Below are 223,915 nucleotides of genomic sequence, written 5' to 3'. Positions count from 1 at the left end.
CCCGCACTGGCCGAGCTGGGGGCCGAGATCAAGGATTGGAGCGCTTATGAAGCGCCCGAGATCTTGCCCAATGGCGATATCATCATCCGCAGGAAACAGGCCGAGGATCCGCCGGAGCCTGAAAATGAAGGTGAAGAATTGCCCGAAGGGGCAACTGATATCTGATCGGATCGAGGGTCAGCCCTTGATGATCACGCGCGTATCGGATTTCAGGGCGTTCGCCAGTGAATTAAGGCGCGCTTCGGCAACTTCGCTGAACAGGGGGGCTGCTGCTTCGGGCAGGTACAGCTCCAACTCCCGCTTTTTGGGATAGAATTTCAGGCGCCCCATATTGGCGTCATTGTGCATCCACAGCATCGCGCCAAAGCGCATGGCCTTGCCCAGAATCTCGGCGTCTTTCTGGCCTTTTTCGTCCAGCAGATCATACAGGGGTGCAAAGCGGTTGCCCTCGCGTTTGTTGCGATACCGGTGCTGCAAGGCCAGCCCGATAAAGACACGTTCTGAATGCTTCAAGCCACCCAGATTGGCGCGGGTGACGTTGTCGAAACAGACTTCGGCCCGGTAATCGGGATGAGCACGCCAGCTGACATCGTGCAGCAGGCACGCAGCCTTGATCAGTCGAACGCTGCTGGGGGGCGCTGATTTGAACAGCGGCATCACGAAATCATAGAGGTTTCGGCCAAATCCGGGCAGGCGGGCATCCTTGGATTCGGAAAAAAGGCTGGCTTCGATCAACGGGTCCCGGTCGCGCAACTCCTGCGACATCTGTTCATACAGCAATCCCTCACGGATCCCATAGCTGGATATGGCGATGTCCTTCGGTTTGAACGTTCGGATCAACCGGGCCAGAACATCCATCGCGTAGGGGATGAGCGACATCCGCGAGCTGGATACACCGGCCTGGCCGCGCAGCTTTTCATGATCGTTCTTTTCAATGAACTTGATCGTTTCACGAACCTGTTTTGTCGTCATTCGGTATTCATGCAGCACGTTCAGCGGATAGCCGCGCCGCAGCATGTCCAGCCGGGCAAAGGCCCGCCAGCTGCCGCCAACCAGAAACAGACGATCCCGCTGCGGACCCATTTGATCGCGCAGCTGTTCCATCGTGCTTTTGATATGGGCCTTGCGTGCGCGCCGCCCGCCCTTGATATCGCGCAGTTTCAACGGCCCGAGGGCCGAAGTCAGGCGGCGGCCGACCTGACCGTCTCCGATCTCGGCCAGTTCCATCGACGACCCGCCGATGTCGCAGATCAGGCCATAGGCTCCAGGCCATCCCAGCAGCACTCCCTGAGCTGATAAACGGGCTTCTTCTTCCCCGTCGATGACTTCCACGTGCAGCCCGGTCTCTGCCTTGACTTGATCGCAGAAATCCGGCCCGTCCTTGGCCTCGCGCACAGCTGCCGTGGCCACGACATGCAAACCCGGCAATTCCAGATCAACCGCCAGATTCTGAAACCGTCGCAGCGCCGCCAGTGCCCGTTCGCGCCCACGCGGGTTCAGTCGCCCGGTCTCGGACAGGCCCGCGCCCAATTCGCACATGACCTTTTCATTGTAGAAATAGGCCGGCGATCGGGCCGCACCGTCAAAGATGACCATCCGGACCGAGTTGGATCCGACATCGACAACTCCGACACGCGACAATGCCCGGGTTCCAGGCTCGTCGAACAGTGGCTTTCCGAAAGGCCCCCAATCAGGGATGTCGGTTGCAGCGGTCTGATCCATGTGTCTTCCAGATAATGCTGTGTGAGGATGCGAAATTGGCGGGTGCGGGTCAATCACCCGTCTCGATCTCGTCCGGGCTCATGTTCAGAACCCGCACGGCCAGGGAGCGGGTGATGTCGCGCTTTTCCATAAGGGCCAATTGATCCAGCTGCGCCACCACGTCGGTCGCAGTTTCAAATCGACGATCCATGTGTTTGACCAGATAGGCGATCACCTCGGGGCCGGGGTTCAGCTGCCGATCTACGAACAGTTTGGCCAGAACCGCACCCAGCAACGCATCGTCTGGCGGATCCAGCGCCACGTGATGGGCGCCTTCGACCCGGCTTTGCAGGTCGGCCAGTGGCAATTCCCAGAATTTCGGGGCCAGCCGACCAGTCATCAGCAGGGCGTTTCCTTCGGCCAGAACCAGATTATGCAGGTGAAACAGCGTTTTCTGCTGGTCGGCATCGTCTGCGATCATGGGCACGTCTTCGACGGCAATCGGCCTGCGTGCCAGATCCGGCACGTCGTCATACCGCAAATCAGCGGCCTGAATGATGCGCCCGCCGGTTTCCGCGGCCCAGACATGCGCCAGATGGGTTTTGCCCGCACCGGCCGGGCCGGTCAGAACAAGCTTGTTTCCCGGCCAGGATGTGGCCGAGATCATCGCCACGGCCAAGGCATTGGCAGGCGACACAAAAAAGTCCTCTCGCCCGAGCGCAGTTTTGGCGGGCAGATCAAAGCTGAGTTGTCGGGCCATTTACTCGGTTTCCTGATCCTGACGTTCAAGACCGGTATAAAGTCGGCTGTCCAGGTACAGCGATGTGGCAAATCGGGCCAGCACGCCCAATGCTGCGGCCACGGGCACGGCGATCAGCATGCCGACAAAGCCGAACAAGGCCCCAAAGACCGACAGTGCCAGCAGCAGCCAGACCGGGTGCAGCCCGACAGAGCTGCCTACCAGTTTGGGTGTCAGGAAGTTCCCCTCGGTGACCTGCCCGATGGCAAAGATCCCCGCGATCAGTCCGACATGTGCCCAATCTCCCCAAAACTGAAACAGCGCCAGCCCGATGGCCAATGAGCCTCCGATCAGGGCGCCCAGATAGGGGATGAACGTGACCAGCCCCGCGATGAACCCCACGATCAGGCCGAATTGCAGACCGGCAAGCATCAGCGCGACGGCATAGTAGGTACCCAGGATCAGGCAGACCGTTCCCATCCCGCGCACGAAAGAGGCCAGCACGGCGTCAATCTCACCGGCCAGCCGCCTGATGGTGGGGGCATGGTCACGCGGCAGGAGTTCTCCGATGCGAGCGATCATGCGATCCCAGTCCAGCAGCAGGTAAACAGCCACGACGGGTACGATCACCAGCAAGACGACGATGTTGATCGCGGACCCAAGCGACGCGAGAACCGTTTGCAGGACATCCCCGGTCTTGGATTTCAGCATGTCGCCGAAGGACACCAGCATCTGATGAGTGTTTGATTCCCGGTCCAGCAGCGACGGGAACTGTTTTTCAATGAACCCGCGCAATTGCTTGAACAGGTCAGGCAGAACGTCGATCAGATCCAGCAATTGGGTAATCAGGGCGGGCACGACCATCAGGATCGCCAGCATAAACCCCAAAATCCCGATGACGGTGATGATGGCTGTGGCTGCGATGCGCGACAGGCCCAACCGCTCCAGCCGATCCGCGACGGGATCAAGGAAATATGCAATTGCTCCGCCTATGACGAAGGGCAGCAGGACATCCCCCAAAGCCCAGAGGATCAAAACAAAAACCGCAGCGGCGACGCCCCAGTATCTCAGCTGATCCTTTATCGGCAAAGCCATCGTGATCCCCTTGTTCAGGCCCTTGCAGGCGTTCTTGGCGCATCAAAGCCCATGATGCAAGCGCTTCATGGGCAGGGGCTTTGCCCGTTTCAATCGTGCAACGTCCCCAGTTCAGGGGTGTCTTCGTCTGCGGCTTCATCGGGCCAGTTGGTGCGCCAGATTTCTGCCGACCAGTGGCCGCAATGAACCGCCGGGCGGTCGAAACCGGGCAGGGCGGGCAACAACGGTTCAACAATGACGTCATGGCGGGGTACGGCGAAATAAGGGAAAGAATACCGTTCCTTGCCCGACCGGTTGACCACCCGATGTGGTGTGGATTTCAATCGCCCGCCTGACCAAAGTTCCAGCATGTCGCCGATATTCACCACGAAACCGCCGAGTGGGCAGTCCGGCGAAATCCACTTGCCGCTGCGGGTCTGCACCTCGAGCCCGCCCACCGGATCGGGCGCGATGATGGTCAGTGCGTCCGTATCCTTGTGCGGATGGATGCCATAGCCCGCTTCTTCCGCGGCCTGCGGGGGATAGTGCAGCAATGTCATATTGGTCATCGGGTTGCGGAACGCGTCGCGCAAAATGCCAGGGGTCAAGTTCAGGCCGGATTCCAATGCGCCCAACAACACATCAGTGACCTGATCCAATTGACGCCAATAGTCCAGGATGACCTCTTTGGCGATGGGAACTTCGGCGGGCCACAGGTTCGGGCCGTACAGGGCACATTCAGCGCGCACGGGGTCGGTGGCGGCAACCTCGTGGTGCAGCTTGTAACCCTCGTATTTGTCGGCCTTGCCGGATCCGTCATTCGGTGTGAAAAAACCCATCGGGATATAACCGCGATAATTCTCGCGCGTGATGGCCTGATCCCATTTGCGGGTTTCATTGATGGCAAAGATCTCTCGTGTGGTCTGACGGACCTGATCCACCGCCTGCTGGGGCACACCTGTTCCGGTGATGGACAGAAACCCGATTCCTGTGCAGGCCTCAATTATGCCTTGCACCGTTGCGGCAAAGGCTGCGCTGCCGGGATCGGATAGCGGCGAGATGTCTATTGTCGGAATCCTGTCCATCAGTGAATCCTGACCCCCTGACGCTCTAGTTCCGTGTGAACAGGTGCCAGGTTCAATTGATCCAGGCCCTGATTGCTTTTCAGTGCCATGGCCGCCGCAATGCCCGCGCCCTGGCCCATGACGGCGCAGCAGGCCATGTTGCGCGTGGCGGCATGGGCCACCCGGTCCGCACCATGCGACCGCCCAGCGACCAGCAGGCCCTTGACGCCCCTGGGCAGCATCGAGCGGTAGGGGACCTGCATGTACCGCCCCGTGGTCGGCAGGATCAGAATGCCATAGCCGTCGATGAATTCGGGATAGATGCCGATCGTGTCCTCGAACCGGCCCTGATGACGGGCGTCGTTTTCGGTCATGTTGTAGACCGCATCGATCTTTCGGGTGTCGCGGATGCCGATGGTCATCCCGAAATTCCGAAGCCGCGCGTTTTCGCATCCCGGCATGAACCGGCGCAGCGCCTCGATGGCCAGCATGGTTTGGCGGCGACCTTCAATCTCGCCACGCGTCAGGCTGTCGGGGTCGGTCCCGTCGATCCCGGCCAGGTGGATGAGGTTCATGTAGGTCAGCTCGCCCGTGTCATGCATTGCGCCCCAGGTGCCGGCAATGGTATTCAGATGCGGCGGGATCAGCCCCTGATCGATGGCCTGCTGGAAGGGCTTGTGCAAGAAGGGCGAAAACATGTCGTCCTCTTTGCCGCTGGTTTCGATGTTCCACTCACCGCCGCCGCCCCAGTCCTTGTAGGTCTGCGGATCGGCTTTGACGCCTTCCATAAAGGCGCGCTTGTCCACCCCGGCCAGATGGAACATGACAGAGGCCGCCATCATGTCCTCTCGTGGTGTTTTATGCGTCGGGGCCCCCGCGCGATGGGCCACATCGGCGTCGCCGGTGGCATCGATTACCACCTTGGCCAGTATCGCCTCGCGCCCGGCCTTGGATTCGGTGATGATGCCAGTGATCCGGTCGCCGTCCATTATCGGGGCGACGAATTGCCGGTGCAGCATCGGATGAACACCCGCCTCTTCGACCAGCTTGTCCGCCACCAGCTTGAACCCTTCGCTGTCCAGTTCATAGCTGAGCGACTGGCTTTCGGGCACCGCCGCGCCCATCTCTTCGGCGCGGGTTTCGAACTCCATCCCGATGCCGCCGGCCTCGACGGTTTGCTCGTGCCGGTACCAGGCGAATCCTTCGACGCCGACGGCAGTGATGTTGCCGCCCATACAGCCGAACCGGTCAACTAGCGACACGTCTGCGCCTGCGCGGGCCGCTGCCAGCGCTGCTGCCAACCCGGCCGGGCCAGAGCCCACGACCAGAATATCGGTCTGGTGGATGACAGGTATCTGCCGGGCGGGTTCCTGAATTGTCTGCAACAGCGCCTCCTGGTGTTTGTGTTCCCGCCACAATTGAAATTCCCAATTGGCGGGTCAATCAAAAACCCGACTGACCTTGGGTCGCAAATGCGCCATTGTCCGGCGTCGCTTTCACAGCCCGCCAGCGCAGAGAGCCGACGTGCCGGGCCGAAACGTGCTATACTGACGCCCTGCCTTGGGGGACGGAGCAATGCCCGACATCTATCAGAGCCTGGATCAACAGGGGGAAGACACGGTTCGCGTCGTCGCGGACCGTCTGGAGTTTCGCGGCGAAATGCCGGATTTCGTGAAAATGCGCGAACGCTATTTCGACCGGCTCGACTGGGCCTCGTGCCACCGCATTGTCGATCTGGGCTGTGGCACGGGCGTCGTGACACGGGCGCTGGCTGACCGGGTCGGCCCGGAATGCGAGATTGTCGGGTCGGATCTGGCAGCGGAACTGATCAAGGTAGCAATGGAAAAGACGGATGCCGCGGGGTTGGCGGGGCGCATTCGGTACGAGGTTGCGGATTCCCGAAACACCGGTGACGGCCAAGGCAGCTTTGATATCGTCATCGCGCATACGGTGATCAGCCATGTGGCGGACCCGGCGGCGATGCTGGAGGAAGCCGCGCGGCTGACGCGGCCCGGCGGCATGATCGCCATTTTCGATGGCGACTATGCGTCGTTGACGATCGGCGCTGGCGACCCTGACGCCAACGCGATGGCGGTGGACGCAATCTTGCAGACGGTTGTCGGCAATCCGTTCGTTCTGCGGCATCTTCCGTTCCTGGCCCGGCAGGCGGGGCTGGAAGTTGCCGGTTTCATCCCGGAATTGCTGGCCGAGGCTGGCCAGACCTCGTTTTTCGGAAATATGATCAACGCCTATGTCGGCCCCTGCATTCAGGCAGGCGCAATCGACGCCGAGACTGCCTTGAAATGGGCCGAAGGTCAGAAAACAGCCGCGCGGGAAGGCACGTTCTTCGGCTCGTGCAACTATTACACTTATTTGCTGCGCAAGCCTGAATGATGCGCCGCCTTGCCTAGCCTTTGTGGATCGCGTAGAGCATTCGGGCTTTCGCTAGACAAATAGGATCGTTCATGCGCCTCAGCCGTTACTTTCTGCCCGTTCTCAAGGAAAACCCGTCCGAGGCCCAGATCGTTAGCCACCGGCTGATGCTGCGTGCCGGGATGATCAAGCAGGCTTCTGCCGGGATATATTCCTGGCTGCCGCTGGGTTTCAAAGTGCTGCGCAAGCTGGAAAACATTGTCCATGAAGAACAGGCCCGGGCCGGTCACATCGCGATCCAGATGCCCATCATCCAATCGGCGGATTTGTGGCGCGAATCCGGCCGCTATGACGATTACGGGCAGGAAATGCTGCGCATGAAGGACCGGCATGACCGGGACATGCTGTTCACGCCCACGGCCGAAGAACTGGTGACCGATATTTTCCGCGGCCACGTGAACAGCTACAAAGACCTTCCGCTGACCCTCTATCAGATCCAGTGGAAATTCCGCGACGAAATCCGCCCGCGTTTCGGCGTGATGCGGGGCCGCGAGTTCTATATGAAGGACGGCTACAACTTCGACCTCACCAAGGAAGATGCGCTGCACGCCTATAATCGCCATCTTGTCAGCTATCTGCGTACCTACGAGCGTATGGGCCTTCAGGCGATCCCGATGCGCGCGGATTCGGGGCCCATCGGCGGCGATGACACCCATGAGTTCCTCGTGCTGGCTGACACTGGTGAATCCGAGGTCTTCTATGACAGCGCCGTCACCGATCTGACCTTTGGTGATCGTGAGATTGACTATGACAGCCGCGAACAGTGTCAGGCGATCCTGGAAGAGTTCACCTCGAAATACGCGCGCACGGATGAAACGCATGACGAGGCGCTGTTCAATCAGATCCCCGAAGAACGCCGCCGCGTGGCGCGTGGTATCGAAGTTGGACAGATCTTCTACTTCGGCACGAAGTATTCCGAGCCGCTGGGCGCCACCGTGCAGGGCCCGGATGGAAAACCGGTTCCGGTGCATATGGGCAGTCACGGGATTGGTGTCAGCCGCCTGGTCGGCGCGATCATCGAGGCCAGCCATGACGACAAAGGCATTATCTGGCCCGAGGGCGTGACCCCGTTCCATTGCGGCATCGTGAACCTGAAGCAGGGCGATGAAGAAGCGGATGCGGCCTGTGACAAAATCTACAATGCTCTGACAGCCTTGGGGCTGGAGCCGCTTTATGATGACCGTAATGAACGGGCAGGGGGCAAGTTTGCGACCATGGATCTGATTGGTCTGCCCTGGCGGATCACGGTCGGGCCGCGTGGCCTGAAGAATGGTGTCGTTGAACTGACTTGCCGCCGGACCGGCGAAAGCGAGGAACTGAGCCCCGAGGCGGCCGTTACCAAAGTTGCTGAAATCTACCAGCAGATTGCCTGAGCACCGTCACCGGTGACGGGTCTTGCTGTCACGCAACACAGATCCATTTCGCGAAGGTGGCCATGCGATTGACTTGGCCACCAAATGTGATCTGACCAATTCGATCGGTTGAGACGTCAGTCTTGGTCTGCCGTCGGGCGCGTTGCAAGGATATCTCCGTTGGCGCCATCGCCGCGTGCGACCACGATCGGACGGCCCAGCCGGTTGACCAGGTCGCGAAACTCAAGACCCAGAAACCGCAATCCGCAAACCCGCGCGTCCGTAGTGCGATCCGTGATACACAGACGCCCTTGCCGGAAAACCAGACGGTACCCTTTGTCTTTCAGAATATCCGTCAGATTGCCCCAGCTTGCCGCGCTGGCAAAGATCGGCCGAATGGCCGCACGCAGCAGCGCCGCTGTTTCACAATCCAGTTCTTTTGATGCTTGGCGAGACGGAATAACCCCCGCACCGTTGGTTGAAATTTGAAAATTCATTGAGCGACCCCCGCTCCTTAAATGTGTTCCCCCACATACAGGGTGACAAAGTTTCTGAAAATAATCAAAAAGAGTAATAAAATTTCGCGCCCATTGTTGCTTTTTCGATTCAGGAGCTCACAAAGCGCGATGATTAACTTCATACATGAAACAATACCGGTTTGTCTGTGATGGGCTTCACAACTCATGGTGTAGCACCAGATTTTCAAGTCATCCGTTTGGCCCGGCCGCCGTGCTGGGCAACCGGATTGATTCGGCTTGTTCAGGCTGAGGAGCGGGTTCAGAGCGACAACCGGCTTGACCATCGGGTGAAATGCCGAAACTGTCCCCGCGAACATGAACACCCCGGAGCAGGCATGGCCAAGACACCCCCGCCCTTTGCCCCTTTTGAATGGAAAATCGCATGGCGTTATCTGCGGGCCCGCAGGGCCGAGGGCGGCGTCAGTGTGATGACCTGGATTTCTCTGATCGGGATCACATTGGCAGTGTTTGCCCTGATCGCGACACTGGCGGTCCGGTCCGGCTTCCGTTCCGAATTCGTCGGCACGATTCTGGGCGCCAACGCGCATGTGACGGTCTATTCGTCAGGCGAGATCGATGCTCAGGGGCGGGTGGATCGCACGATCGCCGACTACGAAGAGCGCGCGGCCCGGATCGCACAAGTGCCCGGAGTTCAACGCGCGGCTCCCTTGGTGAAGGGGCAGGTGCTGATCACCAACCGCGACCGCAGCAGCGGGGTTGAAGTGTTTGGAATCCGACCCGACGATCTGCGTGATCTGCCCGGAATTGCCCAGGCAGAGCAGGCTGTGGGGGACTTGTCTGAATTCCAGACGGGTGAGGATGTCATCGCAATTGGTTCCGGCGTGGCGCGCAGCATCGGGGCGACGGTCGGGGATGTCGTCAAGTTGACGTCGCCCAACGGCGTCAAAACCGCCTTCGGTACGTCGCCCCGCGTGAATGCCTATCGTGTTGTCTATGTGTTCTCGGCCGGGCGCTATGACATCGACCGCACGCGCGTCTACATGCCGTTTTCGCAGGCGCAGGGTTTCTTCAATCGCGAAGGTGTGGCCGATGAAATCGAAGTGATGGTGGACAACCCCGAAGACCTGGGCCCGATCCTGATTTCGATTCTCGAGGCCTCGGGCGAACGCAGCCAGATATGGACCTGGCAAGATGCATCCGGAGGCTTTCTGCGGGCGCTGGAAGTTGAAGACAACGTGATGTTCATCATCCTTTCGATCCTCGTTCTGATCGCCGCGATGAATATCGTCTCGGGCCTGATCATGCTGGTCAAGAACAAGGGGCGCGATATCGGCATCCTGCGCACCATCGGCCTGAGCGAAGGATCGGTTCTGCGTGTCTTTTTCATCTGCGGCGCTTTTACCGGCCTGATCGGAACGGCAATGGGGGTCATCCTGGGGTGCCTTTTTGCGATCTATATCGATCCGATCTTTTCCTTCGTGAATTACGTGATGGGCGGTGGCGTCTGGGATCCGTCGATCCGGGGCATCTATGCCTTGCCCGCCGAGCTGCATCTGAGCGACGTTCTCAAGGCGATCGGCCTGTCGCTTGGCCTGTCTTTTGTCGTCACCTATTTCCCTGCCCGTCGAGCGGCGCGGCTGAACCCGGTCGAGGCGTTGCGCTATGAATGATGTCACATTGCGTCTGAAAGGTCTGACCAAGACCTATCTGAAAGGCAAACCGGGCGAGGTGCAGGTCCTGCGCGGAGTTGATCTGGATCTGCGCGCGGGTGAGGCCGTAGCGATGGTCGCGCCCTCTGGGGCAGGTAAATCAACGCTTCTGCATATTGCCGGTCTGCTGGACATGCCCGACGAAGGAACCGTCGAAATCGGCGGGCAGAACGTATCGGGCAAGGGCGATCGGACCAGAACCGCACTGCGTCGGCAGGATGTCGGGTTCGTGTATCAATTCCACCACTTGCTGCCGGAATTCACCGCATTGGAAAACATCACCCTTCCACAACTGGCCAATGGTGTGCCGGACAAGGCCGCGCAGGCCCGGGCGCTGGATCTGCTGGACCGTGTCGGTGTGGCCGCACGCGCCAGCCATCGCCCCGCCGCACTCTCTGGTGGGGAACAACAGCGGGTGGCGTTTTGCCGGGCGTTGGCGAATGCGCCCCGTGTTTTGTTGGCGGATGAACCGACGGGCAATCTGGACCCCGAAACCTCGGATCAGGTTTTTGGTACACTGATGAAGCTGGTGCGGGACGAAGGGTTGTCGGCGTTGATAGCAACGCACAATCTTGACCTGGCGGCGCGCATGGACCGGATGGTCCGGCTTGAGGGCGGGGTGCTCAGGCCAGTTGAGTGATCGCAACGCCAATGGCCATGACGGCGATCCCGCCCATCCGCATGAGTGTAAGCGGTTCGACCTGTGCGCCGAACAGGCCGAAATGGTCGATGGCCGCAGCGCTGATCAATTGCCCGAGCAGCACAAAGAACACGGCATTGCCCACTCCGAAATGTGGTGCGACATGGGTGATCGACAGGACATAGAACGCAATCAGGACACCTGCAAGCAACAGGTGTTTCGGCGCATTGGCAATCTTGGACAAGGCCGCAAATCCGGGAAACAGCGCCATGACCAAGGCGGAGGCGGCGAAGGCGATGGCAAACAGCACAACGGCTGCCGCAGTTGGCGACCCGATGACTTTTCCCAGCGCCGCGTTGAGCGCGGCCAGGATCGGAATTCCAAATCCGGCGGCCAGCATGATGGCGGCGTATTGTGTCATTGCCCGAAACCTCTGTACCTTTTTCGTTGATCTGGATCATTGCGCCAAGACGGTCATCGGGCAACCCTGCAAATGCCAATCCAGGCAGGAGGATACGATGTTCAAGGCAACAATCAGTGTAATGGTTCTTGGGGTTTCGGCTGCTGCCTCGCAGGCCGCCTTGGCTCAGGACGCGAAGACCGGAGAGGAACTCTATATGCACCATTGCGCGACCTGCCACGGAATCGATGCAATGGGCCAAGGTCCGATGGCAGCCGTGCTGGTGGTTCAACCGAGCGATCTGACCGCTTTGTCCAACGAAGAGGGCGTGTTCCCGACTGCCCGCGTTGTCTCCCGCATTGATGGTCGGGATCCGCTGGTCAGCCATGGTAGCCCAATGCCGGTTTATGGTCCTTATTTTGACGGGCAGGACACATCCATGAAAACGCCGCAGGGTCAGCCAATTCTGACGAGCCAGCCCATCGTGGATCTGGTGGCCTATCTGGAGACCTTGCAGCAGAATTAGGTTCCGCTGCAAATCCCGTCGATCTCGGCCTCGCTCCAAGGAAGCAAGATTGCGCGCTCTCGCCCTTTTTGCGGAAGCGGGGACAGATCAAAATGCGCGCTCAGCATCCTGTGCAGCCGTTTGGTTCGGGTGGCCTGAGGGTCCAGCGCACGGCAGCAAACGTATTCCTCGACGATGGCGCCCTGCTGTTCAAACCCGTAGGACAGGAAGTCCGGCGAGGTTTCGAGGTCAAAAAGATACGGGTCGCTGCGCCCACCATGTTCCGCCGCTGCTCGCAACGGGTGGTAACCGGTGGTCCGGCGATTCTGCCACTGCCAGACATGTGTCAGTTCATGGGCCAGCAGCATCGCGGCCACCAGGTTCATCTGATCCGGAAAATCGGACATGTAGTCTTCCAGATACCAGTCGCGCGCAAAATAGACCTTGTTGAACAGGGCCACGGCGGCTGGCCTGCCTGTCACCGGCCCGGGTTCTACCGGAGGAAGGATGCGCTCGCGACAGGCCAGACGTGGCCGCTCTTCGCGGAAATACGTCACATTGGCAACCGGCGCACCTTGGACCAATCGCACGCTGTCAAGATTCAGGGTTTCGCCCTGAATGGCATCCGCAAAGTCGCGCTCTTGCTTTGTCAATGGACGGCCGCAAGAGGACAGCAATAAAAGAGCACACAGGAATACGCGCAGAACCATGAGGTGAACCCTAGTCCTCTGCTTGCGATCCGCAAACCGTTTTCACAGGCTCATGGCCAGAACCCGGCTGATTTCCGTCAAAGACCGCCCGGATTGATCCATCCAGGAATTGAAGGCCCGTTGCACCGCCGCCATGGCTTTTTTCGACGTGGCGGGTTTGTCGATCACACCTTCGGCGATCAGACGGGCGGTGACGTCCCGCGACAGAATGAAACTGTCGCGCCCCGCAAAACGCATCGCATATTGCGCCGAAGACCCGCCAAGACGAGACCCGCGTTTGGCCAGCATGGCCAAAAGGTTGACATAGTCATCAGAGGGCCAGCCCCCCAGAACCTGGCCCGCGCCGCCTTCGTCGCGCAGTTCCAAAAGAAACGCCGCGTTGTCCCGCGCTGCTGCGATCTTGGTTCCATTTCGGACAATGCGTGTGTCTTGCAGCAGGGAATCGAACTTTTCATCATCCATGAACGCACACCGGCCCACATCGAAACCGTCAAAGGCGGCCTCGAATCCATCCCATTTGTTTTCGATGACCTTCCAGTTGAAACCGGCCTGAAAGACGCATTTCGTGATGATCGATAGCCACCGGTCGTCGGGCATCGCCGCCAGTTCTTCGTGGCTTTTGGGCTTGGTCAGCTGTGCTTCAAAGGCTTCGATCCCACCGTGGCGAGAGGCGGCAATATCAAAGATCTCGTCAAATGAGCGCATGAACCCAACCTCAAAGCTGTCACATCAAGAGTGATTTGTTTTGCCTTCCTTTTGCAATGGGAATTTTTGGTGTTCGAAAGCCACCCGACCGGAAATGAAACTCGGCCCGAACAAGAAAAAACACTGAACTGTCAAAGAAATCCTCGACAAACGGTCTTAAAACGGTTTGTGATTGACTCGTCAGTCAACATTCCGTGCCCCGGGGCAGGGGATATTGGCGGGTCGGGCAGGGGCCCTTGCGGCGCCTGCGGGGGAAAATCTACGCATCAGCGGCAAGAAAGCTGCGCTGTTACAAACTGATCACTTTCCTTTTCCGACCAAATTTGTGCATGTTGCGGCATGGTATTGTCATCAGACAAAGATACCGGCGGGAAACCCCTGCCGGGGTGGGCAAAACAAATAAGACAGGGAGAAAATCCATGAAAAAACTGAGTGTAAGCCTTATGGCCCTAACCGTTGCCGGTGCGGCGCATGCGGCGGATATGGGGGCCGTGGACGAGCCGATCAAACTGGCGATCAACGAATGGACCGGTCAGCACGTAACCACGCATGTGGCGGGTGAAATGCTCAAGGCCGCTGGTTATAACGTAGAATATGTGACCGCCGGCATGATGAACCAGTTCCAGGCGCTGGCCGATGGAGACATCGACGCGACGCTTGAAATCTGGTCGTCCAATGTTTCGGATGAATACGCCAAGAAGATCGAGGAAGGCACGGTTGTCGAAATCGGCGATCTTGGCCTGGATGCCAAGGAAGGTATCGCATACCCGGCGCATGTCGCTGATCTGTGCCCCGGATTGCCGGCGTGGGAAGCGCTGAAAGACTGCGCGCAGGTGTTCGCCACGGCGGAAACTCTGCCCGGTGGCCGTCTGGTCGACTATCCGGCCGACTGGGGCACACCTGGTGCGGATCGCATGGCCGGCCTTGAGCTGCCTTTCAAGGCTGTCCCCGCCGGTTCCGAAGGCGCATTGATCGCTGAACTTCGCGCATCGACCGAGCGTAAATCGCCGCTACTGATCACATTCTGGCAGCCGCACTGGGCGATGTCTGCCTATGACGTGCAGTTCGTTGAACTGCCCGCAGGTGAAGAGGCATGCTTTAACGATCCGGCGTGGGGTCCGAACCCGAACGCGGTAAACGATTGCGACTTTTCGCCATCGCGCATCTTCAAAGCCGGCTGGAGCGGCCTGGAAGAGAAGTGGCCGGCCGCCTATGAAATCCTGTCCAACTATCAACTGGCGGTCGAAGACCAGCAGCCGATGATGGGCGCGATCGATGTCGACGGCGGCCAGGTCGAAGAAGTTGTCGCCGCATGGATGGCCGAGAACGAAGACAAATGGCGTCCTGTTGTCGACGCGGCGACCAAGTGAGCCACTTAGGTGACTAACACGACTATGCCAGCCATTGCCTGCCGGAATCTCTGGCAGGTCTTTGGCCCGGGCGCTGACAAAGCCCTGACCGACGCGCTGTCTCGGTCAGGGAATGACGCTGACAAGGCCGCCGCAGACCTGCGGGAAAACGGGTTCATTCCGGCGGTTCAAGATGCCAATTTCGAGGTCAGGGAAGGCGAATTGTTCGTCATAATGGGCCTGTCGGGCTCGGGCAAATCCACGCTGATCCGCTGTATCTCGCAACTGCTGCCTGGCACCGGTGGTGAAATTCGGGTGGATGGCGAGAATGTCATAGGCGCCTCGAAAAAGGCCCTGACCGAGCTACGCCGGAAAAAACTGGGCATGGTGTTCCAGCATTTCGGCCTGTTCCCCCACATGACCGTTGCTGAAAACGTCGCATATCCTCTGCGCGTTCAGGGCGTGGGTAAAAAGGAACGACTTGATCGTGCGCAGGAAGTGATCTCGCTGGTCGGTCTGGAAGGGCGCGAAGACAGCTTCCCGCGACAGCTTTCCGGCGGGCAGCGGCAGCGGGTGGGTATTGCCCGCAGTCTTGCCGTAAACCCTGACATCTGGTTTCTGGACGAACCGTTCTCGGCGCTTGATCCACTGATCCGTCGCCAGTTGCAGGATGAATTCCTGCGCATTCAAGCGACGTTGAAGAAATCCATCGTCTTCATCACGCACGATATTCAGGAAGCGCTGAAGCTGGCAGACCGCATCGCCATCATGCGGGATGGCAAGATCGTGCAGATCGGCACGCCCACGGATATCGTCCTGCGACCCGTCGATGACTATGTGCGCGAATTCTCGAAGGATGTCGCCAAGGGCCAGCATGCCAAGGTCGCCTCGGTCATGCGAAACGAGGCAGAGTGCGGCCCGGACGATCCCGGCCTGACCACGTCGATGACACTGGACGCGGCCCTGGCCCATTGCATGGAACTATATGAACCCGTGCCGGTGCGGGATGCCGATGGCAATGTCGTTGGCACGGTGCACCCGTCCGATCTGGCTGCCGCGCTTCAGGTGGACGAAACATGACCGCCTTAACTGAGGTTCCGACGCAGCACGGCGCGCGGCTGACGGCGGGCGCCAAGGCCGCCCTGATCACGGTTGTCGTCGGTGCGGTTTGCCTTGCACTCGAGGGCATCGCCCCATGGCTGGTCAAATGGCCTGCCGCATGGGAACTGCCTGCAACCCAATGGGTTGGTGCATTTTTTGACTGGTTTCTCAACCTGATCAAACCGGCGATGCGGTTGTTCTCGGACATGATGACCTATCCAATGAACTGGGCGAATTTCGTGCTGGGCAATACACCATGGCCCATCCTGATCGGAATTGTGACCGCGTTGGGGTGGTATCTGGGCGGCTTGCCCATGGCGGCGTTGGGTTTTCTGGGGCTCAGTTTTGTACTGGCGTCGGGGTATTGGGCTGAGAGCATGAACACTCTGGCCTTGGTCGCAGTATCCGTTCCGGTGGCGTTGATACTGGGTGGTGGCATCGGCATCCTCGCCAACGAGGTGCCGCGGGTGAAATCCTTCGTCCAGGCGGTTCTGGACGTCATGCAGACCGTGCCGACCTTCGCATATCTGACACCGCTGTTGCTGCTTTTTGGCTTTGGCCCCGTCGTCGGTCTGATCGCCTCGGCCATCTATGCCGCGCCGCCCATGGCGCGCAACGTGATGCTGGGGCTGGAACGGGTCGAGCCCGAGATCAAAGAGGCCGCGATCATGTCCGGTGGCACGCGGTTTCAGCAACTGTTTCAGGTCGAAATTCCCGCCGCCACGACGCAGATCATGGTCGGTGTGAACCAATGTCTGATGGCGGCCTTGTCGATGGTCATCATTGCCGCCGTCATCGGCGGGTTCAACGACATCGGCTGGGAGGTTCTGCTGACCATGCGCAAGGCGCAGTTCGGGGAGTCTCTGATGGCGGGTCTGGTCATCGTGGTCTTTGCCGTGGTGATCGACCGGATGAGCGGCACCTTGGCGACCGAGCGCAAACGTTATGACAGCCGGGTTGTCTGGGCGATGTTGGGTTTCGCCGTGGTCTTCACCGCCGCCTTCTGGGCGTGGTTGCCGAACCCATCCGAACTGACCTTGCTGGATCCGATGGCCGAGGCCGTGGACAGCGGTCTGACCGCGTTCACTCAGGCCAATGGCCCGTGGTTGGATGCGCTCAAGAACAACTCACTGTTCTATGTGCTGCTGCCTTTGCGGATCGGTCTGGATCAGGCGGTGCTGCCCTTCACCTGGGGCTTCCAGTGGACGGCGGGCATGAGCTTTGGCCTGTTTGCCGCAGGTGCCGGGATCGCGCTGTTGATGGCATGGCGTGGGCGGCTGACGGGTGGTCTGATCGTCCTGATCCTGATTGGAATGCTGGAAACCGGCATTGCCAACCTGCCGTGGCCCTTTGTCCTGACCGGTGCCGCTGCTCTGGGCTGGGTCGCGGGGGGCTGGCGCCTGGCGGCGCTGTGCGTGGGGCTGCTGTGCACCATCCTCGTTTCGGGCCTGTGGGAGAGAGCGCTCTTGTCGCTTTACCTGAGCGGTGCGGCGGTGTTTTCCTGTGCCGTGGTCGGAGGCCTGATCGGCCTTGCCAGCGCGATTTGGGAGCCGGTGTGGAAAGTGGTCCGTCCGATCTGCGACATGTTGCAGACAATCCCTCTGTTCGTGTTCCTGATCCCGGTCCTAATGGTGTTCCAGATCGGAGAGTTCTCGGCCTTTCTGGCGATCTGTGCCTATGCGATCGTGCCCATGATCCGCTACACGCGGCACGGGCTGGTCAACACGCCGGACGAGATGATGGAGGCCGCGATCTCCAGCGGTGCGACCGAGTGGCAGATCATGCGCGACGTGCGCGCGCCCTATGCCGCGCCCACGATCCTGCTGGGGTTGAACCAGACCATCCTCTATGCCTTTGCGATGCTGGTGATCGCCGCATTGATCGGCACCACGGGTCTGGGGCAGTCGATCTATCTGGCGCTAGGTCAGGCGGATGTGGGGCTTGGCATTTCCGCCGGGGCCGCGATGGCGATTCTGGCGCTGATTGCCGACCGCATCGTGCAGGGCTTTGCCGAAGAACGCCGCGCGGCGCTTGGGTTGTAAACAGGGCAGGGGCGATGCATAGCCCCTGCGCCGAACTTGATTTTGGACAAGGATACCCGTGCCGTCCTGATCTAGACCGATCCCAATAACGCGGAGATCACCATGACCGGTTGGGTCCTATTCCTTGCAGCGCTCGTCACATTCCTTCTCAGCCACGCGATTCCGGTGCGGCCTGCTATACGCGGACGGCTGATCGATACACTCGGACGCCGGGGGTATTTCACGGCCTATTCGGTTCTGTCGCTGGCCGTCCTGGCGTGGTTGATCATCGCCGCTGCCAACGCTCCTTATGTCGAGGTCATCCCGCCATTTGCGTTTTTGCGCTGGGCGCCGGTTCTGATCATGCCGGTGGTCTGCTGGCTGGCTGTCGCGGGGCTGATCATTCAGAACCCGTTCTCATTCGGGGGGCTGGGCAATCGGCCATTTGACCCAGAACAGCCCGGTATCCTGCGCACCACCCGACACCCGATCCTTGCCGCGCTGATGCTGTGGGCGGTGGCACATCTAATTTCCAATGGCAGCCTGTCTCATGTGATTCTGTTCGGCCTGTTTGCCGGTTTCGCAGCCATGGGCATGGCCCTTGTCGACCGGCGCAAGTCGCGGGAAATGGGCTTTGAATGGGTCCGCTTGTCCCGCAACACGGCGCGGTTCTCATTGCGCGCTCCGCGCCCCTGGCCGCGTCCCGGGGTGTGGCTGGCCGCGCTCGCCGCCTATGCGGTTCTGCTTCACCTGCACGCCCCTGTGATTGGCCTGTCCCCGCTTCCGTGAACGAGGGAGTGGCCGGGCGGTGCCTTGCGTGCTATTTGAAACGTCACAAACGAATTACAAGAGGTCCAAGATGCATCTGGCCTATGTCACCACCACCGATCGCGGCGCGACGGACCGCCTGCTGAGCGCCGTTGCGGACCGTCTGCTGGCCTCCGGAGCAAAACTGGCCGGTGTCGTGCAAACAAACACGGAGTGCGCCGACAGCAGCAAATGCGATATGGACTTGCGCGTGCTGCCCGACGGTGAAACCATCCGCATTTCGCAGTCGCTGGGCACCCAGTCGCGCGGCTGCCGTCTGGACCCGGCTGCGCTGGAACAGGCGGTGGGATATGTGACTGCCTCGCTGGAGGGCGCCCCCCAATTGCTGATCATCAACAAATTCGGCAAGCATGAGTCCGATGGGCGTGGATTCCGCCCCGTGATCGGCGAAGCGCTGGCGATGGATATCCCGGTTCTGGTCGGCGTGAACGGTTTGAACGAAGAGAAATTCCAGACCTTCGCGGATGGTGCAGCGGAAGCCCTGCCGGCGGATCTGGATGCAATCGAGGCGTGGTTCAACAAGGTCTCGGAACTGCGCCCGGCGGCAGAATAGAACCTTCCAAACAGTTGGTTAAGAGACAAAAAACGGCACTGACCAACAAGCAGCGCCGTTTTTTGATGTTGGGTGCAATTAGGTTGTCTTAAGCCTGCGGTATCCGAACAGGCCCAGAACGGCCCCGATCAAAAGCAGCCCGCTTGCGGGCAGGGGGACCGGTGCGACAACAAGATTGTCCACATGAAATTCACCGCACCATTGGCTACACCAAGCAGTGTTTGGTGTGGTAGGATAAATTCCCCAGGTCGGTGCCGGGCTGTTAAATGTGATCTGCAACGCGTCAATTGCTGAGAACGCGCCGTTGAGGCCAACTGTGCTTAACGCCATAGGTGCGAAGGTTTGGCTTGCCACGACTGCACCATTCCTCAACCCGGAAAAAGTCAGTGTCGGAAAAGCGGCAGGGCCTCCTGTCAGCCATTGGTAATAAGCTGAAGTCCCAAAAGTAGGCGCGGGGCCGGATCCAGTTGTGTATGCTAGGGACCACCCGACCAAGTCTACGGTATGCGCCGCGAACCTTTTTCCATCAACCGGCCTGATTGTTGTAGAAAGAACCCCGTTGTCATCGTGAAGGTTTATGAAGTTTCCGAAGTTGTAAACCGTCGCGTAGTTGAATGTGTAACCTTGGCTTGTGCCTTGATTTATATTGGGGCCAACAGTTTGGTCATTTGCTAAATCAATATCGAACGTAACGGTCAGCGCATTCGCTGCGCCTGCGACACAAACGGCAAGTGCCGCCAAAAGCAGTCTCATAACATGTCCCTCGCAAATACGTTAACAGACTAGCGGGCGATGCCCGGTTTCGCAACTTTTACGAGTCTTTGCAGCCGTCATTGTGCGAATACGTGCAATTGAGAACGCGCGGGCAATGCATTCTGACCATCTTTGCAACCTGCTGGAAAGATGGTGGGCGACCCTGGAATCGAACCAGGCGTGCGTCTCCGCGAGGGAGTTACAGTCCCCTGCCACACCTTGCGGCCTGTCGCCCACTGTCAGGCGTTGCACCTGACGTGGAGGCGTGATTACTAGCGCACCAAAGGAGCGTCAACAGGAAAATTTCGCTTTGGCGCAGGAAACCGAATTCCCGGCCCGGAGGCCCGCAAAATGAAGAAACCCAAATGGGTCGTTGAGAAGGAACAGGCGCGCAAGGCCGCGGCTGCTGAAACCGTTTGGCTGTTCGGTCTGCATGCAGTTCGCGACGCTTTGATGAACCCCAATCGGCAGAAATTGCGCTTGATCGTAACGCGCAACGCGCGGGACAAACTGGCGGAAGCGATTGAATTCTCTGGTATCGAGCCCGAGTTGGCTGATCCGCGCAAGTTTACGGCGCCCATCGATGCAGGCTCGGTGCACCAGGGTGCCGCGCTGGAGGTAAAGCCGCTGGATTGGGGCGGTCTGGCCGAAAATTGCATCGGTCGTGAAAATCCACGCGTCATCCTTCTGGACCGCGTTACGGACCCGCACAATGTCGGGGCGATTCTGCGCTCGGCCGAAGTTCTGGGTGCCAGTGCCGTCATAGGCACCCGCCACCATTCCGCGCCCGAGACTGGGGCCCTCGCAAAAACCGCCAGCGGCGCGCTGGAGCGTCAACCCTATCTGCGGATGCGCAACCTTGCCGACACAATTGTTGAACTACAGAATATGGGATTTCTGGTCCTTGGGCTGGACGGTGAAGCAGAGGTAACGATCGAAGGCGCGCTGAGCGACGGTCGGGACCGCCCCGTCGCACTTGTTCTGGGGGCGGAAGGCCCGGGATTGCGCCAAAAGACGAAGGAAACCGTGGATCAATTGGTGAAAATTGACGCAGCCGGGGGATTCGGATCGCTGAACGTCTCAAATGCCGCGGCAATCGCCTTATATGCATCCCGGCCCTGACAAAAAGGAGAGCGTTATTTCCGGTCCATCCAAAATTGCGACCTGCTGCTACTGCGGGACCCGGGCTGCGCTGGTCCTGAGGGGCAAAGAACGGCACGAGCTGAGCTGTTCCAGTTGTGGCGCACCTTTGCATGATCTGAAGATGCTGCCCAAGCGGAAGGCTGCGCCTGCCAAAACGGTGCGATCTGCGGTTTCTCATGCCCCTCCGCGGAAGACCAAGCGAAAAAAGAAGAAAAAGAGCATGTTCTCGCGCGTGTTCGATGAAGCCTGGGATGTGATCGAAGACATTTTCGATTGACCGTTTTTGGGTGAAGATCGTTCACATCCACGTCAACAGGGGTTCCGCATGCAGCAAAAAATTGCATCTTGATACCCCAGTGAATTCAGATTCTGACATGGCAATGCTGACCCGACGTTCCACACTTGGCGCGCTGTGCGCTTTTTTTCTGGCGCCTGCCACGTATGCGCAGGAAAGGCCCGTTTACTACACCACCGAAGGGGTGGCGTTGGCCGGGTATGATGCCGTGTCCTTTTTCGACGGTTCTGCGCCGATCATGGGCATGCCCGAGAATTCCGTGATGTGGAAAGGGGCGCGGTGGCATTTCACCTCGCAGGAAAACCGCGAGCTGTTCGAAAGCAATCCCCGTGCTTTCGCACCGCAGTTCGGCGGGTATTGTTCATATGCGATGGCGATGGGAGTTCTGAAGAGCTCGGACCCCAAGGCCTGGAAGGTCGTGGATGGTCGTCTGTACCTGACGCATTCGATCGAGATCGAGGAAATCTGGCAGCAGGATCAGACAGAATACATTGAGTTGGCTGAAGAAAACTGGCCGGCAATCCTTTATCGAGAGTAAGCGAGAATCAGCTATTTGTGAAGAGTCATCACAAAAATGCGCTGCCCCTCTTTTTTTTACCAAATATATGCCTAAATGTCACAATGACCGCGGAATGGAACTGCCGCGGGTCATTTCACTGTCCCTCGTTCCAACAACTGGCGCCCAAGGCTTCTTGGGCGCTTTTTTCTTTTTGGAACCCTGCTAAGGATAGGGTATGCCAGACTATTCCGATCAGCAGCTGAGAGCCATTCTGCAACGCACCAAGTCCGTTGCCGTTGTCGGGGTGTCCATGAACCCGGTGCGGCCCAGCTATTACGTTGCCCGCTACCTGTCGTTGAAAGGGTTCAACGTGATCCCGGTCAATCCGGGCCATGCCGGGAAAGACCTGTTTGGCCAAAGGGTACGCGGCAGCCTTTCGGAGATATCCGAACCCGTGGACATGGTAGACATCTTCCGACGGTCCGAATCCGTGCCGCCCATTGTGGACGAAGCGTTGGAGGTGTTCCCGTCCCTCGGAACGATCTGGATGCAAATCGGGGTTGAACACCCTGAAGCGGCAGCCAAGGCCAAGGCCCGCGGTGTGGACGTCGTGATGAACCGCTGTCCGAAGATCGAGTATCAGCGCCTGTTTGGCGAGCTACGCATGGGTGGGTTTTCCACCGGGATCATCTCGTCCAAGCTTTAGGGCGTTGCTGGCTGATAGGGTTTCAGGCGGGCAACCTGTTCCTGTCGTCGTTTTTCCAGCACCACGTCCCGAGGGACCCACTCATATCGGGTATCCTCGACCAGAGGTGACCAGAACAAAACCCCGCCATAGCGCCACGGGTCCAGCACGACGCCCTCATACAGCGAGTCTCCCTTGCGACTGATAATCGCGGTGCTGTGGTCGATCCTCAGCGGATTGTCGGCGTTGGCGATGGCGCGGTGCAATTCCAGCGTCTGGAAGTTTTCCTGTTTCAGACGACGCTCGATATCCTCGGCCCAATGCCAGCACAGACCACGCGGGCGCAATCCCTTGTTGACCTTCGCATTGTGGATCAGCGGCGGGTCGGTGATCTGGTATTCGTCCACCAGTTGCGCGGTATAGGAATAGGCGACTTGCGCTGCCCGGCGGGCTTCTTCCGGATCGATATCCGGGCCAAGCCGCTGAATCTCGGCTGTCAGGCGTTGTACCTCATCCCCGGTCGAGGGGGGAGGCGCCGCACATGCCGCAACGATGGCAAGCGTTGCCACAAGCATCAAAATTCGGATCATGTCGCGCCCTCGGCCTGCCATTCTGACGCCCGAGTATAGCGGCCGTTGCGGCGGCGCGGAACCCGGCCGTTACCTTTTGGGGCGGGCGGCCTTTTCGGCAATGCCGCTGATGCCCTGACGGCGCGCAAGTTCGGCCAGAACATCCTCCAGCGCCACGTCTCGGGCGGCCAGCATGACCAGCAGGTGATACAGCACGTCTGCTGCTTCGGCGGTCAGCTTGGCCTGATCGCCCTTCGTGGCTTCGATGATGGCTTCGATGGCTTCTTCACCAAATTTCTCGGCGCATTTCTCGGGACCCTTTGCAAGCAGCTTGGCTGTCCAGCTTGAATCGGGGTCAGCCCCTTTACGCGCCTCAATCGTGGCAGCAAGGTCGTGCAGAATGCTCATGTCAGCCTCATCGGAATGCCTGCGGCGGCCATGTGTTCTTTGGCTTCGCGGATCGTGTATTCTCCGAAATGGAAGATCGAGGCCGCAAGCACCGCACTTGCGCCACCTTGGGTGACGCCTTCTACCAGATGATCTAGATTGCCGACACCGCCGCTTGCGATCACGGGCACGTCCACTGCATCGGAAATCGCACGGGTCAGGGGCAGGTTGAAGCCAGCCTTGGTGCCGTCGCGATCCATCGAGGTCAGCAGGATTTCTCCGGCGCCTTTGGCGACAACGGTTTTTGCGAACGCGACCGCATCAATGCCTGTTGGCTTGCGGCCGCCATGCGTGAAAATCTCCCACTTTCCAGCGCTGACCGTCTTGGCGTCGATGGCGCAGACGATGCACTGGCTGCCGAATTGATCTGCCGATTCCGCGATCACGTCGGGATTGGCAACGGCTGCCGAGTTGAAGCTGACCTTGTCTGCCCCCGCCAGCAACAGGGCGCGGACATCATCCTTGGTGCGAACCCCGCCACCAACTGTCAGAGGTACAAAGCACTGCTCGGCGGTGCGCTGTACCACATCGAACATGGTGCCGCGGTTTTCGTGGGTTGCGTGGATATCAAGAAAACAGATTTCGTCCGCGCCTGCGGCGTCATACGCCTTGGCCGATTCCACGGGATCGCCCGCATCGCGCAGACCGACAAAATTCACGCCTTTGACCACGCGGCCATCGGCAACATCAAGGCAAGGAATAATCCGGGTCTTCAGCATCTGATCGTCCTTCGTTGCCGGACCTTTACCGGCAAAGCGCCGCCGATGCCACAGACGTTTTGCCGCCCATGGCCCTGGTAGCACGGGCCATGGGCGGAGCGGGGGGCTTAGTGATCCCGGTTCTTCAGCAGTTTCAGTGCCGAAAGCAGGTTTGCCTTGTCATCGGTCCATGGCAGCGCTCCGTCGGTTTCGACGATTTGCCAGTTTCCATCCTGCGCAAAACTCTCAATTCGGGATTTGTCGGGGCTCAGGATCACAACGCTGCTGGTGGCGGCTCCGGTTTCAACCTGCTCTTCACCCACGGCCAGCCGCTGATGCGCAGCGGTCAGGTTCAGGCTGTCGGCAATTCGGGCCAAAGGCAGGACCAGATCGTAGAACCGGTTTGTGATGTGGAACACCAAAACCCCATCATCGGCCAGGCGGCTGGTATACATCTCTACCGCCTCGCGTGTGATCAAGTGAAGCGGAATCGCGTCTGAGCTGTACGCATCCAAAACCAGGATATCGAAGGCAAAAGGCTTTTGCTTCAGAACGATCCGGGCATCACCCAGATGGGTCTCGGAATCGGGCGTGCATTCCGACAGATAGGTGAACAGCGAAGAGTCGCGTGCGATCTGGTCAACGGTCGCGTCGATCTCGAAGAAGTCCCAGTTTTGCGCAGGCTGCCGATAGCAGGCCAGTGCACCTGTTCCCAGACCGACAATTCCGATGCTGTCGGATTGCTTGCCGAAGTCCGACGTGATGACCTGCGCCATCGGTCCTTCGGGGTGATAATAGGACAGCGGAGTGGGCCGAGTACCATATTCGGATTCGCGTTGCCAGCCATGCACCGTGGTGCCGTTCTTGTAGACACGGTAGCCCTCGCTTGAATACACCGAATGCACGCCGAAAAAGCTGCGATCTTCAAACACCGGATTGTTCTTTACCGCAAATGCGGGCAGCAGAACGACGGTAAGAACCACAGGGATACGCATGGCCTGTGCCCGAAACAGGTACAGCACCGCGAATATCAGCGCGAACAGGGCACTTGCACGCGGGATATCCGCGCTCAGGGCTGCGACGCCGCGTGTCGCACCTGCGATGACGAGGATGAAAACACTTGCCGCGATGCCCATGATGACATGGCGAAGGGCAAATCCCGGAGCGCGGACAAGAAACAATCCTCCGGCCAGGATCATGGTGATTGGCGCCTCCAACTCACGTGTGAAGGCAATCGGCGCAACGATCGAGTTGAACAACCCGCCAATTGCTCCGCCCACGGAAAGGGCGATGTAGAACACGGTCAATTGCTCGGCGGATGGGCGCATGTCGTACAGCAGGCGGTGCGCAAAAAGGGCGATGATGAACAAAACCGGGACATAGAGCAGAATAACCACCGGCGCGTCATGCTCGCTGACCACCTTGGACACCAGTACGACACCCGCCGCCAGCGCCGCCAGCATGGGCAGGTTCAAGGCGTCCAACGTCAGGTGTTTCCATTTGGCAAACGCGACGATGAAGGACAGGATATAGACCGCCAGCGGAACGACCCAGATCAAGGGGAGAGCACCCAGATCCGTGCTGACCCGCGTTGTGAAGGACAGCATCAAGGAAGAGGGGATGAAGGCGACGAACACCCAGACAGCGATCTGCCGCAGGGTCGGGAAACTGGCCTTGAGCGCCGTTTGGGCCGACGGCTTCGTGTGCCGTGATCCCCGCAAGGCGATCATGCCACTGCCAAGCAAAAGCGCGCCGAACAGCACGAAGCCGACCAGCCAGGCACGGCTGATCTCGGCCGCGCCAAAAAATGGATCCGCAACCAGGGGGAAGGCCAACAACGCCAGCAAGGATCCGACATTGCTGGCGCTGTAAAGGAAATACGGATCATCCGCCGAAGGCCCGCCCGACCTGGCGTACCAGGCCTGCAACAGGGGCGCATTTGCCGACAATACTGCAAAGGGTACACCCACACCCACGGCGAACAGGCCAAGCGTTTGCAGCGCGGTCGAGGTCGAGGCGTCATAGCTCCAGCTTTCGCTGGTGGACAGCGGCAGGAAAGTCAGCGCCGCCACCCAAAAGGCAAAATGGGTGATGATCTGCCAGCGCAAGGGCAGAAACTTGGTCAACAGGTGCGCGTAAACATACCCGAGTATCAGCACCACTTGGAAAAACAGCATAGCGGTCGTCCAGACCGCCGGGGCGCCGCCGATTTTTGGAAGAACCAGTTTGGCAAAAAGCGGCTGGACAAAGAACAGCAGACTGGCGCTCGTGAAAATCGCCGCGCAGAAGATCGCAATGGTTGCTGATCCGAATCTGGACGTCTTGGGAACGTCTAGGTTGGAAATACTCACGTTTGCCACCCGGGTTGTTGTGTTTGACGAAGGAGTTAAGCGGGGATTCCGCCCGAATTATGGCTCAACACAGTAAAATGTTTGGCTTCTGGTCGGATTGTTCTCGAAAGCAAGGGTAAAATGGGCGCCTTCAATTCTGGCAAGGCTTTGCTGATGCCAGACTTGTGATTGTCAGATTTCCAAAACCTGTGAGAATTGGAGTGAATATTACAGAAGGAATACCGATATGCGTAGCTTGATACTTGCTTCAATTTTTTCGCTCGGAGGGGCTTTGGCCGCCATGGCTGACGACATCATCAAAGTTCAAACGAACAAATCCGTAGCCGAGGCGCTGGATGCGCTGGAAGCGGCGGTTGGAAACGCAGGGGCCACTGTCTTCGCCCGCATCGACCACGCAGCCGGGGCGGAAAAGGTCGGTACGCCCATTCCGGCCAATCAAGTGCTGATTTTCGGCAATCCTGCGCTGGGCACGCCGGCCATGCAGATCGATCCGCGTGCAGGGTTGTTCCTGCCGCTCAAGGTGCAGGCGTATGAGGATGGGAACGGTCAGGTCTGGTTGGCCTATGAAGACCCCAAGGAAACGATGGACGAGCTGGATGACGTCGAAAAGTCACCTGTAGTCGAGAAGATGCGCGGCGCGCTCGCCAAGTTGACCGCTGCGGCCGCGGGTTAAGACCTTTTGGGTCATGTGCTTGCGCTTTTCACACGCGCAAGCGCGTTTCGCGCGATCAGGATGTGAAATGGCAGGATCGCAGCCAGGTAGAGGCGCCCGCCAAGGTTATGGCGTCGGACCCACGTGGCCAGCGAGATTCGGCCGTTTTCCGACAGGACGGAAACCCGGAAATCCAGGTGGCGATCGTTGAATCCTGCGATCACCTCGGTCCTGTCATCATGTTCGACCGGGAAGATCCCTAGCTTGTCGCCAGCATCCGGGCCGGTCGTGCTGAGGCCAAACGGTTTCACCAGCAGGCCGCGCAGCCGAACCAGTGCCATCGCCCATCCGGGGAACGCGGTAATGATTTCCGCGGCCCGGCGCGGCGGCAGATTGGACTCAACACTGAAGCAGTCCAGAAAGTCGCCGGTTTTGAACCGTTCGTTCAGCAGGCTGTGCGCGGACAGTTCGGAGCGCTTTACCGGCGAATGAAACATAAGGCTATCCTCTGAGCGTGGTCAGAGCCTCTTTCAGATCAATCGCCCCATCATAAAGCGCGCGGCCGGAAATGGCACCGTTCAAAGCTGCGCCACAATCGCGCAGGGCGATCAGATCGGCGATCGAGGACACGCCGCCAGATGCGATGACCGGAATATCGACTGATTTGGCAAGCTCTGCGGTGGCCTCGACATTGGGGCCCTGCATCGCGCCGTCCCGGTTGATGTCGGTGTATATGATCGCGGCGACGCCCGCGTCTTCGAAGCTGCGGGCCAGATCGGTTACCTGAACGTCGGTTTCTTCGGCCCAACCTTTGGTGGCAACCAGACCGTTGCGCGCGTCGATGCCCACGGCGACCTTGCCGGGAAAGGCTTTGGCCGCTTCGCGCACCAGATCGGGGTTCTCGACCGCGACCGTGCCCAGAATCACGCGGGCCAGACCTTTGTCGATCCAGGTCTCGATAGTGGCCATGTCGCGGATGCCGCCACCCAATTGCACGGGCACGTCGCAGGCTTTCAGAATCGCTTCGACCGGGGCGGCGTTGACCGGCTCACCTGCAAAAGCGCCGTTCAGATCGACCAGGTGCAGCCACTCGCACCCGGCCTCGACAAAGGCGCGGGCCTGCGCGGCGGGGTCTTCGTTGAACACGGTGGCCTTGTCCATTTCACCACGCAGCAGGCGCACGGCATTGCCGTCTTTGAGGTCGATAGCGGGGTAGAGGATCATGTCGGGCGGCCCTATTTCTGTGTTGCACGCGCGGGATATCGCACAGGCGGGGCAGGGGATGCAACGCGACGCTGGGTCATTCTTGCCCGCCGCTGGCTGCCGGGTCAGACTGCCATCAAAACAGGGAGACAATCATGAAGAAATTTACGTTTGCAGCGGGTTTTATGTTTCTTGCGACCAGCGCGATGGCTGCGGATCCCGTCGATGGTCTGTGGAAGACTGCACCCGGTGATACCGGCGGCTATCTGCACGTGACGATTTCCGAATGCGGCAGTGCGATCTGCGGAACCATCGACAGCGCCTTTGATGCGGATGGCAACGAGCAGCTGGAATATGAAAACCTAGGCAAGCAGATCATTTGGGACATGGTGCCCGATGGCGGCGGAAGCTATGACAGCGGCAAGATCTGGGCACCGGACCGGGACAAAACCTACAATTCAAAAATGTCACTGGACGGCCAGAACAAACTGACCGTCAAGGGATGCGTGGCGGGCGGTCTGATCTGTCGCGGTCAAACCTGGACGCGTGTTCAGTAAGCCTCAGGGTTTCCAGGTCAGGAAGTTGCCCAGCATGCGCAGGCCAACGTCCTGGCTTTTCTCGGGGTGAAACTGCATTCCAACCATCGTGTCACGGCCAATCACGGCCGTGACCTCCTGCCCGTAGTCCACATAAGCCAATCGATGTGCCGGGTCGGACACCCGGAAGTGGTACGAGTGGACGAAATAGGTGTGATCGCCAGATTTCACCCCGTCGAACACCGGGTGGTCGCTGTCCAGAACAAGATCGTTCCAGCCCATATGCGGCACTTTCAGCGATGTGTCTGACGGCTCGATCCTGACGACATCGCCGGCAATCCAGCCCAGACCATCCGTTTCGCTGTATTCATGGCCCTTGGTTGCCATCAACTGCATACCCACACAGATGCCCAGAAACGGGCGGCCTTTCTGTTCGACCGCTTCGACCATCGCGTCATAGATGCCCTTGTGCCCACGCAGTTCGGCAGCGCATGCCGGAAACGCCCCGTCGCCGGGCAGAACCAAGCGATCGGCGCGTGCCACAACATCCGCGTCCGAGGTGACGACAACCTCACCCGCGCCGACCTCTTGCGCCATGCGCTGAAACGCTTTTTCCGCCGAGTGCAGGTTGCCGCTTTCGTAGTCGATAATGGCGGTCAGCATTTACAAAGCGCCTTTGGTCGACGGAATCGCGTCTGCCTTGCGCGGATCGGTCTCAACGGCGTCGCGCAGCGCGCGGGCGACGGCCTTGAATGCGGCCTCGGCGATGTGGTGGCTGTTGAAACCGTGCAGCTGGTCGATATGCAGCGTGATGCCGCCATGGGTGCTGAGCGCCTGAAAAAACTCGCGCACAAGTTCTGTGTCGAACGCACCGATTTTCTGCGTCGGCAGATCCACATTCCAGATCAGATAGGGGCGGCCCGACAGGTCCAGGGCACAGCGCACCTGAGCGTCGTCCATCGGCAGGTGGCATTCTCCGTACCGCCGGATCCCTTTCTTGTCGCCCAGGGCCTGCGTCAAAGCCTGCCCCAGCGCAATGCCGGTATCTTCGACCGTGTGGTGATCATCAATGTGGTAATCGCCCTTGGCGCGGATCGTCATGTCGATCAGGGAATGGCGCGCCAGTTGATCCAGCATGTGATCAAAAAAGCCAACTCCGGTCTGGTTGTCATACATGCCGGTGCCATCCAGATTGATCTCGACCGAAATTTCGGTTTCGGCAGTCTGGCGGCTGATCTTTGCGCTGCGCATGGGCGAATTCCTTTTGCTACAGGCGCGCTTATAGACGGGGAAGGTCGGGGTTTTCCAGACCGCGCGTTGCGATCGCTGCAAACTGTTGCAGGGGATTGCGCCCGGCTTGGCCCCGTGTCAGCTTGCCAACAACACGAACCGATAGGGTCAATCCATGTCCACCTGCGTTTTCATCCAGATCCGTTGCAAGCCCGGAACCACCTACAAGGTCGCCGAGGAAATCGCCCTGCGCGAAATCCACTCTGAACTGTATTCCACCAGCGGTGAATATGATCTGCTGCTCAAGCTCTATATCCCCGAGACCGAGGATGTGGGCCATTTCATCAACGAACACCTGCTGGTGATTCCCAATATCGAACGCTCGCTGACCACAATGACGTTCAAGGCGTTTTAACCCAGTTCGAATGAGGTGACGCCAAAGACACGGCTCAGATCGATATCCGGCGCGCGGCCGGAATACATCCGGGCCGTTTCAAACACCTTTTCCAACCCGAGCTTTGCGGCCAGCGCAAACGCGGCCGTGTTGGGCAAAGGCATGTCGATGAAAACGGCGTCCTGTGAATGTTGGGGTGGCACGGTTTCCAGCAAACCGGCCAGCAGGGCTTCGGCGATGCTCTCGCGATCTGCAAAAAGCGGCCCGATCTTGTACCCTGTCCGGCAGGGGCGCAACGTTGCGTACCCCTTGATCTGACCATCCTCGGAATACACGCGGGACATATGGCCCGGCGCGCTAATCCAGCCCTGCAAGAACGCGTCGCGGCGGGCCGGAAAAAGGTGCCGGTCGTAGGCGAACAAAGCCTTGGACGCCGCCGTCAGGGGCTCAACGCCGGTTGATGAGGTCAGAGCCTGCTGCAACTTCTGCACGGTCGCCGTGAAACGATAGTTGTTATAGGCGAAAGAAAACCCTGAGCTGCGGTAGTTGTGTTGCTGGTCGACGACCCCATCCAAGCCGATATTGCCCGCTTTGCAGTTTTCCAAGGCGTGCTGCCAGATTTTCAGCCCGTGGCCCGATCCGCGAAACTCGGGCCGGACGATGTAGAAGCCAAGGAACGCAAACGCGTCATCATACTGAACGACCGAGATGGAAGCGATCATTTCGCCATCCAGGAAACCCCCGAGAAACCCGCGAGTATCCGTGCCGTGGAAGCAACGAGCATCGTGATGCCCCGGGTTCCACCCTTCGCGCCCGGCCCAATCAACGGCCTTTTGGACCTCGTCAACGGTAAGAGGGCGGATGACGTAATCAGACATGGGTGAATCCTGCGTTGGGCAATGCAACCAGAATGACGCAATGTCTTGTGAAGAACCAGCATGTCTGGAGAGTTTTGTATCTGGAGCGGGCGAGGCGATTCGAACGCCCGACCCTAACCTTGGCAAGGTTATGCTCTACCCCTGAGCTACGCCCGCATCAGATACAAATGTGGTCCGAAGACCTCTCAATGGAGCGGGCGAGGCGATTCGAACGCCCGACCCTAACCTTGGCAAGGTTATGCTCTACCCCTGAGCTACGCCCGCGCCGTTGAGTGAGGAGGGATTTATAAATTCCCACGCGGGGCTGCAAGCGGAAAAACACAAAAAAGAGGAAAAATATTTCGACGGAACTGGGCATCCGGCCCGTTCAATCTCAAACACGGATCAAAAAAAGACACAGGCAGAGGGGCTTTCATGATTTCTGTTGCAGACATGAAGATAATGGCGCTGGCCGCAATGATCTTGCTGGTCACCGCGATGCCGAAATCGGACGATCACGAACACAACCGGATCACGCCCGTTTTGTTGAAAGCGCCCCATGTGATGACGTCGGATCTGACCGGATAACACCCGCCAGCCGACCTATAGCGCCAGAATCAGGTTGGCGATGGCCGCAATCAGAATGGCCAGGAACGTCAGGCTCATGCCAGCCTGCCGCAGGATGACGATCTGGGGCGTGCGCCCGAATCCGTAAGCGTGCAGCAGACGCCCGGCCAGCAACATCAAACCCAGTATATGCACAAGCAACCCTCCGGCGCCCTGCAACTCCACCATGGCGATCAGCAAAAGGGCGATAGGGGCGTATTCGGCGCAATTGGAATGTGTCCGTATCGCCTTGATCATCAATTTGCTGCCCCCATCCCCGACCGAGATTTTGTCGCTGCGGCGCTGAAGGATCACTTTGACGCTGAGTGCCACGTAAAGAATAGCGATCAGGGCCGCATAGATCGGGGTGATAGCAAGCATGGTGGGTCTCCGTTCCAGCATAGAAAAAGGGCCGCGCGGTTTCCCGCGCGGCCCTTTGAACTGTAACCGGTTCGGCAGGTTATTCCAGCTCGACCAGAAGGTCCTTTGCGTCAATCTGGCCACCGGGTTGCACATGAACGGCCTTTACGGTCGCATCGCGCTCGGCGTGGATGCCGGTTTCCATCTTCATCGCCTCGATGGTCAGCAACATGTCGCCTTCCTTGACCTGCTGGCCCGCTGTTACGGCGACGGTGGCAACAACACCGGGCATCGGCGCACCGACATGATCCGGGTTGCCGACCTCGGCCTTGGGCCGCGCCTGCGTGGTCGAGGTGACCAGCCGGTTCGGAACCCGGATCACGCGCGGTTGGCCGTTGAGTTCAAAGAACACTTTGACCTCGCCCTTTTCATCCGTTTCGCCGATGGCCTGACACCGGATTTCCAGCGTCTTGCCGGGGTCGATTTCCGCGGTAATCTCTTCGCCCGGCTCCATGCCGTAGAAGAAGGTGCGCGTTGGCAGGGTACGGACCGGGCCGTAGATCCGGTGGCGACCCATGTAGTCCAGGAACACCTTGGGATACATCAGGTATCCGTTCAGATCCTCGTCATCGACCTCTTTGCCTTCCAGCTGCTTGGACAGCTCGGCGCGGGTGGCTTCAAGATCGACCGGGGGCACGTCCTTGCCGGGGCGCTGCGTGTTGGGAACCTCGTCTTTCAGCACCTTCTTGATGATGGTCTCGGGGAAACCGCCCGGAGGCTGACCCAGATTGCCGCGCATCATGTCCACGACCGAATCGGGGAAGGCCACGTCGGTATTCGGGTCCTCGACCTGTTCACGTGTCATGTTCTGGCTGACCATCATCAGCGCCATGTCACCAACGACCTTGGAAGACGGCGTGACCTTCACGATGTCACCGAACATCTGGTTCACGTCAGCATACATCTGCGCCACTTCGTGCCAGCGTTCTTCCAGACCCAGGCTGCGTGCCTGCGCCTTGAGGTTGGTGAACTGACCGCCCGGCATCTCGTGCAGATAGACCTCGGAAGCGGGGGCCTGAAGGCTGGATTCGAAGGCCGCGTACTGGCCACGCACAGCCTCGAAGTAATCGCTGATTTCACGAATGGCCTTGATGTCCAGCCCGGTGTCGCGGTCGGTATGGCGCAGCGCCTCGACCACCGTACCCAGCGTCGCCTGGCTGGTGTTGCCCGAGAAGCTGTCCATCGCGCAGTCAACTGCATCCACACCCGCCTCGGACGCGGCCAGAATGGTCGCGCTGGCAATACCGGCGGTGTCATGGGTGTGGAAGTGTATCGGCAACCCGACCTCTTCCTTCAGCGCACGGATCAGGATCTTGGCCGCGGCCGGTTTCAGCAGGCCCGCCATGTCTTTGAGGCCCAGAATATGCGCGCCGGCGTCGCGCAGCTCTTTCGCCATGCCGACATAATATTTCAGGTCGTACTTGGCGCGATCGGGGTCAAGAATATCGCCAGTGTAACAGACGGTACCTTCGCAAATCTTGCCGCTCTCGACGACCGCGTCCATCGCCACGCGCATGTTTTCGACCCAGTTCAGCGAGTCGAAGACACGGAACACGTCAATTCCTGTCGCCGCCTGACGCACGAACTCCTGCACCACGTTGTCAGGATAGTTCGTATAGCCCACGCCGTTTGCGCCGCGCAGCAGCATCTGGGTCATCAGGTTCGGCATCGCCTCGCGCAGGTCCCGCAGGCGCTGCCACGGGCATTCCTGCAAGAACCGATACGCCACGTCGAAAGTCGCGCCGCCCCAGCATTCGACCGAGAACAGCTGCGGCAGGTTCGCCGCATAGGTGGGAGCCACCTTGATCATGTCGATCGAGCGCATCCGGGTCGCCAGCAGCGACTGGTGCCCGTCGCGCATGGTGGTGTCGGTGATCAGCAGTTGGCGCTGCGCCTTCATCCAGTCGGCCACCGCCTGCGGGCCCTTCTGCTCCAGCAGGTTGCGCGTACCCATCTGCGGTTCGGCCTTCAGCGCCGGAGGCCTGGCCTCTTTCAGGTCGGCGCGCGGGCGCGGGCGGTCCTTGGTTTCGGGATGCCCGTTCACGGTGATGTCCGCGATATAGGTCAGAACCTTGGTGCCGCGGTCGCGCCGCTTCTTGAAGGTGAACAGTTCGGGCGTCGTGTCGATGAACTTGGTGGTGTATTCGTTCGACAGGAAGGTCGGATGCTTGAGCAGGTTGATGACGAAGTCGATATTCGTCGAAACCCCGCGGATGCGGAACTCGCGCAGGGCGCGGTCCATCCGGGAAATCGCCTTTTCGGGCGTCGGGGCCCAGGCCGTAACCTTGGTCAGCAGCGAGTCATAATAGCGCGTAATCACCCCGCCCGCATAGGCCGTGCCGCCATCCAGACGGATGCCCATACCGGTGGCCGAGCGATAGGCGGTGATCCGGCCATAATCGGGGATGAAGTTGTTCTGCGGGTCCTCGGTGGTGATCCGTGTCTGCAACGCGTGACCGTTGAGCTGGATATCCTTTTGGCTGGCCATGCCGGTCGCCTCGGCCAGCGTCTTGCCCTCGGCGATCAGGATCTGCGCCTGCACGATGTCGATACCGGTGACTTCTTCGGTCACGGTGTGTTCGACCTGTACGCGCGGATTGACTTCGATGAAATAGAACTTGCCGGTGTCCATATCCATCAGGAACTCGACCGTGCCGGCACATTCGTAATTGACATGCGCACAGATCCTTCGGCCAAGCTCGCAGATCTCGGCGCGCTGTTCGTCGCTCAGATACGGGGCAGGGGCGCGTTCCACGACCTTCTGGTTCCGGCGCTGGACCGAGCAGTCGCGTTCATACAGGTGATAGATTTCACCGTGCTTGTCGCCCAGGATCTGCACCTCGACGTGGCGCGCACGAATGATCATCTTTTCCAGATAACCCTCGCCGTTGCCGAATGCGGCCTCGGCCTCGCGACGGCCTTCCAGCACTTTCTCTTCCAGCTCTTCTTCCGACTGGATCGGGCGCATGCCGCGCCCGCCGCCGCCCCAGGACGCCTTGAGCATTAGCGGATAGCCGATTTCGGCGGCCTCCTTGCGGATCGCGTCCATGTCATCGCCCAGAACTTCGGTGGCAGGAATGACCGGAACGCCGGCTTCGATGGCTACGCGTCGCGCGCTGGCCTTGTCGCCAAGCGCGCGCATGGTTTCCGCCTTGGGGCCGATGAAGGTGATGCCGTTCTTGACGCAGGCATCGACGAAATCCGGGTTCTCGGACAGCAGGCCATAGCCCGGATGAATCGCGTCGGCACCACATTGCTTGGCAACACGGATGATCTCGTCGATCGAAAGATATGCGGCAACCGGCCCCATGCCTTCACCGATCTGATACGCCTCGTCCGCCTTGAACCGGTGCAGGCCCAGTTTGTCTTCTTCAGCGTAGACGGCGACGGTTCGTTTTCCCATCTCGTTTGCTGCGCGCATGACGCGGATGGCAATCTCGCCGCGGTTGGCGATCAGGATCTTGTTGAAGTCTGTCATGATAGGTCCCGGTCTTTTGTGTATGGGCGTCTTATTGGGCGGAGAATACGCGCAGGTATATCCGTTCTTCTGGGTAGAACCGGCATGTTATCGCTCGCAAACGCCCTATGATCGCAGCGCCCTTATACTTTTGCTGCGCCGCAGCATCAAATGTTTAACGTTAACTCTCAATCTGACACAGGCTTGCCAGGCCCATCTGGCCCATATTTGCATGCAGGTCCTGCCTGAGAATCTCGATGACATGTGCAGGCCCCCGCGCGCCAAGTGCCGCGAGACCATACAAAAAAGCCCGCCCGAGCATGACGAAGTCTGCGCCCAGCGACATGGCCCGCAAGATATCCAGACCGCCTTCGACACCACTGTCGAAAATCAGGGGCAGGCGGGTTGCATCCCGGACAGAGGGCAGAACCTCGATGCTGGCCGGGGCCGCGTCAAATTGACGGCCGCCATGATTCGACACCCACAAGGCATCGACACCGACCTGTTCCAGCCTGCTTGTATCCTCTGGTCGCAGGACACCCTTCAGGACAAGCGGCCCGTCCCAATGGTCGCGCAGCCATTTGACATAGTCCAGATCCGGCGAGGTTCGAAGCAGGTAACCGATATGAGCCGTGGGCGGCAGATTTCCGGGGTTTTCGATATATTTGTCCAGCGTTCGCATATGCGGCACACCGTTGCGCAGCATGCCCATCGCCCAGGCAGGTCTCTGGGCGATCTGCGCCAGAATGCGCGGGGTCAGCTTTGGCGGTTGCCGCAGGCCCGATCGTGTCTGCCTTTCCCTGCGCGAAGCGACGGGAACATCCGCGGTGAGGATCAGGGTCTTGAACCCGGCCTTGCGGACCCGGTTCAGCAGGTCTTTTCGAATATCCGGATCCCGGGGCGGGTAAAGCTGGAACCAGGCATTGTCCCCAAGATGCGGTGCCATGTCTTCGGGGCTTTGGCTGGCTACGGTCGACAGGGTATAGGGAATACCCGCCTTTGCGGCCGCGCTGGCAAGCAGTTGCTCGGCGCGGGGCCAGACCAGCCCGGACATTCCGATCGGCGCGATTCCGAACGGCAGCGGATACGAAGCGTCGAGAAACGTCTTTGACGTATCAAAGTCCAGCTCGCCATGCAGGATCGAGGGGCAGAGACGCACCTCATCCAGCGCCTGGCGGTTCCGGTGCAGCGTCGTTTCAATCCCGGTTCCACTGTCGATATACTCCCACACGAAATGTGGCAGACGACGGCGCGCACGGTGTTTCAGATCCGGTATGCCGGGATAAGTGCTGTGCAAGTCCATGCAGATTGATCCGACCTGCCATGCGATTCGGCAAGTTTTTTAAGCTGCATCCTTAGGTGGTTGCCGGTTTTCAGGCGGCGCATTTTTGGTCTGGTTCCTGGTGCCGCTTGCAACATGCACCTGGTTGCGCCCCTTGTCTTTGGCGACATAAAGCGAATCGTCTGCCGCGCGCATCAGGTCCTGCGGCATGGTGCCGTGGGCCGGGTAATGTGCGACCCCGACCGATATCGTAATGCGCGGCAAGGCCTTCTCGCCATATCGTACGGTGACGGCTTCAACCGCCTGGCGCAGTTGTTCGGCGCGGGTCACGGTATCTTCGGGGCTGTTGTCAGGCAGGATCAGCATGAACTCTTCACCCCCGATGCGGCAGGCGACTTCGTCCCGGTCGCACCCTTGTTCCAGGGCGGCGCCGACGGCGCGCAACACCATGTCGCCCGCGTCATGCCCATGAGTATCGTTGAACTTCTTGAAGTGATCCACGTCCACGGCGATCAGGCTTAGCGCGGCGCCCGTCTGCTGGCTGCGGCTGATGGACTTGCGCAGCGTCTCGGTCATGTGGCGGCGATTGAACAGCCCGGTCAGGGGGTCTCGTACCGATTGGTCGTGAAGCTGATCCCGCATGCGGACATTGGCGATCGCCATACTGATCTGTTCGGCGCATAATTGGGCCAGCTTGCGGCTCTTGTTGAAGCAGTCTTCGCGCCCCTCAAGTGCCCGCAGATGCAAAAGACCGACGGTTTCGCCATGGGCCAGAATGGGAAAGCAGAAATAGGGCCGCCCGTCATGCGGTTCGGCGTGTTCGCAGACAAAATCAATCTCGGATGCGCCGAACTCGTAGGTCCGGCCGCGCCGCAAGCCCCAGCAACCTTCGGGGTGAATGTGGGATTTATGAGTTCCACCGTTCCAGCTGGCGCAGCCATCCAGCACATCGCGTGAGTTTGAATAGACATACACGCTGCCTTCGGCCTCTGGCAGGATGTGGGTCATGAAGCGAGACACCATGTCGAACAGTTCATCCAGCGACCGGCTTGATTGCAGCCATTCGTTCAATTCACCCAGCAGACGGACCTCTCGGGCCAGGCGCAGCTGCTCGTCCATCAGCTCCCTCTCTTTCTGGGCCCGTTTGCGAAGGTCGCGAACCTGACGGCGGTTGGTGCGATGGACAATCAGGATGACAGTCGTCAGCGCCAGCAGGGCGACCCCGCTCAGCAGCGCCAGAGACAGGCGAACGCGCGTGATGAACAGGTTCCGGAGGTCGGTTATGTCGGAATAGAACTCGATCGCGCCCAGGAACGTCGCATCCTTGATGATCGGCGTGTAGACCTCGGCCACATGGCGGCTGCTCAGTTCCGTATCCCGGGAATTGTCGACAACAAAGGAATCAACTTCGGTAATCGGCTTTTCTTCGTGTTTGAAATAAAGGCCCCCGGCGGCGACGATCGACTGGAAATAGGGTTTCGTATTCTCGAACCCGACGTCGCTGGCTCGGGTCGACCAGAACACCTGCCCCGAAGCATCGAACAGCTTGAAGCGGTAAATGTCCGTGGTTTCGGGCAGAAGCTCCAGAAACTCCTGGTCATGATCGGTCAATGCGTGAAAACGGAATGTCTGTTCAAGATCGTTCAGATGGCTTTCGACCTGGCGGCTCATCCGCATCGCGTTCTTTCGCAGGTCTGCTTCCAGCATGCGATCAACCACTGGCGCCGGGGCGGCGTAGATCCCCCAGCACGCTGCTGCCGTCAGCGCAAGCAGCATCAAGGCCACGCCCATCATTTTAAGCCTCGAGGATTGACCCGTCAGTTCCGCCTGTTTCATTTGTCCGCTCCCACTACACTCTGCCAAACATCCCAGTCAGGATTTGACAGAGAGTTAACGGGGGTGCAGGGCGGTGGCGTGTTTGTTTAGAATTGAATGTAAAAAGAAGTGCGAAAAGTCTGTGAACAAGCCGTGAACAAACCCTTTCCCTTCGCGCTCATCCGGCGTAGTTTGGGGCCATGAGCAGTTTTGACGAAATGGACGCCTTCGAGGGCGCATCGCTGTCGGCGCGGGCCATGGCCGTGCGCCCTTCGCCCTATCTGGATGAGCTGAACCCTGCGCAACGGGACGCGGTCGAGCGGCTGGATGGCCCGGTCTTGATGCTGGCAGGTGCCGGGACGGGCAAGACCAAGGCTCTGACTGCCCGGATCGCACATCTTCTCAACACCGCGCGCGCGCGCCCGAATGAGATTCTGTCGGTAACCTTCACCAACAAGGCCGCGCGCGAGATGAAGGAACGGGTTGGTCGCCTGCTGGGGCAGCCCGCCGAGGGGATGCCGTGGCTGGGTACCTTTCATTCGATCTGCGTCAAACTGCTGCGCCGCCATGCGGAACTGGTCGATTTGAAATCGAACTTCACCATTCTGGATACCGACGACCAGCTGCGCCTGCTCAAGCAGTTGGTGCAGGCCGCAAGTATCGACGACAAACGCTGGCCTGCGCGGATGTTGCTGGGAGTCATTGACGATTGGAAGAACCGTGCGCTGACACCCGACAAGGTGCCAGCCGCCGATGCCGGGGCTTACGACAACAAGGGCATTGAGCTGTATGCCCAATATCAGACCCGCCTGCGCGAATTGAATGCAGTGGATTTCGGCGATCTGCTTCTGCACATGGTTGCGATCTTCCAGACCCACCCGGATGTGCTGGAGCAATACCAGCGCTGGTTCCGCTATATCCTGGTGGACGAGTATCAGGACACCAACATCGCCCAATATCTGTGGCTGCGCCTGCTGGCCGGGGGGCACAAGAACATCTGCTGCGTCGGCGATGACGATCAGTCGATCTATGGCTGGCGCGGGGCCGAGGTGGGCAACATCCTGCGCTTCGAAAAGGATTTTCCCGGCGCCCATGTGGTGCGGCTGGAACAGAACTACCGCTCGACCCCGCATATTCTGGCGGCTGCGTCGAACGTCATTCGCGGCAATGAAAACCGCCTGGGCAAAGAGCTGTGGACCGAAGCCGAGGAAGGCCACAAGGTCAATCTGATCGGCCATTGGGATGGCGAGGAAGAGGCCCGCTGGATTGGCGAGGAGATCGACGCGATGCAGGGCGGTACGCGCGGTATTCGCCCGATGAACCTTGATGAGATCGCGATCCTCGTCCGGGCCAGCCACCAGATGCGCGCCTTCGAAGACAGGTTTCTGACCATCGGTCTGCCCTACAAGGTGATCGGCGGCCCGCGATTCTACGAGCGGATGGAGATTCGCGATGCCATGGCCTATTTCCGGCTGGTGGTCAGCCCCGAGGATGATCTTGCGTTTGAGAGAATCGTAAACACGCCGAAACGCGGCCTTGGCGACAAGGCGCAGAAGACGATCCAGATGACCGCGCGCGAAAATGGGGTGTCACTGGTCGAAGGGGCTCGGATTGCCGTCGATAACGGGCTGATCAAGGGCAAGGGCGGCAAGGCGCTGCGCGAACTGATCGACGGTCTGGCGCGTTGGAATGCGATGACGCGTGGGCCACGGATCGAGGTGGACGACGATTCGGTGATCGATGACGGTTCACCCCTGCGGTTCGGCGCACCCGAGCATACGCATATCGAACTTGCGCAGATCATTCTCGACGAATCCGGCTATACCGCCCACTGGCAGAACGACAAGACGCCCGAAGCGCCGGGGCGCCTTGAAAACCTCAAGGAACTGGTGAACCAGCTGGACAATTTCGAGAACCTGCAAGGATTTCTGGAACATGTCAGTCTGGTCATGGACAACGAACAGGACAGCGACGGCGCCAAGGTTTCGATCATGACCCTGCATGCGGCCAAGGGGCTGGAGTTTCCCGCCGTCTTCCTGCCGGGCTGGGAAGACGGGCTGTTCCCTTCGCAGCGGTCAATGGACGAATCCGGGCTCAAGGGGCTCGAGGAAGAACGGCGCCTGGCCTATGTCGGCATCACCCGTGCCGAAGAAGTGTGTACCATTTCTTTTGCCGCCAACCGGCGGGTGTTCGGGCAGTGGCAGAACTCCATGCCCTCGCGCTTCATCGACGAATTGCCGGACGATCACGTTGAGGTTTTGCAAGGGGCCGGGTTACACGGCAACAGTCAGATGTCGGCTGGTATCGAGACCCGCGCGGCCGAAGCGAATGTCTACAACTCGCCGGGCTGGAGGCGGATGCAGGCGCGCCAGGGGCAATACGGCATGTCGCAGCCGCGCGAACCCCGCAACACGGTGATCGACGCGACCGCCGTGGCCAGTTTCACGCTGGGGGAACGGGTGTTCCACCAGAAATTCGGCTATGGCGCGGTTGTCGGGATCGAGGGCGACAAGGTCGAAGTCGAATTCGACAAGGCAGGCACAAAGAAAGTGGTCTCACGTTTTCTGACCAACAAGGATGACGTCCCGTTCTGAGGCGTCATATCCCTTCGACTAGAACCAGATTGGTCGAGGCGGTGGCTTGCCGGATCTTCGCCAGCTCGATGTAATCAGGGTCGTCTTTCCAGGCTTTCGCCGTGGCAAGGTCCGGAAATTCCATCAGCACAATGCCGCCTTCGGGCCAATCGCCTTCGATCCGTTCGACCGGTTTCGATGAGACCGTGAGCAGGCGGCCTTTGTGGCGGTCGAAGATCGGCATGAAACCCGCCAGATAATCCTGATACCCATCCGGGTCGTGGATGTCGATTTGCGCGATGAAATAGGCGGCCATTGTTTCCTCCGGATCAGAAATCAGTGGGCCATCTTACACCTATGTCAGAAAAACAAAAAAAACGGCGGTTCCCAGGGAGGAGGAAGGGGAACCGCCGTCTTGTCAACATCAGAGCAGGGAGGAGGAGAGCCCCGATGTATTCGAACCCGGGTTTGAGCCCGGTATGGAGAAGACGCGGCGACGTCAGGGAGGAGGAAGGCGTCGCCGCGCGCTTTCAACATCAAGGCAGGGAGGAGGAGAGCCTCGATGTATCAGGGTCCGGCGGGTTGAGGCCGGTATTTGGTGCGGCAACGTCAGGGAGGAGGAGAGACGTTGCCGCTGATAACAGACCCTAAGGGAGGAGGAAGGGCCTGATCTCGGTATTCGTGGCGCGCTTATTGCGCGATGTGATCGTTGGCGGCCTGCATGGCCACCCGACGGATCATGGACCGATGCAGGCCCAGATCGGCCAGTTCACGGTCCGACAGTCCTGCCAGCTCATTGACGGTCTGGCGATACATACGATAGCGGGCAAAACGCGCCTTTGCGTTTTCGATCAAAGTTGCGAGTCCGAACGCCGGTGCGCTCTTCGAGGCTGTATGTGTGCTTGCGATTGCCATGCTCATCATCCGTATTTATCTGCTTTGCCGATTACGCTCGGCCCTTGCTTGAGGTTGAAAATAGGCAAATGCTGCGATTGCACAATAGGTCGTGTCGTCAATGCTGCTATGCAGCAAGCGCATAGATTGGTTCAGTTTTTTCCTTCAACTCGAAATGCGCCTTGAAACATTGGGCCTTCCCTTGGGTCACGGGTGACAGCGGAAACATGGCCTTCTGATGGCTTGCCGTCTAATTGAGCGGTGTTGGCTGGAATTTGTGCGCAATAAAACAATTCTAGGCGTGCGCGTGACCGAAGCGCCAGGCAAAGCACGGCGCTTCAGCTATTCCCTGATGACAAGTTTACCGGTTTCGCAGGTCGTAGGGCCTATTGCCTGAACGCCACGGGATTTCATGGGCCGATGTGGTTGCCGGGGGCGAAGTCCCGTCGGAATTGCGCGCGAAAAGCGAATGATTCTGCGAGATCGCTGCCCAAGGATGCTGGGTTTTTCCAATCAAAACGGCAATTCTTTAGATTTTTTGGGAAATCGTGGGAAAAAAATTTCAGCCTCAAATGATCTATATATAGAGGGTATTGTGTTAATCTGGTCTATAGTTGGTGTTATTGCGTTCAAGTTTCATGGTGGTCTTGTTCCTGAAGCGTGATTCATGGAACGCGGTTCGCAAAATTCCTGTTGATTTCCATGAATTCCCATGGCATCCCTTATACATCCGATGAGGACGAGGCAGCAGGGGCACCAAACGACCCCGACCAAAAATAATCAGGTTTCATACAGGCATCTCGCTTTCATCAATCAAGAGATCCGGCGCGCGGGCGAGCAGACATCCCCCCAGGTGGCGCGTGCAGCTGGACATCCCGCAAAGCGGGTCAATGCGGCGGGTTGATCAGTGGCAGCAGATCAACCCGCCGTTTTTCTTCCGGGGGAACGCGAATTTCAAGTGGGGCGCAAGCGAAAGGGACAGTCGTCTTGGCGCGCAGGTTTAGAGGTGAAAGCCACCATAAGGTGGATGCGAAAGGCAGGGTGTCGATCCCGGCCTCGTTTCGCCGCGTGCTTGAGTCCTCCGATCCCAACTGGCAACCCGGCGACAATCCAGAGCTTGTGATCGTCTACGGGGATCATCGCCGCAAATACCTGGAATGCTATACCATGCAGGCCATCGACGAGGTCGATGCCAAGATCGACGCGCTGCCTCGCGGTTCGATGAAGCGCAAGATGTTGCAGCGCCTGTTCCACGGGCAGTCCTTCCCGACCAATGTCGATGAAACCGGGCGGCTGGTCCTGCCGGCAAAGCTGCGCAAGAAGATTGGTCTTGAGGGCGAGGCGTTTTTTATTGCCGCCGGGGATACTTTTCAGATCTGGAAGCCCGAGACCTACGAATCCGAGGAATTGGCGGCGACCGAGGAATGGCTGGACGGCCTTGGCGACGATGTTGATCCGCTGCAATTCCTCGATGAAGTCGAGGGCGGGTGACGGCATGGCGGCCGCGGATCACCCAAAACCGGACGCGCCTCACATCCCTGTCTTGCTGCGCCCGCTCCTGGCGGCGGTGGCGCCGGTCACGGGCGTCTGGCTCGACGGTACCTTCGGCGCAGGCGGGTACACCCGCGGATTGCTGGAGGCCGGGGCCGACAAGGTGATTGGCGTGGATCGCGATCCCTTGGCTTTTGAGATGGCGTCAGACTGGGCGGGCGCCTATGGCGACCGGCTGGTGATGCAGCCCGGCGTGTTCTCTCGTATGGATGAATATGGGCAGAACCTGGACGGCGTTGTTCTGGACCTTGGCGTTTCCTCGATGCAGCTGGATCAGGCCGATCGCGGGTTTTCCTTCATGAAGGATGGCCCTTTGGACATGCGCATGAGCCAGGATGGCGAAAGCGCCGCCGATCTGGTCAATACCGCGACCGAGGCGCAACTGGCCGACATTCTGTTCCACTATGGTGAAGAGCGCGCCAGCCGCCGGATTGCCAGGGCGATCGTCAAAGAGCGCGCGGAAGAGCCGATCACCACGACCCTGCGTCTGGCCGAGATCATCGAATCCTGCCTGCCGCGTCCTAAACCGGGTCAATCCCACCCGGCCACGCGCAGCTTTCAAGGGCTGCGGATCGCCGTGAATGCAGAATATGAAGAGCTGTTTCAGGGGCTGATGGCCGCTGAACGTGCTTTGAAGCCCGGCGGGCAACTGGCCGTTGTCACTTTCCACTCCATTGAAGACCGAATGGTCAAACGGTTTTTCCAGTCCCGCGCGGGCAAGACGGGGCGCGCGAACCGCTATGCGCCCGAGATTGAACAGGAACAGCCGCAATTCACACTGAAGACCCGCAAGGCGGTGGGGCCTGACGAACAGGAATTGCAGGAAAACCCGCGCGCGCGCTCGGCCAAACTGCGCGTGGCGATCCGAACCGATGCTCCGGCGGGTGAAATTGAAGCGCGGGCCATCGGGATGCCGCAACTGGGGGGAAGGGCAAGATGAAGAGTGTTTTGTATGTGTTGACTGCTCTGTCCGTGTTCGGGTTGGCGTTGTGGGCCTATCAGGAAAACTACCGGACCCAGCAAGTGGTAAAGGAAACCCAGTCTTTGCAGCGCGAGATCGGAATGGCACAGGTGCGCTTGGCCGTTCTGAACGCGGAATGGGCCTATCTGAACCGCCCGGACAGGCTGCGCGAACTGGCCGACCTGAACTTTGAACGCCTTGGCCTGCTGCCGTTGCGGGCCGAGCAGTTCGGGCGCGCGGATCAGATCGCCTATGCCGAAGACCCGGACCTGCCCGTCGTTGATCCGATTGAATTGCAGGCCATCACTGACATTCAGGCTTTGGGCGAGGTGCAAATTCCATGACCCGCACCCCTCTGCGCCCTCTGGCCCGAATCCTTGATGCCCGCGCCAGGGGCGAAAACCCCAAGGCAATCGAGCGCGAGAACATCCGCAAGCGTCACGAGGATATGAAAGATCGCGCCCGCGCCCGTGCCGAAGGGCGTCTGCTGGTGCTGGGCCTGTTCTTCTTCTGCGCTTTTTCCGTTGTCGGCTTCCGCATGGGCATGCTGGCGACCTCGGAAGCACAAGAGCCTCTGGCCAGCGCGCCGGGCGCAGCGATTGCCATGCAGCGCGCCAACATCGTCGATCGCGAAGGGCGCATACTGGCCACCAATCTGGACACCTATTCCGTTTACGCGCAGCCCCCTTTGATGATCGATCCCGTCGCAGCCGCAGAGCATTTGGTTGCGATTTTTCCTGATCTGGACAAAGAGCGGCTGATCAAGGACTTCACCGGCAACCGCAAGTTTTTGTGGATCAAGAAACGCATTTCGCCCGAGCAGAAGCAGGCCGTGCACGACATCGGTGATCCCGGCATCCTGTTCGGTCCGCGTGAAATGCGGCTTTACCCCAACGGGCGGCTGGCCGCTCATATCCTGGGCGGGTCCGGTTTTGGTCGTGAAGGCGTCAGCGCCGCCGAAGTGATCGGCGTGGCTGGTGTGGAAAAGCAGTTCGACGATTATCTGCGCGATCCGGCCAACGGTAACAAGCCGCTGCAACTGTCGCTGGACCTGACGATTCAAGCCGCAGTTGAACAGGTTCTTTACGGCGGTATGAAGATCATGAACGCCAAGGGGGCTTCGGCCGTTCTGATGAACGCGCATACGGGCGAGGTTATTTCGGCTGCTTCGCTGCCTTCTTTTGATCCGAATGACCGTCCGCGCCCGCCGACCTCGGGCTTTGACCCCTCGGACAGCCCGCTGTTCAACCGTTATGTGCAAGGCGTGTATGAACTGGGATCTGTTTTCAAGATTTTCACCGCGGCCCAGGCCGTTGAACTTGGATTGGTGAATTCGAACACCATCATCGATACGTCCGGGCCGATGAAGATCGGCCGCTTTCCCATCGGCGAATTCAACGGCAAGAATTACGGCAAGATCAGCGTAGCGGATGTGATCGTCCACAGCTCGAACCGAGGCACGGGGCGTCTGGCCTTGCAAATCGGCGCCAAACGGCAGCAGGAGTTTCTGGACGCGCTTGGCATGTTCGATCCGACCCCTTTCGAGATCGTCGAGGCCAAGGGCGGTGTGCCGCTGAAACCGAAGAAATGGGGCGAGCTCAGTACCGTGACAATTTCCTATGGCCATGGCCTGTCGACCAGCCCGATGCATCTGGCCGCGGGATACGCGGCGATTGCCAATGGCGGGCATTACGTCAGCCCGACCATTCTGCGCCGGAACGGTCCGCAATACGGGCCTCGTGTCATGTCGCAGAACACTGCACGGCAGGCGCAAAAGATGCTGCGCAAAGTAGTAACGTACGGCACCGCCAGCTTCGCCGAGGTCAAGGGCTATGACGTGGCGGGCAAGACCGGTACGGCCGACAAGCCCAAACCGCGCGGCGGGTACTATGATGACAAGGTCATTGCCACCTTCGCGACGATCTTCCCGGCCTACGATCCGCAATACGTTCTGATCGTGACGTTGGACGAACCTTCGATCGTGGCCTACGGTGAAAAACGCCGCACGGCCGGTTGGACCGCCGTGCCTGTTGCCGCCGAACTCATCGGCCGCGTCGCACCGTTGTTGGGGTTGCGTCCCCGGCTTGAGCCTGAGGCGGGCGCTGCTATAACGCTGACCTCAAACTAGGCTGTCCGGCAAGAGGTGGGTCATGGGCACAAGGACGAAGAAACTCAGCCAGCTGGCCCTGACCGCAAGAGAGGGCGCAAACCCGGATATCACTGGTCTGGCCGTTGACAGCCGCGAGGTGAAAGAGGGCTTCCTGTTTGCCGCGCTGCCCGGGTCCCGCGTTCATGGCGCAGAGTTCATTCAGTTTGCCCTGCGCATGGGGGCCGCTGCGATCCTGACCGATGCCGAAGGGGCAGAGATCGCCGAGGCCGAACTGGCAGCTTCGGACGCAGCGCTGGCCGTGGTGGAAGACCCGCGTCAGGCGCTGGCCGGTGCCGCGGCGCTGTGGTTCGGCGCGCAGCCGCAAACCATCGTGGCCGTCACGGGAACGAACGGCAAAACATCTGTTTCCACCTTCGTCCGGCAGATCTGGTCCGCGCTTGGTCACGCCGCCGTCAACCTCGGCACCACCGGGGTTGAAGGTGCGTGGACAGCGCCACTGGCCCATACCACGCCCGAGCCGATCACCTTGCACCGCTGTCTGGCCGAGGCGGCCGAGAACGGCGTGACCCATGCCGCAATGGAGGCGTCGTCCCACGGCCTTGAACAGCGCCGTCTTGATGGCGTTCACCTGACCGCCGCCGGTTTCTCGAACTTCACGCAGGATCATCTGGATTACCACGAAACCTTCGAGGCTTATTTCAACGCAAAGGCTGGTCTGTTCGACCGGGTTTTGCCGCAGGATGGAACGGCCGTCGTCAACCTGAGCGACCCTAAAGGGGCCCAGGTCCGGCGGATCGCCGAGATGCGCGGCCAGTCGGTGCTGACGGTGGGGCTGGGCGATGCCGACCTGTGTCTGATCAACCAGCGGTTCGACGCCACGGGGCAAGACCTGCGCTTTGCGTGGCAGGGCCGAACGCTCCAGACCCGCCTGAACCTGATCGGCGGGTTTCAGGCCGAAAACATCCTGCTGGCCTGTGGGCTGGTGATCGCTGCCGGGGACAGCCCCGAACGGGTGTTCGAAACTCTGCCCCATCTGACGACGGTTCGCGGGCGGATGCAACTGGCAGCCACGCGTGACAATGGAGCGGCGGTGTTTGTGGATTATGCCCACACGCCTGATGCTGTTGCCACGGCACTCAAGGCGCTGCGCCCGCATGTGATGGGCCGTCTGATTGCCGTTATCGGTGCGGGCGGGGATCGCGACGCCAGCAAACGACCTTTGATGGGCAGGGCGGCAGCCAACCATGCAGACGTGGTCTTTGTCACCGATGACAACCCGCGCAGCGAAGATCCCGCAGTCATCCGCGCGGCCGTAATGGCAGGCGCGTCAGAGGCAGCAGGTGACGCCAGCGTGACCGAAGTCGGCGACCGCGCCGAGGCCATCCTGCGCGGCATCGATGCGCTGCAACCCGGTGATGCGCTGCTGATCGCCGGAAAGGGGCATGAAACCGGTCAGATCGTGGGGGATCAGGTTCTGCCCTTCGACGATGTGGAACAGGCCAGCATTTCCGTTGCAGCGCTGGACGGGAGGGTCGCATGACGCTCTGGACTGCATCCGAAGCGGCCGCGGCGACGGGCGGTCAGGCGACGACCGACTGGACCGCAAATGGCGTATCCATCGACACCCGCACTCTTCGACCCGGCGATCTGTTCGTGGCGCTGAAAGCGGCGCGGGACGGGCATGATTTCGTCGCACAGGCGCTGGAAAAAGGAGCAGGCGCCGCACTGGTTTCCCGTGTTCCGGACGATGTGCCCGAAGGTGCCCCCCTGCTGATCGTCAAAGACGTTCAGGCGGGGCTAGAGGCCCTGGGGAAAGCAGCACGGGCCCGAACGGATGCGCGCGTGGTCGGCGTGACAGGCAGTGTGGGTAAAACATCGACCAAGGAAATGCTGGCGACAATTCTGGAAACCCAAGGGAAAACCCACGCCAGCGTCGCCAGTTACAACAACCATTGGGGCGTGCCCCTGACCCTCGCGCGGATGCCTCGCGATACGGAATTTGCGGTGATCGAGATCGGCATGAATCATCCCGGTGAAATTGCCCCGCTCGCCGAACAGGCCCGCCCGCACGTGGCGCTGGTGACGACCGTGGCGGCAGTGCATCTAGAGGCTTTCGAGTCGGTGGCTGGTATTGCCCGGGAAAAAGCGGCGATCTTTGAAGGGCTTGAACCTGGCGGGGCTGCGATCGTCAATGCAGATATCGACCACGCGGACATCCTGCGCCAGACAGCGCAGGCGCAGGGGGCCGGGATTGTTGATTTTGGGCGCAGCGCGGCGGATTACCGGCTGACCGATGTTCAACCCGAGTCCAACGCAGTGAAGGCCAGGGCACTGGTCGGTGATCAGGTGATTCAATTCGAGGTGAACTCCGCCGGCACGCATTTCGCGATGAACGCGCTTGGCGCTTTGGCGGCCTGCGTCGAATTGGGGGTCGATCTGGATCAGGCCATCGCGGGCCTGCCAGCGTGGTCACCCGTCAAGGGGCGTGGGGTACGCGAAAGCTTGCCATTGTCAGGGGGTGGGCAGATCGAGCTTTTGGATGACAGCTACAACGCCAACCCGACCTCGATGGAGGCTGCGCTGGATGTCTTGGCCGCCTCCAAAGGCACCCGCCGCATTGCGTTTCTGGGTGACATGAAGGAACTGGGTGCCCAGGAAGAGGCCATGCATGCCGCCATGGCGGATATCGAGGCGATGGCGCGGGTGGATCAGGTTCATTGCATCGGGCCGTTGATGCAGGCGATGCACCGCGCGCTGCCCGAGAAGAAACGTGGGCTCTGGTTCGCAACCAGTGCGCAAATGGCGGAACATCTGCCTGCTTTGATCCGGGATGGAGACACGGTGCTCGCCAAGGGCTCACTCAGCATGGCGTTGGCCGCGATTGTTGACGGTCTGCGCAAAATGGGGCAAGGGGGCGCGCTTGATGGGTGAACTTGCCCGCGCGCCTCGTGTGAGAAAGGTATTGTCATGCTGTACTGGTTGACCGCTCTGTCGGACGGAGGGGATTTCTGGAACCTCTTCCGGTATATCACCTTCCGCGCAGGCGGCGCCTTCATGACCGCGCTGATCTTTGGATTCATCTTCGGAAAACCCCTGATCAACGTGCTGCGCAAGAAACAGGGCAAAGGCCAGCCGATCCGTGACGACGGCCCCGAAGGGCATTTTTCCAAGGCAGGCACGCCGACGATGGGCGGATTGCTGATTGTCGGAGCTCTGGTCACGTCAACCCTTGTCTGGGCACGGCTGGACAATCCGTATGTCTGGATGGTTCTTTTTGTAACCTTGTCTTATGCGGCCATCGGATTTGCGGACGACTATGCCAAGGTTTCAAAACAGAACACGCAAGGGGTCTCGGGCCGGATGCGCCTGGCGTTGGGCGTAATCATCGCCGTGCTGGCATCGCTTTGGGCGACGTTGCACCATCCCGAAGCCTTGCAGAACCAACTGGCTGTACCCGTCTTCAAGGACACGCTGGTCAATCTGGGCATCTTCTATATCCCCTTTGCGATTGTCGTGATCGTGGGGGCCGCCAATGCGGTGAACCTGACCGACGGTCTGGACGGGCTGGCTATTATGCCAGCGATGATCGCAGCCTCGACCCTGGGCGTGATCGCCTATGCGGTGGGTCGGGTCGACTTTACCGAATATCTCGATGTGCATTACGTCCCGGGCACCGGTGAGATCTTCATCTTCACCTCCGCGTTGTTCGGAGCCGGCCTCGGGTTTCTCTGGTACAACGCCCCCCCGGCGGCGGTGTTCATGGGTGACACCGGATCGCTGGCCCTGGGCGGCGCGCTGGGTGCCATCGCCGTAGCCACCAAGCACGAGCTGGTTCTGGCCGTGGTCGGCGGCCTGTTCGTGGTCGAGGCGCTGAGCGTGATCATTCAGGTCCTCTACTTCAAGCGCACGGGCAAACGGGTCTTCCTGATGGCCCCGATCCATCATCATTATGAGAAAAAAGGCTGGGCCGAGCCGACCATCGTGATCCGCTTCTGGATCATCTCGCTGATCCTGGCGATGATCGGTTTGGCGACGTTGAAGGTAAGGTAGAGGAATACAAAAGATGCATTTTGACTTCACAGACTCGAGCACAAACTCAGGCCGGGTTGCAAATTTCGCTCGTGGATTTGGGGGAATGCTGGGGTTCGGCATAGCAACGCTTTGGTTTGCTGAAAAATTTGCCTTTTCTTTGTATGGTGCGGCTTGTGCGTTTGGCGCTTTTATTTGTTTTGCCGGTTTTCTTTTGAGCCTTGCCTATACTTATGATTCCGGTCTGAAAGTTTTGAGCAAAGGCGAGAGCTTAGAACTGCAATTCGTGAACTACATGGGGTGGAGGTCGCTCGCGATAGTAGTGTTTACTATTATTTCCATAGTAATCGTACTCGTCAGGTACTTCGGTGACTAACAAATGATCCCGGTCAAAGGCTTTTCAGGACAGAAAGTCGCCGTTCTGGGGCTGGGCCGGTCCGGTCTGGCCACTGCACGTGCGCTGCGCGCGGGCGGGGCGGAACCGGTGTGCTGGGATGACAACCCGGCCGCCCGTGAAACCGCCGAAGGCGAGGGTTTCACCTGCGCCGACCTGCGCAAGCATGGGGCATTTGACGACATCGCCTCGCTGATCGTCTCACCGGGCATTCCGCATCTCTATCCTGAACCGAACCCCGTGGTGGCGGCAGCCCTGGATGCAGGCGTGCCGGTGGACAATGACATCGGCCTGTTCTTCCGCTCCTTTGCCGGACCGGAATGGAACAACTACGACACGCCTCCGCGCGTGATCGCGGTGACGGGCTCGAACGGCAAATCGACGACTGCCGCTTTGATCCATCATATCCTGACCGAGGCCGGGCGCGAGGCGCAGTTGGCGGGCAATATCGGGCGCGGGGTTCTGGATATCGATCCGGGCGGTGATGGTTCGGTCGTGGTGCTGGAGCTTTCCAGCTATCAGACCGAGCTGGCCCGCGCTCTGACCCCCGATGTGGCGGTGTTCACCAATCTGTCGCCCGATCATCTGGACCGCCACGGCGGCATGGGTGGATATTTCGCGGCCAAGCGGCGCCTCTTTGCCGAAGGCGGCCCGGATCGCGCGATCATTGGCGTCGACGAAACCGAAGGTGCGTTTTTGGCCGGGCAACTGTCCGAAGGGCCATCGGATGACCGGGTGATCCGTATCTCGGTGGCGCGGAAGCTGACCGGGCCGGGCTGGCAGGTCTTTGCGCGCAAAGGGTTCCTGTCGGAATACCGCAAGGGGCGGCAGGCGGGGTCTATCGACCTGCGCGCGATCAAAGGTTTGCCCGGTGCACACAACCACCAGAATGCCTGCGCGGCCTACGCGGCCTGCCGGTCGCTGGGCCTTGCGCCGCGCGTGATCGAAGATGCGCTGCATTCCTATCCGGGCCTGCCGCATCGCAGCCAGATCATCGCCGAGGCCGATGGGGTTACCTATGTCAACGACTCCAAGGCGACCAATGTCGACAGCGCCCTGAAAGCGCTTATGGCGTTCAAAAAGATCCGATGGATTTGCGGCGGTCTTGAGAAAGAGGGCGGCATATCAGCCGTGAACACGGCGACGGGCGAGGTCATCAAGGCATATGTCATCGGACGCGAAGCCGCGAGTTTTGCGATGCAGCTCGAGGCTGATACGCAGGTCTGTACGACGATGGAGGCCGCCGTGGCGCAGGCCATGGAAGATGCCGAGGCAGGCGACACTGTGCTGCTGGCCCCGGCTGCTGCCAGTTTCGACCAATATGACAATTTCGAACAGCGCGGCGAGGATTTTGCAGCGCAGGTCAAGCGCAGGCTGACAGAATAGCCATTTGCAATAGACCGCCGGCTGGGCCAAGCTTGGATGCTATCAGCTTGACGCGGCACCATTATTGGTTTTGCCTGCCAGCAGATTCAACACGAGGTTATGACCATGCCATTTCGTAGACTTTCTCTGATCCTGCCTGCCATTCTTGTTGCTGGGGCCTGTACGAACACGGGTGCCAACTATCAGCCCATCGTGGACGGCCCGGTCGGTCCGAACTACAACGTGGACCTGCAGCAATGCCAACAACTGGCGGCATCGCAGAGCAGCGTTGATGGCTCTACCGCAGGGAACGCAGCAATTGGCGCAGCGGGTGCCGCGGCCGTTACCGGGATCGTTCAGGACAGCAGCGACAATCTTGGTCGCGCGGCTGTGGCAGGTGCCCTGGTTGGCGCTGGCGCAGACGTCATCAATAAAAACCAGAACAAGGAAGTGATCGTGCGCAACTGCATGCGCGGGCGCGGCTACAACGTCGTAGGCTAACACCCTGCGGCAATTGCAACACCTGCGGCATGGCCTGACGACCATGCCCACTGGAAGTTGTAGCCGCCCAACCAGCCGGTGACATCCACCGCTTCACCAATCGCATAGAGGCCGGGGACATCCTTGGCCTCCATCGTTTTCGAGGACAAGTCATCCGTGTCGATCCCGCCCAAGGTGACTTCGGCGGTGCGATACCCTTCGGTTCCCGACGGCACCAGTTGCCACGCGGACAAGGCCGCGGTCAGCTCGGCCAGTTTCGCGTCCGACTGATCCGCCAGCTTCCCGGACATCGGAATGATCCGGCACAGGTGATCGACCAGCCGGGCCGGCAGATGCCGCGCCAGTTCAGTGGTCAGCGCCTTGCGCCCTGCGCTTTGCCGCTGTGTGCGCAACAGATCAAGCAGAGGCAGATCGGGGATCAGGTTCACCCGGATCGGCTCACCTTCGCGCCAGTAAGACGACAATTGCAACACTGACGGTCCGCTGAGGCCGCGATGGGTGAACAGCAGCGCCTCGTCGAAGCTGGCGCGATCATTCGACAGTCGCACGGGCAGTGAAACACCGGACAGGTCCTTGAACCGCCCGTCCGAGAAGGTGAACGGCACCAGCGCCGCCCGCGTCTCGGTCATCCGCAATCCGAACTGGCGCGCGATGTCATAGGCCAGCCCGGTTGCACCCATCTTGGGGATCGATTTTCCGCCCGTTGCCAGCACCAGATTGGTGCAGGTCAGGTGCTGCCTTTGCCCGTCACGCTCCACCTCCAGCGCAAAGCCGCTTTCGGTCTTGCGCAAATCGCGCAGCGAGGTTTGAACCCACAGCTCTGCTCCTGCACCGCTCATTTCATCCAGCAACATCCGGATGATCTGTTTCGAAGAGCCATCGCAGAACAACTGGCCCAGGGTTTTCTCATGCCAGGCGATGTTGTGACGTCCGACCAGATCGATGAAATCCCATTGGGTGTACCGTGCAAGGGCGGATTTGCAGAAATGCGGGTTTCGCGACAGGAAGTTGCCCGGCCCGGCATAAATGTTGGTGAAATTGCAGCGCCCCCCGCCCGAGATGCGGATTTTCTCGCCGGGTGCCTTGGCGTGGTCAATCACCAGCACGCGCCCACTGCAATGGGCCGCACACATCATGCCGGCAGCCCCGGCCCCAAGGATGATCGTGTCGTAGGTCATGCGCGGGGGATGGCGTGGATTAAACAAGATGGCAAGAGCCCATGCCGAAGTCGTGCGGCGCGCGCTCGCCGCGTTCTCGCAAATTCGAGGTCGGCTGACAGGGCGATTGCCAGAGTTTCAGCGCACTGACATGCTGCGACCATACCGCAAAGAGGTTTTGACAAGACAAACTGGCAAAAGGAACTCTGAATGCAATTCCCCGAATTTATTTCGTCATTTCCGAAACTGGATGTGCCTTTTCCTGAAGACGTGGTGCAGACGGCCGTCATTCGATCAGATGCAGGGCTGGTTGCTTTCTTCACTTTCCTCAAAGACATGGAGCTTCCCCTGCATTCGCATGGTGCCCAATGGGGGACGGTGGTTGAGGGTGAAATTGAACTCACGATCGGTGGCCAGACCCGCATCTACCGCCCCGGCGACAGCTACTCGATCCCAAGTGGAGTCGCGCACGGAGGGACCATCAAGGCGGGGTCTCGCGTCATTGACGTGTTCGAGGAACCCGACCGATATCCGATCAAGGGATAATGCATAGCAACCCGCCTTTTTGGATCAACGCGCGCCGCTCCGCTAAGCGGAGTGCCCAAAGCTGCAACATCCACAGACCGCCACGTGCAGCCGGGGGTGCTTCGGGCATGGAAGGTCGATTTATGCCTTGTGGCTTCATCCTACTAGCCCAAACACAAAAATCCCTGTAGAGTCTCAACCAGACCCCGAAAACGGGGCGTTGACGAGGCAGAGAGTGGCGGTATCTCATGACTGAGATGGTGTATGGCGCGGTCCAGGACCAGCGCGGAGAACCGATTCTACCGAAATGGTGGCGCACAATCGATCGCTGGACGATGTCCTGCGTTCTGATCCTGTTTGCCATCGGTCTTTTGCTGGGGCTGGCGTCTTCGCCACCGCTGGCCGGGCGAAACGGGTTCGATCCGTTCCATTATGTCGAACGTCAGGCCATCTTCGGCGGATTGGCGCTGATTGCGATGCTTCTGACCTCGATGATGTCGCCGACGCTGGTGCGCCGTTTGGCGGTGCTGGGTTTCCTGGGGGCCTTCATAGCACTGGTTTTCCTGCCCGTGTTCGGGACCGATTTCGGCAAGGGCGCGGTGCGCTGGTATTCGCTGGGGTTCGCCTCGCTTCAGCCGTCCGAGTTTCTGAAGCCCGGCTTCATCGTCGTTGCTGCATGGCTGCTGGCGGCCTCACAAGAGATCAACGGCCCGCCGGGGCGGATCTGGTCGTTTGCCTTGTGCATGGCGATTGTCGGTATGCTGGTGATGCAACCTGATTTCGGTCAGGCCTGCCTGATCCTGTTCGGCTGGGGGGTGATGTATTTTGTCGCCGGCGCGCCAATGCTGCTGCTGGTTGGAATGGCCGGGTTTGTTGTTCTGGGCGGTATGTTCGCCTACTCCAACTCTGAACATTTTGCCCGCCGAATCGATGGCTTTCTGAATCAAGAGGTCGATCCGACCACCCAGTTGGGCTATGCCACCAACGCCATCCGCGAAGGGGGGCTGTTTGGCGTCGGCGTGGGTGAGGGGCAGGTCAAGTGGTCGCTGCCGGACGCGCATACCGATTTCATCATCGCGGTCGCGGCCGAAGAATACGGCCTGATCCTGGTACTGATCATCATCGCGCTTTATTCGTTGGTCGTGGTACGCTCGTTGCTGCGCCTGATGCGGGAACGCGACATGTTCATCCGTCTGGCGGGCACCGGTCTGGCCTGCATGTTCGGCGTGCAGGCGATGATCAACATGGGTGTTGCGGTTCGTCTGTTGCCCGCGAAGGGCATGACGCTGCCTTTTGTCAGCTATGGCGGCTCATCCCTGATTGCAGGGGGTATTGCGATCGGAATGCTGCTGGCCTTCACCCGAACCCGCCCACAGGGCGAGCTTGGCGAAATTCTGCGCGGACGAGGATAATGGGGACTCCATACCTGTTGATTGCTGCTGGCGGGACCGGGGGGCACATGTTCCCGGCTCAGGCGCTGGCCGAGGCGATGCTGAACGAGGGCTGGCGTGTACGCCTGTCTACCGACCCGCGCGGCGCCCGCTATACCGGTGGTTTCCCGCATTCGACCGAGATCGTCGAGGCATCATCGGCCACTTTCGCGCGTGGCGGTCTGGCGGCCAAGGCCATGGCCGGCCCCAAGATTGCCGGTGGCGTGGCTGGCATGGTGTTCCAGATGATGCGGGACAAGCCCGACGTCGTTGTCGGTTTCGGCGGGTATCCCTCGATCCCGGCGCTGAGCGCTGCGACCATGCTCAAAATCCCCCGCATGATCCACGAACAGAACGGGGTGCTGGGGCGTGTGAACCAGTTGTTCGCCACCCGTGTCGCGCAGGTGGCCTGCGGTGTGTGGCCCACGGACCTGCCCGAGGGCGCGCATGGCATCCACACGGGCAACCCGGTCCGGTCCGCCGTTCTGGACCGCGCCGCGGCCGGTTATATTCCACCCGGTGATTATCCGATGTCGGTCCTTGTCATGGGCGGTTCGCAAGGCGCACGCATCCTCAGCGATGTGGTGCCGGGTGCCATCGCCGCACTGCCCGAAGAAATCCGCACTCATATCCGCGTGGCACATCAGGCCCGGGACGAGGATGGCGAGCGCGTCACAGCCTTCTACAACGAACACGGCATCCGCGCCGATGTGCAGCCCTTCTTTGATGATGTCCCCCGTCGCATGTCGGATGCCCAACTGGTGATCTCGCGGTCTGGCGCGTCCAGCGTTGCCGATATCTCGGTCATCGGGCGCCCGTCGATTCTGATCCCCTTTGCCGCCGCCGCCGGAGATCACCAGACGGCCAACGCACGGGGCTTGGTGCAGGCGGGCGGGGCCATCATGATCCCGGAAAAGGCTCTTGACGTTCCCGCGCTGACACAGCAAATCACCACGGTTCTCACGAACCCCGAAGCCGCACAGAAAATGGCCCATGCCGCCTTGTCCGTCGGGGCACCTGACGCCACCGAGCGTCTGACCGCTCTTGTCGAACAATTGGCGCAGAAGGAGACCACATGAACCCAGCAACCAAACTGCCGCAGGACGTAGGGCCGATTCACTTTGTGGGGATCGGCGGGATCGGAATGTCAGGTATCGCCGAGGTGCTGCTCAATCTTGGGTATCAGGTGCAGGGCTCGGACCTGAAGGCATCGAAGATCACCGACCGGCTGGCGAGTCTGGGGGCCGAAATCTTTGTCGGTCAGCGCGCGGAAAACCTTGAAAACGCGGCCGTTGTGGTGGTCTCGACCGCGATCAAACCGGGCAACCCCGAGCTTGACGGCGCCCGTGCCCGCGGCCTTCCGGTGGTGCGCCGGGCTGACATGCTGGCCGAACTGATGCGGCTGAAATCCAACATCGCCATCGCCGGGACTCACGGCAAGACCACCACGACCACGATGATGGCCGAACTGATGGTGGCGGGGGATTTTGACCCGACCGTGATCAATGGCGGCATCATCCATGCCTACGGCTCGAACGCCCGGATGGGGCAGGGCGAATGGATGGTGGTCGAAGCCGACGAGAGCGACGGCTCGTTCAACCGCCTGCCCGCGACCATCGCCATCGTCACCAATATCGACCCCGAACATATGGAGCATTGGGGCGATTTCGACAAACTGCGCGCGGGTTTCCATGAATTCGTCTCGAATATCCCCTTCTACGGGCTGGCCGTGTGTTGCACCGACCATGCCGAGGTGCAGGCGCTTGTCGGCCGCATCACCGACCGCCGCGTGCGCACCTATGGCTTCAACGCGCAGGCCGATGTGCGGGCCGAGAACCTGACCTACAAGGGCGGCGTCGCGCATTTCGACATTCACCTGCAATACGAAGACAAGGTGATCGAAGGCTGCACCCTGCCGATGCCCGGCGACCACAACGTCTCGAACGCTTTGTCCGCCGTGGCCGTTGCCCGCCATCTGGGAATGAAGGCCGCGGAAATTCGCGACGCGCTGGCCAATTTCGGTGGCGTCAATCGCCGCTTTACCAAGGTCGGAGAAGTCGACGGCGTCACCATCATCGACGACTATGGCCACCACCCGGTCGAAATCACCGCAGTCCTGAAAGCCGCGCGACAGGCGACCGAAGGCCGCGTGATCGCCGTGCACCAGCCGCACCGCTATTCGCGCCTGTCCAACCTGTTTGACGATTTCTGCACCTGCTTCAATGACGCCGACGTCGTGGCCATCGCTGATATCTTCGCCGCCGGTGAGGACCCGATCGAAGGCGCATCGCGCGACGATCTGGTACAGGGCCTGATCCGTCACGGCCACCGCCACGCCCGTGCGCTGTTTGACGAAAACGAGCTTGAACGGCTTGTGCGCGAGCAGGCCCGCCCGGGCGATATCGTCGTCTGCCTCGGGGCCGGTACGATCAGCGCCTGGGCCAATGGTCTGCCTGAGAGATTGCAACGAAAACAAGCTGTTTGACTTCGCTTCTGTTTGGTGCACAACCTGAAAGTGTAGCAAATGCCCGCAGCCGCCGCATGTCCTAAGAGGGGACAGATGGACTTTTCGATGATCCTTGCCGCCCTTTGGGTGATCTGCGCCACGATCGTGGCGTTCTTGCCGATGCGAATGCAGTTTCCGCCGGGCGTGACCCTGCTGATCTGCGCTCCGGTTCTGATCGTCTGGCTGGGTTATGATCACGGTTGGTTCTGGTCGGTTTTCGCCTTCGGCGGATTCGTTTCGATGTTCCGCAACCCCATCCGGTATTATTGGAAAAAATGGGTGCGCGGGGAGGTCATGGAATGAACTGGTCCATCGTCCTTGCCGGTCTGTGGGGCGTTTCCGCGAATCTGCTGGCAATGATCCCGAGCAAAGACAACCACTGGACACGCGCCTATATCCTGATCGCCGTGGGCATTCCGATTCTGGGGTATGTCACCTATCAGAACGGCCCGTGGATCGGCTTGCTGGTGCTGGCCATGGGTATGTCCGTGCTGCGCTGGCCCGTGATTTATCTGACCCGTTGGACAAAGATGAAAATGCAGGGCATGAAGGCGGCTGACGAATAACCGGCCAGTTTCAGGAGGTCCGCCATGGCGTCCGTCGCCACATTTGCCTATCTGCCAATTCTTTCTTTCCTGCTAGGTGTCGCCGCTGGTTTCACGGCGGGCCGTTGGCTGGGCCTGCGCGGCTTGTTGTGGCTGATCGGTCTGGCCTCGGCCGTCGGGCTGGCGTTGATCGTGGTGCTGGCCGGTATTGGCACCGGCGAAGAAGAACAGGCGTTCGGCCCGCTGGTCTGGCTGACCGCCGGCGTTCTTCCCTTTCTGTTCGCCGCGATCATGGGCGGTGTGGGCGGACGCAGCCTGGCGGTGCGTGCAGACGCATGACAACGCTTCCCGTTCCGAAAGGTCGCCTGTCTCGGGCGCGGCCTCTCTCTGAGCTCACATGGCTTCGCGTTGGCGGCCCGGCCGATTACCTGTTCCAGCCTGCCGATATCGAAGACCTGCAAGCCTTCCTGCGAGAACTGCCGGCACAAACCCCGATCTTTCCGATGGGTGTCGGTTCGAACCTGATCGTTCGGGATGGGGGGCTGCGGGCCGTGGTGATCCGGCTGGGGCGCGGGTTCAACGCGATCTCGGTTGACGGCAACACGGTAACGGCAGGGGCTGCGGCACTGGATGCGCATGTTGCGCGCAAGGCGGCAGATGCCGGTGTCGACCTGACCTTTCTGCGCACCATTCCGGGCTCGATCGGCGGCGCGGTGCGGATGAACGCGGGCTGCTATAGCAGCTATACGGCGGATGTTCTGCGCAAGGCCACGATTGTCACCCGGCAAGGGGATATTGTGGACCTGACGCCCGAAGACTTGAACTTTCGCTATCGCCAGACCGACCTGCCGGAAGGCGCAGTGCTGGTTTCGGCCACGTTCGAGGGCCCTTCGGGCAATCCCCAAGACCTCCATGCCCGTATGGAGGCACAGTTGAAAAAGCGCGACGAAACCCAGCCCACCAAAGATCGCAGCGCAGGGTCGACCTTTCGCAATCCAGCCGGGTTTTCTTCGACCGGGCAGGCGGATGACGTGCATGACCTCAAGGCGTGGAAAGTGATCGACGACGCCGGAATGCGCGGCGCGACGCTTGGCGGTGCGCAGATGAGCCCGAAGCACTCGAATTTCCTGATCAATACCGGCTCGGCCACCGCAGCCGACCTTGAAGGTCTTGGCGAAGAGGTGCGAAAAAAGGTTTACGAAACAAGCGGCATCACGCTAGAGTGGGAAATCATGCGGGTCGGTGATCCGCTGACAGAATAAAGCCCCAACCGTCAGACCATAACAGGCAAATTCAGGCGACGGATCAAAGGCATAAACGCAGTACGGACCACCACATAAGGTCCGGGGACATTGAGGCGCACATTGGGTATGTCGAGCAGGACAAACCCCAAAGTGGCGGTATTGATGGGTGGACCCTCGGCGGAACGCGAGGTGTCTCTCAGCTCTGGGCGCGAATGCGCGGCCGCCCTTGTGGGAGAAGGCTTTGAAGTGGTCGAACTGGACGCAGGTCCCGACCTCTGCGCGCGCCTTGTGGACATCAAACCGGATGTGGTTTTCAACGCCCTGCATGGCCGCTGGGGCGAAGATGGGCGTGTGCAAGGCCTGTTGGAGTGGATGCGTATCCCTTACACCCATTCCGGTGTTCTGGCCTCGGCGCTGGCAATGGACAAGCAGCGCAGCAAAGAGATTTACCAAACCGAAGGGCTGCCCGTCGTACCGAGCGTGATCGTGCCCAAGGTCGAGGTGGTCGAAGTTCACGTGATGGAGCCGCCCTATGTGGCCAAGCCGAACAATGAAGGCTCCAGCGTTGGGATTTACATCGTCCACGAAAATGCCAACGGCCCGCCGCAGCTGGACGAGGCGATGCCCGATCTGGTGATGGTCGAGAAATACGTGGCGGGCCGCGAGTTGACCGTGACCGTGATGGGCGACCGCGCCCTGACCGTGACCGAAATCATGACAGATGGCGGCTGGTACGACTATGACGCCAAGTACAAGCCCGGCGGCTCGTGGCATGTCCTGCCCGCCGACATCCCGCAGGACATCTTTGACCGCTGCATGGACTATGCCGTGCGGGCGCATAATGTGCTGGGGTGCAAGGGTGTGTCCCGCACCGATTTCCGCTGGGATGACAGCATGGGTGCCGATGGGTTGTTCCTGCTGGAAACCAATACCCAGCCCGGCATGACGCCGACCTCTCTGGTCCCGGAACAGGCCGCTCATCTTGGAATGACATTCGGCCAGCTCTGCGCCTGGATGGTGGAGGACGCCTCATGCGACCGCTGACCGCCAGCCGCGCGTTGGAAATCCATCGAACCAAACCTGTTGCAGGGCCGGATGCGGATTTCGCTTCGGCCGACACGGACTCGCACGAGGCCGAACCGCTTTTGCGCCTGCGCGGTGCGCGTGTGTTTTCCCGCTCTGCAAGACGCAGTGACCCTGCGCCGTCCCGTCTCAGCTATCGGCTGCAACGTTGGATGCTGACGCCGGGCATTCGCCTTGGTGTCAAGGTCGGCCTGCCGATCTGCGCCATCGCTGCCGCGCTTGGCATCTTCTTTGCCTCGCAGGACCGTCGCGACGCACTTGCCGCTTATATCGCCGACGTGCGCACTTCGATTCAGGAGCGCCCCGAATTCATGGTCAACCTGATGGCCATCGACGGGGCCGGAACCGACCTGTCCGAAGACATCCGCGAAATCGTGCCGCTGGATTTCCCGATCAGTTCCTGGGATCTGGATGTGGAACAGATCCGCGACACGATCACCGGGCTGGACCCGGTGAAATCCGCAACCGTCAGAATCCGCCCCGGAGGCATCCTGCAAGTCGATGTCGTCGAGCGTCAGCCGGTGATCGTCTGGCGAACGCGCGAGGGGCTTGAACTGCTGGATGAGACAGGCGCGCATGTCAAGGAAGCCAACTCTCGCAAGGATCACGCCGATCTGCCGCTGATCGCGGGGACGGGCGCCGACGATCATGTCGGAGAAGCACTGGAGCTTCTGCGGACTTCGCGCAGCCTGGGCAATCGCGTGCGCGGCTTGGTGCGCGTGGGAGAGCGGCGCTGGGATCTGGTGCTGGACCGTGGCCAGCGCATCATGCTGCCGACCGAACGCCCGGTGCGTGCGCTGGAACGCGTGCTTGCCGTGAACGAGGTGCAGGACCTTCTGGAACGTGACGTGGCCGTGGTCGACATGCGCCTCGGGCAGCGTCCGACCATCCGAATGACCAAAGCCGCCAGCGAAGACTGGTGGAACACAAAAGTGACAGTGAGTAACGGGCAGTAACGACCATGATGACCGATCTTTATCAGTCCCAACGTGCCATGCGTCAGATGCGGCGGCAGGCTTTGCAACGCGGTGTGATTGCGATTCTGGATGTGGGCAGCTCGAAAATCGCCTGTCTTGTGCTGCGCTTTGACGGAACTGGTCGGCTGAGCGAAGACAATACCATCGGTTCCATGGCGGGGCAGACGGGCTTTCGCGTCATCGGTGCCGCGACCACCCGGTCGCGGGGCGTCCAGTTTGGCGAAGTCACCGCCATGCAGGAAACCGAACGTGCCATCCGCACCGCGCTTCAGGCCGCACAGAAGATGGCCGACATCCGCGTCGACCATGTTATCGCCTGTTTCTCGGGCGCGAACCCGCGCTCTTACGGGCTGGATGCGCAAGTCGATCTGGACGGTCAGATCGTGACCGAGGCCGAAGTGGGCCGGGTTCTGAACGCCTGCGACGTGCCGGATTATGGTGACGGGCGCGAAGTGCTGCATGCTCAACCGGTGAATTTCGCGCTCGACAACCGGTCTGGCCTGATCGACCCGCGCGGGCAGATGGGCCAGAGCCTTGCGGTCGACATGCATATGCTAACCGTGGATTCGTCAGCGATCCAGAACATCGTGCGCTGTATCAAGCGCTGCGATCTTGAACTCGCGGGTATTGCCAACTCGGCCTATGTCTCGGGCATCTCGGCGCTGGTCGAAGACGAGCAGGAACTGGGCGCGGCCTGTATCGACATGGGCGGCGGCACCACAAGCGTGTCGATCTTCATGAAAAAGCACATGATCTATGCCGATTGCGTGCGCATGGGCGGCGATCACGTGACCGCCGATATCTCGATGGGCCTGGGTGTGCCTGCCGCCGTGGCGGAACGGATCAAGACATTCAATGGTGGCGTTCATGCCACCGGGGCCGACGACAGGGATATGATTGATATCGGTGGTGATACCGGCGACTGGGAACACGACCGCCGCACCGTCAGCCGCGCTGAACTGATCGGCATCATGCGCCCGCGTGTCGAGGAAATTCTTGAAGAGGTCCGCGTCCGGCTGGACGCCGCCGGGTTTGAACATATGCCAAGCCAGCAGATCGTGCTGACCGGCGGCGGCAGCCAGATCATGGGGCTGGACGGGTTGGCCACGCGCATCCTCGGTCAGCGCGTTCGCTTGGGCCGCCCCTTGCGCGTGCATGGCCTGCCGCAATCAGCCACCGGGCCCGGGTTCTCGTCCGCTGTCGGCCTCAGCCTGTTTGCGGCCCATCCTCAGGATGAATGGTGGGATTTTGAAATCCCGGTCGACACCTATGCCGCGCGCCCGTTCAAGCGCGCCGTACGGTGGTTCCGTGACAACTGGTAGAGTCCTGCGCGGGGGTGCTCTGTGCGCGGCGCTGCTGCCTGGCTGGGCCTCGGCCCAGACCATGATCACGCCCGAAGCGTTTCTGGACGCGGCGGTCGGCAAAACTCTGACATTCTACGAAATCCGCAGCGGTGGCCTGGTGGGAACCGAACAATTCCTGAACCGCCGCATGTCGGTCTGGCGCGAAGAGGGGCAGGGCTGTGTCTACGGGCAGATCACGACGCCAAACGGTCAGTTGTGTTTTCTGTACGACAATGACCCGGACGGCATTCCGGTCTGTTGGTGGCCGTTTTTGCATGAAGGTCGTTTGATGGTGCGGCTTGCCTCATTCGTCGATGGGGAAATACAGGAAGTGCGATCCATGACGGACCGCGGCTTGGACTGTCCAAATGCACCGCTCAGCTGAAGAAACCGGTTGCAGCGTTTCGATTTATCCCGCAAGATATCCACAAGGCCCGAAAGAGGCCTCGCGGCAGGACCTGAGCAGTTTTCCGCAGTGTATATGGCAGTCGATCAGAGCGCGATGAACGAATGTGTCCTCGCGTTCATGCCGGTTGTCTAGTGATGGTCGCCGTTGTTTCCGCTATATCTGGCATGACCTGCGAAATGCCGCCGGTTTATGCCTTATTTCCTCCATATTTTGTGGGAAAACGCGATTTTTGACGTGACCTTTTGGCATCAGGCCGTTAGAATCGTACAAGGATAGGTAAGAAAAACACCGCTTTGGCGGGACATAAATACAGGCGGACAGAGCATGACATTGAATCTTTCGATGCCCGGGCACGACGAACTGAAGCCTCGGATTACAGTATTTGGCGTTGGCGGCGCAGGCGGGAACGCCGTCAACAACATGATTGAAAAACAGTTGGACGGCGTTGATTTCGTGGTCGCCAACACCGACGCACAGGCACTGCAACAAAGCCAGTCCTCGGCGCGGGTGCAGCTGGGCGTGAAAGTCACCGAAGGTCTGGGGGCAGGGGCCCGCCCGACCGTAGGCGCGGCCGCCGCCGAGGAAAGCATCGAACAGATCGTGGACCACCTTGCCGGCGCGCATATGTGCTTCATCACCGCCGGTATGGGCGGCGGTACCGGTACAGGGGCTGCTCCGATCATCGCGCAGGCCGCGCGTGAGCTGGGTGTTCTGACCGTCGGTGTCGTCACCAAGCCCTTCCAGTTCGAAGGTGCCAAGCGGATGCGTCAGGCCGAAGACGGCGTCGAGGCGCTGCAAAAGGTCGTCGATACGCTGATCATCATTCCCAACCAGAACCTGTTCCGTCTGGCCAATGAAAAAACCACCTTTACCGAGGCGTTCTCGATGGCTGACGACGTTCTGTATCAGGGCGTCAAAGGCGTGACCGACCTGATGGTGCGCCCCGGCCTGATCAACCTCGACTTTGCCGACGTTCGCGCCGTGATGGACGAGATGGGCAAGGCGATGATGGGCACCGGCGAGGCAACAGGCGAAGACCGCGCCATCCAGGCGGCGGAAAAGGCCATTGCAAACCCGCTGTTGGACGAAATCAGCCTCAAGGGCGCCAAAGGCGTGCTGATCAACATCACCGGCTCGCACGACCTGACCCTGTTCGAGCTGGACGAAGCCGCCAACCGCATCCGCGAGGAAGTGGATCCCGAGGCCAATATCATCGTCGGCTCGACGCTGGATACCGCCATGGAAGGCGGAATGCGCGTGTCGGTTGTTGCGACCGGCATCGACGCCAGCGAAAAAACGACCGAAGTCCCGGTGGCCCGCCGTTCGATGTCCGAACCGCTGACCCGCACGGTTTCGGCTGAAGAGCATGTTCAGGAAGAAGCCCGGGTGGTTGCCGACGCAGCAGAGCCTGCCCCGCAGCCGGAAGAAAACCGCGAACCTTCACTGTTCGAAGCCGCCGAAGAACCGGCGCAGCCGCAATTCCAGCCGCGCGACGAGCGAGACGATGATGGCCTGCCGCCACCTGCTTATCAGCCGCGTGTGGCCGAATTCGAACCGCAGCCCGAGCATGTTGAGCCCGCGCCCGAGGCATTTGTGGCACCACGCGGGCATGCTGCCGGCACCCCGTCGCCCGAAGCGTTGCAGCGTTTGCAGGCTGCTGTGCAGAAGGTTCCGTCGGCGCCACAGCGACCGGCAGCGCCCCGCCAGCCCGAAGCGGTTTCGCAACCGGAACCCGAGGAGCGGTCGCGTTTTGGCTTCAATCGTCTGATCGATCGGATGACAGGTCATGCCTCGGATACACCGGCCCAACCGCCGCGGCAGCAACCCGTTTTGCGACAGTCCGAGGCGACCGCGCCGCTTCAGGAAGAGGCCGATCCGGATCAGGACCGCATCGAAATTCCGGCCTTCCTGCGCCGTCAAGCCAACTGATCACGGTAACAAAATCCACTCAAAGGGCTGCCATTTGGCGGCCCTTAATTGTTTATTAACAGTAACTTGCAACTATGTGAGCAGGGTTTTGCCGATCTGTTACATACATGTTTCAATCGGTTGCAAAGAGTGAGTTGAGCCTTGACGCGGGCTTCCTTAACTCAGTGTCCAACACGGCCCAAGCAGGCTGGACACTACTCACCGAGGCCCATTTTGCAACATACGCTCAAATCTCCGGTCACGTTTAAAGGCGTCGGGCTGCACACTGGTAAGCCGGCGACCATGGTCCTGAAACCGGCGGCGGCTGGTCATGGCATCTGGTTCAAGCGGACGGATATTCAACTGGGCGACGCGATGATCCCGGCGATCTACTATGCGGTTGAACGGACCCCGCTTTGTACGCGTCTGGTGAATGATGCCGGTGTTTCGGTTTCCACCGTCGAACATATCATGGCTGCATTGGCCGGATGTGGCGTGCACAACGCGCTTGTCGAGATCGACGGCCCGGAAGTTCCGATCATGGACGGCTCTTCGATCGAATTTGTGCGTGGCATTATGGCCAGAGGCGTGCGCCGTCAGGCCAGCCCGGTATTGGCCTATGAGGTTCTGAAAACCGTCACCGCATCCCGCGAAGGCGCGAGCGCCAGCCTTGCGCCCGCTGACGGGCTGATCATCGACTTCCATATCGATTTCGAAGACGGTGCCATTGGCAGCCAGAGCAAAACGCTGGACATGCGCAACGGTTCCTTCGCGCGTGAACTCAGCGATTGTCGAACGTTCTGCCGTCGCACGGATGTCGAGGCGATGCGCGAAAACGGGTTGGCTTTGGGCGGCACGCTTGAAAATGCCGTGGTCGTTCAGGGCGTCGAAGTTCTGACACCGGGCGGTTTCCGCCGGGTCGACGAGGCCGTGCGTCACAAGATGCTGGATGCTCTGGGTGATCTCTATCTGGCTGGTGGGCCGATTTTGGGTCACTTCACCGGAAACAAGTCGGGTCATTCGCTGACCAACACATTGCTGCGCAACCTGTTCGAAACGCCGGGCGCCGTACGTCCGGTACTGTGCACGCCGGAACAGGCCGCGCGCCTGCCGGGGCAGGGGCTTGTTGTCAACGAAATTCCCGAAGTGGCCTGATCAGATCAACTCTGACGACATTTGCGCCAGAAGTCGCATAAGGCGTTTTGCACCGGAATTTTCTGTGCTAGACCATGGCTCAAATCGGGGCAAACCCCATTAAGCAAGACGACAAGGATGGGCGGTATGGTTGGCAGCAAAGCGGCAGTCAGATTCGCGGGTGCGATTCTTCTGGCAGCAGTTTTGACGGCATGCGGCAACGCCGGCGGCCTTTTTGGCAACAAGGGCGCGGACCGTGAACAGAATCTGGAAGGGTTCACGCCGGAACAGATCTATACCCGAGGTGAATACGAACTGTCGCAGAATCGCTCGGACGATGCGGCGTGGTATTTCTCGGAAGTAGAACGTTTGTATCCATATTCGGATTGGGCCAAGCGCGCGCTGATCATGCAGGCGTTTTCGTTCCATTCGGACCAGAATTACGAAGAAAGCCGCGCGGCGGCGCAGCGCTATATCGACTTCTATCCGACGGATGAAGATGCTGCTTATGCGCAGTATCTGCTGGCGCTCAGCTATTATGATCAGATCGACGAAGTCGGTCGTGACCAGGGCCTGACCTTCCAGGCGCTGCAATCTCTGCGGACCGTGATCGAGGTCTATCCCGACAGCGAATACGCCACATCGGCGGTTCTGAAGTTCGATCTGGCCTTCGACCATCTGGCAGGCAAGGAAATGGAGATCGGGCGCTACTACCTGCGTCAGGATCACTATGTCGCGGCGATCAACCGGTTCCGAGTTGTGGTCGAAGACTTTCAGACCACATCCCACACCGCCGAAGCACTGTATCGTCTGGTCGAGGCCTATCTGTCGCTTGGCCTGCTGGACGAGGCGCAGACCGCAGGTGCCATTCTTGGCTACAACTACCAGTCCTCGGAATGGTATGACGATGCGTACAAACTGTTGACCTCTCGCGGGCTCGATCTCAAGAGCCGCGGTAACAACTGGCTCAGCACGATTTATCGTCAGACCATCAAAGGTGAATGGTTGTAATCGCGATGGCCTTTGGTCCGGGACGCTGAAGACCACATGCTGCGCGCCCTTGATATCCGCGATATGCTGATCATCGACCGGCTGGAACTGAGCTTTCAGCCGGGCTTGAACGCCCTGACCGGCGAAACCGGTGCGGGCAAATCGATTCTGCTGGATTCGCTTGGCTTCGTGTTGGGCTGGCGAGGGCGCGCGGAACTGGTGCGGCAGGGGGCCGCGCAGGGTGAGGTCGTCGCCGAATTCGAGCTCTCTGCCGATCATCCCGCACATGCGATTCTGGCCGAAGCCGGCCTGCCGGGGGGCCAGGAACTGATCCTGCGTCGCGTCAACACGGCCGAGGGGCGCAAGACCGCCTGGGTCAATGACCGCCGTTGCTCGGGCGAAGTTCTGCGGGCGCTGTCTGAGACTCTGATCGAACTGCACGGACAGCATGATGACCGCGGTTTGCTGAACCCACGTGGTCATCGGGCAATGCTGGACGAATTCGCACAGGTTTCAGAGCAACTGACAAACGTGCGAACCGCCTGGGCCGCGATGTCCCGTACCCGCAAGGCGCTGGCCGAGACCGAGGCCGCTCTGGCTGCCGTCCGCAGCGAGGAAGAATTCCTGCGTCACGCGGTCGCCGAACTTGACCAGCTAGACCCGCAACCCGGTGAGGATGCCGAGCTGGATGCCCGCCGCCGCATGATGCAAGGGGCCGAGCGGATTCGCGACGATGTTGCGCGTGCCTTTGCCCTGTTGTCCGTGGACGGGGCGGAAGGGGCCATGTCCGACGCCATCCGCTGGCTGGAAGGCGTCTCGGACAATGCGGGCGGCCAGTTGGAAGAACCGATAGCAGCGCTCGGGCGCGCGATGATCGAGTTGGGCGAGGCGCAGGATGGCGTGAATGCCTGCCTTCAGGCGCTGGACTTCAACCCGGCAGAATTGGAACAGGCCGAGGAACGCCTGTTTGCCATCCGTGCGCAGGCCCGCAAACATGACGTGGCCCCGGATGATCTGGGTTCGTTTGCCGACACTCTGCGTGACCGGTTGAACCGGTTGGAGGCAGGGGATGCCGACCTGGCAGACAGGCGAGCGGCCGTGGACGCGGCGCAACAGGCCTATGACGCCGCCGCAGCCGACCTCAGCGCCGCGCGCAAGGCCGCCGCCGGGCGGCTTGACGCGGCCGTCATGGCGGAACTGGCCCCGCTCAAGATGGAACGTGCCGTATTCCAGACCGAGATCACCCCGGCTGAACCCGGCCCCGAAGGCACCGACGCGCTGGCCTTCACCGTGGCCACCAACCCTGGTGCGCCGGCGGGGCCGCTGAACAAGATCGCCTCGGGGGGTGAGCTCAGCCGCTTTCTGCTGGCCCTCAAGGTCTGCCTGTCTGGCGACGACAGTGCCCGGACGATGATCTTTGACGAAATCGATCGCGGTGTCGGTGGGGCAACAGCCGATGCCGTCGGGCGCAGGCTGGCGTCGCTGGCCCAAGGCGGGCAGGTTCTAGTTGTCACCCATTCCCCTCAAGTCGCCGCACGGGCGGCGCATCACTGGCGGGTGCAGAAACAGGTTACCGACGGACAAACCCTGTCCACCGTCATTCCTCTGGCCGAACCGGATCGGGTGGACGAGATCGCGCGCATGGTGGCCGGCGATACCATCACTGAAGAAGCCCGTGCCGCCGCCCGGGCTCTGTTGCAGGCCTGACGCGGCGATGGCGTGAATTGGTGCTCACACTGTCGCTATCTCACTTTTATATGGGCGCTCCGTGGCTTACTAAGGGTTAAGTGATGATCCCCGAGGGCCAATGACCCAATCGACCCGCACCGTTCTGCGCAACCAGTTCAATCAGGCTCTGGCCGCGATCAAGGATGCGTGGCGGGTCATGCTGCGCCGGGGGCCAAGCCAGATCCAGTTCTGGTTCATTGCGCTGGCCATCGGGATCGCGGCCGGTTTCATGGCGCTTGGCTTCCGCAAGGCCATCCGTGCGCTGCAAGCCTATCTTTACGATACCGATGACATCCTGCTGCTGCACAGCCACGCCGAGAAACTGCCATGGTTCATGGTTCTGATCATTCCCATCTTCGGTGGCCTGGTCGTCGGCATCATCCTGAACCGGTTCACCAATGACGGCCGAGTCCGGTCGGTTGCCGACGTGATCGAAGGTTCGGCCATCACCGACGGGCGGGTCGAGGTCAAGGCGGGCATCGCGTCGTTTTTTGCCTCGCTGATCACGCTCAGTTCGGGCGGGTCAACAGGCCGCGAGGGGCCGGTGGTGCATATGGCCGGAGTGATTTCCACATGGGTCAGCAACCGCATACACGCGGATGGGATCACGGGACGTGACCTGTTGGGATGTGCCGTTGCCGCGGCCGTGTCGGCCAGCTTCAACGCCCCCATTGCGGGGGCCTTGTTCGCGCTCGAGGTCGTGCTGCGCCATTTCGCCGTTCACGCCTTTGCCCCGATCGTCATCGCCTCGGTCGCGGGAACGGTGATCAACCGGCTGGAATATGGCGACGTCACCGAATTCACGCTGGAGACGCCGGGATCGCTGCAATTCTATGTCGAGCTTCCGGCCTTCCTGATCCTGGGCCTGATCTGCGGACTTGTTGCGCTGCTGCTGATGCGGTCGATTTTCTTTGCCGAGGATATCGGCAGCCATATCCAGAACCGCCTGTCGATTCCGGCCTGGCTGCGCCCTGCAGTGTCCGGGGCGATGCTGGGGCTGATGGCGATCTGGTTTCCGCATATCATCGGCGTGGGGTACGAGACGACAATTCGCGCCCTGACCGGTGATCTGGTGCTGACCACGGCCATCCTGTTTGCGGTGATCAAAACGGTCGCGGTGGCGATTACCATGGGCGGGCGCATGGGCGGGGGGGTGTTCTCTCCGTCGCTGATGGTCGGCGCGTTGACCGGGCTGGCCTTCGGTCTGATCGCCACCGGGTTGCTGCCGGATGTGTCGGGCACGCATACGCTTTATGCCTTTGCCGGAATGGGCGCCGTGGCTGCGGCGGTGCTGGGCGCGCCCATCTCGACCACTTTGATCGTTTTTGAACTGACCGGCGATTGGCAGATCGGCCTTGCCGTGATGGTTAGCGTGTCCATGTCCACGGCCTTGGCCTCGAGACTTGTGGACCGGTCTTTCTTCCTGACCCAGCTGGAACGGCGTGATGTCCACCTGGCCGCGGGGCCGCAGGCTTATCTGCTGGCAATGCTTCGCGCCGGAGCGGTGATGCGCCCGCTTGGGGATCCGCGGTCGATCACGAAGGAAGAGGCGCAGGGGCTGATCGACCAGGGCCTGTGCATTCAGGCCAGCGCCACGCTGGAAGCCGCCATGCCCTATTTTGATCGTGACGACATCCCCTGCATTCCGGTTGTCATTCTGGAAAACGACGGCTCTGAAACTCCGGTTGGGGCGCTCTATCACGTCGATGCGCTCAAGGCATATAACAGGGCGCTTGCGGCCACGGCTGCCGAAGAGCATTCCTGAGTTTCACTCACCATACACGCTGGCTGCGTCGCCCAGATAATTGTCCCACGCAAACCAGTAGGAAACATGACCGGCGACTCGTGGCAAACGCGTTCCATCCGGCCCGATCAAAGCCTCTTCCGTGACGGTCCAACCGTTCCCCGCGCTATCCTGCAACCCGCCTTGCGTCGCCCGGAACGCATGCGTTTTTCGCTCATAGGCCCGCACGCTGCGCTCTTTGGGATCGCCAATCAGAACCAGAGGTGTCCGACCGATTGCATCGTTGATCACCGGTTTGCCCTTGAACGCATCCAGAGGCCAGGCGCGGGCTGCACCAAACTGGCGCACGGCAAAGATGTAATCCTTCTGCCGATGCCGGGACTGATCCACAACCGCCGGGAACATCAGCTCGCTCGAGGCGAAATAGTCGCGATAAACGACCCCTGATCCGTAATTGCGCCGATGCCCGGTGTTCAGCGACAGAACACGGGTTTTGGGATGCGAGGTCCTCCAACTGTCCCATGTCGTGATCACCACAGGGCGCTGTTTCAACGTGATGCCGCTGTTCGCCAAAGGCCCCACAACAGGCCTGCCGGTATACTGGTTCCACAGCGAATGCGTCTCTCGGTCAAACATCAGCTTGTTCGAACGATAGAGGAAACCTGACGACCCGAAAATGAACGGCTTTCGCCGCCCCGCCACCCGGGTTTCAAACAGGATGCCCGACCCGCAAAGCGTGCAATAGGCCAGCGCCACGGGCACGCCACCGATCACCTCGTTGAACATCTCGTGCCAGCCCATGATCCGCAGGGGATAGGCACGCTCATCCCCGTTGATGGCCACGCCGAATACCAGATCATCACCCTTCAGATACCCCGCATTCGAAGCAGAGATCAGGGTGGGATTGTCCAGGGACGGAATGCCATCCTTGTACACACCGCCCCAGGCGATCTCTTCCAGCCGGATCTTCATCTTGTCGGGTTGCAGATATTCGGGCCGCAGGAACAGATCGAAGTTCGGATCGATCCCCAGAAGAACCTCGCGCTTGAACGGGATCAGCGACGGATGAGGGACAATCTGCGGGTTTCGTTCCTGCCACAGCATCCACTCGAACCAGTCATTGCCGTGCCGTTGCCCGGTCAAGGCCTCCATCACCTCGACAATCTCATCCCGTCGCCTGTCGGCATAACGCATCGCAGTCAGCAACCCGGCCACGACATCCGGCTGGCCACGGTCCTTCAGATACGCCATCTGCGCCTCAAACGCGGTCCGACGCCCGCTCAGCGTGCTGCGCAACGCGTCCAGAACCGGATCCTGCTGCGCCCACAGCACACCGGGTGCCATTGCACCAGCCCCGATCATCCCAGCAAAACCGCGACGTGACATCGACATGGAAGCCTCCGGTGTTACCCCGGAGCAAGTGTGCCGCAAATGCCGTTCACATGCATGCCACAGCTGCGTGAGGTGGGCGCGGGGGCTGGCGTTAAATCTGCTCCACCTTCACCGATTCAGCCGGGTAGAATGCCAGATGGTCCTTGATCTCGGCCACTGCCTGAATCGGTTCCTCATAGCTCCAGACCGCGTTGTCGGTCACGGATGACTTGTTGACGATGGAAAAATGCGTCGCGTCGCCCTTGCCGGGGCAGTGGGTCACCTTGTCGGTCCGATCCAGAAACGCCATCGCAATATCGTTGCGCGGGAAATAGATCACCGGATCCTTGTCGCCTTCAAGCAGTTCCAGCGCATTGTTCGTTTCGCCCAGGATCGCACCGCCCGAGCGGACAGTCCATTTGCCCGGCGCTTTCCGGATCGTGATCTCAGCCATTCCTCTTCCTTCCGTCGTCGTATCAGGGCCACCCCTCTGCCTGTTTTATGTAACAGACCCGTGTCAGATTGGGGCAGTTGCGGCATCCAACCACAGTTGTGCGTCATGTCCCAGCCTTGGGCGGATTTTTTCCGCAACGTCGCGGTGATAGGCATTCAGCCAGTCGCGTTCGTCGGTCGTCAACATATCGACCATGATCAGTCTGCGGTCAATCGGTACATAGGTCAGCGTGCGCCAGTTCAGCATCGCGCGTTCGGCATCGCCACCGGGAAGCAGAGGAGCGTCTTCCACCACCACAAGGTTTTCGATGCGAATGCCAAAGGCGCCTTCCCGGTAATACCCGGGTTCGTTTGACAGGATCATGCCGGGTTGCAGCGGTACATGGCTGACTTTGGACAGTCGCTGCGGCCCTTCATGCACGCTCAGATAGGCGCCGACCCCATGTCCGACCCCATGGTTGAAATCCTGTGCCGCAGACCACAGCGGCACGCGGGCCACACATTCGATATCCCGCCCGGCAAGGCCCGCAGGCCAGCGCAGCATCGACATGGCAATCATGCCCTTCAGCACCCGGGTGAAACAGGTTTTTTCCTCGGCTCCGACGTCACCGATGGCGATGGTTCGGGTGATGTCGGTGGTGCCGTCCAGATACTGCCCGCCACTGTCCAGCACCAGAATATGGCCGTTTTCCAGGCGGCTGTCGGTCTCTTCCGTCACGCGGTAATGCATGATCGCGCCGTTCGGACCCGTGCCTGCAATGGTATCGAACGAGATGTCCTGAAGCGCATTGTCCTTGCGCCGGTTTTCCTCCAGCCGGGTGACAACCTGTGTTTCGGTCACGCTGCCCGGGGCCTGTTGGTCCAGCCAGCACAACGTCTCGATGACCGCAACCGCATCGCGCAAATGCGCCTCGGCGCTGCCTGCGATTTCAGCCGCATTCTTGCAGGCTTTGGGCAGGGCGCAGGGATCGCCGCCATCCGTCATCGCGTCACCCAGCGCATCGGCCACGATCTGAGGTACCGAAGCGGCATCCACCTGCACCGGACCGGCCAGAGCCGCAACCGCATCCAGAAATTCGCCCACAGCGCGCAAAGTCACCTGAGAGCCCAGATGATCCTGTACCCCGGCCAGTTTTTCTGCCGCCATGAACAGATCGACCTGACCACCGGCATGAAGAATGGCAAAGCCGTGGGCCACCGGGTTATAGGCGATATCCGACCCACGGATATTCAACAGCCACATGATGGAATCCGGCAGGGTGATCACCGCTGCCTTGTGCCCGGCCCGCCGAAGGTCTTCGGCCAGACGGGCGATCTTGCTGTCCGCACCTTCCCCGGCAAATTCGATCGGATGCGCCTTGACCGGGTTCATCGGCGGTGCGGGTTGATCGGCCCAGATCCGGTCCACAAGGTTTTCGCATCTCACCAGTTCGATGTCCGATCCTTCCAGATCACTCAATGTGCCGGAAATCTGCCCCGCCGCATGCAGCCACGGGTCAAAACCGACCTTGCCGCCGTTGGGCAATTGCTGTTTCAGCCAGGCGCTCAGGCTTACCTCGGGCCAGGGGACCGGGGTGAAATCTGCGGCAACTTGTGCCTTGACCTGGGTGCGATACCGCCCGTCGATGAAAACTCCGGCCACGTCGCGCAGGGCGGCGCAAAACCCGGCCGAGCCCGTGAACCCGGTCAGCCAAGCCAGACGTTCATCGCGCGCTGCGACATACTCTCCCTGATGCGCATCCGCCCGCGGGATCAGAAACCCGTCCAGCCCTTCTTGCACCATCTGTTCGCGCAAGGCGGCCAGCCGCGGTGGCCCCTGTTCCGGGCGGGCGGTCACTTCGAAGGATTGGAACATGGGCGGCCTCATTCACAGCATTTGAGCGTGACCCTGAGGCGCATTTCAAAAAATGTCCAGACGGGAACACCCCGCCTGAGCAAGACGATGATCAGCAACGAAAAACATGTCGCCCTCGGGGAAACACGCCCGCCGGGCAGAAGATCAGCCTCAGCCGGCCTTTCTCATCCCCATGACCCGCGCCCGCGCCCGCGGGTCACTGTCAAACAGAGCTGCCAGTTGTTCGGTCATCGCGCCGGCCAGTTGTTCGACATCGGTAATCGTCACCGCCCGGTCGTAATACCGTGTCACGTCATGGCCGATGCCGATGGCCAAAAGTTCGACCATCTTGCGTTTTTCGACCATCGCGATCACGTCGCGCAGGTGTTTTTCCAGATAGTTGGCCGGGTTCACGCTCAGTGTCGAATCATCGACCGGCGCACCGTCCGAGATCACCATCAGGATCTTGCGTTGTTCGCGGCGTGCCAGCATCCGGCGATGTGCCCATTCCAGGGCTTCTCCATCGATGTTTTCTTTCAGCAGGCCCTCTTTCATCATCAGACCCAGATTGGGCCGCGCGCGACGCCAAGGGGCGTCCGCGCCCTTGTAGATGATGTGGCGCAGGTCGTTCAAACGGCCGGGCTGCTGCGGACGTCCATCGTTCAGCCATGCCTCGCGCGCCTGACCGCCTTTCCACGCCCGCGTGGTAAAGCCCAGAATTTCGACCTTTACATTGCACCGCTCCAGCGTCCGCGCCAGAACATCGGCACAGATGGCGGCGATCGAAATCGGACGTCCGCGCATCGACCCCGAATTGTCCAGCAGCAGCGTCACCACCGTGTCGCGGAACTCGGTGTCTTTCTCGACCTTGAAACTCAGCGGAGTGGTGGGGTTCGCGACCACACGTGCCAATCGACCCGCGTCCAGAATGCCTTCCTCGCGGTCGAACTCCCAGCTGCGGTTCTGCTGCGCCTGCAGCCGGCGTTGCAGCTTGTTGGCCAGGCGCGACACCGCGCCTTTCAAGGGCTCCAGCTGCTGATCCAGATAGGCCCGCAGACGTTCCAGCTCGGCCGGTTCGGCCAGATCCTCGGCGGCGATCTCTTCGTCATGGGTGTCCAGATAGACCTTGTAATCCGGGTCCGCTTCGGATGCCGGCGGTGGGGCAGGCGGCTCCAGAGGCGCCTCGCCATCCGGCATCTCAGCCTCTTCGCCCATCTCGTCTTCGGCCATTTCGTCCATCGAGACCTGGGCCTGAGACTGATCCTGCTGCTCTTCCTGCGTCTGCTCAGGTGTCGCGTCGGCGTCCTGTTCGTCCTGATCATCCTGACCGGTGCTGTCCGGATCGGGCTGTTCCTCGGCGTCTTCCTCGGCCTGGTCTTCCTGCTCGTCGTCCAGCTCATCGGGGTCATCCCCAAGCTGGTCGCCATATCCCAGATCCTTGATCACCTGACGGGCGAATTTGGCAAACTCCGCCTGATCCGAGAGAATCTCGTCCAGGTTCTCCAGCGTCCCGCCCGCTTGCTCTTCGATGAATCCACGCCACAGGTTCATGATGTTTTCAGCGGCAGAAGGCAGCTCACGCCCGGTGGCCAGATGCCGGATCAGGTAGCCTGCCGCAACCGAAAGAGGTGCATCGGCGGGTTGCTTGCACTGATCATACCCACGCCGGATTGCTTCATGCCCGATCTTGACGTCAATATTGCTGGCGGTGCCCGGCATGTCCCGCGCGCCCATTGCCTCGCAGCGGGCGGTCTCCATCGCCTCGTACAGATCCCGCGCCATATCGCCCGGGGGCGCATAGCGCGCATGGGTCGCGTCGTCATGATACTTGCGATGCAATGCCAAGGCGTCTGCCGTGCCACGCGCCAACAGCACTTCTTCGCGCGTCATCCGGCGCGAGACCTGAGGCAGCCGCATCGACTCGCCCGTCATGCCCGAAGGGTCCACTGTATAGGTCACCGACAGTTCGGGATCATCGGCCATGACTTTGGTCGCCTCGGCCAAGGCCTTCTTGAACGGATCGGCGGGGTTGTCGTTCTTCTGTGCCATGTCCTTAAGCCCTCATAGTACTGGCCTGCCCGGCGTCGAAAACAGTAACGGATCCGTCTTCATCTGGCCAAAAATATCCCCGCCGGAGGCATTGCGCCCGCTCCGGGCGCAATTCGGGTGCTTACCCCAAGCTTGCACTCGCGGCGCTTTCAGGCAACTCCTCATCGAAGCAGCGCTGATAGAACTCGGCCACGGTCTGACGCTCCAGCTCATCGCATTTGTTCAGGAAGGACAGGCGGAACGCATAGCCCACGTTGCGGAAAATCTCGGCGTTCTGGGCCCAGTTGATGACGGTCCGCGGGCTCATGACGGTGGACAGATCGCCATTCATGAAGGCGGTCCGTGTCAGGTCGGCGACGGTGACCATCTGGCTGACGGTCTTGCGTCCCTCGGCGGTGTTGTAATGCGGCGCCTTCGACAGAACGATCATCGTCTCGGCGTCGTGGCTCAGATAGTTCAAGGTCGACACCAGCGACCAGCGGTCCATCTGCGCCTGGTTGATCTGCTGCGTGCCGTGATACAGACCCGTGGTGTCGCCCAGACCGACCGTGTTGGCGGTGGCAAACAGGCGGAAATTGGGGTTCGGGGTGATGATCTCGTTCTGGTCCAGCAGGGTCAGCTTTCCGTCATGCTCCAACACACGTTGGATCACGAACATCACGTCTGCGCGGCCCGCATCGTATTCGTCGAACACGATGGCAACCGGGTTGCGCAACGCCCAGGGCAAGATGCCTTCGTGGAACTCGGTCACCTGCTTGCCGTCGCGCAGTTTGATCGCGTCTTTACCGATCAGGTCGATCCGGCTGATATGGCTGTCGAGGTTCACACGAACGGCGGGCCAGTTCAGACGGGCAGCGACCTGTTCAATGTGGGTCGATTTGCCGGTGCCGTGATAGCCTTGGATCATCACGCGACGGTTATGGGAAAAGCCCGCCAGAATCGCCAGCGTGGTTTCCGGATCGAACTTGTAGGTATGATCGATCACCGGCACCCGGTCGCTGCGCTCGGCGAAACCTTTGACCGCCATGTCGCTGTCAATGCCGAACACGTCACGGACCGAGATATCCTCGGTAGGTTTTGCGTTGATATCGATCGATCCGTCAGCCATGCGCCTAGTCCTTATCCTTTGGCCCGTTCACCGGGTATGAACCCGTGTGTGGTGCAACATATTGCGGGCAAGGGCAAGGGAAAGCGAAAGACGCCCAAAGGTGCGCATGTTTTTCTTGCAAACTGGCCCTATCGTTGCGCGTGGGGTGTCATTCCAGATTGATGACCCACGCTACGATTTGGCACCTCGCGTTAACAAGCTTTGAGACCGATTGCGCATAACCCAGAAGTCCTCGGTGAAAGGCTGGCAACAACCTTTGTGCCTCGTTCAAATGCAAACATTAACATACTATCATTGAAATGCTACTTCGGCGCGTTAACATGACTTTTAGATGTGGTTTTTGGCGTTCTTTGTGAGTTTGTGAGGTCTGTGGTGTTCTGTTCAGTCAACACACGGAGGGAACTTGTTCATTGCGAGTTCCCTTTTGGTCCAACCTGCTTGGCGGATACAACGTATGTCGTTTGATGTCTTACTTCATTCGGTCAACACAAGCGGGCAAGGCGACTTGATCGTCCAAAACATGACCGATCCAGCCACGGTCTCGGGTCAAACGATTTCGATCAACGGTGGTCCGTTCGTACCCTACACGTATCTCGGACAAGGTAACTACAGAGGTACCGGCGAATCTGGTGAATTTATTCAGGTTGGGACCGAAATCTATGCCTGGGACACCAACAACCCCACCGGGCCAATGACAACCGGAAACTGGCAAATCACAACCGGAGATCTTGATCCAAACAATCCGCCCTGTTTTGTTGCTGGAACCCTGATAGAGACCGAGGCCGGTCCACGCCCGGTCGAGAACCTGATGATCGGTGACAGAGTTTGCGTGTCAGGTGGGAAAACGCTGCCGATTTTGTGGATCGGGAAAAAAGTGCTGAGTGCACAAACACTGGCTTTGCAACCAAAATTTAGACCCGTTCGCATTCGGCGCGACGCGATTTGCAAGGGTCAACCCAACCAGGATGTTTTTGTGTCCCCGCAACATCGGATCATGCTGGAAGGCTGGCGCGCCGAGTTGTTGTTCGGACAAGATCGGGTCTTTGTTGCGGCAATCCACTTGGTGAATGACGGCACAATTCAGCAGGTGCACACAGGTGAAGACATCACATATTACCACATTGCCTGCTCTCGACACGCGGTACTGCACTCGCAGGGGCTACGTAGCGAAAGTCTTTTTCTGGGCGACACAGCGCTGAAGTCTTTCTGTCGTGAAGACGTCGAAGAACTGCTCGCACTGTTCCCCGAATTGCGTGACGGCACTGCAGAGTCGCAACAAACTCGCTTAAGTTGTTTGAAGCGCCGGGAAGCAATTGCATGGCGAAGCTCATACCCGGACTAAAGCGCGAATAGTTGTAATCCGAACCGCCCCTGGTTTGATCCCTGGCCTCAACAAACCCCTTCAAATGTGTTCTCTCGGATCAGTTGCCTTAGGCAATTTCTCAGTGCAGCACCGTTGTGATGGCCTTACACATCTGTGCCTTGGGTCAACTGTTGCTTGACTATAGCGAAAACCAAAGCTCGTCTTTGCGAAAGCCACCTTTTACCAGACGGTCAGCTTTCAACACATCCGGAAACTCGTCTACCCAATCCCGAAACCGGTCATTTGTGACGATGCGTGCCTTGCTATCCCGCGCCGCCTGCAAGATCAGCGGGTCCGCAGGTGTCCCTTTGGGGGCCACCATGACCTGCTTGGATCGTAGGCCCAGGGCGCGGCTCAGCTTCCGGTCGTCCATATAGTGGCCTTCGACTTTGTACCCGACATTCGCATCGAACATGACGCCCGGTTTGAACCCTGCGCGCTTCAACGTCTCAAGGACCTTCTTCAACGTACCCAGATCCGGCGTGCCATCTTTCCAGTGCATGACGTTCGAGCCGTCCACGATGATCCATGTATTGGCCCGGCGCCACCTGAACCAGGCCCGTATGAACAGGATTGTGCTGGCCATCACGCAAATCAGCGCCAAAAGGAACAACCAATCTGCGTCAGTCGGAATGAAACTGGCAGCGATGAGCCCGCTTAGCGAGACGAGCAACAGGCAAATGGATGTGCGCAACGAAACTGATCCCTGGAAACTCCTGTCCCAAATCCTCCACCACTTTCGTGTGGAATGAAACAGGGTTCCATACGGAGCTTGCGCAGTTTTTTCAGGTTGTGTCGTCTGCGGCACCCAACCATTCAGGCGGTGCGCGCCGCGAACGCAAAGCAGGGAAAGCCGTGCCCTTACTTGAAGTTTCGGCTGTCCTTGATCTGATCCCAGGCCCAGACAACTTCCTGCAACTGCTCTTCCTGCGAGCGGTCGCCGCCGTTCATGTCCGGATGCAGCACTTTGATCAGCTTCTTGTACGCTTTGCGAACCTCGGCCTTGGTCCAGCTGTCATTGGCCTCGAGAATCTCGATCGCACGGCGTTCGGTCGGCGGCAGGCGTCGTCCGCCGCCACCCGTCGTGCGGCCTTTGTTCTGCGTGCTGTTGGCACCAAGAACCTGATGCGGATCCTCAATCCCCAAACGGGCCCATGCACGTGCTTCGGGGTCGCCCATCGGCTTGGTTTCGCGCTCCCAAACCTTGTCTTTCGAACGCTGTGCGTTCAGCTCGGCTTCGGTGGTGCCGTCAAAGAAATTCCACTTCTGATTATATTCCCGCACGTGTTGCTGGCAGAACCAGAAATAATCATCCAGGACATCCGGTGCTTTTGGCGCGCGGAATTTTCCCGGCTCGTCACATCCCTCGTGGTCACAGATCCGGACCGAGGTTTCAGAGGCACCCGACATGCCCCGGCGTCCCCGCGGATTCTTCTTTTTGGCGCTGGAAACGGACATATCGAATCCGAAGGGGTCTGATTTCGCCATGCTCTAATCCTCAAGAACGCGTCTTTTCGACTCGGAGGCAGCAGTTTAATCTAAGCAGCCGAAAGTAGAAGAGGGGTGCGGCAATATTTTTGCCGCTAAGCAAAAAAATGAGTGTGACCGACGAGATCCGAACCCGCCTGCAAGCCGCCTTTGATCCGCGCGAGCTTGAAGTGATCGACGACAGCGAAAGCCATAGGGACCATGCAGGATATCAGGAAGGTGGTGAAAGCCACTTCAACGTTCGTATCCGCGCCAGCGCATTCGAAGGCAAATCCCGCGTCGCCCGCCACCGTGCCGTGCACAAGGCGCTGGGCGACATCGTGCCGCGCATCCACGCGCTGGCCCTGGATATCGGCGTCTGAAGACCTTTACGTGTCAATCCGCCTCCATCTGCGCGGACGGCGTAGATGCCGAGATGGCGTATTCCTCTTGTGTCATGACCTCTTCGATTCCCTCGAACAGGGGGGTCGACAAGTATCGCTCGCCGGTGTCCGGCAACATGACCAGTATGACAGAGCCTGCCGGCGCGGATTCGGCCAGCTTCATGGCTACCGCAAAGGTCGATCCGCCCGAAATCCCGGTGAATATCCCTTCTTCGGCTGCAAGCCGGCGCGACCATGCGATCCCTTCGGGTCCGGGAATGGGGATCAACTCGTCATAGTATGAATTGTCGATGGCTTCCTGAAGAACCCAGGGGATGAAATCCGGTGTCCAGCCCTGAATCGGGTGGGGCTCGAAATCGGGGTGGCTTTCGGTCGGCTGATGGTCAGCGTTGCGCGTATTGACGTAACCTGATGATACTATTGCGGCATTTGCCGGTTCGGTCAGGATGATCCTGGTGTCGGGCCGCTCTTTCCGCAGTATGCGCGAAACACCCGAAACGGTGCCGCCGGTCCCATAGCCCGTCACCCAATAATCCAGCCGTTGCCCTTCGAAATCGGCAAGAATTTCGCGCGCCGTCGTGTTTTCGTGAATATCGGCGTTGGCAGAAGTTTCGAATTGGCTGGCAAGGAACCATCCGTTTTCCTCGGCCAATTCCTTGGCCTTGGTATACATGCCGAACCCTTTTTGCGCCTTGGGGGTCAGAACAACCTTGGCGCCCAGAAACCGCATCAGCTTTCGCCGCTCGACCGAGAAGCTCTCGGCCATCGTGACGACCAGAGGATATCCCTTGGCCGCGCACACCATGGCCAGCCCGATCCCGGTGTTGCCGGATGTCGCTTCGACAACGGTTTGTCCGGGTTTCAGCCGCCCGTCACGTTCCGCCGCCTCGATGATGTTCAGCGCCAGCCTGTCCTTGACCGAGCCTGCCGGGTTGAAGGCCTCGAATTTCACATAGACGGTCACATGCTCTGGCGCGATCCGATTGACCCGAATGCAGGGCGTGTCGCCGACCGTGTCGAGAATGCTGTCATACAGGCGTGTCCGCCCTTGTGTCTGCCGAATAGCCATTTCGATGTCCCTCCAGAATACCCGGCTAACATGCCACAGATTTCGCGAGGGTGTAGCCCTTATTGCTTTCCAATGCGGTCGGGCCGTCCCGGATCGACTTGACGTATGTCAGAGCGAACACGGATGCCCTGCACACGGCCACAGGGCATTTGCATTCGGTCTGGCGGTCGTAACAGCCCTCAGGCCTAAGTTTTCGAAGGGCCGCTTTCATCAACGGCGTCATCCGACCGCTTCAACGACAAAGGCGGCTCGTCCGTCTCTGCGGCAATTGGTTTCGGGGCCTGTACCTGGTCGGGGCCCGGAATCGGCTGGGCCAACGGGGTGTCATCCATCTCAGGTACTGCGCCGATCCACGAGGCATCGACTTCCTCTTCCACCACGCGGCGGAACACCAGCACGTTGCGCCAGTTCGTGGTCGATCCGGTCAGACCCGAGCGTTCCTCGCTGGGCAACAGCTCGGCCCGCTGGTATTCCCAGCCATCCTGACCCATCTGATTCAGCAGTTGCTCGACCGAGACGGCAAAGCGGCCCTCGGCCGTTTTCACGCCTTTGGCTTTGACACCTTTTTGCGGGGCGGGGATGACCTTGTATTCGTAGCGCTTCATCTACTGTTCCTAAATGCGTTTCCGCGCCAACTTAACACGCTGCCCCCCGGGTGAAAGGGTCCTTGCCCATCCGGCGGATTTCAGCTCTGATCATTCGCTTCGGCCTGTGCCGCCTTGGCCACAACCGACAGGCACAGTTCCGTCGCCAGCGCCATGTCCTGCACTGAGATCCATTCCAACGGGCCGTGAACGCACTGCATCCCGGTGAAGATGTTGGGGCAGGGGGTGCCGAATTCGGTCAGGCGGGATCCGTCCGTGCCGCCCCTGATCGGTACCGACAGCGGCTCAACCCCCAGTTCGCGACACGCATCCCGCGCCAGCTCGACCGGAGTCATGTCGTTTTCCAGCCAATACCGCATGTTGCGGTACTGGTGGCTGATGTCGCAGGTGATGGTCGCGCGCGGCTCCGTGGCCTGCACGGCGGCGCAGACCTGCCGCACGATGTTTCGTTGCGCCTCCAGCCCGTCCATCTCGAAATCACGCAGGATCAGCTTGATCTCCATCTCGGATGATCCGCCGTTCATGTCAGTGACATGGATGAAGCCTTCGCGCCCGTCCGTGGTTTCCGGCGTCATGGTGGCCTGAGGCAATGTCTGCACGATCTTTGCCGCCAGATGCGTGGCGTTCACCATCTTTTCCTTGGCCAGGCCGGGATGGATCGAAACACCCTCGATCCGGATTACGGCGCGGTCGGCCGAGAAGCTTTCATACTCGATCTCACCCACTTGCTGCCCATCCAGCGTATAGGCAAAATCCACGCCCAGATCCTTGGGAAGTTGTTCCGTGACGCCCCGGCCGATCTCTTCATCCGGAGTGAACGCGATACGAATAGGGCCATGTGGAATGTCCTGATTTTCGATCAGGTGCCGCGCCATCGTCATCAGGATCGATACACCGGCCTTGTCGTCCGCGCCCAGCAGGGTTGTGCCCGACGCGGTGATCAGGTCGTGGCCGATCTTTTCGGACAGATAGGGGTGGTCATCCGGAGAAAGAACCAGATCCGGGTTGTCCGGAAAGGTGATGTCGCCACCGTTATACCCCTTGATCACCCGCGGCTTGACGCCGGTTGCGTTGAACTGAGGGGCCGTATCGACATGGGCCAGAAAGCCCACGGTCGGCCCCGGCGCCGATCCGGGAATGGTCGCGACGACAACACTGTCGCCCGTCATCTCAACATCCTGCGCGCCGATCTGGATCAGCTCATCACGCAACAGGTTCAGCATGTCGAACTGGATCTGAGTGCTCGGGGTCGTCGGGGATGTCTCGTCACTTTGACTGTCGATGGCGGCATAGCGCACCAGCCGGTCTTCGAGTTCCTGATCAAATCTGCTTTGCATAATACCTCACCTCTCTGTGGCGGAGGAAAGGGCGCGAACAGCAGGAAGTCAAGCCGATGGCTTGACCCCAAGTTTTGAGATTTCGTGAGAAACCGGATTGTACAAACCCGCCAAAGATTGCCGGCAGGCTTTTACAAAAAGAAAGGTTTACGAGCCCAGCTTCTTGCTGACCAGTTCGTTGACGGCTTTCGGGTTCGCCTTGCCGCCGGTGGCTTTCATGACCTGACCCACGAACCAGCCCGCCAGTTTCGGGTTCACCTTCGCCTTCTCGACCTGCGCCGGGTTGGCGGCGATGATCTCGTCCAGCGCGGCCTCGATCGCGCCGGTGTCGGTCACCTGCTTCATGCCGCGTTCCTCGACGATCTGCGCCGGGTCGCCGCCTTCGGTATAGACGATCTCGAACAGTTCTTTGGCGATCTTGCCCGAAATCGCGTCCGAGGCGATCAGGTCAATGATCCCGCCCAGCTGCGCGGGCGAAACCGGAGAGTCGGTGATGTCGCGGTCGTCTTTCTTCAGGCGGCCGAACAGCTCGTTGATGACCCAGTTCGCCGCCAGTTTTCCGTTGCGACCCTTGGCCACTTCCTCGAAATAGGTGGCGGACTCGACCTCGGCGGTCAGCACGGATGCGTCATAGTCGGTCAGGCCGAAGTCATTGATGAAACGCGCCTTTTTCTCGTCGGGCAGCTCTGGCAGCCTGGCGGCGATATCATCGACCCAGGCCTGCTCGATTTCCAGAGGCAGCAGGTCGGGGTCGGGGAAATAGCGGTAATCATGCGCTTCTTCCTTGGACCGCATCGAACGGGTTTCACCCTTGTCCGGATCGTACAGACGCGTTTCCTGCTCGACCTCGCCGCCGGCCTCGACGATGGCGATCTGACGGCGGGCTTCGACCTCGATCGCTTGCTGAATGAAGCGCATCGAGTTCATGTTCTTGATCTCGCAGCGCGTGCCCAGATGCGAAAAATCCTGTGTTTCCTGATACTTCTCATAGGCGCCGGGCAAACAGATCGAGACGTTCACATCGGCCCGCAGGTTGCCGTTCTGCATGTTGCCGTCGCAGGTACCCAGATAACGCATGATCTGGCGCAGCTTGGCGATATAGGCCGCGGCCTCTTCCGGCCCGCGGATGTCGGGGCGGCTGACGATCTCCATTAGGCAGACACCGGTGCGGTTCAGGTCGACGAAGGACATATGCGGATCCATGTCGTGGATCGACTTACCCGCGTCCTGCTCCATGTGGATACGCTCGATCCGCACCTTTCGCGCGGTACCGTCGCCCAGTTCGACCAGCACTTCGCCTTCGCCCACGATGGGGTGGTAGAGCTGGGAAATCTGATACCCTTGCGGCAGGTCGGGGTAGAAATAATTCTTGCGGTCAAAGGCCGATTTCAGATTGATATCCGCCTTCAGGCCCAGTCCGGTGCGCACTGCCTGTTCCACGCAGTATTCATTGATCACCGGCAGCATCCCCGGCATCGCCGCGTCCACGAAGGCCACGTTTGAATTCGGCTCGGCCCCGAATTGGGTGGATGCACCCGAAAACAGCTTGGCATTGGATGAGACCTGAGCATGCACCTCCATCCCGATCACCAGTTCCCAATCGTGCTTGGCCCCGGCAATGGTTTTGGGTTTGGGCATTTCGTATGTCAGATCGAGCATGGCGCGCCTCATTTCCGCAGAAGTCTAAGCCTGCGTATTAGGCCCGGGAGGGCCTAGGGGCAAGGGGGAATCCTGTCGTGTTCAGTTCTGGGAAAACCGCAGGCCCGACGGTGTGAATGTCACATCCATACCGCTGCGCAGTTCTTCCCGGAACAGATCCGAGATGGCGCGCAAGGCATCGCGCTGACCGCGCGCTGCAAATCGTTCGGGCGAGTTTATGCGGACGGAATTGTTGAAACCGTTGGCCGCATGCGCCCAGATCAACGGGTGCAATTCTGTCAGGTGATCGCGGATAAGCCGGTTTGCCGTGTCGCGCATCTGCGAACGGACAAGGTCGGCCTGATCGTTCAGGCCAAATCCGTTCTGGACAGTGATCGCGCAGTAGGATGACAGCATGTTGATCATCTGCTGATCGGGCCGCAGGCGCAGGATATCGCGCAGACCTTCAAGGAAATACTCGATATCGACGCGGGCACAGGCCTCTTCGTCCAATGCAATGGCGTCGAACTGAACCCATGTGTATCCGCCCGCGCCCCAGATATCCTGTGTCCTGGCGGCTGTACGCAAGGCTTGCAGCTCCAGCTCTTCGTAGCTGCCGAACCACCGGGGCAGAAGGTGGCTGCCCATCGCGCGCATGTGGCGCTGATTGCATGGATCCAGCGTGATCAGCCGTTCGTATTCTTCGGCCACCCGCGCGTTGGATTTGCGCTGACCAGCCAGCAGCGCACATCCGGTCGCTGCAATCAGGGGGCTGTCGGGAGCATCCTTTCTGCATTTGGGCAGGATTGCTGCGGCCCGGTCGAAATGCGCGGCGCAGCGTGACCGGTGCAAAGGTGGCAGCGTCGCGTCCGAGGCCGTTCCGCGCCATGCCCAAGCCAAATCGATATGGGCAAGGGCAACGACGGTGGCGATCATCGGGTCATCAGGGTTGTCCGCCATCTCGCCTTCAAGTTCCGAGATGCCACCCAACAGGTCGTAATCCGAGATGGCCGCGCCATCCGAGAGCGCATGTTCAGCGGCCAGAACAACGTCCGATCTGGCACCGAACGCCAGCAGATCGGCCACCGGCATACCATCTGCAACGGCGGCGCGATCCTGATCAGCCACGCGCATTTCCTGCGACAGCTCTGCCCAGCGGTCCTGCCGGGCGAGGTAGCGGCCATGTTCGATCGTGGAATGTCCGATCAGATCATCGCGGTCGGGTTTTGCAACGGGAATATTGAGCTGACCCTGCTCGGGCAAGGCGGCCGCAAGCGCGGATTTCGTCGCGCACAGGTCTGCTGAAGCATTTGTAGGAGTAGCTGTGGATGGGGCGAACAGTGCCCTTAGCGACCGAAACATGGCGATACTCAAAACTGTAAAAACGTATAACTGACACCGAAGTCTGGCGGGATATCGGGTTCAGATCAAGTAAATTGCCTATTAATTTCTTTCTTTTGTGTCCAATTCGCCCCTCAACGGCCCAGTGTTTCAGAAAACAGTGAAATGATGCCGTTCTACGCGAAATCCGGCTTGTTTCAGAAGGGTTTCCAAATTCCGATGCGCCGGAAGCGACTCATCCGGCAGACGGATTCGTTTGCCGGAATGCAAAACGATCGACACTCGAACCGAGAAATCCCAACGGGTGTCAAAGCGGAAATGGTCGATGTCGTGCAGCGCGACCTCTGCCTGCCGGTTCCCCGTGAACCAGCTTAGCGCATTCTGATCCAGTTGCATGCCCGCGCTGGTGTTCTGAACCACGTCCCAAAGCGCGGGCAGGGTGGCCAAAGACAGCAGCCCCGCGATCCACCAGGCCGCGTCAAACAGGACAACCAGCGCCAGCAACGCCGCATAAACACCGGCCAGGATGGCCAGCGTTCGCAAATTCCGGTTGCTGCGGGCAAAGCTGTAAGGCGTCATGCGCCGAGGATGCGGGACACCATTTCAGTCGTGTCCCGCGACAGATTCGGTGTTTCCGCGATGCGGGAAAGCTGCGCACGCATCAGGGCCTGACGATCCGGATCATACCGTTTCCAGGTTTGGAACGCCGAGCACATTCGGGCCGTGGTCTGTGGGTTCACCGGGTCCAGACGGATCAGCCAGTCGGCCAGCAGGGCGTATCCGGCGCCATCCTGCTGGTGGAACCCTGCGTGGTTCATCGCCAAGGCCCCCATGACGGCGCGGAACCTGTTCGGATTTTTCCAGTTGAAATCGGAATGCTCGGTCAGGGTCGCGGCAATTGCGGGTGTCGCCTCGGGCGCCGCCATCGCGACTTGCAGGCCAAACCACTTGTCCATGACCAGCCGGTCATGCTGCCACTGTTCGTAGAAGGCATCCAGCTGCGCCTCACCCTTGCGGGCGCGTAAAAGGCAAGACAGCGCAGTCAGTTGCAATGTCATGTTGTCTGCCTTGTCGTACACCTCGGCCGCCATCGCCCCGCCGTCCAGACGAGAGGTCAGTGCCAGCGCGGCGCTGCCAAGTGCCCGTTTGCCGGACTGCTCGGCGTCCGGGCTGTAGGGGCCGTCCACCAAAGCCTCACTGTGCAGGCGAGGCAGCAAATCCTGTACATTCTGGGCAGTTGCCTGCCGCAACGTTTCCACCGCGGCCCAGATCGCCATGGGGTCGGGCGTGTGGCCACGGTCATGCAGGGCCGCCGCCAGTTCCGATTGTGTCGGCAATCCCAGCATCAACGCACGATAGGCCGGGTCCAGTTCGTCATTGCGCAGCACAGTCAACAATCCGTCAAGGTAATCGGTATCCGGCGCCGCATCCTGAAGGATCATCCGCATCAGGGTGTCCTGCGCCAGATCCCGTCCTGCCTGCCAACGGTTGAACGGGTCCGTGTCATGCGCCAAAAGAAACGCGCGTTCCGCGTTCGACTGGTCATGTTCCAGAATGACAGGTGCCGAGAAATCGCGCAGGATCGATGCTGTGGGTTTTGCCGCCAGGCCAGTGAACGCAAAGCTTTGTTCGGCCTGCGTCAGTTCCAGCACTTCGGTCGCGCGAACCTCATCGCCGTTGGGCCCAAGCAGGCCAACTGCAACCGGTATGACCTGAGGCAGTTTCTCCTCCTGTCCCGGTGTGGGATCGGTTCGCTGTTTCAGCGTAAGCGTATAGGTGCCGTCGGCCCAGGCTTCCTGGACCCTGATGCGCGGCGTGCCCGACTGGCTGTACCAACGTTTGAATTGTGTCAGATCGCGCCCGGTGGTGTCTTCGAAAACCTTCAGCCAGTCCTCGATCGTGCAGGCCTGACCGTCATGGCGTTCAAAATACAGATCAAGCGCCTTGGCATAGGCCGCATCCCCAACCAACCGTTTCAGCATGCCGATGACCTCGGCACCCTTCTCATAGACGGTGGCGGTGTAGAAGTTGTTGATTTCCTGAAAGCTTTCGGGCCGGACAGGATGGGACAGCGGCCCATTGTCCTCGGGGAACTGCCGGGCACGCAGGTCTATGGCGTCGTGGATGCGTTTCACCGGGGCCGAGCGCATGTCTGAGGTGAATTGCGCATCCCGGAAAACTGTCAGCCCCTCTTTCAGGCACAGCTGGAACCAGTCGCGGCAGGTGATGCGGTTGCCGGTCCAGTTGTGAAAATACTCATGCGCGATGATCGCCTCGATCCGTTCGAAATTTGCGTCGGTCGAAGTTTCGGGACTGGCCAGAACGGCCGACGAGTTGAAGATGTTCAGCCCCTTGTTTTCCATCGCGCCCATGTTGAAGTCATCGACGGCCACGATGTTGAAGACGTCCAGATCGTATTCACGGCCATAGACGTCCTCGTCCCATTTCATCGACTTCTTCAACGCCTCCATGCCGAATGCGCATTTCCCCTCGTCTCCGGGACGGACCCAGAGATTCAGTTCGACGGTGCGACCTGACCTGGTGGTGAACTGACCGGGATGTGCGATCAGGTCTCCGGCGACCAGAGCGAACAGATAGGCGGGTTTGGGCCATGGATCGACCCATTCGGCCCAGCCTTCACCCTTGCCCGACGGGTTGCCGTTCGACAGCAGCACCGGCAGGTCGCCGTTGATCCGAACGGTGAAGGTGGACATCACGTCCGGCCGGTCGGGGTAGAAGGTGATCTTGCGGAACCCTTCGGCCTCGCACTGGGTGCAGTACATGCCGTTCGACATGTACAGACCTTCCAGCGCGGTGTTGTTTCCGGGGTCGATTTCGACCTCGGCTTCCCAAAGGAACGGCGCGTCCGGGACATCTGCGGTTAGTCCTTTGTCGGTCACGTCCGGCGTGATCTCGGCCCCGTCAATGGCGGCGCGGATCAAGTTCAGTTCTTCCCCGTGCAGAAAGAATGTACGGTCCGTGGCGTCAGGATTGGGCCGGAACGCAATGCGCGAGGTGACGCGCGTGGCGTGCGCGTCCAGATCAAAGGTCAGGTGCACGCTGTCCACCAGATAGCCAAACGGTGTGTAGTCTTTCAGGTAGATCGTGGTGGGGGCAGCATCGCGCATCTTGGGCCTCGTATCTGTTCGGGACTGGCGCGACGTTAGGGGCTTCGTTCGGGCGCTGCAACCGGCCCCGCCATTGCCTTGAGGTTTTTGAAACAGCTTCAAGCCGAAGCGAATGCCCCAAATGACGGGATGAAAGTTGCCTATCGGAAACTTTCCGCCTAAGTCACAATGCATACAATGGCGCACAATCGCAGGAGAGCAGGAATATGACGGACAGACAGACCCTGAGCGGACTGCAGATCGATCCGGTTTTGGCTGAGTTCATCGAGACGCAGGCGCTGCCGGGCACGGGCGTCTCTTCGCAGAAGTTCTGGGCCGGCATGGCGCGGATGGTGAACGAACTGGGGCCGAAAAACCGTGAGCTGCTGGCCAAACGGGCCGAGATCCAAAGCCGCATCGATGGGTGGCACATGTCCCGTAAGGGGCAGAACACCGATGCCGCTGAATATGAGGCTTTTCTGAAAGAGATCGGGTATCTGGTCGAAGAAGGCGACGAATTCCAGATTGAAACGGCCAATGTCGACCCCGAGATCGCCCTGACCCCGGGCCCGCAACTGGTTGTTCCGATTACCAATGCACGCTTTGCCCTGAACGCGGCCAACGCGCGCTGGGGCAGCCTTTATGATGCGCTGTACGGAACGGATGCAATGGGGGATCTGCCGGCAAGCGGTGGCTATGATGCGGCGCGGGGCGCGCGGGTGATCGCATGGGCCAAGGCGTTTCTGGATGATGCCGTGCCTCTGGCGTCGGGATCATGGGCGGATGTCAGCGAATTGGGTGTAACCGACGGTGCGCTGACCCCTGCGCTGGGCGATCCCGCCCAATTTGCCGGGTTCGGCGGTTCGGCGGACAAGCCCGACTTCGTGCTGTTGAAAAACAACGGTCTGCACATCCAGATCATAATCGACCCTACAAGCAACATAGGCGCGACCGATCCCGCGGGCATCGCAGATGTCCGGTTGGAATCCGCGCTGTCCACCATTATGGATTGCGAAGACTCGGTTGCCTGCGTCGATGCTGCCGACAAGGTCGTGGCCTATGGCAACTGGTTGGGCCTCATGAAAGGCGACCTGACCGAAGAGGTCACCAAGGGCGGCACCACGTTCACTCGAAAACTGGCCGAGGACTTGAGCTTTACCACTCCGTCGGGTGATCAGGCCAAGCTGAAAGGCCGGTCGCTGATGCTCGTGCGCAACGTGGGTCACCTGATGACCAACCCGGCCGTGCTTGACGCAGAAGGGCGCGAGATCGGCGAAGGCCTGATGGATGCTCTGTGCACCACCCTGATCGCCATGCACGACCTGAAGCAAGACGGGGGCAATTCTGTCGAGGGCTCAGTCTATGTGGTGAAGCCCAAGATGCACGGACCTGAGGAAGTTGCGTTCTCGGTCGAGATATTCGACATGGTCGAAGACATTCTGGGCCTGCCGCGCAACACGGTGAAACTGGGCATCATGGATGAGGAACGCCGCACCTCGGTCAACCTCAAAGAGTGCATTCGCGCCGCAAAATCACGGGTCGCCTTTATCAATACGGGTTTCCTGGACCGGACCGGCGATGAAATTCATACCTCGATGGAGGCCGGTCCGATGCTGCCCAAGGGCGACATCAAGAATACGCCATGGATTGCGGCCTATGAAGATCGCAATGTCGATATTGGTCTGGCCTGTGGCCTGAAGGGCAAGGCGCAGATCGGCAAGGGCATGTGGGCCATGCCGGATCGCATGGGCAATATGCTTGAGGCCAAGATCGGCCACCCAATGGCCGGAGCGACATGTGCCTGGGTGCCGTCGCCCACGGCCGCGACCCTGCACGCAACGCATTACCACAAGATCGATGTGCTGGCCCGTCAGGACGAGCTGGCCGCAGGCGGCGCACGCGGTGCGTTGAAGGATCTGTTGACCATCCCCTTGCTGGCTGGGCGCAATCTGAGTGACGAGGAAATCACGCGTGAACTTGAAAACAATGCGCAGGGTATCCTCGGCTATGTCGTACGTTGGGTCGATCAGGGCGTGGGTTGTTCCAAGGTGCCCGACATCAACGATGTCGGCCTGATGGAAGACCGCGCGACGTGCCGGATTTCGTCGCAGGCACTGGCCAACTGGCTGCATCACAGCATCGTGGATGAAGCTCAGGTTATGGCCGCACTGCAAAAGATGGCCGCCGTCGTGGATCGCCAGAATGAAGACGATCCGAATTACACGCCGATGGCGCCGGGATTTGACGGTATCGCCTTTCAGGCCGCATGCGATCTGGTGTTCAAGGGCCGGGTTCAGCCCTCGGGCTATACCGAGCCGGTCCTGCATGCGCGCCGTCTGGAATTGAAAGCCAGCCAAAGATAACACCGACAAAAGCCCACAGACTGATCGTTTGCGGGCTTTGTCGAACTTCAATCTGACGAGAGGACCTTCAGATGTCAGTTTCCCTACGCAAGGCCCGCACCATCATCCGAAAAACCCTGGAAAAGGGCCGAGAGATGGAGTTGAAGCCGCTCTCCGTCGTGGTTCTGGACGCCGGTGGGCATGTTATTGCGTTCGAGCGCGAGGATGGTGCAGCACCGGGCCGGTTCGGGATTGCGCAGGGCAAGGCCTATGGGTCGGTCATGCTGGGAATGGCGGGCACCGCGCAGATGCAGCGCGCTGAAACACAGGCCTATTTCATGGCCTCTGTGAATGGCGTCTATGGTGGTCAGGTCGTGCCTGTTCCGGGTGGCGTGCTGTTGCGTGATCGCAAGGGGGCCGTGATCGGCGCCGTCGGGGTTACCGGAGACACATCAGACAATGATGCGCTGGCCGCAATGGCGGGGATCGAGGCAGCCGGCCTGATCGGCGAGATTTAACGAGAGCGTTGTATTTATACGTCTTTCCATCTGAGTGGGGAAATTATTCCCCCGCGTAGCTGTTTGTTGGAAAATTTTTCCAATTAAGCTGGGCAGACCAGAACGTACAGTGCGTCTTCGAACACGTCCCTGCGCTTTCATGCAGGGCGTGTATTCTTGCACGTTAAAACCGCTGCCGCTAGCTTCCTTGACAGGCACAACAACAGCAGGGAAAGCGGAATGTCTCGGCCTGTCGTCGGTATCATCGGCAACTCGTACCTCATGAACGATCAATACCCCACACATGCTGGGGGAACGATGAATTCGGATGCCGTGGCCAACGTGTCAGGATGTCTTCCGTTATTGATACCCGCAGATCCGCGTTACGTGTCGGTCGATGAGTTGCTGGAGGTCTGTGACGGCTTTTTGCTGACCGGCGGTCGCCCGAATGTGCACCCGGAAGAATACGGGGAACCTGCAACCGATGCCCATGGCGAATTCGACCGGGCACGAGACGCCATAACTCTGCCGCTGGTTCGCGCCTGCGTTGAAAGGGGACAGCCGTTTTTGGGCATCTGCCGGGGGTTTCAGGAAGTCAACGTTGCCATGGGCGGAACGCTTTATCCCGAGATCCGCGATCTGCCGGGGCGGATGAACCACCGGATGCCGCCCGATGGAACCCTGGAGGAAAAGTTTGCCCTGCGCCACGTGGTGACACTGGAAAACGGCGGCGTTTTCCACAAACTGTTCGGCGCAACCGAGGTCATGACCAACACCTTGCACGGTCAGGGCATCAAAACGATTGGGCAGCGCGTGGTCATTGATGGCCATGCACCGGACGGGACGCCCGAGGCGATTTACATCAAGGATGCGCCCGGCTTTACCCTGTCGGTTCAATGGCACCCGGAATGGGACGCGATCAATGACCCGGTCTCTCGCCCCCTGTTCGAAGCCTTCGGCGATGCGGTTAGAAACTGGAATTGTAGAAATCGTTCTGCAAGGCTAAGGCAATCTGCTTGACCGGCGCCAGCGGGCTGCCCTCGACTCCCCGTCTCTGAATCGCAACATTCGAATAATTGTTTATGAGACGAGCCCAATACCCTTGTTTATCCGCCAGCAGGTCTGAATGCTTGCCCCCGATGCCACGAAACGGTGCGAGATTGAGATATGCAAGGATCAACCCAAAGACGACTGTGTTCAGTTAGGTTTCTCGCAGCGACATTTTTAGCAACTTCCGGTTTCGCAGCTGAAGTGATGGCGCAGCAGTGTGGTTCTTTAGGTGAGTTGCTCTACATCGGACGCACGCGTGATTCAGCATCCTCCGTTTGGTTGTCTGCGACTGAGCAAGGCGGTTTTCGTTTGGAAGCCGCGCAAGGCAACACAACGGTGGACACGTGGAACAAGTCTCGCAGAGGCGTTCATCTAAGCTTTTCACCCTTTGTCTCTAACGGAAATGGTGGAGTGCACCGATTGTTCGAAATCGGTGGAGCGCCAAATGGCAAGGATTGCCTGATCGATACTCAAAACCAACAGAGAAACTGGAGCTTGCCCGGTGGAGGTGGTGGCGGAGGCGGCTCCGGTGGCGGTTCAGGTGGCTCTGGCGGCGGCTTTGGCGGTGGTGGCGGTTCAGGTGGTTCTGGCGGCGGCTTTGGCGGCGGAGGCGGTTCAGGTGGCTCTGGCGGCGGCTTTGGCGGTGGAGGGGGCTCAGGCGGCTCCGGTGGCGGCTTTGGCGGCGGTGGAAGTTCAGGTGGCTCCGTTGGTGGAGGTGGTTCTGGTGGCTCCGGTGGCGGTTCCGGTGGCTCTGGTGGTGGTTTTGCCGGAGGTGGAACTGCGGCCGCTATACCTCGTACTCGACCACAAAGTGCTGCTGACGGGGTATACGCTGTCGGTGTTGAGTGTGTTGACGCAGCGACGGGTAAATTAGACGCGGCATTATGTGATCCCTCTGTTACTGCTCCTATTGTGGGCCCTCCTTTGACCGAAGGCCGAGATCTCGCGCCGCCGTCCACATGGAATGTATGGACAGATTTCACCTATACCGAAATCGAAGACACGCGCGGGGTCAGAGAAGTCGACATAAATGACAACTATTTCGCGGCGGGGTTCGACAGGCTTGTCAGGCCGGACTTGGTCGTTGGATTTCAGGTTGAATATGAAAACCTTGATGTCGAAGGCTTTCAGGGTCAATTCAGACAAGACACTAAAGGGCTTGCTGCGGGACCCTATTTTGCCTGGCGCATGTCCGAGAGATGGGTGCTGAATGGACTGGCGACCTTCGGCGAGTTTTCGACGGATGTGAACGTGCTGGGGTTAAGTGGCGATTTCGACCGGACCCGGTGGCGAGCCAATCTGGAGGCGATCGGTCAGTACGAGGCCGGGAATTTCCTGTTACGTCCGTCGATTGCCTATGACTATTACAACTACAGCGCAGAAGACTATGATCTGAGCGGCACTGTGGCAGGTGTTCCGGTCAACATAGTTGGCGAAGTTGCTTCAGCGAGTTACAGCGCCTTAACACCTGAGTTGGAAATCAGCAGGCCATTTGTCACTTCGCGATCGATTGTGTCTCCGTTTGCGACGCTGAGCGCGACCTACTGGTTCGACCGTGAAAATGTTGGATTAGGCGCTGGATCGCAGACCGACTTGACTTGGGCATCGCGCGTGGGGGTGCGCGCGCGCGCGAGTGAGGCCGTTATTGTCGAGGCGACACTGGGATATCTGAGTTTGTTCGAAGATGATTTGGATACGACCGAAGCGTCCATTTTTCTTTCTGTCAGCTTCTGATCCTCAAGGGGCGAAAAAGGAAAGCGCCGCCTCAAGTCAAAAGGCGGCGCCAAGACGATCAGATCAATAGGTTGAACTGATTGATCAGCGGAAGGGAACGTGCGCGCTTGCCCGTCAGGTCGAAAAGCGCATTGCCAAGTGCCGGCATCGAAGGCGGTGTTCCGGGCTCGCCCGCACCACCCATATGCCGATTGGTTTCCAGCACGCGCACCTCGACCTGCGGGGCTGTGTGCATCCGCATCGCGTCATAGTCGGGGAAGTTGAACTGCTCGACTTCGCCTTCCGCAAAGGTGATCTCGCCGAAACATGCGGCAGACAGGCCGTACATCATACCGCCGAACATCTGCGCCTTGACGTTTTCCGGGTCCAGCGCCAGCCCCATGTCGCAGGCAATCCAGGCCTTGTTGATGCGGATGGTGCCGTCTTCATCGACCACTTCGATGACCTGGGCCACCGGAGTGCCGAAGCTGTATGTGAAAGCCACGCCCCGACCGACGCCTTCGGTCGTCTGACCCGTCCAGCGTGACATTTCCTTCACGGCTTCCAAACATCCCGCCGACGGCGCGTGTTCGTTCTTCATCAGGTCCAGCCGGAACTCCAGCGGGTCACGGCCTGCGGCATGAGCCATCTCATCCATGAATGTCTCGTGAAAAAAGCCGTTATGGCTGTTGCCGACCGAGCGCCAAAACCCCACGGGAACAGCCAAATCAGCAATGTGGCCGCTCATGCGGTAATTCGGTACCGCGTAGGGCTGGTTGAAGAAACCTTCGACCAGCACCTTGTCAGGGCCGCCGCCGGGGAACCCGGTGTAGCGCTCGACTGCCTGTTGGGTCGGAGATTGGGCCGCGACCTTCCCGTCAATGAGCACGGCTTTGCCGTCCTGAACCGCGCCGCGCATCCGGGCGATGGCGCCGGGGCGGAAATAGTCGTGACGCATGTCCTCTTCGCGGCTCCAGGTCGTCTGAACCGGTGTGCCGGGCATGGCCATGGCAACCTTGGTTGCGATTTCGCCGAAATCCAGTTCGCCCCTGCGACCAAACCCGCCACCCAGATAGGTGGTGTGGATTTGGACGGCTTCGGTATCCAGACCGGCAGTGTTGGCGACGCGGAACTGAATAAGTGTGGGGGCCTGGTTGCCGCACCAGAGTTCCAACGCATTTCCCGTGTAGAGCGCGGTGGCATTCATTGGCTCCATCGTTGCATGGGCCAGATAGGGCACGCGATACTCGGCAGTGATTTCAGTGGCGTTTTCAGGGCTCGCGCTGACATCGCCGTCGTCGCGCATGGTCGAGTTCGGTGCGTCGTCAAACGCCTCGGCGATCTTGGCAAAGATGTCTTCGGTTTCCGGCGGATAGGGCGCGTCGCCCCAATCGACATCAATGGCCTCGACTGCCTGATTGGCCAACCATGTGTTGCTTGCGATCACGGCCACGCCTGTGCCCAGATCGACGACCTGCTCAACCCCGGGCATGGATCTTGCGGCGCTGTCGTCAAAGCCGTTCATCGCGCCGCCCAGTTTGGGGTTCATTCGCACGCTGGCGAATTTCATGCCCGGCAGGCGGACATCGACGCCGAATTCAGCGGTGCCCGTCGCCTTGCCCACCATGTCGAGACGCGGTTGGCTTCGGCCCAGATAGCGCCATTCAGACGGGTCTCGCAACGGTACCTCAACGGGTTCCAGCCCGGCGGCATCCTCGGCAAGCATTGAATAGGCGATCTTGTCGCCGTCGGGGGCAATGACATGGCCTGACGCCGTTTTCAGATCCGAAGGGTCGACGCCCAACCGGTCTGCGGCCGCGCGTTTGAGTGTTTCACGGGCCGAAGCACCGGCTTGCCGCATCCGGTCGAACCCATCTTTCATCGAGGTCGAGCCACCCGTGACTTGCAGGCTGAGCGTCTTGCCCAGAACACCCAGCGCCTCGCCCAGATTGTGCTGGAAATTCGAGATATCGTATCCCTTGTTCGGCAACCCTTCGCCCACAAGGGCCGAGTTGTAATAGGCCGCCGCTGCGGGGCCGTGCAGAACGGTGATCTGATCCAGATCGACATCCAGTTCCTCGGCGATCAGCGCGGCCCATGTGGTTCGGACGCCCTGACCCATTTCCGCGCGGGGCGCGAACAAGGTGACGCCGTTCTGGTCAATCAGCACAAACGGGTTCAGCGCTGCCTCTCCTTCGCGGGGTTTCAAGGGGTTGGCCGCGGGGCGGGTCACGTAATAGGCCCCGAAGGCCACGCCGCCAACGATCGCGGCAGAGCCGATCAGGAACGTACGGCGGAGGATTTTTCCAACGGAAGCCATTGCTTACGCCTCCTTCAGCTTGGATGCCGCGTCATGGATTGCTGCGCGGATAAGGGGATAGGTGCCGCAGCGGCACAGGTTGCCCTGCATCGCTTCGTCGATGTCTGCGTCAGAGGGGTCCGGGTTTTCCGCCAGCAATGCCGCGGCCTGCATGATCTGGCCGGACTGGCAGTATCCGCACTGCGCGACCTGATGATCAATCCAGGCCTGTTGGATCGTGGCCAGCGCGTCCGGCGAGCCGAGCCCTTCGATCGTGGTCACGTCACCCCAGACATCCGACAGCGCCACCTGGCACGAGCGCACGGCCTCGCCATCGATATGCACGGTGCAGGCCCCGCATGCGGCCACGCCGCAGCCGAACTTGGTGCCGGTCAGCCCGACCTCGTCCCGCAGAACCCAAAGAAGGGGGACGTCATCAGGCAGATCCACCTGATGTTGCTTGCCGTTGATCTTCAGGGTCGTCGCCATGGCGCACCTCGTGTTGCTGTGGCTGGTTTCTGACATAATTGTAGAAAAGTGTCAGGGTGTCAATTGACAAATTGAACAAAAAATGTCAGGGCTTCGGATATGAAAGACAATGGTGACCGCTCACGGCAACAGGCGATCCTGAACTCGGCGTTTCAGGCGTTTTCCACTTATGGATATAGAAAGACCTCGATGGACGATATCGCGCGCGGCGCGGGGATGTCTCGGCCGGCGGTGTATCTGCATTACAAGAACAAAGAGGCGATCGTCAGCAAGCTGACCGAGCTGTACTATGCCGAAAAGAGCGTTGCGGTGGCCGAAGCGCTGGCGACGCAAGGGTCGGTGCCTGAGGTTCTGACCCGCGCAATTCAGGCGCAGACCGAGGGAATGGCAAAAATTCTGGCCTCGCCCCACGGGCTTGAAATCCTCGACAACACAAAATCCCTGTCTGCGGAAATCATCGCGGCGGGTGAGGCCAAGCTGGCCGCGCTCTATGCGGACTGGCTGACGCAACAGGAAAAGGCGGGTCGGGTTCGCCTGCTGGCTGACGCGGCAGAGATCGGTCGGACGATCACGGCCACGCTCAAGGGGCTGAAGCTGATTGGCGCCGGGGCCGAGGTCTATGAACAGCAGGTCGCACAGGTCGCGGCCCTTTTCGGCGCCGGACTCGAAGTCAGGTAACGCGCTGACGGATCCTGTGTTCGGGCGTGTCCCACAGGCGGTTCTGCATGATATCGGCCATAATCCCGACGGCGCGTTCGACATCGCCTTCGTCGATATACAAAGGTGTAAAGCCGAACCGCATTATGTCGGGTGCTCGAAAATCTCCGATCACGCCACGGGCGATCAGGGCCTGCATGGCGGCATACCCTTCCTTGAAACGGAACGAGATCTGGCTGCCACGCTGCTGCGGATCACGGGGGCTGGCCAGTTGCAGATCCGGGCAGGTTGCCTCGACGCGTTCTATGAAAAGCTCGGTCAGTTCAATCGATTTGGCCCGGACGTCGGCCATGTCCGCCAGATCCCAGATGTCCATCGCAGCCGACAAGGCCGTCATCTGGATGATGGGCGGCGTTCCCACCCGCATCCGTTCAATGCCGCTGCCGGGGCGGTAGTCGAGATCGAAGGCAAACGGCGCTTCGTGCCCCAGCCATCCGGACAGGGCGGGGCGTGCGCGTTCCGCCAACCTCGGCGCGACATAGATGAAGGCTGGCGCGCCGGGGCCGCCGTTGAGGTATTTGTACGTACACCCGACCGCGAAATCGGCGTTGCACCCTGAAAGGTCCACGGGGATGGCCCCCGCGGAATGGGCCAGATCCCAGACCGTTATCACGCCGTTGGCATGCGCCAGTTCGGTCAGCGCCTTCATGTCGTGCATCCGACCCGAGCGGTAATCCACCTCGGTCAACATAAGAACAGCGACCTCTTCGGTGATTGCGCCGGCCACGGCTTCGGGATCAACGACGCGCAACTCATACGCGTCCCCAAGCGAGCGCAGCAAGCCATCCGCCATATACAGGTCCGAAGGAAAGTTGCCGTTATCCGACAGAACCACTTTGCGATCCGGATTCAGTTCAAGGGCCGAGGCCACGGCCTGATAGACCTTGATCGACAAGGTGTCTCCGGTCACCACGCTGCCGGGCTCTGCTCCGATCAGGCGGCCAATCCGGTCACCAAGCGCGGTGGGCAGGCCCATCCAACCAGCCTTGTTCCATCCGGTGATCAGCATCTGGCCCCATTCGTCCGTCAGCATCCGTTGCACTCGGGCACCGGCTGATTTCGGCAGGGGGCCCAGAGAGTTGCCATCCAGATAGATGACGCCCTCTGGCAGGTCGAACATGGCTTTGGTTGCCGCAAAATCAGTCATGAAGGCTCGCTAACTCGTGTGAACGTCGGTGATTGCTATTGAGGTAGTCGATCCACGATAATGAGTCCATGCGATGCGACATACTGGTCTTTTGCCATTTTGGCTCAAAAGCGGTAGGACATCGCGCAGAAGCGACATGTGCTTGATCTTGTCGTCATTCAATGAGGGCTTTGCATGCGCTGGATGGACGTTCCGCCGGTTTGGTTGATTGCTTTTGCAGCTCTTGCCTGGTTGCAGGCCAAGTATCTGAAGCTGGGTCTGTCGCTTGAGGGTGGTTTGACGGATCTTCTGAGCGGGGTGTTGATCGGAGGTGGAATCCTGATGGCTGTCCTGGCGGTGGTCGAATTCCGCCGTCACAAGACAACCGTCATCCCGCATGAAACCCCGTCATCGATGGTGCAATCCGGTATCTACAAGCGCAGTCGCAATCCGATCTATGTGGGCGACGTTCTGATTCTTGCGGGCCTTATCCTTCGGTTTGATGCCGTCCTGTCCCTGGTTCTTGTGCCAGTCTTCGTCTGGGTGTTGGAGCGTCGGTTCATCCTACCAGAAGAAGACCGCCTGCGTCGTACCTTTCGCGCCGACTTCGCGCGTTACGAACGCAAGACACGGCGCTGGATTTAGGGTGGATTCTGCAATGACATCACGTCAAAAATGCTGCGCTTGCGAAATAATGTTGCGCAGGATACATCTTTGCTTAACAAAGAATACCGATCACCCGCTCAGACCGAGTAAGAATTAGGGGGACTGCCAGTGAAGATAGGCACGCCAAAGGAAATACTGGACGGCGAGAACCGGGTCGCGATGACACCGGACTCGGCCGTGCAACTGCAAAAACTGGGCTATGAGTGCCTGATCGAAAAAGGCGCAGGTGCTGCCGCCGGTTTTTCGGACGCGGCGTATGAGGCCGTGGGCGTTGAGGTTGTCAAGACCGCGGCATCGCTTTGGAAGGCCGCAGATATCATCGCCAAGGTTCGTATCCCGACCGAGACGGAACTGAAGCGTCTGACCAAGGGCAAGACGCTGATTTCCTTCTTCAATCCTGCCGGCAACGAAGAAGGAATGGAACTTGCCAAGTCCAAAGGCGCAAATGTGATCGCCATGGAAATGGTGCCGCGTATTTCACGCGCGCAGAAGATGGACGCGTTGTCGTCGATGGCCAACATTGCCGGCTACCGCGCCGTGATCGAAGCCGGCAACAACTTTGGCCGTTTCTTCACCGGTCAGGTGACTGCGGCTGGCAAGGTGCCGCCAGCGAAGGTTCTGATCGTCGGGGCCGGTGTTGCCGGGCTTGCCGCGATCGGGACGTCGACCTCGCTGGGTGCAATTACCTACGCGTTCGACGTGCGCCCCGAGGTGGCCGAACAGGTCGAATCGATGGGGGCCGAGTTCGTCTATCTGGATTTCGAAGAAGAACAGCAGGATGGTGCGGCCACCGGCGGGTATGCGTCCGTCCAGTCAGAAGAGTTCCGCAACGCGCAGCTGGCCAAGTTCCGAGAGCTGGCCCCGGAAATGGATATCGTCATCACGACGGCCCTGATCCCCAACCGTCCGGCGCCAAAGCTGTGGCTGGAAGACATGGTCAAGGCAATGAAGCCGGGCTCGGTCATCGTTGACCTTGCGGCCGAGCGTGGCGGGAACGTCGAAGGTACCGTGCCGGACGAGAAGGTCGTGACGCCCAATGGCGTGACCATCATCGGCTATACCGACTTCCCCAGCCGGATGGCAGCGCAGTCTTCGTCTTTGTACGCGACAAACATCCGTCACATGATGACCGATCTGACGCCTGAAAAGGACGGTCAGATCAACCACGACATGGAAGATGACGTGATCCGCGGCGCGACAGTGACCTATGAGGGTGAGATCACCTTCCCGCCGCCGCCACCCAAGGTGCAGGCGATCGCGGCGCAGAAAAAGCCCGAGGTCAAGGAACTGACCCCGGAAGAAAAGAAGGCGCAGGAAATCGCGGCCTTCAAGGCGCAGACCAAGCAGCAGTTCACCCTGCTGGGTGTCGGTGGCGCGCTCATGCTGCTGGTGGGGCTGATCGCTCCGGCCAGTTTCATGCAGCACTTCATCGTCTTCGTGCTGGCCATCTTTGTGGGCTTCCAGGTGATCTGGAACGTCGCACACAGCCTGCACACTCCGCTGATGGCGATCACCAACGCGATCTCGTCGATCATCATCGTCGGGGCTTTGATGCAGATCGGATCGGGGTCGTTCCTGGTCATTCTGCTGGCGGCACTGTCCGTTTTCATGGCCGGGATCAACATCTTCGGCGGTTTCCTCGTAACCCGGCGCATGCTCGCCATGTTCCAGAAATCTTAAGGAGGCCGGGCACATGGATTATGGCTTCACCACTGCCGCCTATGTTGTTGCGGCTGTCCTTTTCATCCTTTCGCTCGGCGGCCTGTCGAACCAGGAAAGCGCCAAGCGCGCGGTCTGGTATGGCATCGTCGGTATGGCGCTGGCGGTATTCGCCACGCTGGTTGGCCCGGGCTCGGGTCTGTGGCTTCTGTCGCTGCTGCTGATTGCGGGCGGTGGTTTCATCGGCCAATATGTTGCGCAGCGCGTCCAGATGACCGAGATGCCGCAGCTTGTTGCGGCGATGCACTCGCTGGTCGGTCTTGCGGCCGTGTTCGTTGGCTTCAACGCGCATTTCGAGATCGGCAACGTGGCACAGGTCATGGCCATTGCGGACAGTGCCAGCCAGGCGGATCTGTCCGATCTGGGGTCTTTTGCCAAGCTGATTGCCAAGAAAACCCCGGCTGAGCTGGCAATCCTGCATGTGGAATTGTTCCTGGGCATCTTCATCGGTGCGATCACCTTTACCGGGTCGGTCGTCGCCTATGGCAAGTTGGCGGGCAAGGTGACCTCGGCAGCGACCAAGCTGCCCGGTGGCCATGCGTTGAACGCGGCGGCAGCGGGTCTCTCGCTGATCTGCCTGATCTGGTACACATCGACAGGTGGTCTGTTCCCGCTGATCCTGATGACGCTGGCGGCGTTATTCATCGGCTATCACCTGATCATGGGCATCGGCGGCGCTGACATGCCGGTGGTGGTGTCGATGCTGAACAGCTATTCGGGTTGGGCGGCTGCGGCGATCGGTTTCTCGCTGGGCAACGACCTGCTGATCGTGGTCGGTGCGCTGGTGGGCTCGTCGGGTGCGATCCTGTCCTACATCATGTGCAAGGCGATGAACCGCCACTTTGTCAGCGTGATCCTTGGCGGTTTTGGTGGCCCGCAGGGCGAACAAATGGCCGTTGAAGGCGAACAGATCGCCATCGAGGCTGATGGCGTTGCTGCGGCTTTGAACGACGCGGACAGCGTGATCATCATTCCGGGCTATGGGATGGCCGTGGCACAGGCGCAGCAATCGGTTTCCGAACTGGTGCGCAAGCTGCGGGCCAAGGGCAAGAACGTTCGTTTCGCAATCCACCCTGTGGCGGGCCGCTTGCCGGGCCATATGAATGTTCTGCTGGCCGAAGCGAAGGTGCCGTATGATATCGTTCTGGAAATGGACGAGATCAACGACGACTTTCCGGACACAGATGTGGCCATCGTCATCGGTTCGAACGACATCGTGAACCCGGCGGCGCAGGAAGATCCCAACAGCCCCATCGCCGGAATGCCGGTTCTGGAATGCTGGAAAGCCAAGCAGGTGTTTGTCTCGAAACGTGGGCAGGGCACCGGGTATTCCGGCATCGAAAACCCGCTGTTCTTCAAAGAGAACACCCGGATGTTCTACGGCGACGCCAAGGAGTCGCTGGACAAGCTGCTGCCGATGATCGATTGATCGTCGCGTTTGATCAGATTGCAAAGGGCGCCTTTGGGCGCCCTTTTCTTTTTGAGTGTGCATGGGGGCGTTGCCCCCAAACCCCCAGGATATTTCCAGCCAGATGAAGCAGGCGGAGTGTGGTAGTCTGGGGTGGCGGAACAGATGGCAGGAGGTCGAGGATGGAGAAAGTGAATGGTATTGGCGGAGTGTTCTTTCGCGCCCGCGACCCTAAAGCGCTGAGCGCCTGGTATGAGAAGCACCTGGGCGTCAATCATTATGACCCCGTGCCCTGGAAGCAGCGTGAAGGCTATACGGTCTTTGCGCCATTTGAGGAGGACACTGAATATTTCGGACGGACCGATCAGCAGTGGATGATCAATTTTCGTGTTGATGACCTGGCCGCGCTGACGGCGCAGCTTGAGCAGGCTGGAATCACGGTGGAAACCAATCCTGACTGGGACAGCGAAGTTGGAAAATTTGCCCGCATTCATGATCCCGAAGGCAACCCCATCGAGCTGTGGCAGCCAAATCAATGAGATAGCAGGGTTGTATACCGTTGTATCCCTCTAAGTATATGAAATAAAAAGAGAATTGATGTATCAATTATGTGCCGTATAGTGCGCGTGACGAGGCGGAGCCATACATGACACCGATAGACGACCATCCCCTTCGCTATGCGCTGGCAAATGAACTGCATGCGCGACCCTTCCCGGTCGCGTCAATGCCCTGTACGGTGGTCTTTCTTGCGATCAAAAAGCCCGAGGCCGCCGTGGCGCGCGATCGACGTGAGGATTTGGCTCATTTGATCGACCTGCTGGATCGCCACGGTGCGCAGCACCCTCGGCCGGATGCCACGCATTACGCGGGCCAGATTGGCCGCCATTGGTTGAAGTGGGAGCAGCATACCGAATTTGTGACCTACACGGCGATCGCGCAGAATGTGAGTGATCGCGCCTTTGATCCGGCTGACTTTGAGGTCTTTCCGCCCGATTGGTTGATCGCCAGTCCGGGCCAGAGGGTTACATCAGTATTGTTGCGCGTCGTTGAGCGCGACAGTGACGACGTGGTGAAGTCGAAACTGCTGGATTGGTTCGAGCCGGAAAGTCTGGCCGTGTCCAGGGTATTGGACGATGCCGCAGTTTGTGCCAGTGATTTTCGGATCGATCCGGCCGGTCACATGCGCTTTGCCTTGTTCGTGGCCGAGGGCACCGGACGGCGCCGGACGGGACGGATCATTCAGCGACTTTGCGAAATTGAAACGTACAAGGCGATGTCGATGCTGGGTTTCGCGCGCGTCAAGCAGCTGATGCCGCGTATCGGAGAGCTGGACGGGCAACTCACCCGATTGATGGGGCAGATGACTGGCAACTCGACGCAGCCTGACGCGCTGTTGCAGGATTTGCTGGCAACGTCGATCGAGCTCGAAACTTTGTCGGCCCGGTGTTCCTTCCGGTTCGGGGCCACCGGGGCCTATGAGGCCATCGTCAACCAGCGGATCGAAGTGTTGCGAGAAGAGCGTTTCGAAGGTGGTCAGAATTTCGCCGATTTCATGATGCGCCGATATGACCCTGCAATTCGCACCGTGAAATCCACGGAACGCCGGCTTCAGGCTTTGTCGGATCGGGCGATCCGCGCGGGTGAGTTGCTGCGGACAAGAGTGGATGTGGAACGCAGCGCGCAAAACCAGGCGTTGCTGGAAAGCATGGACCGTCGGGCTGATCTGGCACTGCGCTTGCAACATACGGTCGAGGGGCTTTCCGTGGTTGCCATCAGCTATTACGCGGTTTCGCTGGTCAGCTATCTTTTGTATCCGCTGACGGCCTCGGGCATCAGCAAGGGCATGCTGACGGCGGCGGTTACGATCCCGGTTGTCGCCGGGGTGTGGTACTCGGTGCGACGCATTCGCAAGCGGCTTGGTTGAGTGGCAATTGCCAAGTTTCCTCTGACCTGTAGAACAGGGGCATTGGGCAAGCAGAGCGAGGGCTTGGGATGATAAGCATAGTTGCAGCATGGCGCGCTGTCGCCGCCATGTTCATTCTGAATGGTGCCCTGTTCGGAATCTGGGCGTCGCGCATTCCCGCCATACGTGACCGCCTGGAACTGTCCCATGAGGCGCTTGGATATGGCCTGTTGTTCATGGCTGCGGGGGCTGTCTGCTCGTTCCCGATAACCGGGCGGCTTACGGATCGTTTCGGCGCTGTTGCAATCACCCGGATCATTGCGGTTCTGTATACGGGGTCGCTGATCCTGCTTGCCATGGCTGATGGGCTTTGGGGGCTGGCAGTGTTTCTGTTTGTCTTTGGCGCCTTTCACGGGTCGATGGATGTTGCGATGAATGCATGGGCCGCCGAGGTAGAGCAGGCCTATGACAAACCCGTTATGTCCTCGTTCCACGCAATGTGGAGCCTTGGTGCTGGACTTGGCGCGCTCAGCGGATATGCCGCGGTTCAGATGGGGCTGACGGTTCTTGTGCACTTCCTGTTGGCGGGTGGCGTGGTTGTTGGCCTTGCGCTTGCGTCATCCTGGGTAAGCTGGACCTCGCGCCGATCCCAAGGGCCTCAGAGTACGGTTTTCGCCTTGCCATCCGGTGCGTTGATACTGGTTGGCATAGCCGCCTTGTGCGGGGCATTGGGCGAAGGGGCCGTCGCGGACTGGAGCGCGATATATCTGCGTGACATCACGGGGGCGTCCGAAAGCGTCGCTGCCTTGGGCTATGCGGTGTTTTCAGTGACCATGGTGGCGTTTCGACTTGCAGGCGCGCTTGTCATCACCCGGTTCGGTCCGGTCGTTTCCGCCCGGTTCGGCGGTATTTGCGCGGCTTTGGGCGTTTTCACGGTGGTTTCAACAGTAACGATCTTGCCCGTGCTGGCCGGCTTTGCATTGATGGGAATAGGTTATGCCGTGATCATGCCGCTGGCATTCAGCCGGGCGGCCAGCGATCCGAATGTGCCACCGGGGCAAGCCATCGCAAGTGTGGCGACATTGGGGTATGGGGGGCTGTTGATCGGTCCGCCGTTGATCGGCTTTTTGGCCGAAGTGTTCGGCCTGCGTCTGGCCTTCGCTGTGCTGTTGCCATTGGCCGTTCTGATCGTGCTGTTGGCCGGCGCGCTGAGGCGCGCCGACTGAACTTGTTTCAGCGTCCGCGAATGCGGGGATCCAGCGCATCGCGCAGACCGTCACCCAGATAGTTGACGCTCAGGACAGTCAGCGAGATTGCCAGACCAGGCCAGAACACACGCTCGGGGTATTGCTGTAGATAATCGACTCCGTCGAACAGCAGGCGGCCCCATGTCGGGAAGTCGGGCGGAAAGCCCAGACCCAGGAAGGAAAGCGCGCTTTCGGTAATGATCGCCGTCGCAATCCCCAGCGTCGCCGATACCATGATCGGAGACAACACGTTCGGCAGGATATGCCGCGTGATGATCTGAGTGTTGCTGGTGCCGATGGACCGGGCCGCCAGAACGAATTCACGTTCTTTTATGGCCAGCACGTCACCCCGTACGATCCGCGCCGTAGGCATCCACGAGGTGATGCCGATGGCGCAGACGATCAGGATGAAGATCCCGCGCTCCAGCCCGAACGCGGCCGACAGGGGTTCGCGGAACAGCAGCATCATGACCAGCAGCAAGGGCAGCAGGGGCAGGGCCAGAAACAGGTCTGTCAGACGCATGAGCGGACCATCCAGCCGTTTGAAGAACCCGGCCAGAACGCCGATGAACGATCCCAGGAACAGTGCCAGCAGCATCGCGGTGATGCCCACCGATACCGAGGTTTGACCGCCCGACATCATGCGCGCCAGAATATCCCGGCCCAGTTGGTCGGTGCCGAAGGGATGCGCCCAGCTTGGCCCCTGATTGCGGGCCCGGATATCGATCTGCGTTGGATCAATGCTCCAGAGATAGGGGCCCAGATAGACCCCCGCCACGATCAGGATGAACAGCACCGCACCCACCATGGCGCCCTTGTGTGTCTTGAACTGATCCCAGACGTCGCGCCATTGGCTGCGCGGCGGGGTTGTGAGTTCCTCCATCACATCAGCGGTTGGCAGCGCGGTGGATGCCGGGGCCAGACCTTCGTCGGGGATGAGCGTGTCTGATTTGTCGTGATCAGTCATAGCGAATCCTCGGGTCCAGAATGCCATACAGGACGTCCGCGATCAGGTTGAACAGCACGATCAGCACGGCGAAGATGAAGGTCAGGGTTTGCACCATCGGCAGGTCGTTGGCCTGAATGGCCCCGATCAGCAACTGGCCGATGCCGTTCACCTTGAAAACCTGCTCGGTGATGATGGCGCCACCGAAGATGGCCGGAATGCCCAGTGCAATGACCGTGACCACGGGGATCATCGAGTTCCGCAGGACGTGGACCATGACGACCGTGTATTCGCTGAGCCCCTTGGCGCGGGCGGTGCGGACGTAATCCTGGTTGAGATTGTCCAGCATCGAGGCGCGCATGAAACGGCTGAGCTGTGCCGTGATCTGCAACGCCAGCACCATGACCGGCATGATCATCTGTTTGAGCTGAACAACAAAGCTGTCCCAACTGTTGACGATATGGGTCGTGTCATAGATCGACGGGAACCAGCCCAACTGGACTGAAAAGATCACGATCACCAGAACGCCCGAGAAGAATGGAGGGACCGAGAAGCCGACCATCGACACGAAGGTGCCCATCTGGTCGAACCAGGAATACTGGCGATAGGCCGAATAGATGCCGATGGGCAGGGCGATCAGGATGGCGACCACATAGGCGGTGCCGACAACCCACAGGGTCTGCGGGATGCGCTGAACGACGATGTCCATGACGGGCGAGCGGGTCTGCCAGGATATCACGCGCAGGTCGCCTGCGGAAAAACTGGTGCCGAAGATGTGGTCGATCAGAACCTGCGGTTCGATCCAGAAGAATTGCACGATCCATTTCCAGAACCGGATATGCATCGGCTGACCAAGGCCGAGCGCCTCGCGCATCTTTTCCTTGACTTCGGGGGGAACGGTGAGCGGAACCTGCGCCATCGGATCGCCGGGTGCGAGTTCGAGGAGCAGGAAGATGACGAGGCTGATGAACAGCAGCGTAGGAACGGCCAGCACCAGTCGTCTGATTGTGAAATTAAGCATTAAGAGGCGCCTTTATATGCGTCTTCTTGTTGGGGTGGGATGCAAATGACCGCGCCCCGATAACGATCGGGGCGCGGTTTTGCAAGGTCAGTGCTTAGGAACCGGTCTTGCGGTACCAGTCCGCAATGTTCCACAGCTCGCTGTCCCAAACATTCAGGACAACGCCACCCAGGGTGTTTGCATGTGCCGACAGGCGACCACGGTGAACCAGCGGGATCATGCCACCATTCTGAACCATGATGTCATTCAGCTGCTTGGCGATTTCCGCACGCGCTTCCAGACCAGCGGTTTCGGCCAATTGAGCGTGCAGCTTGTCGAACTCTTCGTTGCAGAAGCGGCTGATGTTTTCGCCCTGCCACTGCGTCTCGGGACGCGGTGCCTTGTCGCACAGACCGTTGCCCAGATAGGACTGCGGATCGGTGCCGTTGAAGGTGTTGGCGTACATTTCAACGTCGGCATAGAACTTCTGGAACGTGTCGGGCGAGCCCGGGTCGCCACCGAAGAAGACCGATGCGTTGATGTTGCGCAGTTCGGTTTCGATGCCGATCTGGCTCCACCATTCCTTGATCAGCGCCTGGAAGTCCTGACGGACGGCGTTGGTCGAGGTCTGATAGACGATCTTCAGCGGAACGCCGTCCTTCTCGCGGACGCCGTCGCCATCGGTGTCGACGATGCCGGCATCATCCAGCAGTTTCTTGGCGCCTTCGATATCCTGGGTGTCGCAGGTCATCGAGGTCGAGTTGAACGCCGCAGGTGCCGGAACCCAGTTGCAGGTCACTTTACCAGCCTGACCATAGCCGATTTCCACCAGCAGCGGACGGTCGATGGCCATGGACATGGCTTTGTAAACGGCCGGATCCTTCAGGAACGGGTGCGGATGCTTGGCCGTCGAACGCTCGCCTTCCGGCAGCTCGGGTGACGGGTTGGTCTGGTTCAGCATGATGCGCTCGACCAGCGGGCCGAAACCTGCCACCGGCGTACCTTTGCCACCTTCCTGCATCTGTGCGATCACTTCCGGAGCCAGTTGCAGGTTCCAGGCATAGTCAAATTCACCGGTTTCCATGACGGCACGACCTGCAGCCGTCGCGTCACCGCCGCCTTTGAAGGTCACGGTCGCAAAGGCAGGTTTCGCCGGATCACGATAGTTTTCGTTGGCCTTGAAGGTGATCACGTCGTTCGGCTTGAACTCGGTGACGACAAAGGGGCCGGTGCCGATCGGGTTGAAGTTCTGTTCGGTGCATTCCGGGGCTTTGGCGCCCATGCAGTTTTCGAACTGGGCCTTCTGCAGGATCGGGCTTTCACCGCCGACGAACGGGCCATAGGGGAATGGGGTCGGTGCGTCGAAAGTGACCTTGACGGTCAGGTCGTCAACAGCTTCTACCGAGGTGACGCCTTCGAACTTGGTCACCTGCGCGCAGCCACCTTCCGGGTGCATACAGTAATCGGCGGTGAACTTTACGTCAGCAGCGGTGAACGGAGAGCCGTCAGACCATGTGATTCCCGGCGCGATTTTCCATGTGATCGACGTCAGGTCTTCACTGACACCGCCATTTTCCACGGTCGGGATTTCAGACGCCAGATATGGCACCATGTTGCCGTCCTGGTCGTAGCGGGCAAGTGGTTCGATCACCAGCGAGGCCGATTCCACGTCTTTCGTACCGCCGGACAGGAACGGGTTCAGGATCGACGGAGCCTGCCAATAGATGATGCTGACATTGCCGTCCGAACCGCGCTCGGCAAAGGCCATCGGGGCCATTGCCGTGCTTGCGATCGCACCAAGCAAAAGGGTTTTGATTTTCATAAGTCACTCCCGAATTGGACACGTTCGTGTCTCGATTATCTCCGCAAGGCCTGCGGGTTTGGCGTTGCCGCTTCGGGGTAAGTTTTTGATCAATAAAGATAATAGCGCTAACGACATAAATCGGCGCTGCCTCCCCAAGGCGGTTACGTTGGGTATCGAAACAGAACTTGAGAAAAATGCAAGTGGTGCCGTCGCGAAAATGTGTAATGGGTTTGACTTTTCCCGGCGGCCCGCCGTAGCGTTCGGCATTCAGAACAAGAATAACCTCGTCAAGGGAGCGCGCACGTGCTGGATCAGCCTATTGCTCAAATCAAAAAACTGCGGGTGGAGTTTCAGACAAAAGACGGTCCCGTTGTTGGTGTTGAGGACGTCTCGTTCGAGGTCAAACCAGGCGAAACCGTTTGTATCGTTGGCGAATCGGGCTCGGGGAAGTCGGTTTCATCGTTGTCCTTGATGCGTCTGGTCGAGTTCGGTGGCGGCGAAATCGCGGGCGGTGAATTGCTGTTTGATCGTCGTGATGGCGAAGAAATGGACTTGGCCAAGGCCGATCAGGATCTGATGAAGCAGATTCGCGGCAACGAGATCGGGATGATCTTTCAAGAGCCGATGACCGCGCTGAACCCCGTTTTCACCGTGGGCCGCCAGTTGACCGAAGGTCTGCGCATCCACAAGGACATGACGAAAGCGCAGGCCGAGGAACGGGCGCTGGAATTGCTGCGTCAGGTTCGTATCCCAGAGCCCGAGCGCCGTTTGAAACAATATCCTCACGAGTTGTCGGGCGGGATGCGCCAACGTGTTGTCATTGCGATGGCGATGGCTTGTGAGCCGCGCCTGTTGATTGCCGACGAACCCACTACGGCGCTGGACGTGACAATTCAGGCCGAGATTCTGGCCTTGATGGACCGCCTCAAGCGGGAAACCGGAACTGCGGTGATGTTCATCACCCACGACATGGCCGTGGTTGCCCAGATGGCTGACCGCGTTGTTGTGATGTTCCGCGGCAACAAGGTCGAAGAAGGCACGGTCAAGGAAATCTTTGAAAACCCGCAGCACGACTATACCAAGGCGCTGCTGGCCGCGGTGCCGAAACTGGGCGAGATGCAGGGTAAATCCGCGCCCGAGCCGATGAAGCTGCTGGGGGTCGAAGGGCAGAGCATTGCGCCAATTCCGGGTACGGAAGAGGTTCTGCTGACCGTCAAGAACCTGACGACACGGTTCCCGGTCAAAGGCGGGCTTTTGCGGCGCACGATTTCGAACGTTCATGCGGTCGAGGATGTCTCGTTCACTCTGAACAAAGGTCAGACGCTCAGTCTTGTCGGGGAATCCGGTTGCGGCAAGTCTTCGGCGGGGCGTTCGATCCTGCGGCTGGTTGAGCCGTTGGCGGGCGAGATTGATCTGGACGGCGTCGACATCATGAAGCTTGATCCATCCGGTTTGCGCAAGGCGCGGCTGGACATGCAGATGATTTTCCAGGACCCGTTCGCCTCGCTGAACCCGCAGATGCAGCTGGTCGACCAGGTCGCCGAGCCGATGCGCAATTATGGTGTGGCGTCGGGATCCGAACTTCAGGATCGTGTGGCACAATTGTTCGACAAGGTGCAATTGCCGCGCAGCTTCATGCGTCGCTTCCCGCATGAAATGTCGGGCGGTCAGCGTCAGCGGATTGCCATTGCCCGCGCTTTGGCCCTGAATCCCAAGCTGATCATTGCGGATGAGGCGGTCTCGGCCCTTGACGTGTCGGTGCAGGCGCAGGTTCTGAACCTGATGATGGAATTGCAGTCCGAGCTGGGCCTGTCGTACCTGTTCATCAGCCACGACATGGCCGTGGTCGAACGGGTCAGCCACTATGTCGGGGTCATGTATCTGGGGCGCATTGTCGAACTTGGGCCCCGGGCGCGGGTGTTCGAGAACCCGCAGCATCCCTATACACAGGCGCTGATGAAGGCGGTTCCGATCGCGGACCCGAACAAGCGGAAATCGGAAAAGGATCTGAATTTCAAACCGATCCCTTCTCCTATTCATCCCACCAACTACACGCCGGAACCTTCGCAATATCAAGAGGTTGAGGCAGGGCACTTCATTCTGACCACGGACAGCGGGTATTGACCCCAATGGCGAAACGCCTGACCCCGCTTGAGATCATGACACAGCTGATCTCATTTCCGACTGTAAGCCGTGATACCAATCTGCCGCTGGTGGATTGGGTTCAGGACTACTTGCAGGGCCACGGAATCGAAAGCCACCGCTGGCCAGATCCGGACCAACCGCACAAGGCCGCGATCTTTGCGCATGTTGGTCCATCCGAAGAAGGCGCGGTGGTTCTGTCCGGTCACACGGATGTCGTGCCGGTGGACGGTCAGCCGTGGGAAACTGATCCTTTCACGGTGACCGAGAAAGACGGCAGATACTTCGGTCGCGGCACCTGCGACATGAAGGGGTTTGACGCCCTGGCCATCTGGGCCCTGGTCGAAGCACACTATGCCAATATCAGCCGGCCGCTTCAGCTGGCGCTCAGCTTTGATGAAGAGGTCGGATGCACCGGTGCACCGCCGATGATTGAAGCAATGCAACAGGTTCTGCCCAAGGGATCGGCAGTGATAGTGGGTGAGCCGTCGATGATGCAGGCGGTAACGGGGCATAAGGGCGGGTTCGGCATCGATACACATATCGTCGGGTTCGAAGTGCACAGCTCGATTATGCACACTGGCGTGAACGCTATCATGGCGGCGGCGCCTTTGATCGATTGGGCAAATCACAGAAATGCCGAAAGCATGGCTGCTGAGCAGAGCGAAATCGCGGCTGTATTTGATCCGCCTTGGACAACCTGTCATGTCGGCATGATTGAAGGCGGAACCGCCCATAACATCACCGCCAAAGACTGCACTTTCATGATGGATTTCCGCACGGTGCCGGACGAAACGCAGGCTGAATGGCGCGATGCCTATATCGAACAGGTCCGCCAGGTCGAAGCTCGGATGCAGGCCGTTCACCCCGATGCGCGCATCGAACTGTCTGAGCATTTCGCGATCCCGGGGCTGGTGCCCGAACAGGACGGAGAAGCCGAAGCTTTGGTGCGAGCCCTGACCGGGGACAACGCAAGCCACGTCGTCAGCTATGGGACCGAAGCGGGGCAGTTTCAGGCGGCCGGGTATTCGGCCGTGATCTGCGGCCCCGGCGATATCGCGCAGGCTCATCAGCCGAACGAGTTCATATCGATCGCGCAGTTCGAAGCTGGGCATGGGTTCATGCAACGATTGGTTGAAAGGCTGAGCGCGGCGTAACATTCAACGTGGCCTCAGTGGTTCAGGGGAGGGTCTTGAGATGCCTGTCAAAAACAGACTTGCAGAGATGCATGGCGATATTACCAAGTGGCGCCGCCACCTGCACGCACATCCTGAACTGATGTATGACGTGCATGAAACGGCTGCTTTCGTTGTCGAGCGTCTCAGGGAATTTGGTGTGGATGAGATCACGCCGGGAATTGGCAGGACGGGTGTCGTGGCCGTGATCCGGGGACGGCAGGATACGACCGGGCGCGTGATCGGATTGCGCGCTGACATGGACGCATTGCCGATCGAAGAAGCGACGGGGTTGGATTATGCGTCGACCGTATCGGGCAAGATGCACGCCTGCGGGCATGACGGGCATACCTCGATGCTGCTTGGGGCCGCCCAGTACCTGGCCGAAACGCGAAACTTCGATGGCACTGTGGTTCTGATTTTCCAGCCGGCAGAAGAAGGCGGCGCGGGTGGCTTGGCCATGTGTCAGGACGGCCTGATGGACCGCTGGGGCATTGATGAGGTCTATGGCATGCACAACATGCCGGGGTTGCCGGTGGGCGAATTCGCGATCCGACCCGGCGCCTTGCTGGCCTCATCTGATGAATTCGAGATCACGATCACCGGCAAGGGCGGACACGCCGCTGCACCGCATGATGCGGTAGACACCACGCTGGCGGCCTCGCATATCGTCGTGTCATTGCAATCCGTCGTGGCGCGCAACGTCGATCCGATCAAACGCGTGGTGCTGACCGTGGGCACGTTCGAAACGGACAGCGTCGCGTCGAACGTGATCGCGCATACCGTCCGCTTGCAGGGGACCGTCCGGACGCTCGACCCCGAATACCGCGCCATTGCGGAAGAACGCGTGCGCAGGATCGCCGAGGATACGGCCTCGGCCTTCGGCGCAAAGGCGGATGTCGTCTGGACGCCCGGCTATCCTGTGACTGTGAACTCCGAGGCCGAGACGGCATACGCCGCCGAGGCAGCCGAGGCCGTGGCGGGCAAGGTCAATGACAGCACTGATCCGATCATGCCGTCGGAAGATTTCGCCTACATGCTTGAAGAACGGCCCGGAGCTTACATCTTTATCGGGAACGGGGACACGGCGATGTGCCATCACCCGGAATACAATTTTGACGACAATGCGATTCCCGCCGGTTGCAGTTGGTTTGCCGAGATCGTGGAACGACGATTGCCCGTCGCATAATTTGAGGGAGAGTGACATGCCGATCAAAAACCGCCTCGCAGAGATGCATGAAGAGATCACAGGCTGGCGGCGTGACATTCACCAACATCCGGAAATTCTGTACGACACGCACCGCACCAGCGCCCTGGTGGCGGAAAAGCTGAAGGAATTCGGCTGTGATGAGGTCGTTACAGGCATCGGTCGCACCGGCGTGGTCGGGGTCATTCGGGGAAAGAGCGACACGCAGGGCCGTGTGATTGGCCTGCGCGCCGACATGGATGCGCTGCCGATGCAGGAACAGACCGGGCTGGACTATGCCTCGAAGACATCAGGCGCGATGCATGCCTGCGGGCATGACGGGCATACCGCCATGGTTTTGGGGGCGGCAAAGTACCTCTCTGAGACGCGCAATTTCGATGGCACTGCAATCGTGATCTTTCAGCCCGCCGAAGAGGGCGGGAATGGCGCCGAGGCCATGTGCAAGGACGGTCTGATGGACCGGTTCGGCATTCAGGAAGTCTATGCGATGCACAACGTACCGGGCCTGCCGACCGGGCAGTTCGCGATCCGTTCGGGCCCTTTGCTGGCCGCGGCGGACGAATTTGATATTCATCTTGAAGGGCGCGGCGGTCACGCTGCAAAACCCCATGAGACGGTCGATACGACGGTGATGCTGTCGCAATTGATCGTGGCATTGCAGACGATCGTGTCGCGCAATGCCGATCCGATCCTGCAAGCCGTGCTTTCGGTGACGTCCGTCGAGACGTCATCGAAAGCGTTCAACGTGATCCCGCAGTCGGCGCAGATACGCGGCACGGTCCGGACCCATTCCAACCAGATGCGAGATCTGATCGAACAGCGCCTCAAAGAGGTCGCCGAAGGGATTGCAGCAACATTCGGTGGTTCCGTGAACGTCAATTACTCGCGCGGCGTTCCGGTGACGATCAATGCCGAAACTCAGACCGGATATGCGGCAGAGGCCGCAGTCTCGGTCGGGGGCAGCTGCATCGAGGCGCCGATGGTGATGGGGGGCGAGGATTTCTCGTTCATGCTGGAGGAACGGCCCGGAGCCTTCATCGTTCTGGGCAACGGTGACAGCGCCGGGTTGCATCACCCTGAATACGATTTCAACGACGAGATCATCCCGATTGGATGTTCGTGGTTCGCAGAAATGGTCGAGCGCCGAATGCCGGCGGCTTGAACTGAATTAGGAGAGAATAGACATGCCAGTCAAAAACCGCTTTGCCGAATTGCAGGATGAGATCACCGCCTGGCGACGGGATCTGCACCAAAACCCTGAAATCCTGTTCGAAACGCACCGCACCAGCGCAATGGTGGCCGAGAAGTTGCAGGAGTTTGGTTGCGACGAGGTCGTCACCGGCATCGGTCGCACAGGGGTTGTTGGCGTGATCAAGGGCAAATCGGACAACAGCGGCAAGGTGATCGGTTTGCGGGCGGATATGGATGCGCTGCCGATCCATGAGGCGACGGGGTTGGACTATGCCTCGAAAACGCCGGGTGCCATGCATGCCTGCGGCCATGATGGTCACACGGCGATGCTGCTTGGTGCGGCGAAGTACCTGTCTGAAACCCGAAATTTTGATGGCACGGTTGTTGTGATCTTCCAGCCTGCCGAAGAGGGCGGCGGTGGTGGTCGTGAAATGTGCGAAGATGGCATGATGGACCGCTGGAATATTCAGGAAGTCTACGGCATGCACAATTGGCCGGGACAACCTGTGGGCAAGTTCGCCATCCGTCCCGGCTCTTTCTTTGCCGCAACCGATCAGTTCGACATCACTTTCGAAGGGCGCGGCGGTCATGCTGCCAAGCCGCATGAAACAGTAGATACCACGGTACTGGCCGCGCAGGCGGTGTTGGCGCTTCAGACGATTTCGTCGCGCAATGCCGATCCGATCGATCAGGTCGTGGTGTCGGTGACGTCGTTCGAGACCTCGTCGAAAGCGTTCAACGTGATCCCGCAGACTGTTCAGATCAAGGGTACCGTGCGCACCATGAGCAAGGATATGCGGGATCTGGCCGAAAAGCGGATCAATGAGATCTGCAATGGTGTGGCGGCAACGTTCGGAGGCACCGCCGATGTGACCTACATCCGCGGGTATCCGGTGATGGTGAACAGTGAAGAGCAGACAGAGTTTGCCGCAGCCGTTGCCCGGTCGGTATCGGGTGATTGCGACGATGCGCCTTTGGTCATGGGCGGCGAGGACTTTGCCTTTATGCTGGAGGAGCGCCCTGGCGCCTATATTCTAGTGGGTAACGGCGATACGGCCATGGTTCACCACCCGGAATACAACTTCAACGATGAGGCGATTCCCGCCGGGTGCAGCTGGTGGGCAGAGATCGTCGAGCAGCGGATGCCGGCGGCCTGATGGGGCGGGTGGGGGCTCTGCCCCCACACCCCCGGGGATTTTTTTGGCCAGATGAAAAGGGATCCCGCGTGCTCACGTCAGGTCGAGCGAACGGCACAGCGTTTCCACGACGGAGTCCAGTGCGTTGCTTTGCATCTTGACGCAGGATTGGGCGGCGCTGCGTGCCCGGGTCAGGGCTTGATCGTCTGAAAGCCAATGGACGACCGCCGCAGAGAGATCTGTTTTGGTCCGAACCTCGATGGCGCCACCGGTTTTGATCAACGGCGCGAAAGTTTCAGCAAAATTGAAGTATCCGGGGCCGGTTATCACGGCGGCTCCGGCCTGGGCCGGTTCGAAAGGGTTGTGGCCGCCGATATTTTTAAGGGAGCCGCCCAGGAACACGATGGGAGACAGAGCGTACCATGTGCCGGTCTCGCCCAGTGTATCAGCGACATATACCTGGGTTTCGGTTTTGATCGGGGAAGTTTCTGATCGGAACGCGGCGTTGAGATCGGAGGCGTCCAGTAGTTTTGCGATATCGCCGCGGCGCTCTGGGTGGCGGGGGATCAGCAACAGCAGCAGATCGGGCCAGCGTTCCAGAAGTGATTTATGCGCGGCCAGAACGATTTCCTCTTCACCGGCATGGGTTGAACTGGCGATCCACACAGGTCTGCCAGAAATCTGAGAACCAATGTCGTCCAGCGTGCCGTGGTCTATGGGAAGAGGGTCTGACATGGCCTTGAGATTGGTGCCGGGCCGGACGCGACCGGCAGGGGCACCCATGGCTGCCAGGTTGGCTGCGGTTTTGTCGTTTTGTGTCAGGAACAGGTTGAACTTGCTCAATACGAACCGCGCTGTTCTGGGGCGTTTTTTCCAACCGGCAACGGACTTGTCCGACAGTCGTGCATTCAGAAGGGCCAGCGGAACGGCGTGTCTGGCGCTTTCGACGATCAAACGCGGCCATATTTCACTTTCGACGAAAACTCCGCCCTCTGGTTGCCAATGGTTCAGAAAGCGCCGGACCGGGCCTGCCGTGTCCAGCGGCGGGAATTGATGCCGTGTGCGGGGCGGCAGGCGTTTTTCGATCAGAGCCGCTGAGGTCGGGGTGCCCGAGGTGATCAGAAACTCGGCCTCAGGCAGGCGATCTGCCAGCCGTCTGATCAGGCTGAGAACCGAAAGGCTTTCGCCGACGCTGGCGGCGTGGAACCAGACCAAACGCCCACTCGGTCTGGGCAGGCTGGCATGGCCAAGGCGTTCTTGTTGACGCTTGTCGGGTACGTTTGCTTCCCGCAGCTTGTTCCGAACGACCCGCCATATCAGGGGCGCGGCCAGAGACGTGAGGGCGCAGTACACATGGTACAACGCCGTGGGGCGGCCGTCGTGATCCGGCATATCAGCCGCCTGTATGGCTCATGTGACGGCTCATCCGGCCATCGACGGCTTGGCGGGAATAGTCGAAGTCATGCCCTTTGGGCTTGAGATTGATCGCAGATCGGATCGCGTCTTCAAGTGGCTGTTCGGTGTCGGTATGATCGCGCAGGGCACCGCGCAGGTCGGCCATGTCTTCCTGACCCAGGCACATGTAAAGTTCGCCCGTGCAGGTTAGGCGGACCCTGTTGCAGCTTTCACAGAAATTGTGCGACAGTGGCGTTATGAAACCGATTTTCTGGCCGGTTTCCTCGAGCCGCACGTAACGGGCTGGGCCACCGCTGCGTTCGGCCAGATCGGTGACCGAATAGCGGTTTTCGTATTCTTTCCGCACGTCCTTGAGCGACCAGTACTGATCCAGGCGGTCTTCGTTTCCTATATCGCCCATGGGCATGACTTCGATCCAGGTCAGATCCATATCCCGCTGGGCGCACCATTCCGTGATTTTGGGAAGTTCGGGCTCGTTGAACCCTTTCAGGGCAACGGCGTTTATCTTGATCCGCAGGCCAGCTTTTTGCGCGGCGTCGATTCCGTTCAAAACCTGTTTCAGGCGACCCCAGCGCGTCACCTTGGCGAACTTGTCATCATCCAGAGTGTCCAGCGAGACATTCACCCGACGCACACCGGCCGCATACAGGTCTTCGGAAAATCGGTGCAGTTGCGAACCGTTGGTTGTCAGCGTCAACTCCTTCAATGCACCGCTGTCCAGATGACGTGTCATCGAATTGAAGAACGTCATGATGTTGCGACGCACCAAAGGCTCACCACCCGTAATGCGCAGCTTTTCGACTCCCATTCTGACGAAGGTCGAACACATCCGGTCCAGTTCCTCCAATGTCAGCAGGTCTTTCTTGGGCAGAAAGGTCATGTTCTCGGACATGCAATACACGCAGCGGAAATCGCAGCGATCCGTGACGGAGACGCGGAGATACGTGATGGCGCGGGCAAACGGGTCGATAAGCGGAGCTGTCATGCCATATAGGTAAAGCTGGAACATGGCCGCGACAAGGGCGAACTGCGCTTTGCGCTGGAACAGGTGGGCGCAGGGTTGTAGGTTTCCGGCATGAAGAAAATACTTGTTTTGACATGCGCAATGACGGCCGGATGCGACGCCGTGCAGTCAACGACTGATCGAGTGTTCGGCGGGGGCGACGCGCCCGCCCAGACGGTGTCTGACACGGAAACGGGCACAGCAGTTGCCGAAGAGGTGTTGCAACCCGAACCGGTTTCCGCGCGCCCGAACTGGGTTGGGGCGAAGACCACCATCGCCGGGCTTGGGGATCCGACCACTCCGGGGCGCTGGATGCAGACGCCGCTGGTGGACAGCGAAGTTACAGCGCGTGTCGTCGTGCCACGGACCGGGGCGCAGGCCTATATCACGTTGGTCCCGGTTTCCGGTCCAGACAGCGGCGGCAGCCGCCTGTCACTGGACGCCATGAGGGCCCTGTTGGTGCCCTTCGACGAACTTGTCGAACTTGAGGTCTATGTGAACTGATTTTTCAGGTATTTGCCTGCTTCGCGGCGGGCAAACGGCTTCATGGCATCACCGTGCTGTTTCAGAAAGGCGATCACGCGTTCCGGGTCATGTTTGGACAGTTCGCGCAGCCACCAGGCGACGGATTTCTGGATAAACCAGTTGCGGTCCGAAACATATCCCGCAGCCCAGCCAAGGATGCGGTCACGGCGGTGCAGATCGTCAGGCTTGGGGTGGTTCTGTTTGGTCCAGGGCAGGGTTGCGACCAAGGCCGCGCGCCGGGTCCACATGTGATCGGACCGGGTCCACAGTTCGACCTCGTCCAACCGTTCGGGATCTGCTGAAAGCCGTTTTTGCATCGCCATGCACGCGTGGTCCGCAACGGCCCATGCATCGAAATCCGACAGCCAGCTTTGAAGCAAATTCCAAACCGCCGCATCCGGTCGGATGCGTGCCTGAGTCAACAGCTTGGATGCGGCAAGTCGCCCCTCGTGGATGTTGCTTTGCCATAGCCCGTCCGCCAATGCGACCCGCGCCGGCACGTCCAGTTCTTTCCGCCACGCCTTGGTCAGGTCGTTGAGAACCGGGTTCGCGACGCCCAGATAGATGCGATCCGCCTTGTGGTAACTGGCCATCTGGGTCGCCCGCTCGGGGTCACCGTGCGCCTTGATCTGATCGAGATATCCATTCAGCATCGGACTCACATCGGTACGCCGGTTGGCTTTCCATCAATCGTATGGCTGTTTCTTTCCACCCAATACGAGCGGATGTCCTCGTCTGATTTTCCATCCACCCATTTCTGCATTGTATCGCGGTCAGATTGGAACTCCATGAAAGGCACGGCATAGCCGCAAGAGGTCTGTACCATGTCGATCGACTGGTCATAGATCTGCCGTGCGCTTCGGTGATTTGGGAACAGGCCGGCAAGGTCGTCCCAGCCATCATCCCCGACATGCAGGCAACGTGCGGTGCCATAGGTGCGCAGGATCATCGGACGTGTGGTGAAGGAACACCACATCAGCGTCATCCTGTTGACCTGCAAAATATGCCCCGCCGTTTCATTGCCACTGCCGGTCAGGTTCATCCAGACAATGCGGTTCGGCCCCAGTACCCGCAGCGAATCCATTCCCTTGGGGGAAATATTGACCCGACCTTCGGCCCCGGCGGTGCCGACGAAGAACATACGCTGATCTTCGATGAACTTTTGATGCACTTCCTCAAGTTGCGGGAACTGTTTGGCCATAATTCACTCTACCGTGACCGACTTGGCCAGATTGCGCGGCTGATCCACATCCGTGCCCTTGGCAACCGCCGTGTGATAGGCCAGCAATTGCGCGGGAACCGAATACAGGATCGGTGCAAGGCTGGTGTGAACATGCGGCATGCGGATGGTGCTCCATACTCCGTCGCCGGCCTCGTCAATGCCGTCATCGTCAGAGACCAGGATCACCTTGCCCTTGCGCGCCATCACTTCCTGCATGTTCGACACGGTCTTGTCGAACACGGTGTCACGGGGTGCCATGACAACCACGGGCATATGTTTGTCGATCAGGGCGATGGGGCCGTGTTTCAACTCTCCTGACGCATAACCTTCGGCGTGGATATAGCTGATTTCCTTCAGTTTCAGCGCGCCTTCCATTGCCAGCGGGTACATCAGGCCACGGCCCAGAAACAGGACGTCGCGCGCCTCGGACAGGCGTTGGGCGGCTTTGCGGATCGCCCGGTTCTGATCGAGCGCGGCGTTCAGCACGGTCGGCAACCCGCGCAGGGCGGCGGCATGATCGGCGATGTCCTCATCCGTCATCGTGCCCCGGTCTGCCGCGGCCTTGAGCGCCAGCATCAGCAGCACGCTCAGCTGGCAAGTGAAGGCTTTGGTCGACGCCACGCCGATTTCGACACCGGCATGGATCGGCAAGGCGATATCGCTTTCGCGAGCAATCGAGCTTTCGGGCACGTTGACGACCGAAACGATCTTGTCTGCCTTGCCCTCACAATATCGCAACGCGGCCAGCGTGTCGGCGGTTTCGCCCGACTGGCTGACGAAAAGCGCCAGTGTTCGATCCGTGATCGGAGGCTCGCGATAGCGGAACTCGCTGGCGATATCGACTTCAACGGGCATCTTCGCCAGTTGCTCGAACCAGTATTTCGCGGTCAGGCAGGCGTAAAACGCGGTGCCGCAGGCCACCATGGTCAGACGATCCAGCTTGCTGAAATCCAGATCCGTGTCCGGCAGGACCACGCGGTCACCGCCCGTGGGCAGGTAGGACCGGATTGCTTCGGCCACAACGATGGGCTGTTCAGCGATTTCCTTGGCCATGAAATGCTTGTGCTCGCCCTTGTCCGCGCGCGCATGATCCAGCTTGATCTTGCGCTTTTCCCGGTTGGCCAGCTCACCGGCTTCGTTGCGGATTTCAAGCGACGTTCGGGTCAGAACCGCGCGGTCGCCTTCTTCCAGATATGTGATCTGGTTGGTCAGAGGCGCCAGGGCGATGGCGTCAGAGCCCACATACATCTCGCCATCCCCGTGACCGATGGCCAGTGGCGATCCCTTGCGGGCCGCCACGATCAGATCGTCCTCACCGTCGAACAGAAAGGCCAGCGCAAAGGCGCCCTCCAACTGGTCGATCGTCTTGAACGCGGCCTCAACCGGGGACAAGCCCGAGTTCAGGTGGTGTTCCGTCATGAGGGCAACCGTTTCCGTGTCGGTTTCGGTTTGGAAATCAACACCATGTTCGGCGAGTTCGGCCCTCAGGTCGCGATAGTTTTCGACGATGCCGTTGTGAACGACGGCCACTGGGCCCGCCTTGTGCGGATGTGCATTGTTGACCGACGGGGCGCCATGCGTGGCCCAGCGGGTATGGCCTATGCCGGATTTTCCGGGAAGAGGATCATGCACCAGAAGGTCGCTGAGGTTGACCAGCTTGCCAACCGCGCGCCGCCGGCCCAATGCGCCGTCGTTGACGGTTGCAATCCCGGCGCTGTCATAGCCGCGATATTCAAGCCGTTTCAGGGCTTCTACCAGAATAGGGGCGGCCTCGTGCTGCCCCAAAACACCTACTATTCCACACATATCTCAGGCCTTTTTATCGCGGCGAGCCTTTTTCGCCTTCAACATATCAAACAATTTGCGCGCATATCCGGGCTTGTTTTCCTGCTTGGCCCGCGCAACGGCTAGCGCATCAGGGTCCACATCCCTGGTCACGACAGTGCCCGTCGCGGTCATCGCGCCGTCGCCCACTGCGACCGGCGCCACCAGCATGGTGTTCGAGCCGACAAAGACATTCTCACCAATCGTGGTCTTGTGCTTCATCACTCCGTCATAGTTGCAGGTGATCGTGCCCGCACCGATGTTGGTCGCCGCGCCAACCGAAGCGTCCCCGATATAGCTGAGGTGATTGATCTTTGCGCCTTCGGCGATTTCGGCATTCTTGATCTCGACGAAATTGCCGACCCGCGTGTTTTCGGCCAGTTCGGCGCCGGGGCGCAGGCGCGCGTAGGGGCCGACGACAGCGCCCCGGCTGACATGGCAGCCCTCAAGATGCGAGAAGGCGCGGATCGTTGCGCCGCTTTCGACCGTGACGCCCGGGCCGAACACCACATTCGGTTCGATCACCGTATCGCGCCCGACCACCGTATCCGCGGCCAGATACACCGTGTCAGGCGCCATCAATGTGACGCCCAGATCCAGCAGTTCGGCCCGGGCGCGGGCCTGGAACACGGCATCGGCCGCAGCCAGATCGGCGCGAGAGTTCACGCCCAGCGTCTGCGCCTCGTCGCACGAAACGGCAGTGACCTTCAGGCCGCGGTCGCGCGCGATCTCGACCACGTCGGTCAGGTAGTATTCGCCCGACGCGTTGTCGTTTCCGACCGCGTCGATCAGGTCGAACAGAGTGCCTGCGTCACAGGCCAGAAGGCCCGAGTTGCAGAAGGTTATGGTGCGTTCTTCATCTGACGCATCCTTGAACTCGACGATCCGCTCCAGGGCGTCGCCCTTCATCACCAAACGGCCATACCGGGCCGGGTCGGCGGCCTCGAAGCCCAGGATCACCAGATCGTTGTCAGCCCGTGCCTCGATCATTCTTTCCAGGGTGTCGGGCTGCAAGAACGGGGTGTCGCCGTAAAGAACGACCACATCACCTTCGAACCCGCTCAATGCGCTCCGGGCCTGGGCGACCGCATGGGCCGTACCCAACTGGTCTTCCTGCACTGCGATCTGCGCCCCTTCATCCTCGGCCCGTGCAACCTTTGCCACGGCTTCGGACCCGTGGCCGGTGACGATCACGGTATGTTCGGGCGACAAGACAGATCCGGCGCGCATCGCATGGATCAGCATCGGAACCTGAGCGATGGGATGCAGAACTTTGGGAAGGTCCGAATTCATCCTGGTGCCTTTTCCGGCGGCGAGGATGACAAGGGCAGTGGTCATGAATTCGTTTTCTCTTTGTGTTTTGTTGCCGTCCGTTTTATCCGCTGAGGTCAAAGGCGCAAGCCGTTCGGCCATCAAACAAGATTGCCGATTGAAACAGGATACGGCGAAAACCTGCCGAGCAAGGGGGCGAAATGCGCACCGTCATCTTCGATCTGGACGGCACTTTGGCGGACACATCCGGTGATTTGCTGGCGGCCGCGAACCATTGTTTCCGCAAGATGGGACACGGGGATGTACTGGTCCACGGGCCGGATTCCGGTGTGGCGCTGCGAGGTGGGCGCATGATGCTGACTCACGGGCTGAAACGTGTCGGGGCCTATGACGAGGATACGGTACAGGCCTATTATCCGGTTCTTCTTGAGGCCTACGCGCAGGACATCGACACCCACACCAGTTTCTATCCCGGCGCACTACAGGCGGTCGAGTTACTGAGTGACGCGGGTTACGGTGTGGGCATTTGCACGAACAAACCGGAACATCTGGCCGAATTGTTGCTGACACGCATGGGGGTGCGGGACCGTTTTGCATCTTTGGTCGGGGCCGATACGCTGCCGGTCCGAAAACCGGACCCGGCGCCGTTGCGTGAAGCCGCGCGCCGTGCCGGGGGCGATCCGGACTTGTGCGTGCTGGTCGGAGACTCGGATACCGACCGCAACACCGCCAGAGCGGCGGGCGTTCCTTCGGTGCTGGTTACCTTCGGGCCATCGGGGGATGACATGGCGGCGCTGGAACCCGAAGCCCTTCTGCATCATTTTGACGACTTGCCCGGCCTCGTGCCTGATCTGATCGGTGCGGCAGCCTGAAACCTTGACCGGACCCTTTCGGAGCCTCAGAACAAGACCATGACCGACGTATTCTCTGGCAGCTTTACGCAGCAGGAACCCCTTCCGGAAGATGCAATCGAAGCGGCACTGGCCGTTCTGCGCCATGGGCGTCTGCATCGATACAATGTCGTCCCTGGAGAGTTGGGGGAAACGGCCCTGCTGGAGCAGGAATTTGCGGCGCAGATGGGGGCCAAATACTGTCTTGCGGTTTCGTCTGGCGGTTACGCTTTGGCCACGGCCCTGCGTGCGGTTGGCGTGCAGCCAAGCGACCCGGTATTAACCAATGCGTTTACGCTGGCCCCGGTCCCGGGGTCCATCGCCTCGGTCGGAGGGCGGGCAATATTTGTCGGAGTGACGGAAGACCTGACCATTGATCTGGATGATCTTGAGGGCAAGCTGGATCAAGCGCGTGTTCTGATGCTCAGCCATATGCGCGGGCATCTGTGTGATATGGACCGGCTGATGCAGATGTGTGACGCAGCCGGGGTGATCGTGATCGAGGATTGCGCACACACGATGGGTGCAGCCTGGCGCGGTCAGTTGTCAGGACGGCAGGGCGCGATCGGGTGTTATTCCTGTCAGACCTACAAGCATGTCAATTCCGGCGAAGGGGGCTTGCTGGTCACCGATGACGAGGAACTGGCGGCCAAGGCCACGATGTTGTCGGGGTCCTACATGTTGTACGAACGCCATCTGGCGGCGCCGGGGCCTGAGGTGTTCGAGCGGATCAAGTACACCACGCCCAACGTTTCTGGCCGGATGGACAATTTGCGCGCGGCGATCCTGCGCCCGCAATTGCGGGATCTGGACCGACAGGTGGCCCGGTGGAACGAACGTTATCGCGAGATCGAAACCGGGTTGCGGGGTACGCCGGGCCTGACGATCGTCGAACGGCCCGAAGAGGAAACCTATGTCGGGTCTTCGATTCAGTTCCTGCTGCTGGATTGGGCGCCTGAACGGATATCCGAAGTGATCAGCCGTTGCGCGGCGCGTGGGGTTGAGCTGAAGTGGTTCGGCGGTGCCGAACCGACAGGATTCACGTCGCGCTATGACAGTTGGCGATATTTCGATAGCGAGCGGATGCCGGAAAGTGACCGCGTTCTGGCCGGCGTTATGGATATGCGCGTGCCTTTGACGTTTTCCCTGGAGGATTGTCGATTAATCGCCCGGATCATCCGGGCCGAAGTGAGCGCGGTTTATCAGTCTTGACCAAGCGGAGTGCGCCTGCGGCGCACGCTCGATCTTTTGAAACGCCGCCCTTTGTGGGGCGGCGTTTTCCATTTCGGACGCGCTGTCACAAAGATTGACCGGCAGCAGATTCGCTGCTAGAGATTTATTGAACACTTGTTCATTAAAGCGGAGGGAAGACGCAGATGTTCATGGCCACGATGAAGTTCGATCTGGGTGAGGATGTGAATGCCCTGCGCGAGATGGTGCATCGCTGGGCGCAGGAGCGTGTCAAGCCGATGGCGGCCGAGATCGACGCCAACAATGCCTTTCCGAACGAGCTGTGGAAAGAGATGGGAGAGCTTGGTCTGCTGGGTGTTACCGTGCCGGAAGAGTACGGCGGTGCAGGCATGTCTTATCTGGCGCATACGATCGCCGTCGAAGAGGTCGCGCGCGCTTCAGCTTCGGTTTCTTTGTCATACGGGGCGCATTCGAACCTGTGCGTGAACCAGATCAAGCTGAACGGCAATGAAGAACAGAAGCAAAAGTACCTGCCGCGGCTGATCTCGGGCGAGCATGTGGGGGCGCTGGCCATGTCGGAACCTTCGGCCGGGTCGGATGTGGTGTCGATGAAGCTGCGCGCGGAAAAGCGGAACGACCATTACCGTCTGAACGGCAACAAATACTGGATCACCAACGGGCCGGATGCGGATACTCTGGTGGTTTATGCCAAGACGGACCCCGATGCCGGATCGAAGGGTATTACCGCATTTCTGATCGAAAAAGAGATGAAGGGTTTTTCAACCTCGCCCCATTTCGACAAGCTGGGTATGCGCGGGTCGAACACGGCTGAGCTGATTTTTGAAGACGTCGAGGTGCCGTTCGAGAACGTGTTGGGCGAAGAGGGCAAGGGTGTTGCCGTGCTCATGTCGGGGCTGGATTATGAGCGGGTCGTGCTGGCAGGCATCGGGACCGGCATCATGGCCGCCTGTCTGGACGAAGTGATGCCTTATCTGGCGGAACGCAAGCAGTTCGGCAAACCCATCGGCAGCTTTCAGTTGATGCAGGGCAAGATTGCCGACATGTACACCGCGATGAACTCGGCACGGGCCTATGTCTATGAAGTCGCCAAGGCGTGTGACCGCGGTGACGTGACCCGGCAGGATGCGGCAGCGTGCTGCCTTTACGCGTCGGAACAGGCGATGGTTCAGGCCCATCAGGCGGTTCAGGCGCTGGGCGGGGCGGGCTTCCTGTCGGATGCGCCGGTCAGCCGGATTTTCCGGGATGCCAAGCTGATGGAGATCGGTGCAGGCACCAGCGAGATTCGCCGGATGCTGATCGGCCGCGAAATGATGAATGAAATGCTCTGAAAGAAAGAACGCCCTGCGGACGAGGTAACCGCAGGGCGCTTTGGAAACGGGATCAGAACCGATGGACGTAGGAAACACCGACCAGCCAGGGATCGATTTCCGCGGTGCCGATGGGGGCGCCGTTGAGCGAGACGTCCGAGTCAATGTCGAACCAGCGCACGTTCAGGCGGATCGCCCCGTTGTCGGTGACCATGTAATCCAGACCGGCCTGCAACGAGACGCCGAAGGAGTCATCGACCTTGATGTTACCCAGGGGCGATTGCTCGTCGAAGAAGATCGTATAGTTGAGACCGGCGCCGACATAGGGTTTCCAGGCGCTGTTGGTCGGGAAGTGATAGTTCAGCGACAAGGTGGGCGGCAGGTGCTTGACCGTGGCCGCGTCCGTACCGCCAAGGGCCACGGTGTGTTTGAACGGGGTCGCAGCCAGAAGCTCAATGCCCAGGTTGTCGCGAATAAAGTACTCGGCGGTGAAAATCGGGCGGGTGTCCGCGTCGATCGTCGCTGCCGCACCGGCCAGCGTGCCGTTGTCGGATTTCGGGTCCAGATAGCCAACACCGATACCCAGCGTCCAGTCCCCTTGCGACTGGGCCAAAGCCGGAGCCGCCAGGGCGGCCAACGCGGTAGACAGTGTCAAAGCGGCGAGTTTCTTTGTCATATTCTTGCCTTTGGTTATGTTGATGCTCTTGGTTTCGCAAAGGCGGTGTCCGGCCACTCTGATCTGCATCAAGTTTGCGTGATGTGTCTGCCCAAGGTCAGGTCGCGAAGCATCAGGAAAACAAGGGGAGTTCGCGTTGCTGCACGCTGAGCGCATACCGGGTTTGCGCTCAGGAGGAGGCTGGGACATACCGGACCGGCTGAACATGGCGCAGCAATGTCTGAACCATCCGGGTGATCAGGTGGCGCTTATCGATCTGACCGGATCAGGGCGGCGGCTGATAACCTATGGGCAACTGGCGCAAATGGCTGATGGGATCGCCCGCGCCCTGCTGGCCCGCGTCTGGCCCTGTGATCGGGTCGGAGTGCTGCTGAGCCAGTCACCCTGGTGTGCGGCAGCTCATTTGGCGATCTGGAAGATCGGCGCGATTTCGGTGCCCTTGTTCAAGTTGTTCAAGCAGGATGCGCTGCGGTCGCGAGCGCGCGATGCAGGCGTTCAGATCGTGCTGACCGATGCTGAAGGAGCGGATCTGCTGGGCGATCTGGCTGAACCTCTTATCGCATCCGAAATTGGCGTGACCGGTCCTGCGCTGCCCTATGCCGCGACCGGGCCCGAGGATCCTGCCGTATTGATCTACACCTCTGGTACAACCGGCAGCCCGAAAGGCGCACTGCACGGGCATCGGGTTCTGACCGGGCATGTGCCGGGTGTCTCGATCAGCCACAATCACCTGCGCGAAGGAGACTGCCTGTGGACCCCGGCGGATTGGGCGTGGATCGGCGGGTTGTTCGATGTGCTGATGCCGGGCCTTGCGCTGGGCATTCCGGTTGTCGCGGCACGGCTTGAGAAGTTCACCCCGGAAGCCTGCGCCGAGATCATTGCGCGGGGCGGGGTGCGGAATGTGTTCTTTCCGCCGACCGCCTTGCGGATGCTCAAGGCGGCGGATCAGGCGATCCCCGGTTTGCGCTCGGTTGCGTCCGGGGGTGAGCCGCTGGGGGCCGAGATGCTGGCCTGGGGCCAAGGTGCGTTTGGTCTGACGATCAACGAATTCTACGGCCAGACTGAATGCAACATGGTCGTATCCTCCTGCGCCGAGGATTTCCCTGTTCAACCCGGCTGTATCGGCAAGCCGGTGCCCGGGCATGAAGTCGCGGTGATCGACGATGTCGGCAACCCGACCAGCGAGGAAGGCGATGTCGCCATCCGGCGGGGTTCGGCGTCGATGCTGCTGGAATACTGGAACAATCCGCAAGCGACGGCCGAGAAGTTCCAGGGCGATTGGCTGATCACCGGAGATCGTGGCGTGTGGGAAGGCGACTATCTGCGCTTTGTAGGCCGCGACGATGACGTGATCACCTCGGCCGGCTACCGCATTGGCCCGGCCGAGATCGAGGATTGCCTGCTGACCCATCCGGCGGTGGCCACCGTGGGCGTGGTCGGCAAGCCCGACCCGCTGCGGACCGAGATCGTCAAGGCGTATGTGGTGTTGAAACCGGGGGCCGAGGCCACGGGTGCCGAATTGCAGGATTGGGTCAAGGACCGTCTTGCGCATTATTCATATCCGCGCGAGGTGGCATTTCTGGAGGAACTGCCGATGACGGTGACGGGGAAGGTGATCCGCAAGGAATTGAAGGCGTGGGCGGCGGGGGAGACTGCAATTTCAACTAATGCGGGAATTGATGCTTTGGCTGAAGCACCGTATTCGTTTGGTACACAACCACAAAAACACGAAAAAGGAATAAAATGAGAGCCTTAATCTCAACTATAGTTTTCAGTGTGTTCAGCGCGTTTCCAGCGGTAACACTCGCTCAACCGTTGCAGTCTATTGATGACTTTGATTCCGAGACTCATCTCAATTTGGCTGAGTGCTTCAATTGGGAATACTCCGACCAACTGACGTGCTTTGAGCACGCCCTAAGTCGCTGCAATCGGTTTACACAAAATCTCTCTACGGCGGGTGGCGCATATTATTGTAGCTACGCCGCATTCGAGGAAATTGATGCAAAGCTCAATGAGATTTACCCCATTTATTTGGCGGCTGCACGAAACAACGCCTATGGTTCTGAACGGACTGCCGAAAGTGAAGAGATGTTGCGAGCGGCGCAAAGAGCCTGGATCGAGTACCGAGATGCGATGTGTGAGATTGAAGCGACTTGGAATGCCATTAACTCCGGCTACGGCGCAGTCGTAGGCGATTGCAAATCGCGGCTTTCACTCATGCAGATGCAAACGCTTCAAGCTGAATTGGGCGGTTTTGTCGACAAGCAATAAATCAACCAAGTCGCAGGTTGGACCAAGATGCTTCGGCCTGCGCAGCTTACTTGTAGTTTATCGAACGGATAACGGGATAGCACTGATATGAAACTCACATCCAAAGCCATGCCCGCTTCCGAGGGCTTTAGAGCAAACCGCGCGGCCCATCTTGACGCGCTGGTCCAAATCTCTGCCGCCGCCGAAGCGGCCCGCATTGGCGGAGGAGAGAAGTCCCGCGCGCGGCATGAATCCCGCGGCAAGATGCTCCCCCGCCGGAGGGTGGCGAACCTGCTTGATCCGGGGTCTCCGTTCCTCGAAATCGGGGCGACGGCGGCGCATGGGATGTATGGCGATGCCGCGCCCTGTGCTGGCGTCATCGCGGGCATTGGACTTGTGCAGGGGCAGCAGGTCATGGTGGTCTGCAACGACGCCACCGTGAAGGGCGGCACCTATTACCCGATGACGGTCAAGAAACACCTGCGGGCGCAGGAGATTGCCGAGGAAAACCATCTGCCCTGCATCTATCTGGTCGACAGCGGTGGCGCGAACCTGCCCAATCAGGATGAGGTCTTTCCCGACCGCGATCACTTTGGCCGCATCTTCTACAACCAAGCGCGGATGAGCGCGAAGGGGATCGCTCAGATCGCCGTGGTCATGGGGTCATGCACGGCCGGTGGCGCCTATGTGCCGGCGATGTCGGATGTGACGATCATCGTCAAAGAACAGGGCACGATTTTTCTGGCCGGCCCGCCTCTGGTCAAGGCCGCGACGGGCGAGGTTGTCAGCGCCGAAGATCTGGGCGGCGGCGATGTACACACGCGCCTGTCCGGCGTCGCCGACTATCTGGCCGAGGATGATGCGCACGCGCTGGCCTTGGCCCGTCGGGCGGTTGGGTCGCTGAACCGCCACAAGCCGCAGACGGTGGACTGGGCCAGCCCCGAAGACCCGGCCTATGACCCCGAGGAAATCCTGGGCGTTGTCCCTGCTGATCTGCGCACGCCCTATGACATCCGTGAAGTGATTGCGCGTCTGGTCGATGGGTCTCGGTTCGACGAATTCAAACCGCGCTTCGGCGAAACGCTGGTCACGGGGTTTGCCCATGTCAAAGGCTGCCCGGTGGGGATCATCGCCAATAACGGCGTGCTGTTTTCCGAGGCGGCGCAGAAGGGTGCCCATTTCGTCGAGCTGTGTTCGCAACGCAAAATCCCGCTTGTGTTCCTGCAAAACATCACCGGGTTCATGGTCGGTCGCAAATACGAAAACGAAGGCATCGCGCGGCATGGGGCCAAGATGGTTACGGCGGTGGCCACGACGTCGGTGCCCAAGATCACGATGCTGGTCGGCGGCTCGTTCGGGGCCGGGAACTATGGCATGGCCGGTCGTGCCTATCAGCCCCGGTTCCTGTGGACCTGGCCGAATTCGCGCATTTCGGTGATGGGCGGCGAGCAGGCCGCTGGCGTTCTGGCCACCGTCAAACGCGACGGGATAGAACGGCAGGGTGGCACCTGGTCCGCCGAAGAAGAGGCCGAGTTCAAACGCCCGACGCTGGATATGTTCGAGGAACAGTCGCATCCGCTCTATGCCTCGGCGCGGCTGTGGGATGACGGCATCATTGACCCGCGCAAAAGCCGCGATGTGCTGGCCCTGTCGCTCAGCGCCGCTCTGAATGCCCCGATCGAGGAGACACGTTTCGGCGTGTTCAGGATGTGAGATGAGCGAGAGTTTGAAAGACATAATCGCCCGCTATCCCGGTGCACAAACCTTCAAATTCGGCGACAACCCCGTGCTGAGTTCAGAGCTTCTGGCCTTGGTCCGTTCTGGCCGTAAAACAGCGACCTGCGACGCGCTCAGAAACTATCCTGATGACAGCCTTGAGATGCCCAAGTCCGGTCGCCGCGATATTGCGCTGAACTGGGATGACACTCCGGCGTTGGTCATTGAAACCGTTGATGTTTCGATCCAGCGTTACTGCGATGTGACCGAGGAATTCGCCTTGGCGGAAGGTGAAAATGAAACGCTTGAAGGATGGCGGGAAGATCATCGTCGATATTTCCAGCGAAACGGCGGCTTTGATCCCGAGATGAAACTCGTGTGCGAACGGTTCCGTCTCGTCGAAGATCTGGCATTGGAAGGGTGAAGGCCATGTTCAACAAAATTCTGATTGCCAACCGGGGTGAGATCGCCTGCCGCGTCATGGAAACGGCCCAGTCCATGGGCGTGTCCTGCGTTGCTGTCTATTCCGATGCGGATGAGGCCGCAAAACATGTTCAGATGGCGGATGAGGCGGTTCATATTGGCGGCCCCGCCCCGGCGGACAGCTATTTGAAGGGTGATGTGATCATTCAGGCCGCGCTGGACACCGGCGCGCAGGCGATCCATCCGGGGTATGGCTTTCTGTCCGAGAACCCCGATTTCGTGGATGCCGTGCAGGCGGCGGGGCTGACGTTCATCGGCCCCTCGGCTGATGCGATCCGCAAGATGGGCCTCAAGGACGCGGCCAAGATTCTGATGGAGAAGGCCGGCGTTCCGGTCGTGCCCGGCTATCACGGCGACAATCAGGACCCCGAGCATCTGGCAGGTGCGGCGGATGCGATCGGCTATCCGGTTCTGATCAAGGCCGTTGCGGGCGGCGGCGGCAAGGGGATGCGCCTTGTCGAACGCCCCGAGGATTTCGCGACCGCGCTTGACAGCGCGCGGGGCGAGGCCCGGACCGCCTTCGGCAATGATGCCGTGCTGGTCGAAAAATTCGTGGCCAAACCCCGCCATATCGAAGTGCAGGTGTTCGGCGATGGTACCCATGCCGTTCATCTGTTTGAAAGGGACTGCTCGTTGCAGCGCCGCCATCAGAAGGTGATCGAAGAAGCCCCCGCCCCGGGCATGACGTCTGAAATGCGCGAGGCTATGGGGCAGGCCGGCGTGCGCGCCGCCGAGGCGATCGGCTATAAAGGCGCGGGCACGGTCGAATTCATCGTCGATGCCTCTGACGGGCTGCGCCCCGACAGGTTCTGGTTCATGGAAATGAACACGCGCCTTCAGGTGGAGCACCCGGTGACAGAGGCCATCACGGGGATCGATCTGGTCGAGTGGCAGCTTCGCGTGGCCGCAGGCGAGAGTCTTCCCAAGAAACAGGATGATCTTGCGATCTCTGGCCATGCCTTCGAGGCTCGTTTGTATGCCGAGGATGTGCCGAAAGGGTTCCTGCCCGCGACGGGAACGCTGACTCATCTGGTTTTCCCCGGCAACTGTCGCGCCGATAGCGGCGTTCGCGCCGGGGACACGATCAGCCCGTGGTATGACCCGATGATTGCCAAGGTGGTGGTGCATGGATCGACGCGTGCCATTGCACTTGAGACGTTGAACCGGGTGCTGCAACAGACCGAAGTTGCAGGTACTGTTACCAATCTGGCCTTTCTGGGCGCGTTGACGCGTCACGAAGGATTTGCCTCGGGAGATGTCGATACGGGGCTGATCGGGCGAGACCTTGAAACGTTGGTGCAGGAACCCGAGCCGTCGGATGTTACCGCGGTCGCGGCTGCGATGACGGCATTGGATCTGGTGGATGTCGATCCGGAAACCGGGTTTTCGCTGTGGGCGCCGCTGCATCGTGCCGTGCAATTGTCCCGTCGCGACGACGTGCTGGATCTGGATGTGCAGGTCGATGGGCCGGATCGCCAGATTTGGCAGGTTGGCGAAAACCGTGTCGCTGCGGAACGCACTGCCGGGCGCTGGGTGTTGAACGGCACGCCGATGCCTCGCGTTGCCGCACATAACGGGACCCTGACGGTTTTCACCGATTACGGTCAGAGCTTCGACGTCATCGATCCGCTGGACCGGGATACCAGCGCGACCGGCGACACCAATGTGATCGAGGCGCCTATGCCCGGTCTGGTCAAAGCCGTCTTTGCCACAGCGGGACAAACCGTACAGAAAGGCGATCGTCTGGCCATTTTGGAAGCGATGAAGATGGAGCATTCGCTGCTTGCGGCGCGGGACGGGATCGTTGCCGAAGTGCTGGTCGAGGATGGTTCGCAGGTCGAAGCCGGGGCTGCTCTGGTGAGGTTGGAAGACGAAGCTTGATCTGTACCCGCGCAACGCGGCGTGCCAAGGTCAGACGATAATTGCTTGAAGCGACGACAATCCAGAAGGGGGGCGGACATGGGTGAGCTGGTCGAAATCTATGAGGTCGGGCCACGCGACGGGCTGCAAAACGAAAAGCGCGAAATACCGGTCGCGGACAAGATCGCCTTGATCGACTGTCTCAGCCGTGCGGGGTTTCGCCGGATCGAAGTTGCAAGCTTCGTGTCCCCGAAATGGGTGCCGCAGATGGCGGGTTCCGCTCAGGTGCTGGGGGGGATCACGCGTGCGAATGGGGTGCGCTATGCCGCGCTGACGCCGAACATGCATGGCTATGGCGACGCGCTGGCGGCCAAGGCGGACGAGATTGCCGTGTTCGCCTCGGCCTCCGAAGGATTCTCGAAGGCCAATATCAATGCCTCCATCGCCGAGTCGATCGAGCGGTTCACGCCGATTCTGGAGGCGGCGCGGCATATCGACCTGCCGGTTCGTGGCTATGTCTCATGCGTGACGGATTGCCCGTATGACGGTCCGACGCCGCCCGAAAAAGTGGCTGAGGTTGCTGATCGGCTTTTCGCGCTGGGCTGTTACGAGGTTTCGCTGGGCGACACGATTGGGCAGGGAACTCCGGACAAGGTTGCTCATATGCTTTTGGCTGTTCGCGAGAGGGTTCCGGTGACGCGGCTGGCGGGGCATTTCCATGACACCAACGGGCGCGCGATCGACAATATCGATGCGGCATTGGCGCTGGGCGTGCGGGTGTTCGATGCAGCCGTGGGCGGGTTGGGCGGTTGCCCCTACGCGCCGGGTGCCGCCGGTAACGTGGCCACCGAGGATGTTGCGGCGCATTTGCAGCGGCTGGGATACGAAACTGGCCTGGATATCGACGTTATTGAAGAGGCCGCGCAGATGGCCAGGGCTTTGAGGGGCTGACATGTTTGAAACGATCACGATCTCGACGGATATGCGTGGTGTCGCGACGCTCACCCTGAACCGGCCGGAAAAACACAATGCCATGTCGGGGCAGATGATCGCGGAATTGACCGAGGCCGCATCGCAACTTGGTCAGGATGGCGCGGTCCGGGCGGTCGTTCTGGCCGCGGCGGGCAAGACGTTTTGTGCCGGCGGTGATCTGGGATGGATGCAGGACCAGATGGCGGCTGACAAGAAGACGCGTTTTGTAGAGGCGCGCAAACTGGCCGAGATGTTGCAGGCTCTGAACACGATGCCAAAGCCTCTGATCGGGGCGTTGCAGGGCAATGCCTTTGGGGGCGGGGTGGGCATGGCGGCCGTGTGCGATGTCGCGATCGGGGTCGACAGTCTGAAGATGGGGCTGACCGAAACGCGCCTGGGGCTGATCCCCGCAACAATTGGCCCCTATGTCATCGCCCGCATGGGCGAAGCCCGCGCGCGCCGGGTGTTCATGTCTGCCCGTTTGTTTGATGCGTCCGAGGCCGTTGGTCTGGGCCTGCTGGCGAAAACCGTTTCGGCAGATCGGCTGTCGGACGCGGTTGAGGACGAAATTCGCCCCTATTTGTCTTGCGCGCCCGGGGCGGTTGCCTCTGCCAAGGCGCTGGTACGCGCTCTGGGTCCGCGCATCGACGATGCCGTGATCGATCAGACCATAGGCGAGTTGGTCGAGCGCTGGGAAACACAAGAGGCACGCGAAGGGATCGCGGCGTTTTTTGAAAAACGAAAACCTGCATGGAATAAGTAGGTTTTACCAGGTTCCGCCAAGCCAAAGTCAAACGCCGGTGCTGCGATTCTATGCCGCGCTGTCAAACGCAGGTTTGATCGCGAAGGGGGCTGTGTTCGGTTGACCCTCTGACCCCGCAGGGATAGAGAATGTCCAGTCAACACGCCAATTGACGGCGCACCCGACAAGACATGTGCGCAGGAAAGGAGCTATTCGTGGAAGACCTGCTGCGGGAGTACCTCCCGATTCTGGTGTTTCTGGCCGTTGCCGTGGGCCTTGGGATCGTCTTGATTCTGGCCGCCGTCGTACTGGCCGTCCGCAATCCCGACCCCGAAAAGGTCAGCGCATATGAATGTGGTTTCAATGCCTTCGACGATGCTCGGATGAAATTCGACGTCCGATTCTATCTGGTTTCGATTCTGTTCATCATCTTCGATCTAGAGATCGCTTTCCTGTTTCCCTGGGCCGTGGGCTTCAGAGACATCAGCGATGTCGGCTTCTGGTCCATGATGGTGTTTCTGGGCGTTCTGACCATCGGCTTTGCCTATGAATGGAAGAAAGGGGCGCTGGAATGGGAGTGATGACAGGTGCCAACACTGCCGGTGTCGACAAGGAAGTCGCCACTCAGGCCCTGAACGCCGAGTTGCAGGACAAGGGTTTCCTGCTGACCTCGACCGAAGACATTATCAACTGGGCCCGCACCGGATCGTTGCACTGGATGACCTTTGGCCTGGCCTGCTGCGCGGTTGAGATGATGCATACCTCGATGCCACGTTATGATGCGGAACGGTTCGGCATCGCGCCCCGGGCGTCTCCGCGCCAGTCGGACGTGATGATCGTGGCGGGAACGCTGACCAACAAGATGGCCCCCGCGCTGCGTAAAGTTTACGACCAGATGCCCGAGCCGCGCTATGTGATCTCAATGGGGTCCTGCGCGAATGGCGGTGGGTATTACCACTATTCCTATTCCGTCGTACGTGGCTGTGACCGGGTTGTTCCGGTGGACATCTACGTGCCCGGCTGCCCTCCGACTGCTGAGGCACTGCTTTACGGTCTGATGCAGTTGCAACGCAAAATCCGCCGTACCGGCACAATTGTCCGCTGAGGAGAGAGCTGATGAGCGAAGCACTCAAGGAACTCGGCGCACAGCTGGAAATCAAACGCTCTGATTGCGTTCTGTCATGGGACGTGACCCATGGCGAACTGAACGTGGACGTGGCACCGTCGAATCTTGTGGAATTCGTCGAATTCCTGAAATCCGACCAGAGCTGCAAATTCTCGACGCTGGTGGATATCACTGGCGTGGATTACCCCGAACGCGCCAAACGGTTCGATGTGGTCTATCACTTTCTGTCGATGTACCAGAACCAGCGCATCCGGCTGCGAGTCTCGATCCGTGAAGAAGACATGGTGCCGTCCATCGTTGACGTGCACCCCTCGGCCAACTGGTTCGAACGTGAGGTGTTCGACATGTTCGGCATCCTGTTCTCGGGTCACCCGGATCTGCGCCGGATCCTGACCGACTATGGATTCCGCGGCTACCCGCTGCGCAAGGATTTCCCGACCACCGGCTATACCGAGGTCCGCTATGACGAGGCGCAGAAACGCGTGGTCTACGAGCCCGTCAGCCTGGTGCAGGAATACCGTCAGTTCGATTTCATGTCCCCTTGGGAGGGTGCGAACTACATTCTGCCGGGGGATGAGAAACAGGGGACAGAATAATGGGTGGCATCTGGTGGTTGATCCTGTCTGCGCTGACCATCATTCCGATGGTAAAGATTTTGCCGTTCTTCGGGATCAACAAATACTGGTGTCTGCTGTGTCTGGTTCCCTTTGGCACGATCGCCCTGCTGTGGTGGGTCGGGCTGAAACTGCAAGAGTTGGAGCGCCGCTGAGATGATGGGTGAGTTGATCATTCTGGGCGCGTTGGGGGTTCTTCTGGCCGGGGCCGCAGCCAAAGCGGCCGAGGCGGAAAAGGTTCGGGTTCGGGCCGATGCGAAAAAGAAACGAGGGCGTTGATGGACGGCTCAAGATACGATGACGGCAGCACGGACGCGCTGAGCGGAGAACAGAAGATCCGCAATTTCAACATTAACTTCGGCCCGCAACACCCTGCGGCGCACGGGGTTCTGCGCCTTGTGCTCGAGCTCGACGGTGAGATCGTCGAACGCTGCGACCCGCATATCGGCCTGCTGCACCGCGGCACCGAAAAGCTGATGGAAAGCCGGACCTATCTGCAAAACCTGCCCTATTTCGACCGTCTGGATTACGTGGCGCCGATGAACCAGGAACATGCCTGGTGTCTGGCCATCGAAAAGCTGACCGGGGTCGAGGTGCCGCGTCGGGGTTCGTTGATCCGGGTTCTGTATTCCGAGATTGGCCGCATCCTGAACCACCTGCTGAACGTGACCACGCAGGCGATGGATGTGGGCGCGCTGACCCCGCCGCTCTGGGGTTTTGAAGAGCGTGAAAAGCTGATGGTGTTCTACGAGCGTGCCTGCGGCGCCCGTCTGCACGCGGCCTATTTCCGTCCCGGTGGTGTGCATCAGGACCTGCCGCCCGAACTGCTGGACGATATCGAGGCGTGGAGCCACGAGTTCCCCGCCGTTCTGGACGACATTGACGGTCTGCTGACCGAAAACCGCATCTTCAAACAGCGCAACGCCGATATTGGTGTCGTGACTGAAGATGACATTCAGAAATACGGTTTCTCGGGCGTGATGGTGCGCGGGTCGGGTCTTGCATGGGACTTGCGCCGCGCGCAGCCCTATGAATGCTATGACGAGTTCGAATTCCAGATCCCCGTCGGCAAAAACGGCGACTGCTATGACCGCTATTTGGTGCGCATGGAAGAGATGCGCCAGTCGCTGTCGATCATCCAGCAGGCCATCGTCAAAATCCGCGAATGCCCCGGTGACGTGCTGGCGCGTGGCAAGATCACCCCGCCGAAACGCTCGGACATGAAGACCTCGATGGAAAGCCTGATCCATCACTTCAAGCTGTATACCGAAGGCTTCCACGTTCCCGCAGGCGAGGTCTATGCCGCCGTCGAAGCCCCCAAGGGCGAGTTCGGCGTCTATCTGGTTGCCGACGGCACCAACAAGCCGTACCGCGCCAAACTGCGCGCGCCCGGTTTCCTGCACTTGCAAGCCATGGACCACGTCGCCAAGGGCCACCAACTGGCCGACGTCGCCGCCATCATCGGCACCATGGATGTCGTTTTTGGAGAGATTGACCGCTAATGCTCCGCCGTCTTCATCCCGAACAACCCGAAAGCTTTGCCTTCACAGCTGCCAACCAGCAATGGGCCGAAGCGCAGATCACCAAATACCCCGAAGGCCGTCAGGCCAGCGCGGTCATTCCGCTGCTGTGGCGCGCGCAAGAACAGGAGGGCTGGCTGAGCCGCCCGGCGATTGAAGCCATCGCCGACATGCTGGGCATGGCCTATATCCGCGTGCTCGAGGTTGCGTCCTTCTACTTCATGTTCCAGCTGCAACCGGTTGGATCTGTGGCGCATATTCAGGTCTGCGGCACGACGTCCTGCATGATCTGCGGGGCCGAAGATCTGATCGCGGTCTGCAAGGAAAAGATCGCCGCGAAACCGCATGAACTTTCTGCCGATGGCAAGCTGAGCTGGGAAGAGGTTGAATGCCTCGGGTCCTGCACCAACGCGCCGATGGCGCAGATCGGCAAGGATTACTACGAGGATCTGACCGCCGAGAGCTTCGGCAGGATCCTCGATGATCTGGTGGCGGGCAAAGTGCCGACGCCCGGCCCTCAGAACGGGCGTTACGCGGCCGAGCCGTTGAAAGGGCTTTCCAGCCTGTCCGAATATGAAGCCGGCAAGCCGAAATACAACGCAAGTGTTGAACTGGCGACTGAGCTTGGGGACACGGTCAAGCGTATTGACGGAACCGAAGTTCCGATCCTGACACCTTGGCTTGGCAAGGATGGCAAAGCCGAAGCTTCCGGTTCCGCTCCTCAACCGCCGAAAAAGCCGGAGCCCGGCAAGACGGCGGCACAACAGAGTGGAACCAAAAAATCGACCCATACCGAACCGGCATCTCCCGAGGGCGCTGCAGCAAAGACGGATAGCCAAGACGTTCAGGAAACCCAGCCTAACACTCTAACCGCCGCACGCGACGGCAAGGCGGATGACCTTAAATTGTTGAAAGGCGTCGGCCCCAAGCTGGAAGAAACGCTGAACGAGCTGGGTTTCTATCACTACGACCAGATCGCGGCCTGGACGCCCGAACATGTGGCCTGGGTCGATGCGCGGTTGAAATTCAAAGGCCGGATCGAACGCGATGGCTGGATCGAGCAGGCGGCCAAGCTTGCTGCCGGTGAGGAAACCGAATTCGCCAAACGTGCCAAATCCGAGGGCACATACGAAGACTAGACGGATGCCCGTTCCGGGCTTCGGGGGAAGATGGACAAGGACAAGGAACAGGCCATAGCCCGCAAGGGCCGACATATCGGGGTGGTCATCGCCGTGACCATGCTGATCTGGCTTGCGATGAACCTGTTCATTGGCCCCGCGCTGGGTTTGACAGCCCGGCATGCGCTGCTGTTTGATCTCGCCGCTCTGGCGGGGTTCATCTATGCAGGCATCAACATTTTTCAACTCTGGCGCATGCGTCAGGATAGCTGAAGGTAACACGCGATGCTGAAGGATCAGGACCGGATCTTTACCAACATCTACGGGATGCATGAACGCACGCTGAAAGGTGCGCAGGCCCGCGGGCATTGGGACGGCACTGCTGGCCTGATTGAAAAAGGGCGCGACTGGATCATCCAGACGATGAAGGATTCCGGGCTGCGCGGACGCGGCGGCGCGGGTTTCCCGACTGGTCTCAAATGGTCGTTCATGCCCAAGGAAAGCGACGGGCGCCCGTCCTATCTGGTGGTCAACGCGGACGAATCCGAACCCGGCACCTGCAAAGACCGCGAGATCATGCGCCATGATCCGCATACGCTGATCGAGGGCTGCCTGATCGCGTCTTTCGCCATGAACGCCCACACCTGCTACATCTATCTGCGTGGTGAGTACATCCGCGAACGCGAGGCGTTGCAGGCCGCGATCGACGAGGCCTATGACGCGGGTCTGTTGGGCAAGAATGCCGCCGGCTCGGGCTGGGATTTCGACCTGTTTCTGCACCACGGGGCAGGCGCCTATATCTGTGGCGAGGAAACCGCGCTGATTGAAAGCCTCGAAGGTAAAAAGGGCATGCCGCGGATGAAGCCGCCGTTCCCCGCAGGTGCGGGCTTGTATGGCTGCCCGACGACCGTGAACAACGTCGAATCCATCGCCGTCGTGCCCACGATCCTGCGCCGTGGGGCGGATTGGTTCGCAGGTTTCGGCCGCCAGAACAACGCGGGCACCAAGCTGTTTGCGATCTCGGGTCACGTCAACAACCCCTGCGTGGTCGAAGAGGCGATGTCGATTTCCTTCGAGGAACTGATCGAGACTCATTGCGGCGGCATTCGCGGTGGCTGGGACAATCTGCTGGCCGTGATCCCCGGAGGATCCTCGGTTCCGTGTGTGCGCGGTGAGAACATGCGCGACGCGATCATGGATTTCGATTATCTGCGCAACGATCTGGGCTCGGGGCTTGGAACGGCGGCGGTGATCGTGATGGACAAGTCCACCGACATCATCAAGGCGATCTGGCGCCTGTCGAAATTCTACAAACACGAAAGCTGCGGCCAGTGCACGCCCTGCCGCGAAGGCACCGGCTGGATGATGCGGGTCATGGACCGCCTGGTGCGCGGCGAGGCCGAGCTGGAAGAGATCGACATGCTGTTTGATGTGACCAAACAGGTGGAAGGTCACACGATCTGTGCTCTAGGCGATGCGGCCGCTTGGCCGATCCAGGGCCTGATCCGGAATTTCCGCGAAGAAATCGAAGACCGCATCAAGGCTCAGAAATCGGGCCGTATGGGTGCGATGGCGGCGGAGTGATCGGGATGGACATGTTTGCGGAATACAGCCACGCGATTTCATCGGTTGTGCTTTTCACGCTGGTGGTTCTGTTCCTGGCCCCGTTTTCAGCGCTGGCCAAGCAGGGCAAGGGCCTCGCGCCGGGGGCAACCCCTGAGCAGGACTATTCTGATCAGGCCTATCGACTGAACCGGGCCTATCTGAACGGAACGGAAACGCTTCCGGCGTTTGTGGCCGTAGTGACTGCGGCGGTATTGCTGGGCGCCAGCCCGTTCTGGGTCAATCTGCTGGCGTCTGTCGCTTTGGTTGCGCGGTTGGTGATGCTGGTGGTGCACATCAAAGGCATTGGCAAGCCGAACAGTGGCCTTCGGTCCGTGCTGTATGTGTTGGGCTGGGCCTGCATGTTTGTGATTGGGCTTATGGCATTGGTGGCGGCGTTCTGATGGCGTCCCGGCAGATGAAAACACGAAGAGGGATAGTATGAAGGCCCCAAGAACCCTTTTAGTCCTGCTGGCACTGGCAAGCGTGTCCGCCTGCGGCATCATCAAGCCGTCGGAAGATCGTATTCTGTTCGATGGAAAGGCGTTCAAGGCAAAGGCGAAGGCGGTCGACAAGAAAGCATCGCCAACGGATTTTACCGTTGTGGTGAAGGGTGCGTCCGCATCGCTGGATGGCGCGCGTGAGGCCGGCCGACACGAAGGAACCAAGTTTTGCGTGCAGAATTTCGGGTCTTCGCGGATCGATTGGAAAGTGGGGCCGGACACCGAACCGCAAAACCTGCGCATTAGTGATGATCAATTGACCTTTGCGGGAAAATGCCAACGGCCATGACGCGCGGTTTTGCATATCACGACACGGATTGCCGGCCGCTATTGCCTAGCAAGACCGGACCGGTTCGTTTTGGTGCGTCCAAAACGAAGGGAAGATCCATGTCTTTTGCCAAAACACTCGCGCTGGCTGCCTTGATCACATTGCCTGCCGTCGCAAATGCGAAGCCGCCCTTGAGGGATGTCAAAGAGATCGATAACGAACTCTATTACATCGCCATCGCAAATGAAATTTCGGAATATTGCCCCTCGATCAGCGGGCGTCGATTGAAAGCGATCAGTGTGATGTGGGGGCTGCGGTCCAAGGCGAACAAGCTGGGGTATTCGGATACCGAAATCCGCTCTTACGTCGAATCGGATGCTGAAAAGGACCGGATGCGCGCCAAGGGCGAGGCGTATCTGGCTTCGAATGGCGTGACCTATGACAACCCCAACACATTCTGCACTCTGGGGCAGAAGGAAATCCAAAGAAACAGCGCCATTGGCGTTTATTTGAGGGCGAATTGAAAGCCATGTCTGACCTCCGCAAGATCAATATCGACGGACAGGAAATCGAAGTCGATGGCGCGATGACCCTGATCCAGGCTTGTGAACAAGCCGGGGTCGAAGTGCCGCGCTTTTGTTATCACGAGCGTCTGTCGATTGCTGGCAATTGCCGGATGTGCCTAGTCGAGGTCGTCGGCGGGCCGCCGAAACCTGCGGCATCCTGCGCGATGCAGGTGCGTGACCTGCGTCCGGGGCCTGAAGGCCAGCCCCCGGTGGTCAAGACGAACTCGCCCATGGTCAAAAAGGCCCGCGAAGGCGTGATGGAGTTCCTGCTGATCAACCATCCGCTGGATTGCCCGATCTGCGATCAGGGTGGCGAATGCGACCTTCAGGATCAGGCGATGGCCTATGGCATGTCCGGATCCCGCTTCAAGGAAGCAAAGCGGGCGGTCGATGATCTGGATCTTGGCCCGTTGGTTGGCACCGCAATGACCCGCTGCATCAGCTGTACGCGCTGCGTGCGCTTTACCACCGAAGTTGCCGGGATAACTCAGATGGGTCAGACCGGGCGCGGTGAGGATGCCGAGATCACCTCGTATCTGAACCAGACGCTGGATTCGAATTTGCAGGGCAACATCATCGATCTGTGCCCTGTCGGGGCGCTGACCTCCAAGCCCTACGCCTTTACTGCGCGTCCGTGGGAATTGACCAAAACCGAAAGCATCGATGTGATGGATGCGTTGGGATCGAACATACGCGTCGATACCAAAGGCCGTGAAGTCATGCGTTTCCTGCCGCGCAATCATGACGGCGTGAACGAGGAATGGATCAGCGACAAGACACGTTTCGTCTGGGATGGCCTGCGCCGTCAGCGTTTGGACAAGCCCTATGTCCGTGAAAACGGCAAGCTGCGCCCGGCTTCATGGTCCGAGGCGCTGACCAGGGCCGCAGAGGCGCTGAAGGGCGCCGAGAAACCTGCCGGTATCGTGGGTGATCTGGCTCCGGTCGAGGCGGCGTTTGCGCTGAAACAGATGATCGAAGGGCAGGGTGGTGTTGTCGAATGCCGTACCGATGGTGCTAAGCTTCCGGCGGGCAATCGTGGCGCCTATGCCGGTACCGCCGCGATTGAAGATATCGACACCGCGGAACGCATCCTGCTGATCGGTACAAACCCACGTGACGAAGCGCCTGTCCTGAACGCGCGCATCCGCAAGACGTGGGCGCATGGGGCCGAAGTCGCTTTGGTCGGTCCTGCGGTCGATCTGACATATGACTACCACCATGTTGGCGATGATCGAACAGCGCTGCAAAAAGTTGTCGACATGGGCGGAGATGACGAGATCAAGAGCAAACGTTCGTTGGTCATCATCGGGCAGGGCGCTTTGCAGGAAGCGGACGGCGCCGCCGTGCTGGCTGCTGCGCAAGCCATCGCGGCCAATACGGAAAGTGGTCTGATCGTTTTGCACACTGCGGCGTCGCGCGTCGGTGCGATGGATGTGGGTGCCACGAACGAAGGCGGAATGGACGCGATCAGCGCCGCCGATGTGATCTACAACCTTGGTGCGGATGAGGTCGAGATCGGCGAAGGCGCCTTTGTGATCTATCAGGGCAGCCATGGTGACCGGGGCGCGCACCGCGCCGATGTGATCCTGCCAGGCGCGGCCTATACCGAGGAAAACGGCGTGTTCGTAAACACCGAAGGTCGTCCTCAGTTGGCGATGCGAGCCGGTTTTGCGCCGGGTGAGGCGAAGGAGAACTGGGCCATCCTGCGCGCCTTGTCGGCCGAACTGGGCGCAACACTGCCCTACGACTCTCTGGCACAGCTGCGCACGGCCTTGATCGAGGCGGTTCCGCATCTGGCCCGCATCGACGAAGTGATCGAGAACGAAGTGAAAGCTCTCGACGCCGGTGCTCTGGGCAACGCAACTTTCCGCTATGCGATCAAGGACTTCTACTTGACCAACCCGATCGCACGCGCTTCACAGCTGATGGCCGAGCTGTCGGCACAGGCGCAGGCCCGCAAATCCGAGAAGATCGCGGCGGAATGACCCAGACCTGTTTCATATCGCAGGCAAAAGCGGCTGCCGGGTGGCAGTTCGCCGCGCCAGATTTGCGTGTGAAACCGAATATTAAGGGTGGCGCAATGGCGGCAGATGCTGTTTACACCAACGCGCCGACCCAGCCGCAGTTTGCGCAGGCTTCTGGCCTTTGCATCGCGCGCGGAAAACGGAATACCCACGGTGTGAGGACCAATGGCTGAATTCTTTAACACCCCAGGCGGAATAGCCATCATCATTTTGGCGCAAGTGCTTGCCGTTGTTGCCTTTGTGATGATTTCACTGTTGTTCCTTGTTTATGGGGACCGCAAGATCTGGGCCGCTGTCCAGATGCGCCGCGGCCCCAACGTGGTGGGCGTCTATGGCCTGCTGCAATCGGTGGCGGATGCCCTGAAATATGTGGTGAAAGAGGTCGTCATTCCTGCGGGCGCCGACCGGACGGTCTTTATCCTCGCACCGCTGACATCCTTCGTTCTGGCCATGATCGCCTGGGCGGTGATCCCGTTCAACGATGGCTGGGTTCTGTCGGATATCAACGTGGCCATCCTCTATGTATTCGCCGTGTCCTCGCTCGAGGTTTATGGCGTGATCATGGGCGGTTGGGCGTCTAACTCAAAGTACCCGTTCCTGGGCTCGCTGCGCTCGGCCGCGCAGATGATTTCCTACGAGGTTTCGATCGGCCTGATCATCATCGGTGTGATCATCTCGACCGGCTCGATGAATTTTGGTGACATCGTGCGTGCTCAGGACGGCTCGTTCGGCTTCTTCAGCTGGTACTGGCTGCCGCATTTCCCGATGGTGTTCCTGTTCTTCATCTCGGCCCTGGCCGAAACCAACCGCCCGCCCTTCGACCTGCCCGAGGCGGAATCGGAACTGGTTGCCGGTTATCAGGTCGAATACTCGGCCACGCCTTTCCTGCTTTTCATGGCAGGCGAATACATCGCCATCTTCCTGATGTGCGCGCTGACCTCTCTGCTGTTCTTCGGCGGCTGGCTGTCGCCGATCCCGGGCCTGCCCGATGGCGTGCTGTGGATGGTCGCCAAGATGGCGTTCTTCTTCTTCATCTTCGCGATGGTCAAGGCGATCACGCCCCGCTACCGCTATGACCAGCTGATGCGGCTGGGTTGGAAAGTGTTCCTGCCATTCTCGCTGGCTTGGGTGGTTTTCGTGGCCTTCGCGGCGAAATTCGACTGGTTCTGGGGCGCATTTGCCCGTTGGAGCGTAGGAGGCTGATATGACTCAAATTGACTATACCCGCGCTGCCAAATACTTCCTTCTGCAAGACTTCTGGGTCGGCATGAAACTGGGGCTGAAGTATTTCTTCGCCCCCAAGGCCACGGTGAACTATCCGCACGAAAAGGGGCCTCTGTCCCCACGTTTCCGCGGCGAACACGCTCTGCGCCGCTATCCGAATGGTGAAGAACGCTGCATCGCCTGCAAACTCTGCGAGGCGATCTGCCCTGCGCAAGCCATCACCATCGACGCCGAGCCGCGCGAAGACGGCAGCCGCCGCACCACGCGGTACGACATCGACATGACCAAATGCATCTATTGCGGTTTCTGCCAAGAGGCCTGCCCGGTCGATGCCATCGTCGAAGGCCCGAATTTCGAATTCGCGACGGAAACCCGAGAAGAGCTGTTCTATGACAAGCAGAAACTGCTGGACAACGGCGAACGCTGGGAAGCCGAGATCGCCCGCAATCTGGAATTGGACGCGCCTTACCGATGACTGACAGCCCGACAAATCCGTTCGAGCTGATGATGAAGCAGGCTCAGGACATGGCCAAGGCGATGAACCCGGCGATGGAAAGCTTCTCGCCCAAGGGGTTCGAGGCGCTGTGGCCGACCATGCCGAAAGAGGTCATGGAGATGATGTTCGGCAACACCGTCAACAAGGACGGGCTGGATGCCAAGACTCGCCTGTTGCTGACGCTGGCCGGGCTGACCTGTCAGGGCGCTCAGGCGGACTCGGCCGTACGCCAGACTGTGCGCCATGCACTGGAGGCAGGCGCAAAGAAACAAGAGATCGTGGAAACGATCGGTCAGATGTCGGTCTTTGCCGGCATCCCGGCCATGACCCGCGCGCTGGATCTGGCGCAAGAGGTCATGGGCGACAACGAGGATGAGGATCAATGACCGTCTTTGCCTTCTATCTGTTTGCCATCAGCGCCATCACCGGCGGGCTGTTCACGGTGATCAGCCGCCAGCCGGTGCACTCGGTGCTATGGCTGATCCTGGCGTTTCTATCCTCGGCGGGGCTGTTCGTGCTACTGGGGGCCGAGTTCGTGGCGATGCTGCTGATCATCGTTTACGTGGGCGCGGTCGCGGTTCTGTTCCTGTTTGTGGTGATGATGCTGGACGTGGACTTTGCCGAGCTTAAAGCCGAGATGGCGCGCTATATGCCGCTGGCCTTGCTGATCGGTCTGGTCATCCTGATGCAGTTCGTCATGGCCTTCGGGGCTTGGGACAGCGCGCAGGGCGCAGCGGCCAATTTGGCGCAGCCGGTCCCGGCGGACCGTCACAACACCGAGGCGCTTGGCGTCATTCTTTACGATCAATACTTCCTTCTGTTCCAGCTGGCGGGCCTGATCCTGTTGGTAGCCATGATCGGTGCCATCGTGCTGACGCTGCGCCACCGTCAGGACATCAAGCGTCAGGACATCGTCGGCCAGATGATGCGCGACCCGGCCAAGGCGATGGAATTGAAGGACGTGAAACCGGGGCAGGGACTTTGAGACCATGATCGGACTTGAACACTATCTTACGGTCGCGGCGACGCTGTTCGTCATCGGCATCTTCGGTCTCTTCCTGAACCGCAAGAACGTCATCATCCTGCTGATGAGCATCGAACTGATGCTGCTGGCGGTGAATATCAACCTCGTGGCGTTTTCCAGTTTCCTCGGCGATCTGGTCGGGCAGGTCTTCACGCTGTTCGTGCTGACCGTTGCGGCGGCCGAGGCGGCGATCGGGTTGGCCATTCTGGTCTGCTTCTTCCGCAACCGCGGCACCATCGCGGTTGAAGACGTCAACATGATGAAGGGGTAAGGGATCATGGAAACCACAATCCTCTTTGCCCCGCTGGTGGGTGCGCTGATCTGCGGCTTTGGCTGGAAGTTCATAGGTGAGAAAGCGGCCATGTGGTCGGCCACGGGCCTGCTGTTTCTGGCCTGTCTGCTGTCATGGCTCGTGTTCTTCTCGTTTGACGGGCACACACAACAGATCGAGATCATGCGCTGGATAGAAAGCGGATCGCTCTCGACCTCGTGGGCCATCCGTCTGGACCGACTGACCGCCATCATGCTGATCGTGGTCACCACGGTTTCGGCGCTCGTGCATCTCTACAGCTTTGGCTACATGGATCACGACCCGCAATGGCGCGAGGGCGAAAGCTATAAGCCGCGTTTCTTCGCCTATCTGTCCTTCTTTACCTTCGCCATGCTGATGCTGGTGACGGCGGACAACCTTGTGCAGATGTTCTTTGGCTGGGAAGGCGTGGGTGTCGCATCCTACCTCCTGATTGGTTTCTACTATCGCAAGCCTTCGGCAAATGCGGCGGCGATGAAGGCGTTCATCGTCAACCGTGTCGGCGACTTCGGCTTTGCTCTGGGCATCTTCGCGCTGTTTTTCCTGACCGACAGCATCAACTTTTCGGACATTTTCGCATCGGCACCCGCGCTTGCTGAAGAAGAGCTGCATTTCCTGTGGGGCGAATGGACCGCGGTCGAGGTGATCTGTGTTCTTCTGTTCATCGGTGCGATGGGTAAATCCGCGCAGCTGATCCTGCACACCTGGTTGCCCGACGCGATGGAAGGCCCGACGCCGGTGTCGGCCCTGATCCACGCGGCCACCATGGTCACAGCGGGCGTGTTCTTGGTCTGCCGCATGTCGCCGCTGATGGAGTTCGCGCCGGGCGCGACCGGGTTCATCACCTTCCTTGGGGCCTCGACTGCGTTCTTCGCGGCGACCGTGGGTCTGGTACAGACCGATATCAAGCGCGTCATTGCGTATTCGACCTGTTCCCAGCTGGGATACATGTTCGTGGCCGCGGGCGTCGGCATGTACTCGGCGGCCATGTTCCACCTGTTCACGCACGCTTTCTTCAAAGCGCTGCTGTTCCTGGGCGCCGGTTCCGTGATCCACGCCATGCATCACGAGCAGGAGATGACGGAATACGGTGGTCTGCGCAAAAAGATCCCTTACACCTTCTGGGCAATGATGATCGGAACGCTGGCCATCACAGGTGTCGGCATTCCGCTTACCACAATCGGTTTTGCCGGGTTCCTGTCTAAAGACGCGATCATCGAAAGCGCCTATGCGGGTGGAACCGGGTACGCCTTCTGGATGCTGGTGATCGCGGCGATGTTCACATCGTTCTATAGCTGGCGTCTGATCTTTCTGACCTTCTATGGTAAACCGCGTGGCGACAAGCATACGCATGACCACGCACATGAAAGCCCGATGACCATGCTGGTGCCGCTGGGCGTTTTGTCGCTGGGTGCGGTGTTCGCCGGGATGATCTGGTATGGCAATTTCTTTGGCCATGCGGACAAGGTCGGCAAGTTCTACGGTATTCCGGTTGCCGAAGCGTCAGAACATGCCGAGGCCGGTGATCATGCGGCGGCGGATGCTTCGCACGGCGAAGACAGCCATGCGGATGAAAGCCACGCGGCTGACAGCCATGCCGATGAAGGTCATGGTGAGAAGGATGCCAAGGGTGGCGATCATCACTATGTCTTTTCGGGCAAACCGGGCGAGGGCGCGCTTTACATGGCGCCTGACAACCATGTTCTGGACGATGCGCATGCGGCTCCGAAATGGGTCAAGGTTTCACCCTTCGTCGCCATGTTGCTTGGCTTTGTCGTGGCCTATTGGTTCTACATCGTGAACACGTCGCTGCCGGCACGTCTGGCTGCAAATCAGCGTCCGCTGTACCTGTTCCTTCTGAACAAGTGGTATTTCGACGAAATCTACGATGCGGTCTTCGTAAAACCCACTGTAGCGCTTGGCCGCTTCCTGTGGAAACGCGGTGACGGCAATACAATCGATGGCTTCCTGAACGGAGTAGCAATGGGCGTCGTTCCCTTCTTCACCCGCCTCGCCGGCAAAGCGCAGACCGGGTACATCTTTACCTATGCCTTCTGGATGGTGCTGGGCATCGCGGCCCTTGTGACCTGGATGTCGATCGGCGGAGGGGCCCAGTAATGGACTATATCCTTTCGATCGTCACGTTTATCCCCGCCATCGCCGCAGGCATTCTGGCCTTGTTCCTGCAGGGTGACGATGCGGCGGCACAGCGGAACGCCAAGTGGATTGCTCTGCTGGCCACCACGGTAACCTTCCTGGTTTCCATCGGCATCTATACCGGCTTTGACCCGTCGAACCCCGGCTTCCAGATGGTGGAAGAGGGTGAATGGCTGATGGGCCTCAAATACAAGATGGGTGTTGATGGCATCAGTGTCCTGTTCGTTCTGCTGACGACCTTCATCATGCCGCTGACCATTCTGGCCAGCTGGAATGTCACGGACCGAGTCAAGGAATACATGGTCGCCTTTCTGCTGCTGGAAACGCTGATGCTGGGCGTCTTCATGGCGCTTGATCTGGTACTGTTCTACCTGTTCTTCGAGGCAGGTCTTATTCCGATGTTCCTGATCATCGGGATATGGGGCGGCAAGGATCGGATCTACGCCAGCTTCAAGTTCTTCCTCTACACCTTCCTCGGCTCGGTCTTGATGCTGGTCGCCATGGTTGCGATGTATGCGGATGCGGGCACCACGGATATTGCCGCGCTGATGACGCACCAGTTCTCGTCCGAGGGCTTCAGCGTGCTGGGCATTTATGTTGTCGGTGGCATGCAGACCCTGATGTTCCTGGCCTTCTTTGCTTCGTTCGCGGTGAAAATGCCGATGTGGCCGGTGCATACTTGGTTGCCGGACGCCCACGTTCAGGCGCCCACGGCGGGATCGGTCGTACTGGCGGCGATCCTGCTGAAGATGGGCGGCTATGGCTTCCTGCGGTTCAGCCTGCCGATGTTCCCGGTGGGTTCGGCCGTGATGACCGATCTGGTGCTGTGGATGTCTGCCATCGCGGTTGTCTATACCTCGTTGGTGGCGCTGGTGCAGGAGGATATGAAGAAGCTGATCGCCTATTCCTCAGTCGCGCATATGGGCTTTGTGACCATGGGTATTTTCGCGGCAAACCAGCAGGGCATCGATGGCGCGATCTTCCAGATGCTCAGCCACGGGTTCATCTCGGCGGCGCTCTTCCTTTGTGTCGGCGTGATCTATGACCGGATGCACACCCGCGATATCGAGGCTTATGGCGGTCTGGTGATCCGGATGCCCGCATACGCGCTGGTCTTCATGCTGTTTACCATGGCCAATGTAGGCCTGCCGGGCACATCGGGCTTCATCGGCGAATTCCTGACCCTGATGGGCGCGTTCCAAGTCAACACCTGGGTAACGGCGGTGGCTGCAACCGGTGTGATCTTCTCAGCGGCTTATGCCCTGTGGCTCTACCGTCGGGTCGTGTTTGGCGATCTGATCAAGGAAAGCCTCAAGGCGATGACCGACATGAGCTCGCGCGAGCGGTTGATCTTCGCCCCTCTGATCGTGATGACCATCCTGCTGGGTGTCTACCCGTCGCTGGTGACCGATGTAATCGGGCAATCCACAGCGGCTCTGATTTCGAACTATGACACGGCTCTGGCCGCGGCTGAGGCTGCGACCCAGACAGCCGCTTCGCATTAAGGGAGCTTTGGAGACATGATCCAGGCTGATCTGACAATCATCCTGCCGGAAATCGTTCTGGCGCTTTATGCGATGGCGGCGCTGTTGGGGGCTGTCTACACGACAAAGGACGGGCTGGCGCCTCTGCTGGTCTGGACCACGGCAGGTCTTATGGCCCTTCTGGCAATCTGGATTGCAACTCAGGGCGGCGGTACAAACGTGGCCTTCAACGGCATGTTCGTCGATGACGGCTTTGCCCGCTTTGCCAAGGTTGCCATCCTGCTGTCGGCGGGTGCCGTACTGGTCATGAGCCAGGAATACATGGCGCGCCGTGATCTGCTGCGATTTGAATATCCTTTGCTGGTGGCACTGGCCGCCGTGGGGATGATGATGATGGTCAGCGCAGGCGATCTGATGTCGCTTTACATGGGGCTCGAGCTGCAATCGCTGTCGCTATATGTCGTGGCTGCTCTGCGTCGTGACAGCGCGAAATCGACCGAGGCAGGTCTGAAGTATTTCGTGCTGGGTGCGCTGAGCTCGGGGCTGCTGCTTTATGGTGCGTCGCTGGTTTATGGCTTTACCGGCACCACGTTGTTCTCGGGCATCATCCAGACAGTTCACCATGGCGATGTTTCGTTGGGGCTGCTGTTTGGCCTGATCTTCCTGATCTCGGGTCTGGCCTTCAAGGTCTCGGCCGTTCCGTTCCATATGTGGACGCCGGACGTTTACGAGGGGTCTCCCACGCCGATCACGGCCTTCTTTGCCACGGCGCCGAAGGTTGCGGCGATGGCGTTGTTCGCGCGCCTGTTGCATGACGCGTTTGGCGGTGTTGTCGAAGACTGGCAGCAAGTGATTGTTCTGCTGTCCGTACTGTCGATGTTGCTGGGGGCCGTGGCCGCGATCGGGCAGCGCGACATCAAGCGTCTGATGGCGTTTTCGTCGATTGCCCATATGGGCTATGCGCTGATTGGTCTGGCCGCCGGTACCGAGCTGGGTATCAAGGCGATGCTGATGTATCTGGCCATCTATGTGACCATGAATATCGGCACCTTCGCCTTCATTCTGATGATGGAACGTGACGGCAAACCCATCACCGACATTGACGCTCTGCGGCAATACTCCAAGCGTGATCCGGGCAAGGCGCTGGCGGTGCTGATCCTGATGTTCAGCCTTGCGGGCGTGCCTCCGATGCTTGGTTTCTTTGCGAAATTCGGCGTCTGGCAGGCGGGCGTCAGTGCGGGTCTGACCGGTCTGGTCGTCGTCTCGGCCATCGCTTCGGTCATCGGTGCCTTCTATTACCTGCGGATCGTGTTCTACATGTATTTCGGGGCCGAGAACGAAGAGCCGATCGAAACCCGGTCGACCCCTGTTCTGTGGGTCGCATTGATGGGGTCTGCGGCCCTGATGCTGGTCGGTATCTTCTATCAGTTCGGCGTCGAGGGCGCGGCAGCAGCCGCGGCGGCCACGCTTGTCAACTGATCGTTTTGCACAACCGGAAAGAGGGGCTCGGTCGCGCGACCGGGCCTTTTTGATATGACAAAATGGCCCCAAGGCTATGGCCTGCACGAGGTGCAGGAAGTCGACAGCACGCTGAATGAAGCGGCGCGGATTGCTCCGAATGCGCGTGGTCCCGTCTGGATCATGGCACATCACCAGACGGCGGCGCGCGGGCGGCGCGGACGAAGCTGGGCCAATCCGATGGGCAACCTGGCGGCGACCTTGCTGATGCGTCCTCAGGGTGCGCCGGAACAGGCGGCTTTGCGCAGTTTCGTGGCGGCGCTGGCTCTTTTTGACGCGTGCGTCGCCGTTACCGGGCGGGCTGCCGGGCTGTCGCTGAAATGGCCCAATGACGTGCTGCTGAACGGCGGCAAGCTTGCCGGTATCCTGCTGGAAAGCACGGGGCAGGGGCATGGCGTGGCGCATCTGTCCATCGGTATCGGAGTGAACCTGGCCAATGCCCCGGATGCCGACGCGTTAGAGCCCGGCGCGGTTCGTCCCGTCTCGCTTCTTTCGGAAACCGGGGCGCATGTCTCGCCCGAGGATTTTCTGACCGAACTGGCCGCGGCCTATGCCGCGTATGAAACCCAGTTCGTCACCTATGGGTTCGAACCGATCCGCACCGCCTGGCTGTCCCGCGCGGCCCGGTTGGGCGAGGTCATCACCGCGCGGACCGGTACGTCGGAAACGGTTGGAACCTTCGAAACGGTGGACGCAAGCGGTAACCTTGTCTTAAACACCGCCAAAGGCCGCGTGAGCATTCCTGCGGCGGATGTCTATTTCTGAGAGGGGCGCGGATGCTTCTGGCCATCGATTGCGGCAATACCAATACCGTCTTTTCGATCTGGGACGGTGAGGAATTCCTGTGCACCCTGCGCACCTCGACCCACCACGCACGCACGGCAGACGCTTATTTCACATGGTATTCGACGCTGGTGAAGCATTACGGGATCGAGGCGGACATCACCGATGTGATCATCGCCTCAACCGTGCCGCGCGTCGTGTTCAACCTGCGCATCTTCGCCGATCGTTTTTTTGGGTGCAGGCCATTGGTTGTGGGCAAGCCTGATTGCCTGTTGCCTGTCCCGCCGCGTGTGGATGAAGGCACGGTGCCTGGCCCGGATCGACTGGCCAATGCCGTGGGCGCTTTTGACCGGCATGGTGGCAATGTGGTTGTCGTGGATTTCGGAACCGCAACGAATTTCGACGTTGTCGCCGCTGACGGCGCATATGTGGGGGGCATTATCGCCCCCGGTGTGAACCTGAGCCTTGAGGCCCTGCATCAGGGCGCCGCGGCGCTGCCGCATATCGATGTCTCCCGACCTGACAAGGTGATCGGTACGAATACGGTTGGTTGTATTCAATCGGGCGTGTATTGGGGATATTCCGGTTTGATCGAGGGGCTGATCGCCCGGATCAAGGCCGAGTATGGAATGCCGATGAAAGTCGTTGGAACCGGAGGGCTGGCCCCCTTGTTCGATCAGGCCGACGTGGGGTTCGACGCAATCGAAGATGATCTGACGATGCACGGCCTGACCGTGATCCATCGCTACAACAAGGATAATGGCTCCGTATGAGCAGTGAAAGATTGATCTACCTGCCGCTGGGTGGCGCGGGCGAAATTGGCATGAACGCCTATGTGTACGGCTACGGTGAACCGGGAAAGGAACGACTGATCCTTGTGGATCTGGGCGTCACTTTTCCTGATATGGACACAACGCCGGGCGTTGACCTCATCTATGCCGATATCTCATGGCTGAAAGAGCGTGCCGACCGGCTGGATGGTGTTTTCATCACGCACGCCCATGAAGACCATGTCGGTGCCGTGGCCCATTGTTATGAAGCTTTGGGCGCGCCGGTCTATGCGCGCGCCTTCACGGCCAATATCGCGCGCCGCAAGATGGAAGAACACGCACACCCGACCGAGGCGGTAACGACCGTTTCCGCCTGGCCTGAACAGGTGTACGTCGGGCCGTTCACGGTTGGTTTCCTTCCGGTTTCGCACTCGATTCCCGAAAGTGCCGCATTGGTCATCGACACCCCCGCAGGGCGTGTCGTGCATTCGGGCGACTTCAAGCTGGATGCTGCTCCGGTCGTTGGAGAGGCTTTTGACCCTGACCTGTGGGCCGAGGTCGCCAAGCCCGGCATCAAGGCGCTGGTCTGTGACAGTACGAATGTGTTTTCGACCCATCCGGGGCGTTCAGAATCCGAAGTTGGCCCCGAGATCGTCAAGCTGGTCGAAGGCGCGGAAGGCATGGTCGTGGCAACCACCTTTGCCTCAAACGTCGCGCGGGTCAAAACGCTGGCCGAAGCGGGTGCACAGGCCGGGCGTTCCGTCGTCCTGCTGGGTCGCGCGATGCGCAGGATGATCGAAGCCGCGACCGAAACCGGTATTCTTGCGGATTTCCCAAAGGTGATCAGCGCCGAGGAAGCACTGGACCTTCCGCGTCAGAACCTGATGCTGATCGTGACCGGCAGCCAGGGGGAACGCCGTGCTGCCAGCGCCCAACTGGCCCGTGGCAAATACCGCGGTCTGGAACTGGCCGAGGGCGATCTGTTCCTGTTTTCCTCGAAAACCATTCCCGGGAACGAGCGGGGCGTGATCTTCATCATGAACCAGCTCAGCGAAAAGGGCGTGGATGTCGTCGATGACAGTTCGGGCCTTTATCATGTCTCGGGCCATGCGAACCGGCCGGACCTCGAGAAAGTGCACGCACTGACCGATCCGCAATTCGTGATCCCGATGCATGGCGAACACCGGCACCTGCGCGAGCATGTCAAACTGGCAGAGCAGGGCGGCAGAACCGGAGTGCTGGCGGTGAACGGAACCATGCTGGATCTCAGCGGCAATGCGCCTGTAGTCGTCGATTATGTTGAAACCGGTCGCACATATCTGGACGGTACAGTGAAGATCGGTGCCCTTGACGGCGTGGTGCGGGATCGTATCCGCATGGCTTTGAACGGCCATGTTACGGTGACGGTGGTTCTGGACGAAGAAGACGAACCGCTGGGCGAGCCGTGGTGCGATACCATGGGGCTGCCCGAAACCGGCACGTCCCGTGCCGCGTTGGTCGAAGTGCTGGAAGAGGATCTGAACCAGTTCCTGATGCGGGCCGCCGCCAAGACCCTGCGCGATGACGACAAGCTGCAAGAAGAAATGCGCCGCATCGTGCGGCAGACAGCCAAAGCCGAAATTGGCAAAAAACCCGAAGTGACGGTGGTGGTCAGCCGGATGCGGTGAAACCGATCCGTCAGTCGTGGGTTGGCATCGGATAGCCCCTGAGACGCAGGAACAGGTTGGCTTCTTCGTTGTTTTTGTAGAATGGAACCGACGATGGCGGCTCGGGGGACGTAACCCGGGCCGCTATTTCCGCCAGAACGACCTCGGTGATGAACGGCAGATCCAGATCCCTTGCCCGATCCAGTGGCACCCATTGCAGGTGCGACAGCTCATCCGAGGCGTGGCTGAAATCATCCACATCACCTTGCAAAGCGTCGGCGTCGACCAGAAAGAACCGCGCATCAAACCGGCGGGGCCGGCCCGGCGGAGTTACCGCGCGAAAGACGAACTGAAGCGCAGCCGCGGTTGGCAGGTAACCCAACGCGGCAAAGCTTTGCCAATCGTCGGGTACATGACCGGGCCATGTGCCCGGCTGGCCAAGAACAAGACCGGTTTCTTCCCAAAGCTCGCGTATGGCGGCCGCGGCGAGGGCGCGTTGAATCCCCGGCTCGGCCTGTTCGCCCAAACGTTCAAAGCACAGATCCGGCAAATCCGTTGCCATTGGAACATCCGCGTCAGCCGGATCAACCGCGCCACCGGGAAAGACGAACTTGTTCGGCATGAAGGCTGCTTTGGACCCGCGCTGTCCCATAAGGATAGAGGGGTTTGTCCATCTGTCCCGCAGCACGATAACCGTTGCTGCGTCCCGGATGGCTGTTTTGTCGGGTGTCATGTCCAAACTGGTCAACTGGGTCGGGTCACGCGGTTTTTCCAAAGCCATGCATGCGGCGCGCCCACTGATAGGCCACCACCGCACCTTTCAGGCGCGGCAACAGGTACAGGGACAGGGCAACGCAGGCGACGGAAAAGCCGATGGCCATGGTCCACGGATCGGGCCGCCAATGCACATAGGACACGTGCAGAGCGGGCGCCAGCAGATGGCCGACCAGCAGGATTGTCAGGTAGGCGGGCCCATCATCTGCGCGATGGTGAAACAACTCCTGCCCGCAGTTCGAGCAGGAGTCATTGACCTTGAGATAGCTGTGCAACAGCTTGCCTTCCCCGCAGTTGGGGCATTTGCAGCGAAACCCCTTGACCAGGGCGGGCCATGTCTCACGCTCATCTTCAGAGGTCGTTTCGATCGTCTGATCCGTCATAATGTAACTCGCGCAGTAATCTTTTGCGGATAATGGGCCTGATCGTGAAAATTTAAAAGGGGGGTGCGTCGCTTTGCAACGTCTCCCCGACACGTCGGCATGGGGCGACCCCGAACCTTTCAAAAATAAAATCGATTTCAGCGACGGAATTCCTGGCGCCGCCCGTTTGAATGGGTATGAGCGGCGGCACTCGGGCCGCGTCAACAAAAGGAAACGGAAATGAAAAACGTTACATTCATCTCGGCCATTGTTATGTCGGCTGTTGCGATTACCGGTACTTCTGTTCTGGCCGCTGGCCCGGGTGGCCGCGAGCCGGTGTCCTTTCAGGAACTGGACGCCGATGGCGATGGTCAGGTGACGCAACAAGAGATGGAGGCGCATCGCACCGCTCGTTTCACCGAGGCGGACACCAATGGGGATGGAAAGCTGAGCCAGGAAGAAATGCAGGCTGCCGCCCAGAAGAAAGCCAGCGATCGGGTTGCCAGGATGTTCGAAAACAACGACGCGAACAAAGATGGCTTCCTCAGCCAGGATGAGTTGCCGAAACCGCGCCGGGCTGCCAAGATGTTTGATCGGATGGATGCGGACAACAGTGGCGGAATCTCGGAACAGGAATTTGCCGATGCCAAAGATCGGATGGGACGGCACCATAAGAAAAAGCATCAAAAATCGAATGCAAGCGATAACTGATGCAGGATGGAGGATCTGACCTCCCACCCACAAGATGTTCGCGGTGCGGATTGCGCCGCGAACACACTCAGCGACGATGCGTTGCTGAGGCAATTCGCCGACGGCGAGGCGAGGGCGGCACGGATCCTGACCGATCGTTTGGGGCCACGCTGTTACTCGGTTGCTTTGCGCATGTTGGGCAATCGGGCCGAGGCGGAAGACGTGACGCAGGATGCGATGATGCGGTTATGGCAGATGGCGCCGAATTGGGTGTCGGGTCAGGCCAAGGTTTCGACCTGGCTGTATCGGGTGACGCTGAACCTGTGCGTGGACATCAGGCGCAAGAAGACACCCGACAGGTTGTCGGACGTTCCCGAGCCCGAAGATGGCAAGGCCAGCGTTGTTGACCGCATGCAGGACGAGGCGCGCAAGGATGCCTTGCAGTCGGCTTTGGCAGAGCTGCCCGAGCGGCAGCGACAAGCGGTCGTGCTGCGCCATATTGAAGAGCTGCCCAACCCCGAGATTGCCGGGATAATGGGCATTTCGGTAGAAGCAGTTGAAAGCCTGACCGCAAGAGGCAAGCGCAGCCTGACCGCGATCTTGGCCGGACGACGCGAAGAACTGGGGTATGACAATGGCGGATGAAGACCTGGAACTTGATCATTTGTTTGCACAGGCACAGCGGCAGCGACCGACACTGCCGGACGATCTTGCCGTGCGCATCCAGACGGATGCTGAAACTGTTCGCCTCAGTCGTCTTGCGCCTGCACCGCAACCGATGCCTTCGATATGGAACAGGTTGATAAGCAATGTAGGAGGATGGCAGGGCCTTGGCGGGCTTGTCGCCGCAAGTGCTGCCGGGGTCTGGATCGGGTTTTTCGCACCGGCCTTTCTGCCGGACCCGGCCAACCTGTTGACGTCAGAGGAGACACCCTTCCTCGTGGCCGACCTTGGATTTGACTCGAGTTTTCTGGAGAGCACGGAATGAACGCTGATCCCAAGCCCAAACGCAGGTGGGTGCCTGTCGTCCTGGCCCTGTCACTGGCGCTGAACCTGCTGGTTGTCGGTGTCGCTGTGGGCACCGTATTGCGCCTCAAAGGTGGGGATCATGCCAAATCACCGCCCGGCTTCGGCCCCACGTTGTACCGGGCCCTGCCCAAGGATGATCGAAAGGCGATGCGAGGCGAGCTGACGGGCCTGCACAAAAAGGGATCCAAGGGTCGTGCTCAGGATTTTGAAGCGCTCAGTCAGGCGTTGCGTGCAACGCCCTTTGACCCGGTGGCCGTTCAGGTTCTGTTGCAACAACAAGCACAGGCCACCGCCGATTTGCAGCAGGCCTTGCAAACGCAATGGCTGGCACGTGTGACCGCCATGAGTGATGATGAGCGGCGGGCCTATGCAGACCGATTGCAGGAGGTCGTCAAACGCGGGCCGCATGGGCACAAGAAAAGAGACTGAACAGATCAGGCGGCACTTTGCCTGATACTCACCTGATTGCGCCCTGCCTTCTTCGCAGCATAAAGCGCTTTGTCCGCGGATTTGATCAGGTTTTCCACGCTTTCAGCCGCACAGTCTTGCGGGGCGAAACCGACCTGAGACAACTTCAACCCGATACTGACCGTCACATCAACTTGTGCCCCATGGTCCGGTAACAGGAACGGGGACTGACAGATGCTGTCACAAACGGTTTCGGCCAGGTTCAACGCCTGTTTGGGCGATACATCGGGCACGCCGATTATGAACTCTTCCCCTCCGATGCGGGCGACAAAGCCACGGGATCCCAAGGCATTTTGCATACGTTCCGCCGCTTGCGCCAAAACGTAATCGCCGCTTGCATGGCCATGGCCATCATTGATTGCCTTGAAGTGATCCAGATCGGCCAGCATGATCGCAAAACTGCGCCCCGTTCTGGCGGATTGGCGCGCGATCTGATCCAGCGTGCGCATGGCATAGCGGCGATTGTGCAGCCCGGTCAACGGGTCGAACCAGGATTCCGCGATGCCTCTTTTGAGAGAGACCCGCATCTGATCCAGTCGCGCTTTGCGAGCAATCTGGTTTTCAAGCCGCAGCAGGATCTCTTGCGCGCAGAACCCGCCCAGACAGACAGCATCGGCCCCTCGGTCCAGAGCTTCCGAAGCCTGTCCGGCGTCTTCGTCCTTCAGCACCCCGATCAAAACCGTGTGCCGGGTCACGCCGCGTGATCTGAGGTCGGCAAGGATATTCAGACCGGCCGGGCTCGAGCCCAGTTCAACCACGATCGCATCGGGAACAGAGCCGGACAAAACACCCCGCAGGTTTGACTGAAGATGCCAGTTCAAATCAAATTGACGTTGATCGTCCAGCGCCTTTTGCCAAAGCGCGCCGGTTCGGGCCGTGTGGGTCAGAATATCAACCCGCGCCGCCTTGGACGGTCTGATTATCGGTTGGGCCGGCTCTGCGAAGCCAATCGGTTGCGATCCGTTGCTGACCTGCAAATCCTGAGTGACCGCACGGGCACGCAAAAGGCTGCGAATGCGCGCCAACAACAAAGTGTCTTTGAACGGGTGCGTCAACACATCATCCAGCCCGTCCTTCAACGCCCGCAGCCGAGCGTCCCGGTCATTTTGCGCGGCAATCGCCACGACCGGAACGTCGTCAAGGCCGGGTTCCTTCACGATCGCCTTCTTCACATCCGCAGCGGTTCCGTCCGGCAACGTCTGAGCCGTCAGGACCAGATCCGGTTGCGTACGCCGCACGAGTGCGGGCAACCCTTCAAGCTTTTCGCCCTGCACCACGTGATACCAGGCCGCCGTCAGCTGTACCTTCAGCATGATGCGATTGGTCGATACCCCGTCGAGGACAAGGATGGTTCCCTGCACAGACATAGTTGTTCACCGTTGATTGCATGCGTGAACAAAGTGTTTATGACTCTGGTTAACAAACCCTTTCCAAGACCGGATCTGACCCAAGTTTATGCCGATATCCTCTGATTCCGCCGAAACTCTTGCGCTGACGGCCCTGACCTGGCTGGTCAGCAATGACGAGCTTTTGCCTGTTTTTCTGGGCTCTACGGGCGCATCGATCGAGGATGTGCGCGATCGGGCAAGCGATACCGAGTTTCTGGCCTCGGTTCTTGATTTTCTGGTGCTTGACGATTCGTGGGTCATGGCGTTTTGTGACGCCAATTCACTCGCCTATGATCTTCCCGCCCAGGCAAGGGCGGTATTGTCCGGCGGCGCCGAGATACACTGGACGTAACCATATTTTCCGCAGGAGCACCGGATGCCGATAGATGCGATCATCTTTGACAAAGATGGCACGCTGTTTGACTTTGCCAATACGTGGGGAGGGTTCGGACGCTCGATGCTGTTGCGCCTGTCCAACGGGGACGAAGTTCGCGCGACCGAGCTTGGCCGTGTCATCGGATATGATTTCGAGCAAGGGAAATATACCGAAGACAGCATTGTAATCGCCGCCACGGTCGAGGAAATCGCAGAGGTTCTGATTGCTCATGTCGATGGCGTGACCTTGCAGGAGATCATCGATTTGATGAACTCCGAGGCCGCCTCGGCCCCGCAGGTGCCCGCGGTGCCATTGGTTCCTTTCCTGGAAGGTCTGCAAAATGCCGGAATAAAGCTGGGCGTTGCGACGAATGACAGTGAACATCCCGCTTTGCAGCATCTCGATTCTGTCGGGGTAAAGGGGCATTTCGATTTCGTCGCCGGGTATGACAGTGGTCACGGGTTCAAGCCGGGACCGGGCCAGTTGCTGGCCTTTGCCGCCCATATCGGGGTCGAGCCATCTCGTATCGCGATGGTCGGCGACAGTCTTCATGACTTGCAGGCTGGGCGTGCGGCGGGGATGACCACGATCGGTGTTTTGACCGGTTTGGCCGAGGCGGATGCATTGGCTCCGATGGCGGATGTGATTTTGCCGGATATCGGACATATTCCCGAATGGTTGGCCAGAATCTGATTTTCAAATCCGAGATTCGACAAAACGGGATGAAAAACCGACATATTCTGTCGCAGACGGAGCGGCCATAGGCGTCTCTTCGGGGCTTGCTTGACGAAAGCAAGAACAGGAGGCACCGATGGCCGAGACCAAGACACGCAAGCGCCGCGGAGGAGGGCGCGCAGGGGCGGCTGCGCGCCGGGGCAGTGCAGCGATTGACCAGATGCCCTGGGATCCGCCGGTCAATATCGATCGACCCACAGAACCTTTGGGTCAGGCCGGCATCGAAGCGATCCATGAAGGGGCAATGCGCATCCTCGAAGAGATCGGGATCGAGTTTTACAACGAAGAGGCAATAGGTATCCTGCGCGAAGCCGGTTGCACCATCGACGGCGACAATGTCCGCATGGGGCGGGACTTTGTCATGGAGATGATCGCCAAGGCTCCCAGCCGGTTTTCGATCACCCCTCGCAATCCGGATCGCAGGATCGAAATCGGGGGAAAGAACATCCTGTTCGGCAACGTCTCTTCCCCGCCGAACTACTGGGACATGGAGATCGGGAAAAAAGTACCGGGCAATCGCGAGATGTGCCGGAACCTTCTGAAGCTGACGCAATATTTCAACTGCATCCATTTCGCCGGCGGATACCCGGTCGAGCCGGTCGATATCCACGCCAGCGTGCGCCATCTGGATGTGCTGTACGACAAGCTGACCCTGACCGACAAGGCGATGCACGCCTATTCGCTGGGCAAGGAACGCGTCGAAGATGTCATGGAAATGGTGCGCATCGCAGGCGGTTTGAGCCACGAGGAGTTCGAAGCCGCGCCGCGCATGTATACCAATATCAACTCGACCTCGCCGCTGAAACACGATCACCCGATGATCGACGGGTGTCTGCGCCTGGCGCGGCGCGGTCAGGCGATTGTTGTCACGCCCTTTACGCTGGCGGGTGCGATGGCGCCCGTAACCATGGCGGGCGCCGTGGCGCAGTCCTTAGCCGAGGCGCTGTGTGCCATTGCGCTGTTCCAATACGTGCGCCCCGGTATCCCCTGTGTGATCGGTACATTCACGTCGAATGTGGATATGAAATCCGGCGCGCCGGCCTTTGGAACACCGGAATACATGCGTTCGACCCAGATGACCGGCCAGATGGCGCGGTTCTATGGTTTGCCCATGCGATCTTCGGGTGTTTGTGCGGCAAACGTGCCGGACGGGCAGTCGGTGTGGGAGACTTCGAACTCGCTTTGGGCCGCCGTGCAATCGGGTACCAATATGGTCTACCACGCCGCCGGTTGGCTTGAGGGCGGCCTGATCGCCAGCCCGGAAAAGTTCATCATGGACTGCGAAATCCTACAGCAAATTCAACGCTATATGAACCCCGAGTTGACCGCCACAGGGCCGGACGAGATTGCACTGGATGCGATCAGGGCAGTCGGGAATGACGGTCATTTCTTTGGCATTCAGCATACGCAGGATCGCTATACCACGGCCTTCTATCAACCCTTCCTGAGTGATTGGAAAAACTACGAAGGATGGGAGGCCGCCGGCGGTATCTGGACGGCAGAACGCGCGCATCACATGTTCAAGGAGATCATCTCGAGCTTTGAAGCCCCCCCGATCGATGAAGGCATTCGCGAGGAACTGGCCGCTTTTGTCGAACGCCGCAAAGCGGAAGGCGGCGCGCCCACGGATTTCTGACCGGACAGGTGGTATCGCGCTGATACTCGATTGAATTCGCTACAACTCAGGGTGGATTTTGGCTATTTGTTAAGGTTTTTTCGGCCACAGTGCACAGGACACCAAACTGGGGCATCTGATGCATGGTCTGATCAATCGAGCGATACAGTCCTTTGTCTGTGCGACCTACGGGCGATCCTGCTGGTTGCGCGTGACCGACGCCGCACGGCTGGGGTTTGTCGAGTTTGAAGCCATGCTCGTCTATGACGATGACATGACGTCCAAGGTAATGGAGGCGCTGAGCGCAGACCTCGATCGGCCGCAAGCCGAAGTCTTTGAGGACCTGGGAACGTATCTCGTGTCTCATCCGAATATGGAAGGGCTGCGCCGCCTTCTCAGGTTCGGCGGCGTCAGCTACGTGGAATTTCTTCACTCGCTCGACGATCTGGCGGACCGCGTGCGGCTGGCCGTGTCTGATTTGACTCTGCCGGCCTTGGAGCTGAGAGAGCTGTCAGCCACGGAATTTCAGCTGAGTTGCTCTCCGGGCCTGCCGGGGTATTCCAATGTCATGGTTGGGGTCCTGCGCGCAATGGCGGATGACTATGGTGCGCTGGTGATGCTGTCACACGAGGGGCAGCAGCAAGGCAGTGATGTCATTTCCATCATGTTGGTTGAAAGCGCTTTTGCCGAGGGGCGGCATTTTGATCTGGGGGCTCGGAACGGATGACAGATACCCAAGAACTGGCAGGACTGCTGGAAACGCTTTGCCCGATGTTCCTGTTGGTGGACCAAAACGGGCATATTCAGCAAGCAGGTCCGACCCTGCAAAAGTTGCGACCTGAACTGCCGCTGGTGGGGCAGGGATTTCTGGATGTGTTTGAACTGATCCGCCCCAGAACGATCACGACCATTCCCGCCCTGATGTCAATGGCCGGGGCGAAGCTGCATCTGAGGTTTCATGATGAACCCCGCACAACCCTCAAGGGTCTGGTCGCTCCTTTGCCGCATTCCGGTGGCGCAGTCATCAATCTGTCATTTGGTATCTCGATTTTGGATGCGGTTCGGGACTATGCGCTGACAAGTGCGGATTTCTCGGGTACGGATCTGGCGATTGAGCTGTTGTATCTGGTCGAAGCCAAATCCGCCGCGATGGAGGCATCCCGTTCTCTCAACCTGCGGCTACAAGGTGCGATGCTTGCAGCCGAAGAGCAGGCTTTTACCGACACATTGACTGGACTGAAGAACCGCAGGGCGATGGATCACTTGCTCGAGCATTTGATTTCGGGAAATTCAACTTTCGCGCTCATGCATCTGGATCTGGACTTTTTCAAAGCCGTGAATGACAAGCTGGGTCATGCGGCGGGTGATTTCGTCTTGCAGCAGGCCGCCCGCATCATGCAGCAGGAAACACGAAGCAACGACACCGTGGCCCGGGTCGGCGGGGATGAATTCGTCATTATTTTCAAAGATCTGACTCGGGAAGATACTCTGGCCTGCATTGCTGGTCGTCTGATATCAAGGTTGAATGAGCCGATGACCTTTCAGAATCAGAGTTGTTCGATCTCGGCCAGTATTGGCACCGCCTTGTCCACGCAGTTCGACTGCCCCAACGCCGCCGACATTCTTCACGCAGCAGACTTGGCCCTTTATCAGGCCAAGCGCGACGGCCGGTCTTGCCATCGCATGTATTCAGCGTTGAGCAAGGCGCAAACCTGAATTCGTTCAGAAAACACGATGGGCACGTATCGGGGCTTCAGGCTGAATCGAATGCCGCATTTATCTTTTTGGCAATCTGTTGCCGGATCGGAGGCAACTCTCCCACCACCGGCAGGACCACGCCTGAAAACCCCGCGCGATCCAGCTCTTGCGGGACGTCTTCCTGCACATGCCCTCCGGCACAGGCAAAGAACGGAAGGCACAGCGCCTGACCTTCGGTACCGTTTGCAACGTCAGATATGGAAGGTGGCTCTTCGACGAAACCGACGCGAACGGACTTGAACGCAATCAGTTCCGCAAGCTGTTTCGCAAACTGCAACGCCACGGTCGACGGGTTCCGGCTGCGCCCGGAACCATGCGCGGCAATGACCAGATCGGTGGACAGAGCGGCCCAGTGTTTGTCGGACAATTCCGATCGCAGGGCTTCTGCGGTCAGGTCCGGCAGGTCCGGGTCAATTCCAAGCGGGTCCAAGATCTGCGCCGGATGATCCCCAAGCCGTTTGGGTAGCGCGCTGGTGACAAACCACCCTTTTGCCATGAAAAGTGGATAGATGACCGCGTTTTCGGGCGCGCGGTCCAGCTTCGCCTCCAACGCACCCGGCGCTGCCAGGGTGGCCGAATCCACCGCTACATGCCCGGTAAGCGCGTTGACCTTGGCGGCGAATGCCGCAAGTGCAGCTTCGGCCGGTTCCGGGTCTGACGGTTGGCCATGAGCGACAATTATGGCATGTGACATTCGGATCTCCTGCTGCGTTGCGCGATAGGTGTTTCACATCAAACTGAAGTCAACACCTCAGTTAGCCCAGAAGTGTCAGCCATAGCCACACGGTCAGAATGGACGAGGCTGTTCCGATAAGGACCGCCGACGCTGCGACCCGTTTTGCGCGACCATACATGTTGGCGAAGATATAGGCGTTGAAACCCGGAGCCATGGCCGCATTCAAAACCCCCGACCGAAACAGATCCTGCGGCAGGCCCGTGGATTTGCCGAACACCCACACCAGGCTGGGATGCAGCATCAAAGAGATACAGCAAACATAAGCAATGGTGCGCAGGTCGCCCTCGGGCTTGTATTTGACCAGCACACCGCCCAAGGCAAACAACGCCCCGGGCAGGGCAGCACGGGTGATCAACCCCAGCGCTTCGTCGACCACCGCAGGGATTGCCAGGCCGGACAGGTTGACCAGAAACCCAAGGGCGATACCAAGGATCAGCGCGTTCTTGAACATTGCGGACAAAACAGACCGTGCCATGCGCATGCCACCATGGCCGCGATTTCGCACGACCTCCATCACCGTGATCCCGACGCCGTAACAAAACGGAGAATGGAAGGCGATGATCGCGTAGTTGCCGGTCAGGTTCTCGGGCCCATATGCGCGTTCGGTTATCGGCAAACCCAGCAGGACAGAGTTTGAGAACAGGCAACAAAACCCGATTGCAACGCAATCTTCCCAATCGCGCCCGAAAATAATGCGTGCGCCGAACAGGCCTGCTGTGAAACACAGGGCGGCGGCGGAATAGAAACTGGCCAAAAGCCGGGGGTCGAAACTGGCGCTGAGGTCCAGATGCGCGATGGCCAGGAACAAAAGGCAGGGAATCGCAAAGCCTTGGGTGAACTTCATCAGCCCATCGACATGCGCTTCTTTGAAGTACCCCGTGCGGGTCGCCGTATACCCGGCCCCGATCACAAGGAAAACCGGAAGAATGACGTCGATCAGGCTTTGCAGCATGTGGCCCCCGTGCGACGGGCCTGCTGCGATATCATGCGGGCGACGGGCAGCGGCCTACTGCGACTGATGGATCACCATCCCGTCGAAGGCGGGGGTGATGTGGTCGGGGGTTTCCGCATCGACGGTCGCATAGTCGAGATCGATATGCATGTTGGTCAGAACCGCGCGCTTCGGTTGGAGTTCTTCGATCCACCCAAGCGTCTTTTCCAGATGCGCATGCGTTGGATGAGGTGAACGGCGCAGGGCATCGATGACAAGGCAGTCCAGCCCTTTCATTTCGGGCCAGGCATCGTCGTAGATCTCGGCGACATCCGGAAGATAGGCAAGTTGCCCAATGCGGAATCCCAGGGAATCGATCGAACCGTGATTCACTTTGAAAGGACGAAACGGAATCGGGCCGCCGGGGCCGTCGATTTCAAATGGACCGTCGATGGACTTGAGCTCGAGTATCGGAGGATAAGGAGAGCCTTCCGGCTGAATGAACGCGTATCCAAACCGCCCCAACAAGGCGTTCTGGGTGTCGCCATCCGCCCAAACGGGAACACGGGTTTTCATGTTGAACACGATCATGCGCAAATCATCGATTCCATGCACATGGTCTGCGTGCGAGTGCGTATAGACGACCCCGTCCAACCGCCCTGTACCCGTGTCCAGCAACTGGCTGCGCATATCCGGCGTGGTGTCGATCAGAACCGAGGTTGTCCCATCTGGCCCGTCGCGTTCGACCAGCATCGAACAGCGCCGCCGGATGTTCTTGGGGTTCGCAGGGTCACAATCGCCCCACTGACCGCCCAGCCGCGGCACGCCGCCAGAGGACCCGCAACCCAGAATTGTAAATCGGAAGCCGGTCATGCGGCGGCCTTGTATGATGCCGCTTTGGTAAACAGCCGGTCGAAGTTTGCCTGTGTCTGGTCAGCAAAGGCGGCATAGTCCATGCCAAAGATTTCGGCCCCCTTTTGGGCCGTGTGCACAGTATAGGCCGGCTCGTTTCGTTTTCCGCGATAGGGCGGCGGGGCCAGATAGGGCGCGTCAGTTTCCACCAGAATGCGGTCCGCCGGGGTGTTTGCGAAGATATCGCGCAACTCCTGGCTTTTCGGAAAGGCTGCGATGCCGGACATGGACAGATAAAACCCCAGCTCCAGCGCGGCCTTGGCCAATTGAGCAGACGATGAGAAGCAGTGCATGACGCAGGAATAGGGTGCGTTGCGATATTCTTCGGCCAGAATGCGGGCCATATCTTCATCAGCTGCGCGGGCGTGAATGATCAGGGGCAACCCGGTGCGCTGGGCCGCTTCGATATGGATGCGCAGTGACTGTTTCTGCACTTCGGCACTGTCGGCGGTATAGTGGTAGTCCAAGCCGGTTTCACCGATACCGACGAATTTAGGATGCCGTGTCAGGGCGACCAGATCATCGACCGAGGCCAATGGCTCGTCCGCGGCGCTCATCGGGTGTGTGCCGGCGGCATAGAAGACCGGCGCGTGGGCTTCGGCAATCGCACGGACGGCCGGTTCGTTGCGCAGTTTGGTGCAGATCGTCACCATCCGGGTCACTCCAGCCTGGGCAGCACGCGCGATGATGTCGTCCAACTGGCCTTCGAAATCCGGGAAGTCCAGATGGCAATGGCTGTCGGTAATCTGGGGGGTGTCGCTCATCTGTTCTGACCGGCAGTTTCCTGTATCTTGAACACCGTATCTAGGACCAGAGCGGCAGGGTCAAGGTTGACTGCCTGACCATGTCGCGCTCGGGCTGTGATCGTTGCGGCGACCTCGGCCCAGCGACGGGCTTGATTTGGCGATGCTGACAGACGCGCCAGTGTTTCACCCTCGTTGGGGGCGGCTTCAGGAAGCGGGGGCGTGCCCGTTGCCCCGGTCAGGGCCAGCCGTGACAGAGCGATGTCGATCAGGGTAAGCAAAAGTTCGAACCGGTCCGCCGCGCCGCGCTGTGCTGCCGCTTCGGCTAGGGCCAGCGCGCGCTGGCGGTCCATGCGGGGCAGGGTGCCCAGAATGGCGATCAGTTCGGCATAGATGTCCAGACCACCCAGATTGATCAAACGCACGGCGTCTCCGACTGAACCTGCGGCAAGCGCGGCAAGGTGTTCTGTCTGCGCGGGAATTTCGGTTTCCGTTTGTGACAGGGCGGCTTGCATGTTTTGCGCGTTCAGTGGACCGAGGCGCAGCGTGCGACAGCGCGAACGGATGGTTGGCAACAGGCGCGAGGGTTGATGCGATACCAGCAAAAGGGTGGTGCGGGCAGGCGGCTCTTCCAGCATTTTCAGCAACGCGTTGGCGGCGCTGACGTTCATTTCGTCTGCTGAATCCACGATCACGACGCGGCGGCCGCCGTCCGCAGAGGACAGGCCAAAAAATTTCCCGAGCTTGCGGATGTCATCCACGACGATCTCACCGCGCAGCCGTCCCTGATCGTTCAGCGACCGGGTTATCGCCGCCAAACCCGGTTCTGCCCCGGCCTGAATGCGATGGGCCACCGGGTGATCGGGATCGATATCGAGCGTCTCGGGCAGAGGCGGCGCGCCGAACAACCCGCCATCCTCGACCGGCGGCGTGGCAAGCAGAAACCTTGCAATTCGCCAGGCAAGGGTCGCCTTGCCGACACCGCGTGGCCCTGTCAGCAGCCAACCGTGATGCAAACGGTCCGACGTGTAGGCGGTCAGGAATGCCTGTTCAGCCGCATCCTGGCCAAAAAGCCGAACGGTTTCGCGCGGATGTGGTGCGCCCGGCACCTGATCCGGAGAAGGGATATCGTCGCTCATCGTCTACCGCAGTGCTGCCTGGACGATTTCTGTCACATCCTGCGCAACGCTGTCCATGTCCCTGTTGCCATCCACGATGTGAAACCTGTCGGGGAACTCATCGGCCAGCGCCAGAAAGCCGGCGCGCATCTTCTTTTGCAATTCCGGGCCAAAATCCTCGAACCGTTCTTCGGTGCCTTGTCGCCCCTTGGCGCGTGCCAGGCCCGTTTCGGGGTCCATGTCGATCAGCAGCGTCATGTCCGGTTCGCGCCCGATCATCAGGCTGTGCAACTGATCCACCAGATTTCGCAGGTCACCCCGGGACAAGCCCTGATACATACGCGTGCTGTCAGCAAAGCGGTCGCAGATCACCACCTTCCCTGCCGCCAAGGCGGGTTCGATTGTACGCTCCAGATGGTCGCGGCGGGCTGCTGTGAACAGCAGGATCTCGGTCTCGGCCGACCAGCGATCCGGGTCGCCCTCCAAAACCAGGCTGCGAATTTCCTCGGCCCCCGCGGAACCGCCGGGTTCGCGCGTCAGTACCACCTCGTGACCCTGCGCGCGCAGATGTTCCGCCAGCATCCGCGCCTGTGTTGACTTGCCTGAACCGTCAATGCCTTCGAAGGTCAGAAATAACCCCGCTTTCGTCACATCGACTCCAGCGGGTTGTTGATCACGTCTTTCAATACGATGCCGCCGACGGTCAGCATACGCACCACAAACCCGCCAATCGCAACATCTTCGGCTGCCACCAGCGGGCGCCGGATTTCCGGCAACCCTTCGGGCTTGATCACCAGTTCGGCCAGTTGCTGACCTTTCTTGACGGGCGCGTTGATCGGGCCCTCATAGACCACTTCGGCCTCGACATTCTGAGTGCCCAGAACCGGGAACAGCACGTTCAGATCACCTTCGGGAACAAGCCCCACGGTCTTTTTCTCACCCATCCACAGTTTGGCTTCGGCTATCGGCGTTTCCGCGGTGGCAACTGTCCTCTCGACAAAATTTCGAAACGACCAGTTAACCACGGCCTCAGCCTCCTCTGCCCGCTGGCCGGTGCTGTCGAGACCCGTCAGCACAAAGATCACACGCCTGTCGCCCTGTTTGGCGGACCCGACAAGGCCATAGCCCGCTTCTTGTGTATGGCCGGTTTTCAGGCCATCTGCGCCGATATCCAGCCGCAGCAGCGGGTTGCGGTTGCGGGCGTTTGACGGCGCGCGGCCATCGAATTCGAAAACTTCTTCGGCGAAAAGGGGATAGTATTCCGGAAAGTCGGTGATCAGCCGGTCCGCAAGAACGGCCAGATCATGAGCCGACATCATATGTCCGGCGGCGGGCCAGCCGTTCGAATTTGCGAAGTTCGAATTGTTCATACCCATCTGCTTGGCCCGCTGGGTCATGTATCGCGCAAACCCTGCTTCGGTGCCATCCGGGCTGAGCGCTTCGGCAATGACGACACAGGCGTCATTGCCCGACAAAACGATAATGCCGCGCAGCAGATCTTCGACACGAACGCGATCCTGCGTATTCAGGAACATCGTCGAGCCGCCATAGCTCATCGCGTGTTCCGAAACAGGCAGAGTTTCGTCCAGCGTCAAGCGTCCGTCCCGCAATGCTTCGAACGCAACATAAAGCGTCATGAGCTTGGACATCGACGCAGGTGGCAACGGTTGGTCGGCTTCTTTCGACAGCAGAACGGTACCGGTGGTTTGATCGATCACGTAAGCCGCGCGGGCGGATGTATCAAAAGCCTGGGCCGGTATCGCCAGAACGGCAAGCCCAAGAGCCAGAACAGATGTTCGTATTGAGGACAGCATGTTACGCCTCCATTGATCAGTCGGTTACCGTGAACGCATCTTTGAAGCCAAGGTCTTTCACGTCCTTTTGAAAGGCTTTGCGCTCGGCCCGGGTTGTGGCGGGGCCGACCAGCACGCGCCAGACTGTACTATTCGCTGTTTTCAGTTCCCGAACAACAGTGGGCAATCCGTTGCGACGCACCTTTTGGGCTGCTGACTTGGCGTTTGCCTCAACGCTGAAAGTTCCAATCTGAACATACGGTTTGCTCAAAGATGTCGCCGACGTTGTGGCTGCTGCAACAGGCGTGGCGTCTGACGCATCAATTGCTGCTGCGGCCCCCTCTACCGGGTCCAGCGGTGTTTCGGTGATCGCGGCGGGGTCTTTCTTTTGCCACCATTTCCGCTTGGCAGGTTTTTCGGCAGGGGGCGTGACCGGAGCATCCGACAAAGAGGGCGACGCCACGACCGCAGCGGCTTCGGCGGCTACCTCTGCGCTGTCGGTTGCTGTGTCTGCCGCGGCCACGGCCGTTCCCGCAGCCGCAGCGGCGGGGGCTTTCTTCTGCCACCATTTCCGCTTGGCAGGTTTTTCGGCAGGTGCATCGGCCTGATCGTCGGTTGATGTGGCAGTCTCGGCATCTTCGCTTGCGGGCTCGACGTCATCAGCCATTTCATCGGATGAACTGGCCGCACCGGCTGCAACCGTAGCCGTACCAGCCGCGGCGGCGGCTGGTTCTTTTTTCTGCCACCACTTCCGTTTGACAGGTTTTTCCGGCTCTGCGGACGCTTGCGTGTCGGAAGCTCCATCAGCAACCGCAGCGGTGGTTTCGGCTGCCGATTCTTCTGCCTCTGGCGTATCCTCCGACGACGGTTCTTCCAGCTTCTCCCGGCGCAGTGCGACGACACTGACTTTTGTCGGCGCGCCCGCGAGCATTCCCAGCTCTTTCGCGGCAGCGGACGACACCTGAAGCGCAGGCCCGGGCAAGTTGCGCTCGCGCCGGAATAGGGCGCCGGTCACCGATTTGTTGTTGGACGTGTTTTTGATCACGACACGTTCAGGTTGGGACGCATCCGGGTGCGCAACCCATATCCCGCCAAGAGAAGGCCGGCCATCCCAAAGCCCTGCTTCGGTTGTCTGAAAAACCTCAGGGGCCTCGACATCACGCTGAGAGCCGGAAGTCACCTCGGGCAGGAGTTCTGTTTTTCCCGAATTGTCTTCCGGTTTTTCAGTCGATTCAGAAGTTGAGAAAACTTCTTCGCATCCGGCCAGTATCGTCAAAGTCAACGCCAGATACGCCAGCCGTTTAGGCCCCGGGCGTGTCTCGATCGCTCGCTTCATCTGCTTTTCCCTTGCCTGAAGGGGTTTCGTTTTCCGAACCCCACTGCCGATCTGCTGGTTCTGTTTGCCAGCCTGTTGCGGTCTTTCGTACGGATCATAACGTGGCTGAAGTGTCATGGAAAGACCGCTGCACAGGCTTCGGCAAGATTTCCCGATTTCGACTTGCCTCTGCGCGAAGTTCGCCTTAGACCCTGCTTTCGACGGGGAGGTGGCAGAGTGGTCGAATGCGGCGGTCTTGAAAACCGTTGGGCGTGAGAGCGTCCCCAGGGTTCGAATCCCTGTCTCCCCGCCACTCATACCCGTCTCACTTCAGTTGTGTTTTCTGATCCGGAATTGAGCCGAAATTCCAGCGATTTGACGCATGCGCTATCCATCAGAGGCGAAGCAGACCGTACCCTCGGTGCACGAGACAGGCCCCGGGCTCAGCGTCGCGTTTTGGGAGGGTCGCTTTGGGTGGGACTTGTTGACAGCCTGATCATTCCGTCCGGTGCAAGCCATGGATGTGTTTGCCTGACTGCCGGAGAGTTGATCGATTGTTTCACGCCCGGGCGGGACAACTTTCTGTAGGGCGTTTGCCACACGCTCCTGCACCTTTGGCGGGGAACGTCCTGACGGCTTGAGGCAGGGTATTCTGTTTTCGTTGCAACGGGCAGGGCGGGGGCCATATCATTGCGCCAGAAGTTGGATCGACCAATGGTGACGCCGCAGCTCAGGTCAGGAATTGCGTATCTCGCGGGCCGATCCGATGCCAAGGATCAGGTCGGCACATCGTTCACCCAGCATCATGGCAGGCGCGTTTGTGTTGCCGGCGTTGATGTCCGGCACGGCGGACATGTCGCACACCCGCAAGTTCTCGATCCCGCGCACGCGCATTCTGGCGTCCAGCACGGCCATTCCGTCGCCGTCCCGGCCCATTTTCGCGGTGCCCGCCGGGTGATAGTTGGTTTTCACGAACCGCTTGCAATGTGCTCGCAGCGTCTGATCGTCATCCGCTGTTGGAATGACGATTTCGCGGATCCTTCGCGCAAGCGGGCCGGACGTGAATGCCCGGCGAAAGAACCGCTGCCCCCGGATCATCTCCTGCATGTCGTCTTCATGCTTCAGAAGGTTGGGCGAGACCACCGGCATGGCGAGAGGATCGGCCGAGCGAAGCCAAACCTCTCCGCGTGATTTCGGTTTGACCACCACCGTCGTCACGGTCAGGCCAAAGTCATCCTGCACCTCATCCAGCGCGTCGCGATCCAGATAGACGATAGGCACGCAAAAGGCCTGAATGGTCGGCTCTCCATCGGGGTTCGACGGATTGACGAAGGCGCCGGCTTCGACCCCGGCGGAAGTCACCGGGCCGCTGCCGAACAGTTTGAACTGGATGCCGTTGCGCAGCATCCGCCAGCCCTCACCTTGTTTGAAATATCCGTAAGGACCATTGGCAAAGGCGGTGATAGGAACTTCGGGGTGGTCGATCAGGTTCTGTCCGACGCCGGGCAATGGGCAGATGACGGGAATACCGTGTTCTGCAAGTTGTGCATCCGGTCCGATACCTGACAGCATTAGGATTTTCGGCGTGACCAGAGCGCCCGCAGCAAGGACAACCTCGCCATCGCACCGGACGGTGTTTGCTCCGCGTTTGTCCCGGTACTGCACCCCGACGGCCCTGTCGTTCTCAATGATGACTTTGCTGACCGTTGCGCCAAGCCGGATGGTCAAGTTCGGGTTCATCTCTAGAGGGGCGAGGAAAGCATAGGCCGACGAGCTGCGCTTTCCAGCGCGATTGGTGAACTGATAGAACCCGACACCACGCTGCGTAGCGCCGTTGAAGTCCGTGTTGAATGGTTCGCCAAGGGCCTGAACCGACTGGACGAACCAACGGGACATGTCATCGATATGCCCTGGATCCGAAACCTGCACCGGACCATCGCTGCCATGCAGGTCATTGTGAAGCCTGTTATTGTCTTCCATCCTGCGGAAATAGGGCAGCACATCGTCCCATCCCCAGCCGACCCCGTCGTTGGTCTGTCGTAGCAGGTCGTCCCACGCGTCATAATCAGAAGGGCGACCACGCATATAGACCTGCGCATTAACGGAAGACCCGCCACCCAACACATTGGCCTGCGGAATGTCATGCACACGACCGTCCAGATGGTCTTGCGGTTCAGTTTTGTGATAGGTCATGAACTTTGACCCGTTGATCATCTTGAAGATGCCCGGCGGCATGTCCAGCAACGGATGGCGATGCGAATGACCGGCCTCTAACACCAGAACCCTGCACTTGCCTTGGTTTACCAGTCGCGCTGCAGCTGCGGCGCCGGCAGAGCCGCCGCCGATGACGATGTGATCGAAGGTTTCCGTCATGATTTCGCCTTCAGGTCCGGCGTTTGGGTTCGCTGATCGAGTCGCGCTCGACCAGTTCGCATTCAAGCTTCACGAGAGGGTGCCGCTGACCATCAGTTGGTCCGTGGAACAGTTGTTCGACGACCCAGCGTCCCATCGCCCGAGTAGGAAGGATCATCGAGGTCAGGGGCGGCGACAGGTGTCGCGCGGTTTCGTCATCGTCAAATCCGATGACCGAGATGTCCTCGGGGATGGACAGGCCAAGCTCCTTGAGCGCTTCATAGCAGCCGATCGCCATGCGGTCATTTTGGCAGAAAATGGCGGTTGGCGGAGAGTGCAGGTCCATCAATTCACGCGTGGCAGCATAGCCTGCGCTGGGCAGCCAGTTGCCTTCGATGACCAAGTCCTCGTCAAATGGAATGTCGGCAGAAGCCAAAGCGTTTCTATACCCGGTCGTTCGTCCTGCGGCGCATTCCATGAACGGCTCGCCGGTGATGGTGGCGATTCGCTTGTGCCCAGCCTTGATCAGGGCGTTGGTCGCCGTATGTCCAGCAGCGACTTCGCCGGGGATCACCGCAGGAAAAGAGAGGTCGTCACAAAAACAGTTCAGCAGCAGAACCGGGGTAGCGGTCTGCCTGAGGATTTCCGGAACAACCACCCGCCGGGTGAAAACGGTTGCGTAAATGATGCCCGCAACCTGTTGGTCGAGGAAATATCTAAGCGTTCTGGGCTCGACCTCGGGGTCGTTTTGGGTTTCTGCCAGCAATACAAGATTTCCGGTGTCCCGAACGGCCTGTTTCACGCCGTTGAACGCGTTTACCATTTCGGGGCTCGACGCCAGATCATCTACGACAAAAGCGATGGTTCCGTCCAGCGCCGCGGGCCGGCGCGCGTTGTCCTGGGGTTTCCTGAGTTGAGAGGGCATGGCGTATCCAAGCGTGTTGGCGGCGTCCAGGACTCGTTGCTTGGTGTCCTCGGAGATTTTGACGGAATCGTTTTTGTTGAGGACCAGCGATACTGTCGTCTGCGAGCATCCGGCGACGCGTGCAATGTCGTGCATCGTTACGCGCTGCCGGCCCGCGACTCGTCCCACACCCCTGTGCTGCCCGGCTTTGTTCGCTTGATTGTTCATCGCTCAACCTTTTTGTTCCCATCCTTTTTATCGACTATGCAGAAGGCGTGCAACTAATATTAGTAACTAATAGTTAATATTAGTGTTGACGAAATAATATTATTAGTGTTTTGATCGACGGTGCGGTCGCCACTGTGGTTTGGCCGAGCAAGCGCGGGAGGCGAAATTGCGATCTGTAGTGGGGGAGTTGGGTCAAGTCATTCGCCATTCGATGTTTGTCGATGGCCGCTTTGCCGACTTTGGCGCGGGCACGGTTGACGTCGAGAACCCTGCAAATGAAGAGATCGTTGCGCAAGTTCCAGACGGCACTGCCGCTCATGCGGATGCAGCGGTCGACGCGGCCCGCCGCGCTTTTGGCGCGTGGTGTTCGCGCCCGGCGATCGAGCGGGCGCGATTGGTTCTGAAGCTCGCCGAGGCTATCCGGGCCGACGCCGGTCGTCTGGCAGCTCTGATCACGGCCGAGCAGGGCAAGCCGATCTCGCAAGCCCGAGGTGAAGTAGATGCCGCCGTCACTTTTCTTTGCCATGCAGCTGAAGAGGCCCGGAGGATTTCGGGTGACATAGTGGCATCGGACAACAAGTCCGAGGAAATTCAGATCCGGCGTCATCCTTATGGCGTTGTCGTTGCGTTGACGGCCTGGAACTACCCATTGGCATTGGCCGCCAGGAAGGTCGGACCCGCGCTGGTCGCGGGCAACACCGTTGTTCTGTTGGGGCACGAAATCACGCCGTTGTCCGGTCTTGCGGTCGCCGAGCTTGCCGACAAGGTCGGGTTTCCGCCCGGTGTTCTGAATGTTCTGACGGGGAAGGGGCCGGTGGTGGGGCAGCGGCTGGTCGAACACCCCGATACGTCACTGATCACGATGACCGGCAGCACACGCGCCGGGAAAGAGATATTTCGCGCCGCGGCCGACCGGATCAAGGTTGTCCGGCTCGAGCTTGGCGGTAAGGCTCCGTTCATAGTGATGGAGGATGCGGATATTGATGCCGCAGTCTCGGCCGCCATTGGCGCCCGGTTTGCCAATTGCGGCCAGATTTGTACCTGCAACGAGCGGATGTATCTGCATCACGACATTGCGGATCAGTTCCTTGAAAAATTCGTGTCCGCAGCCCGCGCTTTGTCGATCGGGGATCCCATGGAAGACTGCGATCTGGGTCCCAAAGTCAGTAAAGTCGAGGTGACCAAGGTCGCTAATATCATCCAACGCAGCATCGCCGAAGGTGCCACGGTCCATCTCGAAGGTGGGCCCTTGACGGACGGTGCGCATCGCAAGGGGCACTGGATGTCCCCGACGGTTCTCGAGGTCTCCGACAACGGCAATGCCGCGATGCAAGAGGAGGTCTTTGGTCCCGTCGCGACAGCCATGCGAGTCGAGGATTTTGATCAGGCGATAAGTTTTGCGAATGACACTTCATTCGGGCTGTCTGCCTATCTCTTTACGGCATCGCACCGCCGATTGATGGAGGCCCCGAGCCGATTGAAGTTCGGCGAATTGTACCTGAACCGCTCGAATGGCGAAGCCGTGCAGGGATTTCACACCGGTTGGGGGCTGTCCGGTGTTGGGGGTGAAGACGGCGCTTATGGCTTCGATGGCTATCTGAGGAAACAGACGACTTACATGAATTGGGCATGACCTGAAAACTTGCGGTCAAAACGGAGGCGACCGCACCAATGGAGGAGGAATCACCATGAAACGCAGAACTCTTTTGATCTCGACTGTTGTCGCGGGTGCGCTCTTGGGCACTACGGCGATGGCACAGGATCTACCACCGCTTGAGCAGAAGGATCGCTACAAGGTCGGCTTTGCGCAGATGGAGTCGAACAATCCGTGGCGCATTGCTGAGACGAAATCGTTCCATGACACGGCCGAGGCCTGTGGCTGGGATCTGATCGCGACGGATGCGGCTGGATCTGCTGCCAAGCAGGTTGCGGATGTGGACAGCATGATCGCGCAAGGTATCGACGTTCTGTTCCTGCCCCCGCGGGAAGAAAAGCCGCTGATCCCGGCCGTTATGAAGGCTCGTGCCGCCGGCATTCCGACCTTTCTGGTGGATCGCTCGGTTGATCCGGCCGTTGCCAAGCCGGGCGAGCATTTCGTGGCATTCCTTGGGTCCGACTTCATTGATCAGGGCAACCGGGCCGCGCAATGGCTGATAGAGAATTTCGACGGCGACAAAGGCATCATTGTACAGTTGGAAGGCACGACAGGGTCTTCACCTGCAAATGACCGCAAAAAAGGTTTCGACGACGCGATTGCAGCGGATGACCGCTTTGAGATCGTGGCCTCTCAGACCGGGGACTTTGCACGCGACCTGGGGCGTCAGGTGATGGAAACCCTGCTTCAGGCGCATCCAGACGTGAACGTGGTTTACGCCCATAATGACGAGATGGCGATCGGCGCGATTCAGGCTTTGGAACTCGCTGGCCGCAAGCCCGGCGAGGACGTGACCATCGTTTCGATCGACGGGACACGCGACGCGCTTCAGGCCATTATCGATGGCAAGATGGGGGTAACGGTGGAAAGCTCGCCCTTCTTTGGCCCATTGGCCTGTGAAGTCATGAAGAAATACGCGGCTGGCGAGACGATCCCGGAATGGGTGAAGGTCGAAGATCGCATCTTTACCAAGGACAATGCGGCCGATCACATCGACGAAGCCTATTGATTCTCCCTGGTGGGTGGTGCTGGCCTGTGGTCGGCGCCGCCTGCAAGCAATCGGAGGAAGACATCTCATGAATGCGCTCGTCTCGATGTCGGGAATTGAAAAGTCCTTTGCCGGTGTACCGGCACTCAGCCAGGCCAGCCTTGAGATCGCACCCGGCGAGGTTCATGCGCTGATCGGCCAGAACGGTGCGGGTAAATCGACGATGATCAAGGTTCTGACCGGAGTGTACGACCGGGATGTCGGTGACGTCCATCTGGCCGGTGTGCCAAGCCGCATTTCCACCCCGCGCGAAGCACAGGAATCCGGAATTGCCACGATCTATCAAGAGCTCAACCTTGTGCCTCTGCGGTCAGTGACCGAGAACATTATCATGGGGTACGAGCCCAAACGTCTCGGCTTTCTGGTCGACTGGCGTGAGGGCAACAGGCGCGCACGCGAGGTTCTTGCGCGCTTTGGCATAGATATCGACGTGACCGAGCCGCTGGGAAATTTCTCGACAGCGATCCAGCAGTTGGTTGCAATTGCGCGGGCCGTTTCGCTGGACGCGAAACTGGTCATCATGGACGAACCAACGTCTTCACTGGATGCCAGCGAAGTCGAAGTTCTGTTCGGTGTGGTACGCGAGTTAAAGAAACAGGGCGTTTCCGTCCTGTATGTCTCGCATTTCCTCGATGAGCTGTTCCAGATCTGCGATCGGGTCACAACGATGCGAGACGGGCGTACCGTCAGCACGCGCAACGTCTGGGACACGACCAAACTGGAAATGATCGCGGACATGCTGGGCCGCAACAAGGACGAGATTGCGGCAGACGGTCTGACGGATTTCGCCGGCGCAAAGGCCAAGAAAGGCGATATCGTCTTGCGGGCCGACTCTGTTTCGACAGGCCCGCGGCTGACGCATTTTGACCTCACGCTCCACCGCGGAGAAATCGTTGGGCTGGGCGGGCTTCTGGGCTCGGGTCGGACCGAGGCGGCGCGCGCTTTGTTCGGTGTAGACGGGGCACGCAGCGGCGTAATCGAGCTGCACGGTGCGGTCGGGCAACCGTCCGGTCCGGGTGACGCAATCGCAAACGGGGTTGGCTTTCTGACCGAAGATCGCAAGGCCGAAGGGATCATTCCAGACATGTCCGTGCGCGAGAACATGACGCTGGCCCTGCTGCCGAAACTGGCCAGCCGTGGTCAGATCGACTTTGCCCGCGAGCGCGAGATCGTTCAGGCGTTCATCGACGATCTGGGCATCAAGGCAGCGCATATGGACCAGCCCATTCGCGAATTGTCCGGCGGCAACCAGCAAAAGGTGTTGCTTGCCCGCTGGCTGGCGACGCAGCCCGACATCTTGATACTGGACGAGCCGACCCGAGGCGTGGATGTCGGCGCCAAGCGAGAGATCCAGTCGTTCATTCGGTCTTATGTCGAAAAGGGCTTCGGCGTTGTCCTCATCAGTTCGGAGTTCGAAGAACTGGTGGAAGGCGCCGACCGCATCGTTGTCATGCATGAGGGGCGCTCGGTCAAGGAACTGACAAACCCCGGGATTACCGAGAACATACTGGTGCGCGCGCTTGCGCATCATGAAGAAGGAACTGGTTCATGGACCGCGCAATGAAGTTGCCGCAACGGGTTGCATCGATGCCCTTTCGCTTTCACGGCGGCATCGCCGCGTTGGTCGCCCTGCTGGTGTTCAACGCGTTTTTCACCCCCAATTTCCTGCAACTGCAAACTTTGTTCGTAAATATCAGCCAGGTTGCCACGATCGCCATCGTGGCCATGGGTATGACGCTGGTCATCGCCACGGGTGGGATTGATCTGTCGGTTGGCGCGGTCATGGCTCTGGCGGGGGCGCTGGCCCCGCTGATATTTCTGTCGGATCTGGGAACCGCTAATCCAATGCTCGGCGTCACTTTGGCCATTATCCTGCCGCTGTTCATCGCAGGGTTATGCGGGGTGTTCAACGGAGTGATGGTTGCCATATTGAACGTTCAGCCCATTGTGGCAACGCTCATTCTCTTCATCTCTGGTCGCGGTATTGCCCAGGTTTTGACGAACGGGAACCTACAGACATTTTCAAACCCTTCATTCAGTTATCTTGGAACCGGAAAAGTGCTTGGCTTGCCGTTTCAAGGCTGGCTGGCGCTGGCCATTGCCTGTGTGCTGTTCTGGGTGATCACCAGAACCACATGGGGCCGTTACCTGCTGGCGATAGGCGGCAATGAACGCGCGGCTTACCTGTCGGGTGGTCCCGTCCGGCGGGTCAAGATCGGGGCCTATGTCATCTGCGCGGTGCTTGCGGGCCTGGCGGGTCTGATCGTGGTTGCGATCAACTCGGCCTCGGACGCTGCGCGCAACGGCAATCTGATGGAACTTGATGCCATCGCGGCCGCGGTTGTGGGCGGGGCGATTTTACAAGGCGGGCGGGCGCCGATCTTTGGCGCCATTCTGGGAGCCGTGATCATCCAGTTGGTCAAATATACGTTGCTGGCCAACGGGGTAGAGGACGAAGTTGCGCTAATAGCCAAGGCCGTCATCATTATCCTGGCCGTTTGGGTCCAGCAGTTCCGGAGGGCTTGATCGATGTTGGATGAAACGGCTTTTGACCTGCGAAAGTACCTTCGGCGCAATTCTGCCTCGGTGACGGTTTGGATCGCACTTCTGGCTTTGATCCTGTTCGGGCTGATGCGCTATGACAACTTTGGCAGCGCCTACAACTTCTCGTCTTTCCTGAATTACAACGCGATGTTCATCGCGATTGCGCTTGGCATGTGTTTTGTGATCATGACCGGCGGGATTGATCTGTCGGTCGGATCCGTGGCGGCCTTTACCTCGGTTGTTGCGGCCTATCTCAGCCCATACGGGATTCAGGTTGCGCTGCCGGGGGCTGTACTTGCCGGGGTGGGCTTCGGAGCGATCAACGCCTTTTGCATTATCATCCTTCGCATCCCGCCCTTCATCGCCACTCTGGCGACGATGCTTGCCGCAAAAGGCGGCGCATTGGTGATTTCGGGCGCCCAGACAATTTCAGTCGATTGGGGGTCGAACTTTACCAAACTTGGCATGGGACAGGCGTTCGGCCTGTTTCCATGGGCAATCGTCATCGTGGCCGGACTGACGCTGGCACTTTGGCTGGTGCTGGAAAGAACAACCATCGGGCGGACCGTGTTGGCGATCGGGGGCAGCGAGGATGCCTCGAACCTCATGGGCCTGAAAGTCAACCGAGCCAAGGCTTTCGTTTACCTGCTGTCGGGTGGCTGTGCCGGACTGGCTGGCGTCTTTCTGGCCTCGGGCTTTGGAGCCGGACAACCCCTTGAGGGCATTGGATGGGAATTGTCGGCCATCGCATCCGTCGTTGTGGGCGGCACTCTGTTGACGGGTGGAATGGGGTCGATCCCCGCGACGGTGGCCGGCGCGCTGCTGCTGGGGCTGGTCTTCAACGTTCTGAACTTTGAAAACGGTCAGGGGACCATCAGTTTCAGTGCCTATTGGCAGATGGTCATACGTGGAGGCTTTCTTTTTGCGGTCATCCTTTTACAGTCTCGGGTTATTGCCAGGCAGCAGAAGGTCTTGGGTTCGTGAATCGCATAGAAAGTGTTTCAGCGCGGCTGTTCAACGTCCCGCTCGCCGAAGTCCTGGTCGATGCCAAACATGGGGATCACACGTTCTTTCAATTGATCACCGTCACCATTCAAACGACGGATGGGGTCGGGGGGGTTGGGTATACCTATACGGGCGGCAAGGGCGGTCATGCCATTCTGGCGATGATCCAGCATGACCTAGCGCCGTTCCTGGTTGGGCAAGACGTCGAACAGATCGAAAGCCTGTACGATGCCATGCAATGGCATGTGCACTACGTTGCACGGGGCGGGATCGCCTCGTTCGCCATCTCGGCCGTGGATATTGCCCTTTGGGACATTCGTGGCAGAACGCAGAATGCACCACTGTGGCAAATGGCTGGTGGAGCGTCCAAACGGTGCAAGGCCTACGCCGGCGGGATCGACCTGAATTTCTCGTTGGAGAAACTGCTGCGGCAGACCGAAGGCTACCTTGCGCGTGGGTTCAACGCGGTCAAGATCAAGGTTGGGCAACCGGATCTGGCCGACGATCTTGCACGTGCCCGGGCAGTGCGCGAGATGCTGGGGCCGGACCGGTTCTTCATGGTCGATGCGAATTACTCCATGAGCGTCGAGCAGGCCATCGAGGCCGCCCGAGGGTTCGCCGACTGCGATATCCTGTGGTTCGAGGAGCCGACAATTCCAGACGACTATAAAGGCTATGGCCGAATTGCCGAAGCCACGGGCGTTCCCCTTGCCATGGGTGAAAACCTGCACACGATTCACGAATTCGAGTACGCCTTCGAAGACGCAAAGCTGAGTTTCATCCAGCCCGATGCCTCAAACTGTGGCGGGATCACTGGCTGGCTGCGCGTGGCCGCGCTGAGTGCCCAGCACGGCATTCCGGTTTGTAGCCATGGTATGCAGGAGCTGCACGTCAGCCTTGTTTCGGCGCAACCCAATGCGGGTTGGCTGGAAGTACACTCATTCCCGATAGACCAGTACACGACCCGTCCGCTTGTCGTGGAAGACTGCCTGGCCGTGGCCCCGGATACGCCGGGGACCGGAGTGGAATTCGACTGGGACAAACTGAATGCGGAACACAGGGAGATGCATACATGACGACCCAGACGATCTCTGCGGCGTATTATCGGGGCAATAAGAGCTTTGCCGTAGAACAGGCCGCGGCGACAGCTCCGGGCCCCGGCGAGGTCTCCATTCGCGTTGCCTATTGCGGGATTTGCGGGACGGATATGCACGTCTACCACGGCAACATGGATGCCCGCGTCGGCCTGAACCGTGTGATTGGGCATGAGATGTCAGGTGTCGTCGAAGCGGTGGGCGAGGGCGTCGATACGGTCGAACCCGGCCGGAAGGTCGTTGTCCGACCGCTTGATCACTGCGGAGAATGCCCAGCTTGCAAGCGGGGGCATCAGCATATCTGTCAGAATCTCAAGTTTCTCGGCCTCGACACCGATGGCGCGATGCAAGAGATCTGGACTGTTCCGGCCCACACGTTGCACGTTCTGCCGGATGACTTGCGCATGGATCACGCGGCGCTGATCGAGCCGGTCGCCGTTGCCTGCCACGATGTGCGGCTATCCGGCCTGCAACCTGGCGAGGACGTTGTCGTCATCGGCGGCGGCCCGATCGGCATACTGGTTGCCATGGTCGCGCGGGACGCGGGTGGCAATGTCGTGATCTCCGAAGTGAATCCGAACCGTCTGGCGATTGCTGAAAAGCTTGGTTTTGACACGATCAACCCAATCGAAACCGATCTGGTGACGACGATCAACGCGCGCACGGGCGACAAAGGGGCGGATGTGGTTTTCGAGGTATCGGGAACGCAGCCCGGTGTTGATGCGATGACCGCCGTTGCCGCGACGCGGGCCCGGATCGTGATGGTCGCGATCCATGCCCAAAAGCCCCAGATCGACCTGTTCCAATTCTTCTGGCGAGAGCTGCAACTGATCGGTGCTCGGGTCTATGAGCCGGAGGATTACGAGAAAGCCATCGCAGTTGTCGCTTCGGGCGGAGTGGACGCGGACGTTGTGATTACCGACGTCAGTCCTCTGTCAGACATTCAGGCTGCGTTCGAAGCACTGGATCGCAGCCCAACCGCAATGAAAAGCCTGATCGAAGTAGGACCGCGTTCATGAGTGTTTTGCAAAGTTTCGACCTGACGGGAAAGACTGCGCTTGTGACCGGGTGCAAACGCGGCATCGGGCGCGGCATGGCCGAGGCATTGGCATCGGCCGGAGCTGATATCATCGGAGTGTCGGCCTCGCTCGAGCTGTCCGGGTCTGATGTCGAAAAAGCCGTGACGGCGATGGGACGCAATTTCCGGGCTTACCAATGCGACTTCTCGGATCGCGCTGCGCTGCATACGTTTATTGATCAGTTGAGGGCAGACGGACAAGCTATTGATATCCTTGTCAACAATGCCGGCACGATCAAACGCAAACCCGCCGCCGAACACCCGGACGACTGGTGGGACGAAGTGATCGAGGTGAACCTGTCCTCGCAGTTCGTTCTGTCCCGAGAGATCGGCAAGGACATGCTGGCGCGCGGCTCGGGGAAGATCATCTTCACTGCATCGCTGCTGACATTTCAGGGTGGCATCACCGTGCCGGGCTACGCGGCCTCGAAAGGCGGGATTGGACAGCTTACCAAAGCTTTGGCCAACGAATGGGCCGGGCAGGGCGTGAATGTGAATGCGATCGCCCCCGGTTACATCGCGACCGACAATACCCAAGCCCTGCAGGACGATCCGGTCCGGTCGAAGTCGATCCTGGAACGAACACCTCAGGGCCGCTGGGGTACGCCTGGTGATTTTGCCGGACCGGTGGTCTTTCTGGCTTCTGCCGCGTCGGACTACGTCAACGGTGAAATCCTTGTCGTCGACGGGGGCTGGATGGGGCGGTAGCACCGTCAACCCTCCATGGGACCCAAGGCATCAATCCCCGATGTAGTGCACCTTCAATCGGCGGGTTTTAGGTGCCTCGCGATGTTCGAACAGGTACAGGCTTTGCACGCGGCCCAGCGGAAGCTGCCCCTGTTCGACCGGGATCGATACCTGAGTTTGCGTCAACAGCGCCCGCAGATGCGACGGGGCGTTGTCGTCTTCGGTCGGGCGGTGGTGATACTTCCCTGGTGACTTGGGTACGATTTTCTCGAAGAACGTCTCGATATCCTTGACCACTTCGGGATCGGCATTGGCTTGCACCAACAGCGCGGCACCTGTGTGGACGCACCAAAGGGTCAGCAGACCCGAGCCAAATCTATGTTCGGACACCACACGCTGAACAATCCCGCTGATGTCGGTGAGCGATTTGCCGGGCGTTTCAATGGACAGCTCAAAAAACTCTTGCTTCATCCATCAGACCCTTTCCTTGATCTTGCGCGAATGCGCCCAGCTACCCGCACCCCATTCGGCACGCAACCATGAGGCTCAAGTGTATGATTTATAACGTACATTAGCGCTTCATTCATGCAAACAGGCTCTTGAACCTGTCTACACACAGACGAAACCCTTCTTCGAAATTTCCGTTGCCGGGGTGATAAACACTCTCAAAGGAAATGACGCCATCATAGCTGTCGGATCGGAGCGCGCCCGCGATGGGTTGGAACAGAGGCGCAAGCTGACCTTCCCCTATGCGGCGCACTTCCAGCGTTGCCCGCGGTGTGTCGACCTTTACGTCCTTGATGTGAATGTGACCCAGATAACCACCGCGCAACTCTTCATAACCGTCCGGATATGCCAGTTCATGGCACCAGCAGTTGTTTCCGGGGTCCCACAGCACCTTCAAAGCATCTTTTGCGTCCAACTCGTCAATCAGCTTGCGGGCTGTATAGTTGGAGTTAACCAGGGTGCCGTTTCCGGTTTCTACGACTAACGTCACGCCCTCGGCCCTTGCCAGTTCAACCGCTGGCGCGATTAACGGAGGCATCGAGTCCCATACCCCATGTGCTACATTCCACTTTTCGGCGCCGTTTTTTCCCCAGAGTATCTGCTCTTTTCGTTGGGTCATGATCCGAACCAGCGGAGAACCAACAACATGCGCCATGTCGATTACGCGTTTCAAGGCGTCCATGTGCCGAGTGTGCAGGTCGTCACCGGACCTGTTGGCAGCTGTCATCCCGGCAAAGATATGACGCGACAGACAGGACACAGGCTTGCCCCGGTCGCGCAAGAGCGCGTCGATCTCGGCAATTTGCTGCGGGGAGTGGTCCCCGACCTCGGTGTCGCCAACGAACTGAAGCTCTGCATAGTCCAGACCGAATTCGTCCATAACGTCCACGGCATGCCGCAAATCGCGGGAAATGCCGTCGCAAATCACACCTAGTTTCATGTTCAGCCCCCTCAGCGATGCAATTCTGCGCCAACGATCTCTTCGATGACGCGCGTACACACCCAATTGTCGCCGTTCGGGTATTTGGTTTTTCCGGCGTGAAAGATCTGCATTGCGGACGAGGCTGTGTGCATCGGAACACCCAATGCACCGGCCACTGCCAGAGAGATCGTCAGGTCCTTGTGCATGGTTGCGATGTGGCTGCCGGTAGCCTCGAACTTGCGATCAATGATGTTTTCAAGTGCGGTATTCACCACACCGCACCCCGCGCTGGAGGATGAGAACACGTCAAGCAATGCTTGACCGCTGACACCGGCTTTGGCCGCCAGGGCCGCAGCCTCGAATGTGGCGGAAAAGATCGATCCGATCAGGGATTGCAGGCAGGCTTTCACGGTTTGCCCGTCGCCAGCGTTTTCTCCGACTCGATGAATTGTTGCAGACACTGCCTGCATGACTTCGGCGTTTCGGTCCAGCACATCCGCAGCACCGGCAGCCATCATCGTCAATGTGCCGTTCTGCGCGCCGGGAAACCCACCTGAGACCGGCGTGTCGATCAGATGTATGCCTGAGCCTTCCATATCCTGCCCGATGGCGCGGGCTTCGGCCGGGGTAATGGTCGCCGACAGGATGACCGTTCCGCCTTTGGCCATGTTCGCAACCAGCCCGTTTTCACCCAGAATGACATCGCGGGCCTGATCTCCGTTCATTACCATGACAAACACACTGGCGGCGTGTCGACCGACCTGTCCCTCGCTGTCCTTGGGTCGGCCGCCCATGTCAGCAAATGCCGTCATGCGCGTCTCGCTCAGGTCGAAACCTGATGTTTCGAAGCCATTCTTGATCAGGTTCTTGGCAAGGCCGCTGCCCATGTCGCCAAGACCTATTACGCCTGCAGTATTCATTTGGGCTCCTCCCGATATTTCGCCGTTGCCGTATGGCAGGCGTTTCGAAAAATGATGCCTAATCGCATCGGTTTTCGCGGGAGTTTCACGCGTCTTGAACAGACGTCGGGCGAGTCCGGAAGACACCCCGCTGCCCGTTTACGTACCGTAATTAAACGAAGAATGCGGCGCCCAGGCAAGCATAGAAGTGTTGCGGGCGAAAAGAAACCGCCTGATCCGACGCATTACGAGAACGCCGCCATGATGCCGCGCAGTTCCGCAAGCCCGCGCATACGCCCGATCAACGGATAGCCGGGAGTACTGTGTCCACCCAGATCGCTCAGCAGTTCTTGTCCGTGGTCGGGCCGCATCGGAATTTGCCAGTCGCGACGCCCTTGGGATTTGCGGCGGCGCTGTTCGTTCATCAACTCGCGAATTGTGCCGACCATGTCGGTGTCGCCCTCCAGATGCGGAGCCTCATAGAAATCCGGCTTCTGTCTGTCCGACCCCGCGATGCGTTGGGTATTTCGCAAGTGAACAAAGTGAATCCGGCCGCCATGCCGGCGCACGAAATCCGGCCCATCGAATTCCGGGGAAACACCCAGGGACCCGGTACACAACGTTGCGCCATTCGACGGTATATCGACGGCATCCAAAACGGCGCCGTAGTCATCGGACCTGGACATGATCCGCGGCAGGCCAAGCAACGAGAATGGCGGGTCATCAGGATGGCAGCACAAGCGCAGCCCCAGTTCTTGGGCCACCGGAGCGACCTCGGACAGGAAATCGATGAGGTTTGCGCGCAGCCGGTCACGGTCGATATGCGCATATGTCTGCAACAAAGCGCGCACGTCCTGCACGCTCCACTGATCGTTGGCGCCGGGCAATCCCGCAGTGACATTGTGCTGTAACTGGGCTTTGGATTCATCCAACATGTGCAAGAAGCGATCCTTGGCCGTTTGCTGGACGGCGCTGGAATAGTCTTCGGGCGCGCCCGGACGTTCGAGAATATGTATGTCAAATACAGCAAAGTCGGTCAGGTCGAACAGCATGGCCGTTCCGCCATGCGGCTGCGGGGCGCGAAGGGCGGTGCGCGTCCAATCCAGGATCGGCATGAAGTTGTAGCAAACGACTTTGACGCCACGGGCGGACAGGGCCCGAAGGCTGGATTTGTACGCCTTCAGATGTTCGGCCATGTCTTCGGACTGTGTCTTTATCGCCTCGGAGACGGGCAGGCTTTCGACAACGTCCCAACTGTACCCGGCCGCGGCCAGAACGGCCTGCCGGTCGGCTATGCTTGGTTCATCCCAGGGCTGTCCCGGAGGGATGTGATGCAGCGCGGTGACGATGCCCTGAACCCCGACCTGATGGAGATCGGCCAGGGCGATCGGATCATCGGGTCCGAACCAACGCCAGCATTGTTTCATGGCAGCCATCCTTCATACAGCGGGTGATCAGGCCTGATAGGAAGAGCAACGCGCTGCCCGGTGCGCGCCGCGTGATAAATCGCCGTCACAAGGCCGATGGACGCAGCGCCATCCTTCAACGTAACGGCCGAATTTGCCTCGGACCGCAGCGCCTTGCCGATTTCAGTAAAGAACCCTTCGAACCCCGTTGGTTCGGCAGCGGCGGCTGCAAGGGCCTCGTCGATAGCGGATTGATCCACAGGGTCCCGCGCGACGAATGTCCAGGGCGTTTGACCCGGAGCGTAAGGTTCGGTGCCAGAAGTGGCAGTCACCTTTTCAAAGACGAACCGCAGGCGGGTTTCGTCCGTGGCTGCGCCCAAGGTGATATTGCTTGTGCACAAAGCGCCGGAAGTCATGCCGAAGCAGATTGCGGCGCAGTCTTCGGTCTCGATCGGGTTGACCCGCGTTGTGGTCATCGCAGACACCCAGGCGATATCACCCGCAATATGAGTCAGCAGATCATGGTTGTGGATGGCGTGGCCCAGCACCGCGCCGCCGCGTTCACCCGCCCATGTTCCCCGCCACGGCACCGCGTAATAGTCTGCCCCTCGGGACCAATGGGTTTCAAGCGCGGCAGTTTGGACCGCTCCGGTCAGGCCTGTGCGTTGCAAGTGGCGCAATTGGGCCAGTGACGGTCCCCACCGGTATTGAAAAACCGGAAACACCTCCTTGCCCGCGTCGCGTGCGGCTGCCGTGATCCGATCCACATCCCGCATCGAATTCGCAAGAGGCTTTTCGCAGACAACGTGTTTACCTGCGGCCAGTGCCGCGAGCGTGGATGGTACATGCAGATGCGGCGGTAAGCAGATGTCGATGACATCAATCGCCGGATCATCCAGCGCGTCCTGAATATTGGTCAGTGCTCGAAAATCCGAGTTCTGCCGGATCTGGTCGATCCGGTCCTTATTTTGGTCGACCACGGCGGTTACCCGGAAAGTACGGTCAAGCCGTTCCAGTGCGCTCAGATGTTGCGCACCGATACCTGCGCCAAGGATCGCAACGTTGATCATCTGCGTTCCGCCATTTCCTGCGCGTACAGTGCCAGTTCCATGACCGTAAAGCAGTGGGTCTGCGACATCGCAGTTTCGGTCCGGTTGCGAATGTCATCGGCCAGGCGCGCAAAGTATGGAAGGCCGGCGTCGGATGCGTCGATCTTTTGGCAGGTTTCACCATTGACGAGGATCAGATGATCTGTCCCCGGTGCTCCACCCACATCGACGTATTTCCGCAACTCGATAAATCCTTCGGTGCCCAGGATCGTCAGACGACCATCCCCCCAGTTCGGCAAGGCCTCCGGCGTGAACCAGTCAACCCTGATGTACCCGGTGCCATCCTCACTGCGCAGATTGACCTCGCCGAAATCCTGCAGTCCGGGATCTTGAGGGTTTGCATAGTTCGCCACATAGGCGTTCGTGATTTCTGCGGTTTTCGAACCCGTGTAGTGCAGGAACTGATCAATCTGATGAGAGGCGATGTCGGTCAGAATGCCGCCATAGCGGTCACGCTGAAAAAACCATTCTGGCCGGGTCGCCCGGTTCAATCGGTGTGGGCCAAGTCCGACCGTCTGGATCACGCGCCCGATGGCACCGGCCTCGACCAACTCGGTCGCCCGGGTGCTGACGGGCGTTTCGAACCGTTCGGAGAAGTTCACCGACCAGATGCGACCGGTGTCCGCGACCGTTTGCTTGATTTGCTCGAGTTGTTCGAACGTCGTGCAGCCCGGCTTGTCGCTCATGACATCCATGCCATTCTGCATGGCGCGGATCGTCAACGCGGCCCTATCTGCCGGTATTGCCGAAATCAGCGCGAGATCCGCCCCGCAGGTCAGGGCGTCTTCCAGTCGGGCCAGCCGCGGAATATCGGGAAACCTTTTGACGTAGCCCGCCAGCGTTTCCGGATCGCCTTGTGTCCAATAGCCAACGCAGTCCACGCCGATTTTGCGCATGTTTTCCGTCATGCCATAGATATGGCGGTGGTCCAGGCCAAGGGCGACGCAGGTCAGACTCATGAGATGACTCGTGTTTTCTGGCCGGTTCGATTGGCGATCTGCATCGCGTCTATGACGGCGTGTGTCAAAAGGGCACTGCGTCCGGTGGCCATGGGCTGCGTTCCACTGGAAACGGCCTTGGCAAAATCCTCGATGACCGTCTGATGCCACGCATGCGTGAACGCCATGGGATCGGCTCCTCCGCCTGTGGCGGCGGTTTCGCCAATGGTGGATTTCTGACCGTCGAAAGTGGTCAGGGTCAGGACACCTGACTCCAGATGCGCCTTGGCGCGCGTGCCCTGGATGGCGATTGATTCAGCGGCCCCGGGGAATTCGGCGGTGGTTGCCATCAACGTGCCCACCGCGCCGTTCCCCATTTCAAAGATGGCACCTGCCCAATCCTCGGCCTCGAGATCGTGTAGTGGAGTTTTCCTCATCACGGCCTGAATGTCCGAGATCGGCCCCAGCATCCACATCGCTAAGTCAAGCGTGTGGATTGCCTGCGAGATCATGACGCCGCCCCCGTCGCGTGCAAAAGTGCCGCGACCCGGTTCGTCATAGTAGCTTTGATCGCGCCACCAGGGGACACGGATCTCGACCGTGGCGATCGCGCCCAACTCGTCCTGTTCGATGGCTGCTTTCAGCGCCTGCGATGCGGCGCGGGCGCGGTGCTGAAAGACTATGCCCAGCGGCACGCCAGACATCTCGCACTGCTCGACAATGGCTGTCGCTGCGTCCAACGTTCTTTCGATGGGTTTTTCCATCAGGATCGGTTTCGAAGCGGTCGAAAGAACCCGCACCAACTCTGTGCGCTGATCGGGTGGGGTTGCGATGATCGCAAAGTCAACGTTTGGGTCGTTTGCGATTTCCTCGACGGAGAGGAATGCACGGGTATCGTTTCGCCGCGCGTACTCAGCTGTTTTTTCAGGGTTGCGCCCGAGGACGCCGGCAAGACTGAGGCCTTGATCCGACGCCCGAATGGCGGCGACATGCGTGCCAGAGACCATCCCCAAACCAATCAGCGCAATATTCATTCAATCCCCCGGATCACCCGGTCAGTCTGCGGGTTCGAACGGGAAAGATGCAACCATTAAAAACTGTGTTAACAATTGCGGGCGGCAGTATCGGAGGCAGAATTGACTGGCAATTTGAATGGGATGGCAGAAGACCTGTATCTGTGCATCAAGGACCTGCCGATCGTGTCTCCGCATGGTCACTGCGATCCGGGTTGGTTTGCAACCGATGCGCCGTTTCCCAACCCGGCAGAGCTGTTGGTGGTTCCCGACCACTACGTCTTCCGTATGCTTTATTCGCAGGGCGTTCCCTTGTCCGAACTTGGCGTTGGGGAAGAGGGGCGAAAGAAGGATCCTCGCGCCGTTTTTCGCACCTTTGCCGAGCACTGGCATCTGTTTCTGGGAACGCCATCCCGGATCTGGATGAACTACGTGCTGCATGAAACGCTGGGCGTGTCTGACGAGTTGTCTTCGCGCACGGCTGATCTGATCTATGAAAAGATCTCAGAAAAGCTTGCGCAACCCGAATTTCGCCCGAGGGCTTTGTTCGACAGGTTCGGGATCGAGGTTCTGGCTACCACGGATTCCGCTCTCGACGGCCTCGTGGAGCATCAGGAGATCCGTGCAAGCGGTTGGGGCGGGCGGGTTGTTCCGACGTTCCGCCCAGACGGGGTTTTGGATGGGGCGGATCCGGAGTTCGTACAGAACCTGAACAAGTTGGGTGAACTGACAGGCTGCGATCTGGACAGCTATGATGGCTACCTCAACGCGCTGCGGATGCGGCGGGCTTATTTCATCCAGCTTGGTTGTACCGCCACCGACCACGGTATCGAACGCGTACAGACTGAGTGGCTGGAGGACCCGGATGCGCTGTACCAGCGGCTGAGACGGCGGGAAGGGACCGAACAGGACGCGCACCGGTTCTATGGGCATATGCTGATCGAAATGGCACAGATGTCTGTCGATGATGGTCTTACCATGCAGATACATGCTGGGAGCAAGCGCAACACGAACCCCGCTGTAATGCGGGACTTCGGACGGGATAAGGGGGCCGACATTCCAATAGCGATGGACTGGGTCACGGGCCTTGAGGCACTGTTGAACCGGGTCGGAAACACGGCGGAACTGCGCATCATTCTGTTTACACTGGACGAAAGCACCTATGCCCGTGAACTGGCCCCGATGGCGGGACATTGGCCGTGCCTTCGGATCGGGCCGCCTTGGTGGTTCCATGACAGCCCAGCCGGGATTGCGAGGTATTTCGATCAGGTTGTTGAAACGGCCGGATATTTCAACCTGGCCGGATTCAATGACGACACGCGAGCCTTTCTGTCCATTCCTGCACGACACGACCTTTGGCGGCGGGGAGTGGCGATTCATCTGGCCGAGCAGGTTGCGCGCGGTTGCTTCAGTCGGGACAGTGCCGAGCATCTTGCGCGGTTGCTGGCGGTCGATCTGGCGAAACAGGTTTATGGATTGCAAAGCTAGATGGGTACACTTCTTCACTTCGGCCTCGGAAACTTTGCCCGAGCGCATTTGCTGGACTACACCGATCAAGCGGGCGGATGGGACGTTGTCGGCGTCAGCCTGCGTTCATCCTCAGTTCGGGATGGATTGGCCCGTCAGGACTTCGAGTACGACCTGTGCGTGCAGGGGCAGGGCGTCCGGCGCATCAAGGCCCTGCGGGACGTTCTGGTCGCGCCCGAGGATCGTACAGCGGTTTTCGACGCGATGGCGGATGCCGAGATTATCTCGGCGACCGTGACCGAGAAAGGTTATCATTTGGATGCCGCGGGCAAGCTGAACCTTCAGGACTCGGCGATTGCCGCCGATCTGGCGGGGCAAGGGCCTGCGACGCTGATCGGGTTTCTGGCTTTTGGCCTTGCGGAACGGCGCAAGCCAGTGACGGTGCTGAGTTGCGACAACCGCATGGAAAACGGAAAAACGCTCGAGATGGCCGTTTCCGATTTTGCGAATGCAGCCGGTTTGGACGTCAATTGGGATGCCGTTCGCTTTCCCAACGCGATGGTCGACCGAATCACCCCGGCTACTACGGACGCCGTTCGCGCAATCAGCGGCGATCCTATGGCTGTTCCGACCGAGGCGTTCTCGGAGTGGGTGATCGAAGACAGTTTCGCCGGTCCGCACCCGGATTGGCCGGGTGTGCAACTGGTCGAAGACGTAGCCCCGCACGAGATGCGAAAGCTGCGCATGTTGAACGGTGCCCATTCCCTGTTGGCTTATGCAGGTTTGGATCGGGGCCTGACCTACGTTCACGAAGCGGTTCGAGACCCGGTCTTGCGCCCGCTGGTTTCCGGGTTGATGAAGGATGCGGGCGCAACGCTGCCCGCTGAGCTGCAAGCGCAGGTCATGGACTATGCCGAGGCTCTGTTGCGCCGGTTTGAAAACTCTGAGCTGGCGCACCGTTTGGACCAAATAGCGATGGATGGCAGCCAAAAGCTGCCCTATCGGTTTATTCCCACACTCCGTGAAACCGGGTCTCTGGCGGTGATCACGGGGGTGCGGGCCTGGATTTCCTATTGCACGTCCGAGACCGCCAAGGGCAGGGCGCTGAATGATCCTTGCGCGTCGGAAATTGCCGCGGCGGTAAAGCAGCAAGATCCGCTAGTGCCGCTTTTGCGTCTAGTCGGCGCCGAAGACCTCGCGCCACTTATCCGGGAATGATCGCGCCGCGGAACTGAACAACGGTGGATGCCAGATTGTGTCCAGCCATCAGGGCCTCGGCCTGTGATTTCCCGGTCAGCAAGGCCGCGAGGTACCCACCGTTGAAACTGTCGCCCGCCGCTGTGGTATCCAGTACGCTCTTGGCAGGCTCATAGGTTTGTTCAATGTCCTGACCGATGGACAGAGGGCCGTTCTCTCCGCGTTTCAACGCACCGATGCCGTGATGGTCGGCAAAGCGTGCTGCCACCTGATCGGCGCTTTCCCCGAACAGCGCCATCTCGTCGTCAATAGACGGAAGTGCAATGTCTGCACGCCGCCAAAGCCGTTGATTGATCTGCCGGGCGTGTTCAACGCTATCCCAAAGACGGGGGCGAAAGTTGCTGTCATAGACCAACCGGACGGAAGAGCCTTCGAGCCAGTCCAGAAGCGCAAGCCGAACCGCATGCGGAAGAATGGCCACGGAAATACCTGACAAGTAGAGCACATCATAACCATTTAGCGGGCTGAAATTGTGATCGGCAAAAAGCTGACGGGCGGCCGCCTCACTGCGCCAATATGTAAAGCTGCGTTCACCGTCCGCGGATGTCGTGATTGCGTATAATCCAGGAGAGGCGTTCGGAATGATGCGGATGCCGGATGTCCCGATGCGATGGCTGTCGATGAAGTCCGCGATGCGCCCCGAAAACGGGTCGTCACCCAGACATGTCACATACTCCACCTGCATGTCAGGCGCTGCGCGGCGCATGTAGATGGCTGTGTTCAGCGTATCCCCCGCGACGCCGACCTGTGCGCCGGTTTCCAGCATGGACAATTCGATCATTGCTTCGCCGATGCAGGCAATTCGCGTCATTTCTTTTCTCTTTTCCAGATGATGAGACCGGCAGCCATGATAAGCGCAGCCCCTGCCAACGTGAATGCGTCGGGTACCGTGTCAAAGAACAGATAACCCCAGATCGCAACATAGATCAGGAACGAATAGGTAAATGGCATCAACTGGTTGGCCGTTCCAAACCGATGCGCGTTCGTCAGCAGTTGATGCCCGCCCCAGCCAAAGACGCCAAGGCCGATCAGGACAATCAGGCTCCAGGTGTTTTCCGGCTGGACCCAGAACCAGAGGGCGAAGGGCAACAGAACCACAGTCCCGGTAAGCCCGAGGTAGAATTGCATGGTGTCCACGGCAACAACCCCCGACAGCCTGCGCGTCATGATCGAGTACAAGGCCAAAGCGGTGGCATTGTAGACGATCAGCAGCATGGTCGGATGAAAGGCCGAACCAAACGGCCGCACGACAACCAACACCCCCAAAAAGCCCAGGATGATGGCCGCCCAACGCCATGGGCCCACGCTTTCTTTCAACACAAAGACGGACAGAAAACACACAATGACCGGGCTGGAAAACATGATTGCAGACACGACGGTCAGGGGCAAAAACCGCAGGGCATAAAAGTTGAAAACAGTCGCCGAGATCAGCAACAAGGCCCGGCTTATCACCTGCCAAGGGTGGTCCGTCTTGAACCGACCAGCCTCGATCCCGCCCTTGGCGATCACGCCGACTGAGATCACGAAGTGCCCTGCATAACGCATGAACGCCAACTGAAACGCCGGCACGCCGGCCAACGCCAGCCACTTGGCCCCAAGGTCCACCAGCGAAAAGAACAGCCACGCCATCAGCATCAGCACGATGCCAAGGCGCGGCAAGTCCGCAGTGGGGTTGGCGGTGACGCCCATCGATCAGGTGTTGAAACGCTTGACGTAATAGTCAACCATCTGGCTGACCATGTCATCCGCCTGACCGTGGTCGCGCGCGTCGTTCAGCGCCGAAAGCGCACCCTGCGACATCACGCTTGTAACGCCTGCCTCGCGCGCCATTCGATCATAATACCCAAGGTCTTTTGCGGCGTTCTTGATGGCAAAGGCCAGCTGGTTTGGATCATTCTCGACACCGTAGGCTTTGACGAAATCCATCATTCCGGAATGCAGCGGCCCTGCGGCCATCACGTCGTACAGCTGCTTGCGGTCAACGCCGGTGATATCAGCCATGGCAAAGGCCTCGGCCATCGCGTTCGCGACCGTCATGCCGAAGAAGTTGTTGATCAGTTTGATGGTGTGTCCCGATCCGACCGGGCCAAGGTAAAAGACGTTTTCACCCAGATCCTTCAGTGTCGGCTCGGCCTTGTCAAAGGCCGCCTTGTCGCCGGACGTCATGATGTTGAGCTTGCCTTCCAGCGCGTGCGAGGGCGTCCGGCCCAGCGGCGCATCAAGATAGCTTCCGCCGGCTGCGGCCACCTCCTCGGCCAGGGCCCGTGTACTGCCCGGAAGCGAGGTGCCAAAGTCGATGACGATCGCCCCGGGCTTCAGTCCCGCGATCACTCCATCAGTACCACGCATACGGCCTTCGACCTGCTCGGACGTTCCCATGCACAGCATCACGATGTCGCTGGCCTGAGCCAGTTCCCGGGCGTTTTGCGCCTCGCGGGCGCCCCGGTCAATCGCGGCATCCAGATGTGTGCGGTCTCGGTTTCCCAACACGGTGACCGAGTATCCCTGGTCCAACAGCCGGCTCACCATGGCTCCGCCCATGAGACCCAGGCCGATAAACCCGATTGATGGTTTGCTCATTGGTTTCCCTTTCCGTGAATGTGTCTGGTTTTCATTCTTGTGTCTGGTGTGTGCGGTTTCGCGGTTTGGATGCTAATTCGCCCGGAGGACAATCGCTGGTTCTTGAGTGGCAGGTATATTGCCGGACCGCATGTACATCAGGCCGGCGCCCGCACTCGAGCTGATCGCGCCTTAAGCCCCATTTCGATCCTTGATGTGACTTCGAGCGTCCGGGCCGCATCCTCGACGTCGATCAGTGGAGACGCGCCGTCGATCACGTCAAGAAAGTGATCCAGTTGCGCCTCCAGCGGTGCGCGTTGCTGTTCCCGTCGTGTAAGTTGGTTTTTTTGGGCCGCAGTGCTCCAATCATTTCCGCGCCACAGGGTCATAGAGGGAAAACTGACAGCGCCGCTGGTTCCCGTGATCCACATCATGTCCTGGTGGGTCGTGCCGATGTTCGGATTTTCGCCGGTTCCGGCTTCAAACCCCCAAGGACTGGGCGCGGTGTCAGCAAAGCTGATGGCGCCCGTCGCGCCGTTTTCGAACGCAATCGCGACCGCGCCGCTTTCTATCCGATCCGACCCGCGGATCGACGCACCGGGCAGGGCGACGACATCCGAGATTTCTCCGATCACAAAGCGCAGGACATCGATATCATGCACCAGGTTGATCATGACCGGGCTGCCATCCGAAGTCCGCCAGTTCTGTTCAAAATAGCTCTCGGGTTTACGCATGGCCCACAACAACGAGACGTTGATGACTTGTCCGATCGTACCGTTCTCGATCACTTTTTTCAGGTGCTGCAAGGTGCTGTGATACCGCCGGTGGTGGCCGACCAGGCTTCGGACATTGGCCTCGCTAACGGCCGTCTTAAGGCGCAGGGCATCTTCGACCGACGCGGCAACCGGCTTTTCGATCAGCATGTGCCAACCGCGGGATGCGGCCAGAATGCCATGTTCGGCATGCAGGCGGGTCGGCGTCGCGATGATGACACCATCCACCGGGTCCCGCACCTCGTCCATACCGGCAAAACGCGGCGCGCCGATCTGGATCGAGCCGTCTGGATCGGCCAACCCGACCAACGTGCAGCCGGGATGCTCGATCACGGCGCGGACGTGGCGGATACCTATCAACCCGCCGCCGGCTACAAGGATCCGTTTCACATCACCGCTCCGATCTGCCAGGGAACGAACTCGTAATCACCCAAGCCCTGCGCCTCGGACTTGGTTCGCTCGCCCGAGGCGACTTGGAGCAGTCGTCGGTATATTTCCTGTCCTTTTTCTTCGACGCTGACGCCTTTGGTCAGGATGTCGCCTGCATCCACGTCCATGTCTTCGGGCATGCGCGCTGCCAATTCCGAATTGGTGGCGATTTTAAGCGTGGGCGCCGGTTTCGATCCAAATGCAGAGCCGCGCCCCGTGGTGAAGCACACAAGGTTGCACCCAGCCGCGATCTGGCCTGTCACCGAGGCTGGGTCATATCCGGGGCTGTCCATAAAGGTGAAGCCCTTTGCGGTGATGGGTTCGGCGTATTTGAACACACCGGTCAAAGGGCTGGTTCCGCCCTTCGCCGCCGCCCCCAGCGATTTTTCAAGGATGGTCGTCAAACCCCCTTGTTTGTTGCCGGGGCTTGGGTTGTTGTCCATCGAACCGTGATTGCGGGCGGTGTAGTCCTGCCACCAATCGATCAGTCCGATCAGCCTTTCCCCGGTTGCGCGATCAAGGGCACGGCGGGTCAAAAGGTGTTCGGCTCCGTAAATTTCGGGCGTCTCCGCCAAGACACCCGTGCCGCCTTGGGCGACCAACAGATCGCAGGCGCGTCCAAGCGCCGGGTTCGCGGTCACTCCGGACCAGGCGTCCGATCCACCGCATTGCAGCGCAACCATCAATTCGGACGCAGGGGCTTCGCTGCGCCGTGCCTCATTGGCAATGGGAAGCATCTGATTAATCTTGGTAATGCCCATTTCCACGGTCCGGCGCAGTCCGGCGATGTTCTGGATGTTCATCGTCTGGAAAGTGGGGCTCTGTTTCAACCCATATGCATTCAACAGCCAGTCGATCTGGTTCATCTCGCAGCCCAGACCGACCATCAGAACGGCAGCGTGATTGGGATGTTTGGCAAACCCCCACATGACCCGTTGGAGAGCTTCGAAACCGTCGCCTGAATCGGCCATTCCGCAGCCCGTTCCGTGGACAAAGGCCACCACGCCGTCGACATTTGGATACTCGGCCAGCTTGTCCGGCGTGAAGTGATTGGCGATCATGCGAGCCGCCGTCGCCGAACAGTTCACGGTGGTCAGAACCGCGATGTAATTCCGCGTACCGACCCGACCGTTGCCCCGATGGTAGCCCATGAATGTATCGACCGAGGCGGCGGGTCTCATAGGCCTGTGATCAGTCGCATACTCGTAGTCCACGCTGGTGTTGCGGAACTCGACATTGTGGGTATGCACATGATCGCCGGGGTGGATCATTTGGGTCGCGTAACCGATGATCTGGGCATATTTTCTCACCGGATCGCCCGGTACAATCATCTGCGTGGCGACCTTGTGGCCTGAGGGGATGCGCGCATTGGTCGTGACATCCTCGACCACACTGCCGGCCCCCAGCAGCCGAGTTGCAACCACCACGCTATCCGTTCGATCTAAACGTACAAAAGTCATAATCAGCTTTCCTGGCAGCCGAATCTAAGCGCAAAAGGGCGAGTCCGATGTCCACCGGTGAATATCTATGTGCGGCTGCCCGGACAGCCTTGCCCGCGCCGCCTCCCAATTTGACTTGCAGACACGCCAATCCCGCAGCTCGGTTTCGGGGCGCGATCTGGACCTCGCGATGAAGCTGGGGAAATGATCTCGACCGGTGGGTTGGCCTGCTGCACTGAAGCGGATGTCGAACGACCAGCGGAACCGGTCCGTTTCATTGACCAGCGACGCATGTGGCGTCAGAGGGTGAAACAGGATGATCCCGCCCGCCTTGACAGGCAGGGGCAGGGCGCGGTCTTCGTCAATGAACCCGTCGGCTATGCCTGTCTGCGTCCGCGCACAATGCGGCAGGATAGATTGGTCCTGTGCCATTGGCAGCACTTGCAGGCAGCCGTTTTCGACCGTTGCATCGTTGACGGCGATCCAAACCGTGACCATGTCGGTCTGGTCCGCATCCTCCAACGCAACTGCCCGGTCCTGATGCCAGTCCGTTGCGGTGATATGCGCCCGCACCTCGTCCTTGGACAGCTTGAGGGCAGGGGGCTTCAGCCGAACATGCTGGATCGGATTGCTGACCAACTCTGACCCGATCAACTGCTCGACGATGTCCAGCATGGGTTGGGCCGTCAGCAAGTCGAACACGGCGGGCCCAATATGGAAAGGTGTGTCCGCCATGATCCGGTCGCCGGGCAATGAGATGTCCAGCGGCTGGAAATAGTCGCAACCGGCCTGATAGGCGGACAGGAGTTTGTCCCAGAAGGACATTCCGGACGGCTCGTCCTTGACCAGCCCTTTATCGTACCAACCGTCATATAGCCGGTTCAGGACATCCGAGTATTCGGACTGCACCCGATCCAGGACATCGCCGGGAATTACATCCTCGACCACGAGGTATCCATCGGTCTGGAACTTGCCAATCTGATCTTGTGTCAGCATGTGTGCGACCTCACAAAAGCAGCGCGATGATGCCCGGCCAGATCAGAAGAACGGAAAGCGCCAGCAACTGGATCCCGATGAATGGCAGGAAGCCGCGGAAGATATCCGTCAGGCTGATATGCGGCGGGGCCACCGACTTAAGATAGAACGCAGCCGGGCCGAACGGGGGGGACAGGAAGCTGACCTGCATGTTCATACAGAACACGACGCCAAACCAGATCGCGACATGACTCGGTTGCAACTCGCCAATGAGACCGATTTCCTCGATAGGAAGGCGCAGGACGATCGGCAGAAAGACCGGAATGATTAGCAACACGATGCCGACCCAATCCATGAACGCGCCCATGAACAGCAGGATCAGCATCATTACCAGAATGACCAGCATGGTCGGCAGGTCTTGCCCGACGATCAGGTCGGCCACGTATTGGGGTCCGCCGGCAATGGTGTAGGCACCCGCCAGCGCGGCGGCCCCGATGGTGACCCATATGATGGTGCCTGTGGATTTGAGCGTCCGCATCAAGCTGTCCCAAACCAGCTCGAACGATCCTTCGCCCCGCAGGATGGCGATGATTAGAACGGCGAAGGCGCCCATGCCTGCAGCCTCGGTGATGCCGGTGATCCCGCCATAGATCGAGCCGAGTACGACGCCGATGACGACCAGCGGCGCGACGAGACCTTTGCCCATTTCCCACCCGATTTTGGCGCGCTGTCTGCCAAAGACGAAGAAGATCAGCAGTAGCGCGATGATCGTGATGCCGGCAAACCAGGGCAGGTAGTCAGCCGTACCCAGCCGTGCGGGCTCGCCCTGGCTGGCAGCGTTCGAGCCGGAAAGCTCGAAAAACGCGGCCCGGATAAAAAGAACAGTAGAAAACCCAGCGACGACGATGCTCATGAAGGCCGCAAACAGTTTGCGCTTTTCGGCCGGTTCGGGGTCGCTCGGGTCCGGCTCCGGCAGCGGCGCGTGGTGAGGATTCAGCCGCGTGCGAATGATGATGTACAGGATGATCATCGAGGCCAGCATGAAGCCGGGAATGAAAGATGCGGTGAACAGCGACTTGATCGAGGTTTCGGTGATCAGCCCATAGATGATCAGAACGATCGAAGGCGGGATCATTGTACCCAGCGACCCCGAGGCGCAGATGACGCCGATCGCGAGGTTCTGATCATAACCGAGGCGCAGCATCTGGGGCAGGGCGATCAGGCCCAGCAGGACAACCTCACCGCCGATGATGCCGGACATGGCCGCCATGATCACTGCCATGATCGAGGTCACGATCGCGATACCGCCACGCGTTCTGGACAGCCAGACATTCAGCGACGAATACATGTCGCGCGCGATCCCGGACCGCTCTAGCAGCGACGCCATGAAGATAAACAAAGGCACGGATATAAGCACGTAGTCCGTTAAGAGCCCGTATATCTTTTGCGCCAGGATATACAGCGGCCCAGTGCCTGGCCGCCCGGTGAGAATCCCGTCGCCGAATGTAAACGGGTTCAAAAGAAGTGTCGGTTCGAACTTCAGGACAAGAACCAGAACCGCAAGCGAAGCCGAGGCCAGACCCAGGGGCATCCCGATCGCCAGGAGAATGATCAAGGCGACCATCAGGATGAGTGAGATTGTTCCAATATCCATCAGTCTTGTCCCACCGCCCGTTTGATCATTTCAATTTCGTCTTCGTCCGGTTCATCTGTGTGGATTTCCGGTTCTTTGTTCCAATCCGCGACCAAGTTCAAAATTGCCTGCATTGCGACGAGCGTAATCACGATCAGTACCATCGGCTGCAACGTCGCCGGGATCGGAGGATTGAAGGCGGAGCCGTAAAGCTCCCATTTATAGAGCTTGTTGACGAACACCTGTTTGTAACTGCCGTAGACCAGAAAGAAGGCAAACAGGACGATCAGTATTGTTGAAACCGTGTCAAAAACGCGCTGAAGCCAACGTGGAACTGCGTCGTAAAGCAGGAATATTCGTATGTGACTGCGTTGCTGCATGGCGTAGTAGCCAGACATCAAAAACACAAAGCTGGCGAACCAGAGCGTCATTTCGTTGGCCCACTCGGTCGGCTTCTCAAGGATATAGCGCATGAAGACTTCGTAGAGCATGACGACAGTCATGATTGCGATCATCATCATCGTAACTCGGCCGATGAACAGGGCGAAACGATCCATAACCGTCGAGCCTTCGAACTCCATCGTCGCCGGGCGTACGGTCTTTGTACCAATCACTGCAAGAAACGGCAGAAGGACGAGCGCGGCCACGTCGATGATGTCGACAAACCCCCCGAACACACCAGGCAATTCGGGCGTGACGTCGCTGCGTAGATATATTTCCGTTACCTGGCTTTTGAGGGATTCAGAGGTGTAAGGCAGCCAATCCAACAGGAATGCTGGAAGATGCCAAACAAGCCAACTGGCTGTCGCGACGAAGGCCAACGGTATGAGCCATTCAATTGGTCCGCCTGAATTCTTGTGCATCGCGTAACCCTCGTCCCTATCCTTCGATCCTGTAATGATCGATAAAGTCTCGATCCGGCTCGACACCCAGTCCGGGGCCAGTCGGGATCATGACACGGCCATTATTGGCCTTGACCTGATTTTGAATTTCCAACGGTACGGTCAGCAGATCGTCCCGAAACTTGTTGTCCGTTGTGTCGAACTCCAGCATCGGCTCCCAAGGATGCAAACCGCCTGGAATTGCTGGCATGGCCGCCAGTAGGTGCAGATTAGTTGCGACGGCGATGGCGCTGCCCCAGACGTGATTTACGACCGGAGTGAAATGTGCGTGGCATAGGGCCAGTACCCTGAGATACTCTGAAACACCGCCCAAAGCGCATACTTCTGGCTGCGCTATGTCTATACCTCGATTTTCAAGAAGACTGCGCCAGGCCCAGCGATTGAATACCGCCTCTCCGCCCGAGATGTTGACTTTAAGCGAAGCGCGCAATTCTCGGTATCCTTCCATGTCTTCTGGCGCGACGGGTTCTTCGAACCAATATGCGTCCAGTTCTTCCAGCGCCCGACCGACAAAAAACGCGTCCGAAGTCGTATAGGCATGGTTCGCATCGACCATAAAAGGAAAGTCGTCACCAACTCCGCGTCGAACTGCTTCGCACAGTTTCACATCAGGCTTCGGGCCAAAGCCCGTTTTCATTTTGGTGGCGGTAAATCCCATTGCCTTGATCTTAGCGGCTTCATCCTCAAAACGGCTGGCCAGATGAGAAATCGGTTCATCCCGGAGCATCATTCCGTAGCCGTAGCAAGGAACGCTTTTGCGATGCGCGCCCCCGACAAGTTTATGGAGGGGGAGGCCAGAGATTTTTCCGGTGATGTCCCAAAGTGCGATGTCCACCCCGGACAAAGCCTGTATTGGCATTCCGCCTTGGCCATGGTCTCGCAAAAGGTTGTACACCTTGTGCCAGATCACGTCTTTGTCCAAAGGGTCCAAGCCAAGGACCATTGGTTGGATTACCTTTTCGACGATGGACTTGTTGGCTATGGCTACGTTTCCGGGACCAAAGCACTCGCCCCAACCGGTTACCCCTTCATCTGTCTGAATCTCGACCAGATGGGTTGTGCGCCTGTCATAATACTGTTGCGAGTAGCCCAGAACTTCCGGCATGTCGTACTGCAGTACATGACTTATAATTCTGGTAATTTTCATGAAGTTCTGAACCCTGGCGCAGATGCGGAGAGGCCGCTGATGCGGCCTTTCCGAGTGTCCTAATGCGGTCGAAGCCTGATTACTGCATTGCGCCCAGGTCACGCAGGAAGTTGATGTGGCTTTCCAAAAGCGCCTGTGCCTCAGGAGTCGTTGCGAACTCAGTCCAACCAACCTGAACGGCCGCGCGATACGCTGCCAGGTCTTCAGGCGACCATTCGTACAACTGAACACCTTTTGCCTTCAGGTCTTTTGCAGTCTGAGCGTTCTGCACTTCATTGATTGTCGCATTGTGCAATGCCAGGCTATCCATTGCGACTTCCATGATCTTCTTGTGGTGCGCAGGCATCGCTTCCCAGACGTCTTTGCGACAGGCTAGGTGATCTGCGGGCATCGAGTGGAAACCGGGATAGTTTGTATGACCTGCGATCTCGTACAGACCGAGGCCCACGTTGTTAGTCAGGTTCGCAGCATCCGCACCGTCAATGATGCCGGTTTCCAAAGCCGTAAAGATTTCGTTGAAGTCCATCACGATCGGAGAAGCCCCAAGTTCCGCGAACACTTTGGTTGCAAGGCCCGGAGGCGAGCGGAATTTCCAATCCTTGAAGTCTTCCACTTTTGCAATCGGCTTGGTCGAAGAAAGCGACTCCGGCCCGGGAATCCACCATCCGATGAACTCCATGTCGTAGCCGTTGTATAGATCGTTTACAGCTTCTCTTCCGCCGCCATGAAGAAGCCAAGCCATTTGCTGGTATGGGTTCTGATATCCGCCGAGCAGGTCACCCGCAAACTGGAAGGCCGGGTTTTTCCCGGTCTGATAGCCGCCGCCCGTCATGTCGCAATCCAGAATTCCCGTAGCTGCGGCATCGAAGGTTTCAACTGATTTGACCACCGAAGAGGAATAGAACATTTCAACTTCGATTTCGCCGTTCGACATTTCCTGAATGTCTTCAACGAATTTTGCAGCCATCTGGCCAGACAGAGTTTCGGGCGAAAAATGGGTTTGAATTCTAAGCTTCGTTGTTTCGGCCATCGCGAAACCGGCTGCCATTGTCGTGGCTACGGCCGCCACGGCCGCTGTCTTGACTATTTTCATATTGTCCTCCCAGACGTTGTGCGTTGCGCGGTGTGGAAGATCTTGCCGCCTCCTTTGCTGTCACGCAGGTAAACGTTAAGCCGACGAATCGAATGCAACAAGAAAAAATTGAAATTTCTAAAAATTTCGAGATTCTTGCGATAATTCGAAAATAAGGTTAGGACGCTACTTGGACAAAACTTTAAGGTGCATGCCGGGATGAACGAAGAAATAGATATTTATCAAGACCTTAAGATGCGCCTGATCTCTAATGGATTCGAACATGGAGCCAAGGTGCGGGCCGAAGAACTACGTAAAGTGTATGGCTGTTCCGCAAGTGCGGTTCGTGAAGTCCTTTTTCGTTTGGCAGCTGTTGGTTTGGTGGACTTTCAGGAACAAAAAGGTTTCCGCGTACCAAAGCGTTCACCGCAGAAGCTTATCGAATTGACGCATGTCCGTGTTCTGTTGGAGGCCGAAGGCACCGCAATGTCGATCCGAAATGGCGGGGTGGATTGGGAAGCAAGATTGACGGCTGCACATCACAAACTCAGCCATATCGAAAAACGCATTCACGCCACGGACGACCCAAGCGACCTTGTCGAGATCTGGTTTGCCTCGGAGAAGGAGTTTCACCAGACGCTTATTTCTGCCTGTGGCTCGGAAACCTTAAAACAATTGCATAGCCGGGTTTACGCGCAATTCAGACAGCAGTTGATGGTGGCAGACCGGAACTTTGAGTTCATTTCTCAGAACATAAGGCATCATGCAGATATACTTGAAGCGGCATTGTCGGGGGATGAGCAGTTAACACGGGAGAAAATCCACAATCATCTGAAACGCCATCTAACCGGAAAGACGATGGGCGACTAAGGCCGAAAATCGTCTTCCAAATACACTTGAATGATTTCATCAAAACTTGATTCCGCTTTGAACCCCAACTTCAGAGCGCGATCTGTTTGAAAGTCGCGCGGCCAATTCTTGACTATTCCTTCAATTGCCTTGTCCGGTTTTCGCCTGATTAGGCCAACAGCGTCTTGACCGGCGACATTGCGCAGAGCTTCGATTTGTTCGGCGACGGTGCAACTGACACCTGGCATGTTCAAGGCGCGTCGGTCATTCAAAAGCTGCGTGTCCAATGTTGCGGCGTGGGTCAAAAAAGTCGCAGCGGCGCGGGGGCTAGCGTGCCAGTGTCGAACAGTTTCGGCAACTGGCAAGACAGCCTCATCCCCATTCAATGGCTCGCGGATTATTCCTGAAAAGAAGGACGAAGCGGCAGCGTTGGCCTTGCCCGGGCGGACACACAATGTGGGTAAGCGCAAGGAAACACCGTCGATGTATCCTTTCCTGCTGAAATCCGTGATCATCAGTTCAGACGCCGCTTTCTGCGCTCCGTAACTGGTCAAAGGTGCCGAAAGGAACTCATCGCTTATCTTTTCGGGGAACGGTGACCCGAACACCGCTATGGATGAAGCAAAAACCAGGCGAGGAGTGTACTCCCTTCCTGATGCCTCGTGCTCATCCTTAAGCGCATTCAGCAGTGCCCACGTCGCCATAAGGTTTACATCCCAGCCCAACGCAAAGTCTGTCTCGGCTTGGCCAGAAACGATCGCTGCAAGATGGAAAATGACATCCGGTCGCTGCGCAGCAAAAGACTTAGCCATGCCTGACGCGGTCAAGTCCCCTACAATTTGATTACTTGCCGCACTATCGGGTGGGAACGAGAGATCGAACAGTGAAACTTGGGCATCCGCTCCAAAAGTTTCATGGGTCGAAATGCGATGGGCCAGTTTCTGACCCAGCATTCCTCCACCGCCTATGACAAGGATCCGCGTCATAACAATCCGTTCCGTTTTTTGAGTTCCAGATACAAAGCTGAATGATCCAGTTCGGCCCCATCCATTTCGTCTATCAGATATTCGAAACGGTCGCGCACAGATTGGGTGCTAGGTAGCTCAACGCCAAGGCTTCGCGCTTCCTCCAGCGTGTTGTCCAAATCCTTTAACTGAAACTTGGACAAACCTCCGGGTACAAAATTTCCGTCAGACATGCGTTCGCCATGTTGTTGCAAGATAATGCTATCAGCAAATCCCCCCTTCAGTGCGGCCCTCAACGCGGCAGGGTGAGCCCCGCCTCGCTGAGCCAGTAAAGTCGCTTCGGCGACAGCCGATATAGTCACAGCGACAATCGTCTGATTGGCCAATTTGCACAATTGACCAGAACCACTTGGGCCTACATGCACAGGGCGGCCCATTGCTGACAGAACCGGTCGCACGCGCTCCATAACGTCCTGATCACCACCGACCATGATCGCAAGCGTGGCAGCTTCGGCACCTTTGGTGCCGCCGGAAACCGGGGCATCCAGATGCTGCAACCCCATCGAAGACAATTGCGCGGATTGTTCTCGGGCGTGTTCGGGTTTGGCGCTGGACATATCAATCCAGATCATTCCGGGTTTGAGTTGTTTGCGGAAAGCCTCGTCAGAAAGTAGCGCGCCGGTCGCGTATCCGTCCGACAGCATCGTTACAATTACGTCTGCACCTGAAACCGCCAGCGGGGCAGTTTCCGCCAATGTCGCGCCTTCCGCCGTCAACGGTTTTGCCTTATCCAAGCTGCGGTTCCATACAGTTAGCGGAATTTCGGCGCGCAAAATATTCCTCGCCATAGGAGCGCCCATCAAGCCGGTTCCCAATAGAGCTACTTTGAACTGCTTGCTCATAATCCTCTGTCCTTCCGAAGGTGCGCCACGCATGGTTATGGCCAAACCAAAATCTCTGTCATACGCTAACGGCTCTGGGCCCACATGCCAGAAGTCGTTGCAAATCCACCAAGGTTTCTTTGCTTCTCGGTTGATCTGTGGGACGAAGCAACACTTGTCCAGTCGCCACATTTAGGGTCGAAAAATATATATGTCAGAGAGACTTAAGGGAAAAAACGTCCTGGTTACAGCCGCCGCACAAGGGATCGGACTTGCAAGCGCAATCGCAATGGCAAGAGAGGGTGCGAAAGTCTATGCGACGGATATTAACCCTGAAAAACTAAATTTGATTCGCGATCGGAATCTCGAAAATCTCGAAATTTTCGAGATGGATGTGACAAATAATGACAGTATTCATGATGGGGTCGCGCGAGCGAAGCCGGATGTTTTGTTCAACTGCGCCGGGTTCGTGCATCACGGAACTATTCTGGATGCAACCGACGAAGAATGGGACTTCGCCATGGACCTGAATGTGCGCTCAATGGTGCGCACGACAAAGGCTGTATTGCCGGGGATGCTAGAGCGCGGAGGAGGCTCGATTATCAACATGTCTTCCGCACTGGGTTCGATAATCGGTGCGCCAAATCGTTTTGTATATGGAACGACTAAGGCTGCCGTTGTTGGGCTGACGAAATCGGTAGCCGTGGACTTCATAACACGAGGAATTCGGTGCAATTGTATTTGTCCGGGAACAGTCGACAGTCCCAGTTGGCGTGACCGCGTAGATGCGTTGGGCGAGCATCTGGGCAGCAGAGAAGAAGCCCTTGCACAATTTGTGGCGCGTCAGCCCATGGGGCGTGTAGCGAAGGCAGAAGAGATTGCTGCATTGGTCGTCTATTTGGCGAGCGATGAAAGTGCATTCACCACGGGACACACGCACATAATTGATGGGGGATGGTCAGGCCAATGACTAAAATATCAAAAAATGATCTGCGATCTCGCAAGTGGTTCATGAATTCTGAGAACCTTGAGATGACGGCATTGTATCTAGAGAGATACCTGAATTACGGGTTGACCCGCGCAGAACTGCAATCGGGCAAGCCGATCATTGGGATTGCTCAGACCGGGAGTGATTTGAGCCCCTGCAACCGGCATCATATCGAGTTGTCCAAACGCGTTCGCGACGGGATCATCGCCGCCGGGGGAACGTGCATCGAAATACCGGTCCACCCGATACAAGAGACCGGTAAACGGCCAACGGCCTCTCTCGATCGCAATCTGGCTTATCTGTCCCTGGTTGAGAGTCTATTCGGGTATCCGATTGATGGCGTTGTTCTGAACATTGGTTGCGACAAGACCACGCCCGCACTTCTTATGGCCGCTGCGACCGTCAACATCCCAGCGATTGCCCTGTCGGTCGGCCCAATGCTCAACGGCTGGTGGAAAGGTGAGCGCGCCGGATCAGGAACGGTTATTTGGAAAGCGCGCGAAGACCTTGCGGCTGATGAAATCGACACCGATGAGTTCATGGAGATCGCAGCCGCCGCGGCACCTTCGGTGGGTTATTGCAATACGATGGGAACAGCAACGACCATGAATTCGCTTGCTGAAGCCTTGGGTATGCAATTGCCAGGATCAGCAGCCATACCAGCCCCGTACAGAGAGCGCGGTCAAATCAGTTATGAAACGGGTAAACGCATTGTGGACATGGTCTGGGAGGATTTACGCCCCAGTGATGTGATGACACGTCAGGCTTTTGAGAATGCGATTGTCATAAACTCGGCGATCGGTGGATCGACGAATGCGCCGATCCACCTGAATGCGATCGCTCGGCATCTTGGTGTTCCATTGAACAACGATGATTGGCAGAAACTTGGCCACGACGTTCCTCTGTTGGTTAACATGCAGCCTGCGGGAAAATATCTGGGCGAAGATTACCAACAGGCCGGGGGTGTTCCCGCCGTTGTCGGAGAGCTTCTTGATGCTGGATTGCTGCCGCATCCCGATGCGATAACGGTGAACGGTAAGACGATAGGCAAAAATTGCTCGACGCGCCGGTCTCAGAATAGCGACGTAATCAAGCCTGTCAGTAGCCCGGTTAAGCCACAGGCGGGGTTCATCAATCTCTCGGGCAACTTGTTCGAGAGTGCGATTATGAAGACATCTGTGATTTCGCAGGCATTTCGAGAGACCTACTTGTCGAACCCGGATGATCCTAATGCATTTGAGGGCAGGGCGGTTGTGTTTGATGGGCCCGAGGATTTTCACCATCGGATCGATGATCCCGCCGAAAAAATCGATGCAAACTGTATTCTGATTATGCGCGGAGCAGGACCAAAAGGGTACCCGGGTGCCGCAGAGGTCGTGAACATGCGTCCGCCTGCATATTTGTTGAAACAAGGCATCGAAGCCCTTCCTTGCATCGGTGATGGCCGGCAATCCGGCACATCAGGAAGCCCGTCTATCCTGAATGCTTCACCAGAAGCTGCAGAGGGCGGTGGGTTGGCCTTGGTGCGAACTGGCGACCGACTGCGCATCGATCTTGGCAAAGGCACAGCAGATATGCTGGTTTCGCTTGAAGAACTGCATGAACGCGCCCGCGATCTGGAGGCAAAGGGTGGGTATACAATGCCGCCCAATCAATCCCCATGGCAGGAAATATTCCGCGAAAAAGTAGATCGGTTGGATCGCGGTATGACGCTCAAGGGTGCCGAAAACTACCGCGATATCGCGCGAGACTTCATGCCACGCGACAATCACTAAAAGGAACAGAAATGAAACTTGTTCGTTACGGAGCCGAGGGCTCGGAAAAGCCTGCTTTGGTCGATTCCCAGGGTCAATTGCGGGATTTGTCCGCCCACATCAATGATGTTACGGGCGATGTTCTGGATGACGGAACGCTTGATAATCTGCGCTCATTGGATCCGAATAACCTGCCAATTGTCGAGGGGGATCCTCGTATCGCACCGTGTGTCGGTGGCATCGGAAAATTTCTTTGCATCGGTTTGAATTACTCGGACCATGCCGCAGAAACCGGCGCAGATATTCCAGAGCATCCGATACTTTTTTTCAAGGCAAACTCAGCCGTCATTGGTGCCTATGACGATGTCGTCATGCCGCGCGGATCTACTCACACCGACTGGGAATGCGAACTGGGCGTCGTCATCGGCAAAACGGCCAAATACGTGTCCAAGGCCGACGCGCTCGAATACGTTGCCGGCTATTGCATCGTAAACGACGTGTCAGAACGGCATTTTCAAACTCAACTGACCGGTCAATGGACCAAAGGCAAGTCTTGCGACACATTTGGCCCCACAGGTCCTTGGCTAGTGACCCGGGATGAGGTGCCGGATCCTCAATGTCTTGGTATGTCACTGGATGTAAACGGTCAGCGCATGCAAACCGGGAATACTTCTACGATGATCTTTTCCGTTGCCGAGATCATTGAACATCTAAGCCAACTTTTCACACTGCATCCCGGCGACGTCATCTCAACTGGAACACCGCCCGGCGTCGGAATGGGGATCAAACCGGAACCAGTTTACCTGAAAAAAGGCGACGTCATGGAGCTTCGCATCGATGGACTTGGTGTTCAGCGGCAAACGGTCGGCCAAGATGACTGACTTATTGCAAATCGGCGGGATCACTGAACGGATGCGAGAACGCCTGTCCGCAGCGTTCGACATTCATCAATTGGACGATTTCAACGCGGATAGTATTACGCATATCGTAACGAACGGGCACGATGGTGTTCCGCATGACCTGATGACATCACTCAGCGATCTGAAGATGATCAGTGTCTATGGGGTCGGTTACGACGCCGTCGACGCTAGTGCTGCGGCTGAGCGCGGAATTGTTGTGACACACACACCTGATGTTTTGAACAAAGAAGTCGCAACCACCGCCGTTCTGCTATTGTTGTCATGTTACCGAGAGCTTGTACGTGACGACAATTACGTTCGGTCCGGACGGTGGGAAGTTGAAGGCAATGCCCCTTTGACCCGATCAGCAGACAATCAAAAGATAGGCATTCTTGGTCTTGGTCGTATTGGTCAGGCGATCGTTGATAAGTTAGAGCCGTGGGCCCCCGAAATCTCCTATCACACCCGCAATCAAAAGGATGTCCCGTACCGCTATTTCGACAATTTGGTTGAAATGGCTGAACATGTTGACGTCCTCATATGCATCACGCCCGGCGGTCAGTCGACCAATAGGCTGGTCAACGCTGAGGTGCTTCGCGCGTTGGGGGCGGGCGGCACTCTGATAAACGTTAGTCGAGGTTCGGTCGTCGACGAAACTGCCCTTATCAACGCATTGCAAAACGGTGAGCTTGGGTGGGCGGGGCTTGATGTTTTCGAGGACGAACCGCGTGTTCCAAAAGCGTTGCGCGAGATGTCCAATGTCGTTCTGCTACCTCACGCTGGTAGCGCGACTATTGAGACGCGTGCAGCTATGGGTGACCTAACCGTCGACAATCTTCTGCAACACCTTAAGGACGGATCGGTGATCACAGCTGTGCCAGAATGCAGAGATCTGTAATAGGCCAATCTGAAGAGTGTTTGAGTTTGCTGTCGCGGTTTTCTTTCTGCTGATTACGCCGGGCCCAGGCGTTCTAACAACTGCGGGTATTGGATCAGCATTTGGTTTTCGAGCTGGGCTCGCCTTCGTGGCTGGTTTGATGCTGGGCGGGTTCATCAACATGATGTTGGTTGTCTCCGGAGTCGCTGCGTTAGCTTTGGCCATACCGGTGCTTAGAACTTTCCTGCTATTCGCCTCTGTCGGGTATCTGGGATTTCTCGCCTGGCGTATTGCCAGCGCTGGCTCAAAGGTCGGGTTTTCCCCTGCGGTCTCGCCACTTGGTTTTGCGAACGGGCTGACACTTCAGTTCATTAATCCCAAGGCTTACGTGGTCGGCACAGCATTGTTTTCAGGGTTCGCCTTTTTGCCCGATGCGCCCGTTTGGGAGGTCGTCATAAAAATCATAGTTTTCAATATGATTTGGGTGCCAGTGCACATGATCTGGCTGGGTGCCGGCGCAAAGCTGGGCAGCCTTGATTTAAGCGCGAGATCGCATCGAAGGATCAACTTTGCGATGGCGGCTTCGTTGATGGTTGTTGTGGTGATCGCTTTGGCGTCGGCTCTTTGAACGAAATCTACGTCTGTCGTTCTAAAGAGACGATTGAACGCCACAAATCAAAGTGACGCCGTTATTCCACCATCGACATAGAGAGTATGTCCATTGACGAAGCTGGATGCAGGGGACGCAAGGAAAATGGCGGCACCGACAAGTTCGTCTACATTGCCCCAACGACCGGCCGGGGTACGTTTCTCGAGCCATGCACTGAACTCTGGGTCAGCAACCAATGCGGCGTTCAAAGGTGTATCGAAATACCCGGGCGCAATGGCGTTGCAGTTCAGACCATACTTAGCCCAATCAGTAGCCATGCCTTTTGTAAGGTTGGTCACGGCACCTTTTGTCGCCGTGTAGGGCGCAATACCCGGTCTTGCCAATGCGGATTGAACCGACGCAATGTTAATGATCTTGCCTGACTTTCTTTCAATCATGTGTCGTGCCACTGCCTGACCGACATGAAAGACGGAAGCCACATTTGTCTGTAGTAGGCGCTCGAAGGCATCAGCGGGGAAATCCTGTAACTCCGTCCTGTGTTGCATTCCGGCGTTGTTTATCAGGATGTCTATCGGGCCAACCTTTTCTTCAAAGTCGTCCACAGCAGATCGGACGCCTTCATGATCGGTCGCATCGAACGCAAGTTCCCGTACCGGGGCGCCTGTTTCACTGAGTTCGGAGGCTGCTGCCGCCAGTTTTGTGGTGTCGCGCCCGTTCAAAACGACCTGCGCACCGGCAGCAGCCAAGCCACGAGCCAACGCAAATCCAATGCCTTGGCTAGAGCCTGTTATCAGCGCCCGAGTTCCATTTAGGCTGAACATTTCTAGCGTCATGCAAAAATCCCTTGGTTGTCGGCACCGACTATCCGTATCTTTTGGCGATGTGTATAGGGAGTCTGCGCAATGTCTTCGGCCAGTGTTGCTGTTGTTATCCATGCTGCGAAAGATCTGAGATTGGAAAACCGGGATGTACGCGACCTGGGACAAGACGAAGTTTTAATTGCATTGTGCGTGGGTGGGATTTGCGGCTCTGACCTGCATTATTACAACCACGGTGGCTTCGGCGCGATCAAGTTGCTTCAACCGATGGTGCTTGGACACGAAGTCGCCGGCGAAATCGTAGAATTCGGGTCAAGTGTGCAGGGGCTGAACCTAGGTCAATTGGTTGCAGTTTCTCCATCCCGCCCCTGCCAAGCCTGCTACTATTGTCTGAACGGGCAGCAAAACCACTGTCTTGATATGAAGTTCTATGGCAGCGCAATGCCGTTCCCGCATATCCAAGGCGCTTTTCGGAGCAAACTCGTGGCGAAAGCCAGTCAATGTGTTCCGGCAGACGGGTTGAGCCCTGCACAGGCCGCTATGGCAGAACCGCTGGCGGTTTGTTTGCACGCGGTTAAACAAGCTGGAAGCCTGGTTGGTAAAACGGTGCTTATCACCGGATGCGGCCCGATCGGCTGCCTTACGACCTTGGTGGCACGTCGTTCTGGGGCGGCCAGAATAGTCGCGACAGATATCTCGGACCAGACCCTAGCCATAGCGCGTGAATGCGGGGCAGACGATGTCATCAACACCTACACTGATCCGCAAATGTTGGAACGGTTTGAAAAGGACAAGGGCCAGATTGACGTCCAACTGGAATGTTCCGGGGCTCAATCGGCCCTGGCTTCTGGCGTCGCATGCTTGCGCCCGCGTGGAACTTTGGTTCAGCTTGGCCTGGGCGGAGACATGACAGTGCCGATGCAGGCGTTGACTGCAAAAGAGATTGCACTTCGCGGATCTTTCCGTTTCCATTCCGAGTTCGCGGTCGCTGTCGAAATGATGCGAAGCGGACTACTAAACGTCGACCAGCTGGTGACGCATTCCTTCGAAGTTGGGGAGGCTGTCACTGCTTTCGAGGTTGCGTCTGATCGAAGCCGATCAATGAAGGTGCAGTTAACATTTCCGGATAATAACAATGGTTAAACGAATGCCTGATATAGCGAAGACTTATGAAAGAGATGGTTTCGTGGCTCCGCTGGATATTCTGACAGTTTCCGAGGTTCAAACGCTGCGCGATGATTTTGAGAAAGCAGAGCGCACCCTCAGAGATGACCCAGAGAAACTCAAGCTTCTATACTCGTATCCGGACAGGCTGATACCATCATTCGATGCACTTCTCCGCCATTCGAAGCTGATTGAGGCTGCTTCAACGGTGTTGGGGCCGGACCTCATGGTTTGGAGCGGTGCACTTTTCGTAAAAGAGGCGCGATCATCGAAAATCGTCTCGTGGCACCAGGACTTGACCTATTGGGGATTGGACGATGCAGAAGAGGTTACTTGTTGGGTTGCGATTTCAGAAGCGTCTGAGCAAAGCGGGTGTATGAAGTTTGTTCCCGGCAGCCATAAAAACCGTATCGTGCCTCACGTAGACACCTTCAGCAAAAACAATCTGTTATCACGCGGGCAGGAAATCGCAGTCGATGTGAACGAACAAGATGCAGTGGCTGCGGAATTGCGTGCAGGGCAGGCATCCATGCATCACGGGCATCTCTTTCACGCATCGGGACCCAATAACACAGACGACAGACGCATTGGCGCGGCGTTGCGTTTCATAAAGCCCTCAATGAAACAGAAAAACGGCGTGAAAACTTTGGTTGCGCTAGTCGCAGGGCGAGATGATTTTGGACATTTCTTAGTTGCGCCTTCCCCTCGGGGCTTTTTACATGAGAACGATTTCGATTTGTGTCAAAGGGATGCAGACCGCAAGAAACAAATACTTTTCGCCGGAGTGCAATGATTTCCTTCGCAAGCTCTGAACCATTATTGCACCAACCCCAAAGCAGACCTGAATTGCGAAAACAGGTGGATATCTAAAAGGGTCTTGTCAGAAGAACTCGGGTTGAAACGGGCAGGGGCTTTCGAAGCCTCCACCTATGACCAACTCAAGCCCATTCAAGGAATTCAAGACCAATCCCAGGATCATTCGTCGGGCCGTGATACTGTACCTTCTGTTTCCTGTGCCTTTTACAATGTCGAAGACCTGATGAATGAGCGTAGGATAAACGAACACGCACCTTCGCTCTTGCCGGGCCGCGCGAACTTGGTGTGACAAAAAGGGCAGCTATACTGGCTTAGCAGAGACTGGTTCCAATTTGTCTTACAGCACCGCCATTTGTATCCGTTTCGTATCATTTCCATTCGACGATCTGGATTCATGCTGCAATTTTCGCGCGTTGCATAGCGTGATTCTGAGCACAGGTTGGTCTGATCACGTCCGACGAATGCCAAAAGAACTCCGGCGACGTGTAAGTGTCGGATCAATTGGGCCACTTATTCCTGCGGGCATTTTCCATTTTGGCCAGCAAAGAGGGTGCCGCCATCCAGCACTTCTACGTAAACCCCCATATCCATATGGCCCAGATGGGTTCGAAGTAAGAACGGAATGTTCAAGTCTCGTAGGGCCGTCTCAGGATTCACCTCGGTAGCGGCGCATCTTTTCGTCCGCGAGAGTATCCGCAGCCTGACATCGCCAAACACAAAGGTGGAACCGACAGAGTTCAGCTCGGAAAACGGTGGCAATCCGTCAATTTCGATATTCGCCCGAAATCTGTCCGGGTGAATGTCTGTGCGCAACTTTCTGCTTAACGCATCAACAGAGCTTAAGTTGAGAACTGATATCGCATTCATCATCTTCGGTGAAACGACTGAAACATCCGTGAAACGATGCGGGTGCGAAGACACGAATCTAGGCGGTTCAGGATCCTGTAGTTCCAGCGTATCGTAGAGGAGTCTGGCGGCATCCGTTTTTCCTTGGGGCTCGCTCATGCGGAAGCAGTGGGTGCGGCCGTCCACATCAATTTCCAACTGCTGAGTTGTTGCGTCGAAACGTGTCCTGAGACCCGCAAGCCCAGCTTCTTTCAGCAAAACAACAAAGCGGTCTTTAGGAAGTGGCTTTGGGTCAGTCGGGTCAAAGCCGGAATTGTAGCGAGCAAAGCCGAAAAGGCGATCACCAGGTACACCCTCACCCGCGCTCAGGTTGACTGTGTTCAGCGGCTCCGGACTCAGACCCTTGATAGGGTAACGCTTCATTCTGACAATGGTGAGTTCGCTCATGCGTTGGTTTCCGATCCGTCGTGTATAGCCGAATTTGGCTCGTCTTGCGTCTTCTGGGCCATCGATTTCCACGCGTTCGGGCGGGGGGCGGAAAGCCGAAAATCCAGCAATGCAGGGCCTTTGAGAACTGGCTATCCAAAGCTGCCAGCAGGTCAGTTTCAAAGAACTGTTTTGAGACTAGCGGTTTTTCCAGTGGATTGTTGCAAAGTATGCAGAAGGAGATGACGCGCCGTAAATTTCGTAAAAACAAAGGAATAGGGGATTAATTTAAAGTCACATGGGGCATTTTGAGGTACGAACCTCAAAATTTTCTAGACTTGAGGTGCGTACCTCAAATAGCCTTGGAACTATGCCGCGATTCGCACATCCTCGATTGACGGCGTTAAAAAGGGAGGAATGGATGACTTACTCAAAACTGGCGTCTGCCAGCGCAATAGTCCTTGCCGCTACTACTCTTTCTACCAAGGCAAATGCTGAAGACCTGACACTGTGTTGGGCGGCATGGGACCCGGCCAACGCGCTGGTTGAGCTATCCAAAGAATTCGAGGCCGAGTCTGGCCACACAATGAACTTCGAGTTTGTGCCCTGGCCGAATTTTGCGGACCGCATGCTGAACGAGCTGAACTCCGGAGGGAAGCTTTGTGACCTGCTGATCGGGGACAGCCAATGGATTGGCGGAGGAGCTGAGAACGGTCACTATGTAAAGCTGAATGACTTCTTTGATGCTGAAGGCATCAGTATGGATGATTTCGCGCCGGCAACTGTGTACGCTTATTCGACTTGGCCAAAGGGCACGCCAAATTACTATGCGCTGCCTGCAATGGGTGATGCGAACGGTTGGTTCTATCGCAAGGACTGGTTCGAAGATCCCGATATCCAAGCCGCCTATAAAGAAGCAACCGGTCAAGATTTGCGTGAACCGGAATCCCAGAAAGAGTTGTTGCAGATTGCGCAATTTTTCCAAGGTCGCGAGATCGACGGAAAAACCGTGTACGGCGCTGCGATCTTTACCGAGCGCGGTTCGGAAGGGATAACAATGGGTGTGACGAGTGCTCTTTACCCTTGGGGGTTCAAGTATGAAAATACGCCGGGCTCGTATGACATGGAAGGCGCCGTGAATTCACCCGAAGCCGTCGAAGCGCTGGAATTCTACAAAGAGTTCTACAAAACAGCGACACCTCCGGGGTACACAAACTCTTACATGGGTGAAAGCCTGGACGCCTTTAAGTCAGGTCAGGTCGCCATGGCCATGAATTGGTTTGCATTCTTCCCGGGCCTCTATGCCGATCCCAATACCGGTGGCGACAAGATCGACTTCTTCGTGAACCCGCCGCAGAATCAGGCAGGTTCAACGTTGGGCGGGCAAGGGATTTCTGTCGTCAGCTATTCTGACAAACAGGATGCCGCGCTTGAGTACATCAAGTGGTTCGCGCAACCCGAAGTTCAGGCCAAATGGTGGGAACTGGGCGGTTATTCAGCACATAATTCCGTGCTGGAAGACCCCGGCTTCGTGGACAGCCAACCCTTTGCCGGTGACTTTCTGGAAGCCATGGCAGGTGTGCAGGACTTCTGGCAGGAGCCTGCCTATGCGGAATTGCTGTTGGCCATGCAGAAACGTATCCATGACTACGTTGTCGCCGATCAAGGCACCGCGCAAGAAGCGCTTGATCTTTTGATCGAGGATTGGACCGAAGTCTTCGAAGACGAAGGCAAGCTTTAATCCGGAAGCAGGGCAGGAGCGGGTTCAAGCCCGCTCCACCATGACCCGTGTGTCCCAAACCGACAAGAACTGGCAAAGAAATGTCTGACCGGACCATAGATCGCGTTGCGCAGGCAACGCCCACGCGAGTTGCGCGCAAAATCAGAGGGTTATCCGATCGAGCAATTGCTTGGATATTCATTTCCCCGACGATCTTCCTGCTGCTTGCAATCAACATTTTTCCGTTGATTTGGACAATCCAGCTTAGCTTTACCAACTACAAAGCCAATCGGATAGGGCGCGAGGTCAAGAATGTCGGGTTCAGGAATTACGAGCGTATCCTGACGGATTCCGACACCTGGTTCAATATGCAGGCGACGGCGCATTTTCTCTTCTGGACGATCTTTTTTCAGGTTCTGATCGGGTTCACCTTGGCGTGGCTAATCAACAAGAAGTTTAAGGGAAATGACCTGTGGACCACGATTATTGTCTTGCCAATGATGCTGTCCCCTGCTGTCGTCGGGAACTTTTGGAAGTTTCTCTATCAGCCTCAGATCGGCCTGTTCAACTATATCGTTTCGTGGTTCACCGGCAAAGACCCGTCAAGTTTTGAGATGCTGGGTTCGGTGACGTTGGCGCCCTGGGCCATCGTCATCGTCGACACTTGGATGTGGACGCCGTTTGTGATGCTGATCTGCCTGGCCGGGCTGCGCAGTATTCCCGATTACATCTACGAGGCGGCCGAGATAGACAGGGCCAGCAAGCTGCGGCAGTTCTTTACGATTACGATCCCGATGGTGCTGCCATTCCTGATGCTGGCGGTGCTGTTTCGAGGGATCGAGAACTTCAAAATGTTTGATCTGGTGGTGCAGTTGACCGGCGGTGGGCCGGGGTCCGTTACGGAACTCACTTCGATCAATCTCAAGCGAGAGGCGTTTGAGAAGTGGCGTACAGGGTATGCATCGGCTTATGCAATCATCCTGTTCGTCACCGTGTTCGGCCTTGCGTCGATTTACGTCAAAGCCCTGAACAAGGTAAAGCAGAGATGAGCGGCTTTTCCGTCACTGAACCTTCGAACCGGTCCAAATGGATCGCAGGAATCCTGGTCATCACTTA

Annotated in this window: 217 protein-coding genes, 4 tRNA genes and 1 pseudogene (2 of these 222 cut by a window edge); 131 read left to right on the top strand and 91 right to left on the bottom strand. The window is 59.0% G+C overall.

Going from position 1 to position 223,915, the window contains the following annotated elements; all coding sequences use genetic code 11:
- On the top strand, positions 1-165 hold the 3' portion of the coding sequence (locus ACR0E2_RS06765; RefSeq protein ID WP_171231225.1) for a hypothetical protein. It extends 210 nt beyond the left edge of the window; 165 of the gene's 375 nt are visible here — the last part of the coding sequence; its start codon lies beyond the left edge, outside the window; it ends in the stop codon at positions 163-165.
- Positions 166-177: 12 nt separating this feature from the next.
- Here ACR0E2_RS06765 and ACR0E2_RS06760 read toward each other — a convergent pair whose 3' ends face one another.
- The 5 genes from ACR0E2_RS06760 to ACR0E2_RS06740 form a co-directional block, all read right to left on the bottom strand.
- Positions 178-1,722, bottom strand: a complete 1,545-nt coding sequence (locus ACR0E2_RS06760) for a Ppx/GppA family phosphatase (protein WP_480445790.1) — start codon at positions 1,720-1,722, stop codon at positions 178-180.
- 49 nt (positions 1,723-1,771) lie between these two features.
- Positions 1,772-2,461, bottom strand: a complete 690-nt coding sequence (locus tag ACR0E2_RS06755; protein WP_480445788.1) for a P-loop NTPase family protein — start codon at positions 2,459-2,461, stop codon at positions 1,772-1,774.
- Entirely contained in the window at positions 2,462-3,535 is a 1,074-nt protein-coding gene (locus ACR0E2_RS06750) for an AI-2E family transporter (RefSeq protein ID WP_480445787.1), read from the bottom strand. It abuts the gene before it with no gap.
- An 89-nt stretch (positions 3,536-3,624) separates the two neighbouring features.
- Positions 3,625-4,599 (bottom strand): isopenicillin N synthase family dioxygenase, encoded by a 975-nt coding sequence (locus tag ACR0E2_RS06745; protein ID WP_480445785.1) that lies wholly within the window; start codon positions 4,597-4,599, stop codon positions 3,625-3,627.
- Entirely contained in the window at positions 4,599-5,963 is a 1,365-nt protein-coding gene (locus ACR0E2_RS06740) for an FAD-dependent oxidoreductase (RefSeq protein ID WP_480445783.1), read from the bottom strand. The genes ACR0E2_RS06745 and ACR0E2_RS06740 overlap by 1 nt, the downstream gene beginning before the upstream one ends.
- A 190-nt stretch (positions 5,964-6,153) precedes the next feature.
- On the opposite strand from ACR0E2_RS06740, the gene ACR0E2_RS06735 reads away from it, so the two are divergent.
- Complete coding sequence (locus ACR0E2_RS06735; RefSeq protein WP_480445782.1) at positions 6,154-6,972, top strand: methyltransferase domain-containing protein; 819 nt, start codon at positions 6,154-6,156, stop codon at positions 6,970-6,972.
- Between the two features lie 71 nt (positions 6,973-7,043).
- Positions 7,044-8,384 (top strand): proline--tRNA ligase, encoded by a 1,341-nt coding sequence (gene proS, locus ACR0E2_RS06730; RefSeq protein WP_152458706.1) that lies wholly within the window; start codon positions 7,044-7,046, stop codon positions 8,382-8,384.
- Between the two features lie 116 nt (positions 8,385-8,500).
- Here proS and ACR0E2_RS06725 read toward each other — a convergent pair whose 3' ends face one another.
- Positions 8,501-8,860, bottom strand: coding sequence for a hypothetical protein (locus ACR0E2_RS06725; RefSeq protein WP_152458705.1), 360 nt, complete (start codon positions 8,858-8,860; stop codon positions 8,501-8,503).
- Between the two features lie 17 nt (positions 8,861-8,877).
- Positions 8,878-9,198 (bottom strand): hypothetical protein, encoded by a 321-nt coding sequence (locus ACR0E2_RS06720; RefSeq protein WP_171227869.1) that lies wholly within the window; start codon positions 9,196-9,198, stop codon positions 8,878-8,880.
- A gap of 18 nt (positions 9,199-9,216) precedes the next feature.
- Here ACR0E2_RS06720 and ACR0E2_RS06715 point away from each other — a divergent pair, with 18 nt between their 5' ends.
- Both ACR0E2_RS06715 and ACR0E2_RS06710 read left to right on the top strand, forming a co-directional pair.
- The gene (locus tag ACR0E2_RS06715; RefSeq protein ID WP_171227870.1) at positions 9,217-10,512 is read left to right on the top strand and encodes a lipoprotein-releasing ABC transporter permease subunit; all 1,296 of its coding nucleotides are present in this window, start codon (positions 9,217-9,219) and stop codon (positions 10,510-10,512) included.
- Positions 10,505-11,191, top strand: a complete 687-nt coding sequence (locus ACR0E2_RS06710; protein ID WP_480445780.1) for an ABC transporter ATP-binding protein — start codon at positions 10,505-10,507, stop codon at positions 11,189-11,191. The genes ACR0E2_RS06715 and ACR0E2_RS06710 overlap by 8 nt, the downstream gene beginning before the upstream one ends.
- Here ACR0E2_RS06710 and ACR0E2_RS06705 read toward each other — a convergent pair.
- Positions 11,175-11,612 (bottom strand): DMT family transporter, encoded by a 438-nt coding sequence (locus tag ACR0E2_RS06705; protein ID WP_171114855.1) that lies wholly within the window; start codon positions 11,610-11,612, stop codon positions 11,175-11,177. The genes ACR0E2_RS06710 and ACR0E2_RS06705 overlap by 17 nt on opposite strands.
- A 97-nt stretch (positions 11,613-11,709) precedes the next feature.
- Between ACR0E2_RS06705 and ACR0E2_RS06700 the strand changes: the two genes are divergently transcribed.
- Positions 11,710-12,117, top strand: a complete 408-nt coding sequence (locus tag ACR0E2_RS06700; protein ID WP_480445779.1) for a c-type cytochrome — start codon at positions 11,710-11,712, stop codon at positions 12,115-12,117.
- On the opposite strand, the gene ACR0E2_RS06695 is transcribed toward ACR0E2_RS06700, so the two are convergent.
- On the bottom strand, positions 12,114-12,806 hold the full coding sequence (locus ACR0E2_RS06695; protein ID WP_171114859.1) for a hypothetical protein: 693 nt from the start codon (positions 12,804-12,806) through the stop codon (positions 12,114-12,116). The two genes, ACR0E2_RS06700 and ACR0E2_RS06695, sit on opposite strands and share 4 nt — an antisense overlap.
- Before the next feature lie 42 nt (positions 12,807-12,848).
- Positions 12,849-13,511 (bottom strand): DNA-3-methyladenine glycosylase I, encoded by a 663-nt coding sequence (locus ACR0E2_RS06690; RefSeq protein WP_480445778.1) that lies wholly within the window; start codon positions 13,509-13,511, stop codon positions 12,849-12,851.
- Positions 13,512-13,930: 419 nt separating this feature from the next.
- Between ACR0E2_RS06690 and ACR0E2_RS06685 the strand changes: the two genes are divergently transcribed.
- The 5 genes from ACR0E2_RS06685 (at position 13,931) to ACR0E2_RS06665 (ending at position 19,363) form a co-directional block, all read left to right on the top strand.
- On the top strand, positions 13,931-14,881 hold the full coding sequence (locus ACR0E2_RS06685) for an ABC transporter substrate-binding protein (protein ID WP_171114863.1): 951 nt from the start codon (positions 13,931-13,933) through the stop codon (positions 14,879-14,881).
- 24 nt (positions 14,882-14,905) lie between these two features.
- Positions 14,906-15,940 (top strand): quaternary amine ABC transporter ATP-binding protein, encoded by a 1,035-nt coding sequence (locus ACR0E2_RS06680; protein WP_174829323.1) that lies wholly within the window; start codon positions 14,906-14,908, stop codon positions 15,938-15,940.
- Entirely contained in the window at positions 15,937-18,003 is a 2,067-nt protein-coding gene (locus tag ACR0E2_RS06675; RefSeq protein WP_480445777.1) for an ABC transporter permease, read from the top strand. Before ACR0E2_RS06680 ends, ACR0E2_RS06675 begins: the two co-directional genes overlap by 4 nt.
- A gap of 102 nt (positions 18,004-18,105) precedes the next feature.
- Positions 18,106-18,771 (top strand): NnrU family protein, encoded by a 666-nt coding sequence (locus tag ACR0E2_RS06670; RefSeq protein ID WP_480445775.1) that lies wholly within the window; start codon positions 18,106-18,108, stop codon positions 18,769-18,771.
- A gap of 70 nt (positions 18,772-18,841) precedes the next feature.
- Positions 18,842-19,363: a DUF2478 domain-containing protein gene (locus ACR0E2_RS06665; protein ID WP_171114871.1), complete on the top strand. Its 522-nt coding sequence runs from the start codon at positions 18,842-18,844 to the stop codon at positions 19,361-19,363.
- 78 nt (positions 19,364-19,441) lie between these two features.
- Here ACR0E2_RS06665 and ACR0E2_RS06660 read toward each other — a convergent pair whose 3' ends face one another.
- Positions 19,442-20,116, bottom strand: coding sequence for a VPLPA-CTERM sorting domain-containing protein (locus tag ACR0E2_RS06660; protein WP_480445773.1), 675 nt, complete (start codon positions 20,114-20,116; stop codon positions 19,442-19,444).
- Between the two features lie 151 nt (positions 20,117-20,267).
- A tRNA-Tyr gene (locus tag ACR0E2_RS06655) sits at positions 20,268-20,351 on the bottom strand.
- Positions 20,352-20,467: 116 nt separating this feature from the next.
- Here ACR0E2_RS06655 and rlmB point away from each other — a divergent pair.
- The 4 genes from rlmB (at position 20,468) to ACR0E2_RS06635 (ending at position 22,759) form a co-directional block, all read left to right on the top strand.
- Positions 20,468-21,238 carry a 23S rRNA (guanosine(2251)-2'-O)-methyltransferase RlmB gene (gene rlmB, locus ACR0E2_RS06650; RefSeq protein WP_480445772.1) on the top strand — a complete coding sequence of 257 codons (771 nt, stop codon included), beginning with the start codon at positions 20,468-20,470 and terminating at the stop codon, positions 21,236-21,238.
- Positions 21,222-21,536 (top strand): hypothetical protein, encoded by a 315-nt coding sequence (locus ACR0E2_RS06645; RefSeq protein ID WP_253283489.1) that lies wholly within the window; start codon positions 21,222-21,224, stop codon positions 21,534-21,536. Before rlmB ends, ACR0E2_RS06645 begins: the two co-directional genes overlap by 17 nt.
- A gap of 103 nt (positions 21,537-21,639) precedes the next feature.
- Positions 21,640-22,092 carry a YHS domain-containing (seleno)protein gene (locus ACR0E2_RS06640; RefSeq protein ID WP_480445771.1) on the top strand — a complete coding sequence of 151 codons (453 nt, stop codon included), beginning with the start codon at positions 21,640-21,642 and terminating at the stop codon, positions 22,090-22,092.
- 196 nt (positions 22,093-22,288) lie between these two features.
- Complete coding sequence (locus ACR0E2_RS06635) at positions 22,289-22,759, top strand: CoA-binding protein (protein ID WP_480445769.1); 471 nt, start codon at positions 22,289-22,291, stop codon at positions 22,757-22,759.
- Here the strand turns inward: ACR0E2_RS06635 and ACR0E2_RS06630 are convergent.
- The 4 genes from ACR0E2_RS06630 to ACR0E2_RS06615 all read right to left on the bottom strand — a co-directional run bounded on the left by ACR0E2_RS06630 (position 22,756) and on the right by ACR0E2_RS06615 (position 26,803).
- Complete coding sequence (locus tag ACR0E2_RS06630; RefSeq protein WP_480445768.1) at positions 22,756-23,328, bottom strand: hypothetical protein; 573 nt, start codon at positions 23,326-23,328, stop codon at positions 22,756-22,758. The two genes, ACR0E2_RS06635 and ACR0E2_RS06630, sit on opposite strands and share 4 nt — an antisense overlap.
- Positions 23,329-23,397: 69 nt before the next feature.
- Entirely contained in the window at positions 23,398-23,715 is a 318-nt protein-coding gene (locus ACR0E2_RS06625) for a phosphoribosyl-ATP diphosphatase (protein WP_171231240.1), read from the bottom strand.
- Positions 23,712-24,473: an imidazole glycerol phosphate synthase subunit HisF gene (gene hisF, locus ACR0E2_RS06620; RefSeq protein WP_171227884.1), complete on the bottom strand. Its 762-nt coding sequence runs from the start codon at positions 24,471-24,473 to the stop codon at positions 23,712-23,714. Before hisF ends, ACR0E2_RS06625 begins: the two co-directional genes overlap by 4 nt.
- Before the next feature lie 107 nt (positions 24,474-24,580).
- A complete protein-coding gene (locus tag ACR0E2_RS06615) occupies positions 24,581-26,803 on the bottom strand; it encodes a fused MFS/spermidine synthase (RefSeq protein WP_480445767.1) in 2,223 nt (740 codons plus the stop codon).
- Between the two features lie 280 nt (positions 26,804-27,083).
- Between ACR0E2_RS06615 and ACR0E2_RS06610 the strand changes: the two genes are divergently transcribed.
- Positions 27,084-27,476, top strand: a complete 393-nt coding sequence (locus ACR0E2_RS06610) for a DUF302 domain-containing protein (protein ID WP_171633762.1) — start codon at positions 27,084-27,086, stop codon at positions 27,474-27,476.
- 11 nt (positions 27,477-27,487) lie between these two features.
- Here ACR0E2_RS06610 and ACR0E2_RS06605 read toward each other — a convergent pair whose 3' ends face one another.
- Complete coding sequence (locus ACR0E2_RS06605) at positions 27,488-27,952, bottom strand: DUF2867 domain-containing protein (RefSeq protein WP_480445765.1); 465 nt, start codon at positions 27,950-27,952, stop codon at positions 27,488-27,490.
- Between the two features lie 4 nt (positions 27,953-27,956).
- Positions 27,957-28,679, bottom strand: coding sequence for a 1-(5-phosphoribosyl)-5-[(5-phosphoribosylamino)methylideneamino]imidazole-4-carboxamide isomerase (gene hisA, locus ACR0E2_RS06600; protein ID WP_480445764.1), 723 nt, complete (start codon positions 28,677-28,679; stop codon positions 27,957-27,959).
- Between the two features lie 134 nt (positions 28,680-28,813).
- Between hisA and ACR0E2_RS06595 the strand changes: the two genes are divergently transcribed.
- Positions 28,814-29,215, top strand: coding sequence for a DUF2147 domain-containing protein (locus ACR0E2_RS06595; RefSeq protein ID WP_480445762.1), 402 nt, complete (start codon positions 28,814-28,816; stop codon positions 29,213-29,215).
- 3 nt (positions 29,216-29,218) lie between these two features.
- On the opposite strand, the gene hisH is transcribed toward ACR0E2_RS06595, so the two are convergent.
- Together hisH and hisB are read right to left on the bottom strand one after the other, a co-directional pair.
- Positions 29,219-29,857: an imidazole glycerol phosphate synthase subunit HisH gene (gene hisH, locus ACR0E2_RS06590; RefSeq protein ID WP_480445760.1), complete on the bottom strand. Its 639-nt coding sequence runs from the start codon at positions 29,855-29,857 to the stop codon at positions 29,219-29,221.
- The gene (hisB, locus tag ACR0E2_RS06585) at positions 29,858-30,445 is read right to left on the bottom strand and encodes an imidazoleglycerol-phosphate dehydratase HisB (RefSeq protein WP_171630965.1); all 588 of its coding nucleotides are present in this window, start codon (positions 30,443-30,445) and stop codon (positions 29,858-29,860) included. It lies immediately after the preceding gene.
- A gap of 154 nt (positions 30,446-30,599) precedes the next feature.
- Here hisB and ACR0E2_RS06580 point away from each other — a divergent pair, with 154 nt between their 5' ends.
- Entirely contained in the window at positions 30,600-30,839 is a 240-nt protein-coding gene (locus tag ACR0E2_RS06580; protein ID WP_050602861.1) for an Lrp/AsnC family transcriptional regulator, read from the top strand.
- Here ACR0E2_RS06580 and ACR0E2_RS06575 read toward each other — a convergent pair.
- The 3 genes from ACR0E2_RS06575 to ACR0E2_RS06565 form a co-directional block, all read right to left on the bottom strand.
- A complete protein-coding gene (locus tag ACR0E2_RS06575) occupies positions 30,836-31,696 on the bottom strand; it encodes a GNAT family N-acetyltransferase (protein WP_480445758.1) in 861 nt (286 codons plus the stop codon). The two genes, ACR0E2_RS06580 and ACR0E2_RS06575, sit on opposite strands and share 4 nt — an antisense overlap.
- An 81-nt stretch (positions 31,697-31,777) precedes the next feature.
- Positions 31,778-31,852 (bottom strand) — tRNA-Gly (locus ACR0E2_RS06570).
- Between the two features lie 33 nt (positions 31,853-31,885).
- Positions 31,886-31,960: transfer RNA gene (locus tag ACR0E2_RS06565), tRNA-Gly, on the bottom strand.
- A 150-nt stretch (positions 31,961-32,110) separates the two neighbouring features.
- Between ACR0E2_RS06565 and ACR0E2_RS06560 the strand changes: the two genes are divergently transcribed.
- Positions 32,111-32,263 carry a hypothetical protein gene (locus ACR0E2_RS06560; protein WP_480445756.1) on the top strand — a complete coding sequence of 51 codons (153 nt, stop codon included), beginning with the start codon at positions 32,111-32,113 and terminating at the stop codon, positions 32,261-32,263.
- A 15-nt stretch (positions 32,264-32,278) separates the two neighbouring features.
- Here the strand turns inward: ACR0E2_RS06560 and ACR0E2_RS06555 are convergent, their stop codons facing one another.
- The 4 genes from ACR0E2_RS06555 to ACR0E2_RS06540 form a co-directional block, all read right to left on the bottom strand.
- A complete protein-coding gene (locus ACR0E2_RS06555) occupies positions 32,279-32,662 on the bottom strand; it encodes an MAPEG family protein (protein WP_480445755.1) in 384 nt (127 codons plus the stop codon).
- Positions 32,663-32,741: 79 nt separating this feature from the next.
- The gene (locus ACR0E2_RS06550) at positions 32,742-36,179 is read right to left on the bottom strand and encodes a pyruvate carboxylase (protein ID WP_480445753.1); all 3,438 of its coding nucleotides are present in this window, start codon (positions 36,177-36,179) and stop codon (positions 32,742-32,744) included.
- Between the two features lie 160 nt (positions 36,180-36,339).
- The gene (locus tag ACR0E2_RS06545) at positions 36,340-37,461 is read right to left on the bottom strand and encodes an alpha-hydroxy acid oxidase (RefSeq protein WP_480445752.1); all 1,122 of its coding nucleotides are present in this window, start codon (positions 37,459-37,461) and stop codon (positions 36,340-36,342) included.
- 39 nt (positions 37,462-37,500) lie between these two features.
- On the bottom strand, positions 37,501-39,276 hold the full coding sequence (locus ACR0E2_RS06540; RefSeq protein ID WP_480445751.1) for a sensor domain-containing diguanylate cyclase: 1,776 nt from the start codon (positions 39,274-39,276) through the stop codon (positions 37,501-37,503).
- 179 nt (positions 39,277-39,455) lie between these two features.
- Here ACR0E2_RS06540 and ACR0E2_RS06535 point away from each other — a divergent pair, with 179 nt between their 5' ends.
- Positions 39,456-41,849 (top strand): ATP-dependent helicase, encoded by a 2,394-nt coding sequence (locus ACR0E2_RS06535; protein WP_480445749.1) that lies wholly within the window; start codon positions 39,456-39,458, stop codon positions 41,847-41,849.
- A gap of 4 nt (positions 41,850-41,853) precedes the next feature.
- On the opposite strand, the gene ACR0E2_RS06530 is transcribed toward ACR0E2_RS06535, so the two are convergent.
- Positions 41,854-42,144 carry a DUF1330 domain-containing protein gene (locus ACR0E2_RS06530; RefSeq protein ID WP_152458674.1) on the bottom strand — a complete coding sequence of 97 codons (291 nt, stop codon included), beginning with the start codon at positions 42,142-42,144 and terminating at the stop codon, positions 41,854-41,856.
- Positions 42,145-42,518: 374 nt separating this feature from the next.
- The gene (locus ACR0E2_RS06525) at positions 42,519-42,743 is read right to left on the bottom strand and encodes a DUF1127 domain-containing protein (protein ID WP_480445748.1); all 225 of its coding nucleotides are present in this window, start codon (positions 42,741-42,743) and stop codon (positions 42,519-42,521) included.
- 966 nt (positions 42,744-43,709) lie between these two features.
- Between ACR0E2_RS06525 and mraZ the strand changes: the two genes are divergently transcribed.
- The 10 genes from mraZ (at position 43,710) to ACR0E2_RS06475 (ending at position 53,633) form a co-directional block, all read left to right on the top strand.
- On the top strand, positions 43,710-44,213 hold the full coding sequence (gene mraZ / locus ACR0E2_RS06520; RefSeq protein ID WP_152458672.1) for a division/cell wall cluster transcriptional repressor MraZ: 504 nt from the start codon (positions 43,710-43,712) through the stop codon (positions 44,211-44,213).
- A 4-nt stretch (positions 44,214-44,217) separates the two neighbouring features.
- A complete protein-coding gene (rsmH, locus tag ACR0E2_RS06515) occupies positions 44,218-45,213 on the top strand; it encodes a 16S rRNA (cytosine(1402)-N(4))-methyltransferase RsmH (protein ID WP_480446185.1) in 996 nt (331 codons plus the stop codon).
- On the top strand, positions 45,210-45,578 hold the full coding sequence (ftsL, locus tag ACR0E2_RS06510; RefSeq protein ID WP_152458671.1) for a cell division protein FtsL: 369 nt from the start codon (positions 45,210-45,212) through the stop codon (positions 45,576-45,578). Before rsmH ends, ftsL begins: the two co-directional genes overlap by 4 nt.
- On the top strand, positions 45,575-47,362 hold the full coding sequence (locus ACR0E2_RS06505) for a peptidoglycan D,D-transpeptidase FtsI family protein (RefSeq protein ID WP_480445747.1): 1,788 nt from the start codon (positions 45,575-45,577) through the stop codon (positions 47,360-47,362). Before ftsL ends, ACR0E2_RS06505 begins: the two co-directional genes overlap by 4 nt.
- Positions 47,363-47,384: 22 nt before the next feature.
- Positions 47,385-48,884 (top strand): UDP-N-acetylmuramoyl-L-alanyl-D-glutamate--2,6-diaminopimelate ligase, encoded by a 1,500-nt coding sequence (locus tag ACR0E2_RS06500; protein WP_480445745.1) that lies wholly within the window; start codon positions 47,385-47,387, stop codon positions 48,882-48,884.
- Complete coding sequence (locus ACR0E2_RS06495) at positions 48,881-50,275, top strand: UDP-N-acetylmuramoyl-tripeptide--D-alanyl-D-alanine ligase (RefSeq protein WP_480445744.1); 1,395 nt, start codon at positions 48,881-48,883, stop codon at positions 50,273-50,275. Before ACR0E2_RS06500 ends, ACR0E2_RS06495 begins: the two co-directional genes overlap by 4 nt.
- 36 nt (positions 50,276-50,311) lie before the next feature.
- Entirely contained in the window at positions 50,312-51,394 is a 1,083-nt protein-coding gene (mraY, locus tag ACR0E2_RS06490) for a phospho-N-acetylmuramoyl-pentapeptide-transferase (protein ID WP_152458667.1), read from the top strand.
- Positions 51,395-51,407: 13 nt separating this feature from the next.
- Positions 51,408-51,749: a hypothetical protein gene (locus ACR0E2_RS06485; RefSeq protein WP_171639104.1), complete on the top strand. Its 342-nt coding sequence runs from the start codon at positions 51,408-51,410 to the stop codon at positions 51,747-51,749.
- 3 nt (positions 51,750-51,752) lie between these two features.
- Positions 51,753-53,153 carry a UDP-N-acetylmuramoyl-L-alanine--D-glutamate ligase gene (murD, locus tag ACR0E2_RS06480; RefSeq protein WP_480445742.1) on the top strand — a complete coding sequence of 467 codons (1,401 nt, stop codon included), beginning with the start codon at positions 51,753-51,755 and terminating at the stop codon, positions 53,151-53,153.
- A gap of 105 nt (positions 53,154-53,258) precedes the next feature.
- Entirely contained in the window at positions 53,259-53,633 is a 375-nt protein-coding gene (locus tag ACR0E2_RS06475; protein ID WP_245217959.1) for a glycine zipper family protein, read from the top strand.
- On the opposite strand, the gene ACR0E2_RS06470 is transcribed toward ACR0E2_RS06475, so the two are convergent.
- Positions 53,630-54,811 (bottom strand): BaiN/RdsA family NAD(P)/FAD-dependent oxidoreductase, encoded by a 1,182-nt coding sequence (locus tag ACR0E2_RS06470; RefSeq protein ID WP_480445741.1) that lies wholly within the window; start codon positions 54,809-54,811, stop codon positions 53,630-53,632. The two genes, ACR0E2_RS06475 and ACR0E2_RS06470, sit on opposite strands and share 4 nt — an antisense overlap.
- A gap of 189 nt (positions 54,812-55,000) precedes the next feature.
- On the opposite strand from ACR0E2_RS06470, the gene ACR0E2_RS06465 reads away from it, so the two are divergent.
- The 17 genes from ACR0E2_RS06465 to ACR0E2_RS06385 all read left to right on the top strand — a co-directional run bounded on the left by ACR0E2_RS06465 (position 55,001) and on the right by ACR0E2_RS06385 (position 72,377).
- On the top strand, positions 55,001-55,336 hold the full coding sequence (locus tag ACR0E2_RS06465) for a cupin domain-containing protein (RefSeq protein ID WP_480445740.1): 336 nt from the start codon (positions 55,001-55,003) through the stop codon (positions 55,334-55,336).
- Positions 55,337-55,563: 227 nt separating this feature from the next.
- Complete coding sequence (ftsW, locus tag ACR0E2_RS06460; protein ID WP_480445739.1) at positions 55,564-56,727, top strand: putative lipid II flippase FtsW; 1,164 nt, start codon at positions 55,564-55,566, stop codon at positions 56,725-56,727.
- Positions 56,727-57,824 (top strand): UDP-N-acetylglucosamine--N-acetylmuramyl-(pentapeptide) pyrophosphoryl-undecaprenol N-acetylglucosamine transferase, encoded by a 1,098-nt coding sequence (locus ACR0E2_RS06455; RefSeq protein ID WP_480445738.1) that lies wholly within the window; start codon positions 56,727-56,729, stop codon positions 57,822-57,824. The genes ftsW and ACR0E2_RS06455 overlap by 1 nt, the downstream gene beginning before the upstream one ends.
- Complete coding sequence (gene murC / locus ACR0E2_RS06450; RefSeq protein WP_480445737.1) at positions 57,821-59,230, top strand: UDP-N-acetylmuramate--L-alanine ligase; 1,410 nt, start codon at positions 57,821-57,823, stop codon at positions 59,228-59,230. Before ACR0E2_RS06455 ends, murC begins: the two co-directional genes overlap by 4 nt.
- A 75-nt stretch (positions 59,231-59,305) precedes the next feature.
- Positions 59,306-59,554 (top strand): DUF2484 family protein, encoded by a 249-nt coding sequence (locus ACR0E2_RS06445; protein ID WP_480445735.1) that lies wholly within the window; start codon positions 59,306-59,308, stop codon positions 59,552-59,554.
- On the top strand, positions 59,551-59,817 hold the full coding sequence (locus ACR0E2_RS06440; protein WP_152458657.1) for a DUF2484 family protein: 267 nt from the start codon (positions 59,551-59,553) through the stop codon (positions 59,815-59,817). Before ACR0E2_RS06445 ends, ACR0E2_RS06440 begins: the two co-directional genes overlap by 4 nt.
- A gap of 24 nt (positions 59,818-59,841) precedes the next feature.
- Positions 59,842-60,135 (top strand): hypothetical protein, encoded by a 294-nt coding sequence (locus tag ACR0E2_RS06435; protein WP_480445733.1) that lies wholly within the window; start codon positions 59,842-59,844, stop codon positions 60,133-60,135.
- Positions 60,132-61,058, top strand: a complete 927-nt coding sequence (gene murB, locus ACR0E2_RS06430) for a UDP-N-acetylmuramate dehydrogenase (protein ID WP_480445732.1) — start codon at positions 60,132-60,134, stop codon at positions 61,056-61,058. The genes ACR0E2_RS06435 and murB overlap by 4 nt, the downstream gene beginning before the upstream one ends.
- A gap of 108 nt (positions 61,059-61,166) precedes the next feature.
- Positions 61,167-62,084, top strand: a complete 918-nt coding sequence (locus tag ACR0E2_RS06425) for a D-alanine--D-alanine ligase (RefSeq protein ID WP_480445730.1) — start codon at positions 61,167-61,169, stop codon at positions 62,082-62,084.
- Positions 62,072-63,079: a cell division protein FtsQ/DivIB gene (locus ACR0E2_RS06420; RefSeq protein ID WP_480445729.1), complete on the top strand. Its 1,008-nt coding sequence runs from the start codon at positions 62,072-62,074 to the stop codon at positions 63,077-63,079. The genes ACR0E2_RS06425 and ACR0E2_RS06420 overlap by 13 nt, the downstream gene beginning before the upstream one ends.
- Positions 63,080-63,087: 8 nt before the next feature.
- Positions 63,088-64,422, top strand: coding sequence for a cell division protein FtsA (gene ftsA / locus ACR0E2_RS06415; protein WP_170344711.1), 1,335 nt, complete (start codon positions 63,088-63,090; stop codon positions 64,420-64,422).
- Positions 64,409-64,828, top strand: coding sequence for a hypothetical protein (locus ACR0E2_RS06410; RefSeq protein ID WP_171167231.1), 420 nt, complete (start codon positions 64,409-64,411; stop codon positions 64,826-64,828). Before ftsA ends, ACR0E2_RS06410 begins: the two co-directional genes overlap by 14 nt.
- A 348-nt stretch (positions 64,829-65,176) precedes the next feature.
- Positions 65,177-66,781, top strand: a complete 1,605-nt coding sequence (ftsZ, locus tag ACR0E2_RS06405) for a cell division protein FtsZ (protein WP_480445727.1) — start codon at positions 65,177-65,179, stop codon at positions 66,779-66,781.
- A gap of 213 nt (positions 66,782-66,994) precedes the next feature.
- Positions 66,995-67,915: a UDP-3-O-acyl-N-acetylglucosamine deacetylase gene (lpxC, locus tag ACR0E2_RS06400; RefSeq protein WP_480445726.1), complete on the top strand. Its 921-nt coding sequence runs from the start codon at positions 66,995-66,997 to the stop codon at positions 67,913-67,915.
- Between the two features lie 126 nt (positions 67,916-68,041).
- On the top strand, positions 68,042-68,905 hold the full coding sequence (locus tag ACR0E2_RS06395; protein ID WP_152458649.1) for an outer membrane protein assembly factor BamD: 864 nt from the start codon (positions 68,042-68,044) through the stop codon (positions 68,903-68,905).
- A gap of 36 nt (positions 68,906-68,941) precedes the next feature.
- Positions 68,942-70,591, top strand: a complete 1,650-nt coding sequence (recN, locus tag ACR0E2_RS06390; RefSeq protein ID WP_480445724.1) for a DNA repair protein RecN — start codon at positions 68,942-68,944, stop codon at positions 70,589-70,591.
- Positions 70,592-70,691: 100 nt separating this feature from the next.
- Complete coding sequence (locus ACR0E2_RS06385; RefSeq protein ID WP_171114940.1) at positions 70,692-72,377, top strand: chloride channel protein; 1,686 nt, start codon at positions 70,692-70,694, stop codon at positions 72,375-72,377.
- A 3-nt stretch (positions 72,378-72,380) separates the two neighbouring features.
- Here ACR0E2_RS06385 and ACR0E2_RS06380 read toward each other — a convergent pair whose 3' ends face one another.
- The 5 genes from ACR0E2_RS06380 to cobS all read right to left on the bottom strand — a co-directional run bounded on the left by ACR0E2_RS06380 (position 72,381) and on the right by cobS (position 79,171).
- The gene (locus ACR0E2_RS06380; protein ID WP_480445722.1) at positions 72,381-73,748 is read right to left on the bottom strand and encodes a DUF3179 domain-containing protein; all 1,368 of its coding nucleotides are present in this window, start codon (positions 73,746-73,748) and stop codon (positions 72,381-72,383) included.
- 91 nt (positions 73,749-73,839) lie between these two features.
- A complete protein-coding gene (locus tag ACR0E2_RS06375) occupies positions 73,840-74,181 on the bottom strand; it encodes a DUF427 domain-containing protein (protein ID WP_480445721.1) in 342 nt (113 codons plus the stop codon).
- A 63-nt stretch (positions 74,182-74,244) separates the two neighbouring features.
- Positions 74,245-76,035, bottom strand: a complete 1,791-nt coding sequence (locus tag ACR0E2_RS06370; protein ID WP_480445719.1) for an aminopeptidase P family protein — start codon at positions 76,033-76,035, stop codon at positions 74,245-74,247.
- A gap of 150 nt (positions 76,036-76,185) precedes the next feature.
- The gene (gene cobT, locus ACR0E2_RS06365; protein WP_480445717.1) at positions 76,186-78,063 is read right to left on the bottom strand and encodes a cobaltochelatase subunit CobT; all 1,878 of its coding nucleotides are present in this window, start codon (positions 78,061-78,063) and stop codon (positions 76,186-76,188) included.
- 121 nt (positions 78,064-78,184) lie between these two features.
- The gene (gene cobS, locus ACR0E2_RS06360) at positions 78,185-79,171 is read right to left on the bottom strand and encodes a cobaltochelatase subunit CobS (protein WP_152458642.1); all 987 of its coding nucleotides are present in this window, start codon (positions 79,169-79,171) and stop codon (positions 78,185-78,187) included.
- A 454-nt stretch (positions 79,172-79,625) separates the two neighbouring features.
- Here cobS and ACR0E2_RS06355 point away from each other — a divergent pair, with 454 nt between their 5' ends.
- Positions 79,626-80,513 (top strand): Hint domain-containing protein, encoded by an 888-nt coding sequence (locus ACR0E2_RS06355; RefSeq protein ID WP_480445716.1) that lies wholly within the window; start codon positions 79,626-79,628, stop codon positions 80,511-80,513.
- 160 nt (positions 80,514-80,673) lie between these two features.
- On the opposite strand, the gene ACR0E2_RS06350 is transcribed toward ACR0E2_RS06355, so the two are convergent.
- A complete protein-coding gene (locus tag ACR0E2_RS06350; RefSeq protein WP_480445715.1) occupies positions 80,674-81,120 on the bottom strand; it encodes an NYN domain-containing protein in 447 nt (148 codons plus the stop codon).
- Between the two features lie 275 nt (positions 81,121-81,395).
- Positions 81,396-82,022, bottom strand: coding sequence for a J domain-containing protein (locus ACR0E2_RS06345; RefSeq protein ID WP_480445713.1), 627 nt, complete (start codon positions 82,020-82,022; stop codon positions 81,396-81,398).
- 107 nt (positions 82,023-82,129) lie between these two features.
- Between ACR0E2_RS06345 and ACR0E2_RS06340 the strand changes: the two genes are divergently transcribed.
- Positions 82,130-82,384, top strand: coding sequence for a BolA family protein (locus ACR0E2_RS06340; RefSeq protein WP_480445712.1), 255 nt, complete (start codon positions 82,130-82,132; stop codon positions 82,382-82,384).
- 13 nt (positions 82,385-82,397) lie between these two features.
- Here ACR0E2_RS06340 and ACR0E2_RS06335 read toward each other — a convergent pair whose 3' ends face one another.
- The 7 genes from ACR0E2_RS06335 to pepN form a co-directional block, all read right to left on the bottom strand.
- A complete protein-coding gene (locus ACR0E2_RS06335) occupies positions 82,398-83,474 on the bottom strand; it encodes a PLP-dependent cysteine synthase family protein (protein ID WP_480445710.1) in 1,077 nt (358 codons plus the stop codon).
- A 185-nt stretch (positions 83,475-83,659) separates the two neighbouring features.
- Positions 83,660-84,079: a DUF4177 domain-containing protein gene (locus tag ACR0E2_RS06330; RefSeq protein WP_480445708.1), complete on the bottom strand. Its 420-nt coding sequence runs from the start codon at positions 84,077-84,079 to the stop codon at positions 83,660-83,662.
- An 80-nt stretch (positions 84,080-84,159) separates the two neighbouring features.
- Complete coding sequence (pepT, locus tag ACR0E2_RS06325; protein ID WP_480445707.1) at positions 84,160-85,416, bottom strand: peptidase T; 1,257 nt, start codon at positions 85,414-85,416, stop codon at positions 84,160-84,162.
- Positions 85,417-85,563: 147 nt separating this feature from the next.
- Positions 85,564-87,075 (bottom strand): Asp-tRNA(Asn)/Glu-tRNA(Gln) amidotransferase subunit GatB, encoded by a 1,512-nt coding sequence (gatB, locus tag ACR0E2_RS06320; RefSeq protein WP_480445706.1) that lies wholly within the window; start codon positions 87,073-87,075, stop codon positions 85,564-85,566.
- 81 nt (positions 87,076-87,156) lie between these two features.
- Positions 87,157-88,416, bottom strand: a complete 1,260-nt coding sequence (locus tag ACR0E2_RS06315; protein WP_254447169.1) for a hypothetical protein — start codon at positions 88,414-88,416, stop codon at positions 87,157-87,159.
- 129 nt (positions 88,417-88,545) lie between these two features.
- The gene (locus ACR0E2_RS06310; RefSeq protein ID WP_480445705.1) at positions 88,546-88,974 is read right to left on the bottom strand and encodes a hypothetical protein; all 429 of its coding nucleotides are present in this window, start codon (positions 88,972-88,974) and stop codon (positions 88,546-88,548) included.
- On the bottom strand, positions 88,971-91,523 hold the full coding sequence (pepN, locus tag ACR0E2_RS06305; RefSeq protein WP_480445703.1) for an aminopeptidase N: 2,553 nt from the start codon (positions 91,521-91,523) through the stop codon (positions 88,971-88,973). Before pepN ends, ACR0E2_RS06310 begins: the two co-directional genes overlap by 4 nt.
- 206 nt (positions 91,524-91,729) lie before the next feature.
- Between pepN and ACR0E2_RS06300 the strand changes: the two genes are divergently transcribed.
- The 5 genes from ACR0E2_RS06300 to ACR0E2_RS06280 all read left to right on the top strand — a co-directional run bounded on the left by ACR0E2_RS06300 (position 91,730) and on the right by ACR0E2_RS06280 (position 97,125).
- Entirely contained in the window at positions 91,730-93,865 is a 2,136-nt protein-coding gene (locus ACR0E2_RS06300; RefSeq protein ID WP_480445702.1) for a malate synthase G, read from the top strand.
- A gap of 71 nt (positions 93,866-93,936) precedes the next feature.
- Entirely contained in the window at positions 93,937-94,362 is a 426-nt protein-coding gene (locus ACR0E2_RS06295; protein WP_152458631.1) for a GlcG/HbpS family heme-binding protein, read from the top strand.
- A gap of 219 nt (positions 94,363-94,581) precedes the next feature.
- Positions 94,582-95,361, top strand: coding sequence for a gamma-glutamyl-gamma-aminobutyrate hydrolase family protein (locus ACR0E2_RS06290; protein WP_171227922.1), 780 nt, complete (start codon positions 94,582-94,584; stop codon positions 95,359-95,361).
- Positions 95,362-95,893: 532 nt separating this feature from the next.
- Entirely contained in the window at positions 95,894-96,265 is a 372-nt protein-coding gene (locus tag ACR0E2_RS06285; protein ID WP_480445700.1) for a hypothetical protein, read from the top strand.
- Positions 96,266-96,315: 50 nt separating this feature from the next.
- Entirely contained in the window at positions 96,316-97,125 is an 810-nt protein-coding gene (locus ACR0E2_RS06280; RefSeq protein ID WP_480445698.1) for an autotransporter outer membrane beta-barrel domain-containing protein, read from the top strand.
- Between the two features lie 58 nt (positions 97,126-97,183).
- Here the strand turns inward: ACR0E2_RS06280 and ACR0E2_RS06275 are convergent, their stop codons facing one another.
- Together ACR0E2_RS06275 and ACR0E2_RS06270 are read right to left on the bottom strand one after the other, a co-directional pair.
- Entirely contained in the window at positions 97,184-99,424 is a 2,241-nt protein-coding gene (locus ACR0E2_RS06275) for a xanthine dehydrogenase family protein molybdopterin-binding subunit (RefSeq protein ID WP_480445697.1), read from the bottom strand.
- A gap of 3 nt (positions 99,425-99,427) precedes the next feature.
- The gene (locus ACR0E2_RS06270) at positions 99,428-99,892 is read right to left on the bottom strand and encodes a (2Fe-2S)-binding protein (protein ID WP_171114974.1); all 465 of its coding nucleotides are present in this window, start codon (positions 99,890-99,892) and stop codon (positions 99,428-99,430) included.
- Between the two features lie 99 nt (positions 99,893-99,991).
- Between ACR0E2_RS06270 and ACR0E2_RS06265 the strand changes: the two genes are divergently transcribed.
- Entirely contained in the window at positions 99,992-100,570 is a 579-nt protein-coding gene (locus ACR0E2_RS06265; RefSeq protein ID WP_480445695.1) for a TetR/AcrR family transcriptional regulator, read from the top strand.
- On the opposite strand, the gene kynU is transcribed toward ACR0E2_RS06265, so the two are convergent.
- On the bottom strand, positions 100,563-101,756 hold the full coding sequence (gene kynU / locus ACR0E2_RS06260; RefSeq protein ID WP_480445694.1) for a kynureninase: 1,194 nt from the start codon (positions 101,754-101,756) through the stop codon (positions 100,563-100,565). The genes ACR0E2_RS06265 and kynU overlap by 8 nt on opposite strands.
- Before the next feature lie 174 nt (positions 101,757-101,930).
- On the opposite strand from kynU, the gene ACR0E2_RS06255 reads away from it, so the two are divergent.
- The 6 genes from ACR0E2_RS06255 (at position 101,931) to ACR0E2_RS06230 (ending at position 108,657) form a co-directional block, all read left to right on the top strand.
- Positions 101,931-102,380, top strand: a complete 450-nt coding sequence (locus ACR0E2_RS06255; RefSeq protein WP_152458623.1) for a methyltransferase family protein — start codon at positions 101,931-101,933, stop codon at positions 102,378-102,380.
- Positions 102,381-102,509: 129 nt separating this feature from the next.
- Positions 102,510-104,081 (top strand): Re/Si-specific NAD(P)(+) transhydrogenase subunit alpha, encoded by a 1,572-nt coding sequence (locus ACR0E2_RS06250; RefSeq protein ID WP_152458622.1) that lies wholly within the window; start codon positions 102,510-102,512, stop codon positions 104,079-104,081.
- Positions 104,082-104,094: 13 nt separating this feature from the next.
- A complete protein-coding gene (locus ACR0E2_RS06245) occupies positions 104,095-105,549 on the top strand; it encodes an NAD(P)(+) transhydrogenase (Re/Si-specific) subunit beta (RefSeq protein WP_152458621.1) in 1,455 nt (484 codons plus the stop codon).
- 161 nt (positions 105,550-105,710) lie between these two features.
- Positions 105,711-106,067, top strand: a complete 357-nt coding sequence (locus ACR0E2_RS06240) for a VOC family protein (RefSeq protein WP_171167281.1) — start codon at positions 105,711-105,713, stop codon at positions 106,065-106,067.
- Between the two features lie 107 nt (positions 106,068-106,174).
- Entirely contained in the window at positions 106,175-107,452 is a 1,278-nt protein-coding gene (locus ACR0E2_RS06235; RefSeq protein ID WP_480445692.1) for a DUF3422 family protein, read from the top strand.
- 68 nt (positions 107,453-107,520) lie between these two features.
- A complete protein-coding gene (locus ACR0E2_RS06230) occupies positions 107,521-108,657 on the top strand; it encodes an MFS transporter (protein WP_480445691.1) in 1,137 nt (378 codons plus the stop codon).
- 7 nt (positions 108,658-108,664) lie between these two features.
- On the opposite strand, the gene ACR0E2_RS06225 is transcribed toward ACR0E2_RS06230, so the two are convergent.
- The 3 genes from ACR0E2_RS06225 to ACR0E2_RS06215 form a co-directional block, all read right to left on the bottom strand.
- Positions 108,665-109,645, bottom strand: a complete 981-nt coding sequence (locus ACR0E2_RS06225; RefSeq protein ID WP_152458617.1) for an ABC transporter permease — start codon at positions 109,643-109,645, stop codon at positions 108,665-108,667.
- Positions 109,638-110,645, bottom strand: a complete 1,008-nt coding sequence (locus ACR0E2_RS06220) for an ABC transporter permease (RefSeq protein WP_480445689.1) — start codon at positions 110,643-110,645, stop codon at positions 109,638-109,640. The genes ACR0E2_RS06225 and ACR0E2_RS06220 overlap by 8 nt, the downstream gene beginning before the upstream one ends.
- 94 nt (positions 110,646-110,739) lie before the next feature.
- Complete coding sequence (locus ACR0E2_RS06215) at positions 110,740-112,446, bottom strand: peptide ABC transporter substrate-binding protein (protein WP_480445688.1); 1,707 nt, start codon at positions 112,444-112,446, stop codon at positions 110,740-110,742.
- Between the two features lie 285 nt (positions 112,447-112,731).
- Here ACR0E2_RS06215 and ACR0E2_RS06210 point away from each other — a divergent pair, with 285 nt between their 5' ends.
- The 5 genes from ACR0E2_RS06210 to ACR0E2_RS06190 are packed head-to-tail and all read left to right on the top strand — an operon-like array spanning position 112,732 to position 119,300.
- Positions 112,732-114,552 (top strand): ABC transporter ATP-binding protein, encoded by a 1,821-nt coding sequence (locus tag ACR0E2_RS06210; RefSeq protein WP_171227932.1) that lies wholly within the window; start codon positions 112,732-112,734, stop codon positions 114,550-114,552.
- Between the two features lie 5 nt (positions 114,553-114,557).
- A complete protein-coding gene (gene argE / locus ACR0E2_RS06205; RefSeq protein WP_480445687.1) occupies positions 114,558-115,727 on the top strand; it encodes an acetylornithine deacetylase in 1,170 nt (389 codons plus the stop codon).
- 40 nt (positions 115,728-115,767) lie between these two features.
- Positions 115,768-116,934 (top strand): M20 aminoacylase family protein, encoded by a 1,167-nt coding sequence (locus ACR0E2_RS06200; protein ID WP_480445686.1) that lies wholly within the window; start codon positions 115,768-115,770, stop codon positions 116,932-116,934.
- Between the two features lie 16 nt (positions 116,935-116,950).
- On the top strand, positions 116,951-118,114 hold the full coding sequence (locus ACR0E2_RS06195) for a M20 aminoacylase family protein (RefSeq protein ID WP_171722943.1): 1,164 nt from the start codon (positions 116,951-116,953) through the stop codon (positions 118,112-118,114).
- Positions 118,115-118,136: 22 nt separating this feature from the next.
- Positions 118,137-119,300, top strand: coding sequence for a M20 aminoacylase family protein (locus tag ACR0E2_RS06190; protein ID WP_480445684.1), 1,164 nt, complete (start codon positions 118,137-118,139; stop codon positions 119,298-119,300).
- Between the two features lie 72 nt (positions 119,301-119,372).
- Here ACR0E2_RS06190 and ACR0E2_RS06185 read toward each other — a convergent pair whose 3' ends face one another.
- Entirely contained in the window at positions 119,373-120,671 is a 1,299-nt protein-coding gene (locus ACR0E2_RS06185) for a 3-deoxy-D-manno-octulosonic acid transferase (RefSeq protein WP_480445682.1), read from the bottom strand.
- Position 120,672: 1 nt separating this feature from the next.
- Complete coding sequence (gene moaA / locus ACR0E2_RS06180; RefSeq protein ID WP_171116477.1) at positions 120,673-121,680, bottom strand: GTP 3',8-cyclase MoaA; 1,008 nt, start codon at positions 121,678-121,680, stop codon at positions 120,673-120,675.
- A 90-nt stretch (positions 121,681-121,770) separates the two neighbouring features.
- Between moaA and ACR0E2_RS06175 the strand changes: the two genes are divergently transcribed.
- Positions 121,771-122,202, top strand: coding sequence for a hypothetical protein (locus ACR0E2_RS06175; RefSeq protein WP_480445680.1), 432 nt, complete (start codon positions 121,771-121,773; stop codon positions 122,200-122,202).
- Here the strand turns inward: ACR0E2_RS06175 and ACR0E2_RS06170 are convergent.
- From ACR0E2_RS06170 to glmU, 4 genes are read right to left on the bottom strand one after another with little or no spacing between them, the layout of a single operon-like run.
- Positions 122,190-122,876, bottom strand: coding sequence for a DNA alkylation repair protein (locus ACR0E2_RS06170; RefSeq protein ID WP_480445678.1), 687 nt, complete (start codon positions 122,874-122,876; stop codon positions 122,190-122,192). The genes ACR0E2_RS06175 and ACR0E2_RS06170 overlap by 13 nt on opposite strands.
- 5 nt (positions 122,877-122,881) lie before the next feature.
- Positions 122,882-123,424 carry a pyridoxamine 5'-phosphate oxidase family protein gene (locus tag ACR0E2_RS06165; RefSeq protein ID WP_480445677.1) on the bottom strand — a complete coding sequence of 181 codons (543 nt, stop codon included), beginning with the start codon at positions 123,422-123,424 and terminating at the stop codon, positions 122,882-122,884.
- Between the two features lie 3 nt (positions 123,425-123,427).
- Positions 123,428-125,251, bottom strand: coding sequence for a glutamine--fructose-6-phosphate transaminase (isomerizing) (glmS, locus tag ACR0E2_RS06160; RefSeq protein WP_480445675.1), 1,824 nt, complete (start codon positions 125,249-125,251; stop codon positions 123,428-123,430).
- Positions 125,252-125,254: 3 nt separating this feature from the next.
- On the bottom strand, positions 125,255-126,607 hold the full coding sequence (gene glmU, locus ACR0E2_RS06155; RefSeq protein WP_480445674.1) for a bifunctional UDP-N-acetylglucosamine diphosphorylase/glucosamine-1-phosphate N-acetyltransferase GlmU: 1,353 nt from the start codon (positions 126,605-126,607) through the stop codon (positions 125,255-125,257).
- Positions 126,608-126,741: 134 nt separating this feature from the next.
- Here glmU and ACR0E2_RS06150 point away from each other — a divergent pair, with 134 nt between their 5' ends.
- From ACR0E2_RS06150 to ACR0E2_RS06140, 3 genes are all read left to right on the top strand, one after another.
- Positions 126,742-127,413, top strand: a complete 672-nt coding sequence (locus ACR0E2_RS06150; RefSeq protein ID WP_480445672.1) for an HAD-IA family hydrolase — start codon at positions 126,742-126,744, stop codon at positions 127,411-127,413.
- 39 nt (positions 127,414-127,452) lie between these two features.
- Positions 127,453-128,643, top strand: a complete 1,191-nt coding sequence (locus ACR0E2_RS06145) for a DegT/DnrJ/EryC1/StrS family aminotransferase (RefSeq protein WP_480445671.1) — start codon at positions 127,453-127,455, stop codon at positions 128,641-128,643.
- Positions 128,644-128,807: 164 nt separating this feature from the next.
- A complete protein-coding gene (locus tag ACR0E2_RS06140) occupies positions 128,808-129,971 on the top strand; it encodes an isovaleryl-CoA dehydrogenase (protein WP_480445669.1) in 1,164 nt (387 codons plus the stop codon).
- A 52-nt stretch (positions 129,972-130,023) separates the two neighbouring features.
- Here ACR0E2_RS06140 and ACR0E2_RS06135 read toward each other — a convergent pair whose 3' ends face one another.
- Positions 130,024-130,626, bottom strand: coding sequence for an OmpW/AlkL family protein (locus ACR0E2_RS06135; protein ID WP_171205456.1), 603 nt, complete (start codon positions 130,624-130,626; stop codon positions 130,024-130,026).
- 136 nt (positions 130,627-130,762) lie between these two features.
- Here ACR0E2_RS06135 and ACR0E2_RS06130 point away from each other — a divergent pair, with 136 nt between their 5' ends.
- The 30 genes from ACR0E2_RS06130 to ACR0E2_RS05985 all read left to right on the top strand — a co-directional run bounded on the left by ACR0E2_RS06130 (position 130,763) and on the right by ACR0E2_RS05985 (position 159,423).
- Complete coding sequence (locus ACR0E2_RS06130) at positions 130,763-132,373, top strand: AMP-binding protein (RefSeq protein WP_480445667.1); 1,611 nt, start codon at positions 130,763-130,765, stop codon at positions 132,371-132,373.
- Positions 132,370-132,897, top strand: coding sequence for a lysozyme inhibitor LprI family protein (locus tag ACR0E2_RS06125; protein WP_171329734.1), 528 nt, complete (start codon positions 132,370-132,372; stop codon positions 132,895-132,897). The genes ACR0E2_RS06130 and ACR0E2_RS06125 overlap by 4 nt, the downstream gene beginning before the upstream one ends.
- Before the next feature lie 87 nt (positions 132,898-132,984).
- On the top strand, positions 132,985-134,589 hold the full coding sequence (locus tag ACR0E2_RS06120) for a carboxyl transferase domain-containing protein (RefSeq protein ID WP_480445665.1): 1,605 nt from the start codon (positions 132,985-132,987) through the stop codon (positions 134,587-134,589).
- Between the two features lies 1 nt (position 134,590).
- Positions 134,591-135,016, top strand: coding sequence for an ASCH domain-containing protein (locus tag ACR0E2_RS06115; protein ID WP_171615922.1), 426 nt, complete (start codon positions 134,591-134,593; stop codon positions 135,014-135,016).
- A 5-nt stretch (positions 135,017-135,021) separates the two neighbouring features.
- Entirely contained in the window at positions 135,022-136,956 is a 1,935-nt protein-coding gene (locus ACR0E2_RS06110; protein ID WP_480445664.1) for an acetyl/propionyl/methylcrotonyl-CoA carboxylase subunit alpha, read from the top strand.
- A gap of 78 nt (positions 136,957-137,034) precedes the next feature.
- Complete coding sequence (locus ACR0E2_RS06105; RefSeq protein WP_152458594.1) at positions 137,035-137,886, top strand: hydroxymethylglutaryl-CoA lyase; 852 nt, start codon at positions 137,035-137,037, stop codon at positions 137,884-137,886.
- A gap of 1 nt (position 137,887) precedes the next feature.
- Positions 137,888-138,670, top strand: coding sequence for a crotonase/enoyl-CoA hydratase family protein (locus ACR0E2_RS06100; RefSeq protein ID WP_480445662.1), 783 nt, complete (start codon positions 137,888-137,890; stop codon positions 138,668-138,670).
- Positions 138,671-138,864: 194 nt separating this feature from the next.
- Positions 138,865-139,230: an NADH-quinone oxidoreductase subunit A gene (locus ACR0E2_RS06095; RefSeq protein WP_068335558.1), complete on the top strand. Its 366-nt coding sequence runs from the start codon at positions 138,865-138,867 to the stop codon at positions 139,228-139,230.
- Positions 139,221-139,754, top strand: coding sequence for a NuoB/complex I 20 kDa subunit family protein (locus ACR0E2_RS06090; protein WP_010442777.1), 534 nt, complete (start codon positions 139,221-139,223; stop codon positions 139,752-139,754). Before ACR0E2_RS06095 ends, ACR0E2_RS06090 begins: the two co-directional genes overlap by 10 nt.
- A gap of 11 nt (positions 139,755-139,765) precedes the next feature.
- The gene (locus ACR0E2_RS06085; protein WP_171227954.1) at positions 139,766-140,371 is read left to right on the top strand and encodes an NADH-quinone oxidoreductase subunit C; all 606 of its coding nucleotides are present in this window, start codon (positions 139,766-139,768) and stop codon (positions 140,369-140,371) included.
- The gene (locus ACR0E2_RS06080) at positions 140,371-140,544 is read left to right on the top strand and encodes a hypothetical protein (RefSeq protein WP_010442775.1); all 174 of its coding nucleotides are present in this window, start codon (positions 140,371-140,373) and stop codon (positions 140,542-140,544) included. The genes ACR0E2_RS06085 and ACR0E2_RS06080 overlap by 1 nt, the downstream gene beginning before the upstream one ends.
- A gap of 123 nt (positions 140,545-140,667) precedes the next feature.
- Complete coding sequence (locus ACR0E2_RS06075) at positions 140,668-141,891, top strand: NADH-quinone oxidoreductase subunit D (RefSeq protein ID WP_171115034.1); 1,224 nt, start codon at positions 140,668-140,670, stop codon at positions 141,889-141,891.
- Positions 141,891-143,048, top strand: a complete 1,158-nt coding sequence (locus tag ACR0E2_RS06070; protein WP_480445661.1) for an NADH-quinone oxidoreductase subunit E — start codon at positions 141,891-141,893, stop codon at positions 143,046-143,048. The genes ACR0E2_RS06075 and ACR0E2_RS06070 overlap by 1 nt, the downstream gene beginning before the upstream one ends.
- 30 nt (positions 143,049-143,078) lie before the next feature.
- Positions 143,079-143,300 carry a DUF5337 domain-containing protein gene (locus ACR0E2_RS06065; protein ID WP_480445659.1) on the top strand — a complete coding sequence of 74 codons (222 nt, stop codon included), beginning with the start codon at positions 143,079-143,081 and terminating at the stop codon, positions 143,298-143,300.
- Between the two features lie 12 nt (positions 143,301-143,312).
- A complete protein-coding gene (gene nuoF, locus ACR0E2_RS06060; protein ID WP_152458587.1) occupies positions 143,313-144,611 on the top strand; it encodes an NADH-quinone oxidoreductase subunit NuoF in 1,299 nt (432 codons plus the stop codon).
- A 5-nt stretch (positions 144,612-144,616) separates the two neighbouring features.
- Positions 144,617-145,033: an MAPEG family protein gene (locus ACR0E2_RS06055; RefSeq protein WP_171115040.1), complete on the top strand. Its 417-nt coding sequence runs from the start codon at positions 144,617-144,619 to the stop codon at positions 145,031-145,033.
- A 37-nt stretch (positions 145,034-145,070) separates the two neighbouring features.
- A complete protein-coding gene (locus ACR0E2_RS06050) occupies positions 145,071-145,421 on the top strand; it encodes a hypothetical protein (RefSeq protein WP_480445657.1) in 351 nt (116 codons plus the stop codon).
- Between the two features lie 98 nt (positions 145,422-145,519).
- Complete coding sequence (locus tag ACR0E2_RS06045; RefSeq protein WP_171227957.1) at positions 145,520-145,924, top strand: DUF5333 domain-containing protein; 405 nt, start codon at positions 145,520-145,522, stop codon at positions 145,922-145,924.
- Between the two features lie 5 nt (positions 145,925-145,929).
- Positions 145,930-147,951, top strand: coding sequence for an NADH-quinone oxidoreductase subunit NuoG (gene nuoG / locus ACR0E2_RS06040; RefSeq protein ID WP_480445655.1), 2,022 nt, complete (start codon positions 145,930-145,932; stop codon positions 147,949-147,951).
- A gap of 204 nt (positions 147,952-148,155) precedes the next feature.
- The gene (gene nuoH, locus ACR0E2_RS06035; RefSeq protein WP_152458581.1) at positions 148,156-149,193 is read left to right on the top strand and encodes an NADH-quinone oxidoreductase subunit NuoH; all 1,038 of its coding nucleotides are present in this window, start codon (positions 148,156-148,158) and stop codon (positions 149,191-149,193) included.
- 1 nt (position 149,194) lies between these two features.
- On the top strand, positions 149,195-149,689 hold the full coding sequence (nuoI, locus tag ACR0E2_RS06030; RefSeq protein ID WP_152458580.1) for an NADH-quinone oxidoreductase subunit NuoI: 495 nt from the start codon (positions 149,195-149,197) through the stop codon (positions 149,687-149,689).
- Complete coding sequence (locus ACR0E2_RS06025) at positions 149,686-150,096, top strand: carboxymuconolactone decarboxylase family protein (protein ID WP_152458579.1); 411 nt, start codon at positions 149,686-149,688, stop codon at positions 150,094-150,096. Before nuoI ends, ACR0E2_RS06025 begins: the two co-directional genes overlap by 4 nt.
- Entirely contained in the window at positions 150,093-150,695 is a 603-nt protein-coding gene (locus tag ACR0E2_RS06020) for an NADH-quinone oxidoreductase subunit J (RefSeq protein WP_171115048.1), read from the top strand. Before ACR0E2_RS06025 ends, ACR0E2_RS06020 begins: the two co-directional genes overlap by 4 nt.
- Before the next feature lie 4 nt (positions 150,696-150,699).
- Positions 150,700-151,005, top strand: coding sequence for an NADH-quinone oxidoreductase subunit NuoK (gene nuoK / locus ACR0E2_RS06015; RefSeq protein WP_005984024.1), 306 nt, complete (start codon positions 150,700-150,702; stop codon positions 151,003-151,005).
- Positions 151,006-151,011: 6 nt separating this feature from the next.
- Positions 151,012-153,162: an NADH-quinone oxidoreductase subunit L gene (gene nuoL, locus ACR0E2_RS06010; RefSeq protein ID WP_480445653.1), complete on the top strand. Its 2,151-nt coding sequence runs from the start codon at positions 151,012-151,014 to the stop codon at positions 153,160-153,162.
- A complete protein-coding gene (locus ACR0E2_RS06005) occupies positions 153,162-154,706 on the top strand; it encodes an NADH-quinone oxidoreductase subunit M (protein WP_171167325.1) in 1,545 nt (514 codons plus the stop codon). The genes nuoL and ACR0E2_RS06005 overlap by 1 nt, the downstream gene beginning before the upstream one ends.
- A gap of 15 nt (positions 154,707-154,721) precedes the next feature.
- Positions 154,722-156,164 (top strand): NADH-quinone oxidoreductase subunit NuoN, encoded by a 1,443-nt coding sequence (gene nuoN / locus ACR0E2_RS06000; RefSeq protein ID WP_171115054.1) that lies wholly within the window; start codon positions 154,722-154,724, stop codon positions 156,162-156,164.
- A 54-nt stretch (positions 156,165-156,218) separates the two neighbouring features.
- Positions 156,219-156,968, top strand: a complete 750-nt coding sequence (locus tag ACR0E2_RS05995) for a biotin--[acetyl-CoA-carboxylase] ligase (protein ID WP_480445652.1) — start codon at positions 156,219-156,221, stop codon at positions 156,966-156,968.
- A gap of 11 nt (positions 156,969-156,979) precedes the next feature.
- Positions 156,980-157,759: a type III pantothenate kinase gene (locus ACR0E2_RS05990; protein ID WP_152458573.1), complete on the top strand. Its 780-nt coding sequence runs from the start codon at positions 156,980-156,982 to the stop codon at positions 157,757-157,759.
- Entirely contained in the window at positions 157,756-159,423 is a 1,668-nt protein-coding gene (locus ACR0E2_RS05985) for a ribonuclease J (RefSeq protein WP_480445650.1), read from the top strand. Before ACR0E2_RS05990 ends, ACR0E2_RS05985 begins: the two co-directional genes overlap by 4 nt.
- A 10-nt stretch (positions 159,424-159,433) precedes the next feature.
- On the opposite strand, the gene ACR0E2_RS05980 is transcribed toward ACR0E2_RS05985, so the two are convergent.
- Positions 159,434-160,135: an NUDIX hydrolase gene (locus ACR0E2_RS05980; protein WP_480445649.1), complete on the bottom strand. Its 702-nt coding sequence runs from the start codon at positions 160,133-160,135 to the stop codon at positions 159,434-159,436.
- 25 nt (positions 160,136-160,160) lie between these two features.
- Positions 160,161-160,559 carry a DUF983 domain-containing protein gene (locus tag ACR0E2_RS05975; protein ID WP_171115058.1) on the bottom strand — a complete coding sequence of 133 codons (399 nt, stop codon included), beginning with the start codon at positions 160,557-160,559 and terminating at the stop codon, positions 160,161-160,163.
- 219 nt (positions 160,560-160,778) lie between these two features.
- Here ACR0E2_RS05975 and ACR0E2_RS05970 point away from each other — a divergent pair, with 219 nt between their 5' ends.
- Genes ACR0E2_RS05970 through ACR0E2_RS05955 form a run of 4 tightly spaced genes read left to right on the top strand, consistent with a single transcriptional unit; the run spans position 160,779 to position 162,686 of the window.
- Entirely contained in the window at positions 160,779-161,249 is a 471-nt protein-coding gene (locus ACR0E2_RS05970; RefSeq protein WP_480445647.1) for an EF-hand domain-containing protein, read from the top strand.
- 6 nt (positions 161,250-161,255) lie between these two features.
- Positions 161,256-161,873, top strand: a complete 618-nt coding sequence (locus ACR0E2_RS05965; RefSeq protein ID WP_480445645.1) for an RNA polymerase sigma factor — start codon at positions 161,256-161,258, stop codon at positions 161,871-161,873.
- Complete coding sequence (locus ACR0E2_RS05960; RefSeq protein ID WP_480445643.1) at positions 161,863-162,216, top strand: hypothetical protein; 354 nt, start codon at positions 161,863-161,865, stop codon at positions 162,214-162,216. The genes ACR0E2_RS05965 and ACR0E2_RS05960 overlap by 11 nt, the downstream gene beginning before the upstream one ends.
- On the top strand, positions 162,213-162,686 hold the full coding sequence (locus ACR0E2_RS05955) for a periplasmic heavy metal sensor (protein WP_480445641.1): 474 nt from the start codon (positions 162,213-162,215) through the stop codon (positions 162,684-162,686). The genes ACR0E2_RS05960 and ACR0E2_RS05955 overlap by 4 nt, the downstream gene beginning before the upstream one ends.
- 5 nt (positions 162,687-162,691) lie before the next feature.
- Here ACR0E2_RS05955 and ACR0E2_RS05950 read toward each other — a convergent pair whose 3' ends face one another.
- The gene (locus tag ACR0E2_RS05950; RefSeq protein WP_480445639.1) at positions 162,692-164,092 is read right to left on the bottom strand and encodes a diguanylate cyclase; all 1,401 of its coding nucleotides are present in this window, start codon (positions 164,090-164,092) and stop codon (positions 162,692-162,694) included.
- A gap of 88 nt (positions 164,093-164,180) precedes the next feature.
- Between ACR0E2_RS05950 and ACR0E2_RS05945 the strand changes: the two genes are divergently transcribed.
- From ACR0E2_RS05945 to ACR0E2_RS05925, 5 genes are all read left to right on the top strand, one after another.
- Positions 164,181-164,465, top strand: a complete 285-nt coding sequence (locus ACR0E2_RS05945; RefSeq protein WP_480445637.1) for a DUF3572 domain-containing protein — start codon at positions 164,181-164,183, stop codon at positions 164,463-164,465.
- A 24-nt stretch (positions 164,466-164,489) separates the two neighbouring features.
- A complete protein-coding gene (locus ACR0E2_RS05940; protein WP_480445636.1) occupies positions 164,490-165,182 on the top strand; it encodes an HAD family hydrolase in 693 nt (230 codons plus the stop codon).
- Between the two features lie 118 nt (positions 165,183-165,300).
- On the top strand, positions 165,301-166,860 hold the full coding sequence (locus ACR0E2_RS05935; protein ID WP_480445634.1) for a trimethylamine methyltransferase family protein: 1,560 nt from the start codon (positions 165,301-165,303) through the stop codon (positions 166,858-166,860).
- A gap of 118 nt (positions 166,861-166,978) precedes the next feature.
- Positions 166,979-167,566, top strand: coding sequence for a heme NO-binding domain-containing protein (locus ACR0E2_RS05930; protein ID WP_171227970.1), 588 nt, complete (start codon positions 166,979-166,981; stop codon positions 167,564-167,566).
- Complete coding sequence (locus tag ACR0E2_RS05925) at positions 167,563-168,555, top strand: diguanylate cyclase domain-containing protein (protein WP_480445632.1); 993 nt, start codon at positions 167,563-167,565, stop codon at positions 168,553-168,555. Before ACR0E2_RS05930 ends, ACR0E2_RS05925 begins: the two co-directional genes overlap by 4 nt.
- Before the next feature lie 37 nt (positions 168,556-168,592).
- Here the strand turns inward: ACR0E2_RS05925 and ACR0E2_RS05920 are convergent, their stop codons facing one another.
- The 8 genes from ACR0E2_RS05920 to ACR0E2_RS05885 all read right to left on the bottom strand — a co-directional run bounded on the left by ACR0E2_RS05920 (position 168,593) and on the right by ACR0E2_RS05885 (position 176,283).
- Positions 168,593-169,291: a CbiX/SirB N-terminal domain-containing protein gene (locus ACR0E2_RS05920; protein ID WP_171227972.1), complete on the bottom strand. Its 699-nt coding sequence runs from the start codon at positions 169,289-169,291 to the stop codon at positions 168,593-168,595.
- Positions 169,292-169,352: 61 nt separating this feature from the next.
- Positions 169,353-170,285, bottom strand: coding sequence for an AEC family transporter (locus ACR0E2_RS05915; protein WP_171227973.1), 933 nt, complete (start codon positions 170,283-170,285; stop codon positions 169,353-169,355).
- A 54-nt stretch (positions 170,286-170,339) separates the two neighbouring features.
- The gene (locus ACR0E2_RS05910) at positions 170,340-171,137 is read right to left on the bottom strand and encodes an MBL fold metallo-hydrolase (RefSeq protein ID WP_171115079.1); all 798 of its coding nucleotides are present in this window, start codon (positions 171,135-171,137) and stop codon (positions 170,340-170,342) included.
- Positions 171,134-171,940, bottom strand: a complete 807-nt coding sequence (locus ACR0E2_RS05905) for a TatD family hydrolase (RefSeq protein WP_480445630.1) — start codon at positions 171,938-171,940, stop codon at positions 171,134-171,136. The genes ACR0E2_RS05910 and ACR0E2_RS05905 overlap by 4 nt, the downstream gene beginning before the upstream one ends.
- Complete coding sequence (locus ACR0E2_RS05900; RefSeq protein WP_171615871.1) at positions 171,937-173,058, bottom strand: DNA polymerase III subunit delta'; 1,122 nt, start codon at positions 173,056-173,058, stop codon at positions 171,937-171,939. Before ACR0E2_RS05900 ends, ACR0E2_RS05905 begins: the two co-directional genes overlap by 4 nt.
- 3 nt (positions 173,059-173,061) lie before the next feature.
- A complete protein-coding gene (gene tmk / locus ACR0E2_RS05895; protein WP_152458555.1) occupies positions 173,062-173,688 on the bottom strand; it encodes a dTMP kinase in 627 nt (208 codons plus the stop codon).
- Complete coding sequence (locus ACR0E2_RS05890; protein ID WP_152458554.1) at positions 173,685-174,851, bottom strand: D-alanyl-D-alanine carboxypeptidase family protein; 1,167 nt, start codon at positions 174,849-174,851, stop codon at positions 173,685-173,687. The genes tmk and ACR0E2_RS05890 overlap by 4 nt, the downstream gene beginning before the upstream one ends.
- A gap of 16 nt (positions 174,852-174,867) precedes the next feature.
- A complete protein-coding gene (locus ACR0E2_RS05885; protein ID WP_480445629.1) occupies positions 174,868-176,283 on the bottom strand; it encodes an SPOR domain-containing protein in 1,416 nt (471 codons plus the stop codon).
- Positions 176,284-176,368: 85 nt separating this feature from the next.
- On the opposite strand from ACR0E2_RS05885, the gene ACR0E2_RS05880 reads away from it, so the two are divergent.
- Positions 176,369-176,458, top strand: a tRNA-Ser gene (locus ACR0E2_RS05880).
- Between the two features lie 422 nt (positions 176,459-176,880).
- Here the strand turns inward: ACR0E2_RS05880 and ACR0E2_RS05875 are convergent.
- Both ACR0E2_RS05875 and ACR0E2_RS05870 read right to left on the bottom strand, forming a co-directional pair.
- On the bottom strand, positions 176,881-178,518 hold the full coding sequence (locus ACR0E2_RS05875; RefSeq protein WP_480445627.1) for a GMC family oxidoreductase: 1,638 nt from the start codon (positions 178,516-178,518) through the stop codon (positions 176,881-176,883).
- 10 nt (positions 178,519-178,528) lie between these two features.
- The gene (locus ACR0E2_RS05870; RefSeq protein ID WP_253286093.1) at positions 178,529-179,629 is read right to left on the bottom strand and encodes a LacI family DNA-binding transcriptional regulator; all 1,101 of its coding nucleotides are present in this window, start codon (positions 179,627-179,629) and stop codon (positions 178,529-178,531) included.
- Positions 179,630-179,795: 166 nt separating this feature from the next.
- On the opposite strand from ACR0E2_RS05870, the gene ACR0E2_RS05865 reads away from it, so the two are divergent.
- The 8 genes from ACR0E2_RS05865 (at position 179,796) to ACR0E2_RS05830 (ending at position 188,760) form a co-directional block, all read left to right on the top strand.
- Positions 179,796-181,262: an aldehyde dehydrogenase family protein gene (locus tag ACR0E2_RS05865; RefSeq protein WP_480445626.1), complete on the top strand. Its 1,467-nt coding sequence runs from the start codon at positions 179,796-179,798 to the stop codon at positions 181,260-181,262.
- 55 nt (positions 181,263-181,317) lie between these two features.
- Entirely contained in the window at positions 181,318-182,292 is a 975-nt protein-coding gene (locus tag ACR0E2_RS05860; protein ID WP_480445625.1) for an ABC transporter substrate-binding protein, read from the top strand.
- A gap of 67 nt (positions 182,293-182,359) precedes the next feature.
- Entirely contained in the window at positions 182,360-183,895 is a 1,536-nt protein-coding gene (locus ACR0E2_RS05855; RefSeq protein WP_480445624.1) for a sugar ABC transporter ATP-binding protein, read from the top strand.
- Positions 183,880-184,857 carry an ABC transporter permease gene (locus ACR0E2_RS05850; protein WP_480445622.1) on the top strand — a complete coding sequence of 326 codons (978 nt, stop codon included), beginning with the start codon at positions 183,880-183,882 and terminating at the stop codon, positions 184,855-184,857. The genes ACR0E2_RS05855 and ACR0E2_RS05850 overlap by 16 nt, the downstream gene beginning before the upstream one ends.
- Before the next feature lie 3 nt (positions 184,858-184,860).
- Positions 184,861-185,859 carry an ABC transporter permease gene (locus tag ACR0E2_RS05845; protein WP_152458549.1) on the top strand — a complete coding sequence of 333 codons (999 nt, stop codon included), beginning with the start codon at positions 184,861-184,863 and terminating at the stop codon, positions 185,857-185,859.
- Positions 185,856-186,956, top strand: coding sequence for a mandelate racemase/muconate lactonizing enzyme family protein (locus ACR0E2_RS05840; RefSeq protein WP_480445620.1), 1,101 nt, complete (start codon positions 185,856-185,858; stop codon positions 186,954-186,956). Before ACR0E2_RS05845 ends, ACR0E2_RS05840 begins: the two co-directional genes overlap by 4 nt.
- A complete protein-coding gene (locus ACR0E2_RS05835) occupies positions 186,953-187,993 on the top strand; it encodes a zinc-dependent alcohol dehydrogenase (protein WP_480445618.1) in 1,041 nt (346 codons plus the stop codon). Before ACR0E2_RS05840 ends, ACR0E2_RS05835 begins: the two co-directional genes overlap by 4 nt.
- Positions 187,990-188,760, top strand: a complete 771-nt coding sequence (locus tag ACR0E2_RS05830) for an SDR family oxidoreductase (RefSeq protein WP_480445616.1) — start codon at positions 187,990-187,992, stop codon at positions 188,758-188,760. Before ACR0E2_RS05835 ends, ACR0E2_RS05830 begins: the two co-directional genes overlap by 4 nt.
- Before the next feature lie 30 nt (positions 188,761-188,790).
- Here ACR0E2_RS05830 and ACR0E2_RS05825 read toward each other — a convergent pair whose 3' ends face one another.
- The 7 genes from ACR0E2_RS05825 to ACR0E2_RS05795 form a co-directional block, all read right to left on the bottom strand.
- Complete coding sequence (locus tag ACR0E2_RS05825; protein WP_480445614.1) at positions 188,791-189,210, bottom strand: secondary thiamine-phosphate synthase enzyme YjbQ; 420 nt, start codon at positions 189,208-189,210, stop codon at positions 188,791-188,793.
- A 112-nt stretch (positions 189,211-189,322) separates the two neighbouring features.
- Positions 189,323-190,186 carry a sugar phosphate isomerase/epimerase family protein gene (locus ACR0E2_RS05820; protein ID WP_480445612.1) on the bottom strand — a complete coding sequence of 288 codons (864 nt, stop codon included), beginning with the start codon at positions 190,184-190,186 and terminating at the stop codon, positions 189,323-189,325.
- Between the two features lie 11 nt (positions 190,187-190,197).
- Entirely contained in the window at positions 190,198-191,088 is an 891-nt protein-coding gene (locus tag ACR0E2_RS05815; RefSeq protein WP_480445610.1) for an NAD(P)-dependent oxidoreductase, read from the bottom strand.
- A 224-nt stretch (positions 191,089-191,312) separates the two neighbouring features.
- Positions 191,313-192,494: a mannonate dehydratase gene (uxuA, locus tag ACR0E2_RS05810; RefSeq protein ID WP_480445608.1), complete on the bottom strand. Its 1,182-nt coding sequence runs from the start codon at positions 192,492-192,494 to the stop codon at positions 191,313-191,315.
- Positions 192,491-193,543: a Gfo/Idh/MocA family protein gene (locus ACR0E2_RS05805; protein WP_480445607.1), complete on the bottom strand. Its 1,053-nt coding sequence runs from the start codon at positions 193,541-193,543 to the stop codon at positions 192,491-192,493. The genes uxuA and ACR0E2_RS05805 overlap by 4 nt, the downstream gene beginning before the upstream one ends.
- Positions 193,540-194,541: a Gfo/Idh/MocA family protein gene (locus ACR0E2_RS05800; RefSeq protein WP_480445605.1), complete on the bottom strand. Its 1,002-nt coding sequence runs from the start codon at positions 194,539-194,541 to the stop codon at positions 193,540-193,542. The genes ACR0E2_RS05805 and ACR0E2_RS05800 overlap by 4 nt, the downstream gene beginning before the upstream one ends.
- The gene (locus tag ACR0E2_RS05795; protein WP_480445603.1) at positions 194,538-195,554 is read right to left on the bottom strand and encodes a Gfo/Idh/MocA family protein; all 1,017 of its coding nucleotides are present in this window, start codon (positions 195,552-195,554) and stop codon (positions 194,538-194,540) included. The genes ACR0E2_RS05800 and ACR0E2_RS05795 overlap by 4 nt, the downstream gene beginning before the upstream one ends.
- 123 nt (positions 195,555-195,677) lie before the next feature.
- Here ACR0E2_RS05795 and uxaC point away from each other — a divergent pair, with 123 nt between their 5' ends.
- Together uxaC and ACR0E2_RS05785 are read left to right on the top strand one after the other, a co-directional pair.
- Complete coding sequence (uxaC, locus tag ACR0E2_RS05790; protein ID WP_480445602.1) at positions 195,678-197,021, top strand: glucuronate isomerase; 1,344 nt, start codon at positions 195,678-195,680, stop codon at positions 197,019-197,021.
- Entirely contained in the window at positions 197,022-198,218 is a 1,197-nt protein-coding gene (locus tag ACR0E2_RS05785) for a mannitol dehydrogenase family protein (protein ID WP_480445600.1), read from the top strand.
- Here ACR0E2_RS05785 and ACR0E2_RS05780 read toward each other — a convergent pair.
- The 10 genes and pseudogenes from ACR0E2_RS05780 to ACR0E2_RS05735 all read right to left on the bottom strand — a co-directional run bounded on the left by ACR0E2_RS05780 (position 198,205) and on the right by ACR0E2_RS05735 (position 209,207).
- Entirely contained in the window at positions 198,205-199,068 is an 864-nt protein-coding gene (locus ACR0E2_RS05780; RefSeq protein ID WP_480445598.1) for a sugar kinase, read from the bottom strand. The genes ACR0E2_RS05785 and ACR0E2_RS05780 overlap by 14 nt on opposite strands.
- On the bottom strand, positions 199,065-199,946 hold the full coding sequence (locus tag ACR0E2_RS05775; RefSeq protein ID WP_480445596.1) for a DMT family transporter: 882 nt from the start codon (positions 199,944-199,946) through the stop codon (positions 199,065-199,067). Before ACR0E2_RS05775 ends, ACR0E2_RS05780 begins: the two co-directional genes overlap by 4 nt.
- A 3-nt stretch (positions 199,947-199,949) precedes the next feature.
- Positions 199,950-200,873 (bottom strand): annotated as a pseudogene (locus ACR0E2_RS05770) (NAD(P)-dependent oxidoreductase); the annotation flags it as partial.
- A 101-nt stretch (positions 200,874-200,974) separates the two neighbouring features.
- On the bottom strand, positions 200,975-201,979 hold the full coding sequence (locus ACR0E2_RS05765; RefSeq protein WP_480445594.1) for a Gfo/Idh/MocA family protein: 1,005 nt from the start codon (positions 201,977-201,979) through the stop codon (positions 200,975-200,977).
- Positions 201,976-203,478 (bottom strand): UxaA family hydrolase, encoded by a 1,503-nt coding sequence (locus ACR0E2_RS05760; RefSeq protein ID WP_480445592.1) that lies wholly within the window; start codon positions 203,476-203,478, stop codon positions 201,976-201,978. Before ACR0E2_RS05760 ends, ACR0E2_RS05765 begins: the two co-directional genes overlap by 4 nt.
- Before the next feature lie 24 nt (positions 203,479-203,502).
- Positions 203,503-204,453 (bottom strand): phytanoyl-CoA dioxygenase family protein, encoded by a 951-nt coding sequence (locus ACR0E2_RS05755; protein WP_480445590.1) that lies wholly within the window; start codon positions 204,451-204,453, stop codon positions 203,503-203,505.
- A 10-nt stretch (positions 204,454-204,463) separates the two neighbouring features.
- Positions 204,464-206,086: a TRAP transporter large permease gene (locus tag ACR0E2_RS05750; protein ID WP_480445589.1), complete on the bottom strand. Its 1,623-nt coding sequence runs from the start codon at positions 206,084-206,086 to the stop codon at positions 204,464-204,466.
- The gene (locus ACR0E2_RS05745) at positions 206,086-206,886 is read right to left on the bottom strand and encodes a TRAP transporter small permease subunit (protein ID WP_253286096.1); all 801 of its coding nucleotides are present in this window, start codon (positions 206,884-206,886) and stop codon (positions 206,086-206,088) included. Before ACR0E2_RS05745 ends, ACR0E2_RS05750 begins: the two co-directional genes overlap by 1 nt.
- Positions 206,887-206,944: 58 nt before the next feature.
- A complete protein-coding gene (locus tag ACR0E2_RS05740) occupies positions 206,945-208,114 on the bottom strand; it encodes a mandelate racemase/muconate lactonizing enzyme family protein (protein WP_171228346.1) in 1,170 nt (389 codons plus the stop codon).
- Between the two features lie 79 nt (positions 208,115-208,193).
- Positions 208,194-209,207 (bottom strand): TRAP transporter substrate-binding protein, encoded by a 1,014-nt coding sequence (locus tag ACR0E2_RS05735; RefSeq protein ID WP_152458529.1) that lies wholly within the window; start codon positions 209,205-209,207, stop codon positions 208,194-208,196.
- Positions 209,208-209,405: 198 nt separating this feature from the next.
- Between ACR0E2_RS05735 and ACR0E2_RS05730 the strand changes: the two genes are divergently transcribed.
- Positions 209,406-210,056: a GntR family transcriptional regulator gene (locus tag ACR0E2_RS05730; RefSeq protein ID WP_480445587.1), complete on the top strand. Its 651-nt coding sequence runs from the start codon at positions 209,406-209,408 to the stop codon at positions 210,054-210,056.
- Here ACR0E2_RS05730 and denD read toward each other — a convergent pair.
- Complete coding sequence (gene denD, locus ACR0E2_RS05725; protein WP_480445585.1) at positions 210,053-211,021, bottom strand: D-erythronate dehydrogenase; 969 nt, start codon at positions 211,019-211,021, stop codon at positions 210,053-210,055. The two genes, ACR0E2_RS05730 and denD, sit on opposite strands and share 4 nt — an antisense overlap.
- Entirely contained in the window at positions 211,018-211,902 is an 885-nt protein-coding gene (locus ACR0E2_RS05720; RefSeq protein ID WP_171232015.1) for an NAD(P)-dependent oxidoreductase, read from the bottom strand. Before ACR0E2_RS05720 ends, denD begins: the two co-directional genes overlap by 4 nt.
- A 190-nt stretch (positions 211,903-212,092) precedes the next feature.
- Here ACR0E2_RS05720 and ACR0E2_RS05715 point away from each other — a divergent pair, with 190 nt between their 5' ends.
- Genes ACR0E2_RS05715 through ACR0E2_RS05695 form a run of 5 tightly spaced genes read left to right on the top strand, consistent with a single transcriptional unit; the run spans position 212,093 to position 217,027 of the window.
- A complete protein-coding gene (locus tag ACR0E2_RS05715; protein WP_480445583.1) occupies positions 212,093-212,851 on the top strand; it encodes an SDR family oxidoreductase in 759 nt (252 codons plus the stop codon).
- The gene (locus ACR0E2_RS05710; protein ID WP_171231345.1) at positions 212,848-214,644 is read left to right on the top strand and encodes an IlvD/Edd family dehydratase; all 1,797 of its coding nucleotides are present in this window, start codon (positions 212,848-212,850) and stop codon (positions 214,642-214,644) included. The genes ACR0E2_RS05715 and ACR0E2_RS05710 overlap by 4 nt, the downstream gene beginning before the upstream one ends.
- An 11-nt stretch (positions 214,645-214,655) precedes the next feature.
- Positions 214,656-215,504, top strand: a complete 849-nt coding sequence (locus tag ACR0E2_RS05705; protein ID WP_152458523.1) for a fumarylacetoacetate hydrolase family protein — start codon at positions 214,656-214,658, stop codon at positions 215,502-215,504.
- Entirely contained in the window at positions 215,461-216,420 is a 960-nt protein-coding gene (locus tag ACR0E2_RS05700; RefSeq protein WP_480445582.1) for a 2-hydroxyacid dehydrogenase, read from the top strand. The genes ACR0E2_RS05705 and ACR0E2_RS05700 overlap by 44 nt, the downstream gene beginning before the upstream one ends.
- A gap of 16 nt (positions 216,421-216,436) precedes the next feature.
- Positions 216,437-217,027 carry a LysE family translocator gene (locus ACR0E2_RS05695; RefSeq protein ID WP_480445581.1) on the top strand — a complete coding sequence of 197 codons (591 nt, stop codon included), beginning with the start codon at positions 216,437-216,439 and terminating at the stop codon, positions 217,025-217,027.
- A gap of 47 nt (positions 217,028-217,074) precedes the next feature.
- Here ACR0E2_RS05695 and ACR0E2_RS05690 read toward each other — a convergent pair whose 3' ends face one another.
- Positions 217,075-217,842 (bottom strand): SDR family oxidoreductase, encoded by a 768-nt coding sequence (locus tag ACR0E2_RS05690; RefSeq protein WP_480445579.1) that lies wholly within the window; start codon positions 217,840-217,842, stop codon positions 217,075-217,077.
- A gap of 69 nt (positions 217,843-217,911) precedes the next feature.
- Between ACR0E2_RS05690 and ACR0E2_RS05685 the strand changes: the two genes are divergently transcribed.
- A complete protein-coding gene (locus ACR0E2_RS05685) occupies positions 217,912-218,970 on the top strand; it encodes an L-idonate 5-dehydrogenase (protein ID WP_480445577.1) in 1,059 nt (352 codons plus the stop codon).
- 4 nt (positions 218,971-218,974) lie between these two features.
- Complete coding sequence (locus tag ACR0E2_RS05680; RefSeq protein WP_480445575.1) at positions 218,975-219,784, top strand: phytanoyl-CoA dioxygenase family protein; 810 nt, start codon at positions 218,975-218,977, stop codon at positions 219,782-219,784.
- A 533-nt stretch (positions 219,785-220,317) separates the two neighbouring features.
- Here the strand turns inward: ACR0E2_RS05680 and ACR0E2_RS05675 are convergent.
- On the bottom strand, positions 220,318-221,100 hold the full coding sequence (locus tag ACR0E2_RS05675; protein ID WP_480445574.1) for an MOSC domain-containing protein: 783 nt from the start codon (positions 221,098-221,100) through the stop codon (positions 220,318-220,320).
- Positions 221,101-221,500: 400 nt separating this feature from the next.
- Between ACR0E2_RS05675 and ACR0E2_RS05670 the strand changes: the two genes are divergently transcribed.
- The 3 genes from ACR0E2_RS05670 to ACR0E2_RS05660 all read left to right on the top strand — a co-directional run.
- Complete coding sequence (locus ACR0E2_RS05670; RefSeq protein ID WP_152458518.1) at positions 221,501-222,820, top strand: ABC transporter substrate-binding protein; 1,320 nt, start codon at positions 221,501-221,503, stop codon at positions 222,818-222,820.
- Between the two features lie 80 nt (positions 222,821-222,900).
- Positions 222,901-223,848, top strand: a complete 948-nt coding sequence (locus ACR0E2_RS05665; RefSeq protein ID WP_480445573.1) for a carbohydrate ABC transporter permease — start codon at positions 222,901-222,903, stop codon at positions 223,846-223,848.
- Positions 223,845-223,915 carry the 5' portion of a carbohydrate ABC transporter permease gene (locus ACR0E2_RS05660; protein ID WP_480445572.1) on the top strand. It continues 868 nt past the right edge of the window, so the window shows 71 of its 939 coding nt (coding positions 1-71); the start codon lies at positions 223,845-223,847; the stop codon falls past the right edge of the window. Before ACR0E2_RS05665 ends, ACR0E2_RS05660 begins: the two co-directional genes overlap by 4 nt.

This window comes from Ruegeria sp. A4, from assembly GCF_056543025.1.
The sequence above is the reverse complement of the archived record's forward strand: the minus strand, read 5'-3'. Positions and strand labels throughout refer to the sequence as shown.

What these genes read in the sequence shown, in the direction of transcription:
- nuoI (WP_152458580.1), top strand. Translation starts at nt 149,195, where the DNA reads ATGACTCAAATTGACTATACCCGCGCTGCCAAATACTTCCTTCTGCAA.
- ACR0E2_RS06560 (WP_480445756.1), top strand. Translation starts at nt 32,111, where the DNA reads ATGATTTCTGTTGCAGACATGAAGATAATGGCGCTGGCCGCAATGATC.
- ACR0E2_RS06495 (WP_480445744.1), top strand. Translation starts at nt 48,881, where the DNA reads ATGACGCTCTGGACTGCATCCGAAGCGGCCGCGGCGACGGGCGGTCAG.
- ACR0E2_RS06105 (WP_152458594.1), top strand. Translation starts at nt 137,035, where the DNA reads ATGGGTGAGCTGGTCGAAATCTATGAGGTCGGGCCACGCGACGGGCTG.
- ACR0E2_RS06645 (WP_253283489.1), top strand. Translation starts at nt 21,222, where the DNA reads ATGCATCCCGGCCCTGACAAAAAGGAGAGCGTTATTTCCGGTCCATCC.
- ACR0E2_RS05800 (WP_480445605.1), bottom strand. Translation starts at nt 194,541, where the DNA reads ATGAGTCTGACCTGCGTCGCCCTTGGCCTGGACCACCGCCATATCTAT.
- ACR0E2_RS06310 (WP_480445705.1), bottom strand. Translation starts at nt 88,974, where the DNA reads ATGACGCCTTACAGCTTTGCCCGCAGCAACCGGAATTTGCGAACGCTG.
- ACR0E2_RS06125 (WP_171329734.1), top strand. Translation starts at nt 132,370, where the DNA reads ATGAGAGCCTTAATCTCAACTATAGTTTTCAGTGTGTTCAGCGCGTTT.
- ACR0E2_RS05815 (WP_480445610.1), bottom strand. Translation starts at nt 191,088, where the DNA reads ATGAATACTGCAGGCGTAATAGGTCTTGGCGACATGGGCAGCGGCCTT.
- ACR0E2_RS06185 (WP_480445682.1), bottom strand. Translation starts at nt 120,671, where the DNA reads ATGCCGGATCACGACGGCCGCCCCACGGCGTTGTACCATGTGTACTGC.
- ACR0E2_RS06630 (WP_480445768.1), bottom strand. Translation starts at nt 23,328, where the DNA reads ATGATCCGAATTTTGATGCTTGTGGCAACGCTTGCCATCGTTGCGGCA.
- pepN (WP_480445703.1), bottom strand. Translation starts at nt 91,523, where the DNA reads ATGCGCGATGCTGCCCCCACCACGATCTACCTGAAAGACTACACACCG.
- ftsW (WP_480445739.1), top strand. Translation starts at nt 55,564, where the DNA reads ATGACTGAGATGGTGTATGGCGCGGTCCAGGACCAGCGCGGAGAACCG.
- ACR0E2_RS06750 (WP_480445787.1), bottom strand. Translation starts at nt 3,535, where the DNA reads ATGGCTTTGCCGATAAAGGATCAGCTGAGATACTGGGGCGTCGCCGCT.
- rlmB (WP_480445772.1), top strand. Translation starts at nt 20,468, where the DNA reads ATGAAGAAACCCAAATGGGTCGTTGAGAAGGAACAGGCGCGCAAGGCC.
- ACR0E2_RS06745 (WP_480445785.1), bottom strand. Translation starts at nt 4,599, where the DNA reads ATGGACAGGATTCCGACAATAGACATCTCGCCGCTATCCGATCCCGGC.
- uxuA (WP_480445608.1), bottom strand. Translation starts at nt 192,494, where the DNA reads ATGAAACAATGCTGGCGTTGGTTCGGACCCGATGATCCGATCGCCCTG.
- argE (WP_480445687.1), top strand. Translation starts at nt 114,558, where the DNA reads ATGGCGAAACGCCTGACCCCGCTTGAGATCATGACACAGCTGATCTCA.
- ACR0E2_RS05910 (WP_171115079.1), bottom strand. Translation starts at nt 171,137, where the DNA reads ATGACCGGCTTCCGATTTACAATTCTGGGTTGCGGGTCCTCTGGCGGC.
- ACR0E2_RS06535 (WP_480445749.1), top strand. Translation starts at nt 39,456, where the DNA reads ATGAGCAGTTTTGACGAAATGGACGCCTTCGAGGGCGCATCGCTGTCG.
- ACR0E2_RS05820 (WP_480445612.1), bottom strand. Translation starts at nt 190,186, where the DNA reads ATGAAACTAGGTGTGATTTGCGACGGCATTTCCCGCGATTTGCGGCAT.
- ACR0E2_RS06165 (WP_480445677.1), bottom strand. Translation starts at nt 123,424, where the DNA reads ATGGCCAAACAGTTCCCGCAACTTGAGGAAGTGCATCAAAAGTTCATC.
- nuoK (WP_005984024.1), top strand. Translation starts at nt 150,700, where the DNA reads ATGATCGGACTTGAACACTATCTTACGGTCGCGGCGACGCTGTTCGTC.
- ACR0E2_RS06005 (WP_171167325.1), top strand. Translation starts at nt 153,162, where the DNA reads ATGGACTATATCCTTTCGATCGTCACGTTTATCCCCGCCATCGCCGCA.
- ACR0E2_RS05785 (WP_480445600.1), top strand. Translation starts at nt 197,022, where the DNA reads ATGGGTACACTTCTTCACTTCGGCCTCGGAAACTTTGCCCGAGCGCAT.
- ACR0E2_RS05870 (WP_253286093.1), bottom strand. Translation starts at nt 179,629, where the DNA reads ATGAACAATCAAGCGAACAAAGCCGGGCAGCACAGGGGTGTGGGACGA.
- ACR0E2_RS05700 (WP_480445582.1), top strand. Translation starts at nt 215,461, where the DNA reads ATGGACTTGGTGTTCAGCGGCAAACGGTCGGCCAAGATGACTGACTTA.
- nuoG (WP_480445655.1), top strand. Translation starts at nt 145,930, where the DNA reads ATGTCTGACCTCCGCAAGATCAATATCGACGGACAGGAAATCGAAGTC.
- ACR0E2_RS06275 (WP_480445697.1), bottom strand. Translation starts at nt 99,424, where the DNA reads ATGGCTTCCGTTGGAAAAATCCTCCGCCGTACGTTCCTGATCGGCTCT.
- ACR0E2_RS06700 (WP_480445779.1), top strand. Translation starts at nt 11,710, where the DNA reads ATGTTCAAGGCAACAATCAGTGTAATGGTTCTTGGGGTTTCGGCTGCT.
- ACR0E2_RS06355 (WP_480445716.1), top strand. Translation starts at nt 79,626, where the DNA reads ATGTCGTTTGATGTCTTACTTCATTCGGTCAACACAAGCGGGCAAGGC.
- ACR0E2_RS06345 (WP_480445713.1), bottom strand. Translation starts at nt 82,022, where the DNA reads ATGGCGAAATCAGACCCCTTCGGATTCGATATGTCCGTTTCCAGCGCC.
- ACR0E2_RS06545 (WP_480445752.1), bottom strand. Translation starts at nt 37,461, where the DNA reads ATGGACTTGCACAGCACTTATCCCGGCATACCGGATCTGAAACACCGT.
- ACR0E2_RS05850 (WP_480445622.1), top strand. Translation starts at nt 183,880, where the DNA reads ATGGACCGCGCAATGAAGTTGCCGCAACGGGTTGCATCGATGCCCTTT.
- glmU (WP_480445674.1), bottom strand. Translation starts at nt 126,607, where the DNA reads ATGACCACTGCCCTTGTCATCCTCGCCGCCGGAAAAGGCACCAGGATG.
- hisF (WP_171227884.1), bottom strand. Translation starts at nt 24,473, where the DNA reads ATGCTGAAGACCCGGATTATTCCTTGCCTTGATGTTGCCGATGGCCGC.
- ACR0E2_RS05855 (WP_480445624.1), top strand. Translation starts at nt 182,360, where the DNA reads ATGAATGCGCTCGTCTCGATGTCGGGAATTGAAAAGTCCTTTGCCGGT.
- ACR0E2_RS06760 (WP_480445790.1), bottom strand. Translation starts at nt 1,722, where the DNA reads ATGGATCAGACCGCTGCAACCGACATCCCTGATTGGGGGCCTTTCGGA.
- ACR0E2_RS06240 (WP_171167281.1), top strand. Translation starts at nt 105,711, where the DNA reads ATGGAGAAAGTGAATGGTATTGGCGGAGTGTTCTTTCGCGCCCGCGAC.
- ACR0E2_RS06150 (WP_480445672.1), top strand. Translation starts at nt 126,742, where the DNA reads ATGCGCACCGTCATCTTCGATCTGGACGGCACTTTGGCGGACACATCC.
- ACR0E2_RS06270 (WP_171114974.1), bottom strand. Translation starts at nt 99,892, where the DNA reads ATGGCGACGACCCTGAAGATCAACGGCAAGCAACATCAGGTGGATCTG.
- ACR0E2_RS05805 (WP_480445607.1), bottom strand. Translation starts at nt 193,543, where the DNA reads ATGATCAACGTTGCGATCCTTGGCGCAGGTATCGGTGCGCAACATCTG.
- ACR0E2_RS06020 (WP_171115048.1), top strand. Translation starts at nt 150,093, where the DNA reads ATGACCGTCTTTGCCTTCTATCTGTTTGCCATCAGCGCCATCACCGGC.
- ACR0E2_RS05720 (WP_171232015.1), bottom strand. Translation starts at nt 211,902, where the DNA reads ATGAGCAAGCAGTTCAAAGTAGCTCTATTGGGAACCGGCTTGATGGGC.
- ACR0E2_RS06225 (WP_152458617.1), bottom strand. Translation starts at nt 109,645, where the DNA reads ATGACTGATCACGACAAATCAGACACGCTCATCCCCGACGAAGGTCTG.
- ACR0E2_RS06505 (WP_480445747.1), top strand. Translation starts at nt 45,575, where the DNA reads ATGACCCGCACCCCTCTGCGCCCTCTGGCCCGAATCCTTGATGCCCGC.
- ACR0E2_RS06255 (WP_152458623.1), top strand. Translation starts at nt 101,931, where the DNA reads ATGCGCTGGATGGACGTTCCGCCGGTTTGGTTGATTGCTTTTGCAGCT.
- ACR0E2_RS06075 (WP_171115034.1), top strand. Translation starts at nt 140,668, where the DNA reads ATGGACGGCTCAAGATACGATGACGGCAGCACGGACGCGCTGAGCGGA.
- ACR0E2_RS05860 (WP_480445625.1), top strand. Translation starts at nt 181,318, where the DNA reads ATGAAACGCAGAACTCTTTTGATCTCGACTGTTGTCGCGGGTGCGCTC.
- ACR0E2_RS06330 (WP_480445708.1), bottom strand. Translation starts at nt 84,079, where the DNA reads ATGAAGCGCTACGAATACAAGGTCATCCCCGCCCCGCAAAAAGGTGTC.
- uxaC (WP_480445602.1), top strand. Translation starts at nt 195,678, where the DNA reads ATGGCAGAAGACCTGTATCTGTGCATCAAGGACCTGCCGATCGTGTCT.
- ACR0E2_RS05690 (WP_480445579.1), bottom strand. Translation starts at nt 217,842, where the DNA reads ATGACGCTAGAAATGTTCAGCCTAAATGGAACTCGGGCGCTGATAACA.
- ACR0E2_RS05885 (WP_480445629.1), bottom strand. Translation starts at nt 176,283, where the DNA reads ATGACACTTCAGCCACGTTATGATCCGTACGAAAGACCGCAACAGGCT.
- ACR0E2_RS05945 (WP_480445637.1), top strand. Translation starts at nt 164,181, where the DNA reads ATGCCGATATCCTCTGATTCCGCCGAAACTCTTGCGCTGACGGCCCTG.
- ACR0E2_RS06475 (WP_245217959.1), top strand. Translation starts at nt 53,259, where the DNA reads ATGCCATTTCGTAGACTTTCTCTGATCCTGCCTGCCATTCTTGTTGCT.
- ACR0E2_RS05900 (WP_171615871.1), bottom strand. Translation starts at nt 173,058, where the DNA reads ATGAGCGACGATATCCCTTCTCCGGATCAGGTGCCGGGCGCACCACAT.
- ACR0E2_RS06080 (WP_010442775.1), top strand. Translation starts at nt 140,371, where the DNA reads ATGGGTGGCATCTGGTGGTTGATCCTGTCTGCGCTGACCATCATTCCG.
- ACR0E2_RS05995 (WP_480445652.1), top strand. Translation starts at nt 156,219, where the DNA reads ATGACAAAATGGCCCCAAGGCTATGGCCTGCACGAGGTGCAGGAAGTC.
- ACR0E2_RS05795 (WP_480445603.1), bottom strand. Translation starts at nt 195,554, where the DNA reads ATGAATATTGCGCTGATTGGTTTGGGGATGGTCTCTGGCACGCATGTC.
- ACR0E2_RS05980 (WP_480445649.1), bottom strand. Translation starts at nt 160,135, where the DNA reads ATGACACCCGACAAAACAGCCATCCGGGACGCAGCAACGGTTATCGTG.
- ACR0E2_RS06200 (WP_480445686.1), top strand. Translation starts at nt 115,768, where the DNA reads ATGCCTGTCAAAAACAGACTTGCAGAGATGCATGGCGATATTACCAAG.
- hisH (WP_480445760.1), bottom strand. Translation starts at nt 29,857, where the DNA reads ATGCTGACCGCCATTATCGACTACGAAAGCGGCAACCTGCACTCGGCG.
- ACR0E2_RS05835 (WP_480445618.1), top strand. Translation starts at nt 186,953, where the DNA reads ATGACGACCCAGACGATCTCTGCGGCGTATTATCGGGGCAATAAGAGC.
- nuoL (WP_480445653.1), top strand. Translation starts at nt 151,012, where the DNA reads ATGGAAACCACAATCCTCTTTGCCCCGCTGGTGGGTGCGCTGATCTGC.
- ACR0E2_RS06550 (WP_480445753.1), bottom strand. Translation starts at nt 36,179, where the DNA reads ATGACAGACTTCAACAAGATCCTGATCGCCAACCGCGGCGAGATTGCC.
- ACR0E2_RS05990 (WP_152458573.1), top strand. Translation starts at nt 156,980, where the DNA reads ATGCTTCTGGCCATCGATTGCGGCAATACCAATACCGTCTTTTCGATC.
- ACR0E2_RS06455 (WP_480445738.1), top strand. Translation starts at nt 56,727, where the DNA reads ATGGGGACTCCATACCTGTTGATTGCTGCTGGCGGGACCGGGGGGCAC.
- ACR0E2_RS06215 (WP_480445688.1), bottom strand. Translation starts at nt 112,446, where the DNA reads ATGAAAATCAAAACCCTTTTGCTTGGTGCGATCGCAAGCACGGCAATG.
- ACR0E2_RS06605 (WP_480445765.1), bottom strand. Translation starts at nt 27,952, where the DNA reads ATGTTTCATTCGCCGGTAAAGCGCTCCGAACTGTCCGCGCACAGCCTG.
- ACR0E2_RS06050 (WP_480445657.1), top strand. Translation starts at nt 145,071, where the DNA reads ATGAAGGCCCCAAGAACCCTTTTAGTCCTGCTGGCACTGGCAAGCGTG.
- ACR0E2_RS05890 (WP_152458554.1), bottom strand. Translation starts at nt 174,851, where the DNA reads ATGCTGTCCTCAATACGAACATCTGTTCTGGCTCTTGGGCTTGCCGTT.
- ACR0E2_RS06220 (WP_480445689.1), bottom strand. Translation starts at nt 110,645, where the DNA reads ATGCTTAATTTCACAATCAGACGACTGGTGCTGGCCGTTCCTACGCTG.
- ACR0E2_RS05775 (WP_480445596.1), bottom strand. Translation starts at nt 199,946, where the DNA reads ATGGGCGTCACCGCCAACCCCACTGCGGACTTGCCGCGCCTTGGCATC.
- ACR0E2_RS05755 (WP_480445590.1), bottom strand. Translation starts at nt 204,453, where the DNA reads ATGCTGACACAAGATCAGATTGGCAAGTTCCAGACCGATGGATACCTC.
- ACR0E2_RS06120 (WP_480445665.1), top strand. Translation starts at nt 132,985, where the DNA reads ATGAAACTCACATCCAAAGCCATGCCCGCTTCCGAGGGCTTTAGAGCA.
- ACR0E2_RS05675 (WP_480445574.1), bottom strand. Translation starts at nt 221,100, where the DNA reads ATGAGCGAACTCACCATTGTCAGAATGAAGCGTTACCCTATCAAGGGT.
- ACR0E2_RS06315 (WP_254447169.1), bottom strand. Translation starts at nt 88,416, where the DNA reads ATGTTTCGGTCGCTAAGGGCACTGTTCGCCCCATCCACAGCTACTCCT.
- ACR0E2_RS06710 (WP_480445780.1), top strand. Translation starts at nt 10,505, where the DNA reads ATGAATGATGTCACATTGCGTCTGAAAGGTCTGACCAAGACCTATCTG.
- ACR0E2_RS05685 (WP_480445577.1), top strand. Translation starts at nt 217,912, where the DNA reads ATGTCTTCGGCCAGTGTTGCTGTTGTTATCCATGCTGCGAAAGATCTG.
- ACR0E2_RS05825 (WP_480445614.1), bottom strand. Translation starts at nt 189,210, where the DNA reads ATGAAGCAAGAGTTTTTTGAGCTGTCCATTGAAACGCCCGGCAAATCG.
- ACR0E2_RS05830 (WP_480445616.1), top strand. Translation starts at nt 187,990, where the DNA reads ATGAGTGTTTTGCAAAGTTTCGACCTGACGGGAAAGACTGCGCTTGTG.
- ACR0E2_RS06175 (WP_480445680.1), top strand. Translation starts at nt 121,771, where the DNA reads ATGAAGAAAATACTTGTTTTGACATGCGCAATGACGGCCGGATGCGAC.
- ACR0E2_RS06690 (WP_480445778.1), bottom strand. Translation starts at nt 13,511, where the DNA reads ATGCGCTCATTTGACGAGATCTTTGATATTGCCGCCTCTCGCCACGGT.
- ACR0E2_RS05925 (WP_480445632.1), top strand. Translation starts at nt 167,563, where the DNA reads ATGACAGATACCCAAGAACTGGCAGGACTGCTGGAAACGCTTTGCCCG.
- ACR0E2_RS05730 (WP_480445587.1), top strand. Translation starts at nt 209,406, where the DNA reads ATGAACGAAGAAATAGATATTTATCAAGACCTTAAGATGCGCCTGATC.
- ACR0E2_RS06395 (WP_152458649.1), top strand. Translation starts at nt 68,042, where the DNA reads ATGGTTGGCAGCAAAGCGGCAGTCAGATTCGCGGGTGCGATTCTTCTG.
- ACR0E2_RS06685 (WP_171114863.1), top strand. Translation starts at nt 13,931, where the DNA reads ATGAAAAAACTGAGTGTAAGCCTTATGGCCCTAACCGTTGCCGGTGCG.
- ACR0E2_RS06090 (WP_010442777.1), top strand. Translation starts at nt 139,221, where the DNA reads ATGGGAGTGATGACAGGTGCCAACACTGCCGGTGTCGACAAGGAAGTC.
- nuoF (WP_152458587.1), top strand. Translation starts at nt 143,313, where the DNA reads ATGCTGAAGGATCAGGACCGGATCTTTACCAACATCTACGGGATGCAT.
- ACR0E2_RS06595 (WP_480445762.1), top strand. Translation starts at nt 28,814, where the DNA reads ATGAAGAAATTTACGTTTGCAGCGGGTTTTATGTTTCTTGCGACCAGC.
- gatB (WP_480445706.1), bottom strand. Translation starts at nt 87,075, where the DNA reads ATGCTCGATCTGACATACGAAATGCCCAAACCCAAAACCATTGCCGGG.
- ACR0E2_RS06195 (WP_171722943.1), top strand. Translation starts at nt 116,951, where the DNA reads ATGCCGATCAAAAACCGCCTCGCAGAGATGCATGAAGAGATCACAGGC.
- ACR0E2_RS06680 (WP_174829323.1), top strand. Translation starts at nt 14,906, where the DNA reads ATGCCAGCCATTGCCTGCCGGAATCTCTGGCAGGTCTTTGGCCCGGGC.
- ACR0E2_RS06695 (WP_171114859.1), bottom strand. Translation starts at nt 12,806, where the DNA reads ATGGTTCTGCGCGTATTCCTGTGTGCTCTTTTATTGCTGTCCTCTTGC.
- ACR0E2_RS06660 (WP_480445773.1), bottom strand. Translation starts at nt 20,116, where the DNA reads ATGAGACTGCTTTTGGCGGCACTTGCCGTTTGTGTCGCAGGCGCAGCG.
- ACR0E2_RS06440 (WP_152458657.1), top strand. Translation starts at nt 59,551, where the DNA reads ATGAACTGGTCCATCGTCCTTGCCGGTCTGTGGGGCGTTTCCGCGAAT.
- ACR0E2_RS06715 (WP_171227870.1), top strand. Translation starts at nt 9,217, where the DNA reads ATGGCCAAGACACCCCCGCCCTTTGCCCCTTTTGAATGGAAAATCGCA.
- ACR0E2_RS06140 (WP_480445669.1), top strand. Translation starts at nt 128,808, where the DNA reads ATGTTCATGGCCACGATGAAGTTCGATCTGGGTGAGGATGTGAATGCC.
- ACR0E2_RS06755 (WP_480445788.1), bottom strand. Translation starts at nt 2,461, where the DNA reads ATGGCCCGACAACTCAGCTTTGATCTGCCCGCCAAAACTGCGCTCGGG.
- ACR0E2_RS06045 (WP_171227957.1), top strand. Translation starts at nt 145,520, where the DNA reads ATGTCTTTTGCCAAAACACTCGCGCTGGCTGCCTTGATCACATTGCCT.
- ACR0E2_RS06300 (WP_480445702.1), top strand. Translation starts at nt 91,730, where the DNA reads ATGACGGACAGACAGACCCTGAGCGGACTGCAGATCGATCCGGTTTTG.
- nuoN (WP_171115054.1), top strand. Translation starts at nt 154,722, where the DNA reads ATGATCCAGGCTGATCTGACAATCATCCTGCCGGAAATCGTTCTGGCG.
- hisB (WP_171630965.1), bottom strand. Translation starts at nt 30,445, where the DNA reads ATGCGCAGCGCAAAGATCAGCCGCCAGACTGCCGAAACCGAAATTTCG.
- murC (WP_480445737.1), top strand. Translation starts at nt 57,821, where the DNA reads ATGAACCCAGCAACCAAACTGCCGCAGGACGTAGGGCCGATTCACTTT.
- ACR0E2_RS06370 (WP_480445719.1), bottom strand. Translation starts at nt 76,035, where the DNA reads ATGTTCCAATCCTTCGAAGTGACCGCCCGCCCGGAACAGGGGCCACCG.
- ACR0E2_RS05970 (WP_480445647.1), top strand. Translation starts at nt 160,779, where the DNA reads ATGAAAAACGTTACATTCATCTCGGCCATTGTTATGTCGGCTGTTGCG.
- moaA (WP_171116477.1), bottom strand. Translation starts at nt 121,680, where the DNA reads ATGACAGCTCCGCTTATCGACCCGTTTGCCCGCGCCATCACGTATCTC.
- ACR0E2_RS06465 (WP_480445740.1), top strand. Translation starts at nt 55,001, where the DNA reads ATGCAATTCCCCGAATTTATTTCGTCATTTCCGAAACTGGATGTGCCT.
- recN (WP_480445724.1), top strand. Translation starts at nt 68,942, where the DNA reads ATGCTGCGCGCCCTTGATATCCGCGATATGCTGATCATCGACCGGCTG.
- ACR0E2_RS06435 (WP_480445733.1), top strand. Translation starts at nt 59,842, where the DNA reads ATGGCGTCCGTCGCCACATTTGCCTATCTGCCAATTCTTTCTTTCCTG.
- ACR0E2_RS06470 (WP_480445741.1), bottom strand. Translation starts at nt 54,811, where the DNA reads ATGACCTACGACACGATCATCCTTGGGGCCGGGGCTGCCGGCATGATG.
- ACR0E2_RS05845 (WP_152458549.1), top strand. Translation starts at nt 184,861, where the DNA reads ATGTTGGATGAAACGGCTTTTGACCTGCGAAAGTACCTTCGGCGCAAT.
- ACR0E2_RS06350 (WP_480445715.1), bottom strand. Translation starts at nt 81,120, where the DNA reads ATGGCCAGCACAATCCTGTTCATACGGGCCTGGTTCAGGTGGCGCCGG.
- ACR0E2_RS06525 (WP_480445748.1), bottom strand. Translation starts at nt 42,743, where the DNA reads ATGGCAATCGCAAGCACACATACAGCCTCGAAGAGCGCACCGGCGTTC.
- ACR0E2_RS06580 (WP_050602861.1), top strand. Translation starts at nt 30,600, where the DNA reads ATGTCCACCTGCGTTTTCATCCAGATCCGTTGCAAGCCCGGAACCACC.
- cobS (WP_152458642.1), bottom strand. Translation starts at nt 79,171, where the DNA reads ATGGCTGACGGATCGATCGATATCAACGCAAAACCTACCGAGGATATC.
- ACR0E2_RS05920 (WP_171227972.1), bottom strand. Translation starts at nt 169,291, where the DNA reads ATGTCACATGCCATAATTGTCGCTCATGGCCAACCGTCAGACCCGGAA.
- ACR0E2_RS06635 (WP_480445769.1), top strand. Translation starts at nt 22,289, where the DNA reads ATGCCAGACTATTCCGATCAGCAGCTGAGAGCCATTCTGCAACGCACC.
- ACR0E2_RS05740 (WP_171228346.1), bottom strand. Translation starts at nt 208,114, where the DNA reads ATGAAAATTACCAGAATTATAAGTCATGTACTGCAGTACGACATGCCG.
- ACR0E2_RS05665 (WP_480445573.1), top strand. Translation starts at nt 222,901, where the DNA reads ATGTCTGACCGGACCATAGATCGCGTTGCGCAGGCAACGCCCACGCGA.
- ACR0E2_RS06380 (WP_480445722.1), bottom strand. Translation starts at nt 73,748, where the DNA reads ATGTCGATGTCACGTCGCGGTTTTGCTGGGATGATCGGGGCTGGTGCA.
- ACR0E2_RS06665 (WP_171114871.1), top strand. Translation starts at nt 18,842, where the DNA reads ATGCATCTGGCCTATGTCACCACCACCGATCGCGGCGCGACGGACCGC.
- ACR0E2_RS06170 (WP_480445678.1), bottom strand. Translation starts at nt 122,876, where the DNA reads ATGCTGAATGGATATCTCGATCAGATCAAGGCGCACGGTGACCCCGAG.
- ACR0E2_RS06485 (WP_171639104.1), top strand. Translation starts at nt 51,408, where the DNA reads ATGCATTTTGACTTCACAGACTCGAGCACAAACTCAGGCCGGGTTGCA.
- ACR0E2_RS06670 (WP_480445775.1), top strand. Translation starts at nt 18,106, where the DNA reads ATGACCGGTTGGGTCCTATTCCTTGCAGCGCTCGTCACATTCCTTCTC.
- ACR0E2_RS05960 (WP_480445643.1), top strand. Translation starts at nt 161,863, where the DNA reads ATGGCGGATGAAGACCTGGAACTTGATCATTTGTTTGCACAGGCACAG.
- ACR0E2_RS05760 (WP_480445592.1), bottom strand. Translation starts at nt 203,478, where the DNA reads ATGACTTTTGTACGTTTAGATCGAACGGATAGCGTGGTGGTTGCAACT.
- mraY (WP_152458667.1), top strand. Translation starts at nt 50,312, where the DNA reads ATGCTGTACTGGTTGACCGCTCTGTCGGACGGAGGGGATTTCTGGAAC.
- ACR0E2_RS05670 (WP_152458518.1), top strand. Translation starts at nt 221,501, where the DNA reads ATGACTTACTCAAAACTGGCGTCTGCCAGCGCAATAGTCCTTGCCGCT.
- ACR0E2_RS06100 (WP_480445662.1), top strand. Translation starts at nt 137,888, where the DNA reads ATGTTTGAAACGATCACGATCTCGACGGATATGCGTGGTGTCGCGACG.
- ACR0E2_RS06425 (WP_480445730.1), top strand. Translation starts at nt 61,167, where the DNA reads ATGTCGAGCAGGACAAACCCCAAAGTGGCGGTATTGATGGGTGGACCC.
- hisA (WP_480445764.1), bottom strand. Translation starts at nt 28,679, where the DNA reads ATGATCCTCTACCCCGCTATCGACCTCAAAGACGGCAATGCCGTGCGC.
- ACR0E2_RS05905 (WP_480445630.1), bottom strand. Translation starts at nt 171,940, where the DNA reads ATGAGCGACACCCCCCAGATTACCGACAGCCATTGCCATCTGGACTTC.
- ACR0E2_RS05750 (WP_480445589.1), bottom strand. Translation starts at nt 206,086, where the DNA reads ATGGATATTGGAACAATCTCACTCATCCTGATGGTCGCCTTGATCATT.
- kynU (WP_480445694.1), bottom strand. Translation starts at nt 101,756, where the DNA reads ATGACTGATTTTGCGGCAACCAAAGCCATGTTCGACCTGCCAGAGGGC.
- ACR0E2_RS05940 (WP_480445636.1), top strand. Translation starts at nt 164,490, where the DNA reads ATGCCGATAGATGCGATCATCTTTGACAAAGATGGCACGCTGTTTGAC.
- ACR0E2_RS06265 (WP_480445695.1), top strand. Translation starts at nt 99,992, where the DNA reads ATGAAAGACAATGGTGACCGCTCACGGCAACAGGCGATCCTGAACTCG.
- ACR0E2_RS05950 (WP_480445639.1), bottom strand. Translation starts at nt 164,092, where the DNA reads ATGTCTGTGCAGGGAACCATCCTTGTCCTCGACGGGGTATCGACCAAT.
- ACR0E2_RS06085 (WP_171227954.1), top strand. Translation starts at nt 139,766, where the DNA reads ATGAGCGAAGCACTCAAGGAACTCGGCGCACAGCTGGAAATCAAACGC.
- ACR0E2_RS06295 (WP_152458631.1), top strand. Translation starts at nt 93,937, where the DNA reads ATGTCAGTTTCCCTACGCAAGGCCCGCACCATCATCCGAAAAACCCTG.
- ACR0E2_RS06135 (WP_171205456.1), bottom strand. Translation starts at nt 130,626, where the DNA reads ATGACAAAGAAACTCGCCGCTTTGACACTGTCTACCGCGTTGGCCGCC.
- ACR0E2_RS05710 (WP_171231345.1), top strand. Translation starts at nt 212,848, where the DNA reads ATGACTAAAATATCAAAAAATGATCTGCGATCTCGCAAGTGGTTCATG.
- ACR0E2_RS06290 (WP_171227922.1), top strand. Translation starts at nt 94,582, where the DNA reads ATGTCTCGGCCTGTCGTCGGTATCATCGGCAACTCGTACCTCATGAAC.
- ACR0E2_RS05875 (WP_480445627.1), bottom strand. Translation starts at nt 178,518, where the DNA reads ATGACGGAAACCTTCGATCACATCGTCATCGGCGGCGGCTCTGCCGGC.
- ACR0E2_RS05735 (WP_152458529.1), bottom strand. Translation starts at nt 209,207, where the DNA reads ATGAAAATAGTCAAGACAGCGGCCGTGGCGGCCGTAGCCACGACAATG.
- proS (WP_152458706.1), top strand. Translation starts at nt 7,044, where the DNA reads ATGCGCCTCAGCCGTTACTTTCTGCCCGTTCTCAAGGAAAACCCGTCC.
- ACR0E2_RS06420 (WP_480445729.1), top strand. Translation starts at nt 62,072, where the DNA reads ATGCGACCGCTGACCGCCAGCCGCGCGTTGGAAATCCATCGAACCAAA.
- ACR0E2_RS06055 (WP_171115040.1), top strand. Translation starts at nt 144,617, where the DNA reads ATGGACATGTTTGCGGAATACAGCCACGCGATTTCATCGGTTGTGCTT.
- ACR0E2_RS06610 (WP_171633762.1), top strand. Translation starts at nt 27,084, where the DNA reads ATGGCTGACGACATCATCAAAGTTCAAACGAACAAATCCGTAGCCGAG.
- ACR0E2_RS05985 (WP_480445650.1), top strand. Translation starts at nt 157,756, where the DNA reads ATGAGCAGTGAAAGATTGATCTACCTGCCGCTGGGTGGCGCGGGCGAA.
- ACR0E2_RS06065 (WP_480445659.1), top strand. Translation starts at nt 143,079, where the DNA reads ATGGACAAGGACAAGGAACAGGCCATAGCCCGCAAGGGCCGACATATC.
- ACR0E2_RS05935 (WP_480445634.1), top strand. Translation starts at nt 165,301, where the DNA reads ATGGCCGAGACCAAGACACGCAAGCGCCGCGGAGGAGGGCGCGCAGGG.
- ACR0E2_RS06340 (WP_480445712.1), top strand. Translation starts at nt 82,130, where the DNA reads ATGAGTGTGACCGACGAGATCCGAACCCGCCTGCAAGCCGCCTTTGAT.
- nuoH (WP_152458581.1), top strand. Translation starts at nt 148,156, where the DNA reads ATGGCTGAATTCTTTAACACCCCAGGCGGAATAGCCATCATCATTTTG.
- ACR0E2_RS06640 (WP_480445771.1), top strand. Translation starts at nt 21,640, where the DNA reads ATGCTGACCCGACGTTCCACACTTGGCGCGCTGTGCGCTTTTTTTCTG.
- ACR0E2_RS06115 (WP_171615922.1), top strand. Translation starts at nt 134,591, where the DNA reads ATGAGCGAGAGTTTGAAAGACATAATCGCCCGCTATCCCGGTGCACAA.
- glmS (WP_480445675.1), bottom strand. Translation starts at nt 125,251, where the DNA reads ATGTGTGGAATAGTAGGTGTTTTGGGGCAGCACGAGGCCGCCCCTATT.
- ACR0E2_RS05680 (WP_480445575.1), top strand. Translation starts at nt 218,975, where the DNA reads ATGCCTGATATAGCGAAGACTTATGAAAGAGATGGTTTCGTGGCTCCG.
- ftsA (WP_170344711.1), top strand. Translation starts at nt 63,088, where the DNA reads ATGACCGATCTTTATCAGTCCCAACGTGCCATGCGTCAGATGCGGCGG.
- ACR0E2_RS06725 (WP_152458705.1), bottom strand. Translation starts at nt 8,860, where the DNA reads ATGAATTTTCAAATTTCAACCAACGGTGCGGGGGTTATTCCGTCTCGC.
- ACR0E2_RS06575 (WP_480445758.1), bottom strand. Translation starts at nt 31,696, where the DNA reads ATGTCTGATTACGTCATCCGCCCTCTTACCGTTGACGAGGTCCAAAAG.
- ACR0E2_RS06530 (WP_152458674.1), bottom strand. Translation starts at nt 42,144, where the DNA reads ATGGCCGCCTATTTCATCGCGCAAATCGACATCCACGACCCGGATGGG.
- ACR0E2_RS06190 (WP_480445684.1), top strand. Translation starts at nt 118,137, where the DNA reads ATGCCAGTCAAAAACCGCTTTGCCGAATTGCAGGATGAGATCACCGCC.
- ACR0E2_RS06070 (WP_480445661.1), top strand. Translation starts at nt 141,891, where the DNA reads ATGCTCCGCCGTCTTCATCCCGAACAACCCGAAAGCTTTGCCTTCACA.
- ftsZ (WP_480445727.1), top strand. Translation starts at nt 65,177, where the DNA reads ATGACATTGAATCTTTCGATGCCCGGGCACGACGAACTGAAGCCTCGG.
- ACR0E2_RS06555 (WP_480445755.1), bottom strand. Translation starts at nt 32,662, where the DNA reads ATGCTTGCTATCACCCCGATCTATGCGGCCCTGATCGCTATTCTTTAC.
- ACR0E2_RS05715 (WP_480445583.1), top strand. Translation starts at nt 212,093, where the DNA reads ATGTCAGAGAGACTTAAGGGAAAAAACGTCCTGGTTACAGCCGCCGCA.
- ACR0E2_RS06235 (WP_480445692.1), top strand. Translation starts at nt 106,175, where the DNA reads ATGACACCGATAGACGACCATCCCCTTCGCTATGCGCTGGCAAATGAA.
- ACR0E2_RS06705 (WP_171114855.1), bottom strand. Translation starts at nt 11,612, where the DNA reads ATGACACAATACGCCGCCATCATGCTGGCCGCCGGATTTGGAATTCCG.
- cobT (WP_480445717.1), bottom strand. Translation starts at nt 78,063, where the DNA reads ATGGCACAGAAGAACGACAACCCCGCCGATCCGTTCAAGAAGGCCTTG.
- murD (WP_480445742.1), top strand. Translation starts at nt 51,753, where the DNA reads ATGATCCCGGTCAAAGGCTTTTCAGGACAGAAAGTCGCCGTTCTGGGG.
- ACR0E2_RS05930 (WP_171227970.1), top strand. Translation starts at nt 166,979, where the DNA reads ATGCATGGTCTGATCAATCGAGCGATACAGTCCTTTGTCTGTGCGACC.
- murB (WP_480445732.1), top strand. Translation starts at nt 60,132, where the DNA reads ATGACAACGCTTCCCGTTCCGAAAGGTCGCCTGTCTCGGGCGCGGCCT.
- ACR0E2_RS05705 (WP_152458523.1), top strand. Translation starts at nt 214,656, where the DNA reads ATGAAACTTGTTCGTTACGGAGCCGAGGGCTCGGAAAAGCCTGCTTTG.
- ACR0E2_RS06230 (WP_480445691.1), top strand. Translation starts at nt 107,521, where the DNA reads ATGATAAGCATAGTTGCAGCATGGCGCGCTGTCGCCGCCATGTTCATT.
- ACR0E2_RS06625 (WP_171231240.1), bottom strand. Translation starts at nt 23,715, where the DNA reads ATGAGCATTCTGCACGACCTTGCTGCCACGATTGAGGCGCGTAAAGGG.
- ACR0E2_RS06385 (WP_171114940.1), top strand. Translation starts at nt 70,692, where the DNA reads ATGACCCAATCGACCCGCACCGTTCTGCGCAACCAGTTCAATCAGGCT.
- ACR0E2_RS06110 (WP_480445664.1), top strand. Translation starts at nt 135,022, where the DNA reads ATGTTCAACAAAATTCTGATTGCCAACCGGGGTGAGATCGCCTGCCGC.
- ACR0E2_RS06375 (WP_480445721.1), bottom strand. Translation starts at nt 74,181, where the DNA reads ATGGCTGAGATCACGATCCGGAAAGCGCCGGGCAAATGGACTGTCCGC.
- ACR0E2_RS06025 (WP_152458579.1), top strand. Translation starts at nt 149,686, where the DNA reads ATGACTGACAGCCCGACAAATCCGTTCGAGCTGATGATGAAGCAGGCT.
- denD (WP_480445585.1), bottom strand. Translation starts at nt 211,021, where the DNA reads ATGACGCGGATCCTTGTCATAGGCGGTGGAGGAATGCTGGGTCAGAAA.
- ACR0E2_RS06335 (WP_480445710.1), bottom strand. Translation starts at nt 83,474, where the DNA reads ATGGCTATTCGGCAGACACAAGGGCGGACACGCCTGTATGACAGCATT.
- ACR0E2_RS05915 (WP_171227973.1), bottom strand. Translation starts at nt 170,285, where the DNA reads ATGCTGCAAAGCCTGATCGACGTCATTCTTCCGGTTTTCCTTGTGATC.
- ACR0E2_RS06445 (WP_480445735.1), top strand. Translation starts at nt 59,306, where the DNA reads ATGGACTTTTCGATGATCCTTGCCGCCCTTTGGGTGATCTGCGCCACG.
- pepT (WP_480445707.1), bottom strand. Translation starts at nt 85,416, where the DNA reads ATGCAAAGCAGATTTGATCAGGAACTCGAAGACCGGCTGGTGCGCTAT.
- rsmH (WP_480446185.1), top strand. Translation starts at nt 44,218, where the DNA reads ATGGCGGCCGCGGATCACCCAAAACCGGACGCGCCTCACATCCCTGTC.
- ACR0E2_RS06500 (WP_480445745.1), top strand. Translation starts at nt 47,385, where the DNA reads ATGGGCACAAGGACGAAGAAACTCAGCCAGCTGGCCCTGACCGCAAGA.
- ACR0E2_RS05955 (WP_480445641.1), top strand. Translation starts at nt 162,213, where the DNA reads ATGAACGCTGATCCCAAGCCCAAACGCAGGTGGGTGCCTGTCGTCCTG.
- ftsL (WP_152458671.1), top strand. Translation starts at nt 45,210, where the DNA reads ATGAAGAGTGTTTTGTATGTGTTGACTGCTCTGTCCGTGTTCGGGTTG.
- ACR0E2_RS06540 (WP_480445751.1), bottom strand. Translation starts at nt 39,276, where the DNA reads ATGAAACAGGCGGAACTGACGGGTCAATCCTCGAGGCTTAAAATGATG.
- ACR0E2_RS06145 (WP_480445671.1), top strand. Translation starts at nt 127,453, where the DNA reads ATGACCGACGTATTCTCTGGCAGCTTTACGCAGCAGGAACCCCTTCCG.
- ACR0E2_RS06720 (WP_171227869.1), bottom strand. Translation starts at nt 9,198, where the DNA reads ATGTTCGCGGGGACAGTTTCGGCATTTCACCCGATGGTCAAGCCGGTT.
- ACR0E2_RS06245 (WP_152458621.1), top strand. Translation starts at nt 104,095, where the DNA reads ATGGATTATGGCTTCACCACTGCCGCCTATGTTGTTGCGGCTGTCCTT.
- ACR0E2_RS05965 (WP_480445645.1), top strand. Translation starts at nt 161,256, where the DNA reads ATGGAGGATCTGACCTCCCACCCACAAGATGTTCGCGGTGCGGATTGC.
- ACR0E2_RS06675 (WP_480445777.1), top strand. Translation starts at nt 15,937, where the DNA reads ATGACCGCCTTAACTGAGGTTCCGACGCAGCACGGCGCGCGGCTGACG.
- ACR0E2_RS06735 (WP_480445782.1), top strand. Translation starts at nt 6,154, where the DNA reads ATGCCCGACATCTATCAGAGCCTGGATCAACAGGGGGAAGACACGGTT.
- ACR0E2_RS05780 (WP_480445598.1), bottom strand. Translation starts at nt 199,068, where the DNA reads ATGACGCGAATTGCCTGCATCGGCGAAGCAATGATCGAATTGTCCATG.
- ACR0E2_RS05975 (WP_171115058.1), bottom strand. Translation starts at nt 160,559, where the DNA reads ATGACGGATCAGACGATCGAAACGACCTCTGAAGATGAGCGTGAGACA.